At 59.7% G+C, this 226,001-nt stretch carries 208 protein-coding genes, 1 tRNA gene, 7 pseudogenes and 2 riboswitches (2 of these 218 only partly in view); of the genes and pseudogenes, 72 read left to right on the plus strand and 144 right to left on the minus strand.

The features are described 5' to 3' along the window. Positions 1–884, plus strand: the 3' portion of a protein-coding gene (gene rocD / locus QA644_RS17775) for an ornithine--oxo-acid transaminase (protein ID WP_074069883.1). Its footprint begins 316 nt before the window's first position; the window shows 884 of its 1,200 coding nt (coding positions 317–1,200); its start codon lies off the left edge, out of view; it ends in the stop codon at positions 882–884. Positions 885–1,112: 228 nt separating this feature from the next. Next, positions 1,113–1,589: a chemotaxis protein CheW gene (locus QA644_RS17780; RefSeq protein WP_027511677.1), complete on the plus strand. Its 477-nt coding sequence runs from the start codon at positions 1,113–1,115 to the stop codon at positions 1,587–1,589. A 113-nt stretch (positions 1,590–1,702) separates the two neighbouring features. Here QA644_RS17780 and QA644_RS17785 read toward each other — a convergent pair whose 3' ends face one another. The 9 genes from QA644_RS17785 to QA644_RS17825 all read right to left on the minus strand — a co-directional run bounded on the left by QA644_RS17785 (position 1,703) and on the right by QA644_RS17825 (position 11,750). Further along, the gene (locus tag QA644_RS17785) at positions 1,703–3,361 is read right to left on the minus strand and encodes an OFA family MFS transporter (RefSeq protein ID WP_239596649.1); all 1,659 of its coding nucleotides are present in this window, start codon (positions 3,359–3,361) and stop codon (positions 1,703–1,705) included. 91 nt (positions 3,362–3,452) lie between these two features. Continuing rightward, on the minus strand, positions 3,453–3,698 hold the full coding sequence (locus QA644_RS17790) for a formate dehydrogenase subunit delta (protein ID WP_074069886.1): 246 nt from the start codon (positions 3,696–3,698) through the stop codon (positions 3,453–3,455). Then, positions 3,688–4,515 carry a formate dehydrogenase accessory sulfurtransferase FdhD gene (gene fdhD, locus QA644_RS17795; RefSeq protein WP_283069792.1) on the minus strand — a complete coding sequence of 276 codons (828 nt, stop codon included), beginning with the start codon at positions 4,513–4,515 and terminating at the stop codon, positions 3,688–3,690. Before fdhD ends, QA644_RS17790 begins: the two co-directional genes overlap by 11 nt. Continuing rightward, positions 4,515–7,394 carry a formate dehydrogenase subunit alpha gene (fdhF, locus tag QA644_RS17800; RefSeq protein ID WP_239596646.1) on the minus strand — a complete coding sequence of 960 codons (2,880 nt, stop codon included), beginning with the start codon at positions 7,392–7,394 and terminating at the stop codon, positions 4,515–4,517. Before fdhF ends, fdhD begins: the two co-directional genes overlap by 1 nt. Before the next feature lie 6 nt (positions 7,395–7,400). Beyond that, complete coding sequence (locus tag QA644_RS17805; protein ID WP_074069889.1) at positions 7,401–8,957, minus strand: NADH-quinone oxidoreductase subunit NuoF; 1,557 nt, start codon at positions 8,955–8,957, stop codon at positions 7,401–7,403. Then, complete coding sequence (locus QA644_RS17810; RefSeq protein ID WP_239596644.1) at positions 8,954–9,433, minus strand: formate dehydrogenase subunit gamma; 480 nt, start codon at positions 9,431–9,433, stop codon at positions 8,954–8,956. The genes QA644_RS17805 and QA644_RS17810 overlap by 4 nt, the downstream gene beginning before the upstream one ends. A gap of 139 nt (positions 9,434–9,572) precedes the next feature. Beyond that, complete coding sequence (locus QA644_RS17815) at positions 9,573–10,466, minus strand: LysR family transcriptional regulator (protein WP_039846333.1); 894 nt, start codon at positions 10,464–10,466, stop codon at positions 9,573–9,575. A gap of 69 nt (positions 10,467–10,535) precedes the next feature. Beyond that, a complete protein-coding gene (locus QA644_RS17820; protein ID WP_074069891.1) occupies positions 10,536–10,877 on the minus strand; it encodes a metalloregulator ArsR/SmtB family transcription factor in 342 nt (113 codons plus the stop codon). 102 nt (positions 10,878–10,979) lie between these two features. Next, a complete protein-coding gene (locus QA644_RS17825) occupies positions 10,980–11,750 on the minus strand; it encodes an SDR family oxidoreductase (RefSeq protein ID WP_239596636.1) in 771 nt (256 codons plus the stop codon). Between the two features lie 94 nt (positions 11,751–11,844). Between QA644_RS17825 and QA644_RS17830 the strand changes: the two genes are divergently transcribed. Both QA644_RS17830 and QA644_RS17835 read left to right on the plus strand, forming a co-directional pair. Continuing rightward, positions 11,845–12,621, plus strand: a complete 777-nt coding sequence (locus QA644_RS17830) for a DeoR/GlpR family DNA-binding transcription regulator (protein WP_074069892.1) — start codon at positions 11,845–11,847, stop codon at positions 12,619–12,621. Positions 12,622–12,758: 137 nt separating this feature from the next. Further along, a complete protein-coding gene (locus QA644_RS17835) occupies positions 12,759–12,920 on the plus strand; it encodes a hypothetical protein (RefSeq protein WP_283069799.1) in 162 nt (53 codons plus the stop codon). Between the two features lie 296 nt (positions 12,921–13,216). Here the strand turns inward: QA644_RS17835 and QA644_RS17840 are convergent, their stop codons facing one another. Next, positions 13,217–13,813 (minus strand): TetR/AcrR family transcriptional regulator, encoded by a 597-nt coding sequence (locus QA644_RS17840; protein ID WP_183930085.1) that lies wholly within the window; start codon positions 13,811–13,813, stop codon positions 13,217–13,219. A gap of 103 nt (positions 13,814–13,916) precedes the next feature. Here QA644_RS17840 and QA644_RS17845 point away from each other — a divergent pair, with 103 nt between their 5' ends. Continuing rightward, positions 13,917–14,960, plus strand: coding sequence for a saccharopine dehydrogenase NADP-binding domain-containing protein (locus QA644_RS17845; RefSeq protein WP_283069802.1), 1,044 nt, complete (start codon positions 13,917–13,919; stop codon positions 14,958–14,960). Positions 14,961–15,204: 244 nt separating this feature from the next. Here the strand turns inward: QA644_RS17845 and soxR are convergent, their stop codons facing one another. After that, positions 15,205–15,666: a redox-sensitive transcriptional activator SoxR gene (soxR, locus tag QA644_RS17850; RefSeq protein ID WP_283069803.1), complete on the minus strand. Its 462-nt coding sequence runs from the start codon at positions 15,664–15,666 to the stop codon at positions 15,205–15,207. Positions 15,667–15,732: 66 nt separating this feature from the next. On the opposite strand from soxR, the pseudogene QA644_RS17855 reads away from it, so the two are divergent. Beyond that, positions 15,733–16,306: pseudogene (locus QA644_RS17855) on the plus strand (NAD(P)H-dependent oxidoreductase). Between the two features lie 222 nt (positions 16,307–16,528). Further along, positions 16,529–17,713: an acyltransferase gene (locus tag QA644_RS17860; protein ID WP_283069805.1), complete on the plus strand. Its 1,185-nt coding sequence runs from the start codon at positions 16,529–16,531 to the stop codon at positions 17,711–17,713. A gap of 104 nt (positions 17,714–17,817) precedes the next feature. Here the strand turns inward: QA644_RS17860 and QA644_RS17865 are convergent, their stop codons facing one another. From QA644_RS17865 to QA644_RS17920, 12 genes and pseudogenes are all read right to left on the minus strand, one after another. After that, a complete protein-coding gene (locus tag QA644_RS17865) occupies positions 17,818–18,810 on the minus strand; it encodes a reverse transcriptase domain-containing protein (protein WP_283069807.1) in 993 nt (330 codons plus the stop codon). Continuing rightward, positions 18,795–19,178 carry a hypothetical protein gene (locus QA644_RS17870; RefSeq protein ID WP_283069810.1) on the minus strand — a complete coding sequence of 128 codons (384 nt, stop codon included), beginning with the start codon at positions 19,176–19,178 and terminating at the stop codon, positions 18,795–18,797. Before QA644_RS17870 ends, QA644_RS17865 begins: the two co-directional genes overlap by 16 nt. Before the next feature lie 440 nt (positions 19,179–19,618). Beyond that, entirely contained in the window at positions 19,619–20,026 is a 408-nt protein-coding gene (locus QA644_RS17875; protein ID WP_074069898.1) for a F0F1 ATP synthase subunit epsilon, read from the minus strand. Next, on the minus strand, positions 20,026–20,265 hold the full coding sequence (locus QA644_RS17880; RefSeq protein WP_039846341.1) for a hypothetical protein: 240 nt from the start codon (positions 20,263–20,265) through the stop codon (positions 20,026–20,028). The genes QA644_RS17875 and QA644_RS17880 overlap by 1 nt, the downstream gene beginning before the upstream one ends. Next, the gene (atpD, locus tag QA644_RS17885) at positions 20,265–21,737 is read right to left on the minus strand and encodes a F0F1 ATP synthase subunit beta (protein WP_194728367.1); all 1,473 of its coding nucleotides are present in this window, start codon (positions 21,735–21,737) and stop codon (positions 20,265–20,267) included. Before atpD ends, QA644_RS17880 begins: the two co-directional genes overlap by 1 nt. Before the next feature lie 23 nt (positions 21,738–21,760). Continuing rightward, positions 21,761–22,645 carry a F0F1 ATP synthase subunit gamma gene (locus tag QA644_RS17890; protein WP_194728368.1) on the minus strand — a complete coding sequence of 295 codons (885 nt, stop codon included), beginning with the start codon at positions 22,643–22,645 and terminating at the stop codon, positions 21,761–21,763. 26 nt (positions 22,646–22,671) lie between these two features. Beyond that, entirely contained in the window at positions 22,672–24,201 is a 1,530-nt protein-coding gene (atpA, locus tag QA644_RS17895; RefSeq protein WP_194728369.1) for a F0F1 ATP synthase subunit alpha, read from the minus strand. Continuing rightward, positions 24,201–24,767, minus strand: a complete 567-nt coding sequence (locus QA644_RS17900) for a F0F1 ATP synthase subunit delta (RefSeq protein ID WP_074069901.1) — start codon at positions 24,765–24,767, stop codon at positions 24,201–24,203. Before QA644_RS17900 ends, atpA begins: the two co-directional genes overlap by 1 nt. Before the next feature lie 254 nt (positions 24,768–25,021). After that, positions 25,022–25,411: a DUF4345 domain-containing protein gene (locus tag QA644_RS17905; protein WP_283069815.1), complete on the minus strand. Its 390-nt coding sequence runs from the start codon at positions 25,409–25,411 to the stop codon at positions 25,022–25,024. 82 nt (positions 25,412–25,493) lie between these two features. Then, the gene (locus tag QA644_RS17910; protein ID WP_283069816.1) at positions 25,494–27,710 is read right to left on the minus strand and encodes a primosomal protein N'; all 2,217 of its coding nucleotides are present in this window, start codon (positions 27,708–27,710) and stop codon (positions 25,494–25,496) included. A 157-nt stretch (positions 27,711–27,867) separates the two neighbouring features. Further along, positions 27,868–28,201, minus strand: a pseudogene (locus tag QA644_RS17915) (hypothetical protein); the annotation flags it as partial. Positions 28,202–28,222: 21 nt separating this feature from the next. Further along, positions 28,223–29,170, minus strand: a complete 948-nt coding sequence (locus tag QA644_RS17920; RefSeq protein ID WP_239596611.1) for a 1-acyl-sn-glycerol-3-phosphate acyltransferase — start codon at positions 29,168–29,170, stop codon at positions 28,223–28,225. 141 nt (positions 29,171–29,311) lie between these two features. Here QA644_RS17920 and QA644_RS17925 point away from each other — a divergent pair, with 141 nt between their 5' ends. Both QA644_RS17925 and QA644_RS17930 read left to right on the plus strand, forming a co-directional pair. Beyond that, positions 29,312–30,247, plus strand: coding sequence for a tyrosine recombinase XerC (locus tag QA644_RS17925; RefSeq protein WP_283069817.1), 936 nt, complete (start codon positions 29,312–29,314; stop codon positions 30,245–30,247). An 86-nt stretch (positions 30,248–30,333) separates the two neighbouring features. Beyond that, a complete protein-coding gene (locus QA644_RS17930; RefSeq protein WP_194728374.1) occupies positions 30,334–31,410 on the plus strand; it encodes a TraB/GumN family protein in 1,077 nt (358 codons plus the stop codon). A gap of 180 nt (positions 31,411–31,590) precedes the next feature. Here QA644_RS17930 and lpdA read toward each other — a convergent pair whose 3' ends face one another. From lpdA to sdhC, 17 genes and pseudogenes are all read right to left on the minus strand, one after another. Then, positions 31,591–32,997, minus strand: a complete 1,407-nt coding sequence (lpdA, locus tag QA644_RS17935; RefSeq protein WP_283069820.1) for a dihydrolipoyl dehydrogenase — start codon at positions 32,995–32,997, stop codon at positions 31,591–31,593. A gap of 26 nt (positions 32,998–33,023) precedes the next feature. After that, positions 33,024–33,166: pseudogene (locus QA644_RS17940) on the minus strand (LysE family translocator); the annotation flags it as partial. A 24-nt stretch (positions 33,167–33,190) separates the two neighbouring features. Next, on the minus strand, positions 33,191–33,943 hold the full coding sequence (locus QA644_RS17945) for an SDR family oxidoreductase (protein ID WP_194728376.1): 753 nt from the start codon (positions 33,941–33,943) through the stop codon (positions 33,191–33,193). Next, a complete protein-coding gene (locus QA644_RS17950) occupies positions 33,940–34,398 on the minus strand; it encodes a hypothetical protein (RefSeq protein WP_283072411.1) in 459 nt (152 codons plus the stop codon). The genes QA644_RS17945 and QA644_RS17950 overlap by 4 nt, the downstream gene beginning before the upstream one ends. Before the next feature lie 149 nt (positions 34,399–34,547). Continuing rightward, positions 34,548–35,810, minus strand: a complete 1,263-nt coding sequence (gene odhB / locus QA644_RS17955; RefSeq protein ID WP_283069823.1) for a 2-oxoglutarate dehydrogenase complex dihydrolipoyllysine-residue succinyltransferase — start codon at positions 35,808–35,810, stop codon at positions 34,548–34,550. Between the two features lie 29 nt (positions 35,811–35,839). Further along, the gene (locus QA644_RS17960) at positions 35,840–36,157 is read right to left on the minus strand and encodes a YciI family protein (protein ID WP_022717415.1); all 318 of its coding nucleotides are present in this window, start codon (positions 36,155–36,157) and stop codon (positions 35,840–35,842) included. 12 nt (positions 36,158–36,169) lie between these two features. Further along, positions 36,170–39,154, minus strand: a complete 2,985-nt coding sequence (locus tag QA644_RS17965) for a 2-oxoglutarate dehydrogenase E1 component (protein ID WP_074070457.1) — start codon at positions 39,152–39,154, stop codon at positions 36,170–36,172. Positions 39,155–39,322: 168 nt separating this feature from the next. After that, entirely contained in the window at positions 39,323–40,228 is a 906-nt protein-coding gene (sucD, locus tag QA644_RS17970; RefSeq protein WP_039846354.1) for a succinate--CoA ligase subunit alpha, read from the minus strand. Positions 40,229–40,231: 3 nt separating this feature from the next. Next, complete coding sequence (gene sucC, locus QA644_RS17975; protein WP_074069913.1) at positions 40,232–41,428, minus strand: ADP-forming succinate--CoA ligase subunit beta; 1,197 nt, start codon at positions 41,426–41,428, stop codon at positions 40,232–40,234. Between the two features lie 19 nt (positions 41,429–41,447). Beyond that, positions 41,448–42,410, minus strand: coding sequence for a malate dehydrogenase (mdh, locus tag QA644_RS17980; RefSeq protein ID WP_022717411.1), 963 nt, complete (start codon positions 42,408–42,410; stop codon positions 41,448–41,450). 177 nt (positions 42,411–42,587) lie between these two features. Next, positions 42,588–43,751: a cell division protein ZapE gene (zapE, locus tag QA644_RS17985; RefSeq protein ID WP_283069827.1), complete on the minus strand. Its 1,164-nt coding sequence runs from the start codon at positions 43,749–43,751 to the stop codon at positions 42,588–42,590. 48 nt (positions 43,752–43,799) lie between these two features. Next, the gene (locus QA644_RS17990) at positions 43,800–44,306 is read right to left on the minus strand and encodes a protease inhibitor Inh/omp19 family protein (RefSeq protein ID WP_074070458.1); all 507 of its coding nucleotides are present in this window, start codon (positions 44,304–44,306) and stop codon (positions 43,800–43,802) included. A gap of 297 nt (positions 44,307–44,603) precedes the next feature. Further along, positions 44,604–45,383 (minus strand): succinate dehydrogenase iron-sulfur subunit, encoded by a 780-nt coding sequence (locus QA644_RS17995; protein ID WP_074069915.1) that lies wholly within the window; start codon positions 45,381–45,383, stop codon positions 44,604–44,606. 9 nt (positions 45,384–45,392) lie between these two features. Then, positions 45,393–45,638 (minus strand): hypothetical protein, encoded by a 246-nt coding sequence (locus QA644_RS18000; RefSeq protein ID WP_283069829.1) that lies wholly within the window; start codon positions 45,636–45,638, stop codon positions 45,393–45,395. Next, a complete protein-coding gene (gene sdhA, locus QA644_RS18005) occupies positions 45,638–47,479 on the minus strand; it encodes a succinate dehydrogenase flavoprotein subunit (protein WP_283069831.1) in 1,842 nt (613 codons plus the stop codon). The genes QA644_RS18000 and sdhA overlap by 1 nt, the downstream gene beginning before the upstream one ends. Positions 47,480–47,486: 7 nt before the next feature. After that, positions 47,487–47,867: a succinate dehydrogenase, hydrophobic membrane anchor protein gene (gene sdhD / locus QA644_RS18010; RefSeq protein ID WP_074069918.1), complete on the minus strand. Its 381-nt coding sequence runs from the start codon at positions 47,865–47,867 to the stop codon at positions 47,487–47,489. A 10-nt stretch (positions 47,868–47,877) separates the two neighbouring features. Then, complete coding sequence (sdhC, locus tag QA644_RS18015; RefSeq protein WP_074069919.1) at positions 47,878–48,273, minus strand: succinate dehydrogenase, cytochrome b556 subunit; 396 nt, start codon at positions 48,271–48,273, stop codon at positions 47,878–47,880. 312 nt (positions 48,274–48,585) lie between these two features. Between sdhC and QA644_RS18020 the strand changes: the two genes are divergently transcribed. Beyond that, the gene (locus tag QA644_RS18020; protein WP_239596594.1) at positions 48,586–49,062 is read left to right on the plus strand and encodes a hypothetical protein; all 477 of its coding nucleotides are present in this window, start codon (positions 48,586–48,588) and stop codon (positions 49,060–49,062) included. Here the strand turns inward: QA644_RS18020 and QA644_RS18025 are convergent. The 5 genes from QA644_RS18025 to tsaD are packed head-to-tail and all read right to left on the minus strand — an operon-like array spanning position 49,052 to position 52,521. Continuing rightward, positions 49,052–49,699 carry a methyltransferase gene (locus tag QA644_RS18025; protein WP_283069833.1) on the minus strand — a complete coding sequence of 216 codons (648 nt, stop codon included), beginning with the start codon at positions 49,697–49,699 and terminating at the stop codon, positions 49,052–49,054. The genes QA644_RS18020 and QA644_RS18025 overlap by 11 nt on opposite strands. Before the next feature lie 5 nt (positions 49,700–49,704). Next, complete coding sequence (locus QA644_RS18030; RefSeq protein WP_039846363.1) at positions 49,705–50,136, minus strand: EVE domain-containing protein; 432 nt, start codon at positions 50,134–50,136, stop codon at positions 49,705–49,707. Positions 50,137–50,139: 3 nt separating this feature from the next. After that, positions 50,140–50,433 carry a YciI-like protein gene (locus QA644_RS18035; protein ID WP_283069836.1) on the minus strand — a complete coding sequence of 98 codons (294 nt, stop codon included), beginning with the start codon at positions 50,431–50,433 and terminating at the stop codon, positions 50,140–50,142. Positions 50,434–50,443: 10 nt separating this feature from the next. Further along, entirely contained in the window at positions 50,444–51,427 is a 984-nt protein-coding gene (locus QA644_RS18040) for an NAD(P)H-dependent glycerol-3-phosphate dehydrogenase (protein ID WP_283069838.1), read from the minus strand. Then, positions 51,424–52,521, minus strand: coding sequence for a tRNA (adenosine(37)-N6)-threonylcarbamoyltransferase complex transferase subunit TsaD (gene tsaD / locus QA644_RS18045; protein WP_283069840.1), 1,098 nt, complete (start codon positions 52,519–52,521; stop codon positions 51,424–51,426). Before tsaD ends, QA644_RS18040 begins: the two co-directional genes overlap by 4 nt. Positions 52,522–52,593: 72 nt before the next feature. On the opposite strand from tsaD, the gene hemC reads away from it, so the two are divergent. From hemC to QA644_RS18085, 8 genes are all read left to right on the plus strand, one after another. Next, positions 52,594–53,523 (plus strand): hydroxymethylbilane synthase, encoded by a 930-nt coding sequence (gene hemC, locus QA644_RS18050; RefSeq protein WP_283069841.1) that lies wholly within the window; start codon positions 52,594–52,596, stop codon positions 53,521–53,523. A 6-nt stretch (positions 53,524–53,529) separates the two neighbouring features. Continuing rightward, positions 53,530–54,234, plus strand: coding sequence for a uroporphyrinogen-III synthase (locus QA644_RS18055; protein WP_283069843.1), 705 nt, complete (start codon positions 53,530–53,532; stop codon positions 54,232–54,234). An 89-nt stretch (positions 54,235–54,323) separates the two neighbouring features. Then, positions 54,324–55,577: a mitofilin family membrane protein gene (locus QA644_RS18060; protein ID WP_283069845.1), complete on the plus strand. Its 1,254-nt coding sequence runs from the start codon at positions 54,324–54,326 to the stop codon at positions 55,575–55,577. Between the two features lie 3 nt (positions 55,578–55,580). Further along, positions 55,581–57,191, plus strand: coding sequence for a heme biosynthesis protein HemY (locus QA644_RS18065; RefSeq protein WP_283069846.1), 1,611 nt, complete (start codon positions 55,581–55,583; stop codon positions 57,189–57,191). 17 nt (positions 57,192–57,208) lie between these two features. Further along, positions 57,209–57,694, plus strand: coding sequence for a TerB family tellurite resistance protein (locus QA644_RS18070; RefSeq protein WP_074069929.1), 486 nt, complete (start codon positions 57,209–57,211; stop codon positions 57,692–57,694). Next, positions 57,684–58,442, plus strand: a complete 759-nt coding sequence (locus QA644_RS18075) for a glutamine amidotransferase (RefSeq protein WP_074069930.1) — start codon at positions 57,684–57,686, stop codon at positions 58,440–58,442. The genes QA644_RS18070 and QA644_RS18075 overlap by 11 nt, the downstream gene beginning before the upstream one ends. A 189-nt stretch (positions 58,443–58,631) precedes the next feature. Next, positions 58,632–58,922 (plus strand): YggT family protein, encoded by a 291-nt coding sequence (locus QA644_RS18080; RefSeq protein ID WP_028739981.1) that lies wholly within the window; start codon positions 58,632–58,634, stop codon positions 58,920–58,922. After that, a complete protein-coding gene (locus QA644_RS18085; protein ID WP_283069848.1) occupies positions 58,919–59,233 on the plus strand; it encodes a DUF167 domain-containing protein in 315 nt (104 codons plus the stop codon). Before QA644_RS18080 ends, QA644_RS18085 begins: the two co-directional genes overlap by 4 nt. 4 nt (positions 59,234–59,237) lie before the next feature. On the opposite strand, the gene ppa is transcribed toward QA644_RS18085, so the two are convergent. The 5 genes from ppa to QA644_RS18110 form a co-directional block, all read right to left on the minus strand. Beyond that, a complete protein-coding gene (gene ppa, locus QA644_RS18090) occupies positions 59,238–59,771 on the minus strand; it encodes an inorganic diphosphatase (protein WP_194728388.1) in 534 nt (177 codons plus the stop codon). A 177-nt stretch (positions 59,772–59,948) separates the two neighbouring features. Further along, positions 59,949–60,455 (minus strand): GNAT family N-acetyltransferase, encoded by a 507-nt coding sequence (locus QA644_RS18095; protein ID WP_283069850.1) that lies wholly within the window; start codon positions 60,453–60,455, stop codon positions 59,949–59,951. 199 nt (positions 60,456–60,654) lie between these two features. Next, the gene (gene typA / locus QA644_RS18100; RefSeq protein ID WP_022717387.1) at positions 60,655–62,475 is read right to left on the minus strand and encodes a translational GTPase TypA; all 1,821 of its coding nucleotides are present in this window, start codon (positions 62,473–62,475) and stop codon (positions 60,655–60,657) included. A gap of 123 nt (positions 62,476–62,598) precedes the next feature. Then, the gene (locus QA644_RS18105) at positions 62,599–64,176 is read right to left on the minus strand and encodes an alkaline phosphatase D family protein (protein ID WP_283069852.1); all 1,578 of its coding nucleotides are present in this window, start codon (positions 64,174–64,176) and stop codon (positions 62,599–62,601) included. 136 nt (positions 64,177–64,312) lie between these two features. Continuing rightward, on the minus strand, positions 64,313–66,400 hold the full coding sequence (locus tag QA644_RS18110; RefSeq protein ID WP_283069854.1) for a M3 family metallopeptidase: 2,088 nt from the start codon (positions 66,398–66,400) through the stop codon (positions 64,313–64,315). Between the two features lie 210 nt (positions 66,401–66,610). Here QA644_RS18110 and QA644_RS18115 point away from each other — a divergent pair, with 210 nt between their 5' ends. Then, entirely contained in the window at positions 66,611–67,042 is a 432-nt protein-coding gene (locus QA644_RS18115; RefSeq protein ID WP_074069937.1) for a hypothetical protein, read from the plus strand. A 6-nt stretch (positions 67,043–67,048) separates the two neighbouring features. Here QA644_RS18115 and QA644_RS18120 read toward each other — a convergent pair whose 3' ends face one another. Next, entirely contained in the window at positions 67,049–67,690 is a 642-nt protein-coding gene (locus QA644_RS18120) for a LysE family translocator (RefSeq protein WP_194728391.1), read from the minus strand. 131 nt (positions 67,691–67,821) lie between these two features. Continuing rightward, positions 67,822–69,045, minus strand: coding sequence for an argininosuccinate synthase (locus QA644_RS18125; protein WP_283069856.1), 1,224 nt, complete (start codon positions 69,043–69,045; stop codon positions 67,822–67,824). Positions 69,046–69,223: 178 nt separating this feature from the next. Between QA644_RS18125 and QA644_RS18130 the strand changes: the two genes are divergently transcribed. Together QA644_RS18130 and QA644_RS18135 are read left to right on the plus strand one after the other, a co-directional pair. Next, positions 69,224–70,078: an SDR family NAD(P)-dependent oxidoreductase gene (locus QA644_RS18130; protein ID WP_283069857.1), complete on the plus strand. Its 855-nt coding sequence runs from the start codon at positions 69,224–69,226 to the stop codon at positions 70,076–70,078. A 79-nt stretch (positions 70,079–70,157) separates the two neighbouring features. Further along, the gene (locus QA644_RS18135) at positions 70,158–70,799 is read left to right on the plus strand and encodes a LysE family translocator (RefSeq protein WP_074069939.1); all 642 of its coding nucleotides are present in this window, start codon (positions 70,158–70,160) and stop codon (positions 70,797–70,799) included. 10 nt (positions 70,800–70,809) lie between these two features. On the opposite strand, the gene QA644_RS18140 is transcribed toward QA644_RS18135, so the two are convergent. From QA644_RS18140 to QA644_RS18170, 7 genes are all read right to left on the minus strand, one after another. Then, a complete protein-coding gene (locus QA644_RS18140; protein WP_194728392.1) occupies positions 70,810–71,604 on the minus strand; it encodes an ABC transporter ATP-binding protein in 795 nt (264 codons plus the stop codon). Next, complete coding sequence (locus tag QA644_RS18145; RefSeq protein ID WP_074070462.1) at positions 71,601–72,482, minus strand: ABC transporter permease; 882 nt, start codon at positions 72,480–72,482, stop codon at positions 71,601–71,603. The genes QA644_RS18140 and QA644_RS18145 overlap by 4 nt, the downstream gene beginning before the upstream one ends. A 121-nt stretch (positions 72,483–72,603) precedes the next feature. Then, complete coding sequence (locus QA644_RS18150) at positions 72,604–73,557, minus strand: ABC transporter substrate-binding protein (RefSeq protein ID WP_194728393.1); 954 nt, start codon at positions 73,555–73,557, stop codon at positions 72,604–72,606. A 90-nt stretch (positions 73,558–73,647) separates the two neighbouring features. Next, on the minus strand, positions 73,648–74,877 hold the full coding sequence (gene rlmN, locus QA644_RS18155; protein WP_074069942.1) for a 23S rRNA (adenine(2503)-C(2))-methyltransferase RlmN: 1,230 nt from the start codon (positions 74,875–74,877) through the stop codon (positions 73,648–73,650). Between the two features lie 227 nt (positions 74,878–75,104). Then, complete coding sequence (locus tag QA644_RS18160; protein ID WP_074069943.1) at positions 75,105–75,620, minus strand: invasion associated locus B family protein; 516 nt, start codon at positions 75,618–75,620, stop codon at positions 75,105–75,107. A gap of 345 nt (positions 75,621–75,965) precedes the next feature. Then, the gene (locus QA644_RS18165) at positions 75,966–76,355 is read right to left on the minus strand and encodes a YkvA family protein (protein WP_074069944.1); all 390 of its coding nucleotides are present in this window, start codon (positions 76,353–76,355) and stop codon (positions 75,966–75,968) included. Positions 76,356–76,406: 51 nt separating this feature from the next. Then, positions 76,407–76,709, minus strand: coding sequence for a 4a-hydroxytetrahydrobiopterin dehydratase (locus QA644_RS18170; protein WP_283069859.1), 303 nt, complete (start codon positions 76,707–76,709; stop codon positions 76,407–76,409). Between the two features lie 35 nt (positions 76,710–76,744). On the opposite strand from QA644_RS18170, the gene QA644_RS18175 reads away from it, so the two are divergent. Beyond that, positions 76,745–77,245: a low molecular weight protein-tyrosine-phosphatase gene (locus tag QA644_RS18175; protein WP_283069860.1), complete on the plus strand. Its 501-nt coding sequence runs from the start codon at positions 76,745–76,747 to the stop codon at positions 77,243–77,245. On the opposite strand, the gene thpR is transcribed toward QA644_RS18175, so the two are convergent. Both thpR and QA644_RS18185 read right to left on the minus strand, forming a co-directional pair. Further along, the gene (thpR, locus tag QA644_RS18180; protein ID WP_074070463.1) at positions 77,152–77,745 is read right to left on the minus strand and encodes an RNA 2',3'-cyclic phosphodiesterase; all 594 of its coding nucleotides are present in this window, start codon (positions 77,743–77,745) and stop codon (positions 77,152–77,154) included. The two genes, QA644_RS18175 and thpR, sit on opposite strands and share 94 nt — an antisense overlap. Positions 77,746–77,813: 68 nt before the next feature. Continuing rightward, a complete protein-coding gene (locus QA644_RS18185) occupies positions 77,814–78,458 on the minus strand; it encodes an arylesterase (protein ID WP_194728397.1) in 645 nt (214 codons plus the stop codon). Positions 78,459–78,512: 54 nt separating this feature from the next. Between QA644_RS18185 and QA644_RS18190 the strand changes: the two genes are divergently transcribed. The 4 genes from QA644_RS18190 to QA644_RS18205 all read left to right on the plus strand — a co-directional run bounded on the left by QA644_RS18190 (position 78,513) and on the right by QA644_RS18205 (position 83,327). Beyond that, positions 78,513–79,220 (plus strand): ABC transporter ATP-binding protein, encoded by a 708-nt coding sequence (locus tag QA644_RS18190; RefSeq protein WP_074069947.1) that lies wholly within the window; start codon positions 78,513–78,515, stop codon positions 79,218–79,220. After that, positions 79,217–81,760, plus strand: a complete 2,544-nt coding sequence (locus QA644_RS18195) for an ABC transporter permease (protein ID WP_074069948.1) — start codon at positions 79,217–79,219, stop codon at positions 81,758–81,760. Before QA644_RS18190 ends, QA644_RS18195 begins: the two co-directional genes overlap by 4 nt. Positions 81,761–81,939: 179 nt before the next feature. After that, positions 81,940–82,668: a Bax inhibitor-1/YccA family protein gene (locus QA644_RS18200; protein WP_022717367.1), complete on the plus strand. Its 729-nt coding sequence runs from the start codon at positions 81,940–81,942 to the stop codon at positions 82,666–82,668. Between the two features lie 101 nt (positions 82,669–82,769). Continuing rightward, positions 82,770–83,327, plus strand: a complete 558-nt coding sequence (locus tag QA644_RS18205) for a GNAT family N-acetyltransferase (RefSeq protein WP_283069863.1) — start codon at positions 82,770–82,772, stop codon at positions 83,325–83,327. A gap of 5 nt (positions 83,328–83,332) precedes the next feature. On the opposite strand, the gene QA644_RS18210 is transcribed toward QA644_RS18205, so the two are convergent. The 3 genes from QA644_RS18210 to acnA form a co-directional block, all read right to left on the minus strand. Further along, the gene (locus QA644_RS18210) at positions 83,333–83,734 is read right to left on the minus strand and encodes a DUF2794 domain-containing protein (RefSeq protein ID WP_074069950.1); all 402 of its coding nucleotides are present in this window, start codon (positions 83,732–83,734) and stop codon (positions 83,333–83,335) included. A 274-nt stretch (positions 83,735–84,008) separates the two neighbouring features. Continuing rightward, positions 84,009–84,749, minus strand: a complete 741-nt coding sequence (locus QA644_RS18215; RefSeq protein ID WP_074069951.1) for a thioredoxin family protein — start codon at positions 84,747–84,749, stop codon at positions 84,009–84,011. A 221-nt stretch (positions 84,750–84,970) separates the two neighbouring features. Further along, entirely contained in the window at positions 84,971–87,661 is a 2,691-nt protein-coding gene (gene acnA / locus QA644_RS18220; RefSeq protein WP_074069952.1) for an aconitate hydratase AcnA, read from the minus strand. A 260-nt stretch (positions 87,662–87,921) separates the two neighbouring features. On the opposite strand from acnA, the gene ccmA reads away from it, so the two are divergent. From ccmA to QA644_RS18245, 5 genes are all read left to right on the plus strand, one after another. Further along, the gene (ccmA, locus tag QA644_RS18225; protein ID WP_074069953.1) at positions 87,922–88,569 is read left to right on the plus strand and encodes a heme ABC exporter ATP-binding protein CcmA; all 648 of its coding nucleotides are present in this window, start codon (positions 87,922–87,924) and stop codon (positions 88,567–88,569) included. Between the two features lie 145 nt (positions 88,570–88,714). Beyond that, positions 88,715–89,374, plus strand: coding sequence for a heme exporter protein CcmB (gene ccmB, locus QA644_RS18230; RefSeq protein WP_074069954.1), 660 nt, complete (start codon positions 88,715–88,717; stop codon positions 89,372–89,374). Positions 89,375–89,432: 58 nt separating this feature from the next. After that, on the plus strand, positions 89,433–90,194 hold the full coding sequence (locus QA644_RS18235) for a heme ABC transporter permease (protein WP_283069866.1): 762 nt from the start codon (positions 89,433–89,435) through the stop codon (positions 90,192–90,194). 3 nt (positions 90,195–90,197) lie between these two features. Next, positions 90,198–90,365, plus strand: a complete 168-nt coding sequence (gene ccmD, locus QA644_RS18240) for a heme exporter protein CcmD (protein ID WP_283069867.1) — start codon at positions 90,198–90,200, stop codon at positions 90,363–90,365. Further along, entirely contained in the window at positions 90,362–90,967 is a 606-nt protein-coding gene (locus QA644_RS18245; protein WP_239596555.1) for a DsbE family thiol:disulfide interchange protein, read from the plus strand. Before ccmD ends, QA644_RS18245 begins: the two co-directional genes overlap by 4 nt. Here QA644_RS18245 and QA644_RS18250 read toward each other — a convergent pair. The 5 genes from QA644_RS18250 to dapF form a co-directional block, all read right to left on the minus strand. Next, on the minus strand, positions 90,964–91,551 hold the full coding sequence (locus tag QA644_RS18250; RefSeq protein ID WP_194728404.1) for a DUF2585 domain-containing protein: 588 nt from the start codon (positions 91,549–91,551) through the stop codon (positions 90,964–90,966). The genes QA644_RS18245 and QA644_RS18250 overlap by 4 nt on opposite strands. After that, entirely contained in the window at positions 91,548–92,192 is a 645-nt protein-coding gene (locus QA644_RS18255) for a septation protein A (protein ID WP_283069870.1), read from the minus strand. The genes QA644_RS18250 and QA644_RS18255 overlap by 4 nt, the downstream gene beginning before the upstream one ends. Before the next feature lie 62 nt (positions 92,193–92,254). Further along, a complete protein-coding gene (gene ftsY, locus QA644_RS18260) occupies positions 92,255–93,820 on the minus strand; it encodes a signal recognition particle-docking protein FtsY (RefSeq protein WP_283069872.1) in 1,566 nt (521 codons plus the stop codon). A gap of 15 nt (positions 93,821–93,835) precedes the next feature. After that, complete coding sequence (mtaB, locus tag QA644_RS18265; RefSeq protein WP_074069960.1) at positions 93,836–95,110, minus strand: tRNA (N(6)-L-threonylcarbamoyladenosine(37)-C(2))-methylthiotransferase MtaB; 1,275 nt, start codon at positions 95,108–95,110, stop codon at positions 93,836–93,838. Continuing rightward, positions 95,107–96,012, minus strand: coding sequence for a diaminopimelate epimerase (gene dapF, locus QA644_RS18270; RefSeq protein ID WP_283069875.1), 906 nt, complete (start codon positions 96,010–96,012; stop codon positions 95,107–95,109). The genes mtaB and dapF overlap by 4 nt, the downstream gene beginning before the upstream one ends. A gap of 285 nt (positions 96,013–96,297) precedes the next feature. Here dapF and QA644_RS18275 point away from each other — a divergent pair, with 285 nt between their 5' ends. From QA644_RS18275 to QA644_RS18325, 11 genes are all read left to right on the plus strand, one after another. Then, on the plus strand, positions 96,298–98,256 hold the full coding sequence (locus tag QA644_RS18275) for an elongation factor G (RefSeq protein WP_283069877.1): 1,959 nt from the start codon (positions 96,298–96,300) through the stop codon (positions 98,254–98,256). A gap of 516 nt (positions 98,257–98,772) precedes the next feature. After that, a complete protein-coding gene (ffh, locus tag QA644_RS18280) occupies positions 98,773–100,356 on the plus strand; it encodes a signal recognition particle protein (RefSeq protein ID WP_283069879.1) in 1,584 nt (527 codons plus the stop codon). 16 nt (positions 100,357–100,372) lie between these two features. After that, positions 100,373–100,693 (plus strand): chorismate mutase, encoded by a 321-nt coding sequence (locus QA644_RS18285; protein WP_022717348.1) that lies wholly within the window; start codon positions 100,373–100,375, stop codon positions 100,691–100,693. 49 nt (positions 100,694–100,742) lie between these two features. Further along, a complete protein-coding gene (gene rpsP / locus QA644_RS18290; protein ID WP_022717347.1) occupies positions 100,743–101,111 on the plus strand; it encodes a 30S ribosomal protein S16 in 369 nt (122 codons plus the stop codon). 118 nt (positions 101,112–101,229) lie between these two features. Continuing rightward, on the plus strand, positions 101,230–101,799 hold the full coding sequence (gene rimM, locus QA644_RS18295) for a ribosome maturation factor RimM (RefSeq protein WP_028739973.1): 570 nt from the start codon (positions 101,230–101,232) through the stop codon (positions 101,797–101,799). Positions 101,800–101,806: 7 nt separating this feature from the next. Beyond that, positions 101,807–102,487 carry a tRNA (guanosine(37)-N1)-methyltransferase TrmD gene (gene trmD, locus QA644_RS18300; protein ID WP_074069965.1) on the plus strand — a complete coding sequence of 227 codons (681 nt, stop codon included), beginning with the start codon at positions 101,807–101,809 and terminating at the stop codon, positions 102,485–102,487. A 224-nt stretch (positions 102,488–102,711) separates the two neighbouring features. Beyond that, positions 102,712–103,251 carry a 50S ribosomal protein L19 gene (gene rplS, locus QA644_RS18305; RefSeq protein WP_074069966.1) on the plus strand — a complete coding sequence of 180 codons (540 nt, stop codon included), beginning with the start codon at positions 102,712–102,714 and terminating at the stop codon, positions 103,249–103,251. 148 nt (positions 103,252–103,399) lie between these two features. Further along, positions 103,400–104,197, plus strand: coding sequence for a transporter substrate-binding domain-containing protein (locus QA644_RS18310; RefSeq protein ID WP_283069881.1), 798 nt, complete (start codon positions 103,400–103,402; stop codon positions 104,195–104,197). A 16-nt stretch (positions 104,198–104,213) separates the two neighbouring features. Beyond that, the gene (locus QA644_RS18315) at positions 104,214–105,035 is read left to right on the plus strand and encodes an amino acid ABC transporter permease (RefSeq protein WP_074069968.1); all 822 of its coding nucleotides are present in this window, start codon (positions 104,214–104,216) and stop codon (positions 105,033–105,035) included. 239 nt (positions 105,036–105,274) lie between these two features. Further along, the gene (gene leuC, locus QA644_RS18320) at positions 105,275–106,684 is read left to right on the plus strand and encodes a 3-isopropylmalate dehydratase large subunit (RefSeq protein ID WP_283069883.1); all 1,410 of its coding nucleotides are present in this window, start codon (positions 105,275–105,277) and stop codon (positions 106,682–106,684) included. A gap of 106 nt (positions 106,685–106,790) precedes the next feature. Next, positions 106,791–107,333, plus strand: coding sequence for a histidine phosphatase family protein (locus tag QA644_RS18325; protein ID WP_194728413.1), 543 nt, complete (start codon positions 106,791–106,793; stop codon positions 107,331–107,333). Positions 107,334–107,387: 54 nt separating this feature from the next. Here QA644_RS18325 and QA644_RS18330 read toward each other — a convergent pair whose 3' ends face one another. Both QA644_RS18330 and QA644_RS18335 read right to left on the minus strand, forming a co-directional pair. After that, complete coding sequence (locus QA644_RS18330; protein WP_194728414.1) at positions 107,388–108,218, minus strand: aldo/keto reductase; 831 nt, start codon at positions 108,216–108,218, stop codon at positions 107,388–107,390. Positions 108,219–108,355: 137 nt separating this feature from the next. Continuing rightward, a complete protein-coding gene (locus QA644_RS18335; RefSeq protein WP_283069884.1) occupies positions 108,356–108,904 on the minus strand; it encodes a L,D-transpeptidase in 549 nt (182 codons plus the stop codon). 144 nt (positions 108,905–109,048) lie between these two features. Here QA644_RS18335 and QA644_RS18340 point away from each other — a divergent pair, with 144 nt between their 5' ends. After that, positions 109,049–109,732 (plus strand): response regulator transcription factor, encoded by a 684-nt coding sequence (locus QA644_RS18340; protein ID WP_039846414.1) that lies wholly within the window; start codon positions 109,049–109,051, stop codon positions 109,730–109,732. 13 nt (positions 109,733–109,745) lie between these two features. Then, on the plus strand, positions 109,746–110,201 hold the full coding sequence (locus tag QA644_RS18345) for a cyclic nucleotide-binding domain-containing protein (RefSeq protein ID WP_283069885.1): 456 nt from the start codon (positions 109,746–109,748) through the stop codon (positions 110,199–110,201). A 3-nt stretch (positions 110,202–110,204) separates the two neighbouring features. On the opposite strand, the gene QA644_RS18350 is transcribed toward QA644_RS18345, so the two are convergent. The 6 genes from QA644_RS18350 to tesB form a co-directional block, all read right to left on the minus strand. Next, positions 110,205–111,008, minus strand: a complete 804-nt coding sequence (locus QA644_RS18350; protein ID WP_283069886.1) for an exodeoxyribonuclease III — start codon at positions 111,006–111,008, stop codon at positions 110,205–110,207. A 117-nt stretch (positions 111,009–111,125) separates the two neighbouring features. Continuing rightward, positions 111,126–111,794: an outer membrane lipoprotein carrier protein LolA gene (locus QA644_RS18355; protein WP_022717334.1), complete on the minus strand. Its 669-nt coding sequence runs from the start codon at positions 111,792–111,794 to the stop codon at positions 111,126–111,128. A gap of 137 nt (positions 111,795–111,931) precedes the next feature. Next, on the minus strand, positions 111,932–114,598 hold the full coding sequence (locus tag QA644_RS18360; protein WP_194728418.1) for a DNA translocase FtsK: 2,667 nt from the start codon (positions 114,596–114,598) through the stop codon (positions 111,932–111,934). A gap of 235 nt (positions 114,599–114,833) precedes the next feature. After that, positions 114,834–116,270, minus strand: coding sequence for an ammonium transporter (locus QA644_RS18365; protein ID WP_283069888.1), 1,437 nt, complete (start codon positions 116,268–116,270; stop codon positions 114,834–114,836). A gap of 28 nt (positions 116,271–116,298) precedes the next feature. Continuing rightward, positions 116,299–116,637, minus strand: a complete 339-nt coding sequence (locus tag QA644_RS18370; protein ID WP_027511789.1) for a P-II family nitrogen regulator — start codon at positions 116,635–116,637, stop codon at positions 116,299–116,301. Between the two features lie 223 nt (positions 116,638–116,860). Then, positions 116,861–117,745, minus strand: a complete 885-nt coding sequence (gene tesB / locus QA644_RS18375; RefSeq protein ID WP_283069891.1) for an acyl-CoA thioesterase II — start codon at positions 117,743–117,745, stop codon at positions 116,861–116,863. Between the two features lie 84 nt (positions 117,746–117,829). On the opposite strand from tesB, the gene QA644_RS18380 reads away from it, so the two are divergent. Next, positions 117,830–119,044, plus strand: a complete 1,215-nt coding sequence (locus tag QA644_RS18380) for a ubiquinone biosynthesis hydroxylase (RefSeq protein WP_194728420.1) — start codon at positions 117,830–117,832, stop codon at positions 119,042–119,044. Here QA644_RS18380 and QA644_RS18385 read toward each other — a convergent pair. The 4 genes from QA644_RS18385 to QA644_RS18400 form a co-directional block, all read right to left on the minus strand. Next, entirely contained in the window at positions 119,041–119,229 is a 189-nt protein-coding gene (locus QA644_RS18385; protein ID WP_283069893.1) for a Trm112 family protein, read from the minus strand. The genes QA644_RS18380 and QA644_RS18385 overlap by 4 nt on opposite strands. Positions 119,230–119,239: 10 nt before the next feature. Then, entirely contained in the window at positions 119,240–119,923 is a 684-nt protein-coding gene (locus QA644_RS18390) for an LON peptidase substrate-binding domain-containing protein (protein WP_074069980.1), read from the minus strand. 105 nt (positions 119,924–120,028) lie between these two features. Further along, positions 120,029–121,000 carry a thioredoxin gene (gene trxA, locus QA644_RS18395; protein WP_283069895.1) on the minus strand — a complete coding sequence of 324 codons (972 nt, stop codon included), beginning with the start codon at positions 120,998–121,000 and terminating at the stop codon, positions 120,029–120,031. A 54-nt stretch (positions 121,001–121,054) separates the two neighbouring features. After that, positions 121,055–121,564 (minus strand): prolyl-tRNA synthetase associated domain-containing protein, encoded by a 510-nt coding sequence (locus QA644_RS18400; protein WP_283069897.1) that lies wholly within the window; start codon positions 121,562–121,564, stop codon positions 121,055–121,057. Between the two features lie 253 nt (positions 121,565–121,817). Here QA644_RS18400 and QA644_RS18405 point away from each other — a divergent pair. Both QA644_RS18405 and QA644_RS18410 read left to right on the plus strand, forming a co-directional pair. Then, positions 121,818–121,892: transfer RNA gene (locus QA644_RS18405), tRNA-Gly, on the plus strand. A gap of 309 nt (positions 121,893–122,201) precedes the next feature. Next, a pseudogene (locus tag QA644_RS18410) lies at positions 122,202–122,435 on the plus strand (transposase domain-containing protein); the annotation flags it as partial. Here the strand turns inward: QA644_RS18410 and QA644_RS18415 are convergent. Beyond that, positions 122,432–123,013 carry an intradiol ring-cleavage dioxygenase gene (locus QA644_RS18415; protein ID WP_283069899.1) on the minus strand — a complete coding sequence of 194 codons (582 nt, stop codon included), beginning with the start codon at positions 123,011–123,013 and terminating at the stop codon, positions 122,432–122,434. The pseudogene QA644_RS18410 and the gene QA644_RS18415 overlap by 4 nt on opposite strands. Positions 123,014–123,532: 519 nt before the next feature. Here QA644_RS18415 and QA644_RS18420 point away from each other — a divergent pair. After that, on the plus strand, positions 123,533–124,864 hold the full coding sequence (locus QA644_RS18420) for a glucoamylase family protein (RefSeq protein WP_283069901.1): 1,332 nt from the start codon (positions 123,533–123,535) through the stop codon (positions 124,862–124,864). On the opposite strand, the gene QA644_RS18425 is transcribed toward QA644_RS18420, so the two are convergent. From QA644_RS18425 to QA644_RS18450, 6 genes are all read right to left on the minus strand, one after another. Continuing rightward, positions 124,861–125,901, minus strand: coding sequence for an ABC transporter ATP-binding protein (locus tag QA644_RS18425; RefSeq protein WP_074069985.1), 1,041 nt, complete (start codon positions 125,899–125,901; stop codon positions 124,861–124,863). The two genes, QA644_RS18420 and QA644_RS18425, sit on opposite strands and share 4 nt — an antisense overlap. Further along, positions 125,898–127,571 carry an iron ABC transporter permease gene (locus QA644_RS18430; protein WP_283069903.1) on the minus strand — a complete coding sequence of 558 codons (1,674 nt, stop codon included), beginning with the start codon at positions 127,569–127,571 and terminating at the stop codon, positions 125,898–125,900. The genes QA644_RS18425 and QA644_RS18430 overlap by 4 nt, the downstream gene beginning before the upstream one ends. Before the next feature lie 64 nt (positions 127,572–127,635). Continuing rightward, on the minus strand, positions 127,636–128,652 hold the full coding sequence (locus QA644_RS18435) for an iron ABC transporter substrate-binding protein (RefSeq protein ID WP_283069904.1): 1,017 nt from the start codon (positions 128,650–128,652) through the stop codon (positions 127,636–127,638). Between the two features lie 140 nt (positions 128,653–128,792). Next, complete coding sequence (locus QA644_RS18440) at positions 128,793–129,782, minus strand: Ldh family oxidoreductase (RefSeq protein ID WP_283069905.1); 990 nt, start codon at positions 129,780–129,782, stop codon at positions 128,793–128,795. An 81-nt stretch (positions 129,783–129,863) separates the two neighbouring features. Next, positions 129,864–131,402, minus strand: coding sequence for an aldehyde dehydrogenase family protein (locus QA644_RS18445; protein ID WP_283069906.1), 1,539 nt, complete (start codon positions 131,400–131,402; stop codon positions 129,864–129,866). 40 nt (positions 131,403–131,442) lie between these two features. Continuing rightward, a complete protein-coding gene (locus QA644_RS18450) occupies positions 131,443–132,726 on the minus strand; it encodes an FAD-binding oxidoreductase (protein ID WP_283069907.1) in 1,284 nt (427 codons plus the stop codon). A 292-nt stretch (positions 132,727–133,018) separates the two neighbouring features. Here QA644_RS18450 and QA644_RS18455 point away from each other — a divergent pair, with 292 nt between their 5' ends. The 3 genes from QA644_RS18455 to QA644_RS18465 all read left to right on the plus strand — a co-directional run bounded on the left by QA644_RS18455 (position 133,019) and on the right by QA644_RS18465 (position 135,507). Continuing rightward, complete coding sequence (locus tag QA644_RS18455; RefSeq protein WP_283069908.1) at positions 133,019–133,912, plus strand: LysR family transcriptional regulator; 894 nt, start codon at positions 133,019–133,021, stop codon at positions 133,910–133,912. A gap of 71 nt (positions 133,913–133,983) precedes the next feature. Continuing rightward, on the plus strand, positions 133,984–134,220 hold the full coding sequence (locus QA644_RS18460; RefSeq protein WP_016556708.1) for an Lrp/AsnC ligand binding domain-containing protein: 237 nt from the start codon (positions 133,984–133,986) through the stop codon (positions 134,218–134,220). Positions 134,221–134,340: 120 nt separating this feature from the next. After that, a complete protein-coding gene (locus tag QA644_RS18465) occupies positions 134,341–135,507 on the plus strand; it encodes a glycosyltransferase family 4 protein (RefSeq protein ID WP_283069911.1) in 1,167 nt (388 codons plus the stop codon). On the opposite strand, the gene QA644_RS18470 is transcribed toward QA644_RS18465, so the two are convergent. Then, the gene (locus tag QA644_RS18470) at positions 135,483–136,361 is read right to left on the minus strand and encodes a glycosyltransferase family A protein (RefSeq protein WP_239596497.1); all 879 of its coding nucleotides are present in this window, start codon (positions 136,359–136,361) and stop codon (positions 135,483–135,485) included. The genes QA644_RS18465 and QA644_RS18470 overlap by 25 nt on opposite strands. Positions 136,362–136,521: 160 nt before the next feature. Here QA644_RS18470 and QA644_RS18475 point away from each other — a divergent pair, with 160 nt between their 5' ends. Together QA644_RS18475 and QA644_RS18480 are read left to right on the plus strand one after the other, a co-directional pair. Then, positions 136,522–138,036, plus strand: a complete 1,515-nt coding sequence (locus QA644_RS18475; RefSeq protein ID WP_283069912.1) for a polysaccharide biosynthesis C-terminal domain-containing protein — start codon at positions 136,522–136,524, stop codon at positions 138,034–138,036. Between the two features lie 12 nt (positions 138,037–138,048). After that, positions 138,049–139,905 carry an alpha/beta hydrolase gene (locus QA644_RS18480; RefSeq protein WP_283069913.1) on the plus strand — a complete coding sequence of 619 codons (1,857 nt, stop codon included), beginning with the start codon at positions 138,049–138,051 and terminating at the stop codon, positions 139,903–139,905. Here QA644_RS18480 and QA644_RS18485 read toward each other — a convergent pair. The 7 genes from QA644_RS18485 to epmA all read right to left on the minus strand — a co-directional run bounded on the left by QA644_RS18485 (position 139,868) and on the right by epmA (position 148,049). Next, positions 139,868–142,336, minus strand: coding sequence for a glycoside hydrolase family 2 protein (locus QA644_RS18485; RefSeq protein ID WP_283069915.1), 2,469 nt, complete (start codon positions 142,334–142,336; stop codon positions 139,868–139,870). The two genes, QA644_RS18480 and QA644_RS18485, sit on opposite strands and share 38 nt — an antisense overlap. A gap of 16 nt (positions 142,337–142,352) precedes the next feature. Beyond that, entirely contained in the window at positions 142,353–143,315 is a 963-nt protein-coding gene (locus QA644_RS18490; RefSeq protein ID WP_283069917.1) for a DUF1839 family protein, read from the minus strand. Positions 143,316–143,323: 8 nt separating this feature from the next. After that, positions 143,324–144,232, minus strand: a complete 909-nt coding sequence (locus QA644_RS18495) for an amino acid--[acyl-carrier-protein] ligase (RefSeq protein WP_239596490.1) — start codon at positions 144,230–144,232, stop codon at positions 143,324–143,326. Between the two features lie 5 nt (positions 144,233–144,237). After that, on the minus strand, positions 144,238–145,419 hold the full coding sequence (locus tag QA644_RS18500) for an acyl-CoA dehydrogenase family protein (RefSeq protein ID WP_283072412.1): 1,182 nt from the start codon (positions 145,417–145,419) through the stop codon (positions 144,238–144,240). Next, a complete protein-coding gene (locus QA644_RS18505; RefSeq protein ID WP_022717455.1) occupies positions 145,419–145,670 on the minus strand; it encodes an acyl carrier protein in 252 nt (83 codons plus the stop codon). The genes QA644_RS18500 and QA644_RS18505 overlap by 1 nt, the downstream gene beginning before the upstream one ends. 265 nt (positions 145,671–145,935) lie before the next feature. Then, positions 145,936–146,988, minus strand: a complete 1,053-nt coding sequence (locus QA644_RS18510) for a lysine-2,3-aminomutase-like protein (RefSeq protein ID WP_283069921.1) — start codon at positions 146,986–146,988, stop codon at positions 145,936–145,938. Beyond that, positions 146,988–148,049 carry an EF-P lysine aminoacylase EpmA gene (gene epmA, locus QA644_RS18515; protein WP_239596488.1) on the minus strand — a complete coding sequence of 354 codons (1,062 nt, stop codon included), beginning with the start codon at positions 148,047–148,049 and terminating at the stop codon, positions 146,988–146,990. Before epmA ends, QA644_RS18510 begins: the two co-directional genes overlap by 1 nt. 151 nt (positions 148,050–148,200) lie before the next feature. Between epmA and efp the strand changes: the two genes are divergently transcribed. Beyond that, positions 148,201–148,770, plus strand: coding sequence for an elongation factor P (gene efp / locus QA644_RS18520; protein WP_239596486.1), 570 nt, complete (start codon positions 148,201–148,203; stop codon positions 148,768–148,770). A 54-nt stretch (positions 148,771–148,824) separates the two neighbouring features. Here the strand turns inward: efp and QA644_RS18525 are convergent, their stop codons facing one another. From QA644_RS18525 to metA, 6 genes are all read right to left on the minus strand, one after another. Next, positions 148,825–149,553 carry an SIS domain-containing protein gene (locus tag QA644_RS18525; protein ID WP_283069924.1) on the minus strand — a complete coding sequence of 243 codons (729 nt, stop codon included), beginning with the start codon at positions 149,551–149,553 and terminating at the stop codon, positions 148,825–148,827. 15 nt (positions 149,554–149,568) lie between these two features. After that, positions 149,569–150,720, minus strand: a complete 1,152-nt coding sequence (nagA, locus tag QA644_RS18530; protein ID WP_283072413.1) for an N-acetylglucosamine-6-phosphate deacetylase — start codon at positions 150,718–150,720, stop codon at positions 149,569–149,571. Next, positions 150,720–151,751 (minus strand): SIS domain-containing protein, encoded by a 1,032-nt coding sequence (locus QA644_RS18535; protein WP_283069925.1) that lies wholly within the window; start codon positions 151,749–151,751, stop codon positions 150,720–150,722. The genes nagA and QA644_RS18535 overlap by 1 nt, the downstream gene beginning before the upstream one ends. Further along, the gene (locus QA644_RS18540; protein WP_074070003.1) at positions 151,748–152,521 is read right to left on the minus strand and encodes a GntR family transcriptional regulator; all 774 of its coding nucleotides are present in this window, start codon (positions 152,519–152,521) and stop codon (positions 151,748–151,750) included. The genes QA644_RS18535 and QA644_RS18540 overlap by 4 nt, the downstream gene beginning before the upstream one ends. A gap of 112 nt (positions 152,522–152,633) precedes the next feature. Further along, complete coding sequence (locus QA644_RS18545; protein WP_283069926.1) at positions 152,634–153,656, minus strand: aldose epimerase family protein; 1,023 nt, start codon at positions 153,654–153,656, stop codon at positions 152,634–152,636. 123 nt (positions 153,657–153,779) lie between these two features. Next, entirely contained in the window at positions 153,780–154,703 is a 924-nt protein-coding gene (gene metA, locus QA644_RS18550; protein ID WP_039846449.1) for a homoserine O-succinyltransferase, read from the minus strand. A 62-nt stretch (positions 154,704–154,765) separates the two neighbouring features. Then, positions 154,766–154,843, minus strand: a riboswitch (SAM riboswitch). 154 nt (positions 154,844–154,997) lie between these two features. Between metA and QA644_RS18555 the strand changes: the two genes are divergently transcribed. Continuing rightward, a complete protein-coding gene (locus tag QA644_RS18555; protein WP_283069928.1) occupies positions 154,998–156,833 on the plus strand; it encodes an ABC transporter ATP-binding protein/permease in 1,836 nt (611 codons plus the stop codon). Positions 156,834–156,923: 90 nt separating this feature from the next. On the opposite strand, the gene QA644_RS18560 is transcribed toward QA644_RS18555, so the two are convergent. Then, positions 156,924–158,750 carry an ABC-F family ATP-binding cassette domain-containing protein gene (locus QA644_RS18560; RefSeq protein WP_283069930.1) on the minus strand — a complete coding sequence of 609 codons (1,827 nt, stop codon included), beginning with the start codon at positions 158,748–158,750 and terminating at the stop codon, positions 156,924–156,926. A gap of 3 nt (positions 158,751–158,753) precedes the next feature. Next, a complete protein-coding gene (locus tag QA644_RS18565) occupies positions 158,754–159,404 on the minus strand; it encodes a thiamine diphosphokinase (protein ID WP_283069932.1) in 651 nt (216 codons plus the stop codon). Positions 159,405–159,500: 96 nt separating this feature from the next. Continuing rightward, a riboswitch (TPP riboswitch) is annotated at positions 159,501–159,614 on the plus strand. Between the two features lie 48 nt (positions 159,615–159,662). On the opposite strand from QA644_RS18565, the gene thiB reads away from it, so the two are divergent. The 4 genes from thiB to QA644_RS18585 all read left to right on the plus strand — a co-directional run bounded on the left by thiB (position 159,663) and on the right by QA644_RS18585 (position 164,825). Continuing rightward, complete coding sequence (thiB, locus tag QA644_RS18570; protein ID WP_283069934.1) at positions 159,663–160,685, plus strand: thiamine ABC transporter substrate binding subunit; 1,023 nt, start codon at positions 159,663–159,665, stop codon at positions 160,683–160,685. After that, complete coding sequence (gene thiP / locus QA644_RS18575; protein WP_283069936.1) at positions 160,685–162,322, plus strand: thiamine/thiamine pyrophosphate ABC transporter permease ThiP; 1,638 nt, start codon at positions 160,685–160,687, stop codon at positions 162,320–162,322. The genes thiB and thiP overlap by 1 nt, the downstream gene beginning before the upstream one ends. Next, positions 162,309–163,028, plus strand: a complete 720-nt coding sequence (locus QA644_RS18580) for an ATP-binding cassette domain-containing protein (protein WP_194728445.1) — start codon at positions 162,309–162,311, stop codon at positions 163,026–163,028. Before thiP ends, QA644_RS18580 begins: the two co-directional genes overlap by 14 nt. 252 nt (positions 163,029–163,280) lie before the next feature. Beyond that, the gene (locus QA644_RS18585) at positions 163,281–164,825 is read left to right on the plus strand and encodes a M48 family metalloprotease (protein WP_092586641.1); all 1,545 of its coding nucleotides are present in this window, start codon (positions 163,281–163,283) and stop codon (positions 164,823–164,825) included. A 51-nt stretch (positions 164,826–164,876) separates the two neighbouring features. On the opposite strand, the gene QA644_RS18590 is transcribed toward QA644_RS18585, so the two are convergent. The 5 genes from QA644_RS18590 to QA644_RS18610 form a co-directional block, all read right to left on the minus strand. Then, the gene (locus QA644_RS18590; RefSeq protein ID WP_022717472.1) at positions 164,877–165,740 is read right to left on the minus strand and encodes an RNA polymerase factor sigma-32; all 864 of its coding nucleotides are present in this window, start codon (positions 165,738–165,740) and stop codon (positions 164,877–164,879) included. A 374-nt stretch (positions 165,741–166,114) separates the two neighbouring features. Then, positions 166,115–166,687 (minus strand): CarD family transcriptional regulator, encoded by a 573-nt coding sequence (locus tag QA644_RS18595; RefSeq protein WP_022717473.1) that lies wholly within the window; start codon positions 166,685–166,687, stop codon positions 166,115–166,117. 399 nt (positions 166,688–167,086) lie between these two features. Next, entirely contained in the window at positions 167,087–167,425 is a 339-nt protein-coding gene (gene fdxA, locus QA644_RS18600; RefSeq protein ID WP_283069937.1) for a ferredoxin FdxA, read from the minus strand. A 194-nt stretch (positions 167,426–167,619) separates the two neighbouring features. After that, entirely contained in the window at positions 167,620–168,024 is a 405-nt protein-coding gene (locus tag QA644_RS18605; protein WP_239596465.1) for an RNA-binding S4 domain-containing protein, read from the minus strand. 3 nt (positions 168,025–168,027) lie between these two features. Then, the gene (locus QA644_RS18610) at positions 168,028–171,090 is read right to left on the minus strand and encodes a helicase-related protein (RefSeq protein ID WP_283069940.1); all 3,063 of its coding nucleotides are present in this window, start codon (positions 171,088–171,090) and stop codon (positions 168,028–168,030) included. Between the two features lie 786 nt (positions 171,091–171,876). On the opposite strand from QA644_RS18610, the gene QA644_RS18615 reads away from it, so the two are divergent. From QA644_RS18615 to QA644_RS18625, 3 genes are all read left to right on the plus strand, one after another. Further along, positions 171,877–172,032, plus strand: a complete 156-nt coding sequence (locus QA644_RS18615; RefSeq protein WP_022717477.1) for a DUF3309 family protein — start codon at positions 171,877–171,879, stop codon at positions 172,030–172,032. Positions 172,033–172,058: 26 nt separating this feature from the next. Then, positions 172,059–172,325, plus strand: a complete 267-nt coding sequence (locus QA644_RS18620; RefSeq protein WP_194728450.1) for a YMGG-like glycine zipper-containing protein — start codon at positions 172,059–172,061, stop codon at positions 172,323–172,325. A gap of 174 nt (positions 172,326–172,499) precedes the next feature. Beyond that, positions 172,500–172,646 carry a hypothetical protein gene (locus tag QA644_RS18625; protein WP_239596462.1) on the plus strand — a complete coding sequence of 49 codons (147 nt, stop codon included), beginning with the start codon at positions 172,500–172,502 and terminating at the stop codon, positions 172,644–172,646. Here QA644_RS18625 and phbB read toward each other — a convergent pair. Together phbB and QA644_RS18635 are read right to left on the minus strand one after the other, a co-directional pair. Further along, positions 172,643–173,368: an acetoacetyl-CoA reductase gene (phbB, locus tag QA644_RS18630; RefSeq protein ID WP_283069943.1), complete on the minus strand. Its 726-nt coding sequence runs from the start codon at positions 173,366–173,368 to the stop codon at positions 172,643–172,645. The genes QA644_RS18625 and phbB overlap by 4 nt on opposite strands. Positions 173,369–173,433: 65 nt before the next feature. Next, the gene (locus QA644_RS18635) at positions 173,434–174,615 is read right to left on the minus strand and encodes an acetyl-CoA C-acetyltransferase (RefSeq protein ID WP_283069944.1); all 1,182 of its coding nucleotides are present in this window, start codon (positions 174,613–174,615) and stop codon (positions 173,434–173,436) included. A 237-nt stretch (positions 174,616–174,852) separates the two neighbouring features. On the opposite strand from QA644_RS18635, the gene phaR reads away from it, so the two are divergent. Then, positions 174,853–175,425 carry a polyhydroxyalkanoate synthesis repressor PhaR gene (gene phaR / locus QA644_RS18640; RefSeq protein ID WP_074070018.1) on the plus strand — a complete coding sequence of 191 codons (573 nt, stop codon included), beginning with the start codon at positions 174,853–174,855 and terminating at the stop codon, positions 175,423–175,425. Between the two features lie 3 nt (positions 175,426–175,428). Here phaR and QA644_RS18645 read toward each other — a convergent pair whose 3' ends face one another. The 4 genes from QA644_RS18645 to mtgA all read right to left on the minus strand — a co-directional run bounded on the left by QA644_RS18645 (position 175,429) and on the right by mtgA (position 177,793). Further along, a complete protein-coding gene (locus QA644_RS18645) occupies positions 175,429–175,836 on the minus strand; it encodes a hypothetical protein (RefSeq protein ID WP_039846462.1) in 408 nt (135 codons plus the stop codon). 147 nt (positions 175,837–175,983) lie between these two features. Further along, positions 175,984–176,169, minus strand: a complete 186-nt coding sequence (rpmF, locus tag QA644_RS18650; RefSeq protein ID WP_003543812.1) for a 50S ribosomal protein L32 — start codon at positions 176,167–176,169, stop codon at positions 175,984–175,986. Between the two features lie 155 nt (positions 176,170–176,324). Then, positions 176,325–176,972: a glutathione S-transferase family protein gene (locus tag QA644_RS18655; protein WP_283069945.1), complete on the minus strand. Its 648-nt coding sequence runs from the start codon at positions 176,970–176,972 to the stop codon at positions 176,325–176,327. A 74-nt stretch (positions 176,973–177,046) separates the two neighbouring features. Further along, positions 177,047–177,793, minus strand: coding sequence for a monofunctional biosynthetic peptidoglycan transglycosylase (gene mtgA, locus QA644_RS18660; RefSeq protein ID WP_283072414.1), 747 nt, complete (start codon positions 177,791–177,793; stop codon positions 177,047–177,049). 136 nt (positions 177,794–177,929) lie between these two features. Between mtgA and QA644_RS18665 the strand changes: the two genes are divergently transcribed. Next, entirely contained in the window at positions 177,930–178,844 is a 915-nt protein-coding gene (locus tag QA644_RS18665) for a polyprenyl synthetase family protein (protein WP_283069947.1), read from the plus strand. 49 nt (positions 178,845–178,893) lie between these two features. Here the strand turns inward: QA644_RS18665 and ispG are convergent, their stop codons facing one another. The 3 genes from ispG to QA644_RS18680 all read right to left on the minus strand — a co-directional run bounded on the left by ispG (position 178,894) and on the right by QA644_RS18680 (position 182,270). After that, on the minus strand, positions 178,894–180,144 hold the full coding sequence (gene ispG, locus QA644_RS18670; RefSeq protein WP_074070021.1) for a flavodoxin-dependent (E)-4-hydroxy-3-methylbut-2-enyl-diphosphate synthase: 1,251 nt from the start codon (positions 180,142–180,144) through the stop codon (positions 178,894–178,896). Positions 180,145–180,238: 94 nt separating this feature from the next. Further along, positions 180,239–181,432: an MFS transporter gene (locus QA644_RS18675; RefSeq protein ID WP_092586631.1), complete on the minus strand. Its 1,194-nt coding sequence runs from the start codon at positions 181,430–181,432 to the stop codon at positions 180,239–180,241. Between the two features lie 55 nt (positions 181,433–181,487). Further along, positions 181,488–182,270 (minus strand): DeoR/GlpR family DNA-binding transcription regulator, encoded by a 783-nt coding sequence (locus QA644_RS18680; protein WP_283069950.1) that lies wholly within the window; start codon positions 182,268–182,270, stop codon positions 181,488–181,490. Positions 182,271–182,510: 240 nt separating this feature from the next. Between QA644_RS18680 and QA644_RS18685 the strand changes: the two genes are divergently transcribed. The 4 genes from QA644_RS18685 to QA644_RS18700 all read left to right on the plus strand — a co-directional run bounded on the left by QA644_RS18685 (position 182,511) and on the right by QA644_RS18700 (position 186,097). Then, positions 182,511–183,284, plus strand: a complete 774-nt coding sequence (locus tag QA644_RS18685) for an amino acid ABC transporter substrate-binding protein (RefSeq protein WP_283069952.1) — start codon at positions 182,511–182,513, stop codon at positions 183,282–183,284. Between the two features lie 102 nt (positions 183,285–183,386). Continuing rightward, the gene (locus tag QA644_RS18690) at positions 183,387–184,067 is read left to right on the plus strand and encodes an amino acid ABC transporter permease (protein ID WP_074070024.1); all 681 of its coding nucleotides are present in this window, start codon (positions 183,387–183,389) and stop codon (positions 184,065–184,067) included. After that, entirely contained in the window at positions 184,064–184,825 is a 762-nt protein-coding gene (locus QA644_RS18695; RefSeq protein ID WP_239596450.1) for an amino acid ABC transporter ATP-binding protein, read from the plus strand. Before QA644_RS18690 ends, QA644_RS18695 begins: the two co-directional genes overlap by 4 nt. 465 nt (positions 184,826–185,290) lie before the next feature. Continuing rightward, positions 185,291–186,097, plus strand: coding sequence for a class I SAM-dependent methyltransferase (locus tag QA644_RS18700; protein ID WP_194728458.1), 807 nt, complete (start codon positions 185,291–185,293; stop codon positions 186,095–186,097). A 181-nt stretch (positions 186,098–186,278) separates the two neighbouring features. Here QA644_RS18700 and QA644_RS18705 read toward each other — a convergent pair whose 3' ends face one another. The 3 genes from QA644_RS18705 to QA644_RS18715 form a co-directional block, all read right to left on the minus strand. Beyond that, a complete protein-coding gene (locus QA644_RS18705) occupies positions 186,279–186,839 on the minus strand; it encodes an NAD(P)H-dependent oxidoreductase (protein ID WP_194728459.1) in 561 nt (186 codons plus the stop codon). Positions 186,840–186,908: 69 nt separating this feature from the next. Beyond that, positions 186,909–190,373: a pyruvate carboxylase gene (gene pyc / locus QA644_RS18710; protein ID WP_283069956.1), complete on the minus strand. Its 3,465-nt coding sequence runs from the start codon at positions 190,371–190,373 to the stop codon at positions 186,909–186,911. 128 nt (positions 190,374–190,501) lie between these two features. Next, a complete protein-coding gene (locus QA644_RS18715) occupies positions 190,502–191,242 on the minus strand; it encodes a LuxR family transcriptional regulator (protein WP_283069958.1) in 741 nt (246 codons plus the stop codon). Positions 191,243–191,546: 304 nt separating this feature from the next. Here QA644_RS18715 and QA644_RS18720 point away from each other — a divergent pair, with 304 nt between their 5' ends. Further along, positions 191,547–193,310 carry a glucan ABC transporter ATP-binding protein/ permease gene (locus tag QA644_RS18720; RefSeq protein ID WP_039846474.1) on the plus strand — a complete coding sequence of 588 codons (1,764 nt, stop codon included), beginning with the start codon at positions 191,547–191,549 and terminating at the stop codon, positions 193,308–193,310. Positions 193,311–193,645: 335 nt separating this feature from the next. Here QA644_RS18720 and QA644_RS18725 read toward each other — a convergent pair. The 14 genes and pseudogenes from QA644_RS18725 to QA644_RS18790 all read right to left on the minus strand — a co-directional run bounded on the left by QA644_RS18725 (position 193,646) and on the right by QA644_RS18790 (position 213,760). Next, positions 193,646–193,917, minus strand: a pseudogene (locus QA644_RS18725) (helix-turn-helix domain-containing protein). 278 nt (positions 193,918–194,195) lie between these two features. Further along, on the minus strand, positions 194,196–194,621 hold the full coding sequence (locus tag QA644_RS18730; RefSeq protein ID WP_335727759.1) for a DUF6074 family protein: 426 nt from the start codon (positions 194,619–194,621) through the stop codon (positions 194,196–194,198). 50 nt (positions 194,622–194,671) lie between these two features. Further along, positions 194,672–195,985 carry an MFS transporter gene (locus tag QA644_RS18735; RefSeq protein WP_194728464.1) on the minus strand — a complete coding sequence of 438 codons (1,314 nt, stop codon included), beginning with the start codon at positions 195,983–195,985 and terminating at the stop codon, positions 194,672–194,674. 156 nt (positions 195,986–196,141) lie between these two features. Next, a complete protein-coding gene (gene opgC, locus QA644_RS18740) occupies positions 196,142–197,371 on the minus strand; it encodes an OpgC domain-containing protein (RefSeq protein ID WP_074070031.1) in 1,230 nt (409 codons plus the stop codon). Between the two features lie 98 nt (positions 197,372–197,469). After that, the gene (locus QA644_RS18745) at positions 197,470–205,986 is read right to left on the minus strand and encodes a glucoamylase family protein (protein WP_283069960.1); all 8,517 of its coding nucleotides are present in this window, start codon (positions 205,984–205,986) and stop codon (positions 197,470–197,472) included. 461 nt (positions 205,987–206,447) lie between these two features. Further along, entirely contained in the window at positions 206,448–206,612 is a 165-nt protein-coding gene (locus QA644_RS18750; protein WP_183928945.1) for a hypothetical protein, read from the minus strand. A gap of 125 nt (positions 206,613–206,737) precedes the next feature. Beyond that, positions 206,738–206,926 (minus strand): hypothetical protein, encoded by a 189-nt coding sequence (locus QA644_RS18755; RefSeq protein WP_074070033.1) that lies wholly within the window; start codon positions 206,924–206,926, stop codon positions 206,738–206,740. 136 nt (positions 206,927–207,062) lie between these two features. After that, positions 207,063–207,836: an ABC transporter ATP-binding protein gene (locus QA644_RS18760; protein WP_194728466.1), complete on the minus strand. Its 774-nt coding sequence runs from the start codon at positions 207,834–207,836 to the stop codon at positions 207,063–207,065. Beyond that, a complete protein-coding gene (locus QA644_RS18765; protein WP_194728467.1) occupies positions 207,833–208,666 on the minus strand; it encodes an ABC transporter ATP-binding protein in 834 nt (277 codons plus the stop codon). The genes QA644_RS18760 and QA644_RS18765 overlap by 4 nt, the downstream gene beginning before the upstream one ends. Next, entirely contained in the window at positions 208,663–209,598 is a 936-nt protein-coding gene (gene nikC, locus QA644_RS18770) for a nickel transporter permease (protein WP_074070036.1), read from the minus strand. The genes QA644_RS18765 and nikC overlap by 4 nt, the downstream gene beginning before the upstream one ends. Then, entirely contained in the window at positions 209,595–210,662 is a 1,068-nt protein-coding gene (locus tag QA644_RS18775; RefSeq protein ID WP_194728468.1) for an ABC transporter permease, read from the minus strand. The genes nikC and QA644_RS18775 overlap by 4 nt, the downstream gene beginning before the upstream one ends. Before the next feature lie 18 nt (positions 210,663–210,680). Continuing rightward, positions 210,681–212,324, minus strand: coding sequence for an ABC transporter substrate-binding protein (locus QA644_RS18780; protein WP_283069983.1), 1,644 nt, complete (start codon positions 212,322–212,324; stop codon positions 210,681–210,683). Between the two features lie 46 nt (positions 212,325–212,370). Beyond that, positions 212,371–213,429 (minus strand): dipeptidase, encoded by a 1,059-nt coding sequence (locus QA644_RS18785; protein WP_283069985.1) that lies wholly within the window; start codon positions 213,427–213,429, stop codon positions 212,371–212,373. Positions 213,430–213,508: 79 nt separating this feature from the next. Beyond that, complete coding sequence (locus QA644_RS18790; RefSeq protein ID WP_283069986.1) at positions 213,509–213,760, minus strand: hypothetical protein; 252 nt, start codon at positions 213,758–213,760, stop codon at positions 213,509–213,511. Between QA644_RS18790 and QA644_RS18795 the strand changes: the two genes are divergently transcribed. Beyond that, positions 213,759–214,268, plus strand: a complete 510-nt coding sequence (locus tag QA644_RS18795; protein WP_283069988.1) for a DUF1993 domain-containing protein — start codon at positions 213,759–213,761, stop codon at positions 214,266–214,268. The two genes, QA644_RS18790 and QA644_RS18795, sit on opposite strands and share 2 nt — an antisense overlap. Here QA644_RS18795 and QA644_RS18800 read toward each other — a convergent pair. The 3 genes from QA644_RS18800 to QA644_RS18810 form a co-directional block, all read right to left on the minus strand. Further along, positions 214,247–215,794, minus strand: coding sequence for an alkaline phosphatase family protein (locus QA644_RS18800; RefSeq protein ID WP_283069990.1), 1,548 nt, complete (start codon positions 215,792–215,794; stop codon positions 214,247–214,249). The two genes, QA644_RS18795 and QA644_RS18800, sit on opposite strands and share 22 nt — an antisense overlap. A 10-nt stretch (positions 215,795–215,804) precedes the next feature. Next, positions 215,805–216,785 carry a UDP-glucose 4-epimerase GalE gene (gene galE, locus QA644_RS18805; RefSeq protein WP_283069992.1) on the minus strand — a complete coding sequence of 327 codons (981 nt, stop codon included), beginning with the start codon at positions 216,783–216,785 and terminating at the stop codon, positions 215,805–215,807. 203 nt (positions 216,786–216,988) lie between these two features. After that, entirely contained in the window at positions 216,989–217,900 is a 912-nt protein-coding gene (locus QA644_RS18810; protein WP_283069994.1) for a HEPN domain-containing protein, read from the minus strand. Between the two features lie 143 nt (positions 217,901–218,043). Here QA644_RS18810 and QA644_RS18815 point away from each other — a divergent pair, with 143 nt between their 5' ends. Then, positions 218,044–218,868, plus strand: a complete 825-nt coding sequence (locus QA644_RS18815; RefSeq protein ID WP_283069995.1) for an alpha/beta hydrolase — start codon at positions 218,044–218,046, stop codon at positions 218,866–218,868. A gap of 48 nt (positions 218,869–218,916) precedes the next feature. On the opposite strand, the pseudogene QA644_RS18820 reads toward QA644_RS18815, so the two are convergent. The 5 genes and pseudogenes from QA644_RS18820 to QA644_RS18840 all read right to left on the minus strand — a co-directional run. Next, a pseudogene (locus QA644_RS18820) lies at positions 218,917–219,297 on the minus strand (NAD(P)-dependent oxidoreductase); the annotation flags it as partial. 85 nt (positions 219,298–219,382) lie between these two features. Beyond that, positions 219,383–220,327 carry a complex I NDUFA9 subunit family protein gene (locus QA644_RS18825; protein WP_283069997.1) on the minus strand — a complete coding sequence of 315 codons (945 nt, stop codon included), beginning with the start codon at positions 220,325–220,327 and terminating at the stop codon, positions 219,383–219,385. A 618-nt stretch (positions 220,328–220,945) separates the two neighbouring features. Then, a pseudogene (locus QA644_RS18830) lies at positions 220,946–221,374 on the minus strand (dihydrofolate reductase family protein); the annotation flags it as partial. Positions 221,375–221,647: 273 nt separating this feature from the next. Beyond that, entirely contained in the window at positions 221,648–222,865 is a 1,218-nt protein-coding gene (locus tag QA644_RS18835) for a GGDEF domain-containing protein (protein ID WP_283069999.1), read from the minus strand. A gap of 94 nt (positions 222,866–222,959) precedes the next feature. Then, a complete protein-coding gene (locus QA644_RS18840) occupies positions 222,960–223,238 on the minus strand; it encodes a hypothetical protein (protein ID WP_283070001.1) in 279 nt (92 codons plus the stop codon). Positions 223,239–223,417: 179 nt separating this feature from the next. Here QA644_RS18840 and QA644_RS18845 point away from each other — a divergent pair, with 179 nt between their 5' ends. Further along, positions 223,418–224,842 carry a DUF6880 family protein gene (locus QA644_RS18845; RefSeq protein WP_283070003.1) on the plus strand — a complete coding sequence of 475 codons (1,425 nt, stop codon included), beginning with the start codon at positions 223,418–223,420 and terminating at the stop codon, positions 224,840–224,842. 243 nt (positions 224,843–225,085) lie between these two features. On the opposite strand, the gene QA644_RS18850 is transcribed toward QA644_RS18845, so the two are convergent. Continuing rightward, on the minus strand, positions 225,086–226,001 hold the 3' portion of the coding sequence (locus QA644_RS18850; RefSeq protein ID WP_283070005.1) for an HD-GYP domain-containing protein. The gene runs 11 nt beyond the window's last position; 916 of the gene's 927 nt are visible here — the last part of the coding sequence; its start codon lies beyond the right edge, outside the window; it ends in the stop codon at positions 225,086–225,088.

The following is a 226,001-nucleotide window of genomic DNA, read 5'->3' on the forward strand; positions in this document are numbered from 1 at the left end:
GCGCCGAAGCCGTTGAGACGGCCATCAAGGCGGTTCGCAAATGGGGCTATGAAGTAAAGGGCGTTCCGGAAGGAAAGGCGGAGATCATCGTCTGCGCCGATAACTTCCATGGCCGGACGCTCACTATCGTCAGCTTTTCCACCGATCCGGACGCACGTGCCGGCTTCGGCCCCTATACGCCAGGCTTTCGCATGGTTCCCTTCGGCGATGCGGAAGCCTTCGCCGCCACCATCAACGAGAACACCGTTGCCGCCCTCATCGAGCCGATCCAGGGCGAAGCCGGTGTCATCATCCCGCCTGAGGGATATTTCAAGCGTGTCCGTGAGTTGTGCACCGCCAACAACGTCACGCTGATCCTCGACGAGATCCAGACAGGTCTCGGCCGGACGGGCAAATTCCTGGCGGAGGAGCATGAGGGCATTGAAGCCGACGTGACGCTGATCGGCAAGGCGCTTTCCGGTGGTTTCTATCCGGTATCGGCCGTCCTTTCCAACTCGGAAGTTCTCGGCGTGCTGAAACCCGGCCAGCATGGCTCGACGTTTGGAGGCAACCCTCTTGCTTGCGCCGTCGCCCGCGCGGCGCTGAAGGTGCTCACTGAGGAAGGCATGATCGAAAATGCCGAGAAGATGGGTGCATACTTCCTCGACGGCCTGAGGTCGATCCGCTCCAACATCGTCAAGGACGTGCGCGGCCGCGGCCTGATGATGGCGATCGAGCTGGAGCCGGAAGCAGGCGGCGCGCGGCAGTACTGCTATAATCTCAAGGAACGGGGCCTGCTGGCAAAGGATACGCATGAAAATACGATCCGCCTGGCGCCGCCGCTCGTCATCACCAAGGAACAGGTGGAATGGGCGATCTCTGAGATCGAGAAGACGATCGCATAAGGCAAGCACCTTCTCGTTTCTATTGTTGATGCAAGACGGCGAATGAACCCAAAAACCTTGTGGTCTCCTGTGACAATTTAGATTTGTGCAACACTCTTCCGGTAATGTCCCGGATAACCGTAACGAGGCCTCGAAGATCATTGCGAGGGCGTCGCGTGGTGTGAAGGCACGGGGTGTTCGCGCCAATGGTGGCGCAGCCGCTTCTGCCGGGCTTGGGAAGACTTTCTAATGACGACGATCAACTCAAATAACTTCAGCGGCGACACTCTCGAAATCATCGCATTCCGCCTGCATGATCAGGAGTTCTGCGTAAAGACGACCACCATCCGCGAAATCCGCGGCTGGGCGCCCTCGACGCCGATCCCGCATGCGCCCGCCGATGTCATCGGCGTCATGAACCTTCGCGGCTCAGTTATCCCGATCATCGATCTCGCCTATAAGCTCGGCATGAAGAGCACCGTCGCCAATGAGCGAAGCGCCATCGTTGTCGCCGAAGTGCACAGCATGGTCATCGGCATGCTTGTCGACCGCGTCTCCGACATTCTGACGATTGCCTCCAGCCAGGTTCAGCCCGTACCGGAAGTGACGGCATCCTTCGATCGCGCTTACTGCGAAGGGGTCATCGCCTCGGAGAACGGCATGATCTGCTTCCTGAACCTTGCCAAGATGTTCAAGGAAAACGAAACCGACGAACTGGCAGCGTAGCCACCGAAGCATGATTTCCGGAGAAGCCGCCGCAAGGCGGCTTTTTTCATGGTGGCGCATCATTAAAAAACACGCGCCGACGCGCGTGCCTTGATTTTCGAGAATGGTCAAAATCAACCGAACAGCGCAAAGGTTGCCTTCAGCGTGACCCATACGCCCCAAAGCAGCGGGATGCCGACGACGGCCCAGGCAAGCAGAGCCTTCGCGTCGAAGCCGCCTTTGCCGATACCGAACGAGCCGGTCGGGCCTATGCTTGCGGCTGCGGATTTCGCCTGAAGTGCTGCGACCTCCTCATCGGACATGAACCACTTGCTAGCAAGCGGCCGGACGAGGGCGTTGGCAATCAGACCCAGCGCCAGCATGCCAGCCAGGATATACATGGTCCCTGTGTAGAGAGCCGGTCCCGGCGCAACACCGGCTGCTATCTGCGCTTCGCGAATATAGTTCACGACCACAGGACCAACGATGCCGGCGGTTGCCCACGCTGTCAGTAGGCGGCCGTGGATAGCGCCGACGAATTGCGTGCCGAAAATATCGGCAAGATAGGCTGGAATTGTCGAGAAACCGCCGCCGTACATCGAGAGTATGATGGCGAAGGCGAGGACGAAGAGCGCCTTGTTGCCCATGCCCGCAAAGGTTGGCGCAAGTGCATAAAGCGCGATACCGAGGATGAAAAAGCAATAATAGGTGTTCTTGCGGCCGATTCTGTCGGAGAGCGAGGCCCAGAAGAAGCGGCCGCCAATGTTGAAGAGGGACAGAAGTCCGGCGAACCCGGCAGCGATCGTGGCGATGGATGCTTTCTGCGCCGCGTCAAGCTGCGCAAAGCCAACATCCGGCAAACCGATCAGCGAACCAGCAAAGATTTCCTGCAACATCGGCGAGGCCATGCCGATAACGCCGATACCTGCCGACACGTTGAGGCAGAGCACCGCCCAGATCAGCCAGAACTGCTTCGTCCTGTGCGCATCGCGCAGGTGAACGTGCTTGGTGGTGATCATCGCGCTCTTGGCTGCAGGGGCGGTCCAGCCTTCCGGACGCCAGCCGGCGGGTGGAATGCGATAACCGAACGCACCGCCCATCATGAAGCCGAAATAGATGATCGCCATAACGATGAAGGTTTGCCAGACGCCAACCGAGGTGTCGGTCTTGAAATAGTTCATCAGAAGGTTGGCGAGCGGTGCGCCGATCATCGCCCCGCCGCCAAACCCCATGATGGCCATGCCCGTCGCCATGCCGCGGCGGTCCGGAAACCACTTAATGAGCGTCGACACCGGCGAAATGTACCCGAGGCCGAGACCGATGCCGCCGATGACGCCGGCGCCGAGCCACATCAGCCACAGCTGATGCGTCATCACGCCCAAGGCAGCAACGAGAATGCCGCCGCACCAGCAGCAAGCGGATACAAAGCCCGCTTTGCGCGGTCCGGAACGCTCCAGCCAGCCGCCCCAGATGGCGGCGGAGCAACCGAGCAGAACGAAGAAGAGGGTATAGATCCAGCCGAGGTCGGCGACACGCCAATCACATATCGTCGTGAACAGCGCGGACGCGAGCGTCAGATCGGGGCATGCCGTCGATGCCGTGATCCCGAGCGATTTCGAAAGCGGCAGCCAGAAGACGCTGAAGCCGTAAGCCATGCCGATGCAAAGATGTATGGCGAGCGCTGCCGGCGGCACAAGCCAGCGATTGAAACCCGGCTTAGCAATGATCCTCTCCCGATCAAGCAGGCCAAGTTCGGCTAAATCACCTGTGGTATCTGTGTCCGCTGCAGTCATGAATAATTCCTCCTGATTAAAGACTTTTCTTGCAATAATTCATGCTTGAGCAGGCGAAATGCCTGTGCCCCCTCCAGCGTGAAATCGATATTTATTTCCGGATTGATTCGGCCGGTTCGGGCCTGCGGATCAGAGGTGCGGCTTGAATGACGAGCGCGTTCAAGCGGTTGTCGTCCCTTTCGAGAATTTCAAACAATTGCCGCCGCATGCGCGGCTCCCAGAATTTGTTGATATGCGTCGCAACACCTTGAGCTGCCTCGCTCTCAGGCTGGCTCTTGAAAAAGGTCGCAATTTGGTTGGCCATGTAGACGAGCTTTGAATGCGGATCATGCGACATCGGCAATGCTTTCAGGCAAAATACGGTGCGGGTGGGTGAAAATCTCGAAGTCATCGCCGCGCACAAGCGCAACGAGCGTCATGCCGGCTTGCTCGGCAGTTCGGATGGCAAGAGCCGTCGGCGCAGAAATCGCGATGAGGACAGAGCTTCCCAGGATCGCGGCTTTCTGCACCATCTCGACCGACAGCCGACTCGTGACGGCTACAGCCCCCTTTGAGCCGGTCGTTCCGGTGCCAATGACAGCTCCACAGAGCTTGTCGAGTGCATTGTGCCTGCCGACATCCTCGCGAACGGCGAGCAAGCCTTTACCAGGAATGTAGAAGCCCGCTCCGTGGACCGCACGTGTTTCCCTGTGAAGCGGCTGCGCGGCATTAAGGAGCGAGACGGCTCGAACGATGTCGCCATGCGCCAGCTTGAGATCCGCAGAGGAAACATCGGGCACCGGACGGACAGCCTGATCGATCGATTCGATGCCGCAAAGCCCGCAACCAACCGGTCCAGCCATGCTGCGTCGGCGCGCACGCAACGCGTCGGCGACATCGTCTGTCAGCGTTACCTGGACATCGATACCCTGCGGCTCATCGACGATTTCGATTGCGGAGATCTGGCCCGCGTCCTGGATTATGCCTTCCGTCAGGCTGAATCCGATCGCAAAGTCTTCTATGTCCTCCGGCGTCGCCATCATTACCGCATGCGCCGTGCCGCCGTAGGAAAAGGCAACCGGTATCTCCTCCGGCACGACGCGCTCACCCGGCATCACGACCCCGCCCTTTCGGGCGATGCGTTTGACGGAAATGCGCGCCGCCCGCCTTTCCATTATTCGGCCGCTTCCAGCTTGCCGGCAATGCGACGGCTTTGGCGTGCCTGCTCGTCATATTCGGTCTGCCACTGTGAAGGGCCGTTCGATGGCGAGACCTGTACCGCCGTCACCTTGTATTCCGGGCAGTTCGTCGCCCAGTCGGAAAAATCGGTGGTGATGACGTTTGCCTGCGTGTTCGGATGATGGAAGGTCGTGTAGACGACACCGGGTGCGACGCGATCGGTAATCAGCGCCCGCAGCGACGTATCGCCGGAGCGGCTGGCAAGCTTCACCCAGTCGCCATCGCGAATACCGCGCATTTCGGCATCATGCGCATGGATTTCCAGCCGGTCCTCGGTATGCCAGACGACGTTGTCGGTGCGCCGCGTCTGGGCGCCGACATTATACTGGCTGAGGATACGGCCGGTCGTCAGCAGAAGCGGGAAGCGCGGTCCGGTCCGTTCGTCAGTCGCGACATATTCCGTCCGGATGAACTTGCCCTTGCCGCGAACAAAGCCGTTCACATGCATGATCGGCGAACCTTGCGGGGACTTTTCGTTGCAGGGCCACTGAACCGATCCCATCTTTTCCAGGTAGTCGTATGAAACCAGCGCGAAGCTCGGTGTCGTTGCCGCGATCTCATCCATGATCTCGGACGGATGCTGGTAATTCCAGCTGAGCCCCATGGCTTGTGCCAGCTTCTGCGTCACCTCCCAATCGCCATAACCGTTGCGGGGCGTCATGACCTTGCGCACGCGGTTGATACGACGCTCGGCATTGGTAAAAGTGCCGTCCTTTTCCAGGAAGGTCGAGCCCGGCAGGAAGACATGCGCGTAGTTTGCCGTCTCGTTCAGGAAGAGATCCTGAACCACGACACATTCCATTGCAGCAAGACCGGCCGCCACATGCTTCGTATCCGGATCGGATTGGAGAATGTCCTCGCCTTGGACATACAAACCCTTGAACGTGCCATCCACGGCGGCGTCCAGCATGTTCGGGATGCGAAGTCCGGGTTCGTTGTTGAGTTTGACGCCCCACAGCTTTTCGAAGATATCGCGCGTCGCATCGTCCGAGATATGGCGGTAACCCGGCAGCTCGTGCGGGAAGGAACCCATGTCGCAGGAGCCCTGCACATTGTTCTGGCCGCGCAGCGGGTTAACGCCGACGCCCGGACGGCCGATATTGCCGGTCGCCATCGCCAGGTTTGCGATCGCCATAACGGTCGTGGAACCCTGGCTGTGCTCGGTGACGCCGAGGCCGTAGTAGATCGCCCCGTTTCCGCCGCGCGCATAAAGGCGCGCTGCGCCACGTACGGATTGCGCCGGAACGCCGGTGAACTTCTCGGTCTCTTCCGGGCTGTGATAGGGCTCCGAGACGAAAGCCGCCCAATCTTCGAATTCAGACCAATCGCAGCGCTCGCGAATGAAGGCTTCGTCATAGAGCCCTTCGGTCACGATCACATGCGCCAGCGACGTCATGACGGCGACATTTGTGCCAGGCTTCAGGGGCAGGTGATAGGCGGCCTCGACATGCGGTGTTTTGACGAGATCGATGCGCCGCGGGTCGATGACGATCAGCTTGGCGCCCTGACGCAGCCGTTTTTTCAGTCGCGAGGCAAAGACCGGATGGCCGTCCGTCGGATTGGCACCAATGACGATGACGACATCCGAATCCTCGACACTGTCGAAATTCTGGGTACCGGCAGAGGTGCCGAAGGCCTGGCCAAGGCCATAGCCCGTCGGCGAATGGCAGACGCGAGCGCAGGTATCGACATTGTTGTTGCCGAAGCCCGCGCGCACGAGTTTCTGAACGAGGAACGTCTCCTCGTTCGTGCAACGCGACGACGTTATGCCGCCGATCGAATCGCGGCCATACTGATACTGGATGCGGCGGAATTCCGACGCCACGTGCGCAAAAGCCTCGTCCCAGGTCACTTCACGCCAAGGGTCGGTGACCTTCTCGCGGATCATCGGATTGAGGATCCGGTCCTTATGCGCCGAGTAGCCATAGGCAAAACGCCCCTTGACGCAGGAATGTCCGCGGTTGGCCTGGCCGTCCTTCCACGGCACCATGCGCACCAGCTCCTCACCGCGCATCTCCGCCTTGAACGAGCAGCCGACGCCGCAATAAGCACAGGTGGTCACCACCGAATGTTCCGGCTGGCCGATTTGGATGACCGATTTTTCGGTCAGCGTCGCCGTCGGGCAGGCCTGCACGCAGGCACCGCATGAAACGCATTCGGAATCGATGAAGTGCTCGTGCATGCCCGGCGAAACGCGCGAGCCGAAACCGCGGCCCTCGATCGTCAGCGCAAAGGTTCCCTGCACTTCCTCGCAGGCACGCACGCAGCGGGAGCAGACAATGCACTTTGACGGATCATACGTGAAATACGGGTTCGACTCGTCCTTCGGCATCCATTTGAGATTGTTGTCGCCGTTGTTGCGTGCCTTGACGTGATTGTCGCCTTCATAACCGTAGCGAACGTCGCGCAAGCCGACGGCGCCTGCCATATCCTGCAACTCGCAATCGCCGTTGGCAGCACACGTCAGACAGTCGAGCGGGTGATCGGAAATGTAGAGCTCCATCACCCCGCGGCGAATATCCTTGAGGCGTCCGGTCTGCGTATGGACCACCATGCCCGCTGCAACCGGCGTCGTGCAGGATGCGGGCGTCCCATTACGGCCTTCGATCTCCACGAGACAGAGGCGGCAGGAACCAAAGGCGTCGACCATATCGGTCGAACAAAGCTTCGGCACTTGAATTCCGGCCTCCATCGAGGCGCGCATGACGGACGTACCCTCCGGCACGCTGATCTGACGGCCATCGATGGTCAGCGTCACGCTTGTTTCGGATTTCGAAGCTGGGGTGCCGTAGTCGATTTCGTGAACGAGAGACATGGATCCTTACTCCGCCGCTTCGATGAGGGGTGTTGGCACGAAATCGTCCGGGAAGTGCGTCATCGCGCTCGTCACCGGATAGGGCGTGAAACCACCGAGTGCGCAAAGCGAACCGAATTTCATGGTGTTGCAGAGATCGGCGAGTAATGCCCGGTTCTTCTCCGGCTCGATTCCTTGCGCGATCTTGTCTGCGGTTTCGACGCCGCGCGTGGAGCCGATGCGACAGGGCGTGCACTTGCCGCAGCTTTCGACCGCACAGAATTCCATGGCGAACCGCGCCTGTTTCAGCATGTCCACGGTGTCGTCGAATATGACGATGCCCGCATGGCCGATGAGGCCGTCCTTGGCAGCAAAGGCTTCGTAGTCAAAAGGCGTATCGAAGAGTGTCCTTGGGAAATAGGCACCAAGCGGACCGCCGACCTGCACCGCCTTCACCGGCCGGCCCGTTGCTGTCCCGCCGCCGATCCTGTCGACGATATCGCCGAGTGATAGCCCGAAGGCCGTCTCATAAAGACCGCCATGCTTGACGTTCCCGGCGATCTGCAGCGGGATCGTGCCGCGCGACCGGCCCATCCCGAAATCGCGGTAAAAAACAGCCCCTTTGTCCAGGATGACCGGCACGGAGGCCAGCGAGATCACGTTATTGATGACCGTGGGACAGGCAAAGAGTCCCTTGTGCGCCGGCAGCGGCGGCTTGGCGCGCACGACGCCGCGCTTGCCTTCCAGGCTGTTCAGCAGCGACGTTTCCTCGCCGCAGACATAAGCGCCCGCGCCGGTCCTGACTTCAATATCGAACGCGCGGCCAGAACTGAGTACCGAAGCGCCGAGAATGCCGGCGCCGCCGGCGACCTCGACCGCTTCCGTCATTGTCGCGATCGCATGGGGATATTCCGAGCGGATATAGATGAAGCCCTTCGTCGCACCCGTCGCGAGCCCGGCAATTGCCATGCCTTCGATCAGCACGAAGGGATCACCCTCCATGATCATGCGGTCTGCGAAGGTGCCGCTGTCGCCTTCGTCTGCATTGCAGACGATGTATTTCCGCTCGCCCGCGGCATCGAGTACCGTCTTCCATTTGATGCCGGTTGGAAAACCAGCACCGCCGCGGCCGCGAAGACCGGAATCGGTCACCTCCTTGACCACGTCTGCGGGAGCCATGGCCGCCGCGCGGCGAAGGCCGGCAAGGCCGCCATGTGCCTCATAATCTTTCAGAGAAAGCGGATCGACGACGCCGCAGCGGGCGAAGGTCAGGCGGGTCTGTTCCTTGAGGAATGGGAGGCCTTCGACCTCCCCCAGACAGAGCGCGTGATCGCCGCCGCTGACCAACCCCGCATCGAAAAGTGCAGCGACATCCTTCACTTTTACCGGCCCGTAGCCGATACGCTTGCCGGATACCTCGACCTCCACCAGAGGTTCTAGCCAGAACATTCCGCGCGAGCCGTTGCGCACGATCTTCGCATCGATGCCGCGGGCTGCGATCTCCTGGGTAACCGCTTCAGCCACCTTCTCGGCACCGAGCGCTAGCGCTGCGGCGTCGCGCGGAACAAAAATTGTCACGCTCATCGCCGCACCTGCGCAACGAGGTCGGCAATTGTCTCATCATCGACCCGCCCATAGAGCTCGCCGTCGAGCATGGCTGCGGGCGCGCAAGCGCAGAGCCCGAGACAGTAAACTGGCTCCAAGGTCACGCTGCCGTCGAGCGCGGTCTGATGGAAATCGACACCGAGCAGTGTCTTCATACGATCGGCGACAGCATCGCCGCCCATCGACTGACAGGCCTCGGCACGACAGAGCTTCAGGACATGGCGGCCGGCAGGATGATCGCGATAATCGTGATAGAACGTCATCACACCATGCACTTCGGCGCGCGAGAGATTGAGCTCGCTCGCAATAACCGGCAGCGCTTCGTGCGGCACATAGCCGAATTCATCCTGCACTTCGTGAAGGATTGGAAGGAGCGGGCCTTCAAGAGAGCGCAAGGCACCAACAATCGCGCGCGTGCGTTCGGCAATATCGCCATTGGCGACATGAGCATTCATTTCGGCAGGCCTCCCGAGGCTTTGCTGTGTCGCTCACCGCAACGGCCTCCCCATGCCGATCCGGTATCTCGAAGGGAGTCTTTCAGGGAAACATCGAGCGATCAATAAAGCTGTTCCGTCGACTGATAGGAAATCTCTATCAGAGGCTTTCGCTCTCTGCGAGTATTCTCGCCTCGTGCAGCAACGCAGACACGAGAGGCGTAAAAGGCTCGCGATGTGTGGCGACCAAGCCCACCGAATGATGGGCCGCCGGCTCGACAATCGGAATCATGCGTATTTCGGCCGGAAATCCAAAGGATTCAGCGACATTACGCGGCATGATGCTCGCCCAGCGCCCGGTTCTGACGTGAGAAAACAGCACGATCATCGAACCGGATTCCAAAGTGGGATGCGCGCTCGCGCCCGCTTCCGCGAGGTGCCGGTTGATAATGCGGCGGTTCTGCATGTCAGCCGTCAATAGGCAAAGCCGAAGGTCGCCCACTTCGCGCCAGGTCACGGTCTCGCGATCGGAAAGCGGACTTCCAGCGGCAGTGATCAGGTGATAGCGCTCGGCATAAAGCGGCACGGTCGTTACACGCCCAAGCGGCTCGTTTTCAAGATAAGTCACCCCGGCGTCGATCTCGAGATTTTCGAGCATGCTCAACACCTGCAGCGAATTGCGCGAAACGATGGAGAAGGTGACGTCCGGGTGTCGTTCCTGAAAAGGCGTCGTAATACGCGGTAGCATCGCCAAAGCTGTCGGAATGGAAGCAAGGCGCAGATGGCCGGAAAGACCTTTGCGCGCCGCGCGCATCTCTTCGCGCATGGTGCGCGTGTCACCGACGATGCGCCTTGCCCATTCGAGGACACGTTGGCCTTCCGGCGTCAGACCCTGGAATCGTGAGCCCCGCTGCACCAGCATGACGCCCAGTTGATCTTCAAGTTGCCGAATTGCAGCCGACAGCGTGGGCTGCGAGATGCCGCACTCCTCGGCAGCACGGCCGAAGTGCTTTTCGTTGGCAAGGGCAATGAAGAATTCAAGTTTGTCGATCATCCGGCCTTCCGCCCGCTTCGGGGACAAGCCATCTTTGGCGCTAGCCGCCAATAATCGCAAGGGCAGGAATCAGTCGGGGTCGGTCGCTTCGAACAAGCCGAAGAGAGAATCCAGGAAAATCGTCAGATTGGCATTGCCGATGCTGTAATAGACCAGCCGGCCTGCCCGGCGCGTGTTGACGAGGCCCTCCATGCGCAGCCGCGCAAGCTGCTGTGAAACCATCGCTTGCTGCATACCGAGCAATTCTTCGATTTGGCTGACCGTCTTTTCCTCGTTGGCGAGGATGCAGAGAATGAGAAGCCGGGTTTGATGCGCCATTGCTTTCAGCAGATCGCTTGCTTCGTGGGCTTTTACAGCAAGCTTCTGCAGTTCCTGGCCGGTTATTCCCGGTTCGGTCGTTGGCAAGGGCATTCTGAATCTCTGCTGGATGCACTTCAGGTAGCCGCAACGATAACATATCCACACGCCGGCATTGTACCCAATTGGCGAAATACCAAAAAAAGTCCAAACAAATCAGCAGATAAGCTGGCCACCGTTGATTTCGAGCACTTGGCCCGTGATGTAGCCGGAGAGCGATGGCGCAGCCAGAAAGAGATAGGCGGGCGCGCAATCCTCGGCAGTCCCGAGACGTTGCAGCGGTATGCCCTTGCGGGTCTGCTCCAGCTTCTCCGGCGAGGAATAACGCCCGTGGAAGTCGGTTTCGATCGTGCCGGGCGACACGCAATTGACCCGGATCGCATCCGGCGCCAGCTCGCGTGCGAGCGCTTTAGAATAAGTGGCGACGAAAGCCTTGGAGGCGGAATAGATTGCCGAACCGGGACTGCCGCCGGTCAGCGCCGAGATGGAAACCGTATTGACGATCGCCGCGCCGTGGGCTGCCCGCAACGCCGGCAGCAGCGCACGCGTGAGTTCGACGACAGATGTCTGGTTGAGTCTGACGATCGTGTCGTATTCCCTATCGGTCAACGTGTCTGCCAAAAACCGGCCGACCATGGTGCCGGCATTGTTGACGAGTGCGTGTACGATGCCGAAAGTATCCAGAGCTTTCGCTGCGAAAGCGGCAGTGCCGTTCGGGGCGAGAAAATCGGCTGCAACGAGAACCGCACGCCGCTCCTGCTCTGCCGTCAGCAGGAAATCCGGCAAATCCCTTTCGCCGTCGCGGCCAGTGTGAACCAGGACGTGCGCGCCGCAATCCAGGAACTGCCGCGCGACTTCGAGGCCGATTCCACGTCCTGCTCCGGTCACCACAACATTGCGATTCTCAAAAAGCTTGGGATGAAACACGCTTGAACCCTCCCGGCCCCGGCCGCCAGTCGCCGATTGCGCAATTTTCGCTTTAACATATGATCCGGCCCAACGAAAGAAAGGGAGCGAAACCATGTTTCTGTCCGGACGGCAGACGGAGATCCTCGATATCGCCAAAGCGGAAGGCCGCGTGCTGGTCGAAGATCTGGCATCGCGCTTCTCCGTCACGCCGCAGACCATCCGCAAGGATCTGAACGATCTTTGCGATGGGCATGTGCTGACGCGCATTCACGGCGGAGCGATTTTTCCTGGCGGGACGGAGAACGTGAAATACGAGGCGCGCCGCTCGATCGCCGCCAGCGAAAAACTCGCGATCGGCCGCGCGACCGCTGATCTCATTCCCGACAAAGCCTCGCTCTTTATCAATATCGGAACGACGACCGAGGCCGTCGGGGAAGCGCTCGTCGACCATCAGGAATTGATGGTGATCACCAATAACATCAACGTTGCCAGCCGCTTGCGCCTTTTTCCCTCGATCGAGGTCGTCATCGCGGGCGGCGTGGTGCGCCATTCGGATGGCGGCATCGTCGGCGAAGCAGCCGTCGATTTCATCCGGCAGTTCAAAGTCGATTACGCCGTCATCGGCGCTTCGGCGATCGATCCGGACGGTGCGCTTCTCGACTTCGATTTTCGCGAGGTGAAGGTCGCGCAGGCAATCATGGCGAATGCCCGCCACGTCGTCCTCGTTGCCGACTCCACCAAGTTCGAGCGCACAGCTCCGGTGCGCATCGGCCATCTGTCACAGGTCCACACCTTCGTCACCGACGACTGCAATGTCGAATCCCTCAGGAAGGTCTGCGCGGAAAGCGGCATCAATCTGATCGAAACCTCGGAAAAAGAATTGTCGTAGAGCGTTCGTTTGACATTCGATTTTCTTCGTTTTAGCGCTATATTGTTTCGTTTGATAGCCTGAGACTTGGAGAGCAATCGTGTGCAGCCAGATCTTCGACCTCTTCGTGATTGGCGGCGGGATCAACGAGCGGGTCTATGGCAAGGAACGGGTTGCTGGTCGAGATCGCCAACGCCTCGATCGAGGATCCGTCCGGGCGCATCTGCGATGTTATTTTCCCGATCGTCGGCAAGGACAAGCTGGCGGCGATCGTCAAGGAGAGCCACGCGGGGCGCTTGATCGGCGCATATATAAGGTGATGCGGTCATCCTGGGCCAATCATACCGGCGCATCTGCCCAGCCTGCTGCTTTCGGTTCTGGAATTCCGGTCGAACAACACTGTGTGGCGTCCGATGCTAGTGGCGCTGGATTGGATCAGGAGCAAGGTGGATGATGGCTGCCGGTTCGTGCCGATGGAGGATGTGCCGATTGACGAGGTTATTGCGGCCAGATGGCGCAATTCCGTCATAGATGACGATGGCCGTGTGAACCGGATCAGCTATGAGCTTTGCGTCCTCACCCGGTAATCTGTGCTTCCAGTGGACGTCCAGTGTAATCAGCTACGGCTGGCGGCGACTAGGGCATGCGCTGCATCACGGAGCAATCCAGTTGCCTCGCCGGGTTCAAACAGCTGCATGCTGACAAAGGCGCCGTTGATCAGAACCGCCAGTTGGCCGGCGAGCCGATCGGGTGCGGCAACCGCCAGCCCCTCGGCGATGGTCTTCAGACGCCGCCGCATCTCGCGCATGTGGGCTTCGGCGACCTTGCGGGCGGGGTGATCCGCTTCGGGGAACTCGGCCGCGGTATTGATCTGCGGGCAGCCCCGGTAATTTTCCCGCCCGACCCGTTCGCCGATCCACTCGAAATGGGCGACAAGCTCGGCCCAGGCATCGTCCGGATGCCGTTCCCTCACTCGATCCCAGGTGCTCCAAAAGTCCAGGTCCTCACGCTTGAGGAAGGCCGCGATGAGGTCGTCCTTCGTGCCGAAATGGCGATAGAGGCTGGTTTTGGCCACACCGGACTTTTCGACCACAAGATCGACGCCGACGGCGCGCACGCCGCGCCGGTAAAAGAGTTCCGACGCTGTCTCGAGAATCCTGTCGCGCACCTCGTTGCCGCCTGAGGCAGGGGAGTTCGTTGTGCTTTTCGTCATTCGTGCACCTCCAATTCCGCGACCATAACAGCAAACGGATTGACACGCTACAGACCTGTATGTTTTATTAGATACAGACAGGTCTGTAGCGAAGGAGAGAGCAATGACCATCGATAAAACTGACATCACGAAGACAACCCAATCCGTCGCGGTCTTGGGAGCGAACGGCCATACCGGTCGTTTTGTTGTGACCGAGCTGTTGCGGCGCGGTCTGAAACCGATCGCCATCGGACGGAATGCCGAGAGGCTGGCGGCTGCGGGCTTTCCGGAGCGCGGCATCCAATGCCGCGAAGCAGTTGTCGAGGATGATGGGGCTTTGGACAGGGCGCTCGCCGGCGCGGCGGCGGTTATCAACTGCGCAGGCCCGTTCATGGATACGGCCGACGCGGTGGCGCGTGCCGCGTTGCGGGCGGGGATTCATTATCTCGACGTGACGGCAGAGCAGCCGAGCGTACAAGCCACGTTCGAGCGCCACGAAGTCGCAGCCCGGAAAGCAGGCGTGGCCATCATCCCGGCAATGGGTTTCTATGGCGGCCTGGCCGACCTGCTCGTGGCGGCCGTCATGGACGAGTGGGAGCACGCCGACACCATCGAAATTCGAGTTGCGCTCGACAGCTGGCTCCCGACGAGAGGCACACGTGTGACCGGAGAAAAAAACACCGCGCGGCGCCTGGCCGTCAGCGGCGGGCAGCTGGAGCCGGTGCATCAACCGCCTGCCGAAAGGGTGTCGATCCTACCGGCCCCGTTCGGCCGGCAGACGTTTGTCGAACTTCCCTTTTCGGAGGTGCCGCTGATAGCCCGTCACGTCCGGACGAAGGAGCTGCACACCTTTCTCAGCACAATCGCCCTGCGGGATGTTCGTGATCCATCGACGCCTCCGCCGCAGGCGGTCGACGAAACCGGGCGTTCGGCGCAGCGCTTCGCGGTAGAGGTGATCGTCGCGCAGGGTGACATGCACCGCCGGATCGTCGCGCAGGGGCAGGACATCTACGCCGTCTCGGCGCCGATTATCTGCGAAGCGGTCCAGCGTATCCTGTCGAGGGATATCCGCGATGTCGGCGCAAAGCCGCCGGCAGCCATTTTCAATGCCGCCAGCTTCCTGCAGGCGCTCGGCCCGGATCTGTCGGTCGAGATATCGGAAACTTAGTTCGGAAACCTCAGGTTTTCAGAAAGTCCCTCACAATGGCGTGGGGGACTTTAATTCTCCCGCGTATCCGCAGCTTCGGGCCGACGGGGCCTTAAGGTAGTAAATCGCCCCCTCCCGCAAACGACCCCGAATGGGCTGTCACCGCTCAAGACATCCTGTGGCGAAGGACCAAGAACGGGCTATATCTGCAAATGGATGAGGCGGCTGCCCTGGACAGCTACATGCGGGCGATTGCAGCGGCCGCCTAAGCATCCTCCAGCAGGCGCGCACCGGTTCCCTCTTTCCCAAGCTTGTCGCAGGGATTGCGCAACGGGCAGCTTTCGATCGACAGGCAACCACAGCCGATGCAACCGGTCAAACGATCGCGAAGCAACGTCAGCCGCTTGATCCGCGAATCCAGATCGTCCTTCCACATCTGCGAGAGCTTCTGCCAGTCACCCGCAGTTGGGGTGCGCCCCTGCGGCAGCGTATCGAAGGCCGCCTGAATTTCGGCCAGCGGTATGCCGACCCTCTGCGCCACCTTGATGATGCCGAGACGGCGCAGGACATCGCGCCCGTAACGCCGCTGGTTGCCGCGCGACCGCATGCTCGAAATCAGGCCTTTGGCCTCGTAGAAATGCAGCGCCGAGACGGCCAGTCCGCTACGCTCTGCCACTTCGCCTACAGTGAGAAGCCTGCTGAAATTGGTCGACGAACTTGTTTGCATATTGACCTCAATATTGGTTGAGGTTTTATAAGCCAAGCTCCTTGCAGCGTAAAGAAGGGGCAATATATGCAAACAGCCATCAAAATCGGCGTCATCTACGGAAGCATACGCGGGCCGGATCTGCGACCGGGTGGTGAAATGGCTGACCCGGCAGCTCACGCTCTACCCGCTGATCGACCTCGATATCATCGATCCGCTCGACTTCGATCTGCCTGCCCGGCATGATAGCGATCATCCGGAAATAGAGCGTCTCGCCTCTCGTCTGAATGCGGCAGATGCCTTCATCGTCGTCACGCCGGAATATAACCACAGCTTCACAGCGGCACTCAAATTCGTGCTCGATTCGTTCAACGAACCCTGGCACGGCAAACCTGTAGCCTTCGTATCCTATGGAGGCATCTCGGGCGGTCTGCGTGCTGTCGAACAGCTGCGGCTTGTCTTCGCCGAACTCCATGCCGTCACCATACGTGACACCGTGAGCATTGCGGCACCTTGGAACCGTTTCGATGAAGACGGCAACCTCGAGCGGCCCGAAGACGCGCTCAAGCTTCTCGCCAGGATGATGGCAAGGCTGCAATGGTGGGCGCATGCGTTGTCCGCCGCGCGCGCCGAGCGACCTTATCGAAACATCGCCGCCTGAACCACGCCTGTTTCCGTTCCCGGCAGGTACGGAAAACGCCGGCGAGCACCCGGGCTGGCCTATGTCCGAGTGTTCGCCCGGTGCATATGTTAGCATTCGCGCCCGATGGCCGGCGAAGATGGATCGCGCGCTCGTCCACATGCCGGCGGTCCCAAAGCAGCGCCCTTGTCCTACGCGCCATCATGTCCTAGGCCTGAGGAAAAGCAGACAGGCGAGGCACGAATGGAGAGAGATCGGAGGCTGGCAGGTGCCGATGCCATGCGTGCGGCCGCGTGCCTGCTCGTGCTCATTCATCATCTTGTCCTGCGCATCGACATCAATCAGGTGGATCCCGCCGCGCAATCGGCCTTGGTCATTGCCCGCTTCGGCAATTTCGGCGTGGCGATCTTCTTTGTTCTAAGCGGCTATCTGCTTGCGCGGCCTTTCTGGCGAGCTCTCGATGAGCACCGCCCATTGCCGGGTATGAAAACTTACGCCATACATCGTGCGGCACGCATCCTGCCTGGCTACTGGGTGGCGCTGACCGCAGGCTTCGTTTTGAGCATCACGCTGCTCGGAGATCCACCAACGGCCGAGCTCGGCATGCGTTATGCCGCAGGCTTCCTTTTGATGAGCCAGTGGCATTGGCGCACTTTGTTTCCGGTCGAAGGGAACGGGCCGCTTTGGTCGATTCCATTCGAAGCGACCTGTTATGTTTTGCTGCCGGCGTTCATGCTCGCTCTTCATCACTTCAGCCGCCCGCTGCCGCGCTTGTCCACGCGTCTCCTTTGGCTTGGCGCCATAGCGACCGCTCTTGTCTTGCACTGGTTAATCGTCAACGCCTTGCAGCCGGACCACGTGCAGCGCGGCTGGCAGTTCGGCATGGCGGGCGGTGCGAAGGAATGGATGCCGCGTTACAATCCGATCGGCTTCTTTGCGATTTTCGCGCTCGGTATCCTTGCTTCCGGCGTCGAGACAATCCTGCCGAAGCGAAGGGTAGCCCTCTTCGATGTCCTCGCCTGTCTCGCCATAGCCGGTAGCGTCGCTGCCCTCGTCTCGTCCGCAGGCGGGCCTTGGGAGGCCTATGGCTGGCTCGGAATTCCTTATAGGTTTCCGCTCTTTCCGATCGCTATTGCAGTGGCGCTTGTCGCGCTGGCGCGCTCGCTATGGCTTGGGAACTGTCTCGATAGTCGAGCGGTCCGCTTCACCGCGAAAATTTCGTTCGGCATCTATATCTGGCAGGATCCGGTCATTTCAGCCGTGAAGGCGCTTTTTCCTTCCGCCTTCGGCCCGATCAGCGACGATCTTCTCTACGGCTGGCTGCTCTGGTCGCTCCTCGCAGCAGCCCTTGTGTTCGTCATCGGAAGCCTCAGCTATATTTTCGTCGAACGGCCGGTCTTAGTGAAAGTCCATGCCGTTCCACGTTAAGCCGGCCCCTGCCGCAATCGGCATAGGGGGCGATCGTATGTGATCGCACCCCTGCCACACCACCCGGCATGCGGGTCCGCACCGGGCGGTTCGAGGGATTGAGGTCAAGCGAGTCTGGGCATTCCGAGCTGGTCGGCCCATTTGATCGTGAGGATGGAGTTGAGGAGCTTGGCGCTGTTGCGCCACCAGCGACGGGAGTTTCCCGCCACCTGCAGCGCCACATCGGCTTTTGCTCCCCTCGCCATCAGTTCCCGGAAGATCGTCCTGCTTATCTTCCATTGCTTGAGCTGGATGGCTCTCAGGCGGTGACGCATCCACTTGTCCAGCTTTCGCCAGACCCCAGGTGTTTGCGCCAGCCTGAAGTAGGCTTTCCATCCGCGCACGAAGACGCCCAGCTGTTCGACCACGGCCTGCAAGGACCGTCCCGTCACGCGGGACGTCAGCTCGCGGATGCGATCCTTGAACGCCTTGATTGCCCTGTCGGCGACACCTCGTTTGACCACACCCCCCGGCGCCACCCAGAAGGTGTAGCCGAGGAACTTGCGGCCGAAGACGCTGGCAACGGCGCTTTTGGTCTCGTTCACCGTCAGGTGAAGTCGGCCATAGAGGCGCCGCAGCAGAGCCATCACCCGTTCACCCGCCCGCTGCGACCGCACATAGACATTGCAGTCGTCGGCATAGCGGCAGAACGCATGGCCCCGCCGTTCAAGTTCCTTGTCCACCTCATCCAGCAGCAGGTTGGCCAGAAGCGGCGACAGCGGCCCGCCTTGCGGCGTGCCCCTGATCCGCTTGACGGTCGCATCCCCATCGACAATGTCGGCGTTCAGGTACGCCCGGACCAGGCGGATAATGCCGGGATCGGGGATTTTCCTGCGCAGACGGTCGATCAGGATGTCGTGGTCAACCCGGTCGAAGAACTTCTCCAGGTCCACGTCCACCACGACCCGCCGCCCGGACTGCACGAACGATTGCGCCGCCAGGACGGCATCGTGCGCACTCTTTCCCGGGCGGAAGCCGTAGCTGTGCTGGCTGAAGGTCGGATCAAGGATTGGCTGGAGGACTTGCAGGAGCGCCTGTTGGATCAGGCGGTCCAGCACCGTGGGGATGCCAAGCTCGCGCTCGCCGCCCCCGGCTTCGGGATCATCACGCGACGCACCGGCTGCGGCCGATACGTCCCTTCCTGTAGGCTGTCGCGGATGGCCGGCCAGCACTTGCGCAGCATCGCGGCCGTCTGGTCGATGTCCAGTCCGTCCGCGCCCGCCGCGCCTTTGTTGGCCCGCACCTGCTTCCAGGCCTGCAGAAGGTTCTCTCGCCTCAGGGCCGCGTCCAGCAGCCCCGCGCCTGTGTCGTTCCTGTGCCGCGGCGGGGGCTCGGCTTCGTCGAGATCGGAGCTCCGGCAGGCTTCACCCGCCTCCTTCTCCAATCGCCCGGACACTCCCGGCATCTGACGCAGGGCCTTGCTCATCCTCGGAGGAACTTCACTCTCTCTCGTTCGGCCCTTCGTTTGCACCAAGGCGCTCCCTACTACGGCCTCTGCTGACTTCTCGCTCCGGCTCGACACCGTCGCCCTTTCAGGCGCAAAGCGAGATCTCCCCAGGTAAGAACGCACTCCTTCACTGCACGACCGCCGGATTTACGCTGCCTCCCCTCGGTCACAAGGGCTTCGCGGTTTGTTGCCCGCTCGCCCTGGTCGGCACCGCCTCATATCCGGTTCTTGTCCATCGGCCCGCAGTTTCGATCCACGCTTCCTCCCCACGGTCGGTCACCCCTCCGCAGTTGCGCTTCTCTTCGCTCGCTATGACCAGCTTACGGTGGGACTTGCACCCACAAGAATGTGCCCATGCTGGGCGCACAACAAAAAGCGGCCCGCTAAGGCCGCTTTAGGTCATTTCGTTGCAATCCCGATCAGTCCTGCTGGACGATGCCGTGCAGATGCGTCAGTTCCATGATGAAATGCTCGAGCTTGGACTTGTGCTCGTGATGCAGGGCATCCTCAAGCTCCTTCTTCGCAGCCTCGATACGACGGGTCAACTCGTCCTTGCTCAGGTCCTCGACCGCGACAGCGGATTCTGCAAGCAGCGTGCAACCGGTCGGCAGGATGTCGGCGAAGCCGCCGAAAACAACGTAGTCCTGCTTGGAGCCGCCGCTGGAGCGGACGCTGACGATGCCCGGCTTGATGGTCGTCATCGTCGGGGCGTGGTGCGCCATGACGGTCATCTCGCCCTCGGTTGCCGGAATGACAACTTCCGTCACCATCTCCGACAGGAGCAGGCGCTCCGGAGATACGAGTTCAAAATTGAAATTGTCAGCCATCAGTGACTTACCTTCTCGGCTATGGCCTTTGCATCTTGCAGTTTGGTCCCGCAGAACGGGCAGTGCATTATCGCCTGATCGAGATATCCCAGACCTTCCTCGGTCTGGACCAAACCCACTACCATCATCAGCACGCCGTTATCTGCTCTGTAAACGGTCGGCGCCGCCGGGGCGGGAAGTCCTGCCACGACTTCCTTCAGGGAGTCGCAGCAGAAAATCTCGTCACGAGCTTCGTTCATCAAGCAGCTGCGGAGAGCTTCTTGGCCTTCTCGATGGCTTCGTCCATCGAGCCGACCATGTAGAAGGCAGCTTCCGGCAGGTGGTCGTATTCGCCGTTGACGAGACCCTTGAAGCCCTTGATCGTGTCTTCGAGAGCAACCAGCTTGCCCGGCGAACCGGTGAAGACTTCGGCAACGAAGAACGGCTGCGACAGAAAACGCTCGATCTTGCGGGCACGGGCGACGGCGACCTTGTCCTCTTCGGACAGTTCGTCCATGCCAAGGATGGCGATGATGTCCTGCAGGGCCTTGTAGCGCTGCAGCGTCGACTGAACCTTGCGAGCAACTTCATAGTGCTCTTCGCCGACGACGATCGGGTCGAGCATGCGCGAGGTGGAGTCGAGCGGGTCGACGGCCGGGTAGATACCCTTTTCGGCAATCGAGCGCGATAGAACGGTCGTCGCGTCAAGGTGCGCGAACGAAGTTGCCGGAGCAGGGTCGGTCAAGTCGTCGGCCGGAACATAGATAGCCTGAACCGAGGTGATCGAGCCGGTCGTCGTCGTCGTGATACGTTCCTGCATCTGGCCCATGTCGGTTGCGAGCGTCGGCTGATAACCAACGGCCGAAGGAATACGGCCAAGCAGAGCCGACACTTCCGAACCTGCCTGCGTGAAGCGGAAGATGTTGTCGATGAAAAACAGAACGTCCTGGCCCTGGTCGCGGAAGTTTTCGGCAACCGTCAGACCGGTCAGAGCGACGCGAGCGCGCGCGCCCGGCGGTTCGTTCATCTGGCCGTAAACGAGGGCTGCCTTCGAGCCTTCACCGCCGCCATGCTTGTTGACACCCGATTCGATCATTTCGTGATAGAGGTCGTTACCTTCGCGGGTGCGCTCACCAACGCCTGCAAACACCGAGTAACCACCGTGCGCCTTGGCAACGTTGTTGATCAGTTCCATGATGAGAACCGTCTTGCCGACGCCCGCACCGCCGAAGAGGCCGATCTTGCCGCCCTTGGCGTAAGGAGCCAGAAGATCGACCACCTTGATGCCGGTGACGAGGATCTGTGCTTCCGTCGACTGCTCGACGTAAGACGGTGCGTCCTGGTGGATCGCACGCTTGGAAGCGGTAACCAGCGGACCGGCTTCATCAACCGGCTCGCCGATGACGTTCATGATGCGGCCGAGCGTTTCCGGGCCGACCGGAACCGAAATCGGAGCGCCGGTGTCCATAACTTCCTGGCCGCGGACCAGGCCTTCGGACGAGTCCATGGCGATCGTGCGGACTTCGTTTTCACCGAGATGCTGCGCGACTTCCAGAACCAGGCGGTTGCCCATGTTGGTGGTTTCGAGCGCGTTCAAAATCGCCGGCAGTTCGCCTTCGAAAGCAACGTCGACGACGGCGCCGATAACCTGTGTGACCCTGCCGACAGAGCCTGTGGCGGTCTTCTTAGCAGCGGTCTTCGCTGCCGCCCTCGGGGTAGCTGCCCTAGCCATTTTCATACCCTCTTTCTCTAACCTCAGAGCGCTTCCGCGCCCGAAATGATTTCAATGAGTTCCTTGGTGATCTGAGCCTGACGCTGCCGGTTGTAGCTGAGCGACAGCTTGTTGATCATCTCACCAGCGTTGCGCGTCGCACTGTCCATCGCGCTCATCTTCGCGCCCATTTCGCCGGCGACGTTCTCGAGGAGCGCGCGGAAAATCTGGACCGAAATGTTGCGCGGGATCAGATCGTTCAGGATCGATGCCGGATCCGGCTCGTATTCATAGACGGCACCTGCATGCACAACGTCTTCAGCAACAGCTTCCGGAGCCGAAGCCGGGATGAGTTGCTGAGCCGTCGGCACCTGCGAGATGACCGACTTGAACTCCGAGTAGAACAGCGTGCAAACGTCGAATTCGCCGGCTTCGAACATCTCGATAACGCGCCTGCCGATTTGGTCGGCATTCTCGAAGCCGATGCGCTTCACGTCGCGAAGCTCCTTGCGCTCGACGATGAGCGAAGCAAATTCGCGACGAAGAACGTCATAGCCCTTCTTGCCGACGGTGAAGATCTTGACGGTCTTGCCTTCGGCGATGAGCCTGCGGGTATGGTCGCGGGCAAAGCGCGCGATCTGTGAATTGAAGCCGCCGCAGAGGCCGCGCTCGGCGGTGCAGACAACGAGCAGGTGAACCTGAGCCTTGCCCGTACCCGTCATGAGCACTGGTGCGCTATCGGCATCCGTCATCGCTTTGGAGATGTTCGAAAGAACAGCCGCCATGCGCTCCGAGTAGGGCCGGGCGGCCTCGGCCGCCTCCTGCGCACGCCGAAGCTTCGCCGCGGCGACCATTTTCATCGCCTTGGTGATCTTCTGCGTCGCCTTGACGGAGGCGATCCGGTTTTTCAGATCCTTAAGTGAAGGCATCCGTTTTCCGTCCTAATTAGGTGCGATCAGGCGAAAGATTTCGCGAAGGTATCGAGAGCAGCCACAAGCTTGCCCTTGGTATCGTCGCTGATTGCCTTTTCCGTGCGGATCGTGTCGAGGATGGCCGAGCCTTCCGAGCGCAGGTACGAGAGCAATGCCTGCTCGAACTTGCCGATCTGAGCGACAGCGATCTTGTCCAGGTAGCCGTTGACACCCGCAAAGATGACCGCGACTTGCTCTTCCACCTTCAGCGGCGAGAACTGCGGCTGCTTCAGGAGTTCGGTCAGGCGGGCACCGCGGTTCAGCAGGCGCTGCGTCGCAGCGTCAAGATCCGAACCGAACTGGGCGAAGGCGGCCATTTCGCGATACTGGGCGAGCTCACCCTTGATCGAGCCCGCAACCTGCTTCATCGCCTTGATCTGTGCGGACGAGCCGACGCGCGAAACCGACAGACCGACGTTAACAGCCGGACGGATGCCCTGATAGAACAGGTCGGTTTCGAGGAAGATCTGGCCGTCGGTGATCGAGATCACGTTGGTCGGAATGAAAGCCGAAACGTCGTTGCCCTGCGTTTCGATGACCGGCAAAGCCGTCAGCGAACCGCCGCCCATTTCGTCGCTCATCTTTGCAGCGCGCTCGAGGAGACGCGAATGCAGGTAGAAGACGTCGCCCGGATAGGCTTCGCGGCCCGGCGGGCGGCGCAGCAGCAGCGACATCTGACGGTAGGAAACAGCCTGCTTGGACAGGTCGTCGTAACCGATCAGCGCATGCTGGCCGTTGTCGCGGAAATATTCGCCCATGGCGCAGCCGGCAAACGGAGCCAGGTACTGCATCGGAGCGGGATCGGAAGCCGTCGCGGCGACGATGATCGAATACTTCAGGGCGCCACGTTCTTCGAGAACCTTGACGAACTGCGCAACCGTGGAGCGCTTCTGGCCGATGGCGACGTAGACGCAGAAAAGCTTTTCAGCTTCCGGACCGGAGTCGTGAATGGCCTTCTGGTTCAGGATCGTGTCGAGAAGGATCGCGGTCTTGCCGGTCTGGCGGTCGCCGATGACAAGCTCGCGCTGGCCGCGGCCGACGGGGATGAGAGCGTCGATTGCCTTGAGGCCGGTCGACATCGGCTCATGAACCGACTTGCGCGGGATGATGCCGGGAGCCTTGACGTCGACACGCGCACGGCGCGTCGCGTTGATCGGGCCCTTGCCGTCGATCGGATTGCCGAGAGCGTCAACGACGCGGCCAAGCAGTTCCGGGCCAACCGGAACGTCAACGATGGCGCCGGTCCGCTTGACGGTGTCGCCTTCCTTGATGTCGCGGTCGTTGCCGAAGATAACGACACCGACGTTATCGGACTCAAGGTTCAGCGCCATGCCGCGGATGCCGCCGGGGAACTCGACCATTTCACCCGCCTGAACGTTATCCAGACCGTAAACGCGAGCAATACCGTCACCGACAGAAAGCACCTGACCGACTTCCGAGACTTCCGCCTCTTTGCCGAAATTTTTAATTTGATCTTTGAGAATTGCGGAAATTTCCGCGGCGCGGATATCCATCAGCCAACCTCTTTCAATGCAAGCTTGAGGGTAGAAAGTTTGGTACGAAGCGACGTATCAATCTGACGGGACCCGACCTTCACGATCAGACCACCAAGAATTGACGGATCAACCGTGACGGCAATCGTCACGTCTTTGCCGGTGACGCCCTTCAGCGCCGCCTTCAATTCGGTTTCCTGCGCTGCCGTCAGCGCATGGGCCGAGGCGACCTCGGCAGAAATTTCGCCACGCTGGCGAGCAGCAATGATGCGGAAGGCCTTGATCATGCCCGGAAGGGCAAAGAGGCGGCGGTTACGCGCCACAACCTTCAGGAAATTCGCAAAGAATCCGCTGATGCCGGCCTTCTCGCTGATTGCAGCCACCGCCTTGAGCTGATCGTCTGCGGAGAATACCGGGCTTGCAACGAAGCGCTTCAGGTCGTCGCTCTCGTCCAGCATCGCCTGGAAACGATTGAGATCTGCAGTGACGCTCTCGACGGCGCCTTCTTCAAGGGCCAGTTCGAACAGCGAGGACGCATATCGTTCTGCAACACCAGAAGCAAGCTGGGACGTGTCTGCCACGGGCACAAATTTCCCTGATTTCAACCCAAGAATCCGGCCTTTGGCGGGCGCCTGACCTATGCTCTTGAATTCGTTTTGATTTCCCCCAGAAATCGCAAGAGAAGCCTCTTGCTTCTTCCGAAATTCGGGGTCCGTCTAACATAGGATGTCGGGACTCGCAACACGCGTAATGCCCGAATATGCCTTTCGAATGCTTTTCTATCGGCAAAATCGTGAAATGGCGCAAAGCCCGGCGAGCGAGCGGCTCGCGGCGCTGTAATCTAGGTTGCGAAGAAGCCCAAGGAATAGGCGAGCGGGAGTGCCGCTAGAACGGCCTGCACAACCAGAAGTAAATAGTTGAGAATCGTGCTCCCCTTATCGGAAAGGCGCGAAACGATCCGGGCGAAAGCCGCCATCGCAAATGCCGCCCCAAGCGCCATGTAGATGAAATCCTGCGCCAGCATGATCGCCGCCAGCCCAAATCCGAGATAGAAACCGCCGACGGAGCGTTGCTCGGCGAAACCATCCCGGCGCTCTCCACGCGGCTGAAGGCCGAAAAGCTGCATCGCATATCCGGGCGCGAACATGATGACGAGGCCCGCAAGAGCGGTGAACGCCGCCGAGCAGAATGCGAGCTGCTCGCCAAAGGTCTCGGGAAAATAAAATTCCATGGATCAACCCCAAATCACGCTGCGAATGCTTGCCCCTTATGGCATGATTGCGCCGGGTGGAAAACGGCGGTCAATCGCCGATCTACAGGAAGCTTTGCGGGTCGATATCGAGCTGCACGTGCACCGAGCCACGCTCTTTCGGCGCCTGCGCAAGCATACTGCGCAGAAATGCCTGCATGTCGGAACTCCGCCGCCCGTGTACGAGGAGCCGGAAACGGTAGCGGCCGCGCACCAGCGCCAGCGGTGCTTCGGCGGGGCCGAGCACGGAAATGCCGGAAACCTGCGGCGCCGCGCTCCGCATGCCGCGGGCATGGTTTTCCGCGTCATGGCGCGTTTCGGCCGAGACGATAATCGACGCAAGGCGTCCGAAAGGCGGCAAACTTGCCCGCTCGCGCTCGGCGATTTCCCGCTCGTAAAACGCGCTCGCGTCGCCTGAAACGATCGCCTGCATGACGGGATGCTGCGGCTGGTACGTCTGCAGCAGGCCATGGCTCTTCAGACCCGTTCGCCCCGCCCGGCCCGTCACCTGTGAAAGAAGCTGGAATGTTCTTTCCGCCGCGCGCGGATCGCCGTTGGCGAGACCGAGATCCGCATCGACGATGCCGACCAGTGTCATCAACGGAAAGTTATGCCCCTTGGCGACGAGCTGCGTGCCGATGACGATATCCGCTTCGCCCTTGGCGATCGCCTCGAGTTCCAGCCGCAGGCGTTTGACGCCGCCCATGATGTCCGAGGATAACACGATGGTCCGCGCGTCGGGGAAATGACGCTCAACTTCTTCCGCGATGCGCTCGACCCCCGGCCCACAGGCGACGAGGTGATCGAGCGTTCCGCATTCCGGACAAGCCTCCGGCGTCCGCTCCGTATGGCCGCATTGATGGCACTGCAGCTGGCTACGGAAACGGTGCTCGACGAGCCAGCTCGAACATTGCGGGCACTGGAAGCGGTGGCCGCAGACACGGCAGAGCGTCAGCGGTGCGTAGCCGCGGCGATTGAGGAAGAGCAGCGCCTGCTCGCCCTTTTCGACCGTCTTGCCGATCGCCCGGATCAAGACCGGCGAGAGAAAACCTTCCCTTTTCGGCGCGTGCCGCCGCATATCGACGAGATGCAGATCGGGCAGCGCCGCGTCGCCGTAGCGTGTCGGCAGATGGATGGTGCTGTAGCGTCCGTTCTGACCGTTCACCTGGCTTTCGACGGAAGGCGTCGCCGACACGAGAACAACCGGGAAATTGCCGATGCGACCGCGCACGACTGCCATGTCGCGGGCATTGTAATAGACGCGGTCTTCCTGCTTGTAGGCAGGATCATGCTCCTCATCGATGACGATGAGCCCCAGGTCTTCGAACGGCAGAAACAATGCTGACCGGGCACCGGCAACCACGCGAACCTCGCCGGTCACCGCCTGCCGCCAGACTTTCTCGCGCATGCGCGGCGCGAGATCGGAATGCCATTCGGCCGGCTTTGCGCCGAACCGGTCCTGGAAGCGCTCTAGGAAACTTGCGGTGAGCGCGATTTCCGGCAGGAGGATCAGCACCTGCTTGCCGCGGCGAAGCGTGTCGGCGATCGCCTCGAAATAGACCTCGGTCTTGCCAGATCCCGTCACGCCATCGATCAGCGAAACGGCAAATTCACCTTTTGTGACTTCGCTCAAAATCTCTTCGGCGGCATCCTTCTGCGGCCCCTGCAGCCGCGACAAGGCAAAGTCCGGATCGGGTTTTGCCACGACCGGAGGCGGAGGCAGGAAAACTGTCTCGAAAACCCCTTGGCTGATGAGGCCATCGACAACGCTCGTGGAAACACCGGCGGCATGTGCAAGTCCGGTCCGTGTCCACGAGATACCGTCCGATGCCGTATCGAGCACTCGGGCACGCGCAGGCGTCATCCGCTCCGGCTCGCCGCCGACGAAGCGCAATCCTTCCACCATCGGCTCCGGTTCGAAGGCATTCGGTGCACGAAGCGCCATGCGGGCAACAAGACCGGGCGGCGACAGCGTGTACGCAGCCACCCAGTCGATGAACTCCCGCATTTCCTTGGAAAGCGGCGGGCAATCGAAGACATGCGTGATCGGTCTAAGCTTCTTCGGATCGACGCCATCTTCACCGCCGTCCCAGACAACGCCGATCACCTGTCTGGGGCCGAGCGGCACCTGCACGACCGAACCAGGCTCGACCGCCATGCCATCCGGCACGGAATAGGAATAGGGTTTCGGTGCAGGCATGGGCACGAGAACCGGAACCGTGCGGGTTCCGGCTGGTGCCTCGAGTAACGCGCCAAAGAGATCGGACGAATCTGTGCTCATCGGGCGTGACCATGCCCGCTATAAAGTAAAAAGAAAACCTGCCAGAACATCGCCTGCTCGTCCTCATCGATGACGCCGCTCAACCGCATCCCCTCGATTCCATGTGAGCCGTCCTGCCGCACGCCGCATCACTCCTCGGCCGCGGCGGCAAGAAGCTCTCCGGCACAATCGGCCTGGCAGCGCCAAGTGCGGAAGCAATCGCGCGGTCGAGATCGACGGTATCCTCCCCTATGCACCAATGATGCCAAAACAGCCGCCAGATTGCTTCCGTCCTCGTCGAGCATCGGTGCCGTGACCGCCAGACATGGCGTGCGCAGGGGCGACGATCGGTCGGCCCTCAATCCATGAAAGAAGCGCCAGCCATCGATAGCGCGCCGGAGCGTGCCTTTTCCCGCGCCGTTTTCGCCGACGAAAAGATTGATGCCCGAAAGATCCATGCGGATCGATCGCAGCGACCTTTCGTTCTGGGCAAACATCGAGCGGAGCAGCATGCCTCGCTTTAACCTATCCGCTCAACGAAATGAATGGACCGCCACTATCTCCGGCGCGGGCGGCTGCATAAGCGGCAGGAACCGTGCATCGCTGTCCGCACGCAGATCATGTAGCGTGTGTTTTTCAAGCGCCTTGGTCACTTGGTTTATGTCGCCGTCCAGATGCCCCACCGGAACGAGATTGCCGATGATGAAATCAAAACGATCGCCGCGCTTGTTGAGAAGTTCGTGAAACACCGTCATGTCGCGCAGTTCGGTCGACCACTTTGCAAACCAGTAGAAAAGACCGGAGTTGCGCGCGGTCATGTGCACTGGCAAGATCGGCAGATTGTATTTGCGGGCAAGGCCGACCGCAGAGTTTTTCCACGGCCTTTCATTCAGCCGGCCGTTCGCCCAATAGGCGATGCGGCCCGAGGGAAACAATACAGTTGCCTTTCCTTGCTTCACGGCGTGGTTCGTAAGCTGCAGCGTCTCACGGGTCTTGAGTTTGGTCTTGTATTCGTCCCGCCATTCCACAGGGATCACCATTTCCGCAAAGCGCGGATTGACGCGCACCGCGTCCCGGTTGGCAAAGAACATCATGTCCGGGCGGCGGTTCTTCAGGAGGTCGAAAACTGCAACACCATCGGCAATGCCGGTCGGATGATTGCTGACGAGTATGAAGCCGCCGGAAGCAGGGATACGCTCGGCATTTCTAACCGCGATGTCCAGCGTCAGCAGGTTGCTCATATATTCGAAGCACTGAAAGCCCGGCATGTTCGCTACGTCGTTGGCGAACTGAAGCGCCTTGTTATAGCGCAAAAGCGCATAGAGAAAGGGCCGCATCACCGGCCAAAGCGGGTTTCGGACGATGCGCTGGCCGCGCTCGGCGATCAGAGTATCAACGATGTGTCCGGGGTTGCCGTGGGAAACCAGAGCGATCGCTTCCGCGAGCTGTCCGAAAGCCGTCGTGGATTGGCGCCGTGCCATGCAAAGTCCTGTTTCGTTCGGAACAGCTATCGCAACCTATTATGATGGAAGCATGACAAGAGCTTGGCCGATATTAGCAATTCCCTAACGGTCCCTCCTTCAAACTTGGCAAAGGCAAGAACAAAATCAAGGCCCGCGCCAGTGAACGAACTTTTGATTATCGCCGACCCGCGCCTGATGGCGGAACGCAGCGCCTGGCTTGAAAATCTCGAGCGCGAGCGGCGCTTTTCCGAACACACGCTCGACGCCTACGAGCGTGATAGCCGCCAGTTCCTCACCTTCCTGACCGGCCATATCGGCGGCCCGGCGACGTTGAAGGACATTGAATCTCTTCGCCCGGCCGATTTCCGCGGCTTCCTGGCTGCCCGCCGGAAAGAAGGTTCCGGGGCGCGATCGCTTGGCCGCAATCTCGCCGGTCTTCGGTCGCTGCTGCGATATCTGGAAAAAAAAGGTTTGGTGAACGCCGCCGGAGCAGGAGCCGTTCGCTCACCGAAACAGCCGAAATCGCTGCCGAAACCACTCTCCGACAAGCAGGCGATCAATGTCGCCAGCGACGAGGCACAGCTTAACGAGGAACCATGGATCGCTGCGCGCGACGCCGCCGTTTTCACGCTCCTCTATGGCTGCGGTCTGCGCATTGCCGAGGCACTTGACCTGACTGCGGACAGCTTGCATGCAGGCGCCACGACACTGCGCATCACCGGCAAGGGCAACAAGACGCGCCTGGTTCCGCTGCTGCCCGTTGTTTTTGAAGCCGTTGAGAAATACCGCTCTCTCTGCCCGTACCATCTGGAGAAAGGAGAACCGCTCTTCCGCGGCGCTCGCGGCGGCAAGCTCCAGGCTGGGATCATCCAGCGCACGATGCAGCGGATGCGCAGCGCCTTCGGATTGCCGGAAACGGCAACACCGCATGCGCTGCGGCATTCTTTTGCAACCCATCTGCTGGCTGGCGGCGGCGATCTGAGGACGATCCAGGAACTGCTCGGTCACGCAAGCCTGTCCACGACCCAGGTCTATACCGGCGTCGATTCATCGCGTTTGCTGGAAGTTTACGATCGTGCCCATCCGAGGGCGTAATCTTTTGTTAACGCATTCTCTTAAGGCAATATGCGCATGCGAGGCGTAGAGCATGAGTTCTCATACATTGTGACCGGAACATCATCATGACGATCACCGTCGGCCACCGTAGTCTGCGCGTTGCGACACCGGGCAATATGTTGCTCGGGCTGATTGCAGCCTTCCATATGCTGCTTGCCGCCGCGCTTCTCGCCGTGCTCCTTGCGGTGTCTTCGGCGCAGGCTGCCGACGATACCTGCACCGGCAAGAACCTGATGACCGAGCTTCAGCAGAACGATCCTGCCCGCTATGCAGAGGTCGTCAAGGAAGCGGATGCGACGCCGAACGGCAAAGGCATTTTCTGGAAGATCGAAAAGCCCGGCCTGAAGACCTCGTGGCTGCTTGGCAGCATGCATGTTACTGATCCGCGCGTGCTGAACCTGCCGCTCTACGCCCAGGCCGCTCGTGATGGCGCCGATACGATCGTCATCGAATCCGATGAGATCCTGAGCGAAAAAAAGGCGGCCGCCGCTCTCCTCACCCGGCCGGATCTCACCATGTTCACCGATGGGACGACGATCGAAAAACTCCTGTCGCGCGAGGATTACGCCCGACTCGGTGCGGGCCTCCAGCGACGCGGCATTCCGCTCTCCGCCGTTTCGCGCATGCGCCCCTGGATGATTGCGAGCGCCGTCGCGCTCCCCGCCTGCGAGATTTCCCGCAAGGCCAAGGGTATCCCCTTCCTCGATCAGAAGATCGCAGCCGACGCAGCCGCCGAAGGCAAGCAGGTGCGCGGGCTCGAAACGCTTGCCGAACAACTGCAGGCAATGGCCGAACTTCCGGTCGAATTCCATCTGAAGTCACTGATCGAGACCCTGGAGCTCGGCTCCAAGATGAACGACGTCGTGGAAACGATGACCGATCTCTATCTCTCCGGCGACATCGGCATGACAATACCGATGCTGAAAACAGTTTCGCCGGACGGCAAGGACGAGGAGAGCGATTACGCCAGCTTCGAGCAGCGCATCATCCTCGACCGCAACAAAATAATGGCCGAGCGCGCAGCTCCGATTCTCGCCAGTGGTAATGTCTTCATGGCTGTCGGCGCCCTACATCTGCCGGGCGATGGCGGAGTCATCGAACTTCTGCGCAAACAGGGTTTCACCGTCACGCAAGTGAATTGAAGCTACGCGCAAAGCGCGGGTATATCCTTCATTTCAGTTTTATCCGGTTGCCCGTGCCGCGGGACCGAAGCCATGACTTAATCGCTCTTCAGACCAGTAAGGTGAAGGCATTTGGCTAAAGCCCATTAAAAAAGCCGCGGTCCTTGCGAACCGCGGCGTCTGAGCTTCGGTCTTCGGAATTTACATATGGATCGGCTTGAAGAAGGCAGCGAGTGCCGCTTCCTTCACTGCTTCCGACATTGTCGGATGCGCATGGCAGGTGCGGCCGAGATCCTCGGCAGAACCGCCGAATTCCATGAGAACGGCAATCTCGTGGATCATCTCGCCGGCACCGAAGCCGACGATATGACCGCCGAGAACGCGGTCCGTTGCCTTGTCCGACAGGATCTTTACGAAGCCGTCTGTCGCGAGCATCGCGCGAGCGCGGCCATTTGCCGTAAACGGGAACTTGCCAGCCTTATAGGCGATGCCTGCAGCCTTCAGTTCTTCCTCGGTCTTGCCGACGGAAGCGACTTCCGGGTGTGTGTAGACGACGCTCGGAATGACGTCGTAATTCACATGACCGGCCTGGCCGGCAAGGATTTCGGCAAGCGCCACGCCTTCGTCTTCCGCCTTGTGCGCCAACATAGGACCCTTCACGACGTCGCCGATCGCATAAATGCCGGCGACATTGGTCTTGAAATGGCCGTCGATCTCGACGCGGCCGCGATTGTCGAGCTTGACACCCGCCTCTTCAAGGCCGAGGCCTGCCGTATAGGGCAAGCGGCCAGTGGCGATGAGAACGACTTCCGCTTCGAGCGTCACCTTGTCGCCGCCCTTGACCGGTTCGAACGTCACCTTGGCACCCGTGCCGCCCTTCTCGACGCCGACGACCTTGGCGCCGAGGTTGAATTCGATGCCCTGCTTGGCGAGCATGCGCTGGGACTGCTTGGCTACATCGCCATCCATGCCGCCGAGGATCGTGTCGAGATATTCGACGACGGTCACCTTCGCACCGAGGCGCGACCAGACAGAGCCCAGTTCGAGACCGATGACGCCGCCACCGACGACGATCATCGTTTCCGGCACTTTCTCCAGCGCAATACCGCCGGTCGAGGAGATGATCACCTTTTCATCGAACTCGACTTGAACGCCTGGGATGCCGGCAACATCGGAGCCTGTGGCTATCACGATGTTCTTGCCTTCGATCTCCTGGATCTTGCCGTCGTCGGCGGTCACGGAAACTTTCCCGGCGGAAACGATCTTGCCGGTGCCTTGGAAGGCATCGATTTTGTTCTTCTTGAAGAGGAAGGCGACGCCGTCGACATTCGACTTCACCGTCGCATCCTTGTGCGCCAGCATCTTTTCGAGATTAAGCTTCGGAGCCGGTATTTCGATGCCGAGCGCATCCATGCCATGACCGGCATGATGGAACATTTCGGAAGCATGCAGCAACGCCTTGGAGGGAATGCATCCGACATTAAGGCAGGTGCCGCCGAAGGTCGCGCTTTTTTCGACGACCGCAACCTTGAGGCCGAGCTGGGCCGCCTTGATCGCGGCGACATAGCCGCCGGGGCCGGTTCCGATAATGATCACATCATAGGACATTGTTTCTTTTCCTTTGCTTTAATCGTTTAGTCGGCCGCGCGGGTGAGTGCGAGGCGGAAGCCGAAGCCGACCAATGCGGCGCCGGTGATGCGGTTGAACCATTTGCCGCTGGCAATGAAGCGGTCGTGACGGGCTTGACGGTGAAGAAGATCGAGACGCCGGCGAAGAATTTGCATCGTTTACCCTTTGCGACCTACCGCCCACCGCTGACGTTGAGGATTGCACCGGTGACATAGGAGGCCGCAGGAGAAAGAAGATAGAGGACGGCATCGGCCACCTCTTCTGCCGTTCCCGGCCGCTGCATCGGAATGCTCGGCGCCATGTCGCGCGCACGGTCTGGCAGTCCGCCGGAGGCGTGAATATCGGTGTCGATAATTCCCGGGCGGATCGCATTCACCCGGATGCCATCCGCAGCGACTTCGCGGGCGAGCCCGATCGTGAAGGTATCGATCGCCGCCTTCGAAGCGGCGTAATCCACATATTGCGACGGTGATCCGATGATCGCCGCCATCGACGAGACGTTGACGATCGCTCCGCCCTTGCCACCATGCTTGCTCGACATGCGGCGAACGGCCTCCGCCGCGCAGAGAATGGAGCCGGTGACATTGACGCGCATCATCCGCTCGATGCGCTCGACGCTCATTTCGTCGACGCGCTGAGCCGTATCGATGATACCGGCATTGTTCACCAGCCCGTCAAGCCGCCCGAAATGGCGATCAACGGTTTCGAACATCAAGGTGATTTCAGCGGCGTTGCCGACATCGCCTTTGACGGCAATCGCCTCGCCGCCGTCCGCCGCGATCGCTTCAATGACGGCATCCGCGGCTGCCCTGTTCGAGACATAATTCACGGCAACCCGCCAGCCTTGCTTGGCAGCAAGCCTTGAGACGGCAGCACCGATGCCGCGGCTTGCGCCGGTCACGAGCAGAACAGGCACATCACTCATTTCGCGCATTCCTTGAATGTCAGGACATCCCAGGGCGCGACCGTCGCCTTGCCTTCGCCCCAAATCGAGGACTCGCGGATCGCCGGACCGAGACCAGGTAGCACGATCCTGTCAGCAGCGCCCTGCGCCTCAGCCTGAAGATTATCCAGTTCGCCTGCGGCACGGACGCTGTAGACCGGCCCTTGCCAGATCGTGCAGGCATCGAGATCCGCACCCGTCACATCACCATCCGGGCACTTGAACATGACGATGCCGATAGCACGATCGGGATCCTCCGACGGCATCACATATCCGTCCAGAACGATCGAGGTCTTCAAGACATTGATCTTGAACTGATTGCTTGCCGCAGCGGCTTCGGAACCGAGCGGCGAAAAGCGGAGTTCATAAGCGCCGTCGCGATCGGCATAGACGGCATCAGATTGCTTGCACTCGGCCGAAAGCGCAGCTCCCGTCATTGCGCACAGGAAAAGTGGCGCCGCCAAGGCAGCCGCCAATTTCAGCCTAACGATTAGGAGCGAACTGCCGTCCGCTGCCGGAACTCCACGCGCCATAAGGCACTCCTTGCCGCGAAAGACAGGGCCGCTCGCGCGGTCCCATCATTCTCTTAGAGATCGAGAACCAGACGCTCCGGATCTTCCAGGCTTTCCTTGACGCGGACGAGGAAGGTCACGGCCTCCTTACCGTCGACGATGCGGTGATCGTAGGAGAGTGCCAGATACATCATCGGACGGATGACGATCTGGCCGCCGACAACGACCGGACGCTCCTGGATCTTGTGCATGCCGAGAATGCCCGACTGCGGCGCATTGAGGATCGGCGAGGACATCAGCGAGCCATAGACGCCGCCATTGGTGATCGTGAAGGTGCCGCCCTGCATGTCGGCCATCGAGAGCGTGCCGTCGCGCGCGGCCTTGGCAAGACGGCCAAGGTCTTTCTCGATCTCGGCGATCGACATCTGGTCGGCATCGCGGATGATCGGAACGACCAGGCCCTTGTCTGTGCCGACAGCCATGCCGATGTGGCAGTAGTTCTTGTAGATGATGTCGGTGCCATCGATCTCGGCGTTGACGGCCGGCAGTTCCTTCAGGGCGTGCGTCACAGCCTTGGTGAAGAAGCCCATGAAGCCGAGCTTCACGCCATGCTTCTTTTCGAAGACGTCTTTGTACTTGGCGCGCAGATCCATGACTGCCTTCATGTCCACCTCGTTGTACGTGGTGAGCATGGCTGCGGTGTTCTGCGCATCCTTGAGGCGCTTGGCAATCGTCTGGCGCAGGCGCGTCATCTTCACGCGCTCCTCGCGGCCGGCGTCCTCGACCGTCGATGGGCCACGAACTGCAGCGGGAGCGGCAGGCGCAGCAGCCGGGGCGGAAAGGCCCTTGGCGACGGCAGCGATCACATCGCCCTTCAGCACCTGGCCGCGCTTGCCACTGCCTTCGACTTGATCGGCCGAGAGATTGTTCTCAGCGAGCATCTTGGCGGCAGCCGGCGCCGCCGGCATGGTGGAAGCCGGGGCCAGGGCGGAAGCAACCGGTGCCGCAGCGGCAGCCGCCGGAGCAGCAGGCGTTGCCTGGGCGGGAGCAGCGACGGCCGGCTCGGCGGCCTTGGCGGGAGCGGCAGCCGGGGCTGCAGCGCCTGCGGCGATCTGGCCGAGCAGAGCGCCGAGGCCCACGGTTTCGCCGGCCTGGGCAACGATTTCGGACAGCGTGCCGGAGGTCGGTGCCGGGACTTCGATGGTCACCTTGTCGGTTTCAAGCTCGAGAATCGGCTCATCGGCCTTGATGGCGTCGCCAACCTTCTTGAACCAGGTGCCGACGGTTGCCTCGCTGACGGATTCACCGAGAGTTGGAACGCGGATTTCTGTGGCCATTGTTCAAATCCTGATTTGCTTGTTTTCGTTTATTCGTTTCCGGCAGCAGACGGCCGGAGAATGATCGAGGGCATTGGTAAAATTTCGAAGTGGAAACCGAAACTGGAGCGGACGATCGGATCGGCATCGGCGAGCGCCTTTGCGGCCTCCCGATCCTCGACTGAAACGACCGCCATACCCCAGGCGCCTTCGCCCTCGAAGACGGGGCCGACAGCAATTGCCGATCCCGCTTCTGCGTTGTGGCGCCAATATTCGGCATGCCGTTCCATCGCAGCCATTTCCTCCCCGGTCGCGTCGTTCGGAAAGCGGGAACGAGGCGGCACAAGTCTCAAGAAGAAATATGCCATCGCCCCAACTCCTCAGCCGCCCAGCGCATCCTCAAGGAATGCAGCGAGCTGCGACAGATGCTTGGACATCAGGCCCGTTGCCGGCGAAGCGGCAGCCGGACGTCCGGTGTAGCGGACGCGCTGATACTTCGCATCGATATGGGCAAGAACCCACTCGAGATACGGATCGATGAACGACCATGCGCCCATGTTCTTCGGCTCTTCCTGGCACCAGACCATTTCGGCATTGCGGAAGCGGGAGAGCTCGTTGATGAGCGCCTTGGCCGGGAACGGGTAGAGCTGTTCGACGCGCAGCAGATAGACATCGTCGATACCGCGCTTTTCGCGCTCCTCCAGAAGATCATAATAAACCTTGCCGGAGCACATGACGACGCGGCGGATCTTGTTGTCTTTCTGCAGCTTGATCGGTCCGTCCTTGATGACCTCTGCATCATCCCACAGAAGGCGGTGGAAAGAGGATTCGCCGGCCATCTCTGCGAGGCTCGAAACCGCCCGCTTGTGGCGCAGCAACGACTTCGGCGTCATCAGGATCAGCGGCTTGCGGAAGTCGCGCTTCAACTGACGGCGCAGGATATGGAAGTTGTTCGCCGGGGTCGTGACGTTGGCAACCTGCATGTTGTCTTCCGCACAAAGCTGCAGGAAGCGTTCCAGGCGCGCCGAAGAGTGTTCCGGACCCTGACCTTCGTAACCATGCGGCAGCAGGCAGACGAGACCCGACATGCGCAGCCACTTGCGTTCGCCCGACGAAATGAACTGGTCGAAGACGACCTGCGCACCGTTTGCGAAATCGCCGAACTGCGCTTCCCAGAGCGTGAGCGCGTTCGGGCGCGCCAGCGAATAGCCGTATTCGAAGCCGAGAACGGCCTCTTCGGAGAGCATCGAGTTGATGACCTCGTAGCGGGCCTGCGTCGGCGACAGGTTGGCGAGCGGGATATAACGCGCTTCGGTCTCCTGATCGTAAAGGACCGAATGGCGCTGCGAGAAAGTGCCGCGTTCGCAATCCTGACCCGAAAGGCGGATCTTATGGCCTTCGAGGCAGAGTGCGCCAAAAGCGAGCGCCTCGCCCATTGCCCAGTCGATGCCTTCGCCCGTCTGGATCATGTTGGCCCGGTTTTCCATGAAGCGCTGGATCGTGCGGTGCGCGTTGAAGCCTGCCGGCACTTCCGAGAGCTTGCGGCCGATCTCCTTCAATTGTTTCATCGGCACGGCCGTCTTGCCACGGCGCTGCTCATCGGCGTTGTCGGCCGTGCGCAGACCAGACCATTCGCCGTCCAGCCAGTCGGCCTTGTTCGGCTTGTAGGACTGCCCGGCCTCGAACTCCTGCTCGAGATGAGCGCGCCAGTCGGCCTTCATCTTCTCGACTTCGCCTTCGGTCAGCAGGCCTTGCGCAACAAGACGCTCGGCGTAAAGCTGGAACACCGTCTTGTGGCCACGGATGACCTTGTACATCTTCGGCTGGGTGAAGGACGGTTCGTCGCCTTCGTTGTGGCCGTAGCGGCGGTAGCAGAACATGTCTATCACGACCGGCTTGTGGAACTTCATGCGGAACTCGGTCGCGATTTTCGCGGCGTAGACCACAGCTTCCGGATCGTCGCCATTGACGTGGAAGATCGGGGCCTCGATCATCTTCGCAACGTCGGACGGATAGGGCGACGAACGGGAGAAGGCCGGGTTCGTCGTAAAGCCGATCTGGTTGTTGATGATGACATGCATCGTGCCGGCGACACGGTGGCCGCGAAGACCCGAAAGGCCGAGAATTTCAGCGATGACGCCCTGGCCCGCGAAAGCCGCATCGCCGTGGATCAGCAACGGCAGAATCTTGGCGCGCTCGGAGAGCGGAATGACATCGCCTTCCCAGACGGTAGCACTCATGTCCTGCTTGGCGCGCGCCTTGCCCATGACGACGGGGTCGACGATTTCAAGGTGCGAAGGGTTTGCCGTCAGCGAAACGTGAACCTTGTTGCCGTCGAATTCGCGGTCGGAAGATGCACCGAGATGGTACTTCACGTCGCCTGAACCTTCGACCTCGTCGGGCGCATAGGAACCACCCTTGAACTCATGGAAGATGGCGCGATGCGGCTTTCCCATGACTTGGCTGAGCACGTTCAAGCGGCCGCGATGCGCCATGCCGAACACGGCTTCCTTCAGGCCGAGGTGGCCGCCACGCTTCAGGATCTGCTCAAGAGCCGGGATCAGTGATTCACCGCCATCGAGGCCGAAGCGCTTGGTGCCCTTGAACTTGACGTCGAGGAACTGCTCATAGCCTTCCGCTTCGACGAGCTTGGCAAGGATCGCCTTCTTGCCTTCCGGCGTGAACGCAACGCCCTTGTCCGGCCCTTCGATGCGTTCCTGAACCCAGGCCTTCTCTTCCGGATTGGACATGTGCATGAACTCGACGCCGAGAGTCGAGCAATAGGTTCGCTCGAGGATCTCGATCATCTGCGGAATGGTCGCGTATTCGAGACCGAGCACGTTGTCGATGAAGATCTTGCGATCGTAGTCGGCCGCGCTGAAGCCGTACGCTTCCGGCGACAGTTCCTTGTAGTCTTCGACCGGTGCTGCGATGCCTAGCGGATCGAGCTTGGCATGCAGATGGCCGCGCATGCGATAGGCACGGATCATCATGATGGCACGCACGGAATCGCGCGTCGCCTGGAGGATGTCAGCGCCGTCGGTCGGCTTGCCGGCAGCTTCGGCCTTTGCCTTCACCTTGGTTTCGATGACCTTCTCGACCGCGCCCCAATCACCGTCGAGCGCAGATACAAGATCGCCGCCGGCCTGAATCGGCCAATTCTTCTTGCGCCAGGAAGCGCCCTTGGCCGCCTTCTTCACATCGTTCGGATCGTCTTCCAGCGCCTTGAAGAAAGTCCGCCACTGATCGTCGACCGATGATGGATCCTCTTCGTAGCGCGCATAGAGCTGCTCGATATAGGCAGCATTGGCGCCATCCAGAAACGAGGTGATCTGAAACTGCTCGTTGGCTTCTTGCCGTGCCATGGTTTTACGCGGACGCTTTCCGCCCGCCTCCTGACTTTTGATGAATTTGCCGGCTCTACCCGGCTGCCGCATTCGAATTTGCCGCCTGTCCGCGGCACACCTGCTGTCGAAAACCTGGGGCCGGGCGGAAGCGCAGGTGCTTTCTTCCGCCCGGATATATAAGTTGGCTTAGCCCTTGAGGACTTCAACCAACGTCTTGCCGAGACGAGCCGGAGACGGCGACACCGTGATGCCGGCCGCTTCCATAGCCGCGATCTTGTCTTCCGCGCCGCCCTTGCCGCCGGAAATCACGGCGCCGGCATGGCCCATGGTGCGGCCGGGAGGTGCCGTGCGCCCGGCGATGAAGCCGACCATCGGCTTCTTGCGTCCACGCTTGGCTTCGTCCTTGAGGAACTGAGCCGCGTCTTCTTCAGCAGATCCGCCGATTTCGCCGATCATGATGATCGACTTGGTTTCGTCGTCGGCAAGGAACATCTCGAGTACGTCGATGAACTCGGTGCCCTTGACCGGGTCGCCGCCGATGCCGACTGCCGTCGTTTGGCCGAGACCTTCATTCGAGGTCTGGAAGACGGCTTCATAGGTCAGCGTGCCGGAGCGCGAGAGAACGCCGACCGAACCCTTTTTGAAGATGGAGCCTGGCATGATGCCGATCTTGCATTCCTCAGGCGTCAAAACACCCGGGCAGTTCGGACCGATTAGGCGCGACTTCGACTTGTCGAGCTTGGACTTGACCTTGATCATGTCCTCGACGGGAATGCCTTCCGTGATGCAGATGATGAGCGAAATTTCCGCCTCGATCGCCTCGATGATCGCCTCGGCGGCGCCGGCCGGCGGCACATAGATCACCGATGCGTCGGCACCGGTCCTTTCCTTGCCCTCGGCGACGGAGGCGAAGATCGGCAGATGTGCTTCGCCTTCGAGCGACCCCCAGGTCTCGCCACCCTTCTTCGGATGGATGCCGCCGACCATCTTGGTGCCGTAGTAGGCAAGCGCCTGCTCGGTGTGGAAAGTGCCGGTCTTGCCGGTCAGCCCCTGGACCAGGACCTTGGTGTCTTTATTGACGAGAATTGACATGCCTTAGTTCCCTTTCACAGCAGCGACGATCTTCTTCGCCGCGTCGTCAAGATCGTCGGCAGGGATCACGTTCAGCCCGCTCTCTCGTATGATTTTCTTGCCGAGTTCTACATTGGTGCCTTCGAGACGGACGACGAGCGGCACCTGGAGGCCTACTTCCTTCACCGCCGCGATCACGCCTTCGGCGATGACGTCGCAGCGCATGATGCCGCCGAAGATATTGACCAGGATGCCCTTCACGGCCGGATCGGCGGTGATGATCTTGAAAGCCGCGGTGACCTTTTCCTTCGATGCACCGCCGCCGACATCGAGGAAGTTCGCAGGCTCGGCGCCGTAGAGCTTGATGATGTCCATGGTCGCCATGGCAAGGCCCGCACCATTGACCATGCAGCCGATATTGCCGTCGAGGGCAACGTAGGCAAGGTCATATTTGGAGGCTTCGATTTCCTTCTCGTCTTCTTCCGTTTTGTCGCGCAGAGCGACGATGTCTTCGTGACGGAAGAGCGCATTGCCGTCGAAGGATACCTTGGCGTCGAGGACGCGCAGGCGACCGTTTTTCATGACGATCAGCGGATTGACTTCGAGCAGGCTCATGTCCTTTTCGACGAAAGCCTTGTAGAGGATCGGGAACAGCGTGTCGCCATCCTTGCGAGCTTCGCCTTGGAGATTCAGCGCATCCGCAAGCTTCTTGCTGTCTTCAGCCGTTACGCCCTTTGCGGGGTCGATAGCGACGGTGATAATCTTCTCGGGCGTGTCGTGTGCAACGGTCTCGATGTCCATGCCGCCTTCCGTCGAAACGACGAAGGCAACCTGGCCGACGGAACGGTCGACGAGAATTGAGAGATAGAGTTCGCGCTCGATATCGGCACCGTCTTCGATGTAGAGGCGGTTGACCTGCTTGCCGGCCGGGCCGGTCTGCTTGGTGACCAGCGTATTGCCGAGCATTTCCTTGGCATTGGCGACGACTTCGTCGATCGACTTCGCAAGGCGAACGCCACCTTTGGCTTCCGGCGAGAGTTCCTTGAATTTACCCTTGCCGCGGCCGCCGGCGTGTATCTGGCTTTTCACGACGTAGAGCGGACCCGGCAATTCTTTTGCCGCAGCCTCGGCTTCGTCGGCCTTGAAGATGGCCACACCTTCAGCGACCGGTGCGCCATAGCTCTTCAGCAGAGCCTTGGCCTGATATTCATGAATGTTCATGGGTTTATTCCTGTTTTGATTACTTCAGCGCGGGCGCGATGTTGATGCAGGCTTCGCACAGGCCGGCGACAGCGCCGACCGACTTGTCGAAGGCTTCCTTCTCGGCCTTGTTGAGGTCGATCTCGATGACGCGCTCGACGCCGCCGGCACCGATCACTGTCGGAACGCCGACATACATGTCCTTGACGCCGTACTGGCCGGAGAGATGCGCCGCGCAGGGCAGAACGCGCTTCTTGTCCTTGAGGTAGGCCTCGGCCATCTCGATTGCCGAGGCTGCCGGAGCGTAGTAGGCCGAACCGGTCTTCAGGAGGCCGACGATTTCGGCGCCGCCGTCACGGGTGCGCTGGATGATTTCCTCGAGCCGTTCCTTGGTGACCCAACCCATGGTGATGAGGTCGGTGAGCGGAATGCCGGCAACGGTGGAGTAGCGAGCAAGCGGCACCATCGTGTCGCCGTGGCCGCCGAGAACGAAAGCAGTGACGTCCTGAACGGAAACGTTGAATTCCTTGGCAAGGAAGAGGCGAAAGCGCGAGCTATCGAGAACGCCCGCCATGCCGACGACCTTGTTGGCCGGAAGGCCGGAAAACTTCTGCAGCGCCCAAACCATGGCGTCGAGGGGATTGGTGATGCAGATGACGAAAGCGTTCGGGGCATATTTCTTGATGCCGGCGCCGACCTGCTCCATGACCTTGAGGTTGATGCCGAGAAGGTCGTCGCGGCTCATGCCCGGCTTGCGCGGAACGCCGGCGGTGACGATGCAGACGTCTGCGCCTTCGATCGCAGAATAGTCGCTGGCACCCGTCAGATTGGCATCGAAGCCTTCGACCGGGGACGACTGGGCGATATCGAGGCCCTTGCCCTGTGGAATGCCGTCGGCGATGTCGAAGAGGACGATGTCGCCGAGCTCTTTCAGGCCGGCGAGATGCGCCAGCGTGCCACCAATCATGCCAGAACCGATAAGTGCGATCTTGTTACGCGCCATTTCGCTGTTTCCTTTGCGATCAAAATCAGTCGGGCGGCGCGTCTAGGGCGTCGTCCAATGACGCAATCGCATAGCCCTAAAGCCCAAAAATGGCAACGTGTTATTTTTGAATCAGCAATTTCAATCGTTTAGATACAAAATATCTTACGTAAACGTAAGATATTTTGTGCGAAACTGTTACTCCGCGGCGTGCTTTTTATGGTGCATCGCAAGATATTCCGCGCTGCGCATCTCAAAAAGGCGCGATGCGGTACGATCGAATTCGAAGCCTTCCGTCCCGCGCCGTTCGATCAGCAAATCTTCCGGCATTGCCGCAGCCGACGCATGAAGGCGAACGCCGTGGTCGTAGAGCGTGTCGACAAGAATGATGAAACGCTTCGCCTGGTTCCGCTTGTCCGGACCGAGCATCGGGATGCGATCGACAAAGATCGTATCGAAACGCTTGGCGATTGCGAGAAAATCAGCAGCACCGAGCGGCTTCTCGCAAAGATCGGCAAAGGAAAAGCGCGCCATGCGATCGACTGCGAGTGGCACATGGATCGACCGACCTTTCATCGGGATATCGAAAGGCTGCGCCTTGCGCCCATCCAGCGCCTGCGCCCAGGACGCGTCCATGGCCATATCCGTCCGCTCATCGATCGGCGTCAGATAGACCGGCTGGCTGTTCAGCTTCTCCATCCGGTAATCCGTCGGGGAGTCGAGCGTCACGACCTCGACATTCTTCCTGAGGAGACCGATGAAAGGCAGGAAGAGACCGCGATTGAGGCCGTCCTTGTAGAGATTGTCGGGCTCGACATTCGAGGTCGCGATGAGCACGCAGCCACGCGCAAAAAGCTCGGAGAACAGCCGCGACAGGATCATCGCATCAGCGATGTCCGTCACCGTAAACTCATCGAAACACAGGAGTTCGGCCTCCTGGTAAAGTGCGGCCGCCACGGGCGGCACGGGATCGGCCTGCTTTATCTCACCGTTCTTCAGCTTGAGCCGGTGCGCGGCGATGCGGTTGTGTACATCGGCCATGAATTCGTGGAAGTGCGCACGGCGTTTCTTCGAACAGGGCGCCATGCGGTAGAAGATATCCATCAGCATCGTCTTGCCGCGCCCGACGCTGCCGTGAATATAGAGTCCCTTGATGCCTTCGCTCGCCTTTTTCTTCGAAGCGAAGAGCCAGCCGAGCGAGCTGGATTTAGCAGCCGGGCGGCGGCGCTTCAGTTCAAAAAGCACCCGATCGAGGCTTTTTGCCACATCCATCTGCGCTGAATCGATCTGGAGAGCGCCGGAGGCCGTCAGCGATTTCAAGTGTTCGCTGACGCTCGAAGTGTAGTCGGGGATAGGCTGCATGAGGAGGAGTCCGCCTACGCGTCGTCGGCGGGGTGGCCGCCGGTTGTCTTACCGGCTGAGGGTGATCGGTTGACCGGTGCTCGTCTGGCCGCTGAAGCTGTTGTCGGCGGTCTTGTAGACGCTGCCGATCTGGTTGCCGCTGCGATCCTTGAGAAGAACCTGCTTGCCGGAGACTTCCCAGGAGCCCATCGCCGTCAGCTCGCCGGCGCAGCCGCGCGTGCCGCCGCGTGAGCCGCTGCCGAGATTGGTCAGCGTCAGGAACATGTCGCACCTGCCGTTGACGCGCCAGCTGCCGACCATGGATTCCTTGGAGACGTCAAGCGCATTGGCCGCCATGGCACCCGGCTGGCCCGGAACCGCAGGCGCGGCCGTCGGAGCGGCGGGAAACTGCGAGGCGCCTGCCGGTGGTGGAAGCTGCCCGCCCTGGACGGAAGGAACAGGCTGCGCGGTTAGCGGTGCCGGCGAGCTGTAACTCGCATTGTCATATGCCGTGCGCTGGCAGCCCGCCAATGACAGAACAACCGCCACACCCGTCATCGCATATCGCAATTGCATCATCATGCTCCCGATTGTCCGCTCTTGCCGCACAGAATTGGTCATCAGACTGATTTTCGAATTAGCGTATTTCACTTTGGTTAATCAAGTCGGCACAGCCATAAATTGCTCGCGACAATGCTTATGCCAGAAATGGAGCAGTTCAACTTGCCTGTCGGAGTACTTCCTGCAGATAGAATTTGTCAGCAAGGTGATGATCTGCACAATCCTTCGCCGGATTCAGACCGATCCCAGCAAAAATTCGGAAGAACCCGGCGCAGCCTCTGTCAGCGCCGGGCATTTGGCGAGCATCGGCTATCAGACCCGGCGCTCAACCATCATCTTCTTGATCTCGGCAATGGCCTTTGCCGGATTGAGACCCTTAGGGCAGGTCTGCGCGCAGTTCATGATCGTGTGGCAGCGGTAAAGCCGGAAAGGATCTTCGAGGTCGTCAAGACGCTCGCCGGTCGCCTCGTCTCTGGAGTCGATCAGCCAGCGATAGGCCTGCAGCAGGACGGCCGGACCGAGATAGCGGTCGCCGTTCCACCAGTAGCTCGGACAGGAGGTCGAGCAGCAGGCGCAGAGAATGCACTCGTAGAGGCCGTCGAGCTTCTGGCGATCCTCGTGGCTCTGCTTCCATTCCTTGGCAGGTGCTGGAGATACGGTCTTCAGCCAGGGTTCGATCGAGCGGTGCTGCGCATAGAAATTCGTCAGGTCCGGAACGAGATCCTTCACCACCGGCAAATGCGGCAGTGGATAGATTTTAACCGTGCCCTTGATGTCATCCATGCCCTTGGTGCAGGCAAGCGTGTTCGTGCCGTCGATATTCATCGCGCAGGAACCGCAGATGCCTTCGCGACAGGAACGGCGCAGCGTCAACGTCGGATCGATCTTGTTCTTGATGTAGAGCAGGCCGTCGAGAACCATCGGGCCACAGTCGTCGACATCGATATAGAAGGTGTCGATCGACGGGTTCTGGTCGTCATCCGGGCTCCAGCGGTAGACGCGAAATTCACGGGTGTTCTTCGCACCCGCCGGCTTCGGCCAGACCTTGCCTTCGCGCATCTGAGAGTTCTTGGGGAGAGCGAGTTCAACCATGATAAAATCCTAGTTTGCCGACAGGAGTTCCGTTTTCACGCAACCCCTACAACCACCGAAAGCAGCGTTGCCGGCTGCGAGCGACGAGCGAGCACCCTGCGCGCCATTCGCTGTCTTCCACACACCGACCTCGTTGCTGACCGCGGCAGCCAAGCCGCCGGGAGCACGCAATTTGTAGCGCTCCGCCGCCATGACGGGCGAGACGGCCCGCACCGCGGCAATGAACGAAGCTAATCCGAGGTACTTTCCCATCATCAATACACACGAGCCTTCGGCGCGATCTTGTTGGGATCGATGCCTTCAGAGATGAGCTCGGTGTGAACCGGACGGTAGTCAAGCTTGACCTCACCGGCATTGCTGACCCAGGCCAGCGTGTGCTTGCGCCAGTTGACGTCGTCGCGGCCGGCGTATGCGCCTTCGGTGTAATCCTCGCGGGCATGCGAACCACGGCTTTCCTTGCGCGCCTCAGCGCCGTAGATCGTTGTGATCGCATTCGCCATCAGGTTTTGCAGCTCGAGCGTCTCAACGAGATCGGAATTCCAGATCATCGAACGGTCGGTGACCTTGATGTCCGACATTTCCTGCCAGATCGCGGAAATGCGCCTGCAGCCGGATTCCAGCGACTCCTGGGTGCGGAACACGGCGGCGTCTTCCTGCATGGCGCGCTGCATCTTCTCGCGCAGATGCGCCGTCGGCGTTGCGCCACTGGCGTGGCGAAGATCATCGAAGCGATCCATGATCTTGTCACAGGCAGCTATGTTCAGATGCGGGGTCGGCGCAGCGCGGTCAATGACCTCGCTGGCACGGATTGCCGCAGCACGGCCGAAAACGACGAGGTCGATCAGTGAGTTCGAGCCGAGGCGGTTCGCGCCATGCACCGAAGCACAGCCCGCTTCGCCGACGGCCATCAACCCGGGGATCACGCGTTCCGGATTGGCGCTGTCGGCGTTGAGCACCTCACCCCAATAGTTCGTCGGAATGCCGCCCATGTTGTAATGGACGGTCGGTAGAACCGGGATCGGCTCGCGCGTCACATCGACGCCGGCAAAAATCTTCGCGCTCTCGGAAATGCCCGGCAGGCGTTCATGCAAAACAGCCGGGTCGAGATGGTCTAGATGGAGGAAGATATGATCCTTGTTCCTGCCGACGCCGCGGCCTTCGCGGATTTCCAACGTCATGCAGCGCGAAACCACGTCGCGCGAGGCAAGATCCTTGGCCGAGGGCGCGTAGCGTTCCATGAAGCGCTCACCCTCGGAATTGACGAGATAGCCGCCCTCCCCGCGCGCGCCTTCGGTAATCAGACAGCCGGAGCCGTAGATCCCGGTGGGATGGAACTGCACAAACTCCATGTCCTGCAGCGGAAGCCCCGCGCGCGCCACCATGCCGCCGCCGTCGCCGGTGCAGGTATGGGCGGAGGTCGCGGAGAAATAGGCACGGCCGTAGCCGCCGGTCGCCAGCACCACCATTTTCGCCGCGAAGCGATGGATCGAGCCGTCATCGAGGCACCAGGCAACAACGCCGGTACAACGGCTGCCGTCTTCCGACATGATGAGGTCGAGCGCGAAATATTCGACGAAGAACTCGGCGTTGTAGCGCAGCGACTGGCCGTAAAGCGTGTGCAGGATGGCGTGGCCGGTGCGGTCGGCAACCGCGCAGGTGCGCTGCACCGGCGGGCCTTCGCCGTAGTTCTGCATATGGCCGCCGAATGGGCGCTGATAGATCTTGCCTTCCTCATTACGCGAGAAGGGCACGCCGTAGTGCTCGAGCTCATAGACCGCCTTCGGCGCTTCCATGGCGAGATACTGCATGGCATCGACGTCGCCGAGCCAGTCAGACCCCTTGACCGTGTCGTAGAGATGCCATTGCCAGCTGTCCGGCGTCATGTTCTGCAGCGAGGCGGCGATGCCGCCCTGGGCCGCGACCGTGTGCGAGCGGGTCGGGAATACTTTGGTGATGCAGGCCGTACGGAAACCCTGTTCTGCCATGCCAAGCGTTGCGCGAAGACCGGCGCCGCCGGCGCCGACAACGATCACGTCATAGGAGTGATCGACATATTTGTAGGCTTTCCCATTCTGAGCAGGTGAAGTCGGTGCCATGATACGGTTATCCTACGAAAGCAATTTTCAGAATGGCAAAGAGACAGAGCCCTGCGACCGCGATCGCGAAAAACGTGTTCAGCATCAGCAACACGAGCTTGCCGATTTCGCTGTGCACGTAGTCCTCGATGATGGCCTGCATGCCAAGACGCATGTGAATGATGCCTGAAATCACCATCAGTCCCATGATGACTGCCACGAAGGGGTTCGACAGCGCATGCACGACATCGACATAAGGCGCGCCGGCATAAACGATCATGAAGATGACGAAGAAGACGATGAGCGGGAGGTTGGCGACAGCCGTCAGGCGCTGACGCCAGAAGTGTTCAGTGCCTTCCTTGGCCGAGCCAAGGCCGCGAACTCTACCCAGAGGGGTACGCATATCCATATGAGCGACCTCAGAAGCGAATGATAAAGCCGATCACCCAGACCAGCACGGTAAGACAGAGCGATCCGATGATGTTGGCGATGGCGAGCTTGGTGGAGAATTCCTTCTCGAAACCATGGCCGAGATCCCACAGGAGGTGGCGCAGGCCGCCGAGCATGTGGTGAAGCAGTGCCCAGGTGTAACCAAGCAGGACGGCCTTGCCGATGATGCTGCCGAGCACCCAATTTACCCAGTCGTAATAAGCCTGACCGGTCGCAGCCGCGATCAGCCACCAGGCGATCAGTAGCGTGCCGAAATAAAGAGCAGCCCCTGTGATACGATGGACGATCGACATGACCATGGTCGGAATGAGTTTATAAATTTGCAAATGCGGCGACAGAGGCCGGTTATTTGTCACATTCGCCATCAGAACCTCGCGGCGTCTTGCGCTCCCCGATTTCGGAGCATTTCGAGGCAACCACAGGAATGACAAAATTTGTCTGTGTGCATTGCATCAACGGCGACGTTTAATCACCGAAGCCCCCGACGACAAGCACAATTGCTGTCTGTTTTTAATTTAATCGATTCGCGTTACCGGGAAGTTGCCGGAAATCGAAACTGGCCCTTTCGAATCAAATTTTATGCTGATTTTTCATCGCTCAAGTGGACACATAGGTAGTTTTGACGCAAGCTGGCGTTAACGATTTGTTAACGATCGGATTTCCGGAGGTTGCGTCTGATGTTCCAGCGTCTGTCGAAAGTCTTTGCGCTGGTGTTGTGTGCCCTGATTGCGCTTCCTGCCACGGCGGGCGAGCGTGCTGGGCATCATCGTGGCGTGACCCATTGGGCAAACAACGCCAAGTGGGCAAACAGCGCCAAACCCTGGTTCGGCGGTCATCATCGCCATCATCGCCACCATGGCCACGGCCATAACCGTTATGTTCGCCTCAAGCATTTCTCGCCGTCATCGAACGGCTACCGCATCCGCAGCGCTATCGCCAGATCGCCACAGCGTCTGCGCTATGATTACAATGGCACTTACGCCGGCTCCTATGCTTACGAAACGGAAGGCGGCACCTATTTCGGTGCGGACGGCTATGCACTTTACGCTGCGCCGCAGGCCGAGTCGCTCGCACCCGGGCCCAAAGTGATCGACGTTGCCGTGCAGGCCGATCCTTGCAGCTACGAGGCCAGCGTCTGCGTCATCAGGCCTTGAACCGCCAGACCGTCGTCTTCTTGTTCTCGCTATCTTCGAGCGCCCGCGTTACCGGCACTTCGTAGATGGCGCAAAACTCCAGCCGCTCCTTTGGCAAATAGGCCCGTCCCGGATCGCCGACCAGAACCTCCTTGCCTTCGCTGGCCAGCCGGTCGAACCACGGAACGAGGGCGTCCGCAAAGACGCGGTCATAGAACACGTCGCCCGCCAGGACGATATCGGCATGGACAGGCTTGCCGACGAAATCGGCGCCGCTAAAATCAACCGAGATCCCATTGGCAGCAGCATTGAGCCGCACGGCCGTTTCAGCCCATGGATCGATATCCGCCGCCTTTACCGCCACCGCACCCGCCATCTTCGCCGCGATCGCGACGATCCCCGAACCTGTTGCGAAATCGAAAACGTGCTTAGTTCGCACCGTTTCCGGATGATCGAGAATATAACGCGCAAGTCCCTGGCCACCCGCCCAGGCAAAGGCCCAGAACGGCGGTGGCAGGCCGATCTCCGCCAGCTCCTCCTCCGTCTTAAGCCAAAGCTCATGAGCTTCGTTCGCCAGATGCAACCGGATCTCCGGCACATGCGGCGGCGTGATCAGTTTCGTATTGGCGCGGATGAAGATTTCCGGGTCGGTCTTCAATGCGGTCAGCGTGGCGGATTGTCGAGGCCGCCCATGCGGCAGACTTCGAGCCACTCGTCATCTGTCACCGGCTGGACCGAAAGGCGCATCGAGGTCACCAGCGCCATCTTCGAAAGTTTCTCATTCGCCTTGACATCTTTCAGCGTCACGGGCTTGGGCAAATCGCGCACAGCGCGGATGTCGACGCAATCCCAGCGATCGTCGCCCTTCGCCGTCGAATCCGGATGCGACAATGCGCAGACCTCGACGATGCCGACGATCTCCAGGCCGTCATTCGAGTGGTAGAAGAAGCCTCTATCGCCGATCTGCATGGCGCGCATGTTATTGCGGGCGAGATAATTGCGAACCCCCGTCCACTCCGTACCTTTCTCGCCTGCGGCCTTCTGCTGCTCCCAGGACCAGGAGGAAGGCTCGGATTTATAGAGCCAATGGGCCATCCCTTATGCCTCCGGATTGTTGAAGACCCAGTTGAAGGACTTGATCTCGACACTCTCGAAAAGACCAGCCTTCGCATAGGGATCGGCATCGGCTAGTGCCTTGGCGGCTTCCGCCGTATCGGCCTTTACCATGACCAAGCTGCCGCAGGGCTTGCCTTCACCGTCGAGGAACGGTCCGGCCATGGTGAGCGTGCCTTCGGCATTCAGCTTGTTCAGATATTCCAAATGCGCCGCGCGTGTTTCCATGCGTGTGTTGAGGTGCCCCGGCTTGTCCTTGCAGAGAAGGGCAAATAGCATGTCAGTCTCCTTATTCGGTCGTGATCGGACGTGTCATCAATTGTTCGATGGCCTCGGGGATGCTGAGTTTACCTTCGATGATCGCCGAGACGGCGTCCGTGATCGGCATCGCGATGCCGAGCTCTTCCGCCAGCCGCGAGGCGACGGCCGCGGCAAAGGCACCTTCCACCAATTCGCCTTGCAAAGGATCGGCCTTTTCGCCGCGGCCAAGCGCAATGCCGAAGCGCAGGTTGCGCGACTGATGGCTCGTTGCCGTCAGGACAAGATCGCCCAGCCCGGAAAGCCCGCGCACCGTATCCGCCTGCCCGCCCTTGGCAACGACGAGGCGCGACATTTCCGCCAGCCCGCGCGCGATCAGCGCCGCGCGCGCAGAATCGCCGATGCCGCAGCCTTCGACGATACCACAGGCGATCGCCAATACATTCTTCAGCGCACCACCAAGCTGCACGCCGATACGGTCGGACGACGGATAGAGCCGGAACGTCCTGCCCGAAATCGCCTGCGCCAGCCGCTCGGCAACGGCCACGTCCGATGCCGCAATTACCATAGCGGTCGGCAGTCCTTTGGCGATGTCGGATGCAAAACCCGGCCCCGAAAGCACCGCGACGCGATGCTGCGGCAATTCGCGCTCCAGCATGTCTGTCAACAAGTTGCCGGTCGCCCGCTCGATGCCCTTGGCACAGGTTACGACGATCGCATCCTTGGCGAGATAAGGGCCATACTGCCGGGCCGCATCCGCCTGCGCCTGCGACGGCATGGCGAAAAGCACGATATCGGCATCGTCGATCGAATCGGGTTCTGCCGAGAATTCCAGTGCTTCCGGCAGCTCAATGCCGGGAAGAACCGCATCATGCAGCCGTTCGGCTTTCAGGTCGGCCATCAGCGCAGGGTCGCGGCCGACGAGAGTGACCTGGCTGCGGCCGGTGAGCGCAATGACTGCGGCAAGCGCCGTTCCGAAAGCGCCTGCGCCAACGACGGCAATCCGTTCGCTCATGCCTTTGCTCCCCGCTTTCCGTAGCTGATCAGCGCTTGCGCATTCGAATCCAACGGCCAGCGCGAGCGCGGCTGCACATCGAGATCATCCGGCGCAACACCTGTCGCCATGCGCTCGAGCCCCGCCCAGGCAATCATCACCGCATTGTCGGTGCACAATCTCAGCGGCGGCGCGATGAAGCGGAAGGCGTATTTATCACAGAGCGCCTGTAGCGTGGCGCGTACTTCGAGGTTGGCGGCGACGCCGCCCGCGACCACCAGGGCCGGCTGCTCGTCCAGATGCGCAAACTCCGCCCTGAACCGCTGTAATCCACGGCCGATGCGATCCTTCAGAGTCCTCGAAATCGCCCTCTGAAATGAAGCGCAGACATCGGCGACATCCTGCTCCGTCAGCGGCGCGATATCCGTCGCGGCCTGCCGGACCGCCGTCTTCAAGCCCGAAAAGGAAAAATCGAGCCGCGTTTCACCGACGAGCGGCCGCGGGAAATCGAAGCGGTCCGGGTTACCCGTCTTCGCTGCCTCCTCCACCTGGGGTCCGCCGGGATAAGGCAGCCCGAGCAGCTTCGCCGTCTTGTCGAACGCCTCGCCCAGCGCATCGTCGATCGTCGTTCCCCAGCGTTCGTATTGGCCAATGCCGCGCACGAGGATAAGCTGCGTATGACCGCCCGACACAAGCAGCATCAGATAGGGAAAGGAAAGCCCGTCCGTCAGCCGCGCCGTCAGCGCATGGCCCTCGAGATGGTTCACGGCATAAAGCGGCTTGCCGGCGGCCTTGGCGATCGCCTTGCCGGTCATCAGTCCGACGAGCAGCCCGCCGATCAATCCAGGTCCGGAGGTCACAGCGATCGCATCGACTTCGCAGAGCGACACATCGGCGCGCTGCAACGCCTCGTTAATCAGCGTATCGAGTGCCTCGACATGGGCACGCGCGGCTATCTCTGGCACCACGCCACCATAGGCGCTATGCTCGTCCAATTGGCTCAAGACGACGTCGGAAAGCACATTCGAACGCCCGTCCGCATCGCGCTCGACCACCGCCGCGGCGGTCTCGTCGCAGCTTGTTTCGATGCCGAGGATGCGTAGAAAGGGAGCCATGAAGCCTGTCGTTGATTGCGATGGGTATAAAACCCGGTTACGAGAACTTCCGGTAACAACGGATCGAAGCGGATGCAAACAAAACCTTTCCGGATCGGAACGCGGGGCAGCCCGCTGGCCCTTGCTCAGGCTCACGAAGCGCGCGATCGGCTGATGGCGGCGCACGGAATGCCGGAGGAAATGTTCGAGATCGTTGTGCTGACCACGAAAGGTGACCGCATTACCGACCGTGCGCTTGCCGAGATCGGCGGCAAGGGTCTTTTCACCCAGGAACTGGAAGAAAAGCTTGCAAGCGGCGACCTCGATTTGGCCGTCCATTCCGCAAAGGACATGCCGACGGTGTTGCCGGAAGGGCTTCATCTCTCGGCCTATCTGCCGCGCGAAGACATCCGCGATGCGGTAATCGGCCGCACGGCGCCAAAACTGATCGAGCTGCCGCATGGCGCAACGGTCGGGTCGGCATCGCTGCGCCGACAGGCTCTGATCCGCCGCATGCGCCCGGATGTCAAAGTGATAACCTTCCGGGGCGCTGTGGAAACCCGCCTGCGCAAGCTGGATGAAGGCCAGGTCGATGCGACGCTGTTGGCGGTCGCAGGCCTGAAGCGTCTTGGCAAGGTCGACGTGATTACCGACATCCTCGATCCCGACACCTTCCCGCCGGCTCCCGCGCAAGGCGCGATCTGCATCGAAAGCCGTATTGGCGATCAGCGCACCGATGATCTGCTGGCCGCCATCAACGACCCCGCGACCCACGACGCCGTCTCGTGTGAGCGCGCTTTCCTTGCGGCGCTCGACGGCTCCTGCCGCACGCCGATCGGCGGATATGCGATTTGCGAAGGCGATCGGATCAAGTTCTTTGGCCTGATCATCACGCCGGATGGTCGCAACCAGCACTCGGTCACCATCGATGGCAATCGGCGCGATGCCGCAGCGCTCGGCACGCGCGCCGGACAAGACATCCGCGCCCGTGCTGGCAGCAGCTTCTTCGACGACTGGAGCTGACGCCCGATGCGTGTGCTCGTCACCCGGCCGCTGCGTTCGGGGGAGCGAACCGCCAAAAGGTTGCGCGACAAGGGGCATGAGCCCGTATTGCTGCCGCTTTCGCAGCCCCTGCATGATGGCAAGACCGCTATGGATGCGCTGGCAAGGACCCACGGTCCTATCGCCATCACAAGCGCGGAAGCTGTCCGTGCGCTCTCGTCGTCAGGAACAGACGTCAAGCCTTATCGCCGCCGGCCGGTATTCGCTGTTGGCGAAGCGAGCGCAAACGAAGCCAAGGCGGTGGGATTTGCTTCGGTCTTAGCCTCGGCGGGCGATGGCGCGCGACTGGCGGAGTTGATCGCGGAGCAGACGCGGGAATCTGTCACCTATCTCGCCGGTTCGCCGCGCGCCAAGACGTTCGAGCGCACCGCGCACGCACTGGGACTAAAGGTCGATGTCGTCGAGTGTTATCGGATGCATCCGGCAGAACCTGATCCGGTGGCCCTGCGAGAAGCATTGACCCCGCCGCCGGAGGCCATACTCCTTTATTCCCGCCAGACCGCAGAGCGTTTTTTCCGTCTCGCCGAGGTCCAATCGGAACCCGCCTGGCTCAATCAGGCCATCATCCTTTGCCTCAGCACATCCGTTGCCGCGGCAGTCCCGGCTTCACTCGGCAGAAATCTTCGCATCGCAGCATTGCCGGATGAGGGAAGCCTTCTGTCGCTTCTTTGAAGGCCTTACGCGCCCAAATTTGATCTAACCTCTTTCCATAACTGGCATCACTGACTAGTTTCGTTGCAATGCAGGAAAATGAGGTACGCATGGTATCGGGAAATCCGCCACGTCATTCGAAAAACGCCGACGAGCCGGTCACGATCGATCTGGAAGCGCAGGAAATTGCGGCAGCAGCCGATACCGAGAAGAAATCCGAAGAAAACGCCCCTGACGCCGGCACTCCCGACGCAGACAATGCGACAACCGGCCTAGAGGCATCCGTCGATCCGGAAAAAGAACCATCGGCTGAGGAGACGGCCGAGCACGACGCTACCTCGGAGGAGCCCCGTCAGCCGGAAATGGCAACGGACCCCGAGCCGCTCCGGCAAAAGCCACGCGGCGCAACGACGTCGGGTCTGATCGCCGCCGGTATTTTCGGCGGCCTCGTTGCCCTTTTGGGTGCTGGCGTGATCCAATATGCCGGCTACCTTCCGACGTCTTCCGCACCTCAGACCGCGCTGGATGAAACGGCCAGCCTTTCGGCTGAAATCGACGGCCTCAAGCAATCGATCGCGAACCTCGCCGCAGCGCCGAGCACCAGCGACGACGCGCTCGACAAGCGTGTCGCTGCTCTAGAAACGGCGGCAAAGACGCCTGCCGCGACGGGGCCAGTAGACACCCCGGAGGTCGAGGCGCTGAACCAAAAGGTCGCGGATTTGGCCACTCAGTTGGAACAGTTGCGCACATCTCTCTCTCAAACCTCCGAAGAGCGGGCGTCGAGCGGCGCCGACATTATCAAGCGGCTGGAGGAAGCAGAGAAGAAGCTCAACGAACCACGCCAGGATGTAGCCGTTGCGCAGGCGATCGCCGCTGCGGCCCTCAAGGCAGCGATCGACCGCGGCGGACCTTTCATGGCCGAGCTCGATACTTTCGCCGGCGTTTCGCCGGACGACCCCGCCGTCGCCGACCTCCGTAATTTCGCCGAAACCGGCGTGCCCTCGCGCGCCGAACTGATCCGCCAGGTTCCCGACGTCGCGACCGCCATCATCCAATCCGTCAACCAAGCGGATCCGAACCAGAGCTGGTCGGACCGGCTGATGGCGAGTGCCAAGTCGCTCGTCACCGTGCGCCCTGTCGGCAACATCGAGGGCGAAAGTGTCGAGGCCATTGCGGCGCGTATGGAAGACAAGGTGAAGAACGGCGACCTGCCGGGCGCTGCCAACGAATGGAACGGCTTGCCCTCGAACGCAAAGCAGGCTTCCGCCGCCTTCAAACAATCATTGGAAGCCCGCATCCGCGTCGAGGAACTGGTGGGTGGTGCGCTCTCCAAGGCCATTTCTGGCGCCGGCAAGGAGGGTTGATCGATGATCCGCCTCGTCGTCTTCGTCATCCTCGTCGTCGTTCTCGGCTACGGCTTCTCCTGGCTTGCCGATCGCCCCGGCGATCTCTCGCTGGTGTGGGAAGGCCGGCTTTATCAGGCAAAGCTGATCGTCGCGGCAAGCGGCCTTATCGCACTGATTGCTGTTGTCATGCTCGCCTGGTGGCTGGTCCGCACGGTCTGGACGTCGCCCCATTCCGTGACCCGCTATTTTCGCGCCCGCAAGCGTGATCGCGGCTATCAGTCCCTCTCGACCGGCCTTATCGCCGCCGGCGCCGGCAATGCCCTGCTTGCCCGCAAGATGGCAGCCCGGTCCCGCGGCCTCATCCGCGCTGATCAGGAGCCGCTGATCAACCTGCTCGAAGCACAGGCGGCCTTGATCGAGGGCCGGCATGACGAAGCCCGTGCCAAGTTCGAAGCGATGGCCAACGATCCGGAAACGCGTGAACTCGGCCTTCGCGGGCTCTATCTCGAGGCCAAGCGCCTCGGCGCCAACGAGGCCGCACGCCAATATGCCGAAAAGGCAGCCGACAACGCGCCCTATCTGCCCTGGGCAGCACAGGCGACGCTCGAATACCGCAGCCAGGCCGGCCGCTGGGACGACGCCATCCTGCTTCTTGAGCAACAGAAGGCCGCGCGTGTCGTCGAAAAGCAGGATGCGGAACGCTTGCGCGGTGTTCTGCTGACGGCTCGCGCCGGTGACAAGCTCGAAGGCGATCCGGCCGGTGCGCGCGACGACGCGATGCATGCGCTGAAGCTCATTGCCGATTTCGAACCGGCCGCGATCATTGCCGCCAAGGCGCTTTTCCGTGAGGACAAGCTGCGCAAGGCCGCCTCGATCCTCGAGCAGGCCTGGAAGGCAGGGCCACACCCCGAGATCGGCCGCACCTATGTGCTTGCCCGAAGCGGCGATTCCACCGTCGATCGCCTGAAGCGAGCCGAACGGCTGGAAGCCCTGCGCCCCAACAACGTCGAATCCCTGCTCGTGGTCGCACAGGCGGCTCTCGATGCGCAGGATTTCGCCAAGGCCCGGGCCAAGGCCGAAGCGGCAGCGCGCATGCAGCCGCGTGAAGCGGCCTTCCTGCTGCTTGCTGATATCGAGGAAGCCGAGAGTGGCGACCAAGGCCGTGTACGTCACTGGCTGGCGCAGGCGCTGAAGGCGCCGCGCGATCCGGCCTGGGTGGCCGACGGCTTCGTTTCCGACAAATGGCTTCCCGTCTCACCCGTCACCGGCCGTCTCGACGCCTTCGAATGGAAGGCGCCCTTCGGTCAGCTTGAAGGACCGATCGAGGACGGCTCCGCCGTCTCGATCGATACCGCGCTGAAGACCTTGCCGCCCGTTCGCGAGACACGGCCAGAAAGCCCGGCCAACGATCACCGCATCATTGAACTGGAGCGCGCCGCGACGATTGCAGAGGCCGCTCGGCCGGCTCCTGCTGCCGCACCGAAGCCTGGCTTGCCCGCGACGGCCTCCAAACAGCCAGAGCCGGTTACCGCACAGCCAGAGCCGAAACCCTTTTATGGAATGCCGGACGACCCTGGCGTTCGCAACATGAAGGCGGAACCGGAACCCAAGACACGACTCCGCCTTTTCTGAAATGGAATGAAATCCGCATGTTCGAACGTTTTCAGGCATTCTTCCAAAATCTCACTGCAAACAACCCCAAGAAGGGTTTTAGTCCTGACGATCCCCGCATTGCCGTTGCCGCTCTCTGCATGCAAGTGATGGAAGCGGATGGTAAGATCAAGGACAGCGAAAAGAAGCGGCTCCGCAAGCTGCTCAAGGAGCAATACGGCCTTGACGGAAAGCCGCTGGAGGCAGTGATTGCGGCTGGCCAGGAAGCGGAGAGCAGTGCCGTCGACTATTACCGCTTCACCTCCGACCTGAAACGCCATCTCGATACCGAGCAGCGTCTGGAACTCATCGGCATTCTCTGGGACATCGTCTATGCCGACGGCGAACGCAGCGAGATGGAGGACCACGTCATTTGGCGGATCGCCGATCTCTTGGGTGTTTCCTCCCGCGAGCGCATCCAGAAACGTCAGGAGGCAGCCGCACGCGTGACCGATACGGTGGTGGTGCAAGACGATGCCGATTGACCGTCCAATCAAACGTGACAAGCGCCCCATACTGATCATCCTGCACCAGGAACGCTCCAGCCCCGGCCGCGTCGGCCAGCTCCTGGCCGACAAGGGCTATAACCTCGACATCCGCCGCCCGGTTCTGGGCGATAAGCTGCCCACTACGCTGGAGAACCATGCCGGTTCGGTCGTCTTCGGCGGACCGATGAGTGCAAACGATCCAGACGAATTCATAAAGAGCGAGATCAACTGGCTGGACATTCCACTCAAGGAAAACCGCCCGTTCCTCGGCATCTGCCTTGGAGCGCAGATGCTGGTGCGCCATCTTGGCGGCAAGGTGCAGTCGAATGCCGACGGCTCGACCGAAATCGGCTGGTATCCCCTCCGCCCGACCGAAAAGGGCCGGCTGCTGATGCACTGGCCGAAGATGGTCTACCATTTCCATCGCGAGGGCTTCGATCTGCCGCACGGCGCCCATTTGCTTGCGGAAGGCGATACCTATCCCAACCAGGCCTTTCGCTACAACGGCAACGCCTGGGCACTGCAATTCCACGCAGAGCTCACCCGCGTGATGATGCATCGCTGGGTCGTCCACGGCGCCCACCGCTTCATTCTGCCGAACGCGCAGCAGGGACGGGAACATCTGGAGGGCCGCATGCTCTTCGATGCACCGCTCAAGGCGTGGCTGACCGAATTTCTCGATATCGTCTTTGAAGGCAAGACGGCAAAGGCCGTACCGGGCTCTATAGCTGCGCTGTCTGCATAGGCGCGCAGCAATCCACTTGAGACCAAGCGCTTCTGCTTCCCCATTGCGCTGCTCGTTATCTGCTGCGAAAAAGCCGGACGCATGAACGGGCGGGTTCGCCAAGCATGATTCGCCGCGGGTTTTCACGCGGCACTTGCCCGTTTAGCCGCCAATGGATACATGTCTGTCAGCAACGAACTGGAGACCAAGATGATTGCCCTCTTTCAAACCATTGATTTGGCTTTGAATCTTTATACTTGGGTGCTGATTGCGAGTGCCATTTTCTCCTGGCTTTACGCCTTCAACGTCATCAATTCCTCGAACCAGTTCGTCAATTCGGTCGGCATGTTCCTCTATAATGTCACCGAGCCGCTGCTGCGGCCGATTCGCCGGCTGCTGCCGAATCTCGGCGGCATCGACATTTCGCCGATCATTCTGCTGCTGATTATCTTCTTCCTGCGCTCCCTGATGTGGAACACCATCTTCCCGCTGGTGGCGTGAACTCCGCCTGGAAGATATTCGATAATCATATACGCCTCGCCGTTCGGTTGACCCCGAATGGCGGGCGCGACGCGATCGATGGCATCGAGGCCGATGCCGAAGGCGAGTGCCACATTAAGATCCGTGTCGCAGCGATTCCTGAGAAGGGAAAAGCCAACCAGGCGCTGATTGCGCTTCTGTCCAAAGCGCTCGGCATTCCGAAATCCTCGATACGATTGATGTCAGGCGATACATCGCGCAAAAAAGTCCTCCGGATCGATGGCGGTCCGGAGGACTTGATGGAAAGGCTCGAAAAGCTTCTGAAGCTATAGCGGCTTACGTCGCCTTCTTGGCGCGCTCAACGGCTTCGAGGATCAGCTGACCGGCTTCCTTCGAATCGCCCCAGCCGAAAATCTTCACCCACTTGCCGGGCTCCAGGTCCTTGTAGTGCTCGAAGAAGTGTTCGATCTGCTTCAAGGTAATCTCAGGAAGGTCGGTGTAGTCCCTCACCTTCTCGTAGCGCAGCGTAAGCGCCGGCGACGGGACGGCGATGATCTTCTCGTCCTTGCCCGAATTGTCTTCCATCTTCAAAACACCGATCGGGCGGACATTAATGACGCAGCCCGGAACCAGCGGACGCGTGCTGGCGATTAGGACATCGATCGGATCGCCGTCTTCCGAAAGCGTATGCGGCACGAAGCCGTAGTTGCCCGGATAGGTCATCGGCGTGTAGAGGAAGCGGTCGACGACCAGCGTGCCGGCTTCCTTGTCCATTTCATACTTGATGGGGTGACCGCCGACCGGAACTTCAACGATGACGTTGACATCTTCCGGAGGATTCTTGCCGATGGAAATGGCGTCGATGCGCATACGAAAACTCCCACGAGGTGAATTGTTCGCAGCCAAATAGTCCGTTTCATCCCGCAACGCAACATTGCGTGTTCGGGATGTTCGAGATTCATCTGCAATATCGAGGAGCAGGGCGCCCATTTTCAGCAGGCGCTTCAAAGCGGTGCAGCGCTGTTTCAAAAGAGGAGGCTGGGCTTTTCAGTTCCAGATGAAGCCGATTTTCTTCAGCTGCCTGTGGTCGAAGCTTTCCATGCCTTCGCAGAAGTCAACGCCGCCATGGCCACGATAGAACTGGCTGGCATTTTCGTTTTCCTCCAGGCACCAGACCACCAGTCCCTTGCAGCCGAGTGATTTCAGGAGTCGCCGAGCCTCGCCGAACAGCATGCGCCCAAGACCGATGCCCTGGTACTCCGGACGAAGATAGAGCTCGTAGATCTCGCCTTCCTGCGGCAGCGCTCGGGCCCGATTGAGGCCAAGTGTGGCATAACCTGCGACCGTGCCGGCGACATCGAGAACGAGGAGGGTTGCCGGGCCGCGCGTCGCCTTGCGCCACCAGTTCTCGCCCCGGCGTTCGATCATCTGCGTCAGAGCGCGATGCGGAATGATCCCGGCATAAGTGTGCTGCCAGGCGAGGCGATGCACCTCGGAAATGGCTCGGGCATCATGCGGTTCTGCCCGCCGGACATCGATCGACAACGTCTTCATAACGCTTACTCTGGTCTTCCAGCAGGCAATTAACCATACGCGATGATGCGTTTCGGCCGTTTGCCCACAGACTTAACATGTGGACGATGAGCAAAATTTAACGCTTTTTTAACGATTGTCACAAGACGGAATCAGCGCGCCGCACAATAAAAAACCCCGGCACCAGGCCGGGGTTTGAAATGTCAGCAATTAGAATCGCTTAGGCGTAGCGTGCCTTTTCGAAACGCTTACGCTCGTTCGGGTCGAGATACATCTTGCGCAGACGGATCGACTTCGGCGTCACTTCGACCAGCTCGTCATCCTGGATCCAGGACAGCGCGCGGTCGAGCGTCATGCGGATCGGCGGCGTGAGCTTGACGGCTTCGTCCTTGCCGGCGGCGCGGATGTTCGTCAGCTTCTTGCCCTTCAGCACGTTCACTTCGAGGTCGTTGTCTCTGCTGTGAATGCCGATGATCATGCCGGCATAGACCTTTTCGCCGGCGTCGATGATCATCGGACCGCGGTCTTCCAGATTGAAGAGAGCATAGGCCACAGCTTCGCCGGAGTCGTTGGCAAGCAACACGCCGTTGACGCGGCCGCCGATCTCACCCTTGTACGGCTGATAGTCGTGGAAGAGGCGGTTCATCACGGCCGTGCCGCGCGTATCGGTGAGCAGTTCTGACTGGTAGCCGATCAGGCCGCGGGTCGGTGCGAAGAAGACAAGACGGACGCGGTTGCCGCCCGACGGGCGCAGCTCGACCATTTCGGCCTTGCGCTCCGACATCTTCTGCACCACGACGCCCGAATGCTCTTCATCGACGTCGATGACGACTTCTTCGATCGGCTCGAGCATCTCGCCCGTTGCTTCGTCCTTGTGCATGACGACGCGCGGACGCGAAACGGCCAGCTCGAAGCCTTCGCGGCGCATTGTCTCGATCAGAACCGCAAGCTGCAATTCGCCGCGGCCGGATACGAAGAACGAATCCTTTTCGGAGGATTCTTCGATCTTCAGCGCAACGTTGCCTTCAGCTTCCTTGAACAGACGGTCACGGATGACGCGCGAGGTGACCTTGTCGCCTTCTGTGCCGGCATAGGGGCTATCGTTGACGATGAAGGACATGGTGACCGTCGGCGGATCGATCGGCTGGGCCTGCAGCGGCTCGGTGATCGACGGGTCGCAGAAAGTATCGGCAACCGTGCCCTTAGAGAGGCCGGCGATCGCGATGATATCGCCTGCATGCGCCTCTTCGATCGGCTGACGCTCGATACCGCGGAAAGCGAGGATCTTGGAGATGCGGCCGGTCTCGATCGTCTTGCCGTCGGCATGCAGAACCTTGACCGGCTGGTTCGGCTTGATCGAACCGGAATTGATGCGGCCGGTGATGATACGGCCGAGGAAGGGGTTGGCTTCGAGGATCGTGCCGATCATCGTGAACGGACCTTCGTGAACGGTCGGCTCCGGAACATGCTCGAGCACGAGGTCGAGAAGCGGTGCGAGGCCCTGATCCTTCGGACCTTCCGGGTTGACGTTCATCCAGCCGTCACGGCCAGAACCGTAAAGGATCGGGAAGTCGAGCTGTTCGTCGGTCGCGTCGAGGTTTGCAAACAGGTCGAAGACTTCGTTGATCACTTCCTCGTGGCGGCCGTCCGGACGGTCGATCTTGTTGATCGCGACGATGGGACGAAGACCGACCTTCAGCGCCTTGCCGACAACGAACTTCGTCTGCGGCATCGGACCTTCCGAAGCATCGACCAGCACGATCGCGCCGTCCACCATCGAGAGAATGCGCTCAACTTCGCCGCCGAAATCGGCGTGGCCCGGGGTGTCGACGATGTTGATGCGGACACCCTTCCACTCGACCGAGGTCGCCTTGGCGAGAATGGTGATGCCGCGCTCCTTTTCAAGGTCGTTCGAATCCATCACGCGTTCTGCAACGCGCTGGTTCTCACGAAACGAGCCGGACTGTTTCAGGAGCTCGTCCACCAGGGTCGTTTTGCCATGGTCAACGTGAGCGATAATCGCGATGTTGCGAAGTGCCATATGTTTCAAATCTCTGAGGCTGAGGCGCTACGTTCAAGGGAAAGCGCCAATTACGTTTGGCGGGCTCATACAGTGTTTTTCGCGTTTGCGAAAGGGGGGAGGGGCGATAGCGGCCATGTGGGCCTAGACCGTATGTTGGGGGTCGATGACCGTCCGCCAGAGTTCGGTATCGTTTCTGTCCATCAGCCGCACGGTCATCTGCTCGGTCTGCCCGTCGATTTCGACCAGTCCGAAGAACTGAAGGCCAGCAGACGGTGGCAGGTTGGAGTCCGCACCGCCAGGCGCGGCCTTGATGAACCGCACGTCTGGGCCGAAGGTCATGTCGAGCTCCTGCGCTCCGTAGGTCCCGGAATGCAACGGCCCGGAGACGAATTCCCAGAACGGCAAGAACTCCCGGAATTTCGCCCTGGCCGGATTGTAATAATGCGCCGCAGTGTAGTGGACGTCAGCCGTCAGCCAGACGATGTTCGAAATCGCCGCGTCGCGGATGAAGCGCAGCAGATCAGCAAATTCCAACTCTCGCCCGAGCGGCGCTCCATTGTCGCCGTTAGAGAAGGACTCGCTGCCTTCCCGCTTTCCATAATCATCCCAGATGACGACTCCGACCGGCATATCGCAGGCAATCACCTTCCATGTTGCCGTCGAGCGCACCAGTTCGCGCTTCAGCCATGCGACCTGCCCTTCGCCAAGGATGCTGGACTTCGCCGTCAGGACCTGATCCAGGCCATGGTCGTTCGGCCCCCGATAGGATCGCAGATCGACGAAGAAGATATCGAGCAGCGGACCATATGAGACTTTCCGGTAGATGCGCCCTGGGGCGGCGGCAATGTAGCGGATTGGCGTCATCTCATGGAAGGCGCGGCTTGCCCGAGTTGCCAGCGTCAAAACGGACTTTTCCTTGTAGCGATCATTGCCGCGAAGGTCGGTCGAAGGCGACCAGTTGTTTAAAACCTCGTGGTCGTCCCATTGATAGAAGACCGGACAGACTGCATTCAGTTCCTTCACATGTTCGTCGAGCAGATTGTATTTCCACTGTCCGCGAAACTGATCGAGCGTTTGCGCGATGTCGCGCTTCTCCGCGGTGACAATCCTGTTCTTCCAGAGTCCGCCGTCACGCAACCGGATCTCGTCCGGCATTGGATTGTCGGCATAGATCGTATCGCCGGAATGGATCATGAAATCGGGGCGGTGATAGGCGATGGTCTGATAGGTACGCATACCCTCGTCGTCGATCCCCCATCCCTGCCCCGCCGTATCGCCTGACCATGCGAAGCGGATCGTCCGCCTGTTGGAAGGCGCGGTGCGGAACTGGCCGTGAATTCGTTCGGAGACGCTGTTGACGTCCTGCAGGTCGGCGGCCACAAACCTGTAGAAGATGTCATGGTCCGGCGGCAGATCCCGCAGCAGCAGCTTACCCGCAAGATCGGTCTCCGGTGTGACGTCGATCGGGGCCAACCTGACGGCATTCGCGAATTTGTCGCTCGTCGAATATTCGACGAAGAGCCGCGATGGCCGGTCGACACGCGTCCATATCATGCCCGACGTTGCGTCTACATCACCGGATTGAACGCCTGACGTGAAGATGGGGCGGCTCGAAGATCCTCGCGCGTAATATGGCATCACGAGGCTGGCTGCCGCAAAGCCGCCGACTGCGCCGATCGAGGAAAGGAAGCGGCGGCGCGTCGTGTCCGTCAGTTTCATGCCATGGCTCATTCGGCTTGCTTCGAGAGCGGGATCGAATCTCTCGCAACAAGCCTAGAGCGGCCGTCATGTCAGTCTCTTGAAGATGACATGACGGTTTTCCGAAACTTCGGCGACAATTTTGTTAAGGACCGCCTTACGCGTCGCTGCCCGAAAGCTCTTCGAATGTTGCAAGACCCTTCTTGACGAGCATTGCCTCGGGGCTCGGCAACTTGCCGCGGAATCCCTTATAGGCGTCTTCCGGATCGATCGAGCCGCCGCTGGAATAGATGTTGTCCTTGAGCTTTTGCGCCATCTCACTGTTGAAGGCGTCGCCGGTTTCCTCGAAAGCGGCGAAAGCATCTGCATCGAGCACTTCCGACCACATATAGGAATAGTAGCCTGCCGAATAACCGCCGGAGAAGATGTGCTGGAAGTGCGGCGAGGCATGGCGCATCACGAGCGACTTCGGCATCCCGAGTTCGGCGAGCACCTGATTTTGCACCGCCATCGGGTCTTCCACAGCGTCGCGCGTGTGAAACTCCATATCGACAATCGCCGAGGAGGTGAACTCGACCGTGTTGAACCCGGCATTGAAGGTGCGGGCCGCAAGCACCTTGTCGAGCAGCTCCTGCGGCATAGGTCCGCCGGTTTCGAAATGCACGGCATATTGCTTGAGAATTGCGGGAACTGTCAGCCAGTGCTCGTAAAGCTGAGATGGCAGTTCCACGAAGTCGCGCGAAACGGCCGTGCCCGACACAGTGGGATAGGTCACGTTCGAAAGCATGCCATGCAGCGCATGGCCGAATTCGTGGAAGAGTGTGCGCGCATCGTCCAGCGAAAGCAGTGCCGGCCTGCCCTCGGCCGGTTTTGCGAAGTTGCACACGTTGTAGATGATCGGCAGTTCGCCCTGATGCCCATTCTTCATTGGGAGTTTATGCTGGGATTGGAACGCGCTCATCCAGGCGCCGGAGCGCTTGGAACTGCGGGCAAAATAATCCCCCAGGAAAAGCGCAACCAGCTTGTCTTCGCTATCGCGAATTTCAAAGACGCGCACATCCGGGTGATAGGCGGCAATCCCCTTCTTCTCGACGGCACGAATGCCGAAGAGTCGGCCGGCGACATCAAAGCAGGCATCGATGATTTTTTCGAGCTGCAGATAGGGCTTCAGTTCGGCTTCGGAAAAATTGAACCTCTGCGCCCTGATCTTTTCGGCATAGTAGCGCCAATCCCAGGGCATGACCTCATGGTTCTTGCCGTCCTCGGCGATCAGCCTTGCGATATCCGCCTCTTCATCAAGCGCCCGTTTGACGGCTCTTGCCCAGACGGCGCGCAGCAGATGGTTTACCGCGGCTGGCGTCTTTGCCATCGTGTTGTCGAGCTTCAGTTCCGCAAAATTGCCATATCCGAGAAGCTTCGCGACTTCTCCGCGAAGGGTCAGCGTCTCGCGGATGATGCCGCGATTATCCGTCTCGCCCCCGTTCTCGCCGCGTGCGACCCATGCCTTGAAGGCCTGCTCGCGCAGATCGCGCCGTTCGGAAAAGGTCAGGAACGGTTCGATGATCGAGCGCGACAGAGTGACCGCAAACTTTCCCTCTTCGCCGCGCTCGCGCGCTGCCGACGCCATGGCGTCCTTCAGGAAATCCGGAAGGCCTGCGAGCTCGGGTCCTTCGCAGAGGATCAGCGACCAGTTCTTTTCGTCGGCCAGCACGTTCTGTCCGAACTGCGTGCTCAAGCCTGCAAGCTTTTCGTTGATTGCCGCAAGCTTCTCCTGCTCGGCCTTCGCCAGCTTGGCGCCGGATTTTACAAAGCTCTTCCAGTGACGCTCCAGCACACGTGTCTGCTCAAGTGTCAGTCCGAGACTTTCCCTATCCTCCCAGAGCGTATCGATACGTGCAAAAAGCGCAGCGTTCATTCCGATCTTGGAATAGTGGCGCGACATTTTTGGCGATATATCGCGCTCCAGTGCCTGGATTGTATCGTTCGTGTAGGCCCCCGCCCGGTTCCAGAACAGCGCCGAAACACGCGAAAGCTCGTCGCCTGCAATCTCCAGGGCGACGATCGTATTCTCGAATGTGGGCTCTTCCACGTTTCCGGCGATCGCGTCGATCTCCACTTCATGAGATGCGAGAGCGGCATCGAAGGCAGCGGCGAAATCACCGTCGTTCAGCGCCTCGAAGCGAGGCAGGCCATGAAGCCCGTTCCAGGTGACAAGCGCCGGATTGAACTCTTGTGTGGAAGGCATGCTGACGTCCTTTATGCAGAGGCTGGAAACGGCAATATAGGCAAGGCATCACCGCATTGGTATGCCGCTTGCGAGATTCGCTTTTGCTTGCCCTCGCAAGTTTTGACGGGCAAGAATTGATACATAAAAATTAACCAATCGTTAACGATTGACGCGACTCGCGCGCTGACGCTAGTTTCGAGCCACTCTTTCCGTAAGGGGACATGCGCCATGGAAATTTTTTCTGTGCGGTCTTCTCAGAGTTTGCTTTTTAAAAACAGCCAGAACAACGCAAAAAGTTCGAAGACCGAAGATATTGGAATCGACGCCGGAGCGGCAGCTTCAGCGATATTCAAGGTCGAAGACAATCGTGTCGAAGGGCCGGATTTCGCTGCCATGAGCCCGAGCGAGCTGCGTAGCCATGCGCGCCAAAGCTACGACAACGGCGGGATCGACCAGGACACGTTTGCGGCGATTTCCGAGCCGTTGCCGATGCATGCCATCGATGTGCAGGGCAATGTCATCGATCTGACCGGGATCACCGACGGCACGCTATTCAATTTCCGCGACTATTATGAAAACCAGCTGCAGATCGCCATGTCGATCGGCGATTCCGATAGCGTAAAGACGCTGAAATCGATCGTGAATTTCCTGAACGCGTAGGCGCCGTCAGGCCTTGCGCCATCCAAGCAGGCCGGGCGTTGCGTGCCAGAGAGCTTGGGCTGCAAATCCCATGAAGAGCACGCCGGAGCAGCGGACGATCAGCCGCTCATGCGCGCGGTAGAAACGCCGCACGGCGCCTGCGCCTATAATGGCGACAAGAATGAGATCGGCAGTCACGAAGCCTAGGAAGGATACGCTGAGAAGCAGCGGCAAAGCCTCGAAATCGAGCGCACCGGCCGAACCGGCAACCAGTGCCGTGAAGGTCGCCAGCGCCACCGGGTAGCCTTTCGGATTGGTCACGCCGAAAATCAGCCCGCGGCGAAAGGGCCGCTTCACCGTCACCAGGGCCTGCCCGTCGCCTTTCGGCTTGGCCGTTACCGCGCTCCAGCCGATCCAAGCGAGATAGAAACCGCAGAGCAATCCGAGCAGATCGAAGACGAAGGTGCCTATCGTTCTCGCGCCGACAATCGCAACCAGCGCCAGCGCCGACCAGAGAATATCACCGACAAGATGCCCCATCATGAAGAAGGCGCCAGCCTTTCGCCCCTGGCCGGCGCCGATGCCGAGAAGCTGAAGGAACGCAGGGCCTGGAATGAGCACATAAAAGAGAGCCGCCAGAAAGGCGCCGACGAGCAGGGATTGCGTCATGGCAAAAGCTCCGAAGGATCAAAGCCGCAGACTATGCTAACCCGGCAATCCGTCAAGCGTCGCAACACCCCAAAGAAGAGGCCCGCACGGCTTGGCCGTGCGGGCCTCTTTTCAAGCGTATTGTGACACGCTTAACGCTTGAGGTTGCGCTTGGCGAGTGTGCGCAGGCGCAGTGCGTTCAGCTTGATGAAGCCCGCCGCATCCTTCTGGTCGTAGGCACCCTGGTCGTCCTCGAAGGTGACCAGCTTGTCGGAATAAAGCGACTTCGGGCTCTCGCGACCAATGACCATGACATTGCCTTTGTAGAGCTTCAGCGTCACTTCGCCTTCGACATGCTCCTGGCTCTTGTCGATCAGCGCCTGCAGCATTTCCCGCTCCGGCGAGAACCAGAAGCCATAATAGATCAGCTCTGCGTAACGCGGCATCATCTCATCCTTGAGATGTGCTGCACCGCGGTCGAGCGTGATCGATTCGATCGCGCGATGCGCCGAAAGCAGGATCGTGCCGCCGGGCGTCTCATAGACGCCGCGCGACTTCATGCCGACGAAACGGTTTTCGACGAGGTCCAGACGGCCGATGCCGTTGTCACGGCCATAGCTGTTGAGCGTGGCGAGCAGTGTCGCCGGGCTCATGCGAACGCCGTTGATCGAAACTGCGTCGCCCTTCTCGAAACCGACCTTGATGACGGTTGCCTTGTCGGGCGCGGTTTCCGGAGAGATCGTGCGCATATGCACGTATTCCGGGGCTTCCTGCGCCGGATCCTCAAGAACCTTGCCCTCGGAGGACGAGTGCAGCAGGTTGGCGTCGACGGAGAACGGCGCTTCACCCTTCTTGTCCTTGGCAACCGGGATCTGGTGCTGTTCGGCAAATGCCAGCAGCTCGGTGCGGCTCTTGAACGCCCAGTCGCGCCACGGCGCGATGATCTTGATATCCGGGTTCAGCGCGTAGGCGGAAAGCTCGAAGCGGACCTGGTCGTTGCCCTTGCCGGTCGCGCCATGGGCGATCGCGTCGGCGCCGGTCTTGCGGGCGATATCGATCAGGTGCTTGGAAATCAGCGGTCGGGCGATCGACGTGCCAAGCAGATAGACGCCCTCATAGACAGCATTGGCGCGGAACATCGGGAAGACGAAGTCCTTTACGAACTCTTCGCGCACGTCCTCGACGTAGATTTCCTTGATGCCGAGCATCTCGGCCTTCTTGCGCGCCGGTTCGAGCTCTTCACCCTGCCCAAGGTCGGCCGTGAAAGTCACGACTTCGGCGCCGAGCTCGGTCTGCAGCCACTTCAGGATGATTGAGGTATCGAGACCGCCGGAATAGGCGAGCACGACTTTTTTCACGTCTTTCTTAGATGCCATGATGATGAGGTCCGTTGCATAATGGGCGGCAAAGCCCGGTGTCGCGGGCACTTTTAGCGAGATTGTCGCGTGACGCAAGGGCAAGGATTTTTGGGGCAGAGCAGGCTTGATGTTTGACAGCGCGAAACGCGCACCCATATCTGGCTGCGTCCGAATAATGATTGAGGAGGCCGGTCCCGTGACGAATATTCAGGAGATTCTCAAGAAGCCCAATGTTGCGGTGATCACCGGCGGCGCATCCGGCATCGGCCTTGCGGCGGCAAAGCGCTTTGCCAAGGCAGGTATGAGCGTCGTCATCGCCGACCTCGATGGCGACCGGCTGGCGACGGCTCGTGGCGAACTCGAAGCCATTGCCGGCCAGGAGCGTGTGATGGCAGTCGAGACGGACGTTTCCGACAAGTCTTCGCTGGAGGCGTTCGAACAAGCTGTCGTTCAGCGCTTCGGCCGCGTCCATGTGCTGATGAACAACGCCGGCATCGGTCCGGAAACCTCGATCTTCAGCGCTCAGGCAAACTGGGACAGCATCCTCGGGGTCAATCTCCTCGGCGTCATCAATGGCACGCGGGTCTTCGGAGCAAAGATGCTGGCACATGGCGAGCCCGGGCTCATCATCAACACCGGCTCCAAGCAGGGCATCACGACTCCTCCGGGCAATCCTGCCTACAATGTGTCGAAAGCAGGCGTGAAGGTTTTCACCGAAGCCCTCGAGCACGAACTGCGCAATACCGAAGGCTCGAAGATATCTGCCCACCTTCTGATCCCGGGCTTTGTCTTCACCGGCCTTACAAAGGGTGACCGCACCGAAAAGCCCGCGGCCGCCTGGACACCGGAACAGACCGTCGATTTCATGATCGAAAGCCTGGAGCGCGGCGATTTCTATATCCTCTGCCCGGACAACGACGTCGCCCGCCCCCTTGACGAGCGCCGCATGGCCTGGGCGATCGGCGACATCATCGAAAACCGCCCGCCGCTTTCGCGCTGGCACAAGGATTATGCCGGCAGGTTCAAGGCCTTCCTTGAAGAAAAGCGATAGGCGGATCATCAGGATTGATTGGTAATTTTCTGAAACTTGGATAAGAAAGACGAACTCTTATCAGCTTTCAGAGAGTGCCATGGATTTCCTGCCGAGCATTGCGACCCTTCTCGCCTTTTCCGCGGCCAGCCTGCTTCTTGCGGCCACGCCCGGACCGGACATGACGCTCTCGATCAGCCGCGCTCTGTCTCAGGGCAAGAAGCCGGCACTCTACGTCGTCTTGGGCACCAGCCTCGGCATCGTCGTTCATACGATGCTGGTTGCTTTCGGCATCTCGGCGCTGATCACCGCCTCGCCGACCGCCTTCCTGGTCCTCAAAACCGGAGGTGCTGCCTATCTTCTTTGGCTGGCTCTTCAAGCGATCCGTTTCGGTTCGAAGCTTTCCGTCGAGCAGGTCAGCGAAGCCAAGGGCACGCCGCTTTCCAATATTTCCGTCGGCTTTTGGGTCAATCTTCTGAACCCGAAAGTCATCATCTTCTTCATGACCTTCCTGCCGCAATTCGTAAGCGCGGGCGATCCGGCGGTCACGCACAAGCTGCTCTTCCTCGGCTTTTTCTTCATCCTCATCGGCATGCCGGTGAACGCCCTTGTGGTTCTCGCTTCCGACTGGCTTGCGGGCTGGCTGCAGAAGAACAGGAAGATCCTGCGCGGAATGGACTACACTTTCGCGGGGGTCTTCTCGATCTTCGCCGTAAAGATATTTCTCACGCAGGCACGCTGATCGCGCCCGCTCAGCCGATCAGCAGTGCATCATCGTCGAGCGTCTGTCCGCGCATCTTGCGGAACATCGCGATCAGGTCTTCGACTTGCAGATCCTTGCGACTGTCGCCGCTGACGTCCAGCACGATTTCGCCGCCATGCAGCATGACCGTGCGGTGTCCGTAGTCCAGCGCCTGGCGCATGGAATGGGTCACCATCAGCGTGGTCAGCTTGCGATCTGAGACGATCTTGTCCGTGAGGCTCATGACAAATTCCGCCATGCCTGGATCAAGTGCGGCCGTATGTTCGTCGAGCAGCAAGACCTCCGAGCCTGCCAGCGTCGCCATGACCAGGGAAACCGCCTGCCGCTGGCCGCCGGAAAGCAGATCCATGCGATCAGCCATACGATTTTCGAGACCGAGGTTCAGTTCGCTGATCCGGTCGCGGAAAAGATCGCGGCGCTTGGAGCCGAGGGCCGCCACCAATCCGCGCCGCTCGCCGCGCCGAGCGGCAAGAGCAAGATTCTCCTCTATCGACAAGGAGCCGCAGCTTCCCGTCAGCGGATCCTGGAAGACGCGTGCGACAAGCCCCGCCCGCGCAGCCGTCTGCTTGCGCGTCACGTCGATATCGCCGATCAGCACCTTCCCCTCGCTTGCCAGAACGTCGCCGGCGAGAACGCCGAGCAGCGTCGATTTGCCCGCACCGTTGGAGCCGATGACGGTCACGAAGGAGCCCTGCTCGATGGCCAGGCTGACGCCGTTTAGCGCCCGCTTCTCCAGCGGCGTGCCCTTCCCGAAAACGACCTTGATATCCTTAATGCTGATCATGATGGGGCTCCTCCGCGGCGAAGTCGGGGAAGAATGAGCGCGATGGTCACGAGAACCGCCGTCACGAAATTGAGGTCCGAGGCCTGGAGACCGATCATGTCGGTGGAAAGCGCCAGTTGAATGGCTATGCGGTAGATGATCGAGCCGAAGACACAGCCGATGAGCGCAATCAACAACCCGCGGCGGCCCAGCAGCGTTTCACCGATGATCACGGCGGCAAGGCCGACCACGATGGTACCGACGCCGGACGTCACATCGGCAAAACCGTTCGTCTGCGCAAAGAGCGCGCCGCCGAGCGCGACGAGAGCATTCGACATCGCCATGCCAAGGTAGATCTGTCTGCTGGTGTCGACGCCCTGCGCCCGCGCCATCCGCGCATTTGCACCCGTTGCCCGCATCGCAAGCCCGGCATCGCTTTCGAGGAACCGCCAGACCACGATCAACGCGATGACGACGAGAACGCCGACAAAGAGCGGCCGGACGTAGAAGTCGCGAAGGCCATGACCGAAGAACGGACTGATCATCGTATCGGCATTGATCAACGCGACATTGGGTTTGCCCATGACGCGCAGATTGACCGAGAAGAGCGCAATCATGGTGAGGATCGAGGCAAGCAGGTTGAGAATCCGAAAGCGCACATTGAGGAGCGCCGTCACGACGCCGGCTGCAGCACCGGCGATCATCGCAACCAGCGCTGCCAGCCAAGGATTGACGCCGGCAATGATCAGAACCGCTGTCACCGCCGCGCCGAGGGGAAAGGAGCCATCCACCGTCAAATCGGGGAAATCGAGGACGCGGAAGGCGAGATAAACGCCAAGAGCAACGAAGGCGTAGACAAGCCCAAGCTCCACGGCACCCCAAAATGCGATCTCACTCAAGGCGGTCGACCCTCTTTTCTTCGTTTTGCCCGTCCATCGTAAGGGCATGAATATCATCAGCCGCTCCCGTTTAGAAACAGGAGCGGCCGAGCGCAATATCGATAATGGCGAAAGCTGGTGGTTATTCGATGACGCGATTGGCGCGTTTGAGAACGCTTTCCGGTAGCTTAACGCCCATCTTCTGAGCCGCGGCGCTGTTGATGATGAGATCGCTGCCGGCGGCAACCTTAACCGGAATATCACCCGGATTTTCGCCCTTCAGGACACGAACCACGACATCGCCGGTCTGCTTGCCAACGTCGTAATAGTTGAAACCGAGCGCTGCGATCGAGCCGCGTGAGACGGAATCCGTATCCGCCGTAAAGAGCGGCAGCTTGCTTTCTTCGGCAACGGCTACGGCACCCTCCAACGCCGAGATGATCGTGTTGTCGGTCGGGACGTAGATCGCATCGGCACGGCCGACCAGCGCGCGCGCAGCACCCTGGACTTCCGCAGACTTCGTCGCTGCGGACTCAACAACGCCCATACCGGCCTTCTCCGCCTCAGCCTTCAGGGCCGCAAGCAACGAGACGGAATTGGCTTCCCCGGAATTGTAAAGGTAACCGATCGTCTTGGCGGCAGGCAGGATCTCCTTGATCAGCGCAACATGTTCGGCAACCGGCGACATATCGGAAAGGCCGGTGACGTTGCCGCCGGGCTTGTCCATATCCTTGACGAGCTGGGCGCCGAGCGGATCGGAAACGGCAGTGAAGACCACTGGAATGTCGCGGGTCGCGGAAACCACAGCCTGCGCCGACGGCGTGGAGATCGGCACGATGACGTTCGGATCCTCGCCTGCGAACTGGCGGGCGATCTGCGCTGCGGTGGCAGGATTTCCCTGTGCGGATTCAAAGAGGAACGTGAGATTCTCACCTTCCTTATAGCCTGCCGCGGCAAGCGTATCCTGGACGCCCTTGCGCACGGCATCGAGCGCCGGGTGCTCGACGATGGCCGTCACAGCGACCGTGACGCCGTCAGCCTTGGCAGGCAAGGTAAGGGCAAGAACCGCCGCGACGGCGAGCGAGATCAAACGCATGAGAGTCCTCCATCGATAATGAGGGGGTTCTAGGAAAACCCCGCGCCGCAATCAATCGCAAAGAACTGCTGCAAGGATCAAACTTGCTGATCAGTCGTCCACGCCGTGATTGGCGATCATCATCGCCTCGAATGCCAGGCGTTCGGTCTTGCGCATGCGCTCGGATTCCGATTTCAGCTGGCCGCAAGCGGCGAGAATGTCGCGGCCGCGCGGCGTACGGATTGGCGAGGCGTAACCTGCCGAATTGATGAAATCGGCAAACTTCTCGATCTGCGCCCAGTCAGAGCACTGGTAGTTCGTGCCCGGCCAGGGATTGAACGGGATCAGGTTGATCTTGGCAGGCACGCCTTTCAGGAGCTGGATCAGCCCCTTGGCATCTTCCAAACTGTCGTTGACGTCCTTCAGCATTACATATTCGAAGGTGATGCGGCGTGCATTCGAAAGCCCTGGATAGGCCCGGCAGGCCTCGATCAGCTCCTTCAGCGGATACTTCTTGTTGATCGGTACGAGAATGTCGCGCAGGTCGTCGCGCACGGCATGCAGCGAGATCGCCAGCATGACGCCGATCTCGTCTCCAGTGCGGAAAATCTCGGGCACGACGCCGGAGGTGGAAAGCGTGACGCGGCGCTTCGACAGCGAAAGCCCGTCGCCATCCGTGGCGATCAGCAGTGCCTGCTTGACCGCATCGAAATTGTAGAGCGGCTCGCCCATTCCCATCATGACGATGTTGCTGACCTTGCGGCCTTCCGACGGTACCATGGCGCCGACGGGAATATCGCGGTCCGGGAAATCGCCAAGCCGGTCGCGGGCAAGCAGGAGCTGCGAGAGGATTTCTTCCGCTGTCAGGTTACGCACCAGCCGCTGCGTACCGGTATGGCAGAAGGAACAGGTCAGGGAACAGCCGACCTGGCTGGAGATGCAGAGCGTGCCACGACCTTCTTCCGGGATATAGACGGTTTCAACTTCGACGGGACGGCCGGCGCCGCGCGGCGGAAAGCGCAGCAGCCACTTGCGGGTGCCGTCATTGGAAACCTGCTCTTCGACAATCTCCGGGCGCGCAATGGTGAAATGCTGCTTCAGCATCTCTCGCATGTCCTTGGCGATATTCACCATCTGGTCGAAATCGGAGATGCCGCGCACATAAATCCAGTTCCAGAGCTGGCTGACGCGCATCTTCACCTGTTTGTCGGCAACGCCCCTCTCGCGAAGAGCATTACCCATTTCCTCGCGGCTCAAGCCTATCAGCGAGGGCTTCGGCGAAAGCTCTGTGCGCGGCTGCCCGGCAGGCTTGGTGATGGTCACGGCATCCATGACGGACATGGTCTCTTATCCCGAAATCAAACTGCGCTCATCCCGGTAAGCCGGAAGACTTGGCGGGCGGCATCGGCAGTTGGCAGAAAATTGAATGACGGAGCAGCAGCATATGCCGCGATCTTTCCGCAGTTGCGCGCGGCTTTATCATCATTTTCGCCGCGCGTCACTATAGATGGAAACGCCAAAGGCCGGCGCAAGGCCGGCCCTTGAACTTCAAGACAGAGCAAGGTGGCTTACTTGCAGGCTTCGATCTGCTTCAGCGAAGCGGAGATACCGGAGAGCGAGTAGCTGTAGGATGTGGCAGTGCCTCGGCGAGACGTCGCATTGACCGTCATCGACTTGCCGCCCTTCATGGCTGCCACAAGCGCAGGTTCCTGCGCCGCGTTCTCGACCCAGCCGGCTTTATCCTTGGTGAACATGACGAAGGTCTTGTTGTCGATGACGACTTCGATCTTCGAACCGTCCTTGACCGTGTAGCCCATCATCGCTTGCGGCTCATAGGAGATGTTCTGGCCAGGACGCTGCGAGACGATGAAGAAGTTGTCGCCGTGGTCAATGCCAGCCGGCTTCTTTTCGGTCGGCACGGACAGCACATAGCAAACATTGCCGGTGCCCTGCTTATAGGAATAGGCGCCCCAGGCCTGGAATTGCTGGATGCGTGTCGGCGCAGCAGCAGTCTGCTGTGCTCCTGCAGCTCCGGCCGTGATGAGAACGAGTGCGAGAGCGGATACGATACTTTTTACAAACATGGATTTCCTGCCGGTTCTTGCGATTCAGCGCCCTGTCGGAGCGAGCGGCGTCTTCGTCACGATCTGCTTTATTTTGACTTAATTCAGGTTACCAAAGCGTCAACGGAGCCTGCGAATTGTCTCCACGTGTGTCATTCCGGCCTGAGCCTGAGTGTTAACCTATGACGCGATTGCGCTCCGCGACGATATTCTGCCCTGATGGCGTGATGCCATCCCTTCGAGGAGATTTAAGACATAAAGATTCAGGCAAGAGTTTGACCTTCCAAAATTCCGTTGCAGGGTCATTAAGACACTGGAAATCCGTCAAAGAATTGCCTGCGCAAACGTGCTGGAAGCCGAAATGGCCTAGATCGTTTTCATGCCTTCCGGCTGATCGGCAAGCGCGCGATCCGCCGCCTCGTAGTGCTTCGCTTTCATATGGCTGCTGACCATTGCGAAAGCCGCGGAGAGCACCGCAATATCGTCCGAGAAGCCGATCAGCATAAAGAGGTCCGGGACCAGGTCGAAAGGCAGGATGAAATAGGCGAGAGCCGCAAGCAGGATGCCGCGCACGCGCGTCGGCGTTTCCGGATCGAGCGCGCAATAGAAGCCTGCGACAAGATCCCGTGAAAACGGAATCTGCCGCACTGCCCGCTTGAAGGTCGGCCAGAACTTTTTCCGCACAGCCTTCTCCCGCCGGCTCTGGGTATCTTCGTCCCCGGGCAGCAGGATTTCACCGAATTTGACCTCGTCCATTCCCGTTTTCCCTTTGGTGCATGCGAAGATATGGTGATGGCTTTAACAGATTCAATCAATCTGCCCGGCGGCCTTGTCCATCGCCTTGGCAAGCTTGAAGTCGAGTTCGGTCAATCCACCTGCATCATGCGTGTTCAGCTTCACCTCGACCCTGCAATAGACATTGAACCATTCCGGATGGTGGTTGAGCTTTTCTGCCGCAAGCGCCGCCTTCGTCATGAAGCCGAAGGCTTCGACGAAGCTTGCGAATTTGAAGGTTTTCGAGATCGATGCCCAACCATCATCCAACGACCAACCCGCCAATCCGGCAAGCTGGCTGTCGATCGCGCTCCGTTCCAGTTTCTCCTGTTTCATGTCATCGTGCTCCATCTCTTCAGTCAGGTCTCTTCATGAAACGCGTCAGCATTCTCTTTGTTTGCATGGGCAATATCTGCCGCTCTCCGCTCGCCGAAGGCGTTTTCGCTCATATTGCAAGGGAGAGCGGTCTTGCCGATCGGTTCAAGATTGACTCAGCAGGTACCGGCGGCTGGCATCAAGGCAAACAGCCCGATAGGCGCTCGATCGCAATCGCACGCGCCCACGGCATTGACATTACAGGGCAACGTGCACGCCGTGTCCGCCTTGAGGATTTCGAAGAGTTCGATCTTGTCCTCGCAATGGACCGCGCCAATATTGCCGAACTTCGCGCGATGGCGCCGGGCGCAGGCAACATAATGCTTTTCGGCGATACCGCGCTTCAGACTGGCGAAGATATTCCGGACCCCTACTTTGGTGGCCCAGAAGGCTTCGAATTGATCTATACGAGGCTTTTGACCGGCTGCATCGCATTGGTGGACAAGTTCGGCGCCGACCAAGCCTCGCTCAGCGGGAACACTTCTTCCGTCAGATAGGGCCCGCCGCCGACCGATTCGCGCGAAGAAAGCAGCACGAAGCGTGGAACGGTGAAGGATGACGTCTGGAAGTTGCCTCGGCTGGAAAGGTAGTGGACGACGTCATCGACGCGCGAGGACTTCATCCGCGCCAGCGTCACATGCGGGGTAAATTTTCGGGGATCCGGCGGCAGGCCGATCCGCTGGCAGATGCGCTCGATTTCAGCCTGTAGCGCATACATTTCCGGCGAGGGCGAAACGCCTGCCCAGACGGAATGCGGTTTCTTCGAGCCGAAAGAGCCGATGCCGTCAAGGCGGATCTGAAATTCGGGCCGATCGATCCGGTCCAGGCGCTCAACGATCTCGTCAGCAGTGCGTCCATCGACATCGCCGATGAAGCGCAGCGTGATGTGGTAGTTCTCCACATCGATCCATCTTGCACCGGGAAGACCACCGCGCAGCAATGAAAGGCTCATCGCCGCATTGCGCGGAATTTCGAGGGCGGTAAACAGTCTCGGCATGACGAGCACTCCCCGAATCTTTTGCAGGTGCTCACACGGAATCACGCATTCGACACCCGCGCAAGCCCCTATTTCTTCACAGTAGAAATCGTCCCGATGAATTCCGTGACAGCCGGTTCCATCTTCTGAACCATGACATCAATGCCCTTTGCGTTCGGATGCATTCCATCGTCCAGCTTCAGACTGGTGTCCATCACGACCCCGTCAAGGAAAAAAGGGTAAAGCGGAACCTGATGTTTTTCCGCGAGTTTTTGGTAGATTGGATTGAAACGCGCAGCATAGTCCCCACCCATGTTCGGCGGCGCCATCATGCCCACGAGCAGCACGGCGATGCCGCGATCCTTTAGCCGGGCAATCATCGCGTCCAAGTTCTTTTCGCTCTCTTCCGGGGCAATACCGCGCAACGCGTCGTTGGCGCCAAGCTCCAAGATGACGCCGTTGGTGCCATCGGGGACCGACCAATCGATTCGCGCCAGCCCACCGGTCGTCGTGTCCCCGGAAACGCCGGCATTGGCGATCGAAACATCGACGCCTTGGGCCTTCAAGGCCGCTTGCAGCTTCTCCGGAAAGCCGTCGCCGGGCGGCAATTGGTAGCCTGCCATCAGGCTGTCGCCGAAGCCGACAAGGTTGATCGTCGCAGCATTGGCACTCGTCCCGAAAATCAACGAAGCGGCAATGACAGCGATGTGAAGCGCGGCAACTTTAAATCTCATGCTGCTTTCCCTAGATTGGCAAGGTCTTTGCAATTCATATAGGGCGATTTTCTGTTGGCAAAAACCATCATCGAGCTCAAGCAGGCAGATTTGACACTGGGCAACGCGGCAGCCTCCGTTCATGTCTTGAAGGGCATCGACCTTTCGGTCGCCGCCGGCGAGTCGGTCGGCATCGTCGGTCCGTCCGGCTCGGGAAAGTCCACGCTGCTGATGGTCCTCGCCGGCCTTGAGAGGCTCGATAGCGGCGAGATCAATATAAACGACACGCCGTTGCACGCCCTCAGCGAAGATCAGGTCGCCGATTTCCGTGGCCGCAATATCGGCATCGTTTTCCAGTCGTTCCATCTGATCGCCAATATGACGGCACTTGAAAACGTCGCAGTCCCGCTTGAACTCGCAAACGTGCCGAACCCCTTCGACATCGCCCGTCGTGAGTTGAAATCGGTCGGGCTCGGCGAGCGGCTGAGCCACTACCCGGGCCAGCTTTCGGGCGGCGAACAGCAGCGCGTCGCCATCGCGCGCGCTCTTGCGCCTTCGCCAGCCCTCCTCATCGCCGACGAACCGACCGGTAATCTCGACACCGATACCGGCCGCCAGATCGCCGATCTGCTCTTTTCCAAGCAGGCCGAACGCGGCATGACACTGCTGCTCGTCACGCATGACGTCTCGCTTGCCAATCGCTGCTCGCGGCAGATCAAAGTCCGTTCCGGCAAGATCGAAGGCGATAGCGCGGCGCGCCATTCCGAAGCGGCCATCGCATGAAGCTTGTCGCCCCGCGCACCGCGCTTGCCTTCCGCCTTGCCCTTCGCGAACTCCGCGGCGGTTTCCGGGGCTTTTACATCTTCCTTGCCTGTATCGCACTCGGCACCGGTGCGATCGCCGCCGTCAATTCCATCTCGCAGTCGATCACCGACTCGATCGCCTCCCAGGGCCAGGAACTGCTCGCCGGTGACGTCCGCTTCGAGCTGAACAACCGTGAAGCAACCCAGCCGGAGATGAATTTCCTGCGGGGCCTCGGCCAGGTTTCCATCTCAACCGGTCTTCGTTCCATGGCACGAAAGCCAGACGGGTCGGATCAAGCGCTCGTCGAGGTCAAGTCGGTGGATGATACCTATCCGCTCTATGGCAAATTCACGGCCGAACCGGATTACCCCCTTTCGGCTCTGCTTTCCGATCAGAACGGAACCTATGGCGCCGTTGCGGCACCTCTCCTGCTGGAGCGGCTCGGTCTTGCAGTCGGCGACGAGATACTGCTCGGCAATGCCACCCTCAGCATCACAGGTCAGGTGAAGACCGAGCCGGACGCGCTTTCAGAAGGTTTCGGATTTGCGCCACGGCTGGTGGTCAGCCGCCAGGCCCTGGTTGCTTCCGGACTCATCCAGACCGGCAGCCTTGTCGAGCATGTCTACAAGATTAAGCTCGATGCCCCCTCCGAGCGCGGGAGCGTGCGCGACCGCGCCACCAGGGAGTTCCCATCGGCGGGCTGGTCGATCCGAACCAGCGACCGCGCGGCCCCGTCTCTCACCGAAAATATTACCCGCTTCTCGCAATTCCTGACGCTCGTCGGCCTGACCGCACTCATCGTCGGCGGTGTCGGCGTCGCCAACGCCGTGCGCGCCTTTCTGGATGCGAAGCGCACGACGATCGCGACATTCAAATGCCTGGGGGCACCTGCTGGCGTCGTCGTCCTCGTTTATCTCTTCCAGATTGCGATCATCGCATTCGCCGGCATCCTGTTCGGCCTCGTCATCGGCGCCTTGTCGCCGATGCTTGCCGCGCAATTCCTGGCACAATTCCTGCCGGTTTCCACCGAACCGACGCTCTATCCGGACGCGCTGCTGCTCGCCGCACTCTTCGGCATCCTGACGACGCTCGCCTTCGCTATCATGCCGCTCGGCCATGCCCGGGAAGTGCCTGCAACTGCGCTCTTCCGCGAACAGGGTTTCGAGGCACGCCGCCTGCCCTCGTTGCCTTACATTTTGCTGGCCGCGCTCTTCATGGCTGGGCTTGCCGGTCTTGCGATCGTTACCGCCTACGACCGATACATCGCCGTCATCTTCGTCGGCGCGATTGTCTTTGCCTTCGTCATCTTGCGCGCCGTTGCAGCACTGATCGCCTGGCTCGCCAAGCGCAGCCCGCGTGTCAATTCACCAGCGCTCAGGCTTGCCATCGGCAACATCCATCGCCCCGGCGCACTGACGCCGTCCGTCGTCCTCTCGCTCGGCCTCGGCCTCGCGCTATTGGTCACCTTGACGCTCATCGACGGCAACCTGCGCCGGCAATTGACCGGCCGCATGGCAAACGGCGCACCGAATTTCTTCTTCGTCGACATTCAGAGCGCCGAGGTCGAAAACTTCCGAAGCCTGATCAGCCGGCAGGCGCCGGAAGGCAAGCTCGTGGAAGTGCCGATGCTGCGGGGCCGCATTCTGGCGCTGAACGGCAAGGACGTAACCAAGATCCAGGTGCCGCCCGGCGGCCAATGGGTGCTGCGCGGCGACCGCGGCATCACCTATTCCCAGACGATACCGGAAAACGCCTCGCTGACAGAGGGAAGCTGGTGGCCGCAGGACTACAGCGGCGAACCGCTTGTCTCCTTCTCCTCGGAAGAAGCCAGGGAACTCGGCCTCAAAATCGGCGATACCGTCACCGTAAATGTGCTCGGCCGTAACCTGACGGCCAGGATCGCAAACCTGCGGAAAGTCGAGTGGGAATCGCTATCGATCAATTTCGTCATGGTCTTCTCGCCGAATACCTTCCGCGGCGCTCCGCATGCTTGGCTGGCAACGCTTACCGATCCCTCGGCGACACCGGCGATAGAAGCGGCTATCCTGAAATCCGTGACCAATACGTACCCGACGATCACCAGCGTGCGCGTCAAGGACGCAATCGATATTGTCAACACGCTGGTCGCGCAGCTCGCAACCGCGATCCGCGCCGCGGCCTCCGTTGCGCTCATCTCCTCCGTTCTGGTGCTTGCCGGCGCGCTTGCCGCCGGCAACCGGGCCCGAACACACGACGCCGTCGTCCTGAAGACGCTTGGCGCGACGCGGGCAATGCTCATCCGCGCCTTCAGCTACGAATATCTGATCCTGGGGGTTGCAACAGCGGTCTTTGCATTGATCGCCGGTGGCGCTGCGGCCTGGTTCATCGTCAGCCGCATCATGCGGATGCCTTCGACCTTCCTGCCGGATGTCGCCGGCCTCACGCTGGTCACCGCGCTGGTCCTGACAGTCGGCATCGGGCTCATCGGCACCTGGCGCATTCTTGGCCAGAAGGCAGCACCCGTTTTGCGCGAACTATGAATCTGCGGCTGATAAAATCACTTCACCTTACGGCGATTTAACCCGATCGCGGGTTGCAAGGGCCTTGTTTGCAAAAGGCGAAAGGCTCATATTACCGGTAGGCATGCTGGAGCTCCGCAGCGGCGCCCGGGTCGTATAGCCCGACACCGTATACCCATCGGAGCTTTTAAGAGGAAACTATGGCTGACCTTCGTAACTACCAAAGCCGCGCACAAACTGGCGAGATGATCGATCAGGGCCTGCGCTCCTATATGCTCAAGGTCTACAACCTGATGGCGCTGGGTCTGGCGATCACGGGTGTAGCGGCATTTCTGTCATTCCAGCTCGCTTTTGCCGATGGTCAATTGACCGCCTTCGGCCAGGCGATCTATGTGAGCCCGCTGAAGTGGGTCGTGATCTTCGCTCCGCTGGCTCTGGTGTTTTTCTTAAGCTTCCGGATCGGCCGCATGAGCGTTTCCGCAGCGCAGACGACCTTCTGGGTCTATGCCGCGCTGGTCGGATTGTCGCTCTCGTCGCTGCTGCTGATCTACACGGGCGAGAGCGTCGTTCAGACGTTCTTCATCACGGCAGCCTCCTTCGGCGCACTGTCGCTCTACGGCTACTCGACAAAGCGTGACCTGTCGGCGATGGGCTCGTTCTTGATCATGGGCCTCTTCGGCCTGATCATCGCTTCGCTCGTCAACATTTTCCTGGCCTCCTCTGCGATGCAGTTCGCGATCTCAGTGATCGGCGTCCTGATCTTCGCAGGCCTTACTGCCTACGATACGCAGCGAATCAAGGAAATGTACTTCGAAGCCGATGACGTTGCCGTCGCCGGCCGGAAGGCGATCATAGGGGCGCTGACGCTCTATCTCGACTTCATCAACCTCTTCATGTTCCTGTTGCAGTTCCTTGGCAACCGCAGGTAAGTGGACAGCATCACTGAAAAGGCGGCTCCGGCCGCCTTTTTTATTGCACGTCGAGCGATGGAGTGTTTTCTAAAGGCATTCATCAATGACCGGCCGATCCAATGCCTTTCTTTCTTCGTGACGCCACTCCTTCCGACCTTCCCGCAATCTCGGAAATCTATCGCGAATCAGTCCTCAACGGCGTCGCGAGCTACGAGATCATCCCGCCTTCGGAATCCGAAATGGCCTCTCGCTTCTCTGCAAATACCAGTCTTGGGTATCCCTATATCGCGGCGGTTGATGAGAATGGAGCCTTGCTCGGCTATGCTTATACTTCCGCCTTCCGCACCCGGCCTGCCTATCGCTGGACTGTGGAGGATTCAATCTATCTCGCGCCTACAGCGCGCGGCCTTGGCATTGGCCGGGCACTGCTAACAGCGCTGATTTCACGCTGCACGGAACTCGGCTTCCGCCAGATGGTAGCCATCATCGGCGGCGCCCATCCGGCTTCGATCGCGCTTCACGGCGCATTGGGTTTCGAAGAGACCGGCCTGCTGAAGGGTACCGGCTACAAACACGGCCGCTGGCTCGACACGATGATCATGCAGCGGCCGCTCGGCGATGGCAAAGACAGCGATCCTAACCCGTCGGTCTATCCCGGCACGCTGTTTGACGGCTGACGCCGTTACGTCTCGACGAGTTTGAGAACCTTGTTGAAGACCTTCAACACCTGCTGCAGGTCATGGCCGCGCTTGAGGATCATGCCGTTTGCATTGATCACGCAATAAGCGCCCTGCTTGGCGGCGAGCCTCGGATCTTTCTCGATGCGGAAAAGCGGCATCTCGCCTGAACGTTTGAACACGGCGAAGACCGCCTTCTCCTTCAGATGGTCGATCGCGTAATCTTTCCACTCGCCTTCGCCAACCATCCTTCCGTAGATCCACAAAATCGCATCCAACTCGCGACGATGAAAGGTCACCGGCGGCGGGTCCTTGCTTTGCTTGTACTCTTTTAAATCGACGACGACCGAGGAACTACTACTGGCGGAACGGGCGTCGCCATGCCGCAAATCCGGCTGATCTGTCATCAGTCTCCCAAGCCTCCACTTATGACAGGAGAACGACAGTTTGCCCGAGCCACATCAAATTGCAAGTGCAGCTACCATCACATTAAACATATGCTATGCAATCTCCCAAGCGCCGCATTTCAGTCAAAACAGCGCCTCATTTCCGGAGGAAATTCGCTCACTGATTTGGCGCCAGCGCGCCAAAGGGCCCGGCTGAGCGTATCGACCTTAACCCCAGCCCCGAATACGATCAGCCGGGCCGCCTCGTTCCATCCGCCTCGAAGCGGTAAACCGATCAGATATTCTTGCCTGCCATGACGATAGTTGCGCCGACGATCGCAGCCGGATCGCCGTCCGTTGTCGTCGCCTGAAGCAGGATGGCGCAACCCTCCAGTCCTGGCTTCTGCAGAACGCTTGCGGGCAGCGTCAGGCTTGCCGCCTTGCCATCCCACATGCCGACTGTTTCGACATCGCTGACGCTGTTGAGATAGGAAATCTTCTTGCCGCTGTTTTCGCCCTTTTCGACGTCGATCGTCTTTTCCTTGTCGAAATAGACGAGCACGACATTGGCCTTACCTTCGCCGGCGCCGATCTTGATCTCGAGCTCGTCGCCGCGCAGCTGCGCGTCCACGGGCACGGTCAAGCCTTTGCCTTCCGTCGAAAATGTATCGATCTTGCCATAGATGGCGGAAAGGTCCGAGCCAGTCAGGTGATCGCGGCCGTTCACCACGACCTGCGGTGTGTAGACGTTGCTGCGGCCCATCATCCGAGCATAACCATATTGGCGCTCGGTGTTTTCCTTCGAACTGAGCGTGTCCGTCCACCCAAGATAATTCCAGTAGTCCACATGATAGGCGAGTGCGATGACATCGCCCTGGCCAACCAGCTTCCGGAAGGCTGCATCGGCGGGAGGACAGGACGAGCATCCCTGCGAGGTGAAAAGTTCAACGACGCCTTTCAGTTTGCCATCTTCGGCATGAAGCGGCGCTGTAAGCACCATACCGGCGACCAGCGAAATCAAAAAACGCGGCGACATTCCAACCTCTTTTCCAGAGACGCGCAGCAGACCGAATACCGCAGGCCCTGACTTACGCCCGTAGAGATAATCCTTCCGACTGCAAACGGGAAGTCACGAAGGGGTGAGACGCCGCCCGTCGGCATCGCTGCTAGAACACATCGGCGTGAGATGGAAACCCGCAAAGAAAAACCGCCGGAGATTGCTCTCCGGCGGCCATTATGTGCCCTGTTTCTTAACAATCAGGCAGCGAGATCGCGCAGAACCGTCTGCAGGATGCCGCCGTTGTTGAGGTAGATCACTTCGTCGAGCGTATCGACGCGCGACAGGAGGGGAACCTCCTTCACCGTGCCGTCGCTGTAGGTGATCTTGGCGATCTTCTTCTCGCGCGGCTTGATGTTTTCCAGGTCCTCGATGGTAACGGTCTCATCACCCTTGAGGCCAAGGCTCTGCCAGGTCGTGCCGTCTTCGAAGACGAAGGGGATGACACCCATTCCGACCAGGTTCGAGCGGTGGATACGCTCGAAGGACTGCGCGATAACGGCCTTGACGCCGAGCAGGTTGGTGCCTTTCGCCGCCCAGTCGCGCGACGAACCGTTGCCGTATTCGACACCGGCGAAAATGACGAGCGGAACGCCCTCTGCCTTGTACTTCATGGCGGCGTCGTAGATCGATTCCTCTTCCTTCGACGGATAGTGGATCGTGTAGCCGCCTTCCTTGCCGTTCGGGCCGAGCATGTGGTTGCGGATGCGGATGTTGGCGAAGGTGCCGCGCATCATCACTTCATGGTTACCGCGGCGCGTGCCGTACTGGTTGAAGTCCGCGACCCCGACATTGTGCTCGAGCAGATAAGAACCGGCCGGCGACGCAGCCTTGATCGAACCGGCCGGAGAAATGTGGTCGGTGGTGATCTTGTCGCCGAACAGGCCTAGGACGCGGGCACCCTTGATGTCCGAGGTGCCGCTGCCCTTCTTGCCCATGCCAACGAAGTAAGGCGGGTTCTGGACGTAGGTCGAGTCGTCGTCCCAGGCGTAGGTCTGCCCCGGAGGAACCTGGACAGCCTGCCAGTTTTCATCACCCTTGAAGACATCCGCATACTTCGTTTCGTAAAGTTCGCGGGTGACGTACTTGAGGATGAACTCCTGAACTTCCTTCGAGGTCGGCCAGATGTCCTTGAGATAGACCGGCTTGCCGTTCTGGTCTTCGCCGATCGGCTCCTTGGTCAGGTCCTTCTGGACCGTGCCGGCGAGCGCGTAGGCAACGACGAGCGGCGGGGATGCCAGATAGTTCGCCTGGACATCCGGCGAGATACGGCCTTCGAAGTTGCGGTTGCCCGAAAGCACGCCCGAAACGATGAGGCCCTTGTCGTTGATCGTCTTCGAGACCGGCGCCGGCAGCGGGCCGGAATTGCCGATGCAGGTCGTGCAGCCGAAGCCGACGAGGTTGAAGCCGAGCTTGTCCAGGTCGGCCTGCAGGCCGGACTTGGCAAGATATTCGCCGACGACCTGCGATCCAGGCGCCAGCGAAGTCTTGACCCAGGGCTTGGTCTTCAGGCCCTTGGCAACGGCGTTGCGGGCGAGCAGGCCGGCAGCAATCAGAACCGACGGGTTGGAGGTATTGGTGCAGGATGTGATGGCGGCAATGGCAACGTCGCCATGGCCGAGATCGAAGTCCGTACCTTCGACCGCATAACGGTTCGAAAGCTGGCCGGGCTTCTTGTAGTCGGCGTCCATCGACGTGGCGAAACCGGACGCGATGTCTTCGAGCGCGATGCGGCCCTCAGGACGCTTCGGACCTGCCATCGACGGCACGACGTCGCCGAGGTCGAGCTCCAGCGTGTCGGTGAAGACGAGGTCGGAACCATCGCCTTCGCGCCACATGCCTTGCGCCTTCGAATAGGCTTCAACGAGCGCGATCCGGTCATGCGTGCGGCCGGACATGGTGAGGTAGTTGACGGTTTCGCCGTCGACGGGGAAGAAGCCACAGGTCGCGCCGTATTCCGGACCCATGTTGCCGATCGTCGCGCGATCGGCGAGCGGCATGTTGTCCATGCCGGGGCCGAAGAACTCGACGAACTTCGAAACGACGCCCTTCTTGCGCAGCATCTGCACGACGGTCAGAACGAGGTCCGTCGCCGTGACGCCTTCCTTGAGCTTGCCGGTGAGCTTGAAGCCGATGACTTCCGGCAGGAGCATCGACACCGGCTGGCCGAGCATGGCGGCTTCTGCTTCGATACCGCCGACGCCCCAGCCCAGAACGCCGAGGCCGTTGATCATCGTCGTGTGCGAGTCGGTACCGACGCAGGTGTCCGGATAGGCGATCGTCTCACCGTCCTCATCCTTCGTCCACACGGTCTGGCCGAGATATTCGAGATTGACCTGGTGACAGATGCCGGTGCCGGGAGGAACGACGCGGAAATTCTTGAATGCCTGCTGGCCCCACTTCAGGAAGCGGTAGCGCTCGCCGTTGCGCTGGTATTCAAGTTCGACGTTCTTGGCGAAGGCCTGCGGCGTACCGAATTCATCGACGATGACGGAATGGTCGATGACGAGGTCGACGGGCACGAGCGGGTTGATCTTTTCAGGATCGCCGCCGAGCGAGACCATTGCGTCGCGCATCGCAGCAAGGTCGACCACCGCCGGAACGCCAGTAAAGTCCTGCATCAGCACGCGCGCCGGGCGATAGGCGATTTCGTTTTCGACGGAGCCCTTGTTGTTCAGCCATTCGGCGACCGCGAGGATGTGCTCCTTGGTGACCGACTGGCCGTCTTCGAAGCGCAGCAGGTTCTCGAGCAGAACCTTCATCGAATAGGGAAGCTTCGACACGCCCTTAAGACCGTTCGCTTCAGCCTTCGGTAGGCTGTAATAGACGTAGTCCTTTCCGTTCACGGAAAGCGTGGAGCGACAATTGAAGCTGTCAAGAGATTTAGACACGAGAGACCCCGTTTCTGATAGCCAACACAGTCGTGCGGACGCCTATGCACTAATGCACATCAGGATGCGGGTACGGCCATTTCCGCTGTCCGCACGTGGAGAGGTTTCTCCAAGTTCGGCGCAAGGATGAAATTCACGCCGGCCGCTGGCGTGGTTGCGGGTCTTATAGATAATTTCTAAGAAAGGTGCCAGAGAGGGCTCGGCCCATTTGGGACATTTTTTGCGTCGCGGTGACTAAAAACTTATTGAACGGAAAACCTATGCATCTCGACGCCTCCAATCTCGCTGCCAGGCGGGGCGAAGACCTGATTTTCGCAGACGTATCCTTTCGCCTCGACGCAGGCGAAGCGCTGGTTTTGACTGGGAAAAACGGATCGGGAAAGTCGACTTTGCTGCGCGTCGTGGCCGGTCTTTTAAGGCCTGAAAGGGGCACAGTTCAATTCACTGATTCGCGTGGTGAAACGGACCGGATTCCGCGCGAGGTCAGCCACTATCTCGGCCACCGCAACGCGATGAAAAGCGAGCTAACCGTTTCCGAAAATCTCGCCTTCTGGCAAAACTTTCTCGGCGACGTCCTCGGCGCCTCGGAACTGTCGATCGAAGACGCCGCCGAGGCCGTCGGCCTTTCGGACATTACGCATCTTCCCTTCGGTTATCTCTCCGCCGGCCAGCAACGCCGCTTTGCCTTCGCCAAGCTGCTCGTTGCCTACCGCCCGGTCTGGATTCTCGACGAACCGACCGCAGCACTCGATGCCAGCGCCGACCGCTTGTTTGCCGGTCTCATCGACGCCCACCGGAGAAAGGGCGGCATCGTTGTCGCCGCGACCCATCAGCCGCTCGGGCTTGAGAGTGCCCGGGCATTGAAGATGACGGGGTTTGCGGGCGTGGATCGAGGAGTTTGGGGTTGATGACGCTTGTGGCACACCAGGACAACGCTACAGCTTGCGGAACGGATATTTGTAGGCAGCAAACGGCGCTGCACGTTAGCCCCTTCCTCTTGTGGGGAGGGGTTGGGGAGGGGTCCTTGGTCATCCGCGAAGAGGGACACCTCAAATGACCGCCCTCTTCTTCCGCGATCTGAAGCTCTCCATCCGCGCCGGCGGCGGCGCTCTCATCGGCGTGTTGTTTTTCCTCACCGTCGTCGCTGTCATCCCGTTCGGCGTCGGGCCGGACCTGAACCTGCTTTCCAGAATCGGCCCCGCCATCGTCTGGATTGGCGCGCTGCTTGCGGCTTTGCTGGGTCTTGACCGGCTTTTCCAAGCCGAACGCGACGACGGTTCGCTGGACTTGATGCTGATGCAGGAAACGCCTCTCGTGCTGACGGTTCTTGTCAAATGCTTCGCGCATTGGACGGCGACGAGCCTGCCATTGGTGATTGCCTCCCCGTTCCTTGGTCTCTTCATGAACATGGACGAGGTCGCGATCGGTGCGACGATGCTGACGCTCTTGGCCGGCTCGCCCGCCATCACCTTCATCGGCGCCGTCGGCGCGGCTGTCGCCGTCGCCCTTCCGCGCGGCGGGCTGCTGGTCTCGATCCTTGTTCTGCCATTGACCATTCCGGTGCTGATCTTCGGCGTCAGCGCCACCTATGCGGCAGTTGAAGATCCGGCACCTTTCATGCCGCCCTTCCTCATTCTGATCGCATTGACGATGTTCTTTGCCGTCATCGGTCCGGCAGCCGCAGCACTTGCGCTGCGAAACACATCGGATTGATCGGCTCTTTGAGAGCGATCAATTGCGGGAGCACCGCGTTCAAGGTAAAGATCCGTACATGAGCGAAACAAGCCTTGCCATCAGCAAAATCAGCGATCTCGCCAATCCGACGCGGTTTCTGGCGCTGGCGCGGCGCACCATCCCGTGGATGGCGGCGGCAACGGCGCTCTGTCTCATCATCGGATTGTACCTCAGCTTCTCGACGAAAGGCGACTACCAGCAGGGCGAAACCGTCCGCATCATGTATCTCCATGTGCCTTCGGCCTGGCTTTCGATGATGTGCTACACCGTGATGAGCATTTCGGCGATCGGCACGCTCGTCTGGCGCCATCCGCTGGCCGATGTCTCCGCCAAGGCCGCCGCACCGCTCGGCGCCGCCTTCACGCTGCTTGCATTGGTCACCGGTTCTCTCTGGGGCAAGCCCATGTGGGGCACCTGGTGGGTCTGGGACGCGCGGCTGACGTCCGTCTTCATCCTCTTCCTGATGTATCTCGGCCTGATTGCGCTGAACCGCGCCATCGATGATCCGTCAAGGGCCGCGCGTGTCACCGCGGTTCTGATCCTCGTCGGATTCGTCAATATCCCGATCATCAAGTTCTCGGTCGACTGGTGGAATACGCTGCATCAGCCTGCGAGCGTCGTGCGCCTCGCCGGCCCGGCGATCGACCCGGAGTTCCTGCGCCCGCTTTTCGTGATGGCAATCGGCTTCACGCTGCTCTTCTTCACGCTGCACATCATGGCGATGCGCAACGAAATCTGGCGGCGCCGCGTTGCCGCCCAGCGCCGTCTTGCCGCGCGCATGGCAAGCCGTGAGGATTGACCGATGACGCACGCCTTTTATGTTTACAGTTCCTATGGGTTCGCCGCTTTCGTCACCATTGCCGTAACGCTGTGGATCTGGGTGGACGGGCGCGCGCGGCAGAAGGAACTGGCGGCCCTCGAAGCTTCCGGTATCCGCCGCCGTTCGGCGCGTCCGAAGGATAACGAATGAGCACGCCGCAAGCAGATCGGCCAAAACCACGCGGCTTTGCCCGTTATGCGCTGGCATTGATCCCGCTTGTCGTTTTCGGCGGCATTGCCGCGACGGCAGCAAAGATGCTTTACGATCAGGATTTCCACGGCAAGAACATTTCCGAGATCCCTTCAGCGCTGATCGGCACCAAAGCTCCGGAATTAAACCTGGCACCCCTCGAAGGGTCCAATCTGCCGCCGCTGACGGATAGCGCGATCAAGGGCAAGCTGACGCTGGTCAATGTCTTTGCCTCCTGGTGCCTTCCTTGCCGGGAAGAGCATCCAATCCTGACGGAACTGGCAAAGGACAACCGGCTCAACATCGTCGCAATCAACTACAAGGACAAGAACGACAGCGCGCTGCGTTTCCTTGGCGAGCTCGGAAACCCCTATGCCGCAATCGGCGTCGATCCGAATGGCAAGGCGGCGATCGACTGGGGCGTCTATGGCATTCCGGAGAGTTACCTGGTCGCCACCGACGGCACGATCCTCTATAAACGCGTCGGCCCCTTCGACGATGTCAGCCTCAAGGAAGGCCTCTATCCGGCAATGGAAAAGGCGCTCGGGAAACCGGTTTCCTAAACCGCACTCTGCCAGGCCTTGACCGCCTCGACCGGCCAGATCAGCATCAGCACGTTGAGCGTCAGGTTGTCACGGATCATGTAACCCGTGAAAATCTCGAAGAAGATCGCGATGGCGACTGTGAGCGCGATCGGAGCGCGGGCTGCGAAGAAGAAGCCGGCGACCATGAAGACGGTGTCCATGGCCGAGTTCAGGATACTATCGCCGTAATAATCGAGGGAGATCGTCGCCGCACGGTAGCGGTCGATGATGATCGGCGAGTTTTCGAGCAGTTCCCAGCCGGATTCGACGACGAGCGCCAGAAGCAGGCGGACGGCGATCGGTCTGTTACGCATTACGAGATGCGCCAGCCCATAGAACAGGAAGCCGTGAATGATGTGGGACGGCGTGTACCAGTCCGAAAGATGCTGGGAATTGCCGCTCGAGTTGACGACGCCTTCCCACAGCTTGACATAGCCGCAGGCGCAGATCGGCGTGCGGCCCATTAGGTACTCGGCAGCGATCTGGACGATCAAAACCGCCAGGCAGGCCGCGAACCAGAAATTCTGATGTCTCGCTCTTTCCGCTGCACTGAATGCCGTCACTTCTCGGTCTCTCCTGCAGGATTTATCGAATGCTTCAAGATGAGCGGCATCTGCGCCATGGTGAAGATGATGGTGATCGGCATCGTCCCCCAGACCTTGAAGGTCACCCAGAAGTCATCGGAAAAATTGCGCCAGACGACTTCGTTCAAAACGGCAAGGAACAGGAAGAAAACGCCCCAACGGACCGTCAGCTTGCGCCAGCCTTCAGCGTCGAGCTGAAAGGCCGCGTTGAAGACGTAGCCGAGCAGCGACCTGCCAAAGGCAAGCCCGCCCAGCAGCGCGACACCGAACAGCGTATTGACAATCGTCGGCTTCATTTTGATGAAGGTTTCGTTCTGCAGGTAGATCGACAGCGAACCGAAGATCAAAACGACGATGCCCGACACGAAGGGCATGATCGGCAGATGGCCAAGGACGAGCTTGGAAACGACGAGCGAGACGATCGTCGCCGCCATGAAAAGCCCCGTCGCCACGAAGAGCGGCCCGCCGAGTTCGGACAATGCAGGGAATCTTTCGACCAGCCAGGCGCCGCGCAGATTGGCAAAGAAGAAGATCAGCAGCGGCCCGAGTTCCAGCGCCAGCTTCAGCATCGGATGGTGCCGGTCGGCGGCGCTGGGAGTAATATCGCTTTCAGTGGTCATGTATTCGTCAAACCTGTTCGTCGTTCGCGCGCCTTGCGCGCTGTTCCGGCTTATCTGTGGCATCATTGCCCAAGGCCGGCAATGGCTTGAGCGAAATCCTCGGCCTCGAACGGCTCCAGATCGTCTACGCCTTCGCCGACGCCGATGAAATAGACCGGTAGCTTGTGCTTGGCGGAGATCGCAACGAGGATGCCGCCCCTTGCCGTACCATCGAGCTTGGTCATGATCAGGCCGTTGACGCCCGCAACATTGCGGAAAATTTCGACCTGATTGAGAGCGTTCTGGCCGGTGGTCGCATCCAGCGTCTGCAGCACCGTATGCGGGGCGTCGGGATCGAGCTTGCCGAGCACGCGGACGATCTTTTCAAGCTCCGCCATCAGCTCCGCCTTGTTTTGCAAACGGCCGGCGGTATCGATGATCAGCACGTCGCATTTTTTCGCCTTCGCCTGCTCGAAGGCGTCGTAGGCGAGACCTGCGGCATCCGCACCAAGCTTGGTGCCGATGAATTCCGACTTCGTGCGATCGGCCCAGATCTTCAACTGCTCGATCGCCGCGGCGCGGAAAGTATCGCCCGCCGCCACCATGACCTTCAACCCGGCACCCGAAAGCTTCGACGCCAGCTTGCCGATCGTCGTCGTCTTGCCGGTGCCGTTGACGCCGACGACGAGAATGACATGCGGCTTGTGGGTGAGATCGAGCTGCAAAGGCTTTGCGACCGGCTTCAACACTTTGGCAATTTCCGACGCCATGATGCGGCTGACATCCTCGCCGGTCACATCCTTGCCGTAGCGCTCGGAAGCAAGCGTATCGGTGACACGCATGGCGGTCTCGACGCCGAGATCGGCTTGTATCAGCAGGTCTTCGAGATCCTGAAGGGTGTCGTCGTCCAGCTTGCGCTTGGTGAAGAGCGCGGAAATCTGGCCCGTGAGTTGCGACGAAGTACGCGCGAGACCGGCGCGCAGACGCTGGAACCAGCTGAGTTTCGGCGCAGGAGCAATCGGCTCCGGTTCGGTGATTTTCGGAGTGGTTGCAAAGCCCTTGGGAAGGACAGGTTCCGTCTTTGAAGCATGCTCGCCCTCCGTTTCAGGACGAGGAGCATCCCCCTCCACCCTGCCGGGCATCTCCCCTTCAAGGAGGGAGGTTGGCTGAGCAGGAGCTCCCTCAGCCGTCCCGGAAATCTCCGGACGAATATCCGTGACTTCATCATGAGAAGCATCGGAAAGTGGCGCCTCGTCGGCCAACTGATCTTTCCCCTCGTGGGGGAGATGTCCCGAAGGGACTGAGGGGGGTGTCTCCGCCAAGGCCGCGTCTTGGGCTGACGTCTCTAGCTCGGCTTCAGCCTCGGCCTCCAGCAACGAGAGTGGTATCACTCCAAGATCGCCAATCTGGTAGGCGCCCGGAAGGATCGCCGACTCCTCGGCCTCTTCGGAAGGCTCGAGAGCGTCCGCAGCCGGGCCGCCCGCGGCATCCATCTCCTCCGATAAAACGGGATCACTTGCGAGCGGCAAGTGTTCCTCGCGCGAATGTTCGGCTTCGAGAACTTTTGTCTCTGAAGCCTCTGGCGCCTGCTCTTCCGCCGGCTTTTCCTTGCCGAAGGTGAAGACCTTTTTGATGAAACTGAGCGCCATGGGAATTCCGTGAAATCAGGCCGCGTCGGCGGCTGTCAATTGCATGTCAAGATGTTTGCCATTATGGCCGGTGATGGTTGCCTCGACGAACGAACGCGGGCGAAGACCGGGGGCTGCGACAAGCGTGAAGTTCTCGGTATGTGCGAGCCCGTTGTTTTCCACCAGCAGCCATTGCCGCGTTCCGACCATCTGAGCCAGATGGGACTGATGAAGCCGATGTCCAGTAGCACGAAGCCGTACCGCACGATCCTTGACGATCGACCGGTCGAGCTGCGGCATGCGGGCTGCCGGCGTGCCTGGACGAGGGCTGTAAGGGAAGACGTGCAGGTGAGCGATCTTCGCTTCTTGCGCCAGGCTGGCGGCATTTTCGAACATCTCTTCGGTCTCGGTCGGGAAACCGGCGATCATGTCCGCGCCGAAGCACATCTCTGGACGCAGACGGCGAACCTGATCGACGAAGGCCAGCGCATCGTCGCGTGAATGCCGCCGTTTCATGCGCTTCAGGATCATGTCGTCGCCATGTTGCAGCGAAAGATGCAGGTGCGGCATGAAACGCGGCTCATCGGCGACCAGATCGAACAAATGCTTGTCCGCCTCGATGCTGTCGATCGATGACAGCCGCAGTCGGCGGATGTCAGGTATCTGCTTCAGAAGCGTCTTGGCAAGCAGCCCGAGCGTCGGTTCGCCGGGCAGGTCGGCGCCGTAACTGGTGGCATCGACGCCTGTCAACACGATCTCTCGGTAGCCGTTTTCAATGAGGTTGCGCGCCTGATCGACCACGGCGCCCATGGGCACGGAGCGGGAATTGCCGCGGCCATAGGGGATGATGCAGAAGGTACAGCGATGGTCGCAGCCGTTCTGCACCTGGATAAAGGCCCGCACATGCCCGTCGATGTGCTTCACCATCTGCGGCGCCGTCTGGCGCACACTCATGATGTCGTTGACGCGCAGCTTCTCTTCCGCGGCCACTCCGAAATCGGGCAGGGCGCGATATGAAGCGGTGATCAGCTTCTCCTCGTTGCCGAGAACGGCGTCGACCTCGGCCATTTCTGCGAAGGTCTGCTTTTCGGTCTGGGCTGCGCAGCCCGTCACGATGATACGCGCATGCGGATTCTCGCGTCGTGCGCGGCGGATGGCTTGCCGTGCCTGACGCACGGCCTCGCTTGTGACCGCGCAAGTATTCACCAAAATGGCGTTGTTGAGCCCGGCCTTTTCCGCCTCCGCCCGCATCACTTCGGATTCGTAGGTGTTGAGACGGCAGCCGAAGGTAATGACCTCAACGCCGCTCACCGCGCCTCGGCCCCCTGCGCCTGATCGCGCGCCCACGAACCGGTGGAGGGATCTAACGTACCGGACCATTCCCATTCGGCAGGGCCGGTCATGATCACGTGGTCGTCGCGGTCGCGCCATTCGATCGACAATATGCCGGGCGGCTTGGCGCTGGCGACATGAATTGCGACCTTGCGGCCCGTGCGGCCCGTGCGGGCAGCGCAAACCGCTGTTGCGCAGGCAGCCGAACCGCAGGCAAGCGTCAAACCCGCACTGCGCTCCCATGTCCGTGTCGTGATCGATGCCGGCGAGGTAATTTGCGCCAGCGTGATATTGGCGCGCTCGGGAAACATCGGATGGTTCTCAAGCAATGGTCCAAAGCGCGCCAGATCAAAGGACATCACGTCCCTGTCGACCCAGAAGACGGCATGCGGGTTGCCCATCGACACGGTGGAGGGCGAATGCAGGACCGGGCTGTCGATCGGACCGATTTGGAGTTCAATGCGGCTGGTATCGTGAAACTCTTCCGCAAGCGGGATCTTGTCCCAGTCGAAAACAGGCTTGCCCATGTCGACCGAGATCGTACCGTCGTCATGCTCGACGGCATTGAGGATGCCTGCCACCGTCTGGAAAGTGAAAACCTTGTTGCCGGTTTCCGCGGCAAAAGCCTGCACCACGCAACGCGTGCCATTGCCGCAGGCTTGCGCCTTTGATCCATCGGAATTCAGGATATCGATCCAGGCATCGGTGCCTTGAGCCCTCGGGTCGTGGATCGCCATGATCTGGTCGAAGGCCGTATCTGGGTGGGCATTGAGTGCGATTGCCGCAGCAGGCGTCACCTTGTCGGCGCGGCCGCGCATGTCGACGACCAGGATCTTGTTGCCAAGCCCGTTCATCTTCGCGAATTCGACCGTTGCGCTCATAGGATCATCCCGTGTCCATTTCGGCTGTATATGGCGGAAACGCGCGGGAATTACCAGTGGGTGCGGGCAATGACTAGCAGCGACGCTTCGCTGCTCCGCCCTTTTCGCCGATAGTCTCGTGGGGAGCCCGGCAAGGCAGACGCTATGCTGCCCAGGCAAAAATGTCTCATGAGGGGACAGCCGCCGCCTCATGCTTGAGAAAAGTCGCAATGGCCTAGCACTTTTCAACGGTTGAAGGCATTCTTGACAATCGGATGCGTGTTCTTGGCAAAGGGAGGATAGCCGATGCGCTGCTTCACGGTACTTGGACCCTCGCAGACGGGAAAGTCGACGCTCGTCGCAAAACTGGCTTCGCTCGAAGGGACACCGAGAAAGTCCGTCTCTCCATACGGATCGGGCCTGACGGAATTCGAATTCGGAAGCGAGGCCTGGTGTGCGCTGGATACACCCGGCGCGAACGAGGCGCTGGCGCTTGCCCAGGATTCACTTTTGGCAAGCGATGCTTGCATCCTCTGCGTATCGCCGGCGCCGGACGAGGCGGTGCTGGCAGCACCCTATCTTCGCGCCATCGAAGCTTCGGGGACACCCTGCATTCTTTTTGTGAACCGCATGGACGAGCCGCAGGGGCGCCTGCGCGATGTCATCGCCGCCCTGCAGGCCTATTCCAGCCATCCTCTCGTCCTGCGGCAGATACCGATCCGCGACGGAGATGTTGTGGTCGGCAGCTGCGACCTGATTTCGGAGCGCGCCTGGCGCTATCGGGAAGGTCAGCCTTCGGCCCTCGTCGAACTTCCCGACAGTGCTGCTGCGCGCGAGCACGAGGCACGTTCCGAATTGCTGGAACAGCTTTCCGAGTACGATGACTGGCTTCTCGAGGAACTGATAGAAGACCGCGAACTACCAAGCGACGCACTCTTTGCCATCGCCTCGCGGATCCTGAAGGAAAACAAGGTCATTCCCGTGCTCTTCGGCGCAGCATCCCATAGCAATGGCATCAAGCGGCTGATGAAGGCGCTGCGCCACGAAGCGCCGCCTGTTGAAGCCCTGAAGAGCCGGCTGGCTGCCACCGGCAGCCTGGATGAAACGGCATTGGCTGCCGTGAGCTTCCACGCCTACCACCGGCCGAGCGTTGGAAAGACCATTCTCGTCCGTGCGCTTGCCGACGGACTGAAACAGGGCGCTGCGCTGGGGGGCGCTAGTCTCGGGTCGGTTCAGGAGGGAGGAAACGGCCGCCCCCTTGCCGGCAACTCGGCACGCGGCAGGATTTTCGCCGCAGTCAAGTCAGATCACTTGCCCGCAACCGCCTTGCTGACAGCGGCCGACGCGTTGGCACCGCCCGCTTGGGCGGCCCCGCCGACGCCCATGCTCGAACGCATCCTTGTTCCGGGCACCGAGCGCGACGAAACGAAGCTCTCGGCGACGCTTGCAAAGCTGGCCGAGACCGATCGCGGCCTGAAGGTGATGCAGGAGGAGGGAACAGGCGCACAGCTGATCTGCGCGCAAGGACCGATGCACCTGCGCGATCTGCGCAAGACCCTGTCGGAGGTATTCCGCGTCGAAGTCACGGACCGATCGCCGAACCCGATCTATCGGGAAACGATCTCAAAGCCCTCGAACGTCCACTATCGTCACCGCAAGCAGACGGGTGGCGCAGGGCAGTTCGCAGACGTGCAGCTGAGTGTGCGTCCCAATGAACGGGGGCAGGGCTTCACCTTCGGCGAGACGGTCAAAGGCGGCACCGTTCCCCGGAACTACATTCCGGCGGTGGAGGCCGGCGCCCGTGAAGCCATGGAAAAAGGCCCGCTCGGCTTTCAGGTGATCGATGTCGACGTGACGCTCACGGACGGCCAGTACCACTCCGTCGACAGCTCCGACTTCGCCTTCCGGGCAGCGGCACGGATGGGGGTGCGGCAGGCATTATCAGAGGCAGCGGCTGTGCTGATGCAGCCAGTGGTCCGCGTCGAAATCCACATACCATCCATCTTCTCTGGCAGCATGGTGGCGATCGTCTCGGCACTCAAGGGCCAGGTGCTTGGCTTCGATCGCGATGAGAGTGCCAAAGGATGGGATGTCTTTCGGGCACTCGTTCCCGGTGCGGCGCTCGACGAACTTGCCCGGACGTTGCGCTCCGCTACGCAAGGAATCGGATACTTCTCCAAAGCGTTCGATCACTTCGAGGAGATCTACGGCAAAGAGGCCGACGCAATCATCCACGCACACGGTTCGGGATCGCACCCGAATTAAAACTCGGCTGGGCGTCAGCCGGACTTCAAACCGCGCCGTATCCGCCTCCCGTCGGCGTTGTGACCCAAGAGCAGCCTGTGGGCGGTCAAGGAGCCGTCCGGGCCACCCCGTGAAGGTGCTGCCGCAATCGATCCAGAAATCCCAACAGCCGCTCATGGCCGCCAGCTTTTTCACACAATGACGGCGGAATTCATGGAGGCGGCACTTTTGATAGTGTCACTTGGGATTACACAAGCGGCACGCTGAAGGCTTCGCAAGCCGGCAATGCGGTCATTTGTCCGCATTCTCTTGACTTTGTCAGCACTTTCCTGTTTACCGCGGCTCATTCTGTGACGAGCTTCAAGACTCGAGCCGCCGACCGGGACCCGATAAGGTATAAAGAGATCCCGGAGGTCCACACCCGACAGCGCGATGCGCCCTCGGGTGCTTTTTGGCTTTGCGTCTTGTTTTCGTCAAGGAAAAGCACGACGTTTCCGGGCATACCAATCCTGCCCGAAACGTATCAAGGAAGAGCCGATGTTTGAAAACCTCCAGGACCGTCTTGGATCCATTCTGAATGGACTGACAGGCCGTGGCGCGCTTTCGGAAGCCGATGTTTCCGCAGCGCTGCGCGAGGTTCGCCGTGCATTGCTGGAAGCCGACGTTGCACTCGATGTCGTACGCTCCTTCACCGACCGTGTGCGCGAAAAGGCCGTCGGCGCAGAGATATTGAAGGCGATCAAGCCCGGCCAGATGGTCGTAAAGATCGTTCATGACGAGCTGATCGAGATGCTGGGCGGCGAAGGCGCCGGCGTCGATCTTCACGCTGCCGCCCCCGTCGTGATCATGATGGTCGGCCTGCAGGGCTCCGGCAAGACGACGACGACGGCGAAGATCGCCCTCCGCCTGACGACACGCGAGAAGAAGAGGGTGCTGATGGCATCGCTCGACACACGCCGTCCGGCAGCGCAGGAGCAGCTTCGCCAGCTCGGCGCCCAGACCAATATCGACACGCTTCCGGTCATCGCCGGCCAGTCACCGACGGATATCGCCGCGCGCGCCGTGCAGGCAGCCAAGCTCGGCGGCCATGACGTCGTCATCCTCGATACGGCCGGCCGTACGCATATCGATGAGCCCTTGATGGTCGAAATGGCCGACATCAAGAAGAAGTCGAACCCGCATGAAATCCTGCTGGTCGCGGACTCATTGACCGGTCAGGACGCCGTCAATCTGGCCCGCAATTTCGACGAGCGCGTCGGCATCACCGGCCTCGTGCTCACCCGTATGGACGGCGACGGCCGCGGCGGTGCGGCTCTCTCTATGCGCGCCGTCACCGGCAAGCCGATCAAGCTGATCGGCGTCGGCGAAAAGATGAGCGAGCTGGAAGAATTCCATCCTCGCCGCATCGCAGACCGTATTCTTGGCATGGGCGACATCATCTCGCTCGTCGAGCGCGCGGCGGAAAATATCGACGCCGAAAAGGCGGCCGCCATGGCCGCCAAGATGGCCAAGGGAAAATTCGACCTCAACGACCTTGCCGACCAGCTGCGCCAGATGCAGAAGATGGGCGGCATGGGCGGCATCATGAGCATGATGCCCGGCATGGCCGGTATGAAGGACAAGATGGCATCCGCCGGCCTGAATGACAGCCTCTTCGGCCGCCAGCTTGCGATCATCTCTTCGATGACGAAGACTGAGCGCGCCAACCCGGACATCCTCAAGCATTCCCGCAAGAAGCGGATAGCCGCCGGCTCCGGCACCGACGCTGCCGACATCAACAAGTTGCTCAAGATGCACCGCCAGATGGCGGACATGATGAAGATGATGGGCGGCAAGGGCAAAGGCGGCATGATGAAGCAGCTGATGGGAGGTCTTGCCGGCAAGATGGGCCTTGGCGGCATGGGTGGGATGGGCTCCATGCCTGATCTTTCGAATATCGACCCCAAGCAGCTGGAAGCACTTCAAAAGCAGGCCGAAGCGGCGGGTCTTGGGAAGCCGGGTGGGGGCATGCCCGGTTTAGGTGGCGGTTTGCCGGGCGGCTTGCCAGGTCTTGGCGGGACAAAGCTGCCGGGTCTCGGCGGTGGTTTCCCGGGTCTGCCCGGATTGCCGAAGAAGAAGTGAAAGGATCGCCTGCCCCATGATTGATCCAGACGTCAAAGCCCAGCTTTCGAGCTACCGGCAGTCGATCGACAATATCGACGCTGCGCTCGTCCACATCCTGGCCGAACGCTTTCGCTGCACCAAAGAGGTCGGCGTTTTGAAGGCCAAGTACAAGTTGCCGCCGGCCGATCCGGCGCGCGAGGAATACCAGATCGCCCGACTTCGGCAGCTTGCCGAAGATGCGCATCTGGATCCGGATTTCGCCGAGAAGTTCTTGAACTTCGTCATCACGGAAGTCATCCGGCATCACGAGCAGATCGCTGCGGATCACGCTGAACAAGGCGCCGCAGCAAAATGAACCAATACCGCCTCACGAAGCGGTCAAGAAAGCCTAAGGAGTAAATGACATGGCACTGAAAATTCGTCTCGCCCGCGGTGGTTCCAAGAAGCGCCCGTATTATCACGTTGTTGTTGCCGACGCCCGTTCGCCGCGCGATGGCCGCTTCCTCGAAAAGCTCGGTTCCTGGAATCCGATGCTGGCCAAGGACGACGCAAAGCGCGTTGAACTGAACGCCGAGCGCGTCAAGCACTGGCTCGACAACGGCGCGCAGCCGACCGACCGCGTTCTGCGCTTCCTCGACGAAGCCGGCGTTGCAAAGCGCGAGGCCAAGAACAACCCGGAAAAGGCAAAGCCGGGCAAGAAGGCCCAGGAACGCACTGCCGAGAGGGCTCAGAAAGCTGCCGACGCAGCTGAAGCCGCCGCTTCCGCAGAATAATCCCGGGATCATATCCCGATCGGACGGGCGGCATGGCGACATGCCGCCCGTTTTCATTTTCATTCCGGCAGACTTCGTTTATGAGAAGCCAGATTTCCGGCTTCACATGAAGGGCCCCATGACAAAGCTTGAAAACCCCGTACTGATGGCAACGATCGGCGGTGCGCAGGGCATCCGCGGCGAAGTGCGCGCCAAGGCTTATACGGCCGATCCGACCGCACTCGGCGACTATGGTCATTTGCACAGCATGGACGGGCGGACATTCGAGATCCTCGAAATCCGCGAGATGAAGAATGTCGTCGTCGTTCGCTTCCGTGGCATCAATGACCGCAATGCGGCCGAGGCGCTCAACGGCCTGGAGCTCTACATCGAACGCGGCAACCTGCCGGACGACGAACTGGAGGAAGACGAATTCTTCTATGCCGATCTGGAGGGACTGGAGGCAGTGGACGACAAGGGCGTCAGCTACGGCACCATTACCGGCGTTTTCGACTTCGGCGCGGGCGACCTGCTGGAGCTTAAGGGGCCGGGCAAGCGCCCCGTGCTCATCCCCTTCTCCGAAGCGTCGGTTCTCGAAATTGATCTCGAAGACGGCACAATCCTGATCGATCCGCTGGCGGCGGGACTTGTCGATGATCCGCAAGAAATCTCCAAGCTCGCCTCCGGCAAGCCGAAGAAAAAGAAGTGAGATTGCCATGGGTTTCCGGGCGACCGTCCTGACACTCTACCCGGAAATGTTTCCGGGGCATCTGAGCTATTCGCTCGCCGGCAAGGCGATGGAGCGAGGGCAATGGTCGCTGGATAGCGTGCAGATCCGGGATTTTGCGACCGATAAACACCGCACCGTCGACGACACGCCGGCAGGCGGTGGCGCCGGCATGGTGCTGAAGCCTGACGTGTTGGCGCGTGCGATCGACAGCACTTGCGAAAATGATGCTCGTCCGCGGCTTTTGATGAGCCCGCGCGGCAAGCCGCTGACGCAGGAACGGGTGCGCGAGCTTGCGGCGGGCCAGGGCGTGATCATCGTCTGCGGCCGTTTCGAAGGTGTCGATCAGCGGGTGATCGATGCGCGGGAGCTTGAAGAAATTTCGATCGGCGATTACGTGCTTTCGGGCGGCGAGCCCGCCGCCTTGGTCGTTCTCGACACGATCGTGCGCATCCTGCCAGGCGTCATGGGCAATGATCTTTCCGGCCTGCATGAGAGTTTCGAAGGCGGGTTGCTGGAGCATCCGCACTACACCCGGCCGCAGGAATGGGAAGGCCGCGAAATTCCAGCGATCCTGACCTCCGGCAATCACGGCGCCATCGAAAAATGGCGACATGAGCAGGCGGTTGCCTTGACAAAGGAAAGGCGACCGGACCTTCTGAAGGACTGAAAGCCGGAAAATCCGTGCCTCCGCCTTACAAAAATGTCGTCCAAGGGATGACAAGGCCCCGGCTTTCGTGTAGTAGCGCACGCGGAAATGGGGCTAGCCCCGTCTGCCAGCAAACAAAGAATGGCGAATCCGCTCCCGCCCGCGAAGGGCAAAATCCCGAGGCAATCCCAAAGGATCACGTGTCGAGCGCTCTGGCTGTTTCAGAAGAACCAAAGGTTAAGACGATGAACATCATTCAGCAGCTCGAGGCCGAACAGGCCGCCAAGATCGAAGCCAAGCGCACGCTTCCGGAATTCTCCCCGGGCGACACGCTCCGCGTCAACGTCAAGGTTACGGAAGGCAACCGTACCCGCGTTCAGGCCTATGAAGGCGTCTGCATCGCCCGCTCCGGCGGCGGCCTGCAGGAAAACTTTACGGTCCGCAAGATTTCCTACGGCGAAGGCGTCGAGCGCGTATTCCCGATCTATTCTCCGATGATCGAAAGTGTCGAAGTCGTTCGCCGCGGTAAGGTCCGCCGTGCGAAGCTCTACTACCTGCGCGACCGTCGCGGCAAGTCCGCCCGTATCGTTGAGAACACCGGCACCCGCGCCCGCAAGCTCAACGACGCCGAGCGCGCTGCTGTTGCCGAGGAAAAGGCACGGATCGAAGCCGAAAAGGTTGCAGCAGCTCAGGCTCTCGCAGCCGAAAAGGCAGCAGCCGAAGCCGCAGAAGCAAAGGCAGCAGCTGAAGCTGCAGCAGCCGCTGCAGAGCCCACAGCAGAATAAGCTCTGGGAACGCAAAATTCTTTACACGAAAAGGCGGTCTTTGGGCCGCCTTTTCTGTTTTGGGCCTGCCGCATCGGGGCCGATGCTCTTGCCATCGGCTTCGCAACTATGACAATTTCCCCAAGCCACATTTCATTGGAGATTTCTGATGCCGTTCCGCCGCACCATTCTTGCAGGCCTCGCCGCTCTCGTTCTTTCGCCATTGGCGGCCCTTGGTGCCGATCTGCCGGATCTTGGCGGCAAGACGGTGGTCGTCGTTACCGAGAATGCTTATCCGCCGCTGCAGTTCGTCGACCCCAAGTCCGGCAAGCAGATCGGCTGGGAATATGACGCGATGAACGAGATCGCCAAGCGGCTGAACTTCAAGGTCGAATATCAGAACACGAGCTGGGACGCGATGATCCAGGCCGTCTCCGACGATCAGTACAACATCGGCATGACCGGCATCACCATTAAGGACGACCGCAAGCAGAAAGTGGATTTCTCCGATCCTTATATGCGCTCGCAGCAATTCATGCTGGCCCGGGGCGATGAGAGCCGCTTCACGGACGCGAAGACCTTCGGTGAGTTCAAGGACGGCCTGGTAGGCGCGCAGCCGGGCACCTCGCCTTTCTACACGGCCGTCTATGAAATCCTTGACGGCAACGAGCAGAATCCGCGTATCAAGCTCTTCGAAACCTTCGGCGCGACGGTCCAGGCGCTCAAAGCCGGAGATGTCGATGTGGTGCTGACGGACAGCGTTGCCGCGAAGGGGTATGTCGATGCCTCGAACGGCACGCTCAAGGTGATCGGCGGCCCGCTCGGCACCGAGGATTTCGGCTTCATCTTCCCGAAGGGCTCCGATCTCGTTGCCCCCGTCAACGCCGCGATCGCCGCATTGAAAGCCGACGGCACGCTCGACGCACTGAACAAGAAGTGGTTCCTCGACTACAAGATGGGCGAATGATGCAGGTCAGCCGCTGATGGCCCTGCAGCCTTCTCCTGCCGGAAATCTCAAGGGCGACTATCCGTGGTGGCTGGTCGCCCTTGCTGCGATCGGCGTCATCCTTGCGATCGTCATCGTCGCCAACGGCATCTATGCGCAGGTTTTCCGCACCGTCGTCAACGGCGTATGGGTCACCGTCTTCGTGACGTTGGTCGCCTTTGCGCTGGCGACATTGCTTGGCCTCGGCATCGCTCTTCTTGGGCTTTCCGACAGCGTCGCGCTGCGCCAAGCATCCCGCTTCTATATCGAGATCATCCGCGGCATCCCGATGCTCGTGCTGCTCTTTTACGTGGCCTTTGTCGGCGCTCCGGGCATTGTCGCCGCCTATAATTTCCTGATCACGCCATTTGTGAAAGCCGGATTGGCCGAACCGATTCTCGTGCGTGACCTATCACTGATGTGGCGTGCGATCATCGCCCTGATGATCGGGTATTCCTCTTTTATTGCCGAGATTTTCCGCGCCGGCATCCAATCGGTCGACCATGGACAGATCGAAGCGGCAAAGGCGCTGGGCCTGTCGCGCTACCACCGCTTCCGGCTGGTTGTCTTTCCGCAGGCGATCCGCGTCATCTTTCCGCCGCTGTCGAACGACTTCGTCTCGATGGTGAAGGACAGCTCCCTCGTTTCCGTGCTCGGCGTTTCCGACATCACGCAGATGGGCAAGGTCTATGCCTCCGGCTCCTTCCGCTTCTTCGAGACCTATTCGATCGTCACCTATATCTATCTGATCCTGACGATCGGTTTGTCGCTCGCGCTGCGGCAGATCGAGCAGCGGATGCGCAAAGCTCACAGCCGGTAGCGCTGACATGATTCGAATTGCCGTTTGCGAGAAAAATCGCTATATGCACGCCCATGGAAAGCAAGTTCAGGTGCATTGGCGCGCATATTTTTGTGCTGCAGGATCATTATCGCCTGCCGGCACGCTTCTTTGCGACCGTTTCCGGTGCGCTCAACAGCCGACTTCGTTGATCGAATGATGGCCGGCGGGCCTTCCGCCTATTCCTTTTCCCATTGCATCCAAAAACGGACTGAAATGCCATGAGCGCACCGCGTACCCTTTACGACAAGATCTGGGACGACCACCTGGTCGACGAACAGGCAGACGGCACCTGTCTTCTCTACATCGACCGCCATCTGGTCCACGAAGTGACCTCTCCGCAGGCGTTCGAAGGCCTGCGCATGACCGGCCGCGAGGTTCGTGCTCCCGAAAAGACGCTTGCCGTCGTCGATCATAACGTTCCGACCTCGCCTGATCGCCATCTCGGCATCAAGAACGAGGAGAGCCGCATCCAGGTCGAGCAGCTTGCCAAGAACGCTGCCGAGTTCAAAGTCGAATATTACTCCGAGAACGACAAGCGTCAGGGCATCGTGCACATCATCGGGCCGGAACAGGGCTTCACGCTTCCGGGCATGACGATCGTCTGCGGCGACAGCCATACGTCGACGCACGGCGCCTTCGGCTCGCTCGCCCACGGCATCGGCACGTCCGAGGTCGAGCACGTCCTGGCGACACAGACGTTGATCCAGAAGAAGGCGAAGAACATGCTGGTGCAGGTCGACGGAAAGCTTCCGGCCGGCGTCACCGCCAAGGACATCGTTCTCGCCATCATCGGCGAAATCGGCACGGCCGGCGGTACCGGCTACGTCATCGAATATGCCGGCGAAGCGATCCGTGCGCTGTCGATGGAAGGCCGCATGACGATCTGCAACATGTCGATCGAAGGCGGCGCCCGCGCCGGCCTGATTGCGCCCGACGATACGACCTTCGAATACATAAAGGGCAAGCCGCGCGCGCCGAAGGGCGAGGCCCTGGAACAGGCGATTGCCTACTGGAGGACGCTGAAGTCCGACGAAGGCGCACATTTCGACCGCATCGTGAAGCTCAACGCCGCCGAACTGCCGCCCATCGTCTCCTGGGGCTCTTCGCCGGAGGACGTCGTCTCGGTTCAAGGCGTCGTTCCGAACCCGGACGAGATCCAGGACGAAACCAAGCGAGCCTCCAAGTGGCGCGCACTTGACTACATGGGCTTGAGGCCAGGCACGCCGATCACCGAGATCAACATCGATCGCGTCTTCATCGGCTCCTGCACCAACGGCCGTATCGAAGACCTTCGAGCAGTTGCCAAGGTCGTCGAAGGCAGGACAGTTGCTTCGACCGTCAACGCGATGATCGTTCCCGGCTCCGGCCTCGTGAAGGAACAGGCCGAAGCCGAAGGCCTCGACAAGATCTTCAAGGCAGCCGGTTTCGACTGGCGTGAGCCGGGCTGCTCCATGTGTCTCGCCATGAACGACGACCGCCTGAAGCCGGGCGAGCGCTGCGCCTCGACGTCCAACCGCAACTTCGAAGGCCGTCAGGGCTTCAAGGGCCGCACGCACCTCGTTTCGCCGGCCATGGCTGCCGCTGCTGCAATCGCTGGCCATTTCGTCGATATCCGCGAGTGGAACTGACGGATTTTGCCTCCCTCTCGGACCGAGAGGGAGGCATGCCATCTTAAGAAGACAAGATGGGCATTCGGTGAGACAATAGTCTCCTGGCCTTTTTCAGGTGAGCGGCATGAATGCGTCAAAAAAGTCTTCGCCGAAGTCCCTTCGCCTTTTTCTTCTGCGCCACGCAAAATCCGCTTGGCCGGACGATGTCGCAGACCACGACCGCCCGCTTGCGAAGCGCGGGCGAAAGGCCGCGCCCTTGATCGGCGCCTATATGACGCGCGAAAAGCTCTTCCCGGATCTCGCCTTGGTGTCGACGGCGCGGCGCGCACAGGAAACATGGAAGCGTGTAGCGAAAAAACTTTCCGCCTCGACTGTGGAACGCGATGTGCCGGATTTATACGAAGCCTCGGCAACGCGCATTGTCGGCCTCCTCCACAAGATTGAGCCGTCGGTCCGAACGGTCATGCTTGTCGGACACAATCCCGGTTTTCAGGACCTCGCGAACAATCTCATCGGCAAGGGCGATCCGGAGGCTTGCGCCCGCTTGAAGGAGAAATTCGCCACTGCCGGCATGGCGATCATCGCGTTCGAGGAAAATAGCTGGGCGGATATATCGCCCGGAAGCGGACGTCTCGAGCGCTTCGTGACACCGCGTGAACTCACGTGAGCAAACGTCTCCTCCTCCCCGCAATGGAGGAGGAGGAGATGGAAGGTCTCTTGATCAGAACGTTGCCGTATAGGGCTCCGGTCCCATGCGGGCATTCCTGTCGTCAAGCTTGGCAATCGCTGCCATGTCCCCGGCATCGAGCTTGAAATCGAACACCTTGAAGTTTTCCTCGATGCGCGACGGTGTCACCGACTTGGGGATCACGACAAGACCGCTATCGATATGCCAGCGGATGATGACCTGCGCCGGTGTCTTGCTGTGCTTCTTGGCGATTTCACCGATAACCGGGTTGGCGATGAATTTTCCCTGACCGAGCGGACTCCAGGATTCGGTAACGATATTCAGTTTCCGGTGCGCGTCCTGCGCCGCCTTCTGCTGAAAATCCGGGTGGAGTTCGATCTGGTTGATGACCGGAACCACGCCGGTATCGCCAATGATGTGATCCAGATGATCCGGATAGAAGTTGGACACGCCGATCGAACGAGCACGGCCTTCTTCCCTGATCTTGACGAAGGCCTTCCAGGTTTCGCGATAGAGTCCGCGGTGCGGCGACGGCCAATGGATCAGGTAGAGATCGACATATTCGGTGCCAAGCTTCTTCAGGCTGCCCTCGAGGGCGCGCAGAGCGCTGTCGTAACCCTGGTCGGTGTTACGAAGCTTTGTCGTGATGAAAACATCCTTGCGGTCGAGACCGGAGGAACGCACGCCCTCGCCGACACCCTCTTCGTTGTCGTAGCCCGAAGCCGTGTCGATATGGCGGTAGCCGGCTTCGAGGGCCTTGCGGACTGTCGGAGCCGCGACCTCCTGTGGCGTCTGCCATACGCCGAGGCCGACCTGGGGAATGGAATGTCCGTCATGGAAAGTGATGATGGGTTGATTGGCCACAATATATCTCCGGAAGTTTGAAGGATTGGAGGGGCATGAAATTGAATCCGCGAACGGATTTCCCGGCATGCCATTCAGCCTGAGCGCCGGTCAAAACGGATATAGGAGACGGTGCGCAGATTATCACCCCTGATGCCTCAGAGAACGCGTATGACGGTCCCCTTGCGCATGTGCGGCAATAGCCGGCGCATGTCGCGCGGATGGACGGCGAGGCAACCTGCTGTCGGCTCATAGCCCGGCCTGATGAGATGGAAAAAGATAGCCGATCCCCGATTGCGGGCGCGGGATGTGATATTCCAATCCATGACGAGACATATGTCGTAGAGTCCGTCCTTGCGCTTCAACTCTTCATGGCTTGGACGGAAGGGCGCTCTGACGAGGCGATTGTAGTTCGGATCGCCGGGCTGGTCGCACCAGAGCATGTCCTGACGGATGCGGCGGAGCAAGAGCGGCGTTTCGAGGCGGCTCGGACGTTCGCCGCGGCAAAATCCGTAAAGCAGCTTCATTGAAGCAATCGGCGTTGCACCGTCGCCCTCGCGCTTCAAGATGGTGCGGCCGGAACGGCCGATTGCGGCGGGAAGGACGAAAGAACCGCATTGAACCAGTGCGCGGCTTTGCCTGCCGGGCGCGGGACGCACAATAATGGTGGATGGTACCGTTCTTGCGCTTCGCCTTGTTTTCTCCATTTTTCTCACATGTTTTTGTTTTGCTTGGGACTTCGATTGAAATCACATCGGCCCTGGCCCGGCAACAGCACGTCTCCCGGTCTTTGCCAGCGATCGAAATATGGCGTAGGACTTGATGAGACGGAATCTGAGGAACAGAACCGCATGACCGCACGCACCATTCTACTGGTGGACGACGACAACGACCTTCGCGAAACCCTGACGGAGCAGCTTGCGCTCTATGATGAGTTCACGGTGCTGCAGGAGGCGACGGCCGGCAAGGGCATACAAGCTGCGCGCAACACGCCCGTCGATCTGCTGATCATGGATGTCGGGCTGCCGGATACGGACGGACGCGAAGCCGTGAAGCTGCTGCGCAAGGGCGGCTTCAAGGCGCCGATCATCATGCTGACCGGACACGATACGGATTCAGATACGATCCTCGGCTTGGAGGCCGGCGCCAACGACTATGTCACCAAGCCGTTCCGCTTCTCGGTGCTTCTGGCGCGCATCCGCGTCCAGCTTCGGCAGCACGAACAGAGCGAGGACGCGACCTTCACAGTCGGACCCTATCTCTTCAAGCCGAGCCAGAAGCTGTTGACCACCGAAAACGGCCAGAAGATTCGCCTCACGGAGAAGGAAGCGGCGATCATCCGCTATCTCTATCGCGCGGAACAGAAGGTAGTCACCCGGGACGTCCTTCTCGAAGAGGTGTGGGGCTACAATTCCGGCGTGACCACCCATACGCTTGAAACGCACGTCTACCGCCTGCGCCAGAAGATCGAGCGCGATCCCTCGAACGCCGAAATCCTGGTAACGGAAAACGGCGGCTACAAGATCGTACCGTAGGGCAAAGAGCCGCATGGCGCTGACAGACGATATCAACATGCTTTCGCAGCAGCCGCTCTTCAAAGGCATGTCCGCCGACCAGTTGCGGCTGGTCGCCTTCGGCGCCGACCGGCGTTTGATTTCCACCGGGCAGATGCTTTTCCGCGAAGGATCACCGGCGGAAAGCGCTTATGTCGTCGTCAGCGGCGCGCTGGAGCTCAGCACGACAGGCCCAGATGGCCATCCCAAGGTCGAGCGCATCGCGGGCCAGGGCACGTTACTGTCCGAACTCGCTCTGGTAACGCTGGTGGAGCGCAAATTCACCGCCGTGGCGCGGGAGGAATCCAGCGTCATCCGCATCACGCGAGCGCTCTTTTACAGGCTGATCGAGGAGTATCCAGATGCGGCCCGCCTCATAGAAAGCCGCATTCGCGACAACATCGCGGAATTGGCGGCACGGGCGAGCGCACAGCTTCACCGCTTTTCGTAGATCTCAGAGTTTGAAATGCGCGGTCACGGGCACGTGATCGGACGGACGGTCCCATCCGCGAGCCTCCTTCAGGATGTCGATGCGCTGGAGCAGCGGGCCGAGGTCCGATGACGACCAGATATGATCGAGGCGGCGGCCGCGATCGGCAGCCTCCCAGTCCTTGGCGCGGTAACTCCACCAGGTATAGAGCTTCTCGTGCGACGGCACGTGCTGGCGCATGAGATCAAGCCAGGCTCCGCGCTTCATCGCCTCCAGCAGACCCTCGGTTTCGACCGGCGTATGGCTGACGATCTTCAGCATCTGCTTGTGCGACCAGACGTCGTGCTCGAGCGGCGCAATGTTGAGATCGCCGACGAGGATCGCCGAGGTATTCGCTTCGCCGTTGGCCTTCAGCAGTTTCATTTCCTCGACGAAATCCAGCTTATGGGCGAACTTCGGATTGATGGCCGGGTCCGGCTCGTCGCCGCCGGCGGGCACATAGAAATTATGCAGCCGGACGCGGCGCCCTTCACGCTCGAAGACCGCCGAGATATGGCGCGCGTGGCCGACATTTCCGTAGTCCAGGCGATGGTCCTCCTGGAGCGGGATGCGCGAGGCGATAGCGACGCCATGATAGCCCTTCTGGCCATGCACGATGATGTGCTCATAACCCATGGCGCGCAGTGGGGCCGCCGGAAAGAGCTCGTTTGGGACCTTGGTTTCCTGCAGGCAGAGGATATCCGGCCTATGCTTGAGGACGAACTTTTCGACGATCGGCATGCGCAGCCGCACCGAATTGATGTTCCAGGTGGTAATCGAGAAGCTCATGCCATTGCCTTTCAACGAGACTGGAAAGGCCTTAGAGCAAAGGGACTGTGGATGGAACGTCCACAAGCAAAAACGCCCGGCTTTCACCGGGCGTTTTTCACAGAAAGTCATATGGCATCAGTCACGGGAAGCGGCAGTACCTGGAATGCTTTCGTACGGCACTCTGAAGACCTTCTGATCAAACTGAACGCCGGTCCTGACATTGAACACCATCACGGACGTGTCCTTGCCCTGATTATCGGTGATCGTCCACTGACGCAGATCGTAGGTCTTCGGATCGAACATCATCGTAATCGTCGAATTGCCGAAGATCGTCTTATTGCCAAGCGCGATCGTCGTCAGGTCCGATTCTTCCTTTACGCTCTTTACCGAACCGTCCGACAGGTTGATCCTCCGTGCAAGCAGCAGGCTGAGCGGCGTCTTGGAAAGCGGATAAAGGCTCCAGGTCTTCAGCTTCAGGTTACCGACCGCAACATTCCTACCGTCCGAGATCACCCGGATCGGCGACGGATCGTCATAGTTGAAGCGCAGCTTGCCGGGACGCTCGATGAAGAATTTGCCGCCCGTCTGCTCGCCGCGCGGTCCGAACTGCACGAATTCGCCCTGCATGGTGGCTACGTTGGAGAAATGGTTGGCAATCGCCTGTGCCGTCGAAGAACCGCCGGCCGCTGCCTGCGCGAAGGCGTCGAAAGGCGCTGCAGCCGAAACAGCCGCTAGAGCCATGGCGCCGAGAAGGTGACGGCGGTTCAGCAGCAAGCCACTGGAATGGAAATCGGAGTTGGTCATCTAGGTCTCCTATGATGCGACCTGCATGCTGCCGAAAGGCGGCGTCTTCATGGCGCAGAAGCATCGCTGCAGAAGGTAACGTTTCCGAGGCGATCAGGTTTCCGTGAAGTCCTTGCCCCGGCAGATTTTTTCAGCCTCTAGCGATCGAGGATATCGCCTTCGGTCGGAACCAGGATTTCGCGCTTGCCTGCGTGGTTTGCAGGTCCGATGACGCCTTCCTGCTCCATGCGCTCGATCAATGATGCGGCGCGGTTGTAACCGATGCCGAGACGACGCTGGATATAGGACGTCGAGGCCTTGCCGTCGCGAAGCACGATGGCGACCGCCTGGTCGTAGGGATCGTCGGAATCCGCCAGATTGGACGTCCCTGCCGGACCGCCGTAATCATCGTCCTCGTCGTCATCAGCGGTGATCGCATCGAGATATTGCGGTGCGCCCTGGGTCTTCAGATAGGAAACGATCTCCTCGACTTCCATATCAGCCACGAAGGGACCATGGACGCGCTGAATGCGCCCGCCGCCAGCCATATAGAGCATATCGCCCATGCCGAGCAGTTGCTCGGCGCCCTGTTCGCCAAGGATCGTGCGGCTGTCGATCTTCGACGTGACCTGGAAGGAGATGCGGGTCGGGAAATTTGCCTTGATCGTGCCGGTAATGACGTCGACGGACGGACGCTGGGTCGCCATGATGACGTGAATACCGGCGGCGCGCGCCATCTGCGCCAGACGCTGGACGGCGCCTTCAATATCCTTGCCGGCGACCATCATGAGGTCAGCCATTTCGTCGATGATGACGACGATGTAGGGCATCGGCTGCAGGTCGAATTCCTCGGTTTCGTACATCGCTTCGCCGGTGTGGCGGTCAAAGCCTGTCTGCACGGTTCGGGAGATGGCTTCACCCTTGGCCAGCGCCTGCTCAACGCGCGCATTGAAGCCATCGATGTTGCGGACGCCGATCTTCGACATCTTCTTGTAGCGCTCTTCCATCTCGCGGACGGTCCATTTGAGCGCGACGACAGCCTTCTTCGGATCGGTGACCACCGGCGACAGCAGATGCGGAATGCCATCATAGACCGAGAGTTCGAGCATCTTCGGGTCGATCATGATCAAGCGGCACTGTTCCGGCGTCAGACGGTAGAGCAGCGAGAGGATCATGGTGTTGATGGCAACCGACTTACCGGAGCCTGTCGTACCGGCAACCAGCAGGTGAGGCATCTTCGCGAGATCGGCGATGACGGCCTCGCCGCCGATCGTCTTGCCGAGTGCCATGGCGAGCTTCGCCTTCGAACCTTCGAAATCACGCGATGCGATCAGTTCGCGCAGGTAAACAGTCTCACGCGTTGAGTTTGGCAATTCGATGCCGATCGCGTTGCGGCCAGGGACCACAGCGACACGGGCGGCGATCGCGCTCATGGAGCGGGCAATGTCGTCGGCAAGGCCGATAACGCGTGAGGACTTGATGCCCGGGGCGGGCTCGAGCTCGTAAAGTGTGACGACTGGGCCAGGGCGGACATGGATGATTTCACCCTTGACGCCGAAGTCTTCCAGGACGCCTTCGAGCATGCGGGCATTCTGCTCCAGCGCATCGGCGGAAAGCGATGAGTCACGGATGACATTCTTTGGTTCGGCGAGCAGATGAATCGAGGGAAGCTGGAAACCTTCCGGACGAATGAAGGAACCCTGCGATTCGCGTTCGATGCGGGCACCGGGCTTCGGACGCGAGATCTGCGGCACGACACGCGGCTCGGGCTTGCCGCCGGCGGCCTTTGCCGGCGCACGTATCATCCAGTCATCTTCATCGTCATCCGGCAGAATATCGGCCGGACGCGGAGGCATGTCGCTATCGAATGGCACTTCGCCATCGTCGTCGTCGAGCGAAATCGAGGGCGCAGAGACGACCCGGCGCGGCGAACTGACGCGCGGTTCCATCGACGGCTCCAGGCGCTCGCTGCGGCCTGCCGGCGCCTTGGCACGGACGGGCTCGTTCAGGGTACCGAATTCATCATCGTTGAAGTCGTAGGGCGATTCGAAATCGCTCTGGCGGCGCTTGCGTGGCGCCATGCCGAGAATGCGGCGCATCCGCGCTTGGCTCATATACCAGGCATGCGTTAGCGCTCCGAATGCAAGCCAGCCGCCGCCTTCGTCGTCCTCGTCCTCGTCGGCATCACCAACCGAGCGGGCCTTGGAAGGTATAGCCATGAGTGCATCGCCCTCATCCTCTTCAGCTTCCGTGCGGCCGACGATGCCGGCAGCAAAGAGCATCATCCAGGCGGTGGGCAGCGCGAACACGCAGCCGACAGCCGTCGCGAACGCGCCACTCGGGTAGGCGCCGACGAAGAGAGCCGGAAAACGAAGGATCATATCGCCGATGACGCCGCCGATGCCGTTCGGGATCGGCCATGTCAGCGGCGGCGGGAAGCAGCCGATCACGGCAGACGAAAGGATCGAGCCGAGAGCCCAGGCGCCGGCCCGTTGAGGAATGCGGCTAAGGCGGCGGCCTGAAATCAATGCCAAGGCCCAGGCAACGACCGGCAATAGCGCCACGACGCTTGCAAGGCCGAAGAACTGCATCGCGATGTCAGCAAAGGCGGCACCGCCATATCCCAGGACATTTGCCGGCGGATTGCCGGTCGCGTAGGAATAGCTCGGATCTGTGACGTTCCATGTCGCGAGTGCCGCGACCGCGAGCGCCAATAGCAGGAAGATTGCAAAGCCCAGGAGAGCCTGCGCCTGCCGGAACACGAACCCTGATAGGGAGAACCGGTCCGGCCGGCTATCCATCACCGGCGACGTGCTTCTTGCCATATACCCAACCCGTCCAATGCTGAGCGCGCGAATCGCTTAGGGCGTCGCCACGCAATATGCGTCCGCCCCACCTAATCAAAGGAGGGTTAAAGCGATGTTAACCATGAGAGACTGGACAAGCCGGACCGGCAAATAAAAAGGCCCGAACCTAAGGTCCGGGCCAAGATGCAGCCTATAGATAGGCCGCGACGGGCTGTTCAGCGGCGCCCTTTGCCGGGCGCCGCTGACCCTGCGATCAAGAAGAGTGGTAGGCGGCTTCGCCATGGGTCGACAGGTCGAGACCTTCGCGTTCTGCCTCCGGGGTTACGCGCAGGCCGACGATGAGGTCGACGATCTTGTAGAGGATCGCAGAGCCGACGCCCGACCAGACGAGGGTCGTCAGGACGCCCTTTAGCTGAGCCCAGACCTGAGTTGCCGTACCGGCGTAGGATGCAGCAAAGTCCGGCGTCGAGTAGTCGACGATACCTGCGCCGCCGAGAGCCGGGTTGACTAGAATGCCGGTGCCGATGGCGCCGATGATGCCGCCAATGCAATGTACGCCGAAGACGTCAAGGCTGTCGTCGTAGTTGAACTTGTTCTTCACGACGTCGACGAAGAAGTAGCAGGCCGGCGAAACGATCAGGCCGAGAACGATCGAGCCCATCGGACCTGCAAAGCCTGCTGCCGGCGTAACGGCAACGAGACCGGCAACAGCACCCGAAGCGGCACCCAGCATGGAAGCCTTACCGCGGGCGAAGGTTTCGACGATGCACCAGGAAACAGCGGCAGCAGCCGTTGCGACGAAGGTGTTGATCATCGCGAGCGAAGCATAGGAGTTGGCCTCGAGGTTGGAACCGGCGTTGAAGCCGAACCAGCCGACCCACAGAAGCGATGCGCCGACCATGGTGAGCGTCATCGAGTGCGGAGCCATGATTTCCTTCTTATAACCCGTGCGCTTGCCAAGCATGATGGCGCCGACAAGGCCGGCAATACCGGCATTGATGTGAACGACCGTGCCGCCGGCGAAGTCGATTGCACCATAGGAGAAGATCAGGCCGGACGGCGAGCTGTAGGAGCTCGGACCACCCCAGAACCAGACCATGTGCGCCATCGGGAAGTAGATGAAGGTGACCCACAGGACAACGAACAGCATGACGGCGGAGAACTTGATGCGCTCGGCAAACGCACCGACGATGAGGCCGGGCGTAATGCAGGCAAACGTCATCTGGAACACGATGAAGGTGTATTCCGGAATTGCGACGCCCTTCGAGAAGGTCTCGGCGAGCGACGACGTGTTGACGCCGGCAAGGAAGGCCTTGGAGAAACCGCCGATGAAGCTGTTCAGCGAACCGCCGTCGGTGAAGGCCAGCGAGTAGCCGTAGGTGACCCAGATCAGCGACACAACGGCGGTGATCATGAAGACCTGCATCAGCACGGAGAGCATGTTCTTGGCGCGTACGAGGCCGCCATAGAAGAGAGCCAGGCCGGGAATGGTCATCAACAGCACGAGCGCCGAGGAGACGAGCATCCAGGTATTGTCACCCTTGTCCATGGTGAAGGCCGGAGCCGCTGCAGCCGCGGCATCGGCAGCAGCCGGCGCGGTCTCCTGCGCAAAGGCGACGACCGGCGCTAAGAGCGCGGCAGACGCAGCCCCGAGCCGCGCAAATGTGGAAGAAAACTTCGAAATTGACATTGGAATAAAGCTCCTTGCTCAGCCGTTCTTACAGCGCTTCGGTATCGGTTTCGCCCGTGCGGATACGGACGGCATGGTCGATCGAGTAGACGAAAATCTTGCCGTCGCCGATCTGGCCGGTCTTGGCCGACGACGCGATGGCTTCGACGGCCTTGTCGACGATTTCTGATGCGACTGCGATTTCGATCTTGAGCTTCGGCAGGAAGCTGACCGCATATTCCGTACCGCGATAGATTTCGGTATGTCCCTTCTGGCGTCCGTAGCCCTTCACTTCGGTCACGGTCAGGCCCTGGATGCCGATCGCCGTGAGGGCTTCGCGGACCTCATCGAGCTTGAACGGCTTGATAATGGCCATCACAATTTTCATCTGGTTTTCCCATCCTTCGTTATCCTCGGCGCGGAGCCGACTCTCCTTGCCGCTGACGTTCACGAACAGCGACTGGGGATCTACATTCAAAGGGCGTGCCAGTTTCGAGGCAGATTATAAGTTATTGAAAAGTAAAGAGTATAATGAACGATGCTATTTAAGAGGCAAATGTCAGGGCAACAACCGCCCAAATAATGCCCAAATTTGTAAATTTGCACATTTTTTATTCATTTGCCTTTTTCCGAATCAAACCTTCCTGCGCGACTGACGCAATCAGAACACCCGACCGGGTAAAGAGGCTACCGCGCGTGAGACCGCGGGCACCAAAAGCCGATGGGCTATCTTGTGTGTAAAGCAGCCAATCCTCAAGTTTATCAGGCCGATGAAACCACATGGAATGGTCAAGGCTCGCAACCTGCAGGCCCTGGTCGAAGATCGACGTCCCATGAGCGTAGAGCGAGGTATCGAGCAGCGTCATGTCGGAGAGATAGGCAAGCACAGCAGCTTGATAGAGCCGGTTATCCGGGACCGGCCCTGTCGCGCGCACCCAGACATCCTGTCGGGGATCGAGCTTCTTGTCGGAAAAATAGTGTGTCAGCGAAACCGGCCGGATTTCGATCGGCCGTTCGCGCTCCCAGTATTTGCGCACAGCCGCCGGCGCATGCGCGAGATACTGCTCCTTGATCTGCTGTTCGCCAAGCAATCTTTCCGGCATGGGGACATCGGGCATCACGATCTGATGATCGAAGCCCGGTTCCTCGACCTGGAAGGAGCACGAGAGTGCAAAAATCGCCTTGCCGTGCTGGATTGCCACGACCCGGCGCGTGTTGAAGCTCGATCCGTCACGGATGCGCTCCACCTGATAGACGATCGGTACGGAAGGATCGCCCGGCCGCATGAAATAAGCATGCAGCGAGTGAACGAAGCGCTCTGTCTCAATCGTCCGCTGGGCAGCCATCAATGCCTGACCGATCACCTGTCCGCCAAAGACGCGCTGCCAGCCGACCTGCGGACTGCGGCCGCGAAAGATATCGACTTCGATCGGCTCGAGATCAAGCGTCGCGAGCAGCGTTTCCATGGCTGTGGGTTTGGCCGCGTCTTCCATCATTTGTTCAGCTCCCAACGGTAGGAAGTGGGGATGCGATGATCTATATAGATCATCATTGTAATCACAAGGCGCGGAGAGCGGGCGATGCAGGACATGCTGGTTGTTGGCGGAGGTTACGTCGGCCTTTCCGCGGCGGTCGCCGTCAAGCAGGCTGCCCCCCACCTCGATATTGCGGTCGTTGAAGCAGCGCCTGAGAATGCCTGGCAGAAGGATATGCGCGCCTCGGCAATCATCGCTGCGGCAACGAAGATGCTGGAAGTCTTCGGCATCTGGGAGGAAATCAAGCCTGAAGCCCAGCCGATCACCAAGATGATCGTGACCGATTCGAGGACAGCCGACCCGGTCCGCCCGGTTTTCCTGACCTTCGATGGTGAAGTGGAAGATGGGCGCCCTTTTGCGCACATGATCCCGAACGCCGTCCTGGTCGGCGCGTTGCGCGGCGTCTGTGACCGGCTCGGCATCGAAATCCGGCATGGACTGAGCGCCACCGGCCTGAAGACGGAAGAAAACCGGATCTCCGTGACGTTGTCCGATGGCAGCGCACTGGAATCACGCTTGCTCGTCGCCTGCGATGGGGTGCGCTCGAAGCTCCGCGATCTGGCAGGCATAAAGACGGTCAGCTGGGATTACGGCCAGTCAGGCATCGTGGTAACCGTCGAGCACGAGCGGCCGCACAATGGCTGCGCCGAGGAGCATTTCCTGCCCTCCGGTCCCTTTGCGATCCTGCCGCTCACCAACAACCGGTCTTCCCTTGTCTGGACCGAGCAGGCCCACGATGCCGACCGGCTTGTTGCCGGCGACGACCTGATTTTCGAAGAGGAACTGGAGCGCCGTTTCGGCCACAAGCTCGGCGCGCTCAAGGTGATTGGCGAAAGGCGCGCCTTCCCGCTCGGCCTGACGCTCGCCCGGGCCTTCGTGGCGCCGCGCTTTGCACTTGCAGGCGATGCAGCCCACGGCATTCACCCGATTTCGGGCCAGGGCCTCAATCTCGGCTTCAAGGACGTGGCAGCATTGGCAGAAACCATCGTCGAGGCCGACCGGCTCGGGCTCGATATCGGCTCGATCAATATTCTCGAGCGCTACCAGACTTGGCGCCGCTTCGATACTTTCCGCATGGGGGTGACGACCGACGTGCTGAACCGGCTGTTCTCCAATGACGTGATGCCGGTGCGCATTGCCCGCGACGTCGGCCTGGGCATCGTCGACAGGATCCCGAGCCTCAAGTCCTTCTTCATCGGGCAGGCGGCCGGGACCGCGGCCAGGAACAATCCGCGGCTTTTGGCAGGCGAGACGATCTAATCGTCCAGCCCCCGCGCCTCTGACACCAGCATGATCGGGACGCCGTCACGGATCGGATAGGCAAGGCGCGCCTTTTCCGAGACGAGTTCGTTGTGCTCGCGGTCATAGCGGAGCGTGCCCTTGGTGAGCGGACAAACAAGGAGCTCAAGCAGTTTCGGATCAACACGGCTGAGTTTTTCGTCCATACCCGATGATTTACTGCAAAACCGTATCGGAGTCACCGAAGACCCGCGCGAGCACGATTTCAGTGATTGCGATCAGGGTTTCCGCCCTGGTTTTGAGATCGGGAGCCTCCAGCAGCGCCTGTTTCTCTGCAGGGCCAAAGGGCGACATCATCGCAAGCGAATTCACGAGCGTCAGATTGCTGGCGCGCTCGACGCTTTCCCAGTCGGCCTCCAGCTTGTTCGCATCGAGGTAGGCCCTGAAAGCGGAAAGCAAAGCGCCACGATCGACGGCATCTTCTTCATCGCGTGCGGAGAGATCGGAAATGAAGGGAGCGATGCGGAAGCTTCTGAACGGCTCATGCGTCATTTTCTCGCCAAGCAGGCGGAAACGGCAAACGCCCGTTAGCGAAACGATATAGCGCCCGTCGCCGGTCTCGGCGAAAGAGGTGATCCGCCCGATGCAGCCGACGGGAGCAAGATGAGGTTCGCCGCTTTTGTCGCCCGCCGTCGAATCATTGTCGCCAAGGGCCGGCTGGACCATGCCGATCAGCCGGTTGCCAGCCAGCGCGGCGTCAAACATCGCGAGATAACGCGGCTCGAAAATATTCAGCGGAAGCTGTCCCGTAGGCAGGAGAAGAGCGCCGGTCAGAGGAAAGACGGCGATCGAATCTGGCAGATCGCCGGGCTTTAAATATCTTGCGTTCCCGACTTGCATCAAAACTTGTCCCACAACCAAGCGGCAGGAGCGAAACGATGCTCCCTGTCCTGCCTGTGAAATGTGGTGCCCTTGCCCAAAAACGCAAGGGCAAGGCTTTGAAAGTTACGAGAAGAGCATCGCCGAAAGCTTGCGCCGCGCGGACACCGTTGCCGGATCCTTGAAGCCCCAGACTTCGAAGAACTGCAGGAGTTGGCGGCGTGCGCCGTCGTCATCGAAGGTCCGGTCCTTGCGCATGATATGGAGCAGATGCTCGGCCGCCTCGTCGCGCTTTCCCTCGACGTTCAGGATCTTGGCAAGCTTCATGCGCGCATCGTGGTTATCCGGATCGACCGCAAGGTCCTGTTCCAGGGCGATTGGATCACCGAGCTTGCGGGCTTCTTCGATCTGATCGAGCTTCGTGATGACGGCCTGAATCCCGGCGTCCTTGGCAAGCTCTTCCGGCAGATCGGTCAGCGCTTCGCGAGCGCGCTGATGCTGGTTGGCGGCAATCATGCATTCGGCCATCCCGGCAAGCGCCTTGGCATTTTCCGGATCGGCTTGCATGATCGCGCCATAGAGTTGCGCGGCACCATTAACGTCGCCCGCGGCCAGGAGCTCCGCAGCCTCCTCGAGCACCGCTTCGATCTCCGCAGCCTGATCTGCACCAGCAGGACCGGCGATGCGGTCGATGAACTGGCGAACCTGGCTTTCCGGCACGGCACCCATGAAGCCATCGGCCGGGCGGCCGCCGACGAAAGCGATCACGGCCGGGATCGACTGGATGCCAAGCTGGCCTGCGATCGACGGATGGTCGTCGATATTCATCTTCACGAGCTTCACGCGGCCTTGCGCTTCATTGACCACTTTCTCGAGCACTGGCGTCAATTGTTTGCACGGGCCGCACCAAGGCGCCCAGAAATCAACGAGCACGGGCTGGTTGCGCGATTCCTCGATGACGTCCTTCGTGAAAGTGGCGGTTGTCGTATCCTTGATATGTCCGCCGCCTGCCGCCGGCTGCGGCGCCGAACCGAAATTCGCCGTTGCCGACATCTGACTGCCGAAGGAATTGCTGTAGGAATTGTCGCTGCCGCTCATTGGTATCTCCCGCCATGCCGGTTGCCCGGCTTTTTCTAGCGCTAAAATCGTATGTCAGGCCGTCACTTTCAAGACAAGCGGCTTATGGCCGGTCGCTTCCATGAAGCGAATGAGATCTGCGCTTGCAATCGACGTCGTCGCATCGTTGGACAACGGATGGCAATTGACGACCTCCTCCTTCATCAAGTCCGCATCGAGCACGAAGGTCACATTGTTGCCCATGTCGTTGATGGCGCCAAAGGCGGTGACCGCGCCGGGGATCACGCCAAGATATTCCATCAGCTTTTCCGCCTTGCCGAACGAAACCTTGCTGGCGGCGCCGATCAGCCCATGCACGGTCTTGAGATCGACAACGGAATGTTCCTCGACCGTCAGCAGGAAGAACTGATCCTTCTTATCTTTCACGAAAAGGTTTTTTGTATGCCCGCCGGGAATAGCATCGCGCAGCGACACCGATTCGGCCACGGTGAAGACTGGAGCATGCTCATGCGTGCTGTGCGCGATGCCGAGCCCGTCGAGGAAGGCGAAAAGTTCGTTCTTGTTTTTCGGCTTGGCTTCGGTCATCGCGGCATCCGTGCGGAAAGAAGGAGATAAGGTGCCCTGATTAAGTCGGAGGGACGTGTTTTGCAATGTTCGGGATCGACGCTTATCCCTGAATTTGCGGCAGTTTGCGAAAGCACCTCTGAAATCGTGGAATTTTTCTTGGCCTTTGCGTGATTTCCCTGTTGCATTTAAAAATCGATTGGGCCATATAGCGCCCGTCGCCGCAAGGTGGCAGCCCACGGTCCACCAACTACCCCGGACCGATGCGGATTGAGCGGGTGTAGCTCAGGGGTAGAGCACAACCTTGCCAAGGTTGGGGTCGAGGGTTCAAATCCCTTCGCCCGCTCCAGTTTCCAAATTGTCCGACCCGGAGACATTGGTAACAGATCGTACCTAACACATAGGTGACAACCTCGTGCCGAACGGGTTGTCGATGGTTTGCAAGGTCCTCTGCTCCAGGTCGATATATCCAAGATCATAGTGCATGAAGCTGGTGAGCCAGATGCCTTCATGACTTCCTTGATTGCGAGTTTCTGTCCTGCCAGCACGGTCGGGATGTTGATCTACTTGCAATGATGCAGATGCGGCTCGCAATTGGTCACCAGCGCATCTCTGTCGTGGACAGGGGTAGTCGCCCAACCAGGCCACAAGCCATCGTCGGAAGAATTCTCTTTTTGCCGGCAGTGCCGGGGGCGGTCGCACCTGGGCCACCATCGCAACGCTCATTCAGATCCGCCAAGATGAACGATGTCGATCCGCTGGCATGGCTGACGCAGGCCCTCGAGCGCATCGCAGCGGGTGGCCAGCCAGCGAAATCGAAACTTTCATGCCGTGGAATTTTGCAACGTATCGGCCTTGGTTCATCGCTTGCTATGCAAGGCGACCGGTTTAGGCCACTATGAAATCGTAGCGGCCGAATTTTCCGTCGCTCGTCGCCCCGACATCGAGCAACAAGGCTGCGTTGAATATCCGGTCACGTTCATTGTCCGGCTCACCGGGAAAATAGAGCTGCGTCGTCAGCACTTTTCCGCCGGGCCGTTGGACTTTCAGGTGGTAATGCCGGGTGCGGCCAGGATAGACCCCTGGCACGATCGTCTCAAACCACCATTTGCCTTCAGCATCGGTGAATTGATGTCCGCGGAGTTTGTATCCGCTGTTGTCATAGGTGCCAATCTCATTGGCATGCCATAACTCGATCAACGCTTTTGCCACGGGCTGGCAGTTCTCGGTCAGCACGTAACCGGCAAGCGTCACCCTTTCACCGCCCGGTGCATCGCTCGCGAAGTCCTGTTTTTCAGGGCTCTCCGGGGTGAAATACGGGCCTTCGGTCTGCGCTGGCGTCAGATCGTCGTCATCATCGCAAGTTGGTGTAAGCGACAGCTGCGCAGGAGCGCCGGCTGCATGGCCGAGTCTCGGGAGCACAATCGGCGTGGCAACGAAGCCCATAAGGAAATGTCGCCGGGTCGGCATGGCGTTGTATCTCCCCTAACATGGAAACCAAGATCCTTGCGGCTCCATTGGGCAGAAGTGGGGCGGGTCGCCAGGAATTTGGGTACTCAATAGTTGTAGCGGCGCGCATGGCCCGAATGCCTTGCTGTTGCCTCCGGTAACAGTCACCGGATTTCGGCCAAGTGCAATCTATTTCCACGTATGCACTTCGCGTCACACTCATCGAGCGCTCCGCGCAAAAACCGCTCCTTCTAGAACTGGAGTGAATTTTGCAGTACGGGCACGATCCTACCACGTCGTAATTTTATGCTTGCCGGTTGGGGTCGAGGGTTCAAATTCCTTCGAGCTCTCCAGTTTTCATAGAAATATCAAATATTTATATTAATCATCGGTAAGACGATTTAGTGTTCTAAAGCCATGTCGCCACGTCAGCGCCAAAACGGCCGATCGCAGCCATTTGCCGCACTATCTGAAAAGAATTTGATTTGCGCGCAACGCATCGCCATGTTGAGCGAGGGCGGGCAACGGTTGGTTTGATGTATGCTGCAACGAATTGACGACACGGATGCCGCCCTGATCGACAGGCTGCAGGAATCCGCATTCGACTATTTTCTGAAATATTCCAATCCCGAAAACGGCCTGGTCGCGGATACGTCAGTGCCCGGGGTTCCTTGCAGCATCGCTGCCGTCGGCTTTGCGCTCTCCAGCTATGCGGTCGCCGCCGAACGCGGATGGATGACGCGCAAAGAAGCGGCAGGCAGGTCAGTCACGACGCTGCGTTTCTTTGCCAGGAGCTATCAGGGACGCGAACGCCACGCGACCGGCTATCGCGGCTTCTATTACCACTTCCTGCATATGGATAGCGGCCATCGGGCCTGGAACAGCGAGCTCTCGACAATCGACACGACCTTGCTCGTCGCCGGCATGCTGACGGCTGCGGCCTATTTCGATCGGACCGATGCGGTGGAGACGGAAATCCGCGAGCTTGCGAAATTCATCTATGAGCGCATCGACTGGCATTGGGCGTTGAACAAGGGGCAGACCGTCAGCATGGGCTGGAAGCCGGGCAGTGGCTTTCTGCGCTGGCGCTGGCAGGGATATGACGAAGCGATCCTGCTCTATATGCTGGCACTTGCTTCGCCGACCCATCCGATCGTGCCATCGAGCTACGATGCCTTCGTCTCAAGCTATTCCTGGATGCTCTTCGGCAAGCAGCCCTATCTCTATGCTGGACCGTTCTTCATTCACCTTTTCCCGCATGCCTGGATCGACTTCCGCGGGATTAAGGACAAAGAGATGGCCGCCCGCGACTGGGACTATTTCCGCAACACACAGGTTTCGATCGCCGTGCAGCGCGATTATGCCGAGCGCAACCCCGGACACTTCGTTGGCTACAATAGGGATGTCTGGGGACTTTCCGCCTCCGACGGCCCGCCGCCAACGCGCAACATGCGTGGCGGCCGGCGCACGAAGGTGCTTGGTTACGCCGCCCGCGGTGCACCGCTTGGCCCGGATGACGGGACAATTGCACCCTGGGCGGCGGTTGCGGCATTGCCCTTTGACCGGCAGGCGTCGCTTGATGGCCTAAAGGCGCTGCTCGCCGCCTATCCTGATCTGCTCTGCGAAGGCCGCTTTCCAGGCGGCTTCAACCCGACGGTGAAGACTGCCCGGCCTGAAGGTTGGGTGGACGATCGATGCGTCGCGATCGACCAAGGGCTGCTGGTGATGACGATCGAAAACGACCGGTCGGAGTTCATATGGAACCTGATGCGGCAGTCGCCGGTCATCCGTCTCGGCCTTGAACGCGCCGGCTTTACGGGCGGCTGGCTGGAGCAGGCGGAAACGGAAAGGGTTTCGCGAAAGTCGGCTTAACGGCGGCCGAAGACATGCGCCTTGCCGGCGATGTCAAGGCGAACACGATCGCCGCGTGCGGGCAAGGCCACGCTGGATGTCTTGATGAAGATCGGCGGTAGCGCCACGCCTTCCAGCGACACTGCCACGGTGCAGGTTGCGCCGCCGAACTCGACCTCGACGACACGACCACCATAGGCGGGCTCGCCTTCATCGGCAACGACGCGAATCTGCTCCGGCCGCAGCATGATCTCGGCCTTGCCTTGATGGCTGCCTTCCACTGCAACGCGGCCGAGCGCGCAATCGGCAAAGCCATTGCGGATAATCGCCGGAAGCATCACCGCATCACCCAGGAAGAGTGCGGTCTCGCGGTCCTTCGGCTGCAGGTAGAGCGATTGCGGTGAACCCGCTTGGATCAGCTTGCCTTCCCTGAGCACCGCGACCTGGTCGGCAAAGGAGAGAGCCTCTGCCTGATCATGGGTTACGAGAATAGTCGTGATATCCGCCATCTGCAGCACGCGTGCGACAGCCTTGCGCATGTGTTCGCGAAGGCCGGTATCGAGCGCCGAGAAGGGCTCGTCGAGCAGCATGAGGCGCGGCTTGCGGCCGAGGGCTCTCGCCAGTGCCACGCGCTGCTGCTGGCCGCCGGAAAGCTGGTGGGGACGGCGCGTCAGCATGTTGCGGTCGAGCTCGACCATATCCAGTAGTTCGACGATCCGCTTTTCGCGATCGGGACCGCCCCGCTCGAAACCGAAGCCGATATTGTCGGCAACGCTCAGATGCGGGAAGAGCGCACCGTCCTGCGAGACGATGCCGATGCCGCGCTTGTGCGCGGGAACGGCTGCCGAGCCATCCGCGAGCACTTCGCCGTTCAGGACGACCTGCCCTTCATCGGGCCGCTCGAAGCCGGCGACGATGCGCAGCAAAGTCGTTTTGCCGGAACCTGAGGGGCCGACGACGGCGGTGCGGCTGCCGGCGGCAACGTCCAGCGTCACCTTGTCCAGCGCTGTCACTGGGCCATAGCGCTTGCTGACAGACTGGATCGTAAGCAAGGTCATTGGCCGGCGGTCCGTTTCGATTGGGCATAGAGAAGAAGGGTCAGCGGCAGCGACAGCACTATCATCATCACCGCATAGGGAGCGGCCGACGCATAGTCGATTTCGCTGGTCAGCGACCAGAATTCCGTTGCCAGCGTTTCAACACCGTTCGGCGACAACATCAGCGTTGCCGTCAGCTCGTTGGTGATGCCAAGCGCCGACAGCGCGATGCTTGCAGCAAAGCCCGGGGCAGCAAGGCGCATGGTAATCTGGCGCACGGCCTGCGATGGCGTGCGTCCCAGGCACATGGCAGCCCGTTCCAGCTCCACAGGTGCTTGTGCGATGCTGGCACGAAGGCCGACCATCGCACGCGGCAGGAAGAGCAGGACATAGGCAACGATGAGGGTCGCAAAAGTCTGGTAGAGCGGCAGCGCCAGCCGCACGGTGATCGTCACCAATGCCAGCGCCACGACGACGCCCGGAAGCGAGCCGACATAATAATGGCAGGCTTCGAGCAAGCGCTGGAATCGCCCAGGGGCGCGGACCGACAGCCAGGCCATGGGCGCGGCCGCGATCGTCGTCAGCACGCCGCCTGCAACCGCAAGGACGATCGTTTGAACGAACGCATTTCCGACCGCATCCAGCCGCCAGATCTCGCCGCCGCCGAGATAGAGCCAGCGGCCGAGCGTCATGAGCGGTACGCCGAGCGTCAGCACCGCAAGCGTGCCCGGCAGCAGAATGGCAGGTACGACAAACCAGCCGAGACGGCGGCGATCGGCGGGACGTGCGGAACCGGATCCGACGCGGGCGTAGCGCTCGTTGCCGCGCAAAAGGATTTCGAGGCCAAGCAGGAAAAGGCAGCAGGCGACGAGCACACCGCCGAGCATATTGGCTGCGGGGCTGTTATAGGCCGACTGGAACTGATCGACGATCGCGGTCGAAAAGGTGTCGAAGCGGATCATCACGTAAAGCCCGTATTCCGACAGGAGATGCAGCCCGATCAAGAGCGAGCCTCCACAGATCGCAAGCCGCAACTGCGGCAGGACCGTACGGAAGAAGACACGCCAGGGATCGAGGCCAAGCGACGCCGCCGCATCCTCGATCGCCGGATCGAGGCGGCGAAGAGCAGCAGCGACCGGCAGGTAGAGAAAAGGATAATAGGCGAGCACGGAAACGAAGACACCGCTCTGCAGGCCGCGCATGCCGGGAACGAGGCTCACCCAGGCATAGCTGTGGACGAAGGCCGGAACGGCAAGCGGCGCAACGGCAAGCCAGGACCACAACCGCGGAAACGGAACATTGGTCCGCTCCGTCAGCCAGGCGAGCGTCACGGCAAGAACAATCGACAGGGGAATGGTGAGCGCCTCGAGGAGGATCGTGTTGACGAGCAGCTCGCCGACACGTGGCCGGAAGACCAGCTCCTTGACCGTCTGCCAGCCGACATTGATGGTAATCCAACCGATAAAGCCGAGCGGCACGAGGCTTATAAGTGCGACGAGCGTTGCAAAGACGACGACGGAGGCGTGCGGCATGCGCCCGCGCAGCAAACCTGTTCCGCTGACTGGCGCTCCATTGCCGGGCGCGAGCTCGGAAACAAGCGATCTGTTGTCTTGCAGCAAGGCCGACGCCTTTGATACGCTGAAAAAGGAAGGCAACCGCCTCTTTCTGAAGCGGTTGCCGGATTGGGTCATGCCCTAAGGTTTTCTTGAGCCAAAAGCAATAGTTTTGACTCGATCCGGCCTGCGGCAGAGAGGCTTAGATCAGGCCCGCGGCCGTCATCAGCTCGACGACTTTCTTGCTGTCAAGCTCGGAAGCCTCAACCTTCGGCGCATTGAGATCGGCAAGCGGGACGAGCTTTTCGTTCGCATCGCCGCTGACCGCGTATTCATAGGACGTGCCGTTTTTCAGGATGTCCTGGCCGGCTTTGCCGGCGATGAACTTCAAGAACGCCTGGGCTTCCTTCATATGCTGCGTCGACTTCAGGATGCCGCCGCCCGATACGCTGACGAACGCGCCCGGATCCTGGTTCTTGAAGTAATGCAGGCCGACATTCTTGCTGTTTTCGCCAGTCTTCGCCTGATCGCCGAACCAATAGTAATGATAGATGACCGCGCCTTCAACTTCGCCGGCATTGACGGCCTTCATGGCAACACTGTTGCCCTTGTAAGGCGTTGCGTTTTCCTTCATCGCCTTCAACCATTGAGCCGTTGCTTCTTCGCCCTTCAGCTGCAGCAGTGCACCGACGATCGCTTGGAAATCGGCACCGGCAGGCGACGCGCCCCAACGGCCCTTCCAGGCCGGATCGGCGAGATCGAGCATCGACTTCGGCAGCTTGTCTTCGGTGAGCTTCGTCTTATCATACACAAACACCGTCGAGCGGGCGGCGATGCCGGTCCACATGCCATCGGCCGGACGGTACTGCGCCGGGACCAGATCAAGCGTTTCTTTGTCGACCGGGGCAAACAGGCCCGCGCCATCGACGAGCGCCATCGCCGGAGAGTTCTCGGTCAAGAACACGTCGGCCGGGGAAGCGTCGCCTTCCTGGATGATCTGGTTGGCGAACTGCATGTCGCTGCCTTGGCGCATAGTGACCTTGATGCCGGTCTCCTTGGTGAAGGCATCGATCCATTCGCGGCCGAGGCTTTCGTGCTGAGCGTTATAGACGACGATACCTTCGGGTTCCTGCGCATTTGCGCTGGATGCCAGCGACGTCGCAACAAGAAGCGAGGTGGCCAAAGCAAGCGCGGAAAAGCGCGTAAGAGAAATTTTCATGATGCCCTCCATGGCGGGTGTCACCCAAACTCCCCGGGTGATGCGCGCCCCGTATATTTTTCTTGATTTAGTTTTTCAAGTTTCGCCTTGCCGCCGGTCTTCACAAATACTTGAACCCACCCATCAACTTTAGAATAATTCTATATAGCCAGGATGGCGTCGATCACGTCATCCTCGATTTCGATGCCATGCTCCAGCGCGTATTTTCGCGCATTCTGACCGCGGCGACCGGGCAGGCGGACACCGGGATCGGAAGAAATTTCAGCGGCAAGTTCGCCCAGACGCGATGCCGCGAAGCTTCCACCGCTCGCTTCGGGATTGATAACGATCAGCATCTGCCCAAGGCCGGGCGCTGCTCCTTGGTCATCGAACAAGGAAGTGGATTCGAAGGAAAAATTGGCACCCGCGAGCGGTGCTGCGAGAATCTCGACCATCATGGCAAGCGCAGCACCCTTGGCCTCGCCGGATGGCACCATAGTGCCCTCCAGGGCGGCAACCGCATCGGTTGTCGGCTGGCCGTCACGATCAAAGGCCCAATCGGCCGGGATCGACGCGCCCTTTTGCCGGGCGGCCATGATCTTGCCACGCGCAACGCGCGACAACGCAAGGTCGATGACGATCGGATCATCTGCGGGAACGGGCGCTGCAAAAGCAATGGGATTGGTGCCGAAGACGGGCTTGCGTCCGCCCCAGGCAGCCATGGAAGCTGTGGCATTCGCAACCATCAGCGCCACGAGACCAGCTTCGGCAAAACGTTCGACGGTCAGCGCGAGCACACCCGCATGATGCGAACGGCGGATAGCGGCAAGCGCAATGCCCTGTTTGCGCGCCATCTCCGACAGCAACGGCACGGCGAGATCGAAAGCCGGATAAGCATAGCCGTGGCAGGCGTCGATCTGGATGATGGATGGAAAAGGCTGGAAGACGATCGGCTTGGCTATTCCGTCGACCTTCCCGGACTTTGCCTGGGCCGCATAGGCAACGACGCGGCGCAGCCCGTGGCCACCCTGTCCTGCGGCTTCTGCGGCGACCAGCGCACGCGCGACGGAGCGCGCATTTCCCTCCTCCACTCCGCTGCGCTTCAACGCGTCGATAACCAGCGCTTCGGCTGCGGCAAGTGTCAGATGCATGGAGAAAAACCTTGGGCAAAAACGAAGGGACGATGACGGTGTTACGTCATCGTCCCTTCGGATTCAATGCGGCTCTCTCGATCACTCGACGTCGAACTTGACACCCTGAGCGAGCGGCAGCGTCTTGCCGTAATTGATCGTGTTCGTCGTGCGGCGCATGTAGGCCTTCCAGGCATCCGAGCCGGATTCGCGGCCGCCCCCGGTTTCCTTTTCGCCACCGAAAGCACCGCCGATTTCGGCACCCGACGGGCCGAGATTGACGTTGGCGATGCCGCAATCGGAGCCACGGGCGGAAACAAAGGTTTCGGCTTCACGCATGTCATTGGTGAAGATCGAGGAAGATAGGCCCTGCGGCACGGCATTGTGCAGTTTCAGCACCTCGTCGAAATCCGTGTACTTCATGACATAGAGGATCGGTGCGAAGGTCTCGTGTTCGACAGGACCAGTCTGAGACGGCATCTCGACAAGCGCCGGGCGCACATAGAAGGCTTCGGCAGCGCCGTTTTCGACGCGCTCGCCACCCGTGACCTTGCCGCCAGCCGACTTTGCCTCGGATAGAGCCGACTGCATCTTCTCGAAGGCCGATTTGTCGATCAGCGGACCGACAAGCGTCCCGTTTTCCAACGGATTGCCGATCGTGACCGATCCATAGGCTTTCTGCAGGCGAGGCACGAGTTTGTCGTAGATGCTCTCGTGCACGAAGAGACGGCGAAGCGTCGTGCAGCGCTGGCCGGCAGTTCCCATCGACGAAAAGGCAACGCCGCGCAGAGTGAGATCGAGATCGGCTGTCGGGCAGATGATGGCGGCATTGTTGCCGCCGAGTTCAAGGATCGCACGGGCAAAGCGCTGCGACAGCCGCGGGCCGACGGCGCGGCCCATGGCCGTGGAGCCGGTGGCGGAAACCAGCGGCACCTTCGGGTGATCGACGAGGACTTCACCGACATCGCGGCCGCCAATCAGCAGCGTCGAAAGGTTCGCCGGAGCCTGCCCGCCTTCGGCGACGAAGCGCTTCAGCGCCTTTTCGAACAGCGCCTGTACGGCAAGTGCCGTCAGCGGCGTCTTTTCCGACGGCTTCCAGACTGTGGAATTGCCGCAGACGAGCGCCAGCGCCGCATTCCACGACCAGACCGCGACCGGGAAGTTGAAGGCCGAAATGATGCCGACCACGCCGAGCGGATGCCAGCTTTCCATCATGCGGTGCTCGGAGCGCTCGGTTGCAATCGTTAGGCCGTAGAGCTGGCGCGAAAGGCCGACTGCGAAATCGCAGATGTCGATCATTTCCTGGACTTCGCCGAGACCTTCAGACGTGATCTTGCCGACTTCGATCGAAACGAGGCGGCCGAGCGCCGGCTTCGCCGCGCGAAGCTCTTCGCCAAGCAAACGGACGAGTTCGCCGCGCTTCGGCGCAGGGACTGCGCGCCATTCGGCAAATGCCTTGTGCGCTTCGTCGATCGCCTTTTTGGCATCCGCGACGGAATGTTCCTTGAGTAGGCCGATTTCCTTGCCGGTGATCGGCGAGGCGACACGCAGCGAGCCGCCGGTATAGCGGGCCGCATCGACGCCGAGTTCGGAAAGCAGTTTCTTCGTCTCGGCTGCGAGATCGAGCGTAGCGATGGTCATCGTGTTTCCAACCTTCTTGTTCTTGATTGCGAGCTTTTAGTCAAAAGCGCGCGTCGGCGAAGTGAGCGACCTGGGCGCCGGCTTCGTACCACATTTCCTTGAGCGCGCGGAAACCGGGCTCCCGCAGGTCCGTAACCGGCAAGGGCAGGTCCGCTTCCGCGATCCGGCCCAATATATGGTGTGCCAGCGTACGGCCGAATACCGTGCCAGGCGCAATGCCCCGGCCATTATAGCCGGAGAAGCCAACGGCATTCGGCGCGAACTTGTGAAAGCGTGGTAGCGCATTGTCGGTCATGCCGATCTTGCCGTACCATTCGTATTCGAATTCTACGTCGCCGATCTGCGGAAAGAGCCTCTTCAGCGAGCGTTTCGCCCAGCTTTTGTGAACTGCAGCGCCGGTGTTGCGCAACGCTCCGACACTGCCGAAAACGAGGCGCCCGGCACGATCCATCCGGAATGAGGAGAGGATCTCCTTCGTATCCCAACAGCCTTCGCGACCGGGCAGAATCGATTTGCGCAGATTATCGCTGAGCGGCGCCGTCGCGAAATTGAAATAGGGAAGGTGCACCTGCTCGCAGCGGACCTGTTCCCATGGCCCGGTGCTATAGGCATCCGTCGCGACGATAATCCAGTCAGCGGTCACCCGGCCGCTCTCAGTCTTCACCGTCCATCGGCTGCCGTCTCGTTCGGTTGCGATAACAGGGCTCGATGTATGGATCGAAACGCCCGCCTTGATAGCCGCATGCGCCAAACCTCGAGCATAGGCGAGCGGCTGCAGTGTTCCCGCACGCATATCGAGCAGCGATCCGGCATAGGCGCTGGTGCCAACGCGACGTGCGGTCTCGGCGGCATCAAGCAGCGTCACTGGCGCCGCGCGCGCAGACCACTGCGCAGCACGCGTCTCGATTTCCTTCAACCCATCCGCGCCGACGGCGCAATGCAGCGTACCGTTCTTTTCAAGCTCGCAGGCGATGTCGTGCTTTTCGATCAACTCCATGACAAGGCGAGGCGCCTCGCCGAGCATACCGAGCAGGCGATCGCCGTAGATCTGCCCGAGAGCGCCAGGCAGATCGTCGGGCATCACCCACATGCCGGCATTGATCAGTCCGACATTGCGGCCAGCCCCACCGAAACCGATCTCCTTGGCCTCCAACAGCACGACCTTCGAACCGGCTTCGGCAAGATGAAGACCGGACGACAGTCCGGTGTAGCCGCCGCCGACAATCACCACATCGGCCGACAGGGCGCCCTGAAGCGCCGATGTCTCCGGCGGCAGCGGCGCGGTCTTTTCCCAGAGTCCGTGGGAGCGGGGATCATTCAGCATCAGTCAGTCCATTCCAAGCAAACGCGGCAGCACTCTAGCGCCGTCCACGGCGTTGCGGAAGCAGCCTCAGTCAACGGTTTTCAACTCCAGGCCGACGATCCCCAGCGTCTTCATCACGGCGTCGGGAGAAGCCGACTGGCGCTCGGCATAGAGCTTCAGCTCGTCCTCGACGGTGCTCGGCATCAAAGAACTCCGGGTCATTCCGATTTTGGAGGATAGACGTCTTTACAAAGGCTCCAGCGCCATGAATATCGACATTTTGGAAACACATCATTCTCAGTTGGAATGAACCATGCTGCCTTCGCGACGTTTTCTGCCGTCGATTTCATTGCTCGCCGCCTTCGAGGCCGTCGCCCGAACCGGCAGCGTGACAGCGGCAGCACGCGAACTCGACCTCACCCAGAGCGCCGTCAGCCGCCAGATCAAGGCGCTGGAAGTACAGCTTGGCGCTGAACTTTTTCTTCGCGAACGCCAGACGGTGCGCCTCACGCTTGCGGGCGACAGCTACGCCCGCGAGATCCGCGAAGCACTTCGCCGAATTTCCAGCGCATCGCTGAACCTGCGCGCTAATCCGCATGGCGGAACGCTGAACCTCGCCATCCTGCCGACCTTCGGCACCCGCTGGCTGGCACCACGCCTCGGCCGGTTCCTGGACCAGAATCCGGGCGTTACGATCAATCTCGTCACCCGGCTCTCCTCCTTCGATTTCCGGCTCGATTCCATCGACGCCGCTATTCACTTCGGCCATCCGCATTGGCCGGGAGCGGAATTGACCTTCCTGATGTCCGAAAAGACGGTTGCTGCCTGCAGCCCCGCCTTCCTGAGGCAGCACGGCATCACCAAAGCTGAAGACCTGCTGGATGTTCCCCTATTGCATCTGACGACCCGCCCTGACGCATGGGAGCGGTGGTTTGCCGATAACGGCGTCGCCTTCCAAAACGTACACGGCATGTTGTTCGACCAGTTTGCGACGGCGGCACAGGCAGCGATCACCGGCCTCGGCGTCGCGCTGCTGCCGACATTTCTCATTCAGGACGAGCTGAAGCGCGATGATCTTGTCGCGGCGATCGGCCGGGAAGTGGAAAGCAGCGAAAGCTATTATCTCGCCTGTCCTCCCGAGCGGGCCGACTATGCGCCGCTTTCAGCCTTTCGCGGCTGGATCACCGCAGAAGCCAAAGCGGGATGATGGAACGGCTTGCATCGCAAGAGCGCTTTCGAGCATTATGCGCCAATCAGAATATTTCGCAGGAAACTCCCATGAAACCCATTTTCGTCCAGCTCCAATGCGCGCCCGGCAAGACCTACGAGGTTGCCGACGCGATCTACCAGACCGAACGCGTTTCGGAGCTTTATTCGACGAGCGGCGATTACGACCTGCTTCTCAAGGTCTATATCGAGGAGGGTCAGGACATCGGCAAGTTCATCAACGACAACATCGCCAATATCCCCGGCATTGTTCGCTCGCTGACGACGCTGACCTTCAAGGCCTTCTGACAGATACGATTAACCTTCTTCCGCAACAATCGATCCGCCGGTCTCCCCGTAAACCCCGCTTTAACGCCATCCATTATCTGGTCAAAGCCGAGTTGCGGCCATGTGGCCGGTAGGTGAACGATGTCAGCAGTGGAAACAGAGACAGTCACATCGGTGCCGCAGTCAGCTGCTGCACCACTGATCGTGCATGTCGTACGCCAGTTTCTGCCCAATCGCGGCGGACTCGAAGATGTTGTCGCCAACCTTGCCTACCAGACGATCAAACACGGCTACCGCGTCCGCGTCATAACGCTCGATTCGCTCTTCACGTCGCGGGACAACAAACTGGCCGCCCATGAGACGATCGACGGTATCGAGGTCGTCCGCATCCCCTGGTCGGGCAGCCAGCGCTATCCGATTGCACCGCAAGTCTTTCGCCACCTGGGGGACGCCGCCGTCATTCACGTGCACGCGATCGACTTCTTCTTCGATGCATTGGCCCTGGGACGCTTCCTGCACGGCAAGCCGATGATCGTGACCACCCATGGCGGCTTCTTCCACACTCGAAAATACGCCACGATCAAGAAGCTTTGGTTCCAGACCCTGACACGCATGTCGGCAAGGGCGTACAAACGCATCGTCGGCTGCAGCGTCTCCGATCTGGAACAGTTTCGCAAAATCTCGCCAAGAACGAGCATCCTGATCGAGAACGGCGTGGACATCGGCAAATTCGCCGACAGCGCATCTCAAAAGCCACGACGCCGCATCATCACCATCGGCCGCTTTTCCATCAACAAGCGGCTGGACCATCTGCTGGATGTCATGATCATCCTGAAAGCACGCAATCTTGAATGGCACCTCGACATCGTCGGCTCTGAATCCGACCTCAAGGAAGCAGACTTGCGGCGAGAAATCCAGGCACGCGCGCTCGACACGACCGTGACGCTGACTGTTTCACCGGACAACGATTCGATCGCCCGCCTCATTCGCAGCGCGTCGCTTTTCGCTTCCGCCTCTGAATATGAAGGCTTCGGCCTCGTCGCCCTCGAAGCCATGAGTGCTGGCCTTGTGCCGGTACTCAACGGAAATGCGGCCTATTGTGGTCTGGCCGCAAAACACCCGTTGCTACGCCTTGCCGACTTTTCCGATCCGCAAGCCGCGGCTGATACCTTGGAGTCGGCTCACCTTGCTCTTCCAATTGATCCGGCAGGCATTCGCCTGACACTGATGCAGGAAGCCGGCCGGTATTCGTGGCAAACGGTGGCGGGGCGCTATTTCAGCGTCTACGACTCGGTCCTAAGCGACTGATCAACGCCGTTCCATTTCGGCCAAGCCTTGTACCCTTCGACGATCCCTTTGAGCCATGCTCGCTTGAATGCCGCTTCATCCGCATTAAAGCGGAAGCGCGCAACAAGCCAGCCGATCGCCGGGCGTGCAATTCTGTAGGTCACGTACGGCAAGGAAAAATCGTGCTTGCGCAGCAGCGCACCGAAACCGCGGCCATATTTTCGAGCGCGTTCGATCTGCTGGGTACCGATCACGCTCACAACCTGATCGTGATGGACGATGAGATCCGGGAAGTACATGAGTTTTTGGCCGGCACCGACGAAGCGCAGCAGGAGATCGGCCTCCTCTCCGCTTTGAAACGGCGACGCCGACCCAACGCCCAGATTCTCGTCGAAGCCGCCGATTGCACAAAGCGTTTCACGACGAACGAAGATGCCGTTCGAATTGCCGCAGCGAAGATAAGTCCGGCGGGATATCTCTACGCTGCGATCACCCGTCGGGCTAACGGAAGGCTTGCCATCCGCATCAAGCGTTCGTCCCGTTACGATCGAAAGCGCGGGATTTTCTCGAAAGAGCCGCGCGGCGATTTCCAAGGTAGCGGGCTCGTACCAGCAGTCGTCGTCCGGAAAGCACACATAGGTTCCGGATGCTTTCGCAATTCCGTTATTGCGCGCATGCGAAAGCCCGCGCCCCGAGCGTAGATGGTGAATGGGAAAGGAGGAAGCGAAGCGTTCCACCAGATCGAATAGCCGGTCATCTTCATTCTGATCAACCAGAATGATTTCAAAGGTCTTCAGCGTCTGCCTTGCCAAGGATCCAAAGAGACGCTCGAGTTGATCGAAACGATCAACGGTACAGACGATGAGGCTGAACAATCGATACCCCTGAAGGCAGAAGCCGGCAAATTGCGGTGATTTTCATACCGACCACCGGTGCGACGTTTAACTGGACTTTAAGCGGCAAATATTAAGGTATCTGAAATAGACACTTCACAATGCGCTGTGGTCTCCGGGAAAAGGAAAAGCGGTAGTATTCATGGCGAAGAGCATAATGGCAAACTCGGCGCTCAATGCGGCAGCAGGCCTGACCCTGCTTGCGACGGGTTTTGCATGTTCGATCATTGCCGCGCGGCTGCTCGGCCCGGAAGCAAACGGGATTATCGCATTTTCCCTGTGGCTGGTAACGACCGGAGCGCTTGTCGCCGAACTCGGCACTGGCGTCATGCTTCTGCGCATCCTGCCGCAACTGCGGGCTAAGGGCAGATCCTACGAAGAACGCCGTAGCTTTGCCGCCTATCTCGTACGGCCAACGATCGTTGCGTCGCTGATAGTGCTCGCCGTTTATTCCCTGGTCTATTTCGAAGCCGAGCAGCTTCATTGGGCCGTCGGCGCCCCGGCCGTGATTGTCATCACCGGCGTCCTCTTCCTTTTCCAGTCGATCGGCGCTTACACGAAGAACTATCTCATCGGGGAACAGAATCTCGCGCCTTATTTTCTGCTGACGATCGCAAGCTCCGTCGTACAGGTCGTCATCGTGCTTGCAGGCGCGCTGCTGTACGGCGTTAGCGGCGCCTTGGCCGGTTATGCAGCCGGTCAGTTCCTGATGTTCCTCTTTACGCTCAGGATTGCCTCGGTGCGCGCAAGCTCGTGTGGTATCGGCGTGGGTTATCTTGCGAGTTCTTCGTTCATTCTGTCCTTGGAATACGCGAATACATCGATCTTCCTAAATCGCATCGAGTTTTTTTTCCTGCAGAAGGATTGGGGCGTGGAGGCTGTCGGCTATTATGCCGTCGGCTTGTCGCTGGCCAATCTCGCGCTGCAGCTTCCCGTCCAACTGAGCGGTAGCCTTATTCCCTATTATTCGGAAAAAATTCATTCCAGTCCCAACGGCAAACTCCCTGCAAGCATTTTTGAAGGCGTCGTTCGAAGCATTGCATACATCACGCTGCCAATGAGCTTCGGCCTTGCCGCTATCGCCAAGCCGCTCGTCGTTGCAATCTTCGGCCAGCCTTTCGCGCCGGCGGGCGGTACAGTCGCCATCTTGGCGCTGACGGCCATACCTTACGTCTTCACGCAGATTTGCACGCAATATCTGTATTCCGTCGATCGAATTCGTGAACGCCTGATGATCGGAGGCATAGCCAGCCTCGTACTCGCTGTGGGCTGTTTTGCCGCCGTGCCCTGGTACGGCGGAGAAGGTGCCGCGGCAATCCGTTTTCTGGCATTTACGGTCATGTGCATGTTGATGGTCGCGCGGATCGACCTCGACGGCTCGATCTACCAAATGTCGATCCCGATTCTCCGCATCGCCGCTGCCGCGGCCCTTTGCGGGGCGACAGCATATGGAGCGATCCATTTTGTTCCAGGAATTGGCGGGCTTGTTGTTGCGGTTATCGCAGCAGCAGGCGCCTATGGGATCGCCCTACGCCTGCTGAACGCCGTTCCGGCTGCTGATATTGCGGTGATGGAACAGATCGTCAATCGCCTGCCGAAGCTGGCGCATCCATTAGCATTTCATGCGCTGGCGCTGCTCACGCCGCGCAGAATATGACGAGGAATGAAAATGAGCACGGGGCTGGATACCAACAAAAGCAAGACAACGCAAAAAGCTGCCGCAGCAGCCGAGCCGGTGACATTTGCCGGCACAATCGGCCTTTACGCACCTGCCAGTCAAGCCGCGCGCAAATCCACGGCCGTTCTCTTTGTCAGCCCCTGGGGATTTGAGGAAATGTGCACCCGCAAGTTCTTCCGTATCCTGGCGGAAGAACTTGCCGAAGCGGGTGTGGCAAGCCTGCGCTTCGACTACGCAGGAACCGGCGACGCGCTGGAGGTAACGGACCATAGCCGCGGCCTAGCCGTCTGGCTCGAAACGGCGGAGCAGGCTGCAGCGCAGCTGAAATCGCTTTCCGGCTGTGACAGCATCATACTTGTGAGCCAGAGTCTCGGCAGCACGATCGCTGTCTATCTGGCGCAAAGGCTCGGTGGTGTCGAGGGCATTGCATTGATGGCACCCGCAATCTCCGGCCGGCTCTATCTGCGTGAACTCTCCGTATGGTCGAAGATGATCGACGACGGAATGGGCGTTGCCGAAAGCCAGCGCGAAACACAGGGCGTATGGATCGCCGGCCTTCGTATGTCGGACGAAATCGCCGCGGAAGTTCGCAAAATCAACCTCATGGAGCTTTCGAAGCTCGACGCAAAAAACTGCTTGGTGCTGACGCGCCCGAACCGTTCGGCCGACGAAGATTTTGCCGCCCATGTCAAGGACCTGCATCCGGCCACGCGGGAAGCTGTCTATCGCGGCTATGACGAACTCGTCTTCAACCCGACGATCGCAACGATGCCGGTAGAGACCGGCAATCACATCGTCGAATGGGTGAAATCGATTTCCGGTTCTCAGAGGGGGACATCAACGCGAAGGCAACGCCCGACGGCACCGCTTACAACCGCCGAGTTCACCGAGACGCCGCTGCGGTTTGGAAAAGCTGGCGAACTCTACGGCATTCTTTGCGAGCCCACGGCTCCGCGTCGTGGTGCAACCGCGATCATCTTGACAACGGCTTACGACCGGAATGCGGGCTGGGGCCGCACATCCGTAAAAATGGCGCGCGCGCTTGCCCGCGACGGCATTCCCTCGCTGCGCTTCGACAATGCGAATGTCGCAGATAGCCCGCCCACCCCGGGCGCGCCAGAGCAGGTGCTCTATTTCAAAGGACAGAACGATGAGATCACAGCGGCCCTCGATCTTCTGGAATCATCCAAGCTGTTGCCTGCCGTGCTTGTCGGCCGCTGCAGCGGCGGTTACCTCGCTTTCCAGGGCAGCCTCTGGGATGAACGCTCCAGCGGCTTGATTGCCGCCAATCCCTATGTCTTCCACTGGTCCGGTAGGCTCACGGTCGACGCATCGCTTCGCCATGTGCCGCGCTCGCTCGAAACGTACCGCCTGAAGCTGCTGCAGTTCGAAACCCTAAAGCGGTTGTTGCGCGGTGAAATCGATGTCCCGCGGGCAATCAGAAATTTCATGACCTCTCTGGTGCGACGAGCGATCAGGCTAAGCCGTCCGATGCTGGATTTTCTGCCGGTCCGATCCGAGGAGCGGACCGCAATTCTCGATCTTTTCCAGTCCCTGAAAGCCCGCAAGGTTGACGTGTCGCTGATCTATACCGCCCATGATACCGGTCTTGAGCAGTTCAATGATCATTTTGGCAAGAATGGCTCATATCTGAAACGCTACGGCAACGTTAGGCTCAACATCATACCGGAAGCCGATCATAACCTTACACAGGCACATGCTCAGTCCTTCTACCTCCAGGAGGTCCGCTCCATATCGCTGAAGATCGGGACGCGCCAGGCAACACCGCATGAGGACCGCAGCCACGCCGTCAGATCGCCAAAATACGCGAACCTCCCAACGTCCTGATTTCACCAGAGGGCGCCTCGCCCTTCGTCGCGCCCGCAAGGCCATGCAGTGGGACGCGTTTGACCGAACCTGGCGCCAGATGAAACCAATCGTCGGCTGCACGGTAATTCGGGACATCAACGTGTACGGACTGCGCAAAGCGATCGGCCTGCAGCTCAAGGGTCCAGTTCCCGCCATCTTCTACCGCCTTCACATCGATCGCGGCATCGTGAAACGCCTTCGACCGTCCGAGCGGGAAATGGAATGCTTCGGCAAGCAGCCCGCCATCGGCGGAGCGCAGCCGCGCGACGGTTACGTCATGGGAAGGTGGACCGAAACGGAAAGCATAGGTCGTGTCGAAAAATGCACCGAAGAGCTCGGTCGCGGCGAGCTTTTCGGTGGATCTTGGCGCAAGTATCAGTGCCTGGCTGCCGCTGACGGCTCTCTGCTTGCCGTCTCGCAGGCAGACGACTTCAAGCTCAACCGGCAAGCTTTCCCCGGTTTCGTTGATGACATGCACGTCAAGGCCGTTCGTGCCCTCGTCCGTCAGCAGCACTTGAATCGGGCGGAAGGCGCGGCGCATGGCAAACCAAACCGGTTTCGGCTCACCGGTGGAATCGACAACGCCCCAACCGGGACCAGGCAGAATATCCTGAAGCGTCCAGACAAGAGCACCGTTGCAGTTTGAACCCTTGCGCCGCCATTCGGCGAAGGTTTCCGTCAGAACCTCGCCCGTCACGGCGCGAGACAAATCGAGATAGCGCTCCGGATTTTCCCGGCGCAGCGCCGCTGGGTCGACGTTATAAAGTTCCTTCAGGTAGAAGTCGCGAACATCCTCGAAATCCCAGGAGGCGCCGCGATCCCGCGGAACGCGAGCTTTCCACAGCGGACTATGGACTGCCGGGACATCCAGATGCCGCTGCAATGTCTTTTGTTGCGGTGCATGGGCGAAGGCGAGGGTTTCTGCAGCAAACCGGACGTCGGCGCGGCGAGCATCCTCCAGCGGGCGCATATAGGCACCAATGCCGTAATAGTGCGTGACGCCGGTATTTGGCGAGAAAGGCATGGCCCCACCGTGAGGGGAGTTCGGCACGTAGGGCACGTCGGGGCGCATACGCTCTGCAATCGCCGGGATGACGTCCTCCGTCAGCGGTCCGCGCCAGAATTCCTGCGGCAACCCAAGCATCGCCGCCTGTTGATAAATCTCGCTTCCGCCGCAAAGAACCGCGAGCGAAGGAGAAGCCTGCACTCCATGGATAAAACCCTCGACTTCGGCATGAACGTGGCCCGTGAAGGCCTTGTCGCTTCGCGGATAGTCGAAATTGGCGAACATGAAGTCCTGCCAGACAAGAATGCCGAGCTCGTTGCAAAGCTCGAAGAACTCTGGCGTTTCATAAGCCATCGTGCCGCCGATGCGGATCATGTTCATACCGGCGCCGGCAGCAAGGCGCAGAAAGGGCTCGTAGTCCGCGCGAAAACCCGGCAGGCGAACGATATCGGCCGTCGTCCAGACAGCACCGCGGCAGAAGACGGGCTCGCCATTTACCCGAAGGCCGAACCCGTCGCCGTCGACGCCACGATCGATTTCAATCCGCCGGAAGCCGGTCTTTCCGAGCGAGTATTCGGTGCCGTCCGAAACGAGCGTCAGTTCGTAAAGATGCGGGGTCCCGTGCGTATGCGGCCACCACGGCGTGACCTCCGGCAGCTTGAGGATCGCCGAATAATGATTTCCGCCGATCTTCTCAAAGCCTTGCTCCACCTCTCCGCAGCGAAGCAGCATCTCGGGATTTGCGGCATCCGCGTGCAACGAAACGCTGAGGCGGCCGACGCCATTTTCCAGCACAGCCCGGATCGAGACATTATCGATCGACATCACGCTGCGGCGAACAAGCGTAATCGACCGCCACGGCCCGACAGCATGAATTTCCGGGCACCAGCCAGGCATGTGCCCAAGCAGCGTCGTACGAAAGTTCTTGAGCCCCTGCGGCGCGATCATCTGAGGACGCCAGCGGGCGCGGGCTCCGGGCTCGCTCAGACGGGGACCGAGCGCACGGAAACAAAGGACCAGGTCATCGCCGCCCATAAGCGTGACCGGGATTTCATGCGCCGTGAACATGCTCTCGGAAGAGAGGATTTCCTGCCCGTTCAGAAAGACATGGCAGAGCGTCGCAAGCCCGCCGAAACGAAGGATAACATCGCCAGGCTGGGCGTCGAAGAGCCGGCAGACGTACCAGGCGTCTTTCGTATTCAGCGGCTCCGGATTTTCGCGATCGAAGAGACCGGCGCGCTCCAGAGCGTCAGCCACAGTGCCGGGAACAGGTGCTGCAATGAACCTCGAAGACGGCGGGATGTCATGCGGCGTCAAGCAAGCTCCCGGTTCCGTCAGAACCAGGTTCCAGCCTTCGGAAAGCAGGGTCTCTTCCGCACCGACGCTCGCCAACCGCCCCCCCATGCACAAGCTCCCGGTATCAAAGCCGATCGGAAATCGAAGTCATCATGGCATCCCATGCATCTGCCGCCGGATCAAGCGCCGCCTGCAATGGCTCGAACTTCCTGCGCGTGACGGCGCGGGCAAGCTGAAACTGCACCGACTTCGCCACTTCGGAGATACGCCGGGCATACTCTTCAGCCTGCGCGAACCTGCCCGGAGAAAGCCACGCGAGGTGATCTGCGGCCAACTCGAAATTGGCGCCGAACTGGCGCAAGGTGTTGAAGGCATATTTGTGGAAGAAGCCGAAAGGGCGCTCGGCGACAACTTCCACCTGCTGCGGAAATTGCTTGGAAAAGGCGCGGATCGGGTTTTCGGCAGGCCGGCGCGAGAAATGGACCTTGAAAAGACGGTGCGCCACATCGCCGATATAGTTTTCGCCTGCAAACGCCTCCGGAAGTTTTGCAAATTCCGTATAGGGCAGGAAGGGCGAATCCTCGTCCGTCAGATGCATCTGGAAGAGACCGTCGAAGTCCTCGCCCTCAAGCTGGAAATAGCCGGCATTGTGAAAATACTCTACGTGCTTGGCAGCAACATCCAGCCGGTTGATGGCGACGGTCGTCTTGCCGTGTTCGGAACGATAGGCCGTACCGAGGGTATCCGGCATATAGAAGGAGTCCATTTCGATCAGGCAAAGTCGGCCGCGCCTGATCTGCGTTTCGACGTGATGCTCGACGCGGTCGAAGATCGCGAGTTCGGTGACACGGATGCCGTAAAGCGCCTCGAGGTCTTCGAGCGGCACCTTGAAGAAGGTGAATTGATCGCCCTCGAAATCCTGCGCCAGCGTAAAGCCGAGCATCGCTTCAGGCGGCAGCCTCAGCGTGTTCAGCACTTCGATCCAGAGGTCGATATAGCAGTTGGTTTCCGGCCACATGCGCTCGTTGGAATGCAGCGCATGCTGGCGGTAGCCATCTGGACGGATGGCCGGGAAAACGCAGGACATCGAACCGCTCAGCCCCACAGGGTCTTGCGCACATTCGCAGGCCATTCCGTCACGTCGAGCCCGTGATGATGGAACAGCGCAAGCGCGATGCGCTCGAGACCGAAGCCGACGCATGCAGTGTGCGCGACGCTGCCGTCCTCAAGGTTCAGGTCCCACTTCTGGCCGAAGGAGTCCTGATGATAGTTAAAGCTCATGCAGGCTGTCGGCTTGGCAGCCGACGTGATCGGGATCAGCAGCTCGAACTTCAGGTTCTGATCACGCTGGTTGTTGACCATCATCTTGCCGCCTCGGCCGAAAAATGGATCGTTGGCGACGTCGATGACGACTTCGAGGCCGAGCTCCTTCATCATCTCGACGCCGCGATCCATCCAGCGCTGACGGAAGTCGGTCACATGGCTTTCGGTGCCCATGCAGACATATTCGCGCATGCGGAAAAGCTGCTGGCGGGCGGGATCCTTCGACGGTTCATGACGAAAGCAATAGGACTGCAGGTCGAAGAGGCCGCCCTTCGCAGGCAGATTGCCCCGCTTGGCGATTGTCGGATAAAGCGGATAGCAGGCGGCCGGCGTCAGCACGATATCCGTTGCTTCCTGGCCCTTCGTCCAGTCGTCGCCGACTTCCATGCACTGCAGCAGGTTCATGTGATCGAGTTCACTGCCGCAGAAACTGTGGACGGTGCCCGCAAGCTGCGGGAAGCTTTTCATGTAGCCGCTCTTTTCGAAAAGCGCGCGGTTCATGCCCGGCGGGAAGCGCATGGCTTCTGCGCCATCCGCACCGCCGAACTTGTCGATCAGGCGCTCGAAGGCGGTGATCACGTCTTCGAACTGTCCGCTACGGCCATAAAGACCGTCGACGCCGGTATCGATCAGTAGACCGGATTCGAAGAGCCGGTCTAGAAACGAGGTCTGCATATCCATGACTGTCACCCCAGTAGGCTAGTGTCCTGCTTGTGGACGAGAAGCATGCTCGACGTGTTGCCGAGGATGCGGTCATTCGAGATCATGAGCTGTGCGGAATGAGCGTCGCGCAAATGCCGGCCAAGGCTGAAGGGCGTACCGTTCTTGTAGCCCACGATGCCGCAGATCAGCATGGCGTGGTTGACGATCTCCAGGATCGTTTCCGACGAAGCGATCTTCACGTTGTTCATGGCCACCGCAAAGCCCATCGAGGAAAGCTTGTCCGGGTCGGACTTGGCATCTTCGTAAGCCTTGAGACCCGCCACGACGTTCGACTTCACCATCTGCAGCAGAGTGGAGACTTCGGCGAGCCGCAGCGCACCGGGGGGCGGAACACCAGGAGATTTACGGGCGGCGGCACGCACGAAGGCCTGAGCGCGGGAGACGGCGTCGACCGCAATGCCATACCAGACGCCGCTCCACAGCAGATGCGACGAAGCGAGCATCGACTGTGCGGCGATTTCGGCGAAAGGCTTCGGCAGGATCTGAACGGCAGGCGCTTGCCCCTTGAAGAGGAAGCCGTCGGAGCAGGTGCCGCGCATGCCCAGCGTGTTCCAGACATGCGTGCGCTCAAGTGTGTACTGGTCCTTGAGAAACGCCGTCAGGACCTGATCCGAGGGTGCTGCGTCCGGATGGCTGCGAGAGGTTATGAGGATCGCATCGGCATGCGAGCCGTAGGAGATCACGGTCGCGTCCTTTTCGAGACGGCAGCTGTCGCCGCTGACCTCGATGGCGCAGATGCTGTTGCGCAGATTGCCGCCGATCCCGCCTTCGGTCGTCGCCGATGCGATCAAAAGCTGCTCGGCGGCGATGCGCCGCATGAAGCCCGCATGCCATTCACTTTCGGTGCCGTGCTCGACCAAGCTTGAAAGCTTGATGTGGTGCATGGCGAAGACCATCGCACTTGCGGCGCAAGCCTGGCCAAGAACGGAGCAGAGTTCGGCGACTTCGGTCGTCGAAGCCCCCTCGCCACCCAGGTGGAGCGGCACTTGAATGCTGAGCAGGCGCTCGGCTTTCATCGCATCGACGGCCTCGCATGGAAAGCGGCCTTCGGCGTCGACGGCGTCGGCATATTTCGCGGCGATCTCGGCAACGCGCGCCGTTCTGACGGTAAAACTCTGTTCCGTGATCTTGACCGGAAAGTTCATCACGCGACCTTCCGGTTGTCCTTGATGATATCGACGGTCTTTTCGATCGCGGAGATGCTGGCAAAGGACTTGCGATTGAGGAGATTGTCCGGGAATTCGATATCGAAGGCTTCTTCGATGCCAAGCATGAGCTGCACGGAAGCAAAGGATGTCAGGCCGGCCGCATAGAGATCGGCATCGTCGGCTAGCTGATCGATCGAAACAGGAAGCTTGCCGAATTTGGCGAGCAGTTCGCGGATAGTCTTGTTCATCCTTAGCAACCTCCAAGATTGTCATGATCCCGAGTGGCGATTTATCGCCTTCATCATGAGCGTTCTTTTAGGCCGGAAAACAAAACATTCCGCTAACTTGTCTGGTTAAATATGAGGAAGACTCGCAGTTAAAATTTTAGGGAGTACCTTGCCTCGATGGCCTTTATCTTTTTCTTGACAGACACTTAGGCGTTACTCCTGTCTCAGGCGCCAAGATTGGTGTCCAGGCTGAAAGTGCAGAAATGATACGCCACGTGTCTTCACGTCACTCGGAAGGCGGGTAGCAATGCTCTACGCCATGGTAATCCAACACGGAAAAACAGCCATCCGCCGTCTTCCGGACAGAATTTTCGCCAATCACTGCCTTTCCGTGGCCACCTGGGATATCAAGGATATAGGTGGGCTGACAAAGGCCTGAGATGCGGCCGCGCAGCGAAGAAACGATCTTCTGGCCTTCTTCGATCGTCAGCCGGAAATGGCTGGTGCCGGGCGCCAGATCGGGATGATGCAAGTAGTAAGGCTTGATGCGCGTCTCGACGAAGGTCTTCATCAGGTCCGCCAGAACGCCGGCATCGTCGTTGACGCCCTTCAAAAGCACGGACTGACTGATCATGACGATCCCGGCATCGATGAGCCGGCCACAGGCTGCACGGGCTTCGATCGTCATTTCGCGCGGATGGTTGGCATGCAGCGCTATATAAGTCGTCTTGCCGCTCGCTTTCAACGCGGCGATCAACGTCGCATCGATCCTCTGCGGATCGACAACAGGCACGCGTGTATGGAACCGGACGATCTTCACGTGATCGATGGCCGCAAGCTCCCGCATGATCTCTTCCAGCCGTCGCGGCGAAAGGACGAGCGGATCGCCGCCTGTAAGGATCACCTCCCAAATCTCCGGATGGCTGCGGATATAGTCGAAAGCAGCCATCATCGCCGTCGGATCGAGCGTACCGAGACCTTGAGGACCGACCATCTCCCGCCTGAAGCAGAAGCGGCAATAGACCGGACAGACATGCACGGCCTTCAGCAGCACGCGATCCGGATAGCGATGCACAATGCCTTCAACCGGGCTGTGCGAATGATCACCGATCGGGTCGGCGCGCTCTTCAGGTGTTACGACAAGCTCGGCCGCATCTGGCACGAACTGACGCGCGATCGGATCGTCGACGTCGGCTCGATCGATCAGCTTAGCGACGGTCGGCGTCAGGGCGATCGCATATCGTGCAGCGACCTCTTCCAGTGCCAGCCGGTCGCGATCGGCCAACAACCTGGCTTTCGACAGGTCAACGACACTTTTGATCGGCCGGACAATATTCATCAGCGATACTCCGCAACCGGCGCCCACAGCACCTGATCGATGCGCGAGGCTCCTGTCGCCAGCATGACCAGCCGGTCGAAGCCGAGCGCGATGCCGCTTGCCTCGGGCATGATCGAAAGCGCATCGAGGAAATCCTCGTCGATCGGGTAGCGTTCGCCATAGACGCGCGCTTTTTCTGCCATCTCGAGCTCAAAGCGGCGGCGTTGTTCTGTCGCATTGGTGAGTTCGCCGAAGCCGTTCGCCAGTTCAACGCCGCAGGCATAGAGCTCGAAACGCTCCGCAACCCGCGGATCGCGTGCCGAGGGACGGGCGAGTGCCGCTTCGCAAACCGGGTACTCATCCAGAATGGTCACGCGGCCGAAACCGAGGTGGGGTTCTATCTTTTCAACCAGGACGCGGCTGAAGAGGTCCGCCCAGCCGTCGTCGGCCGAGACGCGCATGCCGTTCCGGCGTAGTTCGGAAGCCAGATATTCTCGATCCGTCGAACCATCGGCGGCGACCGACGCCAACAGGTCGATGCCCGCATAGCGCTCGAACGCCTCTGCGACGCTGATGCGTTCAGGTCCGGCGAAGGGGTCGGTTTCAGCGCCCCGATAGGTCAGCTTTGGCGTCTTCACGGTTTCGGCGGCTAGCGCCAGAATCCGCACGCAGTCCATCATCAGCGTTTCATAGCTTTCGCCGGCGCGATACCATTCCAGCATCGTGAATTCGGGATGATGGAATGGGCCGCGTTCGCGGTTGCGATAGACATGCGCGAAGCAGGCGATGCGCTGCTCACCGGCGGCGAGCAGCTTCTTGCAGGCAAATTCCGGTGAGGTGTGCAGGTAGAAGGATGTCGCCTGCCCGTCCGTCGTCAGCGCCTCGGTTGCAAAAGCGTGCAGATGTGCCTCGTTGCCGGGCGAAACCTGCAGCGTCGCAGTATCTACCTCGATGAAATCCTCGCGCGCGAAGTAGCCGCGCAGCGCCGCCTGGATCGCGTTCCGCCCAATCAGGAAGGGGCGGCGGTCCGCGTGGACGCTGGGGGTCCACCAAGGAGACGCTTTGGCGCTGGTAAGGTTCATTCTCAGCTTTCATCACCAGGCTCGCCAACGCGAGGGCTGGCGTTTTGCCGGATTTTAGGTTAGTTGCGCCCCAACGAAAAACAATTGGCGTCATCGGGACCATCCAGACAATCCCTCTACGACGCCAAAAGCCGAGTTACAAGGAAGTCTTATGGTCAAGGTCATCGCCTCTTCGGTCCGCAAGGGCAACGTTCTCGACGTAGACGGCAAACTTTACGTCGTTCTCACCGCGCAGAACTTTCACCCCGGCAAGGGTACGCCGGTCACCCAGGTCGACATGCGCCGCATCGTGGACGGCGTAAAGGTTGCCGAGCGCTGGCGCACGACCGAGCAGGTCGAGCGCGCCTTCGTTGAGGATGTGAACTTCCAGTATCTCTATGAAGACGGCGAAGGTTTCCACTTCATGAACCCGGCGACCTACGATCAGGTTGTCGTCGACAACGAAACAATGGGCGACCAGAAGGCCTACCTCCAGGAAGGCATGACCTGCATTCTGTCGATGCATGAAGGCATCCCGCTGGCACTCGAGCTGCCGCGTCACGTCACGCTCGAGATCACCGAGACGGAACCGGTCGTCAAGGGCCAGACGGCGTCGTCCTCCTATAAGCCAGCGATGCTTTCGAACGGCGTGCGCACCCTGGTGCCGCCGCATATCAACGCGGGCACGCGCGTCGTTATCGCAACGGAAGACAACTCCTACGTCGAACGCGCCAAGGATTGATCCTTTGGCATATCAAACAGAAAGGCCGGCCTAACGCCGGCCTTTCTGTTTTGATTACAGATGCGGGTTGCGCGGCCGGTATTTTTTCACCAGCCGCTGATTGACCTCCGCAGCTCCCGGCATGTTGGCGCTGAGATAGACTGGTGCGTCGCCGGACTTCGAAAGCACTGACGCAACTTCAGCGAAGATTGCGTTCAGCACTGTTGCGCCGACAGCCGTCGACACCGGGCCCACCTTGAGACCGCTTCCAGCCAGATCGAGCACGGCATCGCCGGGCGGCAGGCCGTTATCCAGCACGACATCGGCGATATCCACGAGCCGGCGGCGGCCATTGGCAATCGCGCTCGAATAGGCAACCGAGGTAACAGCGATCACCTTGGCGCCGATCTCGCGGCCATAGTCCGCGGCCTCGATTGGTGCGGCATTCACACCCGAGTTCGAAGCAATAATGATGACGTCGCCTGGCTGCATGCCGTAGCGCTCCAGCACCGGCCGAACGAGGCCTTGCGTGCGTTCATAGACCGAGCTGATGACCGCCCCCTCATGCAGCATCGCGGAGCCGATGAGAACCGGCACGGTGAACGCAAGACCGCCGGCGCGATAATGCACCTCCTCGGCCAGCATATGCGAATGGCCCGTGCCGAAGACGTAAACGCGCTTGTCATGACGCGCCGCATCGAGAATGACTGCTGCGGCCTTCGCCATGGGTTCGGCAAGGCTTTTCTTCAAAGCCTCGAGACGGCCGATCAGATTGGAGAAATAGGCATCCGTAACCGCCGTCATGGCATTTCCTTTGCTTCAGGCCGCTTCGCCGTCGATCCACGTGGCGGTGACTTCGATCGCATCCGTCAGATGCACGAGGTCGGCGCGCGCTCCCGGCGAAAGATGGCCATAACCATCGAGCCGGAGAAACCGGGCCGGATAGAGCGTTGCCATGCGCAGCGCCTCGGCAAGCGTCAGATCAAGATAGGTGACGCCATAGCGGATGGTCGACGCCATATCGACATCCGACCCGGCAAGTGTGCCGTCCGAAAGCACCAGCTTCGAGCAGAAGCCCCCCTTCTCACGCCGCACGGTGCGACCGTTCAGCATGAAGCTATCCTTTTCGGAGCCAACCAGCGACATGGCATCCGTCACGAAGAAGAGCTTGCCCTCCCCGCGCTTGGCGCGAAGTGCAGTGCGCAGCGCTTTTGGATCGACATGATGGCCGTCGGCGATGATGCCGCACCACGTCGACGGATGGTCGATTGCCGCGCCAACCAGACCGGGTGCGCGGTGACCCATCTGGCTCATGGCGTTGAAAAGATGGGTGACGCCGCGTACACCAGCATCGAAACGCTCTTCTGCAGCTTCGCTCGAACAATCCGAATGGCCGATGCTGACGATGATGCCAGCCTCGCTCAGTTCGCGAACTTGAGCGACCGTCACCTGTTCGACCGCCATCGTCACGAGCAGCGTACCGATCGCCTCACGGGCGCGGATGAAAGCCTTGACATCCTTGTCTTCGACCGGGCGCATCAGTTCGGCCAGGTGCGCGCCTTTGCGGGCGGGCGCCAGATGCGGACCTTCCAGATGAAGACCGGCCACGCCGCGATGGGTGTTAACCGCATCCTTTGCGGCCTCGATCGCAGCCGCCGTCGCATCTGCCGTATCGGTGATCAGCGTTGGAAGCAGCGCCGTCGTACCGTAGCGCCGGTGACCGTCAGCAATGATACACATCGAAGCTGCCGACGGCTCATCGTTCAGCATGCGCCCGCCACCGCCATTCACCTGCGCATCGACGAAACCTGCCGAAAGCACACCGCCGTCAAGCAAGATCGTCTCGCCTTCGGGCAAGTCGTTGCACGAGACAATGGCCTCGACCCGGCCATTGGCAACGATCAGCGCCTTTTCGTCATGGAACCTCTCGCCGTCGAAGATCCGGGCACCGGTGAAGATCTTGGGGGGTATCATATCGTCTCCGTGACTTTGAGCAGGTTCGCCGGCTTGTCTGGATCGAAACCCTTGCGGCGCGTAACTGACTCGATCAGGCGATAGTAGACGAGAAGCGACACGAGCGGATCGAGTAAGCCGTTGCCCGTCGTCGGCACGAGCAGATTGACGCCGGAAAGCGGCTGCGCCGAGAACGGTACCGTCGTTGCGCCGAGCTTCTGTAATCGCTCGAGTGCCTGAACGTTGTTGGCATAGGCCGCATCGTCGGGCATGAAGGCGACGATCGGGAAACCCGGCTGAACGAGGCGCATCGGGCCATGCATCAGCTCTGCCAGCGAGAAGGCTTCCGCGTGAAGGCCGGACGTTTCCTTGGCTTTCAGCGCGGCCTCGAGCGCGATCGCCAAAGCTGGCCCGCGGCCTGCCGTATAAAGCGAGGTTGCATTGAAGAGCACGTCTTCTGCGGCAGCCGTATCGATACCAGCAGTCGCCGACAGAGCCTCTGGCAACCTCTCCAATGAGGCTTGCAGATCGGCCGTACCGCCAATCGCAGCCGTCACACCGGCGAGCGCGGCAACCGAGGCGATAAAGGACTTCGTCGCAGCAACACTCTTTTCCGCACCTGCATTGAGGTCCAGAACGATATCTGCCTGCTTTGCAAGCGGGCTGTCGGTGACGTTCACAACGGCGATCGTCGTCGCGCCGCCACGCTTGGCAGCATCCTGAAGGGCAACGATATCCGGGCTGGCGCCGGATTGCGAAACCGTGAAGTGAACACCATCCTTCAACTGTAGAGCCGCACCATAGACGGAAGCGATCGATGGGCCGACGGAAGCGACGGGAATACCGGCAGTGATCTCGAAGAGATATTTGAAGAAGGTTGCGGCATGGTCCGAAGAGCCACGCGCTGCCGTCGTCACCACGCTCGGGCGAACCGAGGAAAACAGCTTGGCGATTTCGGCAAAAACCGGCTTCTCCTTTTGAAGGAGCGTCGCGACCACGTCCGGCGACTGGCCCGCCTCCTGCAGCATCAGCGACTGGTTCTCACTCATAGGTCATCTCCAATTTTCAGTTCGGCCACGAAATCATAGGCATCGCCGCGGTAGTGCGAACGGGTGTATTCAACGACGCGCTGGTCTTCCAGGCGCGAAATCCGTTCGATCAAGAGTGCTGGCGCACCGGTCTTTACATTCAGCATCGAGGCTGATGAAGGATCGAGCGTCACGGCGGTCAGCCGCTGCAGAGCACGCACCGGCTTGTGGCCGTTTGCGGCCAGCGCATCATAAAGCGATCCCTCGCCACCGGCATTGCCGCCGAGGAACTTGACCGGCACAACCGCCCGCTCGATCGCCAGCGGCAAACCATCCGCAAGGCGCAGACGATCCAGGCGCAGAACGGCCTCATCCTGCCCAAGTCCGAGAAGGAAGGATTCTTCCGGCGATGGCGAATTGATCGTGCGGGACAATATCCTTGCCGCCGGCGAACGGCCGCGTGAGCGCATATCGGCCGAGAAAGACGAAAGACGCCAGAGCGGCTGCTCCATGCGCTCCACCTTACTGGAAACGAAGGTACCGCTGCCGTGACGCGATTCCAATGCGCCGGATGCCATCAGATCACGATAGGCGGTTCGCACCGTCACGCGGCCGAGCTTCAGAGCTTCGGCGAGATCGCGCTCTCCGGGAAGGGCTGCACCCGGCTTGAGAAGGCCTTCCTGAATGAGGCCGGTCAACGCCAGTGCCAGCCGCTTGTAGAGCGGTCCCGTCATCGTTTCGTCGCGCAGACCGCGGGCATTGAGCTCCGCTACCAGACTGGTTCTATCCATGGATTAACCATAGAACCTATTTAGAACCACTTTTCAAGCTGAATCTCTGCCGCAAAGATAAAAACCCTCGTGGCGGCACGAAGGTTTATGAGTGATCGAATGTCCGCGAAGATCAGCTTCTCGTGAAGATGTAATCCGTTTCCTGCCGCAGCACCTCGCCTGGGCGCAGCACCGCATTCGGAAAGCCCTCGTGATTGATCGCATCCGGCCAAACCTGCGTTTCGAGGCAGAAGCCGGCGAAGGGCCCGTATTTCCGCCCCCCGATGCCCGCGACCGCAACGTCGAGCTTGAAACCGGCATAGAACTGTATGCCCGGTTCGGTGGTTCTAACCTCCAGCGAGACACCGGAGTTGACGCTGCGTGCCAGTACGACGGAGCGCTTGGCCGTGCGTTCCGTCGAAAGGCAGAAATTGTGGTCGTAAAACGCCTGCTCGCCGTCATCGAACCGCTTCATCGGGGCCATTTCGCGGAAGTCGAAGACCGTGCCTTCGACCTGGCGGATCTCGCCGGTCGGGATTTGTTTCTCGTCAGTCGGTAGATAATGATCGGCAGCGATCATGATATCGTGGCCGAGCGCATCTTCGCGGCCGTCGAGATTGAAATAGGCGTGCTGGCAAAGATTGGCGAGCGTCGGCTGGTCGGTGGTCGTCTCGTAGACGACCGAGAATTCGCCATGGCCATGCACACGGTAAGTCGCTTGGACCGTGCAGTTGCCTGGATAGCCTGCGCGACCGTCCGGGTCGACGATCTTCAAGACGACACGGTCGGCATCGTGCTCGACAATCGTCCAGTTGCGCTTGGCGATATTGTCGCTGCCGCCGTGCAGATGCGAAACGCCCTTTTCATTGAGCTCGAGCTGATAGGCCTTGCCGTCGAGGGTAAACTTGCCACCGCCGATGCGGTTGGCACAGCGGCCGGGCGTTGCACCAAAATAGGAGGAATGGGAGGGATAGCTGGCAAAGTCGTCGAAGCCAAGCAGGAGAGGCGCATCATGGCCGTCGAGCCGCAGATCCTGGATGACTGCCCCCCAAGTCATGATCTTGGCTGTAAGGCCGCCGCCCTTGATCTCGACGCGATAGACGGTTTCGCCGTCTTTCGTCGTCCCGAAAACTTCCCGTTCGAGCTTTTCCGACATAGTTCGCCATCCCAAATCTGTGTTCGTTTCAGGCCCGCGAACCTGCCTCCATTTGTTGAGGACCGCAACCGTCAAACACCAAAAAAGAAACGCCGCCGCAACGAGGTCAGCGGCGGCTGCAGTTCAGATTTTTGTACCGATTTCGTCGAGATTATAGGGCGTCGTCTGGTAGATTTCGTTGATCCAATTGCCAAAGAGCAGATGCGCATGGCTGCGCCAGCGGTTCTGCGGTGCGAGCGACGGATCGTTATGCGGGAAATAGTTATGCGGCATCTTGATCGGCACGCCGGCATTCACGTCGCGGAAATATTCGTCGGAAAGCGATGTGGAATCGTATTCCACATGATTGAACATGTAGAGCCGCTTGCCTTTTTTCTCGTGCACGAGACACACGCCCATCTCGTCGGATTCCATGAGGATTTCGAGGCTTGAGGACTTGTCGATATCGGCGCGCCGGACCTCGGTCCAGCGCGAAACCGGCACTTCGAAGTTATCGGAAAAGCCATTGAGGTAGACGGATGAAGGCTTGAGGTTCTTATGGCGATAGACGCCGAACGCCTTTTCCTTCAGCTCGTATTTCGGAACCTTGTGGAAATGGTAGATCGCCGCCATTGCGCCCCAGCAGACATTCATGCTCGAATGAACGTTCGTCTCGGTCCAATCCAAGATCTTCTTCATCTCCGTCCAATAGGTCACGTCCTCGTAAGGCAGAGTTTCGATCGGTGCGCCAGTAATGATGAAGCCGTCGAATTTGCGATGCCTTACCTCCTCCCAGGTCTGGTAGAAAGCAAGCAGGTGGTCTTCGGACGTGTTCTTGGCCCTATGGTTGCCAATGCGGATCAGCGAGAGCTCCACCTGAAGCGGCGAGGCGCCCACAAGGCGCGCCATCTGCAACTCCGTCTTGACCTTGTTCGGCATGAGATTGAGAAGCCCGATCTGCAAAGGGCGGATATCCTGACGGATCGCCGCCGTTTCGGTCATCACCCGCACGCCCTCATGAACGAGGGTCTCGAAAGCGGGCAGAGTATCGGGGATCTTGATGGGCATTGCGGTCACTCAACAAAACAAAAGGCACCGGCAAATAAAAAACCGGCGGCGAAAGAATCGCTACCGGTCCGCACGCGGCCCTTTAGCGACTTATTTAACGTGGCTGCAAGCCGGCCGGCCAAATCACCACGGAGAACACTAAATAGCGCCGGAGCCCACGCGAATCAATCGCAATTCTGAAGGGGCGCGTTGAACCAAGGTAACTCACGCGTTAATGACTGGTAGAATCTGTTGATGGACAGGGCGCGTCACCATGTTAATCAAGCATCATCATGGTCCGCATGGAAGGACATAATGGCAGACGACGTCGAAGGCAGGCCGAGCATTCAAGGGCAGGATAGAGTAGGTTACGATCTGAGCCTCGGATACCGCCTGAAACTGATGTTTGCGGCATTCTGGGATTCCAAGGTCCGCGGAAAGATTCTGCTTCTCGCCTCGATCTTGCTCGCGGTGATCCTGGCGACGGCCTATGGCCAGGTCATTCTGAACCGCTGGAACGCGCCGTTCTACGATTCCCTGCAGCGCCGCGACGTCGGCGAATTCTTCCATCAGCTCCAGGTCTTCGCGTTGATTGCCGGTTCGCTATTGCTCATGAACGTCGGCCAGGCGTGGCTCAACCTGATGACCGCGCTTTATATGCGCGAAGGGCTGACCCGCGACCTCGTGGATCACTGGCTGAAGCGCAAGCGTGCGCTGCGTCTCGCCTCAACCGGCCTGATCGGGGTCAACCCGGATCAGCGGCTGCATGAAGACGCCCGCAACCTTGCAGAAAGCACGACCGGCCTCACGCTCGGCCTCATCCAGTCGACAATCCTGCTCGTCAGTTTCATCGGCGTTCTCTGGGAGCTTTCGAGCGGCTTCGTCTTCCATTTTCGCACCTACGCCTTTGCCATTCCGGGCTATATGGTCTGGGCCGCGATCTTCTATGCGGCATCCGCGTCGATTCTCAGCCAGATCGTCGGCCGCAAGCTGGTGATCTTGAATGCCGACCGCTTCTCCAAGGAAGCGGAGCTTCGCTTTTCGCTGATGCATGCCAACGAGAACATGCCGGCGATTACCGTGGCCCGCGGCGAGGAAAACGAACGCCGGCGGATCAATGAGGATATCACTTCGGTACTTGCCATCCTGAAGCGGCTGACCATGGCTAGCACCAACCTCACCTGGGTTTCGGCCGGTTACGGCTGGCTGGTCATCGTCGTCCCGATCATCGTCGCGGCTCCCGCCTATTTTTCAGGCAGCCTGACCTTCGGCGAACTGATGATGTCCGTCGGCGCCTTCAACCAGGTGAATACCGCCCTGCGCTGGTATGTTGCCAATTTCGCCGCGATCGCCGAGTGGCGCGCCACGCTGATGCGCGTGACCGATTTCCGCCATGCCTTGCACGGCATGGACGAACCCATCAATCCGAAGAATGCGATCACCTACGAGGATAACGCAGATACGCTGACCCTCAAGAACCTCATGATCGCCGCCAAGCTCGGCGAAGAGATCGATCTGTGCGGCGGCTTTGCCGTCCGCGAGACGGATGTCACGATCAGAGCCGGCGAGAAGGTCATGATCAACGGCGATCATAATGTGAACCGCAAGCTGCTGTTCCAGGCGCTTGCAGGGCTCTGGCCCTGCGGCAGCGGCAAGATAGGGCTGCCGCCCGCCGACGGCATGGTTTTCGTTCCAGAAGTAGCCTATGTGCCCGGTGGCACGTTGCGCGAAGCGCTGTCCTTCCCGGAACCGGTGGACACCTACAACAGCGAGGACGTCGAAGCAGCGCTCCAGAAAGCCGGCCTTAGCCACCTTATTGCGCGTCTCGATACGCGGGCCCGCTGGGATAAGATGCTCGACTCCGATGAGCAGAAGGGGATCGGCTTTGCCCGCTTGCTGCTGGCCCGGCCGCGCTGGATCATCTTCGACGAAGTGCTGGAAGGCCTTGAGCCGGAATGGCAATCAACCCTGATGGCGCTGCTGGCGACGCTATCCGATTCCACCATGGTTTATATCGGACGGTCCGAGGCCTACCTCGAAACCTTCAATCCGCGCGAGTTGCATTTGCATCCACTGGCAGCGAAGATCGAGCAGTCGGCCTTTCCGGCAGCAGGAACTGGCACGGCACACGCACCTGCACCGGTCATTTGAATAGTCGCAGTACTATGCGTCCGAACCAAGGGCAGAAAAGACCTGCGCGATCTGACAGAACGCGGAAGCCTTTCCTCGTCAGGACGGAACCTAGCCCTCCAGCTCTTCGCGCAGCATTTCAAGCTCCAACCATTCTTCCTCCATCTTCGTCAGGCTGTCGCGCAGCTTTTCCATCTCCGCCGCAAGCCGGTTGAAGGTGGCAGTATCTTTGCTGAAGAGATCGGGATCGGCCATCTTTTCTTCGCGCCTGGCGATTTCAGCTTCTGCCTTGGCCATTTCCTTGGGCAGGGTTTCGAGCGCGAATTTCTGCTTGTAAGAGAGCTTGCCTTTGCCCTTCGAGGCATCTGCCACAGATGCAGCCGACTCAGCTTTCGGCTTCTCCGCGGCCTTTTCGATCTTCTTCCGCTCCTCCATTGCGCCCTTGCGCTGGGCAAGCATATCGGAATAGCCGCCGGCATATTCGATCCAGCGCCCATCAGGCGCGTCGGGGACTGCGGGCGCGATTGTCGAGGTCACCGTGCGGTCGAGGAAGTCGCGGTCGTGGCTCACGAGGATAACCGTGCCCGGGAAGCCGACGACGATTTCCTGCAGCAGGTCCAGCGTCTCGAGATCGAGGTCGTTGGTTGGTTCATCGAGGATCAGAAGGTTGGTCGGGCGCGCGAGGATGCGCGCCAGCATCAGCCGCGCGCGCTCACCGCCTGACAGGTTCCTGATCGGCGTGCGCGCCTGCTCCGGCTGGAAGAGGAACTCCTTCATGTAGCCGGTGACGTGCCGTTGCTCCCCGTTCACCAGCAGATTCTCGCCGCGCCCGTCGGTCAGGTAGTGCGCGAGCGTATCCTCCAGATTGAGATCTTCGCGCTTCTGGTCGAGCGTTGCAATCTCGAGATTGGTCCCGAGCTTCACCGTGCCACTGTCCGGCGAAAGCTGTCCCGTCAGCATCTTCAGAATCGTCGTCTTGCCCGCGCCGTTTGGTCCGACCAGACCGATGCAATCGCCGCGATGGACGCGGATTGAGAACGGCGCAACAATTTGACGGTCATCGAAAGTCTTGGTGATCTTTTCCGCTTCGATCACCAGCTTGCCGGATTCCTGCGCATCGGACACCGCAGCCTGCACGGTCCCCTGCGGCCCCTTGTGGCCACGATGCTGCGAGCGCATGGTCTGCAACTCGCCGAGGCGTCGCATGTTGCGCTTGCGCCGAGCGGTTACGCCATAGCGCAGCCAGTGCTCCTCGCGTTCGATCGCCTTGCCGAGCTTGTGCTGCTCCAGTTCTTCCGCCTCGAGCACCTGATCGCGCCAGGCTTCGAAATGGGCAAAGCCACGGTCGAGCCGCCGCGACATACCCCGGTCGAGCCAGACGGTCGCCGTAGAGACCTTTTCGAGGAAACGGCGGTCGTGGGAAATCAGGACCAGCGCGCTGCGGCTTTTCTGAAGTTCGCCTTCCAGCCATTCAATGGTCGGAAGGTCGAGATGGTTCGTCGGCTCATCAAGCAGGAGAATATCCGGTTCAGGCGCCAGCACGCGGGCAAGCGCTGCGCGTCGCGCTTCGCCGCCGGAGAGGTTCTTCGGGTCCTCTTCGCCAGTAAGGCCGAGATGCGAGAGGAGGTAGGTCACGCGATAAGGATCATCGCCCGGCCCAAGACCGGCTTCCGCATAAGCCTGCACCGTCTTGAAACCGGCGAAATCCGGAGCCTGCTCCAAATAGCGCACCGTCGAGGATGGATGGCGGAAAACCTCGCCCGATTGCGCTTCAACGATGCCGGCCGCAATCTTCAGAAGGGTCGATTTGCCCGACCCGTTACGGCCGACCAGACAGATCTTGTCGCCCGGCTCGACCTGCAGGGCCGCGCCGGCCAAGAGAGGCGTTCCGCCGAAGCTTAGGAAGATATCGGCGAGTTTCAGGATGGGAGGGGCCAAAAATCAGACTCCGGAAAAATCATAAGGGCGGGCAAGGACAATCGCCCGGCCGCTGCCGAGCCTAAAACGAACCTTGCCTTCCGCGACGTTGGAAATGGTACGCGAGGAGCCGAAGGGCAAATGAAAATCGATGAGCGGATACCGGGCATTCTCGATGTAAAGACCATGAAGTTCGCTGAAGCCGGACACCGAAAACAGGCTGTTCTTCGGCAAATCGAGCTCAATTTTACCAGCGAGAAGCGGCACGGCCTCCTCCGTTCCGGAGGTCAACAGAATGTCGAAACCCTGTTCGGCAAGGCTGACGGCGTAAAGCAGGAGCTGCAGCGCGTGGTCCGAGCGCTCGCCACTGAGCGCACCGGCAAGGACAAGTCGCCGTGCGCCGCGCGCAATCGCCTCCGACACGGCGATTTCACCATCCGTTGCGGCCTTGGCGGCCGGGTAGGGCTGTTTCGGGACATGCGGAAATGCGCCCTCCAGATCCGGCGGCGTCGAGTCGAAATCCCCGACCCAAAGCTCCGGCACCACGCCAAGCGCTGCTGCATGCCGCATACCGCCGTCGGCGGCGATGAAGCGGCTGCCTGAAACGGCAGAACGCAGGCGCTCGGTCAGGGCGAGTTCGCCGCCGAGCAGGATCGTGAAAGTGGATTGGCTCATGGCATTGCCCATAGCGCAAAGCAGGGGCCAAGGGAAAGGGGCTACGGTCAGCGCGCTTCGCCCTTGTCATAAAGCCTTCATGGCGATACATCTGCCGACGCTCTAACGGGGTGCCTGGATGTCCGCAAGGATACCGGCTGAGAGGCATCGAGCCAACCCGCGGAACCTGATCCGGTTAACACCGGCGGAGGGATTAGACGCGTGACATTCGGCAACGCCCTTTTCCCCTTCAAAAGAAACTCAAGGAGGAGGCGCACCATGTCCGGCCGCACATCGATCATCTCTTCGCTGACCGCAGCATTTTTCGCCGCGACGCTCGGCTTGTCTGCCGCGCACGGCGCGGAAAAGACGCTCACCATATACACTTACGAAAGTTTCACGTCCGAATGGGGACCCGGGCCGAAGGTCAAGGACGCTTTCGAGAAGACATGCGGCTGCACGGTCAATTTCGTCAGCGTCGCCGATGGCGTCGCCCTGCTTTCGCGCTTGAAGCTCGAGGGAGCTTCCACCAAGGCTGACGTCGTCCTCGGTATCGACACGAACCTCGTCACCGAAGCCAAGGAGACCGGCCTGTTCGACGCAAGTGGCGTCGATGTCGGCGCGCTGAAGGTGCCGGGCGGCTTCGTGGACGATGTCTTCGTTCCCTACGACTACGGTCACTTCGCGATCATCTACGATACGCAAACGATCAAGGACCCGCCTCAGAGCATGAAGGATCTGGTCGAAGGTGATCCTTCGCAGAAGATCGTGATCGAAGATCCGCGAACCTCGACGCCGGGCCTCGGCCTGCTGCTCTGGGTCAAATCCATTTACGGCGACAAGGCGCCGGAAGCCTGGGGCAAACTCAAGAACCGCATCCTGACGGTCACGCCCGGCTGGTCCGAGGCCTATGGCCTGTTCACCAAGGGCGAGGCGCCGATGGTGCTGTCTTATACCACATCCCCTGCCTATCACATGGTGACTGAGAATACCGATCGCTACCAGGCCGCAGCCTTCTCGGAAGGCCACTATATCCAGATCGAAGTCGCGGGCCTTTTGAAGAATGCGCAGGACAAGGATCTTGCCCGCGACTTCCTGAAATTCATGATGACGCCCGGCTTCCAGGATACCATCCCGACGAACAACTGGATGATGCCCGTTTCCGCAACCTCCAAGCCGCTGCCGGATGCCTTTAGCAAGCTCGTCAATCCGGCCAAGACCTTCCTGATGAGCTCCGACGAGGTCGCCAGAAGCCGCAAGGCCTGGATCGACGAGTGGCTTGCGGCGATGAGCATGAACTGATGCTGCAGACCGCAGCCGAACGGCAGCGTGCATTGACCGGCGGGGCGATCAGCCTCGCCGCCGTCACGTTGTTTGTCGGACTTGCAGCGTTCTCGTTGCTTTTTGCCGGAGGCGGCGCTGCCATCGTCGGCATTCTTTTCGATCCTTATATTCTGCGTGTGCTGCGCTTCACGCTGCTGCAGGCGCTGCTTTCGACCGCACTTTCCATCGTCTTCGCGATTCCGGTCGCACGCGCGCTCGCTCGCCAGCCGCATTTTCTAGGGCGCATCTGGATCATCCGCCTGATGGCGGTTCCTATGGGGCTGCCGGTTCTGATCGGCGCACTCGGCTTGATCGGGATATGGGGCAGGCAGGGGTTGTTGAACTCGCTTATGATGAAGATCGGGCTTGACGAACCGGTGAGCATCTATGGGCTAACCGGCATTCTTCTCGCCCATGTCTTCTTCAACCTGCCGCTTGCCTGCCGCCTGATGCTTGCAGGTCTCGAACGCGTGCCCGCCGAATACTGGCTGATGGCAAGCGGCCTCGGCATGCGGCCCCGCTCGGTCTTCCGCTTCATTGAATGGCCGGCGATCCGCCCGCTCATTCCTGGGATAGCCGGATTGATCTTCATGCTCTGCGCCACCAGCTTCACGTTGGTGCTAACCCTCGGTGGCGGCCCGGCAGCAACCACGATCGAGGTCGCGATCTACCAGTCGCTCCGTTTCGATTTCGACCCCGGCCGCGCAATCGCGTTGTCGCTCCTGCAGATCGCGCTGACGGCGATGATCCTCGGCGCGATGGCACTTTTTCCGCCTGCCGGAGACGAGGGCCTGACCGAAGGCAGAGACATCAAGCGGCTTGATGGCAAAGGGCAATGTGCCAGATTGGCCGACAGTCTGCTCTTGCTGATCGCCGTGCTCTTCCTCGGCCTCCCGCTTGTGTCGATCATCGCCGCCGGGTTGCACGCCGATCTCATAAAGCTGCTGCAGGAGCCGATCTTCTGGCAGTCAGCCGGGATGAGCTTGGCGATCTCGCTTTCGGCCGCTCTGCTCTCGATCGTCCTTTCGATGGCCATGATTCGTGCCCGGCATGCAATCTTATCGAAGCGGCGGCGCGGGGTTACCGACAGGTCCTTTTTCACAGCCATGGGCGGTGCTTCATCGATGGTCCTGCTCGTGCCTCCAATCGTACTCGCAACCGGGTGGTTCATGGCACTGCGGCCTTTCGGCGATGCGACGCGCTTTGCAGCCGTACTCGTCGTTCTCATCAATATGCTCATGGCACTTCCCTTTGTCATGCGCGTACTGGAGCCGGCCTATATTGTGCATCAGCGCCGGACGCAGAAACTGGCCGCAAGCCTGGGTATTGCGCGCGCGGCTCGATTGAGATTGATCGATTGGCCGGGCTTGAAGAAGCCGCTGCTCACCGCCTTGTCGTTCGCCATGGCGCTCTCGCTCGGCGATCTCGGGGCCGTTGCTCTCTTCGGCTCTGAAGGTTTTGTCACATTGCCCTGGCTCGTCTACAGCCGCATGGGCAGCTACCGGACGAATGATGCCGACGGCCTTGCGCTGATCCTCGGCATCATTTGCCTGCTGCTGACAATCGCCGGAACAGCGGGCCAGCCGACACGGGAGAATGGCGATGGCGATCGCTGATCAAGACGAGATCGAAATGCAGGACGTGCGCCTGATGCTCGGCACGCACGCTTTCCATTTCGATTGCCGCCTGCCGGCCGGCCGGGTCGTCGCGGTGAGCGGCCCTTCCGGCGCCGGGAAGTCAACCTTTCTCAATCTGCTTGCCGGTTTTGAAAGACCCGACAGCGGCCGCATTCTGATGCACGGCGCCGATGTGACGGCCGCCTATCCGGCGGAACGTCCGATCTCTGTCGTCTTCCAGGACAACAATCTCTTTGCCCATCTTGATATCTTCACCAATGTCGGCCTGGGGATCGATCCGGCGTTGAAGCTTGCCGCCGAAGACCGGAGAAAAATTTCCCAAGCGCTTGAGAAGGTCGGCCTCGCCAATTTCGAAAGGCGTATGCCCGCAACGCTTTCCGGTGGAGAGCGGCAGCGAGCCGCATTTGCGCGGGCGCTGGTGCGAAAGCGGGCCGTTCTGCTGCTGGATGAACCTTTTGCAGCACTTGACCCGGGCTTGCGCGCAGGCATGGCCGAGCTGCTGCTTGGTTTGCACATGGAAACCGAAAACACGGTGATCATGGTTTCGCACGATCCCGACGAGGTGCGCCGGATCGCCGATTACGGTGTCTTTATCGATAAAGGCGCGATCGTTCTTGCCGCGCCACTCACCGAGTATCTCGCACGGGAGGATATGCCCGCGCTAAGGCGATTTCTGCACGGTTGACGAATCTCATACTTGCGATGGCACTTTCGCCACAATTTCATCCGAGCGAAAGATCGCCCTAACGACGCCACGCTTGCTAAAATACAACGGCGCTACAATTAAACAGAGTCTCGCTATGCAACCGATGCGGAAATCAGTTACAGCAATGGCTTGTGTCTTCCCGCTGTGCAGTGCGAGAACCGGGATGGACGACTGTTGAACCCCGTTGGAAGCGGCCGGATCGGACATGCGGTAAACCGGCCGAAAAGCAAGATGACTCGGAGAGCCAGACTGGACAGCATGACGACGTGGAAACGCCCCGCGCCCTCCAGTAACGTGCTTTCTGCGCCATACCGGTGGAGCCGCCATGCGCTGCTGGTGTCTGCGGCCGCGGTCGCGCTCAATGGCTGCCAGTCGATTCTCGAGCAATCCTATCAGCCGACGGTCTCGCCCTCTGCCAGCCCGCAGATCGTCGATGAAGTCCAGAAGAACGATCCGCGTGCCGCCATGGGCGCGCGCGAACATCCGCGTATCGTTGCAAGCTACGGCGGCGAATACAAGGACGCCAAGACTGAACGCCTCGTTGCGCGCATTGCCGGTGCGCTAACGGCGGTTTCGGAGAATCCGAGCCAGTCCTACCGAATCACGATTTTGAATTCGCCGGCAATCAACGCTTTCGCGCTGCCGGGCGGCTATCTCTATGTGACCCGTGGTCTGCTGGCGCTTGCCAACGACGCTTCCGAAGTCGCGGCTGTTCTTTCGCATGAAATGGGTCACGTTACGGCCAATCACGGCATCGAACGCCAGAAGCGCGAAGAGGCGGAGGTCATCGCAAGCCGCGTCGTCGCCGAAGTTTTGTCGAGCGACATCGCCGGCAAGCAGGCGCTTGCCCGCGGCAAGCTGCGTCTCGCCGCCTTCTCGCGCCAGCAGGAACTGCAGGCCGATGTGATCGGCGTGCGCATGCTCGGTGAAGCGGGCTACGATCCTTACGCCGCCACTCGCTTCCTCGATTCCATGGCGGCCTATAGCCGCTTCATGTCCGCCGATCCTGAGGCCGACCAAAGCCTGGACTTCCTTTCGAGCCACCCGAACTCGGTGCAGCGTATCGAGCTTGCGCGCGATCACGCCCGCGCCTTCGGCCAGGAGGGGACGGTCGGAGACAAGGGCCGGGGCTATTATCTCGATGGCATCGACGGTCTTCTCTATGGCGACAGTCCGGAGGAAGGCTATGTTCGTGGCCAGACCTTCCTGCACGGTGGTCTCGGCATTCGCTTCGACGTGCCGCCGGATTTCAGCATCGACAATAAAGTCGAAGCCGTCATGGCAACCGGTCCGGGAGACGTGGCGATCCGCTTCGACGGGGTTGCCGACAACGACAACCAAAGCTTGACGAACTACATATCGAGCGGCTGGGTCACCGGCCTCGATCCTTCGACGATCCGGCCGATCACCGTCAACGGCATGGAAGCGGCAACGGCCCGTGCAACCGCGGATCGCTGGGATTTCGACGTGACCGTGGTGCGCAACAATTCGCAGATATTCCGCTTCCTGACCGCCGTTCCAAAGGGCAGTGCCGTCCTGCAGCAGACAGCAGACGTGCTGCGCGCCAGCTTCCGCCGCATGACACCGCAGGAGGCGGCAACCCTGAAGCCTCTGAGAATCCGCGTCATCAGCGTCCGTCCCGGCGAAAACGTCGCAACCCTGGCGGCCCGAATGCTGGGCACGGATCGTAAGCTCGACCTCTTCAAACTCATCAATGCCCTGCCAACCGGCGGCACGGTCTCGCCCGGCGACCGCGTGAAAATCATTTCCGAATAAAAAGAACCCGGCTTTCGCCGGGCCAGTTTGTGCTGCTGGAAGTAAGAGCTTTTAGGCGTGAGCCGCCATATGGGGATCTGCGCTCACAAGCGCGCTGCGCAACTTTTCCATGGCGCGGCTTTCGATCTGGCGAACGCGTTCCTTCGAAATTCCGAGATCGGCGCCGAGTTCCTCGAGCGTCGCACCTTCTTCGGCAAGGCGGCGTGCCGCAATGATCTTCATTTCGCGCTCATTGAGATGTTTCAGCGCCGATGTCAGCCAGATACGGCGACGTTCGCCATCAATCATGTTGGAAACCTGCTCGTCCGGCAACGGATCGTCGCTGACAAGGAAATCCATCTTCTCGGCGCTGTCGGCATCGCCGGAAACCGAAGGCGCCTGCAGCGAGGCGTCATTGCCGGAAAGGCGTGCATCCATCGTCTGGACGTCGGCGAGGCTGACACCGAGGGCAGCCGCGATCTCCTGATGGATGGATTGAAGGGTGAGATGCGAGTCGCCTCTGGCAAGTTTGGCGCGCAGGCGACGCAGATTGAAGAAGAGAGCTTTCTGGGCCGAGCTCGTACCGCCGCGGACAATCGACCAGTTGCGCAGGATGTAATCCTGGATCGACGCGCGAATCCACCAGCTTGCGTAGGTAGAGAAGCGCACCTCGCGCTCCGGCTCAAAGCGGGCGGCCGCTTCCAGCAGGCCAACATAACCTTCCTGGACAAGATCGCTCATCGGCAGGCCGAAATTGCGAAACTTGCCCGCCATCGAAATGACGAGACGCATGTGAGCCATCGCGATCTGGTTGCGGGCACCGCGATCCTCATTGTCCTTCCAGCGAATAGCGAGATCATGTTCTTCTTCGCGAGCAAGATAGGGAGCCGCCATGGCGATTTTGATCATGCGCCGGTCTGCAGACATGTTCTTCATAATCGGTCTCCTAAAAATCAGGCCTCGTGCCCTTGAAAGAAAACAATCAGGTTACTCCCGGACCAAAGCTGCCCGGATCAATCCAGCGTGTGAATGCATAAAGGCCCCGCTCCTGGATTTTTCAGGAGGAGGCCCTATCTCTTTGTCATATGCAGGTAAGGTTGGACCCGTTTCTTCAAGTTGCCGGCCTGGCAAATTGTGGAAGGCATGATCCGCTCCTCATCGAACGTTGACAGGAATGCGAACGTTCGATCAGGCAGATATTTCCCGATGCAATCCGCACGTACAGTGTCTAAACGCGGCTGGCCGGAAAAAGTTCCACAAAAAAACCCGGCTCGCAGGCCGGGCTTTTTGTTAAGGAAAACAATGCAGTATTAAGCGGCTTCGTCCTGCGAATCGTCTTCTTCGATTGCCTTGCCGCGCTTCGGACCCTTGTTGAGATTCATCTCGACGAGACGGACGGCTTCGGTTTCCGACATCTTGTTCACTGCGGCGATTTCGCGCGCCATGCGATCGAGCGCCGCTTCATAGAGCTGACGCTCGGAATAGGATTGCTCGGGCTGATTTTCAGCGCGATAGAGGTCGCGAACGACCTCTGCGATGGAAATCAGGTCACCGGAGTTGATCTTGGCATCATACTCCTGCGCACGGCGGGACCACATGGTACGCTTGACACGTGCCTTACCCTGCACGACCTTCAGGGCGCGCTCGACGAAATCGGTTTCCGAGAGCTTGCGCATGCCGATGCTCATTGCCTTGGCAACCGGAACTTTCAAGCGCATCTTGTCCTTCTCGAAATCGATAACGAAAAGCTCGAGCTTCATGCCGGCGACTTCTTGCTCTTCGATAGCAGTGATGTTACCGACGCCGTGAGCGGGGTATACGATCGATTCACCGGTCTTGAAGCCATGGCGTGCTGCTGAAGGTTTTTTCTGCTGGGTCGTCATACTAATCAAAAACTCCCTGTTACGCGTCCGGCAGCGGCCGGAGCCGGGTCAGTCAGGCCCGGATGAGACGGATCAGCTCCGTCGGGTGACTTCACTCTGGTCCCACCAGACAGAAGCAAAAGATCTCCTTGCGCGCGATCAATGATCGAACAGCTCAAGGCGTTGATATCTCACGGGGAACCGCGTACGGATTTCTTTTGCTTTCGTGATGGTTTTGGGCACGCTTCGTGCCTCAAATGGATCAGTGTGGCAAACCTATCATAAAAATATGAGGAAATCAATAATTTGCTTAACGTGAGTCATGTGGGCAACACATGGCACCCATATGAGCAGAGCATCTTATAAACGTTTACGCCCGCCTTCGGCTCCGATTTCGAGGCTACGCCGGCAAAATAATCATCAATCGCCGGAACCGGGTTTTTCGCTGAAGTACTTCTCGAACTTGCCGGCCTCTCCGTCCCTTTCCTTGGCTTCCGCCATCGGTTCTTTCTTGACGGTGATGTTGGGCCAGCTGCTGGCATATTCAGCATTGATCTTGAGCCACTTGTCGAGCCCAGGCTCGGTATCCGGCTTGATGGCCTCGGCGGGACATTCTGGTTCGCAGACACCGCAGTCGATGCACTCATCCGGGTGGATGACGAGGAAATTTTCGCCCTCATAGAAGCAGTCGACAGGGCAGACTTCCACGCAGTCGGTATATTTGCAGCGAATGCAATTGTCGGTCACGACATAGGTCATGAGGAACTCCAGGATTTTCACGCAAGCGGGGCCGGGCAACCTGGAACGTCGCGCCTTTCCCCTGGCCGGAGGACAGCGTGGACAGGCTTGGGAGGCAAGCACACTGTCCGGCAAGTTGACTTTCACGTATCGGCTTTGTGGTCGAATTTCAAGAATAAACGATCTGTCGATCAGGGCCTGATGGACAGAGTTTTCTAATCCTCGTCCGACATCAGCCTGTCGACTGCGCGCCGCTCCTTTTTCGTCGGCCGGCCGGCGCCCGTCGAACGGATGGCCTGCTCGTAGGGCGTGAGACGTTTTGTCTCACCCTGGGGCGGCGTCAGATCATCGTAAAGCAGTTTTGCCTCTTCGAAGGGCCCACGCCTCTCGCCTGATGCCTTCACGATCAGAACCACATCCCGGCGATCCAGCTTAAGCTCGACACGGTCACCCGCCTTCACGGTCTGGCTGGGTTGTTGGACGCGCTCGCCATTGATGCGAACGTGGCCTGACTGGATGTGGCCTTGCGCCAGAGAGCGAGATTTCACCATGCGCGTGAAAAACAGCCACTTGTCGATGCGCTGACGCGAACCGCTTCCTGGCTGTGTCTCCCCGCTCATCGGCTACTTCTTCATCTGCTCCTTCAAGGCAGCGAGCTTTGCGAAAGGAGAATCCGGATCGATCGGCTTTTCCTTGCGCGGCGCCTTTGCCTCGAAGCGCAACGGCTGCGAGCCGTTGCGATTGTTGTTGCGGTCGTTGCGATCCTTGCGGTCGCCGCGATCCTGACGATCGCCCCGCTGCTCGTTGCGATCGCCCCGAGCCTGGTGCGGCTTGCCGCCGTCGCGGCGTTTGCCGTCCCGGCCTTCGCCACGATTGCCTTCTGCGCCTTCACCCCCGCCGTGGCGGCGGTTGCCCTGCTGCTGACGGTCACCACCGCGGCGTTCCCCGGGACCGCGTGCTTGGCGATGATTGTCGTTGCGTCCGCCAAGACGCCACAAAAGGACAGGTTTCGGTTCGACAGGTTCAGCGGCTTCCGCAGATTCAGTCGCGGATGCTTCGCTCGCCGCAGGCTCGACAGCAGGTTTTTCTTCTGCAGCCGGCGCCACGGAAGCAGCTTCTTCCGATGTGCTGTCGGCATCGTCATGATCGGCTTTCTCGGCGGCCTCTTCCCCAGAGGTTTCGGCTGCCGGGGCAGCGGAAGCATCGTGGGCAGCAAGATGACCTGCCGCATCCTCGGCCGTCACGGCATCGGCGCGATAGCCGAGGCCCTTGAGGATCTCTTCCATGTCCTCCAGCGTCGCGCCGAGGATCGAAAGCATCGCAGTGGTGGTCGTGAAGCGGCGGCCATCATAAGCGCCTTCCGGCCGGTTCGCCTGACCCGGCTTCCACTGCAGCAACGGACGGATGATATCCGCAAGCCGCTCGAGAATATCGATGCGAACGGCACGCTTGCCGAGAAAACGGAAGCCGGCGAGCTTATAGAACGTGCGCTCGAAGCCCGGATCGGTCACGACGGACGTGCGGCCGGCAGCCAGCACCGGAATGAGGTCGCCATAGCCCGGTTTTTCGAGGCCGTCATTTTTCAAGGCCCAGAGCAGCGTGATGAGTTCAGCCGGAGCCGGCTTCAAAAGCGCAGGGACGAAAATGTGGTAGGCGCCGAAGCGAACACCATAACGGCGCATGGAGGCGCGCGCGTCCTGATCCAGCGACTTCACCTCTTCCGTCACATCGCGGCGGAAGAGCACACCGAGATTTTCGACGAGCTGGAAGGCGAGGCCCTTGGCAAGGCCCTGTAGGTCTTCAGCACGCGAAAGATCATCGAGCGGCTTCAAAACCGTGCTGATATGGTGATTGACGAAGCGTTCGACGCGGGCTGCAACGTGCTCGCGCGCGTTGCCCGTCAGCTGTTCGTCGGCAAGCAGGATGACGCGAGGACGCATGACGTGCTCGCTGCCCGCAAGGCGCGCAACCGGATCGCCGATCCACCGGATGAGGCCGTCGGCGCTGATCGCCAGATCGCTGTTGCCCGCAGCATGGAGGCGCGCGGCGCGTGCCTCGAATTCCAGGGCAAGCGCCTTTTGCGATGCCGTTTGGATCGCCTTGGCGTCCGATCCGTCCGCACCCGAAATTGGGGTAAACCGGAACCCGGACAACTGCCCCACATGATGTCCTTCAACAAAGACATCGCCATTCACACTGATTTCAGCTTCCAGCATCGCATTCTCTCTCAGGCGCTTCATGAGCACAGATGTCCTGCGATCAACAAAGCGTTTCGTCAACCTTTCATGTAACGCATCGGACAATCGATCCTCGATTTCCCGCGTCTTTTCCTGCCAGTGTGTCGGATCGGCAAGCCATCCGGGCCGATTCGACACATAAGTCCATGTTCTTATCTGCGCGATTCGCGCCGAAAGCGTGTCAATTTCGCCATCCGTGCGATCGGCTCTCTGCACTTGCTCCGCGAGAAACTGCTCGTTCACCGTGCCATAGCGCACAAGATCGGAAAAGAGCGTCGAGATCAGGTCAGCATGCTGTGCAGGGGTGATACGCCGATAATCAGGCAGTGCGCAAGTTTCCCAAAGCTTCTCCACGCGCTGCGGATTTGTAGCCAGATCTATGATTTCCGGATAGCGCGTCAGATGTTCAAGCGCTTGCTGGTCGACGGCGGGCAAAGCCCGCGTCAAACCTTCAGCGCTCGGCGGACGTTCAAGACTCGCCCGCAATGATTGTATCGACGAGAAATCAAGCTCTTTCGTGCGCCACTGCAAGACCCTGACATTGTCGAACTCGTGCGCTTCTATCCGCTGCGCCAATTCCTCATCGAACGGCTGCACTTGGCCTGTTACCCCGAATGTACCGTCACGCACGTGGCGGCCGGCACGTCCGGCAACCTGGCCGAGTTCGGCAGGATTGAGATTGCGGAACTGATAGCCGTCGAACTTGCGGTCCTGCGCGAACGCCACGTGATCGACATCGAGATTGAGGCCCATGCCGATCGCATCGGTTGCGACGAGATATTCAACATCGCCGGCCTGATAAAGCGCAACTTGAGAATTTCGGGTGCGGGGACTGAGGGCACCGAGAACAACCGCAGCACCCCCTCGCTGGCGGCGGATCAATTCGGCAATGGCGTAGACCTCATCTGCCGAAAAGGCGACGATCACCGAGCGCTGAGGAAGACGGGTGATCTTCTTTTGACCCGCGTAGAAGAGGTGCGAAAGCCGCGGCCTCTCAACGACCGTGATGCCCGGCAGGAGCTGCTGCAGGATCGGCCGCATCGTGTCGGCGCCTAGAAGCAGCGTTTCGTCGCGGCCCCGCAAATGGAAAATACGGTCGGTGAAGATGTGGCCGCGCTCAAGGTCGCCTGCAAGCTGGACCTCATCGATCGCGACAAAGGCGGCCTTGGTTTCACGCGGCATGGCTTCGACCGTGCAAACCGAAAAGCGCGCAGTCGGCGGCGAGATCTTCTCCTCGCCGGTCACGAGGGCGACATTCTGCACTCCCACCTTTTCGACGACACGCGTATAGACTTCACGTGCCAGCAAACGCAGCGGCAGGCCGATCACGCCGGTGCCGTGGGCTACCATGCGCTCGATGGCGTAATGGGTCTTGCCCGTATTGGTAGGGCCGAGCACCGCGGTCACGCCGCGCCCGCTCAGTATCATGGGCTGCGATGTCAGTGTCATTGTCCATGCAAGTGAGGCGGGGGAGCCTCGGGGTCAAGTGCGCTCCGTTCCCGAAGCAGACAACACATGGACAGCCGGCCGACTAAACGCAAGAGCCGTCCTCTAAAATCAGCTGCAAACTTGATTCAGGAAATGCCGCTAAGTGACTGTTTTAAGATTCGGAACAGCGCGAGAACGAATCAGCGACGAATCGGTGACTCGCGGTGATTCAGCTTTTGTTCACGGCTAAGTATTGGTTTTGAATCGGTTTTTCCTACTAGATGCTGAATCGGCATCAGGCGCTGGATAGCTCGAAATGCTGCTCGCGTTAACGTTCTTGCCGAGAGCGAACATGGACGAGAAACAGCTGGGAAAACTGCCCGGAATTGATGCTGCGGCCCGAAGCCGGAACGATCGGCGGCGAACCGCAAAGGCAACGTTGCCTCCGATTTCGGAAGCCGGATTCATATTCGACTAACGCTTCACGCGATCGCATTAACATTTCGATCAAATCCGGAACGAATCGCTGACGAATCAGCGACATCGCGATTTTCCCGGTTCGTTCACCGCAACATATTGTATTGAAATCGAATTCTAACCATAAAACCACTCCGAAGCGTTGGTCGCTCGGCACGGCCATCGGCGGTCCTTTTAACGATCGTCGCTTCTCTTGATCACCGTTCTTGATCCTCGTCCTAAGCAGAAAACCGCCGCCGCTTGCATATTGCGGAGCTTAGCCGGGAACAAAAATCGCGGATGCGTGTTTATTGTCCATTCGGACTCACGATGAGTTGAAGGAATCGCAACATGCTCGGAACGATACTTCTCATTATCCTTATTCTGCTTTTGATTGGTGCTCTCCCGAATTGGGGATACAGCCGTGGTTGGGGCTATGGACCTTCCGGGGGTTTGGGGCTAGTTCTCATCATCATAATTATCCTTGTCTTAATGGGCCGGATTTAACGGCTAGGTAAATGGGAGTGAAAGTCATGATGAAAAAAATTGCGATTGTAGCCGCCCTTGTAGGCGCCCTTGCATCCTGCACGCCGACGGAAAGAGGGACGGCCATTGGCGCTGGTACAGGCGCAATCATTGGCGGTGCTGTCACCGACAGCTGGGGTGGCGCTGCAGTCGGTGCAGTTGCTGGCGGCCTTACTGGTGCTCTTATCGGCCAGTCCGTGGAACGCCGCGGCTACTGCGTCTATCGCGACCGCTACGGCCGCCGCTACGAAGCACGCTGCCCGCGCCGTTATTAAGTATTGCCGTTGAAATGAATGCAAACGGGCGCCTCGGCGCCCGTTTTTTGTTGCGTGTCGTCAACAGCATGTTGACGATCGGTCGTGAAAGTCAAATCTACTCTACCACAGGGATGAGGCGCATATTCCTTCCATAACACCGCAACGATTGCCGCTTAGGCAAGGAATGCTTCCATGGTTCAGATCATTTTGAATGCCGCTGTCGCCGTTCTTGTTGCGGCAGCGTTTCTCACGACAGCCTCTGCTGCGCTTTGCGGCGGTGACAGCCGTACGCAAAGAGTACCAGTCAGGGCAAATATCAGGCGTCCGCGCGGCAACTAAACGAAGAACTGCCCGCCGTTCGCCGAAAGCGTCGAGCCGGTGATAAAGCCGGCATCGTCGGAGATGAGAAAGGCAACGCAGCGCGCGACTTCCTCCGGCTCGCCAAGGCGCCCGACCGGAATCTGGGGAATGATCCGCTCGTTGAGCACTTTCTCCGGAACGGCGAGGACCATTTCTGTGCCGATATAGCCAGGGCAGACGGCGTTCACCGTAATGTTCTTCGCTGCCCCCTCCTGGGCAAGTGCTTTCGTAAAGCCGAGATCACCCGCCTTGGCAGCCGAATAGTTCACCTGCCCAATCTGGCCCTTTTGGCCATTGATGGAAGAGATGTTGACGATGCGTCCGAAGCTGCGGTCGCGCATCCCGCCCCAGACGTGGTGCGTCATGTTGAAGAGGCCGGTAAGGTTTGTATTGATGACCTCATGCCATTGCTGCGGCGTCATCTTGTGAAACATTGCGTCGCGCGTAATGCCGGCATTGTTGACCAGCACCTCGATGCCGCCGAGTTCTGCCTCCACCTTTGCGACCCCTTCGCCGCAAGCGACGTAATCGGAAACATCCCACTTGAAGACCGGGATGCCGGTCACGTCATGGAAGGCCCTCGCCTTCTCGTCGTTGCCGGCATAACTGGCGGCGACCTTATAGCCCGCATTCCTAAGTGCCATCGAAATGGCGGCACCGATGCCGCGCGTGCCACCGGTGACCAAAACCACTCTGCTCATGCTTCGCTCCCCTCTCGGTCATTCGCCTTTGATCAGGCGTTCTCGAATCATCAATCGCATACTATTCAAAGTGCCTCGAAGCACATGGCGACACCCATGCCGCCACCGATGCAAAGTGTCGCAAGACCCTTCTTGGCACTGCGCCGCTTCATTTCGAACAGCAGCGTGTTGAGAACCCGCGCTCCGGACGCACCGATCGGATGACCGATCGCGATTGCGCCGCCATTGACGTTGACGATCGCCGGATCCCAGCCAAGATCCTTGTTCACAGCGCAAGCTTGAGCGGCAAAGGCCTCGTTCGCCTCGACCAGGTCGAGATCGCCGACGGACCAGCCAGCCTTCTCGAGCGCCCTGCGCGACGCAGGGATCGGGCCAGTACCCATGATCTGAGGATCCACACCAGCCGTCGCCCAGGAAACGATGCGCGCCAGCGGCTGGATGCCGCGCCTGGCGGCCTCCGCTTCCGTCATCAGGATCGCGGCTGCCGCGCCGTCATTGAGGCCCGATGCATTGCCAGCCGTCACCGTGCCCTCTTTGTCGAAAGCCGGACGAAGCTTGCCCATCGCATCGAGTGTTGCACCGTGACGGATGTACTCGTCCGCATCCACCGTCACATCGCCCTTGCGTGTCTGGATGACGAAGGGAACGATCTCATCCTTGAAGCGGCCTTCCTTCTGGGCCGCTTCCGCCTTGTTCTGAGATGAAACCGCAAACTGATCCTGGTCGTCGCGGGAAAGTTGCCACTGGCGGGCGACGTTCTCGGCGGTGGTGCCCATGTGGTAGCCGTAAAAAGCGTCTGTCAGGCCGTCCTTGATCATGGTGTCGACCATCTTCATGTCGCCCATCTTCGTACCGCCACGCAGATGCGCGGCATGCGGAGCCATCGACATGGATTCCTGGCCGCCGGCGACGATGATCTTCGCATCCCCAAGCGCGATCTGCTGCATTCCGAGGGCGACTGCCCGAAGGCCCGAACCGCAAAGCTGGTTGACGCTCCAGGCGGTAGCCTCGTTCGGAACGCCCGCTTTTATGGCCGCCTGGCGCGCTGGATTTTGGCCCTCGCCTGCTTGAAGCACCTGGCCAAGGATAACCTCGTCGACCTCGGCTGCGTCGACGCCTGCGCGTTCGAGCACAGCTTTGAGGGCGGCAGCCCCAAGCTCATGCGCCGGAACCGTGGCGAATGCACCATTGAAAGAGCCGACCGCTGTACGGGCCGCGCTGGCGATGACGATGGATGAACTGCTCATAAAGGCCTCCTCGTTTTCCTTCAGTATACATAGGTCGAAACTGGCAAAGCTTCAGCCCTAAGTCAAACGAGAAGGCGATTGCGGCAATTTTCGCTGCGGCTTGCGAACATGCCAATTATCCCTTTTCTCAAAGGGGTTGCCGCATCGCACAAAGAGATTGTCACCAGGCTTCTTTTGCGTCTACAGTCTGTTACGGAGGAATATCCATGACAATCAGACGGGGTTCAGGAGACTGATATGGCGAAGAACGAGGGTCAAATAGTCATCAAGAAATACGCCAACCGCCGCCTCTACAATACAGGCACCAGCACCTATGTGACGCTGGAAGATCTGGCGGAGATGGTGAAGAAGGGAGAGGATTTTACGGTACAGGACGCAAAGAGCGGTGATGACATCACACATTCCGTTTTGACCCAGATCATTTTCGAGCAGGAATCAAAAACCGGAAATACGCTGCTGCCGATTTCCTTCCTGCGCCAGCTCATCAGCTATTACGGCGATCAGATGCAGATGGTCGTTCCGAGCTTCCTCGAACATTCCATGCGCGCCTTCACCGAACAGCAGGCGCAGATGCGCGAACAGGTGAACCGCGCCTTCGGCGAGTCACCGCTCGGCAAGAACCTGCAGCTGCCGATGCAGATGGTCGAGGACCAGGTCCGCCGCAACACCGAGATGTTTCAGAAGGCCATGCAGATGTTCTCTCCCTTCATGACCCCTCCCGCCAAGGAATCGAAGAAGGCGGAGGCGAAGGATATCGACGAGTTGAAGGAACAGCTGCGCGCCCTGCAGAACAAGCTCGACAATCTCTAAGGTTCAAAGCCCGATCGAAACATCGCGGCCGGCACTGCGGATCGAGACTGCAAACCCGCCGATCACGTCGATCAGCGCAATCGTCATCAAGATGAAGAAGACCTGTGTTGCCGCATCCTGGACGAGAAGGAACTCGACCAGGAAAGCGATGAAGACCAGCATCGACAGCATGTGATTGACAAGGCTGCCGGATCCGTTGCGGGTGGCCTTCAATATCTCGAAGAACAGGATGACCAGCGCCACGACGATGAAGAGATCGCCGAGCGCCATGCTCCAGATCGCACCGGAGATCATCGAAAGCACCATGATGTCATGCTGGAGCGCGGGAATGCCTCCGCCACCCATCAAACCGGCCATCGTCATGTTGTAAAGAATAAACGGGATTACCATCAGCGGCATTACAGCGATCATTGAGCCATGTCCCCTATTTCGACGGGAATACTGCAGCAGATCACAGCACCACTTCAAGGCATCGGAAATGCAATAATGCTCAAAAGCAAAAAGGCCGGCGTTTGAAGCCGGCCTTTTCGAATCCTGGCTGTGCCAGAATTTGGAAGCTTATGCGCTTTCCTTCGGCGTCAGAACCTGGCGGCCACGATACATACCGGTCTTCAGATCGATATGGTGCGGGCGGCGCAGTTCGCCGGAATTCTTGTCTTCCACGTAGGTCGGAGCCTTCAGGGCGTCTGCAGAACGGCGCATACCGCGCTTGGACGGGCTCGTTTTTCTCTTCGGTACAGCCATTTTACGTACTCCAATTCACAGGCAACACATTCCCGGCCAAGCTGGCGGCCGAAACGGACGTATCGCGATTTCGGAAATTTTGCGCGCTTATACATGCCCTGAAGGTGGTTGACCAGTCCCCAAACAGATTTTTTGCGATTCTCGTGAATTCAACCTCAGACCTCGTCTTTCGGCACGCTCCAGGGTTCGGCCCGGGCCGCAGCTTCCCACTTCAGCCAGGCAGGATGCGCCTTTAGCGCCGACATATAACTCAACGTATCGCTGGCAGTTACAAGGTCATAGGTATCGAAGCGGCTGACGACCGGCGCAAACATCGCGTCGGCTGCCGAAAATCCGCCAAACAGAAACGGTCCGCCCGAGCGGCCGCGCAACTCGCGAAAAATGGTTTCGATCCGCACGACATCGGCCATCACGCCATCCGCAAGTGCGATCTTGCCTCGCTCGCGCCGGATATTCATCGGACAGGCGCCTCTCAGCGCTCCGAAACCCGAAAGCATCTCCATCGAGACCGAACGCGCCACCGCGCGCTGTGCGCGATCCTTGGGCCAAAGCCCCGCCTCGGGATAAAGGTCGGAGACGTAGTCGATGATCGAGAGCGATTCCCATACTCGCAGGCTGCCATGGAGTAGAACCGGCACCCTGCCCGTGGGAGAGATTTCCCTGATGCGCGGATTGCCTGCGGGAAAATCAAAGGGGATCAGAATTTCTTCGAACGGAATGCCCGTTGCTTCCATCGCAATCCATGGCCGGAACGACCACGAGGAGTAATTCTTGTTTCCGATATAGAGGGTAAGGCTATCCATGAAGCATCCGCAAATTGATTTCGCAGCCGAATTTAGCGGCGCCCGGCTAAAGCGACCAATGAATAATTCATGCCTCAATCATAAAGACATCTGATGTAATCGCCGGAACCTTGAGCCCGGCGCTCGATGACCGAGGCAAGCGTGCGAAGGCCGCGGCGGGGCTTTGCGGCGTTCCGGTCGATCGGGTTCGGAAGAGAAACGGCCAAAAGCGCTGCTTGGCGTCGCGAGAGCTTGGAAGCCGGTACCTTGAAATGATAGCGCGCCGCCGCCTCGATGCCGTAGATACCCGGTCCCCACTCGGCGATGTTGAGATAGATCTCCATCAGCCGGCGTTTGGTCCAGACGAGGTCAGAGGCGACCGCCAGCGGCAGTTCAAGCGCCTTGCGCACAAAGGAGCGGCCATTCCACAGAAATAGGTTCTTGGCCGTCTGCATGGGGATTGTGCTGCCGCCGCGGGTCGCTTCGCCGTCGAGGGTCTCTGCGACCAGCTCCTGCATTTCACCCCAGTCGACCCCGCCGTGGAAACAGTATTGACCATCCTCGGACATCATCACGGACTGAACGAGAACCGGCGAGATGTCGTCCAAAGAGACCCATTGCCGGTCGTAGCCGCGCAGGAGCACGATGTCGCGCAGCATCAGCGTCGAGACGGGATGAATAAAAGGGATCAGATAAACAAAGATCAGAACATAGGGCAGGACTAGAAATCCGGCGGTCGCAAGGACGATGCGCGTCATGATCGACCGGCTGCGCAGCCAAGCGAACAAACGGCGATGAGCCGGCATCGCAATGCTGTCCTCTCTTTCCGGCGATATGTCCAATACGTGTAAGCCCAACACCTGTTCCCTTCGCTCTCATAGCGTTTGCTGGTCGTGAAGGCCAGATGCAAAGGAAATCTTGCTGTGATCATTGACAATTCCGTTGCAACGGCGCCACTGCTCATGCCAAAGAGCGCGCATGGTCGCGAGCTCCGAAGCCTTCGATATCCGTTTGAAGACCAACGCCCAAGAGATCGAGGCGTTGCTGGACGCGCTGCTTTCCGATGACATGCGAGAAGATGAGATAGCCCGTCCTGATAGCCTGAGGGCGGCGATGCACTATGCGGTGCTGAACGGTGGCAAGCGGCTTCGCCCGTTTCTCGTCGTGGAGAGCGCGCTGCTCCTCGGCGGAGACAAAGAGGCGGCCTTGAGAGTGGGTGCAGCACTTGAATGCATTCACTGCTATTCGCTCGTTCATGACGATCTTCCAGCGATGGACGATGACAAGCTGCGCCGCGGCAAACCGACGGTGCACATAGCTTTCGACGAGGCGACCGCGATCCTTGCAGGCGACAGCCTTCTGACCTACGCCTTCGACATTATCGCCGCCGACGAGACGAGACTTCCGGAGCAAAGCAAGGTGGGGCTGATCCTTGCGCTTGCGCGCAGCGCTGGCCTGGGCGGAATGGCTGGCGGACAGGCACTCGATCTCGCTGCGGAAAAAAACACACCGGATGAACGCGGCATCGTTACATTGCAGGCTATGAAGACGGGAGCGTTAATCCGCTTTGCTTGCGAAGCAGGCGCAATGATCGCCGGCGCTTCGAGCGGTGATCGCAAGCGCCTGCGCGCTTTCGGCGAAAAGATCGGCCTTGCCTTCCAGCTCGCCGACGATCTTCTTGATGTCACATCAGACGCCGCCACCATGGGCAAGGCAACCGGCAAGGACATGGGCCGCGGCAAAGGTACCCTCGTCTCTCTGCGTGGTATCGGATGGGCCGAAACCGAGCTCCGGCGGCACGTCGAGGATGCGACACGGCTGTTGGCGCCTTACGGCGATGCCGCTGCGACGCTCGCCGCCACCGCGCATTTTGTTGCCGCTCGAAAAAGCTGACGCAGCAGCGGCAGGCGAGATACCTCTTGGCATCTAGCGGCTGATGAGCTTATTCAGCAGCGGTCTTCTGACCGAAGCGCCTTTCGATATAGTCGATGACAAGCGCCTCGAAATCCGCAGCAATGTTCGGCCCGCGCAACGTCAGCGCCTTCTTGCCATCAATGAAAACGGGAGCGGCCGGCGTCTCGCCGGTGCCAGGCAGCGAAATGCCGATATCGGCATGCTTGCTTTCGCCCGGCCCGTTGACGATGCAGCCCATCACGGCGACGTTCAGGGCTTCCACGCCCGGATATTTCTCCCGCCAGACCGGCATGTTCTTGCGGATATCGTTCTGGATATTCTGCGCCAGTTCCTGGAAAACCGTCGATGTCGTGCGGCCGCAGCCGGGACAGGCGGCGACCACCGGCACGAACTGTCGGAAACCCATAACCTGCAGCAGTTCCTGTGCCACCTGCACTTCGCGTGTACGATCGCCATTCGGCTCCGGCGTCAGCGAAACGCGGATCGTATCGCCGATGCCGTGCTGCAGAACGTAGCCCATGGCAGCCGACGAGGCGACGATGCCCTTGGTGCCCATTCCTGCTTCGGTGAGTCCGAGATGCAGCGCATGGTCCGAGCGCTCGGAAAGCATGGAATAGACAGCGATCAGATCCTGGACCTGGCTGACCTTGGCCGACAGGATGATGCGGTTTCGCGGCAGGCCGATTTCTTCGGCAAGGGTGGCCGAGATCAACGCCGATTGCACGATCGCCTCGCGCGTCACCTGACGTGCCGAAAGCGGCGAACCCGCCTCGGCATTCTTGTCCATCAGCGCCGTCAGCAGGTCCTGGTCGAGCGAACCCCAGTTGACGCCGATACGCACCGGCTTGTCATAGCGGACCGCTGTCTCGATGATTTCGGCGAACTGCTTGTCCTTCTTGTCCTTGAAACCGACATTGCCAGGATTGATGCGGTATTTCGCCAATGCTTCGGCGCAGGCCGGATGATCGGCAAGCAGCTTGTGGCCGATATAGTGGAAATCGCCGACTAGCGGCACATCCATGCCGAGGCGCAGGAGCCGCTCGCGAATCTTCGGAACGGCAGCAGCGCTTTCGTCACGATCGACGGTGATGCGCACGAGCTCCGACCCCGCCTTGAAGAGGGCGGCAACCTGCGCAACAGTGGAATCGATATCCGCCGTATCCGTATTTGTCATCGACTGCACGACAACCGGCGCACCGCCGCCGACGACGACGCCGCCCACGTCGACCGCGACGGAAGCGCGGCGCGGTTTCGGATCAAAATCGGTAGGTGAAGACATAGACAGAGCTCTTGAACCCTTGAATTCGTGCCTTTCAGGTGGATCATACCCGCTTTCTTGTCAACGCCCAAAGCATCACTTTTGCTTGGCTGACCTAGTGGCCGCCGCCGGAGATGCCGTCCGCGTAGCGGGCAAGCTTCGAAAAGATCAGCACCACGACCAGCAGGACGGGCAGCGCCATGAAGACGGCGCTAAAGCCGACATGCTCGGCTGCAAAGCCGATTGCAGAGGGTGCAACCAGCATGCCGGAATAGCCCATGGTCGTCACGACCGAAAGGCCGATCCCGGCCTTCAGACCAGGGACATTGCCTGCCGCGGAAAAGGCGATCGGCACCATGTTCGAAATGCCGATGCCGCAGAACGCAAAGCCGACAATGGCAAGCTCGGCATTCGGCGCAAGGGCTGCGATCAGCATGCCGGCGATGGCAAAGAGGGTGCAGACGCGCAGCGTCTTGACGCCGCCGAGCTTGTCGCGCACCAGATCGCCGGCGAAACGCATGATTGCCATCGTCAGCGAGAAGGCCGCAAACCCGAAACCGGAAAGAGCCACGGATGCATTCATTTCCTGGCGGAGATAGAGCGCACCCCAGTCGAGCACAGCACCTTCCGGAACCATCGAAAAGAGCGCCATGAGCCCAAGCAACCATGGCAGAGGCGTCATCGGCAGGCGTGTTTTTTCTTTCTTCTCATCGGGATGCGGCGGATCGGCAAGGATCATCGGCCAGGCGATCACGAGGAAAATCAACGTGAGCACGGTGGCGAGCTGCGCATGGCCAAGAACGCCGAGCTTGGCGATGACGAAGCCGCCAAGGCCCGAACCGATCAGGCCGCCAAGGCTCCAGAAGGCATGGCAGGACGACATGATCGCCCGGCGCATCGACTTCTCGACGGCAACCGCGTTGGCGTTCATTGCGACGTCCATTGCGCCGATGAACCCACCAAACAGGAAGAGCGCGATTGCGCCGGTAACAATATTCGGCGCCAGCGTCAGCGCCAGAAGAATTGGCAGTACGCAGGCCGCAGTTGCCCGCGACACCACGTGCGAGCCATGCTTGGCGATCTGTGCGCCGGCAATCGGCATCAATGTCAACGACCCAAGGCCGAACACCAGGATCATCAGCCCGAGCTGGAATTTCGTCAGTTCCAGACGCTCCGCGAAATCCGGAATCTTCGGAGCCCAGCAACCGACGACAAAGCCGTTCATCAAGAAGAGCAGCGACACCGCAACCCTGCTCTTCGGCAGGAAGCCACGCCGGACCCCCTGGGCCACATTCATCGGATTATCCATTGTATTCCCGTCTCCTCCTGCAGTCGGCCCCTTTAGGATCCGACTCAAAGATTATTCATCGCGCCTTGCGCGCCTTGACAGTGCGGCAGCCCCGCTCGCGATAGGCCGCAAGCAGCGCCTCGTCGGCGTCGTGCTCCACGACGAGGCATTCGCAATGCGCGACCGGCAGGACGCCGTGCGGCGCCGCTGTACCGAATTTATCCGAGGTCACCGCAACCAGCACCTTCCGGCTTCGCGACGTCGCGAACCGCTTGAACTCCGCGTCCTCGAAACCGAATGTCGTGACGCCCGCTTCCAGATCGATGCCGCAGGCGCCGAGAATGCAAAGATCCGGCGAGATCTGCTCCATGTCCCGCATCGCCTTGGCGCCGAGCGCGCCGCCCACCTGCCGGTCGACCATTCCGCCGATCAGGATGACATCGATGCCGCCGTTGTCTATCAGCGCTGCGGCAATTGCCGGAGCATTCGTCGCAGCCGTCAGCGTCATGTCTGATGGAAGGGCTTTGGCAATCGCCAGATTGGTGCTTCCGGCATCAAAAAATACCGTCGACCCGGGCGCAATCTGCGACACGGCGGCTTGGGCCAGCAGTTGTTTGCGATCGAGGGCAATGCCCATCCGCCGCTTAAGGCTCCCGCCGGCAGGCGAAACCGGCAGCGCACCGCCATAGACCCGCTCACAGAGGCCGGCAGCTGCCATCTCGCGCAGATCGCGACGGATCGTATCTTCGGAAACCCCGAATTCCAGCGCGAGTTCAGCTGCAAGCACACGGCCGTTCGCCTGAAGCTTGCCGGATATGATGTTCTGCCGCTCCCTCAACAGCATCTCGGTCGTATTCATGCCTGTTTAGCTCACAATTGGCGCTAGTTCCTGAAAACGTGCATAAACGTATATGAACGTGCACACAATAGGCATTGGCCGCACATTTCCTGACACCTTGAAACAAGCCGCGTCAAAAGCCAGATAAATGAGAAAAATATTCGCAGTTGCCCAATTTCTTTGCAGTTTTCTACGCTTCGCCACGCTCTATTTTCTGCGATCTATCTGTCATCGAATTCCTCCCACATGGACCCGCAAAACATGAAACTCCTCAAGACCATCGCTGCCGCAGCCTTTATCTCGGCCGCTGCCTTCGTCTCCGCCCAGGCCGGCGAAGATCTCAACGCCATCAAGTCCGCAGGCGTTTTCAAGATCGGTACGGAAGGCACCTATGCGCCATTCACCTACCATGACGAAAGCGGCAAGCTCGTGGGCTTCGACGTCGAGATCGGCGAGGCGGTTGCCGCCAAGCTCGGCGTCAAGGCCGAGTTCGTTGAAGGCAAGTGGGACGGCCTGATTGCCGGCCTCGACGCCAAGCGCTACGACACCGTCATCAACCAGGTCGGCATCACCGAAGCCCGCAAGCAGAAGTACGACTTCTCCGAGCCCTATATCGCCTCCAAGGCGGTGCTCATCGCCCGTGCAGACGACGACAGCATCAAGAGCTTCGCCGACCTGAAGGGAAAGAAATCTGCCCAGTCGTTGACGAGCAACTTCGGCAAGCTCGCCGAGCAGTCCGGCGCAGAGCTCGTCGGTACCGAAGGCTTCGACCAATCGATCCAGCTCGTGCTGACCGGCCGCGCCGATGCAACGATCAATGACAGCCTCTCGTTCCTGGACTTCAAGAAGCACAAGCCGGACGCAAATGTGAAGATTGCGGCAGAGCAGGAAAACGCCGACTACTCCGGCATCATCATCCGCAAGAAAGAGCCGGAACTGCTCGAGGCGATCAACAAGGCACTGGCAGACATCAATGCAGACGGCACCTACAAGAAGATCGCCGATAAATATTTCGGCCAGGACGTATCGAAGTAAGCGTCGAAAGGGCGGTTTCCTGCCGCTGGCACATCCTCTATATCTGCCGAAGAGCGTCCAGCGAAAACCCGCTGGACGCCCTTTCATTAAGGAAACACACCCGTGCCGCACTGGCTTCAACTGATGGCGGAATCGCTCCCCACGCTTTTGTGGGCCGGACTGATCTTCACCATACCGCTGACCCTGCTCTCCTTCGTCTTCGGGCTGGCGCTCGGGCTGGTGACTGCCGTGGCACGCCTCTTCGGCCCGGCTCCCATCGCCTCAATCGCGCGGTTCTACGTCTGGGTCATCCGCGGCACGCCGCTGCTCGTGCAGCTCTTCGTCATCTTCTATGGCCTGCCGAGCCTCGGCATTCTGCTCGATGCTTTTCCGGCGGCTCTGATCGGCTTCACGCTGAACATCGGCGCTTACAGCTCCGAAATCATCCGGGCGGTCATCTCCTCCGTTTCGAAGGGACAATGGGAAGCTGCCTATTCGATCGGCATGAACTGGCGGCAGGCGATGAGCCGCACGATCTTGCCGCAGGCCGGTCGTGTCGCCGTGCCGCCGCTTTCAAATACCTTCATTTCATTGGTCAAGGATACGTCGCTGGCGGCAGCAATCACCGTGCCGGAGCTCTTCCAGGCTGCACAGCGCATCGTTGCGACAACTTATGAGCCGCTGATCCTTTATATCGAGGCAGCGCTGATCTACCTCGTTTTGAGCTCCGTTCTCTCAGCGCTGCAGGTACGGCTCGAGCGCCGCTTCGCGCGCTACGGTGGTATGCTGGAGGCAAATGCATGATCGAGCTTTCCAACATCGAAAAGCGCTTCGGCGATGCCATCATCCTAAAGGATATCAGCATCCGCATCCCGGAAGGCACCGTCACTGCTCTCGTGGGTCCCTCCGGCGGCGGCAAGAGCACGCTGCTTCGCTGCATCAACCTGCTTGAGATTCCAACAGCTGGCTCGATCAGGATTGGCGAACAGACGCTGGATTTTGTGCCGGGAAGGCGGGTTGGTTGGCAAGCGATCCAGAAGATCCGCCGCCAGACAGGCATGGTCTTCCAGAATTTCCAGCTCTTCCCGCATCAAACCGCGATCGAAAACGTCATGGAAGGCCTGGTGACGGTCCTGAAATGGCCGAAAGAAAGGGCGCACGCCCGCGCTATGGAACTGCTGACCAAGGTCGATATGGCGCATAAGGCGGATGCCTGGCCCTCGACACTTTCCGGCGGCCAGCAGCAGCGCGTCGCGATCGCCCGTGCATTGGCTCCGTCGCCGCGCGTCCTTCTCTGTGACGAGCCGACTTCGGCACTCGATCCAGAACTTTCGGCGGAAGTCGTCGATGTTCTCGGCCGGCTGGCCAGCGAAGGCACGACCATGGTCATGGCGACACATGATCTGCGGCTCGCCTCGAAGATCGCCCACAACGTCGTGTTCCTGGAAGCAGGAAACGTCGTCGAAACCGGCACGGCGAAGTCCATCTTCACGGCGCCGGAACGCGAGCGCACCAAACGCTTCATCTCGACGATCAACGCCGCACATACCTACGATATCTAGACTACGCCCTAAGGCCGGGTGACCCGTTTCACAATATGCAGGTATCGAGGATTGCGTGATCTATCCTCGCACAGAGCCCCTTGAATTCATCGATCTCCGCAATGGAGTATAGGATTTCTTGGGTGATCCGTATCGTGGAGGTATCGAGCGTGTTCATCCATTCATCCATCCATTTCCACCCAATAAGTCAGGTGGTCCGCGAGCCACTCATCACGTCCATGAATCGATGGCACCTGACCGATCATACGTCGTTGGACGCGTACTATGGCGACCGGCGCTATTGAGGAACGAAAATCTAGGTAGCGAGGCATGGATGGCGCATCTTTTCCTGTCCCGCTCGGTTCAAACCCTCGAAACCGTGATTATTTTCGGCTCTGTCCACCAATAGCGGCCCTCATGCTACTTGAATAATATGCACATCACGGGCGAAAAAGGTCTGAGTGGTCTGTGCCCTTGGAGGACGCGATGACAGTTCCAACACTGGATCGTGTGTTTGGCCGTGTGGCTTTCGGGGCCGATCCGTCCAATTATCATGCTGCCCGACCGCGCTATCCTGAAGAAACATGGCAGCTGTTGCGCGAGCGTTCTGACCTTGGACCCGGCATTGATATTCTGGAGATCGGCGCTGGTACTGGGCTTGCAACGGCAGAATTGCTGGCGCACAAGCCGCGGCTGCTTGCAGCGGTTGAACCTGACATGAGGCTGGCAGACTTCCTGCGAACCTTGATCGCGGTTGACTGCTTGCGGGTGCTCGCGCTGCCATTTGAAGACGCAAATCTGGAGCCTGCCTCGTTCGACCTGGTTGCAAGTGCGACGGCTTTTCACTGGCTGGACGCTGCGCCTGCTCTGAAACGAATTCATGGATTGCTGCGACCGGGCGGCGCCGTCGCCCTTTGGTGGAACGTCTTTGGCGATGAAAGTCGGCCCGATCCCTTTCATGATGCCACCACGCATTTGTTCGTTGGCCATTGTGCCAGCCTGTCAGCGGGTGGGCCCGACAGTTCTCCTTATGCGCTTGATGCGGATGCACGAATTCGGGAGATGACGGATGCTGGGTTCATACCCGATCCTCCTGAATTTATCCGCTGGACATTGAGGCTTGATGCGTCCGGCGTGCGCAGCCTTTATGCCACCTACTCTAATGTTTCCGCCCTTGCGCCTTCGGAGCAGGCCCATCTGCTCGATGCTTTGGCCGAGATTGTTACAGGGCAGTTTGCGGGCCGCGTAGATCGCAACATGACAACTGCAATCTATACCGCCCGGCGCGCGTAGCTCCAGACAAGCGCTGCCGGTTTGGGGCGCATTTCCGGGATGAAAAGATAGGATTTCGTGCGCGATCCAGCTCCGACAGCTCAAACGCTTGTCCGCTGGAGGGCCGCTCCGAAAAATGATTTTTCGGCTACGGTTTCAAGCGTCAGATTTTCACCACTCGGTCCCGCGCCGCAGCGCTCGTTTACTTCGAGCGCGCCGCTTTCAGCGCATTGCCCCACCAGGCCAGCTGATCGAGCTGCTTGCCGGCGGCATCGATAAGGTGCTGGTAGTCGTTGAGGCTTTTACCTTCCCTGGCAACGCCGATATATTCGGGCAGAGAAATATGGACGCCCGTCTTCACCGAAGCCGCGCCCATTTCTACGAAGATCACGCGAAGCTGTTCGACGGCACGCGCAGCACCGACACCGCCATACCCAACGAAGGCAACCGGTTTGTGGATGAATTCGCCGAGGTCGATGGCATTCTTGAGCACGGCCGTCGGGCCGTGATTGTATTCGGCAACGGTGAAGATAAAGGCGTCAAACTCGCGCAGCTTCTTCTTCCAGCGCTCCGCCGTCTTGCTCTCAGCTTCCAGCGCACGTGCTTCACCGAAGAAAGCCATGGGGTAGTCGAGGAGATCGACCACCTCGACCTCAAACTCCGGCCGCTGCGCGGCAATCTCGGCAATCCACTTCGCCGGATGATCGGCAAAGCGGCCGATGCGCGTGCTTCCAACGACAACTGCAATCTTGAGGTTGTTCATTTTCGGCCTTTCCTGTCCATTACACGCAAGGGCGGCCCGGGTAGGCCACCCTAGCCCTTCGGCTTCCGGTTAGCCGGCATAGCTTACCAGCAGGTCCTTGGCGTCGATCTGGTCACCGGCCTTGACGAGCACTTCGGCAATCGTGCCGTCTTTCTCCGCGTGGATCGCCGTCTCCATCTTCATGGCCTCGATCGAGACAAGCACGTCGCCGGCGCTAACTGCCTGGCCCGGCGAAACAAAGACGCGAGAAATAACGCCCGGCATCGGCGCGCCGACATGGGCGGCGTTTCCAGGCTCGGCCTTCCGGCGGGCAGCGGCGCCGGAAGCGCCATGCGCACGATCCGGCACCTTGATGCGGCGCGGCTGGCCGTTGAGCTCGAAGAACACCGTCACCATACCCTGGCTGTCCGTGCCGCTCATCGCCTGATTGACGATGACCAGCGTCTTGCCCTTTTCGATATCGGCAAAGAGTTCCTCGCCGTCCGCCAGACCGTAGAAATAGGCGGGCGTCGGCAGGACCGAGACCGGGCCATAGGTGTCGGAAGCCAGTGCAAAGTCGGTGAAGACCTTGGGATACATGAGATAGGAGGTAAATTCGAAATCATTCACCGTGCGTTCGAGTTTGGTCTCGATCTCCCGGCGCTCGGCATCGAGATCCGCTTCCTCGAGCAGAGAGCCCGGACGCACGGTATAGGGCTTCTCGCCTTTCAGCGCCTTCTTCTGCAGCGCTTCCGGCCAGCCGGACGGGGGCTGGCCGAGATCGCCCTTCAGCATCGAGACGACCGAATCCGGGAACGACACCTCCTTCTCCGGACTGACGACATCGGCAACCGTGAGGTCCTGGGAAACCATCATCAGCGCCATATCGCCGACGACCTTGGAAGACGGCGTCACCTTGACGATGTCACCGAACATCTGGTTGGCGTCGGCATAGGCCTGCGCCACCTTGTGCCACTTCGTCTCCAGCCCAAGCGAGCGGGCCTGCTCCTTGAGATTGGTGAACTGGCCACCCGGCATTTCATGCAGATAGACTTCCGATGCCGGCCCCTTGAGGTCGCTTTCGAAGGCTGCGTACTGGTTGCGCACCGCTTCCCAGTAGAAGGAGATGCGTCGGATCCATTCCGGATCGAGCCCCGGATCGCGCTCGGAACCGCGCAGCGCTTCGACGATCGAACCGAGACAGGGCTGCGAGGTGTTGCCGGAAAGCGCATCCATGGCAGCATCGACCGCGTCGACGCCTGCATCGACGGCTGCAAGCACGGTCGCAGCGGCAATGCCGGACGTATCGTGCGTATGGAAATGGATCGGCAGGCTTGTCGCGTCACGCAGGGCCTTGAAGAGCACCTTTGCAGCAGCAGGCTTCAGCAGACCAGCCATATCCTTCAGTGCAATGATGTGAGCTCCGGCCTTTTCGAGCTGAACGGCAAGGTCGGTGTAGTATTTCAGATCATATTTCGGGCGCGCCGAGTTCAGGATATCGCCGGTATAGCAGATCGCCGCTTCGCAGAGCTTGTTCTCTTCAGCGACCGCATCCATCGACACGCGCATGTTTTCGACCCAGTTCAGGCAGTCGAAGACGCGGAAGAGGTCGATGCCGCCCTTTGCGGCCTGCCGGACGAAGTATTTGACGACATTGTCCGGATAGTTCTTGTATCCGACGCCGTTGGCGCCGCGCAGCAGCATCTGCAAGAGCAGGTTCGGTGCGCCTTCACGGATCAGCGCCAGACGCTCCCATGGATCTTCCGTCAGGAAGCGCATGGAAACGTCGAAAGTCGCACCCCCCCAGCATTCGAGCGACAGCAGATTCGGTAGCGCATGGGCATAGGTCCCGGCGACGCGGGCGATGTCGTAGGTGCGCATGCGCGTCGCGAGCAGCGACTGATGGCCATCGCGCATCGTCGTATCGGTGATCAGCACGCGCTTTTCGCCTCGCATCCACTCGCCGAACTTCTTCGGGCCGAGCTTGTCGAGACGTTGTTTGGTGCCGTCCTGGACCTTGCTGCCGTTGGCATAGGGAACGACCGGCTCTGCAGCGTTTTCCAGCGGCCGCGGCCTGTCCTTGGCTTCGGGATGGCCGTTGACGGTCACGTCGGCAAGATAGGTCAAAAGCTTCGTCGCGCGGTCCTGACGCTTAACCTGCTGGAAAAGCTCCGGCGTCGAGTCGATAAACCGGGTTGTATAGCTGTTGTCCTTGAACTTCGGGTGTCCGATGATCGCTTCAAGGAAGGTGAGGTTGGTTGCCACGCCGCGAATGCGGAATTCACGCAACGCCCGGTCCATGCGAGAGATCGCCTCGAGCGGATTCGGGGCCCAGGCCGTCACCTTGACGAGCAGCGGATCGTAATAGCGGGTAATGATCGCTCCCGAATAGGACGTGCCGCCATCAAGACGAATGCCGAAACCCGAGGCCGAGCGATAGGCAGTGATGCGGCCGTAATCCGGGATGAAGTTATGTTCCGGATCTTCCGTCGTGATGCGGCACTGCAGCGCGTGGCCGTTGAGCTTGATATCCTGCTGCTTGGGAACGCCCGATTCCGGTGTACCGATCGCGTAGCCATCGAGGATATGGATCTGTGCCTTGACGATATCGATGCCGGTCACGACTTCGGTGACCGTGTGCTCGACCTGGATGCGCGGATTGACTTCGATGAAGTAGAATTTTCCGGTATCGGAATCCATCAGATATTCGACGGTGCCGGCGCCGATATAGTTCGTCGCCTTGGCGATCTTCAGCGAATAGGCGGCGAGCTCCTGGCGCTGCGCTTCCGAAAGATAGGGTGCCGGCGCACGCTCGACGACCTTCTGGTTGCGGCGCTGGATCGAGCAGTCGCGCTCGAAGAGGTGCACGACATTGCCGTGCGTATCGCCAAGCACCTGGCTTTCGACGTGGCGGGCGCGCTCGACGAGCTTTTCGAGATAGACTTCATCCTTGCCGAAGGCGGCCATCGCCTCGCGCTTGGCTTCAGTCACCTCACGGGCAAGATCCTTCGGGTCGCGAATGGCGCGCATGCCGCGCCCGCCGCCGCCCCAGGAAGCTTTCAGCATGACCGGATAGCCAATCTCCTCGGCCATGCGGGCGACTTCCTTCTTGTCGTCCGGAAGCGGATCGGTTGCCGGAACCACTGGCACGCCGACCGAGATCGCCAGATTGCGCGCGGCCACCTTGTTGCCGAGCTGGCGCATCGTATCGGCCTTCGGGCCGATAAAGGTGATGCCTGCCTTATTGCAGGCATCCACGAATTCGGGGCTCTCCGACAGCAGGCCATAACCTGGATGGATGGCATCGGCGCCGGATAGCTTGGCAACGCGGATCACTTCATCGATCGAAAGGTAGCTTTCGATCGGCCCGAGATCGCGGTCGAGATGCGGCCCGCGGCCCACCTGATAGCTTTCGTCCGCCTTGAAGCGGTGCAGCGCCAGTTTGTCCTCTTCCGCCCATATCGCGACCGTTTTTATTCCCAGCTCATTGGCCGCGCGGAACACGCGGATGGCAATTTCGGAACGATTGGCAACGAGTATCTTGGATATGGGCAATGCGCTCTCCTCACGGCATCGAAGCGGGCAATGCTGCACCCGCGAAGGAAATTCTTAACGCGCCGTTACAGAAAGTTCAATTTCCCTTGCGAAATAGAATTTCCCAAATGCGAGGGTCGCGCGCCAAATTAGGTAACGAGCCCGTGCCGGAAAGCCAGCGCCACCGCCTGCTGGCGGTTCTTGGCCTTCAGCTTGTCCTGCAACCCATTCATATACCAATCGACCGTGTGGTTCGATATGCTGAGCACCTTGCTGATCTCCATCGAGGTCAGGCCGTCGGCCAAATAGTGCAGGATTTCGAGCTCGCGGCGCGTCAGCGGCATATTGAGCAATGAAGCGCTTTCGAGTGCCTTCGCTTCGCCCTTGAGATCAAGCAGCCGCCAGAACGCTTTGCGGGCAACCGTTTCGAACAACGACATCTCGACCGGCGACAATTCGACGGGCTCACCGCCGACGCTCAAGTTTCCGAGCACGCCGCTCTTGCCGTGAATGGGGAAGATGTAACCGTCGCGGAGGCCGTGGGCATGGGCATCCGCCATCATCTGTTCCATTCGCCGCTGGTGCGGATCGCGGCGGTAGGCGGCAAGGCTTTCCTTCCATCGAAATGGCCTTTGCGCCTGCGCCAGATACCGGACTGTTGGATCTATGAGGACATATTTTTTTGCAACATATGTTTGCGGCCACTTCTCGGGCCAATGCCCGGCAAGTACGAGACCCCAGGGATCTTGGCTCTGCTTCAGGTGACGCAGCAATCCATAATACTCGAAGCCATAGGAATGAACGGCCCGCCGGAGTTCCTCAACGACGGTTTCGGGCTTCGTGCATTCCTCTATGACGACGAGCAATTGAACCAAAGAATGAATATTCACAAAAAGCCCCTTGCCCGGCAATGGGCGATCGGTGAAGTCCGTCGGTCGGACCACCTGAACGCGGCAACGACGGTCTTCGATTAACAAGCTGGCTTCATATAAGGTTTATGGATTGCTAAAGCTTGGTTTAAATACAAGTGGAAATTGTTGCACTCCCAATCGGTTGAGCAGCTTTGCGCTGCGGTTATCCTGTCGCATCCTGCAGAAACACCTCACCTGAATGCGCCGTTAATCGTCGGTTCAGGTGTTTTTTCATAGCATCGCGCCATTCCGTTTTTTGCAGATGCACACAAGAGGTACCGCCGTGTCGTTATTCAAGGTCTATGCAAGAGCTTTGCGCTACCTTGGCGCTTACAAGCTCCGCGTATCCCTGGTGGTCGTTGCGAACATTGTTCTGGCTGCGATCACGATCGCGGAGCCTGTTCTGTTTGGTCGCATCATCGACGCCATTTCAGGCAATGGCGAGGTCAAGCCCATTCTGTTCATGTGGGCCGGATTTGCCGTCTTCAATACGATCGCCTTCGTTCTTGTCGCCCGCGAGGCGGACAGGCTGGCCCATGGCCGGCGCGCGACTTTGCTGACGGAAGCATTTGGCCGCATCATCTCGATGCCGCTCTCCTGGCATCACCAGCGCGGCACGTCGAACGCGTTGCATACCCTGCTGCGCGCTTGCGAAACGCTCTTCGGCCTCTGGCTCGAATTCATGCGTAATCACCTCTCGACCGCCGTCGCCATTGCGCTTCTGGTCCCGACCGCCATGGCCATGGACCTGAGATTGTCCGGCGTGCTGGTCGTGCTTGGTCTTGCCTACTGGCTGATCGGCCGTCTGGTCATGAGCCGCACGAAGGACGGACAGGCTTCGGTCGAGAACCACTATCACACCGTTTTCTCGCATGTGAGCGACTCGATCAGCAACGTTTCGGTGCTGCACAGCTACAACCGCATTGAAGCTGAAACCAAGGCGCTCAAGGGCTTTGCCGACCGTCTGCTGCAGGCTCAGTACCCGGTCCTCGACTGGTGGGCCCTTGCCGGTGCTCTGAACCGAATGGCATCGACCATCGCCATGATGATCATCCTTGTGATCGGCACGCTTCTGGTGCAGGCCGGCGAACTGCGGATCGGTGACGTCATCGCCTTCATCGGCTTTGCAAACCTTTTGATCTCGCGCCTCGACCAGATGCGCCAGTTCGCCACGCAGATTTTCGAAGCCCGCGCGAAGCTTGAAGACTTCTATACGCTCGAAGACTCCGTTCGCGAGCGCGAAGAACCGGCGGGCAATGCCGACATCAAGGACGTCAAGGGCGAAGTCGAATTCCGCGACGTATCCTTCGGCTTCGGCAACTCGTCGCAGGGCCTGCACAATGTCTCCTTCTCGGTGAAGGCTGGCCAGACAGTCGCGATCGTAGGCCCGACAGGTGCGGGCAAGACGACGCTCGTCAATCTACTGCAGCGCGTCTACGATCCGGACAGCGGCCAGATCCTGGTGGATAGCCACGACATCACCAAGGTCACCCGCAGGTCGCTGCGCCGTTATATCGCCACCGTGTTCCAGGATGCGGGTCTGCTGAACCGTTCGATCAGCGACAATATCCGCCTTGGCCGCGAAGGTGCCAGCGAAGAAGAGATGCGCCGTGCTGCCGAAGCGGCAGCCGCGGCGGACTTCATCGAGACGCGCGAGGAACAGTATGACACGCATGTCGGCGAGCGTGGCAACAGGCTCTCGGGCGGGGAGCGCCAGCGTGTGGCCATCGCCCGCGCCATCCTCAAGGATGCGCCGATCCTGGTTCTCGACGAGGCGACCAGCGCGCTGGACGTGGAGACCGAGAACCGCGTGAAGGCTGCAATCGACAACCTTCGCCAGAACCGCACCACCTTTATCATCGCGCACCGCCTCTCGACGGTTCGTGAAGCAGACAAGGTGCTCTTCCTCGACAATGGCCGGATCGTCGAACAGGGTAGTTTCGATGAACTCAGCCACAGCAACGGCCGATTTGCAGCGCTGCTTCGCGCCAGCGGTATCCTGACGGACGAGGAAGTCCGCAAGGCTCATACGACCGAAGCTGCTTAACCAGGTTCGAAAGCCAAATTGCAAGGCCGGAGGGAAAACCTTCCGGCCTTTTTTATCGGGGTTAGAAACTCGGGACGCGCTGCAAGTGAGGTCGTTGCCGACTCCCGCCGCCGCGAAGTGGAATTCGATGCTAAAATAACGCTATGGCTTTCGGGGTACTGAGCTCCTGTCCGCTACTGCCCCAGGCCTTTTGGTAACAATCGCGGACCGCCTTGAGCCAATGAACGAAATGGGGAAAGCCGAGCGGCGCGCTTCCCAGGATGGATCGTAATCGAGCCGCCATTCGCCTTCGAAAGTCATCTGTGCGACGGGGAAGGTTTCGTAGAAGATCTTTGTCATCGACCATCACCGAAGTTCGGCAGGAAGCCGAGATCATCTTCGGATGCTGCTGGGGACGCTTGGGCTGTGGTCAGGTCGCCGAGCTCAATGCCCACCGTGCGCGCGACGATCAGCGCCTTTTCGAGTTGGCAGCTCGGCTTGCCGGATTCGAGTTCGACAATGAAACGCTCGCCCGTTCCGGAACGGGTGGCAAGCTCGGTCTGGGTCCAGCCGAGGCCCTTGCGTTTTTCTCTGAGGGCAGGCCGAAATCACGTGCAGACTTGAACATCCAGCATCTCCTGTGGCGGCTTACCGTTCAGGAAGGTTCTTTAATTTTCAATGCGCTTCTTACCGATCGGGAAGTCATTCGGCAGGGAGGCGATAAAAACGTACCGATCGGAAGTTTTTACCGTGCAAAGCTGTGAGGCTGAGGCCTTCGGCCTTTGATTTGTTTGGACTTTGTTCAGTGACGGCTGACGAATTATAAATCGATATGGGCTGAGTAACCTCAGACGGGTCTCAAGGCCTTGATGCCGTGACAGCTGCGGCAGCGGACAGTTTATCGCGTCAGAGGCGACGGCGCCTTCTGCCTTGCCGCGCGCGGCTTTCGGATAAAGCGCGCAGCTGATGTCTCTCTACCAGAGCGGCTTGAACCGCAGCCTGGAAGGACAAGACGCGCTCCCGGATCTTCTCCTCGCGCAAGCCACATCGCGCAAGCTCGTCCGCCAGCAAACGGCACTCGGCTTTCCAAAACGCGACCGCCGGTTCTCCGTGCAGATCATCAAGCGTCGCGGCGCAGCGCTCGATATCGCCGGGCTGGGGGATGCTTGGAAATATCACGATTTCGCTTGCGGTCAGCGCGGCGAGAGGGGTGTCGAAAGAAGATGCCATCGAATCAATCCATGTTTCCATCAGACTGTTAGGCTTGTGTTGGTTAACGATTACCTTCTCTCGCGGAATAATGCCGTTGCTGACCGACTGAATGGACCTCAAGCCAAGGTCCCAGCAGCCGATTGTTCTGCTGGGACTTTGGCTTGGCATTGTTAGGATTGCGCGCGCTGTTGCACAGTTCCGCTCTCTTCGGCAGGAATCTGTGTACGCGACATCACGCGTCCGACCACGAGCACCAGCAGCGCGGCGGCAGCCAGGCACGCGGCAAGAAAGAACATTGGCGCAATCGTGCTTCCCGTACTGTCCTTGATCCAGGGCACGACGTTCTGGGCGACAAAGCCGCCGAGATTGCCGACGGAGTTGATTGCGGCGAGCCCGGCCGCCGCACCAGCGCCTCTCAGAAAACGTGACGGCAGGCTCCAGAAAACCGGCTGGCCGGCGAAGATGCCCGCTGCAGCGATGCACAGAAATGCGAACTGGACGCCATGGTCCGGAATAACAGCAGAAAGGACAAGGCATATGGCGCCCAGCAGTGCCGGAATGACGATGTAAGGCGTCTTCGAAGCTGCCCTGTCTGCCATCGACGGGACGATGTAAAGCGCCACCGCCACGAGGACCCAGGGTATGATGTTCAGAAAGCCGTTGGCCGTGTTGCTGACGCCGAATTCCTTGACGATGGTCGGGAGCCAATAGCTGAGGCCGTAGGCTGCAAGAGGAAAGCCGACGTAGCACAATGCCATAAGAAGTACCTTCGGATTGATGAGCGCCTTGAAGCCATTCTCCGCGTTCTTGTCCATGTCTGCATTTTCCGCCTCAATCCTGCGTTTTAGCCAGCTCTTCTCCGCATCGCTCAGGAAGTTCGCACTCTCTGGGCGATCCGAGAGGTAAAGCAGCGTGACCACGCCTGCTATGACGGCGGGAATACCCGTCGCGATGAACACCCATTGCCAGCCGGCGATACCATAAAGCCCGTCGAGATCGAGCAGCATGCCGCCCAGCGGCGCGCCGACGGCATTGGCAAGAGCGCTGAAGATCATGAACAGTCCGACCATCGTGCCGCGATAGGCGGACGGATACCAAAGTGTCAGCAGATAAAGGACGCCTGGAAAGAACCCGGCTTCGCAGGCGCCAAGAAGAAATCGGAGAATGTAGAACATCGTCGCATTCTGCGTGTAGGCCAGGGCGATCGTAACTGCGCCCCACGAGAGCAAAATACGCGCAAACCATTTGCTGGCGCCATACCGCTCGAGCAGCAGATTGCTCGGGACTTCAAACAGGAAATAACCGATGAAGAAGAGCGAGGCGCCGAGGCCGTAGGCATATTCGCTCATGCCAAGCGCGCCGACCATTTCCAGCTTGGCGAAGCTGACATTTTGGCGATCGATATAGGCGATGAGATAAAGAATGCCTAGGAACGGCATGAGCCGCCACGTGATTTTGGCAATCAGTTGCTTTTCGTCGACCATGAATTTCTCCTCGGGGCAATTGCATCTGGGCGGGGAATAAATACGGCAAGCTTGCCATCATCAATTGTCGGCCGGTGGCCGAACTGCAGGCCAAGGCCGATTGACAAAACCGGCTGGCGGTTTCGCCAGCCGGTTTTGATATCGCAAAAGAGAGAGCTATTTGTCGCTATAGAGCTTTCGGCCATCCGCGACGCGGACGGCGACGGGAACGGAAGCACCACGCCCCATCGACCTGGCCTTCACGGTACCGTCGATGCGTTTGCGCTCGAGGTGGTAGGCATAAGCGAACTGACCGGAGATGCCTGCGACGACAAAGAGCGCACCGATCATCTGGTCATGATTGGTAATGTAGAGCAGCACCTGGCCCGCCATCGCAAGGATTGTCCCTGCCACGAAGATATTCAGCGAGTGACGGCCAATGATGGTCAGCGCATGATCCGACGGACGGCGCAGGATACGAGACAGCACGGGAATATTGATAACGAGGTAGCTGAGCGCCAACACATGCAGCAGCCGCGGCAGTGACAGGAAAGTCTTGTCGAAACCGGTAAGCACAGGCGGCAAGCCAAGCGCTGCCAGTACATTGCCGAGGTCCCAGAGGTGACCGACAACCCAAGCAAAGGACAGCGCTACGTAGCCGGAAGCCAGCACGAACAAAATCGGGTGTTCCGGCAGCTTGCCACCACGCTTGACATGCATGATGCCGACGGCGCCGATCGTGAACAAGAACTGCCACGAGAGTGGATTGAGGAACCAGTAGTCGGCGATGAGCATGTTGTGCGGCGCGATCTGATAGATGCCCGCAAGCAGCCACACGGCACCCGAAACGCCAAGCGCCAGAAGCGGATGGGCCGAGTAAAGAAGCAAGATGACCGGTACCATGAGCATCAGCGCGCCGTACATCGGCAATATGTTGTTGTAGCCGATCTGGTGGCCAAGCAGAAGCAGGGCGGGTATTCCCTCCGTCAAGTTCATCAAGACGGCGAGGATATTGATTTCGACCAGCAATCCCGGCCGGTGGAACAGCCAGGCGCCGCAAATGAACAGCGCGAGCGTTATGAAGGTCGTGATCATATGGGCGAGATAGAGCGTGAAGGCGCGCTTGATCGCCTTCTTCGCCATGTCTAGTCGCCTGCCGACCTTGAAGCCGGAGCCATAGGCCAGTCCGACCGCAATGCCCGAGATCAGCACGAAGGCTTCCGCGGCGTCGGAGAAGCCAAAATTCTTCGTCGTCACATACTCGAATATCTGGCCGGGAACGTGATTGATGAAAATCGTGATGAGGGCAAGGCCACGCAGAACATCAAGCCTCGTATCGCGCGCCGGTCGCACTGCTGATTGAGGCAAGCGCTCAGCGCCGATGGCGTTTTCCGGCGTAGCCGCCATGATGGTTCTCCTGTTTCGATCTGCAAACGCGGTTGCAGCCAAAAAGTTTCACCTTTTGGCTGCAACGAATCGCCGGAGTGTGAGCGTCGAAAATGCTGCTATCCGACCGAATATCCCTCATGGGGATTGGCGACTTCGCTGCCGTTGATGACCAGAGTGTAGCCGTCCGGATGGGACGATTTTGAGACCGAAATGCGATATTTCACACCTGAATGTTCGATCTCCGCCGAAAAGCCGTCCCAACCGCTCGGCAGTGCTGGACGAACAAAAATCCGTCCGTTTTTCAAACGGATACCCAGAATCCCTTCGACTGCGGCACGATAGAGCCAGCCCGCGGACCCCGTATACCACGTCCAGCCGCCGCGGCCCTTGAGCGCACCTTCGCCGTAGACGTCGGCAGCCACCGTATAGGGCTCGACTCGATAGTGCTCGGCAGAAGCTTTGTCGCGCGCATGGGTGATCGGGTTCAGGAGTTCGAAGCAGGCCAATGCATCATCGCCCCGGTTGAGCTCAGCAAGCGCCATAACCACCCAGGTAGCCGCATGCGTGTACTGGCCGCCATTCTCGCGAACACCGGGTGGATAGGCCTTGATATAACCCGGATCCCTGACCGACGTGGCAAAAGGCGGGGTAAATAGGCGGATGATTCGCGCTTCTTTGTCCACAAGGCGGTTCAAAACAGCGTCCATGGCCTTGACCGCGTGATCCGGATTGCCTTCGCCGGAAAGCACGCTCCAGGATTGCGCGATCGAATCGATCTGGCATTCCAGGCTTTCCTTCGAACCGAGCAGGCTGCCGTCGTCGAATGTGCCTCGGCGATAATAGCCGCCATCCCAACCTTCACTTTCGAGCGCGGCCTTCAGTTCACCGAGATGTTTCGTCCAGCGCTCGACGCGAGCAGCGTCGCCCCGCTCTTGCGCATAGGGAATGAAGGACCGCAGCGCGCCTGCCAGGAACCAGCCAAGCCACACGCTTGTGCCCTGGCCTTGGATGCCGACACGGTTCATGCCGTCGTTCCAGTCGCCGCCCATGATCAGCGGCAGGCCGTTTGAGCCCTTGCGCTTGATCGCGAGATCAAGTGCCAAGGCGGCATGCTCGTAGATGCTGGCCTTGTCGTCCGAGACTTCCGGACGATAAAAGGAGTCGTGCTGGCCTTCGAGCAACGCCGGGCCCTCGAGGAACGGCAATTCCTCGTCAAGCACGCTCTTGTCGCCCGTTGCGCTGCAATAGTGATGGATCGCATAGGCGAGCCAGACCACGTCGTCCGAAATCAACGTACGGACACCCGCGCCGGTTCCCGGCAGCCACCAATGCTGGACATCGCCCTCGCGGAACTGCCTCGAGGCAGCGTTGACGATCTGGTTGCGCGCGAGCGATGGCTCCTGAAGCACGAAAGCCAGCGTATCCTGCAACTGATCGCGGAAGCCAAAGGCGCCGCTTGCCTGATAGAAGGCCGACCGTGCCATGATGCGGCAGCCAAGGCTCTGATAGGGCAGCCAGGCATTGACGAGATTGTTCATGGCCTGGTTCGGCGTCGAAATCTGAACTTTGCCCGTAAAGCTCTGCCAGAAATCGCGGTTTGCCTGAACAGTGTCCTCGACAGCGGTCTTGCGGATCTCGGCGATCAAGGTTTGGGCCTCTTGCCTCGACGCCGTGTCGCCCAGGAAGAACGTGACGTCACGCTCTTCTCCAGCACCGATTTCGATATCGATTGCGAGAGCCGCTGCCGGGTCGCCGTCAAGTTCCGTGGCGTTGGAAAGCGCAAAGGGTGGCTTGAGTGCCTGCGGAGCCCGGATCGTGCCGGCCTTGCCGATGAACTCGCGCCTGCTTGTAGTGAAGCTCGACGGCTTCACGCTGGCGGCAAAGAAGGATACCCGGTTCGAGAAGTCGATGCTGTACTGGTTGGCGGCAAGGAGTGCGCCGGTTTCCTCGTCAAGGGATGAGAGGATGAAGGGCACCGAGCGCTGGGCGTTGTTGCCGAGAACCCACTCGACATAACCATAGAGCCGCAGTTTGCGCGCCGTGGTACCCATGTTGCGCAACCGGACGCGCTGCAGCTTGACCGGCCTCAGGCGATCGACCGTCTGTATCACTTCGAGCGCGATATCGTTCTGCTCGCTGGAGAAGACTGAGTAGCCGAGACCATGGCGTGCCTCAAAACGGACATCGCTCCGCTGCGAAAGCCCAGCAAAGGGCGTCATCAGCGCGCCACTTTCCAGGTCGGTGACGTAAATCGCCTCGCCTGAGCGATTGACGACGGCATCGTTCGACCAGGAGGTCAGCTGATAGTCGCGCGAGTTGACGCTCCAGGTGAAACCCGCGCCTTCCGCAGACACATGGAAGCCGAACTTCTCGTTCGAGATCACGTTGATCCAGGGCTGCGGTGTTGCCGTGCCGCCAGCAAGACGAACGACATATTCGCGGCCGTCGCGGGCAAAACCACCGAAGCCGTTCCAGAAGTCGAGATCGCCTTCCTCCTCGATCACGAGCGCCGGCGGCCTGGGCTGCACGACACGCGCCACGCGCTTGACCGGGGTCTTACGCTGCTCGCGTTCCATTTCCGGCAGGTCGTCCTTGGACGGCGCAGAAAGGGCGATGGCGCGGTTGATCTGATCGACAACCTTGCCGTTCTTCGCATGGAAGGTGACGCGCGAAGCGGCGATCAGGGCATGATAGGTCGCCTCCTCCATCAAATCCCTCCGGACGGCAAAGATATGTTGCCGAAGGCCATCGACCTGGCCAATGCGGCGCACGTTTTCGCACATCTGGTCCACGGCATGCTGCATGTCCTGCGCATAGGAGGATGCACGCTCGTTCATGATGACAAGATCGGCCGTCACGCCACGCGAGCGCAGATATTCCTCCGCCAGCAATGCCTCGCGAACGATATCGAGATCCATGTCGTCATCGATGCGCAGCATGAAGATCGGGAAGTCGCCGGAGATCGCAAGCGGCCACAGCGACGATTGTGACTTCATGCCGGCTCGTACTGCCGCAGCATCGGCGCGCAAGTCCATGTCCGGATAGACCAAATGCCGGCCGAGATACTGGAAGGCGGCAGCCTGCTGCGACGTCACGCCGACATGGCGCATCTGCACCTGCGTGCGTGTCCAGGCCTGAACAAGCTCATGGTTGAAGGCATCGGCGTGCCGATAGCGCTCGACAGCCTTGTCCACCTCATCGCGGCTAGGGGCGGCGATCGTCCAGAAGATCACGCTGACTTTCTTGCCAGCCGGCACACGAACCGTGCGGCGCAGCGAAAGGATCGGATCGAGCGTGAAGCCGTCGGTGCCCGAAAGCGTCGCACCAGGATCAAAGGCTGCGGCATCTGCAAGACTACGGCCGCGGCCGAGGAATTTGCGGCGATCGGTCTCAAATTCCGTTTGCCGGGAAGGACCGGCACTGTCGACGATCAGATGGGCGATGCTCATGTTCGGCTCGCCCGGATCGCGTCTGTTGCGTTCGGCACGGATGACGTCGCCGCGCCTGCCAAATTCCGTCTTCACGAACATGCGGGCGAAAGCCGGATGCGCATTGTCCGTGTCATCCAATGTGATCACCGGCTCCAAATAGGAGGTGACTTCGATGAAGCGGTCTTCCGATCCCATGTTGAGAAGCGTCAGCCTGCGGCCTTCCGCATCATGCTCAGTCGCAACGATGCATTCCAATTCACTGCTGAGGTCGCCAACAACCTTGGTGAATTCCGCCTTTTCGTCGGCGAAGAGCACATTGACCTTTTCGCCCTCGACACTTTTTGGTTCGGCGGTGGCCGACCACCATTCGTTGGTCGCCGTGTCGCGCAGGAAGATGAAGCTTCCCCAGCGGTCTTCCGTCGGGTCGGCTTTCCAGCGGGTAACGGCCTGGCCGTTCCAGTGTGCGTAGCCGGCACCGGTCGCCGTCAACATCATCGAATAGTGACCGTTGGACAGGAACATGAGTTCGCGATCGCGCGAAAGCGGATCGGCGATCTTGCGAAGCTCCGGCCGCAGCAGATCTTCCTGAATGCTGGCGGGCGTATCCGATTCGTGCTTGCCGCTCATGACGGGGATGTCGCGCGGCGCCTTTTCCTGCAGCAGCAGTTCGGCTGCTTCGATCACCGGATCGGAGTGGAAGAGCTCACGCAGATGCCCATTGAAAGCAACATTGGCAACCGCCGCAATCGACATGCCGTGATGGTGCGCATAGTAGTTATAGACAACAGCGCATTTCTTGCCTTCCGGCACGCGGGTCGGCGTGAAGTCGACGGCATCGTGGAATCCGAATTTGCCGAGCGCACCGAGCTTGCGCAGGCGTTGCAGATTTTCGAGTGCCCCTTGCGGGTCGTATTGGCTGGCGAGGATAGAGGCATAAGGCGCGATGACGGCATTGTGGCCGAGGCCGCGCTTCAGGCCAAGCGTAGGCACGCCGAAGTTCGTGTACTGATAGTTGAGGTTATGGTCGCGAGCATTGAAGGCAGCTTCCGAAATGCCCCACGGAATACCGAGCTTGCGTCCGTAGTTCATCTGCTCGACCACGACCAGGTTGTTGGTCTGATTGAGAATACCCCCGCCGCGCTCCTGCATGACGAGCGGCGGCATCAGATATTCGAACATCGAGCCGGACCAAGAGACCAGAGCGCCGCGCGAACCGACCGGCACGACTTGCCGGCCGAGGCGATACCAATGCTCCGTCGGCAAGTCGCCCTTTGCGATGCCGAAGAGACTGGTCAGCCGGCATTCCGACGCCAAAAGGTCGTAGCAGGCCTGGTCGAGCTCGCCGCTTTCGACGCGATAGCCGATCGAAAGAAGGCGGCGTTCCGGACGGAACAGGAAGCTGAAATCCATCGAGAAGGCGAGATCGCGGGCCTTGTCGCGAAGGGCAATCAGCCGCGGCCGCAAAGCATCGATATTCGAAAGGTCGAATGTGCTGTCGGAAATATGCGCTTCGCAAATCTTGACGAGTGCTTCGGCCCAACGGGTAAGTTCGCCGCTGAGTGCCGACTTCACTTCGTGATCCAGATTTGCCGCAAGCTTCTGGATGTCACGCGCAAGAACCGCAAGGTTGATGACGCGGATCGAGGCAAACTCGTGCTCGCGCTTAACGGCGGCGAGCGCGTTCTGGAAGCCGACGATTCGTTCTTCCAGGCGACGGCGGAGCGGACGGACCGTCTTGCGATCGTCCGGAAGGTCGGCCAGTACTTCGCCGAGGATGCCGGCAGTGTCGCCGACGCCGTCGAGATTGCCCTGCATATGCGCCGACGGGGCCTCGGCCCAATTGCGGCAAGCCGATGAAACGGCAATCAGGTGACCGGCGAGATTGCCGCTGTCGACAGCCGAAACGTATCGCGGCCCAAGGGTCTGAAGCGTATCGGTGTGGTACCAGTTAAAGAGGTGGCCGCGATACTTCTCCATCTTGTCGATGGTGCCGATCGTCTGCTCCAGCCGCTCGATCGTTTCCTCGAAGGAAAACCAGCCGAACTGGCGGCCGGAAACGACCGAGAGCAGATACACGCCGATATTGGTCGGCGAGGTGCGGCTCGCGACGATGACGTGCGGCGTCTCCTGAATGTTATCCGGCGGCAGGTAATTCTGTTCCGCCGTGGTGAACGTATCGAAATAACGCCAGGTGCGGCGTGCGATCTTCCTGAGCTCGCTTGAGACCGAATCGGCGACTTCCAGGCGGTCTTCGGTCTCTGCCGACTGGCTGACATACCAGGCAACGAGCGGCGACAGGGTCCACAGCAGGGCAAACGGGATGCCGACGAGGAATGCGTTGTCGCCGGGAAGTGCTGCAAAGCCGAGTGCGAGCAGCGCGAGCACCGGGGCGTGCCACATCGCGCCGTAGTAGGAGAGGATCGTTCCCTGCCCGCCCGCTTGGACGCTGGCAGCAGTGCGCCATTGCAGCATCAATTTGTGGCTGACGAGAAGACGGTAGAGCGAGCGGCCGATCGCATCGACCATCATGCAAGCCGTATCGGCAATGAAAACGATACGAAGCGCCACCTGGGCGTTCGCAGCGCGGATATCCGACCACACGGTATAAAGATGTGCCCGTGCAACGATATCGCTGGTGCGTGGAATGATGCCGTGGATGAGCGACAGCGTCGGCGCAACGAAAAGGCAGAAGATCAGGAGGATCTGCCATACGAGTGCGCCAAGCGGGCCCATAAAATACCAGCCTAGCACGGAAGCGAAGAACCAGGCGATCGGCGTCAGCGAGCGGCGCAGGTTATCGAACATCTTCCAGCGCCCGAGAGCGGTGACGCCGTATTTTGGATTGAACATATATGGCAGGAGTTGCCAATCGCCACGCGCCCAGCGATGCTGGCGCGAGGCCTCGACTTCGTAGCGGATCGGGAAGTCTTCGACGAGCTCGAGATCGGTGACGAGTGCGCAGCGCGCCATCGAACCTTCGAGAAGATCGTGGCTCAGCACCGAATTCTCATCGATGCGATCCCTCAGCGAAGCTTCGAAGGCATCGACATGATAAAGGCCCTTGCCGGTAAACGTGCCTTCGCCGGCGAGGTCCTGGTAGACATCGGAAACCGTGAAGACGTAAGGGTCGAGGCCGCGGTTGATCGAGAAGACGCGCTGGAAGACCGAAGCGTCCTTGCCGGTTGTCAGCGACGGGGTCACGCGCGGCTGCAGCACGCCATAGCCGCTTTCGACGCGGCCGGTCTTCGGGTTTATCACCGGACGGTTGATCGGATGATAGAGTTTGCCGACAAGCTTGGTCACGGCATCGCGCATCAGGCGCGTGTCGGAATCGAGCGTCATGATATACTGAACGCCAGCCGGCACAATATTGGCGCCCGGCAGATAGGTCGTGTCGCTGTCGCCGCGCAAAAGCATGTTCAGCTCGTGCAGCTTGCCGCGCTTGCGCTCCCAGCCCATCCAGACGCCCTCTGACGGGTTGTAGAGGCGGCGGCGATGCAGGAGATAGAAGCGCGTTTTGCCGTCATAGGCGTAACGTGCCGAAAGATTGGCGATTTCACGCCGGGCGTAGTCCAGCACTTCCAGGTCGTTCGGCGTCTCCTCGACGTCGCTGTCGGGCCAGTCGCTCAGCAGCGCGAAATAGATTTCGCCGCGCGGATTCGCGAGATAGTGAACCTCGAGATTGCGAACCAGGTCGTCGACGCTGTCGCGGTTCGAAATCAGGCATGGCACGACAAGCAGCGTGCGTGCATCTTCCGGAATGCCTTCCTTGAACTCATAGCCGACAAGCCGCGACGGCGTCACGAAGAAGGACAGCAAGGTGTTGAAAAGACCGGTCGCGCCCTCCGATGCCGGAAGAGAGAACATGATCAGCAATACGGCGATTTCCAACGTGCCCATGCCGGCATTGGCCATGAAGCGTCCGACGATCGCCATCGCAATGACGGTAAGCAGCATGACGGGGAGGGCAATCGACAGCCAGTTGAACTTGCGGACTGTTCGAACAAAATGCTGGACGAAGGTCGGACGATAATTGGCACGTTCTTCAAGCTTCGGCCGGTGCATGCCGGCAAGAAAGCCGCCGACATTCGGCTCATGCGGTTGCGGCTCCTCGGAGGCTCTGGCTTCGCTGGTCATGTCGAGCGCCAACTGGGCGACTTCCATTTCCGTCAGCGGCGAGCGCTTGGCGAGCTTTTCGATCTGCTTGCGGTATTTGTTGCGTGATCCCGAATCGAGGATGCCGTAATCGGAATTCTCCCAGAGCAGCTTGTCGACATGGCTGACCTGCTCGACCCAGACCGACCATTCCGCATCATCGATCTCGCGAAGGCTCCGGATGATGTTGCCCATCGTGACATTACCGGAGGAGAGGCGGCTATGCTCCGCCATCGTCGCTTCTTCGGTATCACGGCCGAGCATTTCCAGACGCTCGTCGAGCCAGGCGATCGCAAGGCTAGACGCCTGCGAACCGTCGCGCATGCGATAGAGGAACTGCGTCGAGAAGGTATTGTCCTCGGCAAGCGGTTCGAGCGTCCTCAGATACTCCGCAGCCTTCGCCGGATCGTCCAAACGCACGAGTTCATCGGCCGCCTCGTTCGCACGGCGGCGTATGCGCCGGCTGCGTTCAACGCGGCTGGAAATGCGACGGAGGTTTTCGACGAGAACATAACGCACGAGTGAGGGGACCGCCCAAAGCTCACCGATGCGCAACGTCTCACCCAGCTGGAAGCCATCGACAAGCGCCGTTAGACTTTCCTGTGAAACGGTGCTGTGGGTGTGAGCGACATAGAGCCAGGCGAGCACCAGCGTGCGCGGTACCTGCACACCATCGACATCGATGGTCGGCAGCTCGCGATAGAAGCGCCGCGGGAAGTCGCGGCGGACCTCCTGAATTGCCTCTTCGACGATATAGTGGTTATCGAGAAGCCATTCGGCGGCAGGCGTGATCGTCTCGCCCGCTTCCACGTCGGCCGCGGTCGTGCGGTAAACGCGCAGGATTTCCTTCTCGTTCTCCTTATGCCGTGCAAAAAAATCGAAGGCAGTAAAAGCCGGCAGCGAATCGACGCCTTTGCGGGCGATCGACTCACCCATCGCCTTGATGTCTTCAATCGACAGGTAGGTCGAGCGCACCGAGTCGTTGTGATCGATGTGCTTGACTTCGGATTCGCGTGACGGGTTTGGAGACGGAATGGAAATGGTCATGGGTTCGGTTCTGGGTCCAAACTAAGGTTATGGTAATTTTGCCTAGCCTTTTGCACCGGCAATTATGACTGCGACATGAACGGCCAAGGGGCTTTCCAGGAAGATGCGAAAGCCACAGATTTCCGATACGAAACGGTTTAGGCCTGATTTATGGCACGAATCTGCCGGTCAGAGCTGCATTTTGCCTTCACCCCCGAAGAACCATCCGGGAAAGTTGGACACCCTCCCGATAATTCAAGTCAAGAGGCACGGAATTGCCCAGCTTTGCTTACCTCAATTTTGGCAGTTCGTCGCTATTCAAAAGAAAAATCCGGCACCCATCGGGCACCGGATTTTCAAACGTGATTGGACCGCTGTTGTTGTTGGCCGAAAATTCCCGGTTCACGCAGAAGAATGTCCCAGCCAGCGATTTGAGAAGTAAATTCGTAATGTGCCGGCAACATGCCGGCACGACAGCTCGATCAGCCGATAACGCCGCAGACTAGGGCTGCAACGAAAGCGAACGCCGCGGTAAACAGCGTGGCATTGAGCGCAAAATGAAGCTTCTGGCGCATTGAAGCCGGCTTCTTGGCCGGTACGGAACCATAATAGTTCGCTTGAGTATGCGAAATACCCAGGTCTGCCATGTGTTGCCTCCGTCTCTTTTTTATTGGCGCGGCGGTCTGCCGGCACTGATATTCCTATATTCTCTATAAGCTAGGTAGAGATAAATTTCCTTCCAAGGCGCGAGGGATAGAAAATCTGACCCGGCTCAGCAAAGAGTGCGCCATGCCCAGATCAACGAACGCTCGATTGCGTTTTCTTCTCTTTGGGCACCCGAGGAAGCCTCGATCAATCGGCGATCTTTTTCAGCGGGAATGGCAACGCGTGTCTGCTCGCTCCGTTCGACCTTGGCCGGAGGATCGAGATATCCCATGGTCATTCCGCCGAGAAAGAACATGCCTCACCTCCACGATCACGAAAGCTAACACTCGTTAACAGGATCATGACAGATGAAAATCGGCTGTCAATAGTCTAGTCGAATAGTCGTCTTTTAACGGCTGCTTAACCTTGAATGGCCAGCGCCCGAAAGGATTTCAAATATCTGAAAAATCTGCAGTTCTGGTTTTGACGAAGCCTTTGCTCGCAATCATCAAATTTCTCGTGTAATCCTCATGAACGTCCCCGCTGGCCAGTTGGCCGGAGGTCAGCCGTTCGACGACGGCGCCGTTGCGCATCACGGCAAGCCTTTCACACATATGGGTAACGACACCAAGGTCGTGGCTCACCATGACAAAGGTCAGTTTGCGGTCACGCCTGATCTGTTCCAGCAGATTGAGCACCTCCGCCTGCACGGAAGCGTCGAGCGCCGACGTCGGTTCATCGAGCAGCAGGATCGACGGCTCGACGATCAGGGCGCGCGCAATCGCCACACGCTGCCGCTGGCCGCCGGAAAGCTGGTGCGGATAGCGGAAGCGGAAGCCGTTTCCAAGGCCGACCTCGCCCAGTGCCCGCGCGATGCGCTTCTCGCTGTCGGCAATCCCGTGAATTGCCAATGGCTCGAGCAGCAGCCGGTCGATCGTCTGCCGTGGGTGCAGCGAGCCATAAGGGTCCTGGAACACCATCTGGACATTTCGATAGAAAGCCTTGCTGCGTTTTGCACCCTGAAGCAGCTGATCATGAACGCGAATTGTGCCACCCTTGACCGGCGCCAGGCCCGCTACCGCACGAAGCAGCGTCGACTTGCCGGAACCGGATTCCCCAACCAGCCCGAAGGAGCCGCCGGATGCGACCGCGATGCTGACATCTTGAAGCGCATGAAAGTCGTCATAGACGACGCTGAGATTTTCGACCGAAAGCGCCGCACTCATGCAGCCCACTCCGGCTTGCGGTCGAGCACCGGCAGCGGATGGCGATCTTCTCCGATTTGCGGCATGCAGTTCAAAAGTCCCTGCGTATAGGGATGCTGTGCATTTTTGAGGTCAGAAGCCCTAAGCTCTTCAACGATCTTACCGGCATACATCACGATGACGCGGTCGCAGAACGAGGAAACAAGACGCAGATCATGCGACACGAAGATAAGCCCCATGCCGCGCTCGGAAACCAGCTTGTCCAGGATCTTCAACACGTCGAGCTGCACGGTGACGTCGAGCGCCGAGGTGGGCTCGTCAGCGATCAGCAGTTCCGGCCCGGCAATCAGCATCATGGCGATCATTGCACGTTGGCCCATGCCGCCTGAGACCTCATGCGGGTAGAGATCGAAGACACGCTTCGGATCGCGAATCTGCACCGCCTCCAGCATGGCAAGCGCCCGTTCGGTCGCCTCGGCCTTGCTGACCTTCTCATGCGTTCTCAGCGTCTCGCAGATCTGCCGGCCGATCGACATCACCGGATCAAGCGAATATTTCGGATCCTGCAACACCATGGCGATGCGCTTGCCGCGCAGGAGCCGCCGTTCTTTCGCTGGAGCCTGGAGCAGATCGATGCCGTTGAAGTCGAGCTTGTCGGCCGTGACAATGCCGTGCTTCGGCGTGAGCCCCATGATCGCTCGGCCGGTCTGCGACTTGCCGGATCCGGACTCCCCGACAATTCCGAGGCGTTCCCTGTCCAGTGTGAAGGAAACGCCGCGAACAGCTTCGATCACGCCGGTGCGCGTCGGGTAGCTGACCTTGAGATTGTCGACCGTCAGCAAAGCCGTCATTGGCCGCTCTCCTTGGGATCGAGCGCGTCGCGCAGGCCGTCGCCAAGCAGGTTGAAACCGAGGCTGACGATAAGGATCGCAATACCCGGCATGGCTGCGACCCACCATTGATCGAGAATGAAACGGCGACCCGAGGCGATCATCGCACCCCATTCCGGCAGTGGCGGCTGCGCGCCGAGACCGAGAAAGCCGAGACCGGCAGCCGTCAGGATGATACCCGCCATGTCGAGCGTTACGCGAACGATCAGCGACGAGAGGCAGAGCGGCATGACATGGCGGATGATGATGCGGACCGGCGATGCACCCATCAGCTTGACCGCCGAGATGTAATCCGAGCGCCGCACCGTCAGCGTTTCCGCCCGCGCAATGCGGGCGTAAGGAGGCCAGGACGTGATTGCAATCGCGATGATCGCGTTTTCGATGCCCGGCCCGAGCGCCGCGACAAAGGCAAGCGCCAGCACCAGCTTCGGGAACGCCAGGAAGATATCGGTGATACGCATCAGCACTGCATCCACCCATCCGCCGGCATAGCCGGAGACCGTGCCGACAATCAGTCCAATCGGCGCCGAGATGATCGCCACCAGCACGACGACGAAGAGCGTCAGCCGCGACCCGTAGATCAGGCGCGAAAGGATATCGCGACCCTGGTCGTCCGTGCCGAGCAGATACTCGCCGGTACCTGGCGGCAGAAGTCGCGCATTCTTTAGATCGCCGACCACCGGCGAATGCGTGGCCAAGAGATTAGCGAAGGCGGCAACGAAAAGCAGCGCGACAATGATAATGAGACCAAGGACGGCAAGCTTGTTCGCACTGAACTGCCGCCAGGTCACATAGGCGCGCCCGAGACGTGCCTGTACACGCGATTGCGGGCGATCGGAAAGCAACCACTCGCGGCGGCTCATCGGCGCTGGCTGGCTGGCTGGAACCGTCATCGGCTTCGCGTCCTTGGATCGAGCGTCCGATAGAGAAGATCGGACAGGAGGTTGATGCCGATGAACACCGTGCCGATGACGATCGTGCCGCCGAGGACAGCGTTCATATCGGCATTCTGCAAGGAGTTGGTGATGTAGAGGCCAATGCCCGGCCAGGAGAACACCGTCTCCGTCAGCACCGAGCCTTCGAGAAGCCCGGCGTAGGAGAGCGCAATCACCGTGACAAGCGGCACCGCGGCATTGCGCAATGCGTGGCCCCAAATTACCCGGGTTTCCGAAAGCCCCTTGGCGCGCGCAGCCACGATATATTCCTGACTGAGCTCGTTCAGCATGAAGCTGCGCGTCATCCGGCTGATATAGGCGAGCGAGAAATAGCCGAGCAGCGATGCCGGCAAGATAATGTGCCGGAAGACGTCGTAGAAGACGTCCCACTGCCCCTGCCAGAGGCTGTCGATCAGATAAAAGCCCGTAATCGGCGTGAACGTATATTCAAAGACGATATCGATGCGCCCCGGGAAGGCCACCCAGCGCAGTTGCGCATAGAATACGACAAGCGAGATCAAGGCCAGCCAGAAGATCGGCACGGAATAGCCGACAAGCCCGACGACACGCACAATCTGGTCGGCAAGGCTGCCGCGCCGCACAGCCGCAAGCACGCCGAGCGGGATCCCAATCAGGGCGCCAAAAATGGTGCCGAGGGTCGCAAGCTCGATTGTTGCTGGAAAGACGCGACGGATATCGGTCATCACCGGATTGGTGGTCAGCACCGAATTGCCGAAATCACCGGAAAGGATACCTTTGATATAGATGAAGAATTGCTGATAGAGCGGCAGATTGAAGCCGAGCTCTTCACGCACGCGCTCCACGACATGCGTCGGAGCGCGGTCGCCAAGGATCGCAAGAACCGGATCGATCGGCACGACACGGCCGATGAAGAAGGTGACGGCCAGAAGTCCAAGATAGGTCGTCACGGCAGCGATCAGGAAACGCCCGATTGCTTTGGCGAGAGGAACGGCACGACCCTTGGCGGGCCGCGCCTCCATTTTTGTTTCGATAATGCTCAACGAACGAATCCTGCCGGATTATTCCTTGGCGATTGGGCCAACGAAGTTCGTATCGAAGCTCGGTCCGAGTTTGAAGTCCTTCAGGTTCTTGCGATAGCCGGCGACTTCGATCTGCTGGAAGATGAAGATGAAGGGGCTGTTCTCCAGGTACTTCTTCTGGATATCCTGGTACATCGCGGCGCGCTTGGCACCGTCGCGCTCAAGCAGTGCTGCCTTGGTCTGCTTGTCGAGTTCCGGCGTTTCGAAGGTATTGCGCCATGCGAGCGTCTTGTTCGTGCCCGCATCCGAATTGTCCGGGTTCGCCGTGAAGGTATCGGCATTCGAGTTCGGGTCGAAATAGTCGGATCCCCAATTGCCGATATACATGTCGTGCGTGCGGGCGCGGTATTTCGTCAGCGTCTGCTTGCCGTCGCCCGGAATGATTTCGAGTTTCACTCCGGCCTGTGCCAGCGTCTGCTGCATGGATTCGGCAATGCCGGTGACCGGCTGAGTGTTCCGCACGTCCATCGTCACCGAGAAGCCATCCGCAAGACCGGCCTTTGCCAGCAATTCCTTCGCCTTGGCGACGTCGAGCTTGAAGGGAATTTCGTCAAGCGCGCCGAGCTGGCCCTTTGGCAGGAATGTCTGGTGGATTTCGCCGATGCCCTTGATGAGCGTCGAGCTGATCGCATCGTAATCGACGAGATACTTGAAGGCCTGCTGCACCTCCGGCTTCTTCAGGTTCTCGTTCTTGAGGTTGAGGCTCACATAATAGATCGTGCTTTTCGGTGCGCTTGCCACCGCGAGGTCGGCGTTCTTCGAAACAGCGTCGAGATCGCCCGGCTCGAGATTGCGCGCGATATCGATGTCGCCTGCCTCCAGCGCCAGGCGTTGTGCGGCACTTTCCTTCATGTAGCGGTAGATGACGCGGTTCAGCTTCGGTTTGTCGCCGTAGTAATTGTCGTTGCGCTCCAGCACGACGACTTCGTTGGCGCGCCATTCGCGAAGCTTGTAGGCGCCGGAGCCGGCATAGCCCGTCTTCAGCCATTCATTGCCGAAGTCGTTGTCATGCTTGTATTCCGCGCTTGGCGTCATCGGCTTGATGTGATCCATCACCAGCTTCTTGTCGACCACGGAGGCAACCGTCGCCGTCAGGCAGTTCAGTACGAAGCTCGGCGCATAGGCCTTGTCGACCGTGAAGACGAATGTGTTTTCGTCCGCAGCCTTGGCCTTTTCAGTCACGTTGTCTCCGGTCAGGCCAAACTGTGTCAGGATGAATGCCGGGCTCTTGTCGAGTTTGACGGCGCGCTCGAAGGACCAGGCGACATCCTCAGCGGTGACCGGGTTGCCTGAGGCGAACTTCAGACCGGGCTTCAGCTTGAACGTATAGGTGAGGCCGTCATCGGAGACGCTCCAGCTCTCGGCAAGATCACCCTTGACCTTCGTCGTGTCGTTGAGGTCGAGGCGGACCAGCAGGCTATAGGTGTTGGTTGTCATTTCTGCCGTTGAAAACTCGAAGGCCTCGCCTGGATCCATCGAAATGATGTCATCGATGGCCAAACCTTCGACGAGCGTATCCTTCGGCGTCTCGGCAAAAGCGGCAGGCGCCGTCAGCATGAGCAGCGAAAGCGCGGCCCCCGCAGAAAGGGCGCGAAAGTTGCGGCTGAGTTTAGTAATCATCATCGATCTGTTCCCCTGTTCTTGATTGATTACAAAGCGGTATTTTGGCTCAGGCGTTCTTCTCCCCCCACGCCGAAGCCAGGATCCGAAGCCAGTTCTCGCTGGCGAGTTTCCGTCGATCCTCCTCACCATATCCAACGTCCCGGAGAGCGGCAATCAGCTTCTGGTTGCCAGCCGCGTCGCCTATTTCGTCCGGAATGGTCGCGCCATCGAAATCGGATCCGAGTGCAACGCAATCGATCCCGACGCGGTCGACGAGATAGTTGATATGGCGGATCATGTCCCTGATCGGTGTGTCGCCCTCGGAGCGGCCATCCGGCCTCAACATCGCAGTCGCGTAATTGAGACCGATAAGCCCCTTGCTCTCCCTGATCGCATCAAGCTGCTTATCCGTCAGATTGCGCGCCACCGGCGTCAGCGCATGCACGTTCGAATGCGTAGCGACCAGCGGTTGATCTGTTGTCTTCGCGACGTCCCAGAAGCCCTTTTCCGTTATGTGGGACAGATCGATCATGATGCCCAGGCGATTGCATTCGTGCACCAGCTCAAAGCCGGCACCGGTCAGCCCCGGCGCAGTATCTGGCGACATCGGGAAGGCGAAGGGCACGCCGTGTCCGAAGACGTTATGCCTGCTCCAGACAGGTCCCAGAGAGCGCAAGCCCGCCGCATGAAAGACCTCGAGTGCGGAAAGGTCAGGCCCGATCGCCTCGCAGCCTTCCATATGCATGACCGCGGCAAAAACACCGCTTGCCATGGCGTTGCGGATGTCCTTCACCGTCCGGCAGAGGCGCCAGGCGCCCGCCTTGTCGAGACGCAGTGCAATCGCCGCCATCTCGGTCGCGACGCCAAGTGACGGCAGCCGGTCGAGAGGTGCGGCCATCGGCGTTTCGTAATGTCCGTTTTGATCGGGATCGGCGAAGACGAGATCGCCCGAGGGCACGTAGATGGCGCAAAGGCCGCCGGCGAGACCACCCTGCCGGGCGCGTGGTCCATCGATGTGGCCTGATGTCGTCCCGTTCAGAAATTCGGCAACCGGGTCGTTGCCATCCCTTTCATGTGTCCAAAGCCTGAGGAGAACGTCATTATGGCCATCAAATACAAGCTGCATCTGTTTTCCTGCTCTGCCCTGCCGAGCAAATGACAAGCGTGCAGAATAGAAAAGCTGGCAGAATTGGCCAGCCCCCTTCTCAGAATTTTATAGCGGATGAGTAAACACGCCTTGGCTTGAAATAAAGCGCCATGGAAACGCCAATGGTTTTCGCGTGAGCCGCCGTCGCAGCGGCGTCAACTCTTTTCAAGGAAATGAAGACCGAAAGCCGCACTGAAAATATGAAGCTATGGGCGGGCAGGCCGATGAAATCGTCACAGCGCGCGCCTAAATGTGCGGACGTAACGATCAAAACCGCTGCGCCCACGAAAAATCCCCAAGGAGAAGCCATGTCCATTTCCATGTACCGCCTGACCGTTCCGATGTTTCAGCGCGGACTTACGACGCTAAAAAACTACCTCGAAAAGGCCGAGGCTTACGCAAAGGAGAAGGGGATCGATCCGGATGAACTGGTTGCTGCCAGGCTTGCGCCCGATATGCTGCCGCTATCGGGCCAATATCAACGTGCGAGCGACAGCGCCAAGCTGGCAGTCGCCCGCCTGACCTCCACCGAAGCACCGAAATTCGAGGACAGCGAAACGACGATCGCCGAGCTCCGCGAGCGCATCGCCAAGACCGAAGCCTATCTCGCGACGATTGCGCCGGAAGCGCTTGAAGGCACAGAAACGAATGAAGTTACGATCGCGCCCGGCGGCAACAAGATGACCTTCCGCGGCGACGAATATGTCGCGACCTTCGCACTGCCGAACTTCTACTTCCACGTCGCGACGGCACACGCGATCCTGCGCAATCAGGGCGTGCCGGTCGGCAAGATTGATTATCTTGGCCGCTTCTCGTGAGTAATCAGGGCCGGCGCGTGACCGGCCCGCCCTTCTTTCGTCAGCTCCGTATAGGCAAGCGTCTGGTCGAGATGCCGCGCCCGGTGCGATAACAGCCTCTCGGCGAACTCCAGGCGCGTCGCTGCATAGGCTGGATCGGGAGCGAGATTGTTGAGCTCCATCGGATCGGCCTTGAGATCGAAGAGTAGCGGCGGCAGGGCGGCAAAATGCACATATTTGAACCGTTCGTCCCGGATCACCGCCAGATTGCACTGGTTTGATTTCAGGCCGAAGTGGCGCTCCGCTTCGCCATTGGCGATGTCGCGGAAATCAAATTCCCAGAATGCCGCCTCCCGCCAGTCGATCGCATCTCCATGATCGATGAACGAGCGCAATGAGCGGCCGTCGACATGGTTGGCTGTCTCGACGCCCAGACTGTCGCAAAGCGTTGGAAAGATATCCGCCGCACTCGTGAAGCGCTCGACCACGTGACCTCTCACCGCCGCTTTTGGGTCGCGTATGACCAGGGGAATGTGATAGCTGCCATCAAAAAAACCGCCTTTGCCAAGCGTCCAGTGATCACCCATCATTTCGGCATGGTCGGAGGTAAAGAGGATGATCGTGTCGTCCCACACGCCGGCATCCTTCAGCGCCTGCCAGATCCGGCCAAGCTGCGCATCCACCTCGGCAATCATCCCGTAATAGATCGCCCGGATTGCCGCGAAATCCGCAGCTCTCCAGTCGCTGACCGAACCCTCGGCGCCATATATGAAGCTGCCCTTGTCGTTCTTCGGCATCGAATAGCTAAGATAAGGATGCAGCGCCTCTTCGATCTCACGGCTTTTCGCCCGTGAAAACTCCGGTCCGTCGTCCGGTTTGAACATCCTGCCGAAGGGCTCAGGCACCGAAAATGGCGGATGCGGCCGCAGGAAGGAAACGTGGGCAAACCACGGCGCATCCTGTTCGCCGAGCCAGCGAATGAATTCGCAGGCAAGAAACGCAGTTTGCGTTTCTTGCCTGGAGTAAGCGGTCGGTTCCGCCGAAATTTCGCCGCGGGCGGCACCTAGCGGAACATGGATGTCCCGGCTGACTGCATTGCGATGCCCGCGTGAGCGCAACCACGAAAGCCACTGCTTCTCATGCTCGGGCAGGAGCTGGCGCGCGGTAAACCCTGGCAGCAGACCTTCGTAGGTCTCAAGGTGCGGGTCGTTCCTATCAAGTTCGCGCGGGTCAGGCGCGGTATCCGTATAGCCGAACAAGGTCGGATCATAGCCGGCGCGCCTTGCCGCCAGCGCCAGGTTGTCGAAACGGCGGTCGAGCGGCGAGCCGTTCCGGCAAACCCGATGGTTCATCTGGTAAAGGCCGGTGTAAAGCGTCGCCCGCGCCGGCGAACAGGGTGCCGCGCCGGCGAAGTGATTGCGAAAAAGCACGCCTTCCCTCGCCAACGCATCGACATTCGGCGTCCTGACACAGGCGTGGCCGGTGGCCGAAAGGCAATCACCGCGCCATTGATCCGCGGTGATGAGAAGGACGTTCGGCCGCTTCATGAAAGCCGCCTCAGTGATTGGATCTGGAATGCCAGTTCCACGCCGACTGGATGATCTGCGAAAGATCATATTGCGGTGCCCAGCCAAGCACATCGCGGGCCTTGTCATTATTGGCAACCAGCGTGTGCGAATCGCCTTCCCGGCGCCCGATATATTCGACCGGGAAAGGCCGCTTCGACACCTCTTCGATCGCCCCGAGCAACTCCTTGACCGTCGTGCCCGTCCCCGTCCCGAGGTTTAGCGCAACGGAATCGCCGCCCTTCAACAGATATTCGACAGCGCGCACATGCGCATCCGCCAGATCGAGCACGTGGATATAGTCGCGCACGCAGGTGCCATCGCGTGTCTCGTAGTCGCTGCCGAAGACCTTGAAACCCTGCCGCCGGCCGAGTGCCGCATCGATTGCAAGCGGAATGGCATGGGTTTCCGGCTGATGCCACTCGCCGATCCGTCCTTCGAAATCCGCGCCCGCCGCATTGAAATACCGCAGGATCACGGATCGGAGACCCTTGTACTGATCGTAATCGGCGAGCGCCTGCTCGACGATGTATTTCGTTCGCCCGTAGGGATTGATCGGCACCTGCCGGTGCGCCTCGTCAAGCGGCACGCTCTGCGGCAGCCCGTATGTCGCGCAGGTGGATGAGAAGACGAAAGCCTTGATGCCTGCGGCTTGCGCGGCCGAAAGCAGGGTCAGCGTCCCGATAACATTGTTCTCGTAGAAGGAAACAGGATCCTTCACCGATTCGCCGACTTCGATCAGCGCTGCAAAATGCAAAATCGCCGATGGCTTGTGCTTGGCCAGAACCTCCTCGAGCCGGACGCGATCACGAATGTCGCCCTCCTCGGCGGGCCCCCACCTGACGAATTCGCGATGACCATTCGAGAAATTGTCGAAGACGACCGGTTTGTAACCCTTGTTCGCCAGATCGAGGCACGTATGAGAGCCGATATAGCCGGCTCCGCCGACCACGAGAACAGTTTCACCCGCCATATATCACCTTTATTGCCACATCGGATATGTGAAGTCTTAGAGGAGAGGGAAGGCAAGAAAAAGAAGGAATCCGCACAACGTGCTGCGGCGCGCTATGTGATGTCCGTAAAAGCTCTACGGCACCGGACAAACGGTGCCGGAAATTTCTTCTCCGGCAGCGCTACCCACGCCCAGTCGCGAACCATCGAAACTGCCGACGGCCGTCAACTGCCGCCGCTTGCCCGCTCCAGTTCCGCCAGACGCTCCCTGCAAATGGCTTCGACGAGACGGTGGAGGTGTTCTGTCCGCTCAAGCAGCCAATCGAGTGCTTCTTCGGTGATCTCGAAGTGCTTTGAATAACGTGCCTTCACATAGGCTTCGTTGAGGATGTTGTACCAGGCAGTATAGCGGTGCTGATCGCGCGGCCATGCCTCGATGAGCCGGCGGTCCTGGTCCTCCGCCAGCCCGCGCAGGAATTTCAGATTGTGCGATGGCGGGCTATAATTGGTGAGCGTGAGCAGCAGGCCGGAATAAGCGGTTTCGACTGCTTGGTGGAAATTGAAGGCCGCGTGATTGGGTTTGCCATCAGAGATCGCATACTGTGCTAACTGGCAAAGGTATTTTGCGCTAGCAAACTGCCTCTCGAAGTGCTCCTTCGCCACTCTCAGCGCATCGACGGCGGAGAGTTTTCTCGGTTCGGCCAGTGGCCGGTCATCGAGCTCGTAAAGCACGATGCCCTCGCGCAGGATGTCGACGAAGAAATATTGGCCGTCGGCCAGGAAGTTGTTCACCTCCCTGGCGCCGTGGACGATCAGCCCGACCGGCGTCTCCACATCCTTGTCCCATATCAGCCGATCGGTGGCTTTGTCCCAGTATTGCGGCTCGGCCAGTTGCTTGGAATTGACGAGCACCAGGATGTCGTAGTCGGAGCGGTAGCCCTTCATCGTATGCGGCTCGTCGACCCAGGTGCCGCGACAATAGGAACCGAACTGGATGATCTTCAGGATCCGGCCGCGCTTCTTGAAGGCTGCAGACGTGCCCGACAACGCATCGGCGAACTCCTCATGGATGATCGCAACGACGCGGGCAAGCTCGCGCTGCTTTTCTTCCGGCAGATGTTCCAAGGACGATCGCATGGGTCCATCGATAGGCCAAAGACGATTCGCCGTCCACTACTGGAAGCGATAGGATTCGCGCGGTTCCGCTTCATTCGGGAACGGGATGGCTTTGCCGGAAGAGGTTCTGGACATTCGACGGACCTACGTTTGGACATGTTGTCGTGAGCGTCACCAAACTCGTGCTGATCTTGCCGCTGATGGCGGCCTTCGCGTATGTGTCGCTTGTCGGCCTGATGTATCTTTCACAGCGCGCCCTCCTCTATCCGGGCGCCAGCCCTACACTTGCTCCAGAGCACGCGCGCTGGGGCGAGAGCATCTTTATCAGGACGTCCGACGGAGAGACGCTTCATGGACTCTACCGCCGGGGCGAGTCCGGCAAGCCGTCTGTGCTCTTCTTTCTCGGAAATGCTGATCGGGCCAGCAACTACGGCTTCCTCGCCCAGGCGTTGGCGGCGCGGGGCATTGGCCTGCTGGCGATTTCCTATCGCGGCTATCCGGGATCGACCGGCTCGCCGAGCGAGGACGGGCTTCTGACCGACGGCATCGCCGCGTTCGATTGGCTTTTTATACGCACTGAAGGCAAGATCGTTGTGCTGGGCCAGTCTTTGGGCAGCGGCGTCGCCGTCAACACGGCGGCACAAAGGCCGGCTGCGGCCGTCATCCTGGTGTCCGCCTACCTGTCGGTCCTGTCGCTCGCACAGACGTACTACCCGTTCGTTCCGGTTGCGCTTCTTGTCAAGGATCCCTTCCGCTCGGACCTCAGAATAGCGAAGCTGAGGCAACCGAAGCTGTTCATCCACGGCCGGCGTGACGACATCATCCCGCTGTCTTCGGGCGAAGCGCTATATCGCATCGCTCCCGAGCCAAAGCAGATGCGGATATATGACGGTTCTGGTCACAATGATATTTGGTACGACGACACGATTGGCCAGGTCATCCGCTTCGTGGAGGCGCTGAAAAGAGACATCACCAGGGCCGCCCCATGACGGCCTTAGCTGCCATTTCGCCGTTGTGTCTAGGTCAGCCCGCCGAGATCATTTGTTCTTGAAGCGGGCCGCTTCTTCGGACCGGCCCGTCATATCACCGGCACTATACGAATGTGCGCCGGCGGCGGCGAGCCGTCCTCCGTCGACGATCAGGTATTCCTCGAGAATGGGCCGTCCTTCGAACCAGCATTCGAGAATCTCCCGCGTTCCGGCCGCGCACCGCGCCTGCGCGGACAACGAGGTTCCGGAAATGTGCGGCGTCATCCCGTGATGGGGCATGGTCCGGCACGGATGTTCTTGCGGCGACGGTTGCGGAAACCAGACATCCCCCGCATAGCCGGCCAGCTGACCGCTTTCCAATGCTCTGGCAACAGCGTTGCGATCGCGGATCTTGCCGCGCGCGGTGTTCACCAGATAGGCGCCGCGTTTTCACTGGTCGCATCTGGCCATGGCTGTATTCCTCCTGTTGAGTCATACCTCGCGAGCAGCAACAGGTTGCTCGCGAGGTTCCGGCTCAAGCCTCGTGCTCAATCATATGGACGAGTTCCTCGATGCCGCGGGATTGGATGCCCAGTTCTTCCAGGCCCGGAAGATCGTTTGCCGCGACATTGTCACGCCGCATGAGATCGACTTGGTTGCGCGTTAGGGACACGGCGGGAAGAAACTCCGCAGCAGTCGCCACTATGCTCCATACCGCGAATGGCACGGGCACAAGCCTGCTTCGCGCGTTGAGTTGAGTGGCGATCTCTTGGACGAGTTCCCGATACGAATAAATGCGCGGACCGGCGCACTCGAAGATCGAAGCATCCGTGGAATACTGTCCTGAGGCCAAGCGGCTCACGGCTTCCGCCACGTCCTCGACATAAACCGGCTGCAACCGAGTGCCGCCTTCTCCAAACAGCGGATAGATCGGGAGGATGCGCACCAGCCTCGCGATCGTTGTGATGAACGTGTCGTCGGGTCCCGCCATTACAGAGGGACGGACGATCACCGCGCCTGGAAACGCCGCCTTCACCACCTCCTCGCCGCGGCCCCGGGCCCGGATGTAATTCGAACGGGATTTCGGATCCGATCCAATGCCCGAAATCTGGACGAACATCTCGACGCCTGCATCCCGCGACGCGGTCGCCAGATCGGCCGCGGCTTCTACATGGACACGCTCGAAGGTCTGCTCACCGCGCTCGACATAAAGGCTGACCGCATTCACAACCGCGCGAGATCCAGCCACGGCAGCGGCGATCGAGGATGAATCGAGTATGTCCGCCTCGATCTCCTGAGATGGCCTCTTACCGGACACGTTGTCCAACTTATATTTGTGCGGATGGCGCGAGATGGCACGTACATCAACAGCCTTGTCCAGAAGCCTGGTTACGATTCGCCGCCCGAGGAAGCCCGTTCCGCCGAACACTGTCACAATGTTTTCGCCGGCTAAATCATTTCGACCAGGTTGGTTAGTCATCTTGCTCTCTAAGACCATCACCTAGCGACGCATCGTCGCGTTCTCCACGTTTACTAGAATACCCGCCTCAGCTCTTGATCCCGCTCGGCGGGATGAGAGTTTCTGGTTCCGCGAGTCCTCGCTGGCTGCCGAACCATATGGCAGCATCCCATTCTAGGCCGATCGCAGGCAGGCATTCGAGGTAGAGGCGAGGAAACGTTTCCAATTGGCATCCGTTCCGCGAACGTCCCCAATCGCAATGAAAGCGATCGATGGAGGTCGGCTCAGGGTCATGGCGTCACGTGGATGACCGTGCGACAAACGGACCCTTCGGATCGAGAGGTGACTTTCGCGGCATCCCCAGCAAGGTCCGGATGTGGGGCGCGAAGCTGCCGCTCCGCTTCGAACCTGAAAGCTCCGGAACAGGTAGTTTTCTGACGGATTTCTAAAGAAAGTTGCTCCGATGGAGCCAGACGATGGGCTGCGGCACCACAGAGCAAAAAACTCTAGAAAAAACAGAACGTTGGACTGAATCGTGGCGGGCCACGCCCGATGAAGATGAGCACTACTCCTACGCTGTAGCGCTACGATAACCCAAACCAGACTTCGGCAGCGATTTCAATCCGACGAGTCACGAGATCAAGCAGGGACGTAGGTCAACCTGATCACGTCCTCGCCAATCCGATCATTAGTCATAAGGCGGAGCGGCGGCCGGGGTCCGGCGAAATATGGCTTGCCGTGGCCAAGCACGACGGGGTGCAGGTAGATCCGATACTCATCGATCAGGCCAAGTTTGGTGAGGCTTCGCGCCAAGGCTGGGCCAGCAACTTCGATCTCCCCGGCGCGCTCGGCCTTCAGCTCACGGATCGCGCCCTCGAGATCATCCTCAACAAGCGTGGCGTTGGGGCCGACCGATTTCAACGAGCGCGAGACGACCCATTTCGGCTGGCTCCGCCACGCCGCCGCGAAGGCGTGTTGCTCTGCATCCCACTCAGGATGATCGTCGTCCCAATAATGCATGACCTCATACATTTGGCGACCGTACACACTGCCTGCCTGCCCCTGGGCAAAGGCATGGTGAGCGGCGTCAAGAAGCTCCCGAGTTTTTCGCCGGCGAAGATCATCAGCTTAAATTGACATTTGGAGCAAGTTACAAGCCCAAGCACCGTGCACTTGCCACCGCCTCTTAGCTTACCGATGGTCGCCATGTGATCTCCAACGGGTTGTTGGGATTGCGCAGGACGCCCTAGGAAGTAGCTGTGGGCTATATCGACCACTGTGGGCCACGCTACATCCGTCGCGCTGGCAATCGAAGACGTGGAGATTTCGATCTTTTGTGCGTTAGACGCTTGCGGCTGTGTGTCTGCTAGACGGCCGCGCGGTCTTGCTTTTCATCGCACCGGCTGATCCCAAGTGTTTTTCCTGAATAGACGATGCCAAGGCCACCTGGTTGCGCCCGGCAAGTTTCGCGAGATAGAGGGCTCGATCAGCTCGATCGATTGCGGCATCCACTGAGAAGTCGGAAAGATCCAACTCTGCGACACCAAAGCTTGCTGTGACTTTGCGATCGAAACCTAAGTCGACCCAGCGTCGGGTCGCAATCTTTTCTCTCAACGTCTCTGCAATCTGAGCAACTTCTATTTCTGATGCGTCCAAAACAAAAATTACAAACTCTTCTCCGCCAAAGCGCGCGATATGCGTCTTTTGATTTTGGATTTTTAACAGCTCTTTCGAAACTTCAACAATGACGTGATCGCCGGTTGCATGGCCGAAGCTATCGTTGATTTTCTTGAAATGATCGATGTCGCAAACAATGATCGCGCCGGTGAGCAGCGTTCCCCCGCTCGATCTTTGAGTGGCCTGCTCAAAACCTCGACGGTTCAAGAGACTGGTCAGCGGATCCTGCTCCGCGGCATTACGGTGTCTGTTGACGGCAGCAGCGGTCATTGCTGCGATTGCCGAGAACGGAAAGAGCATGCAGACGGTTATCGTCGAAACGTGGACGGAAAGATTGTAGGCAGAGTGCAGGAAGTCAGCCATCTCGTCGCTGGTCTGGATGAGAAAGGTGAAAACCACGCCTCTCACGAGACAATCGATCACCACAAGTGAGCTCGCGATAATGAACGCAACGTCTGCTGCGAACTTTGCCCTACTTGCGCCAAGCCAGATGGTCGATCCGAGTAGGCAGGCAAACACGATCTCAATCAGGAACAGGTCCCAGCGCAGACTAGGGATGATCAAGACGAGATAGGTATGCGGTGCCAAAAAGCCTATTGCCAGTGCGCGCCGCGTCCATTGCCACAAAGGTTGTTCAAAATGAATAAGGATCGCGCTGCCATAAGAGTAAGCCGCGCCAATGTATAAAATGCCTGAGGTAAATTGGTCGAATGTCGGTTCAATCGGAAACGACGAGAGAGCAAAGCCGCTCGCGGTCTGCGCGAAGCCCGCTCCCCACTGCCATGACGAAGAAAGTCCAATACGCCATAGAAGAAGAAAGACGAAAGCCATGATAAGGAAAAGGCTCGACGGGAGGTAAAAGATAATGTTTTGCATTTCCATGGCGTATAATGTTCCGTCCGGCACACCTGCAACGCGGCCAGGAGCGCTCAAAATCAATAGACAAGGCGGATCATCCACTAGAAAGGCGGTGATATTAATCTGAACGCAACTCGTTAACAGAGGGTTGTTCGTTTTGGGCAAGGCGCTTACCCGACATATTACCCAACCGCCGGAAACCTAGTTGCGAGTCCGCGAGATCAACCTCGTTTACGAGGACTATCGGTTTGCGATGTTTGAGTTCAGAACGGCTCGCCAGCGATTGCGACCTGGATACGGCAAAGAAGGCCAGCGCAATGGCTAAGCGCGTCGAGTGCTTCAATTCATCATTATGCCTGAGCTTGCCAGCGTCCTCTGAACTTTCGATCGTCTTCATGCGATCTCCAATGAATATTGAAGGATCAAGCGCGGGATGCCCTTGGAGGGGAACCAAGGATTACCCGGCACTCATCGATCTCAACCAAGGGAGAGGCGCCGTCGAGAGGTGGAACCCTCTGTTGGCCCGGATGCCAGCGACCTGTATGGTTCCTCGCTCTTGATACCTTGGAAAAATGGATGGCACCGAAAACGACGCTGAACGCCAAAAACCTGGAGTTGCTGGGCGCCGAGAGGCTGGCCGAGTTGCTGATCGAGATCAGCACGGGCAGCGCCGCGACCAAACGCCGGCTGCGGATCGAGCTCGCCGGAACGCAGAGCAGCGCTGAAGCAAGGGAAGTAACAAAGCGGCTTTCATCGATCGAGCGCTCCCGCTCCATGATCAACTGGCGCCGGGTGAAGGCCTTGAAGAGCGATCTGGAGACGCAGCGGCACGTGATCGTTGATACGATCGCCAGCAGCGATCCGGACGAGGCGCTGGAGGTGATGTGGCGCTTCATGGGCCTGGCGCGTTCGATTTTCGAGCGATGTGACGATGGCAACGGCACGATCATGGATGTCTTTCATCAGGCCGGCGTTGATCTGGGCACGATAGCGAGCGCGGCAAGACCGCACCCGCGCCTGCTCGGCGAACAAACTTTCCGCGCGCTGCAGGACAATGACCACGGACAGTATGATCGCCTGATCGAGAATCTGTCGCCGGCGCTGGGTGCGGAAGGCCTCGACCGGCTGAAGTCGTTGTTCGACGATTGGGCAAAAGCGCCGGTCGATACGCCGACTGAGGCAGGCCTTGTCGTGATCGGTTGGCCAAGCAGTGGCCCGGTTTACGAAGACGAATTCAATCTCCGCCATCGCGACAGAACCATCAGGTCAGCATTGGAGCAGATAGCCGATGCCCAGGGCGACGTTGATGCCTTCATCGCGCAGCAGAGCGAGCAGGCGAGATCCGTGCCGATGATTGCGGCAGAAATCGCCCAGCGACTGCTGAAGGCGGGCCGGGCCGGAGAGGCATGGGATGCCATCAATCGCATTGAGATGAAGGGCCGACAATCCCCGTTCGAGTGGGAAAAAGCCCGCCTCGATGTGCTTGAAGCTCTGGGGCGGAGGGACGAAGCGCAGGCCTTTCGCTGGCAACAATCGCTGAACGAGCGGCACCTGCGAGCTTTTCTGAAGCGCCTACCGGATTTCGATGATCTCGAAGCAGAGGAAAACGCCTTCGATTGTGTGAGCCACTTCTCGGATGTCCACCAGGCGCTCGCCTTCCTGCTGTCATGGCCGGCGCTCGACAGGGCTGCGACGCTCATTCGCGCGCGTGCAGCCGAACTTGATGGCGATCACTACGAACTTTTGACACCGGCGTCCGAGCATCTGCAGGAGAAGTATCCGTTGGCAGCGACCATCGTCCTGCGGGCTATGATTGACTTTACGCTCGATCGAGCGAAATCCAGTCGCTATCGCTTTGCCGCGCGACATCTCGTTGAATGTGAGCGACTGTCGACGAAGATTAGCGACTTCGACACTTTTGCCTCACATCCCGGCTATGTTGCAGATCTGAGGGGCAAGCACGCGAAGAAGACCGGATTCTGGGCGGCCGCAGGACAGTGACGAAGGATCATCTGCATCGGCACCAGCCAGGCGCCCTCTTAGTTTTCTGATTGTCGCCATGTGATCTCCAGCGGATGTTGAAGATCGCGCGTAGGAAGCCCCCGGGAGGTGAGCCAAAGGATTATCCCGGCATCCTCACCTATTAAATCTCGCATGCCTTTTTTCACTGCTCGGCGAGCCGGATCGACTTTTGAACTCCTGGAACGGGTTTTCTCCTCGGCAAACCATCAGACCAAACTGCACTTAGTTAAGCAGACTTCCGAGCCGCAGGACCAGTCTCCTGTCGAAGAGATGTCCCCTATCGAACATCCACTTCAGCGCTTCTGTGCTGGTCCATGCGCGCTTGTAGGGGCGGACGCTCGTAAGGGCGTCAAACACGTCGCACACGGTGCATATGCGAACAGGTAAACTCAGTCGATCAGCTCGAAGGCCAAGCGGGTAGCCGCTTCCGTCAAGGGCTTCGTGGTGAAATCGGCAGATTTCGAGAATCAGGTCAGATACCTCCGGATGCTGCTTAAGGCGGAGGTAGCCACGCTCAGGATGGGTGCGCATTACATGCCGCTCGGCGTCTGTCAGCTGTCCGCTCTTGTTGAGGATAGCGTTGGGTATCAGCAACTTGCCAAGATCATGCAACAGCCCGGCTATGGTTAATTCCCTTGTCGTTTCCTCTCCCAGGTCCGACAGGTGGCCGAGCCCCGTCATGAGCCCGCTGACCGCGAGCGAGTGGATATAAGTTCCCTCATCCTTGGTCTTTAGCCGCGTGACCTCGACCAAGACATGGGGCGAGGCGATTAAGGAAGCGGTGATGTTCATGGCGGCGGGGGCGAATCGATCGATATCGAACTTGCCTGATTTGATCTCGTCAAAACCGTCCCGCAAAGTCGCGGTTACTTGAGATACCGCATGCTGGATCCGTGTGCGCTGGTCTGATTCACGCAGAGACTTGGGCTGGACGTGTTCGTCCGGCTGGCGGGAAACAGGCAAGCCGCAATCGACATTGCTTTTTGCACGGTTGATCAGAACGTATTCCGCCGAAGAGGCGAGTATGGAATGCAGGGCGGAATCCGTTTCAAGCAGGAAGCGTCGTCCGGAGAACTCCAAGTCAGCGCATTCTACCGCTTCAATATACATTCCTTTGCGAAGCAAGGATTTTCGAATA

This window comes from Rhizobium sp. CC1099 (genome assembly GCF_029714385.1).
Taxonomy (GTDB): domain Bacteria; phylum Pseudomonadota; class Alphaproteobacteria; order Rhizobiales; family Rhizobiaceae; genus Rhizobium.

What these genes read in the sequence shown, in the direction of transcription:
- QA644_RS17995 (WP_074069915.1), bottom strand. Translation starts at nt 45,383, where the DNA reads ATGGTTGAACTCGCTCTCCCCAAGAACTCTCAGATGCGCGAAGGCAAG.
- QA644_RS17785 (WP_239596649.1), bottom strand. Translation starts at nt 3,361, where the DNA reads ATGACTGCAGCGGACACAGATACCACAGGTGATTTAGCCGAACTTGGC.
- QA644_RS17965 (WP_074070457.1), bottom strand. Translation starts at nt 39,154, where the DNA reads ATGGCACGGCAAGAAGCCAACGAGCAGTTTCAGATCACCTCGTTTCTG.
- QA644_RS18705 (WP_194728459.1), bottom strand. Translation starts at nt 186,839, where the DNA reads ATGAACAACCTCAAGATTGCAGTTGTCGTTGGAAGCACGCGCATCGGC.
- QA644_RS18490 (WP_283069917.1), bottom strand. Translation starts at nt 143,315, where the DNA reads ATGTCCTGCGTTTTCCCGGCCATCCGTCCAGATGGCTACCGCCAGCAT.
- QA644_RS17880 (WP_039846341.1), bottom strand. Translation starts at nt 20,265, where the DNA reads ATGAACGAAGCTCGTGACGAGATTTTCTGCTGCGACTCCCTGAAGGAA.
- QA644_RS17930 (WP_194728374.1), top strand. Translation starts at nt 30,334, where the DNA reads ATGACGATCACCGTCGGCCACCGTAGTCTGCGCGTTGCGACACCGGGC.
- QA644_RS18215 (WP_074069951.1), bottom strand. Translation starts at nt 84,749, where the DNA reads ATGTCGCCGCGTTTTTTGATTTCGCTGGTCGCCGGTATGGTGCTTACA.
- sucC (WP_074069913.1), bottom strand. Translation starts at nt 41,428, where the DNA reads ATGAACATTCATGAATATCAGGCCAAGGCTCTGCTGAAGAGCTATGGC.
- QA644_RS18435 (WP_283069904.1), bottom strand. Translation starts at nt 128,652, where the DNA reads ATGAAAATTTCTCTTACGCGCTTTTCCGCGCTTGCTTTGGCCACCTCG.
- QA644_RS18495 (WP_239596490.1), bottom strand. Translation starts at nt 144,232, where the DNA reads ATGGATATGCAGACCTCGTTTCTAGACCGGCTCTTCGAATCCGGTCTA.
- phbB (WP_283069943.1), bottom strand. Translation starts at nt 173,368, where the DNA reads ATGAGCAGAGTGGTTTTGGTCACCGGTGGCACGCGCGGCATCGGTGCC.
- metA (WP_039846449.1), bottom strand. Translation starts at nt 154,703, where the DNA reads ATGCCCATCAAGATCCCCGATACTCTGCCCGCTTTCGAGACCCTCGTT.
- QA644_RS18615 (WP_022717477.1), top strand. Translation starts at nt 171,877, where the DNA reads ATGCTCGGAACGATACTTCTCATTATCCTTATTCTGCTTTTGATTGGT.
- QA644_RS18480 (WP_283069913.1), top strand. Translation starts at nt 138,049, where the DNA reads ATGAGCACGGGGCTGGATACCAACAAAAGCAAGACAACGCAAAAAGCT.
- ccmB (WP_074069954.1), top strand. Translation starts at nt 88,715, where the DNA reads ATGACCGCCCTCTTCTTCCGCGATCTGAAGCTCTCCATCCGCGCCGGC.
- QA644_RS18115 (WP_074069937.1), top strand. Translation starts at nt 66,611, where the DNA reads ATGGAAATTTTTTCTGTGCGGTCTTCTCAGAGTTTGCTTTTTAAAAAC.
- QA644_RS18235 (WP_283069866.1), top strand. Translation starts at nt 89,433, where the DNA reads ATGAGCGAAACAAGCCTTGCCATCAGCAAAATCAGCGATCTCGCCAAT.
- QA644_RS18060 (WP_283069845.1), top strand. Translation starts at nt 54,324, where the DNA reads ATGGTATCGGGAAATCCGCCACGTCATTCGAAAAACGCCGACGAGCCG.
- QA644_RS18170 (WP_283069859.1), bottom strand. Translation starts at nt 76,709, where the DNA reads ATGAAACAGGAGAAACTGGAACGGAGCGCGATCGACAGCCAGCTTGCC.
- QA644_RS18420 (WP_283069901.1), top strand. Translation starts at nt 123,533, where the DNA reads ATGCTGCAACGAATTGACGACACGGATGCCGCCCTGATCGACAGGCTG.
- QA644_RS18525 (WP_283069924.1), bottom strand. Translation starts at nt 149,553, where the DNA reads ATGACGGCGGTTACGGATGCCTATTTCTCCAATCTGATCGGCCGTCTC.
- ftsY (WP_283069872.1), bottom strand. Translation starts at nt 93,820, where the DNA reads ATGGCGCTCAGTTTCATCAAAAAGGTCTTCACCTTCGGCAAGGAAAAG.
- QA644_RS18205 (WP_283069863.1), top strand. Translation starts at nt 82,770, where the DNA reads ATGCCTTTCTTTCTTCGTGACGCCACTCCTTCCGACCTTCCCGCAATC.
- QA644_RS18400 (WP_283069897.1), bottom strand. Translation starts at nt 121,564, where the DNA reads ATGACCGAAGCCAAGCCGAAAAACAAGAACGAACTTTTCGCCTTCCTC.
- typA (WP_022717387.1), bottom strand. Translation starts at nt 62,475, where the DNA reads ATGGCACTTCGCAACATCGCGATTATCGCTCACGTTGACCATGGCAAA.
- QA644_RS17945 (WP_194728376.1), bottom strand. Translation starts at nt 33,943, where the DNA reads ATGAGTGATGTGCCTGTTCTGCTCGTGACCGGCGCAAGCCGCGGCATC.
- QA644_RS18390 (WP_074069980.1), bottom strand. Translation starts at nt 119,923, where the DNA reads ATGCAAGTCGGGAACGCAAGATATTTAAAGCCCGGCGATCTGCCAGAT.
- QA644_RS18160 (WP_074069943.1), bottom strand. Translation starts at nt 75,620, where the DNA reads ATGTTTGTAAAAAGTATCGTATCCGCTCTCGCACTCGTTCTCATCACG.
- QA644_RS18755 (WP_074070033.1), bottom strand. Translation starts at nt 206,926, where the DNA reads ATGTTCTTTCTCGGCGGAATGACCATGGGATATCTCGATCCTCCGGCC.
- QA644_RS18620 (WP_194728450.1), top strand. Translation starts at nt 172,059, where the DNA reads ATGATGAAAAAAATTGCGATTGTAGCCGCCCTTGTAGGCGCCCTTGCA.
- trxA (WP_283069895.1), bottom strand. Translation starts at nt 121,000, where the DNA reads ATGAGCGGCAGCGACAATTCCTACAGCAATTCCTTCGGCAGTCAGATG.
- rimM (WP_028739973.1), top strand. Translation starts at nt 101,230, where the DNA reads ATGACAAAGCTTGAAAACCCCGTACTGATGGCAACGATCGGCGGTGCG.
- QA644_RS18430 (WP_283069903.1), bottom strand. Translation starts at nt 127,571, where the DNA reads ATGACCCAATCCGGCAACCGCTTCAGAAAGAGGCGGTTGCCTTCCTTT.
- QA644_RS18110 (WP_283069854.1), bottom strand. Translation starts at nt 66,400, where the DNA reads ATGCCTTCCACACAAGAGTTCAATCCGGCGCTTGTCACCTGGAACGGG.
- QA644_RS18355 (WP_022717334.1), bottom strand. Translation starts at nt 111,794, where the DNA reads ATGACCAACTCCGATTTCCATTCCAGTGGCTTGCTGCTGAACCGCCGT.
- QA644_RS18195 (WP_074069948.1), top strand. Translation starts at nt 79,217, where the DNA reads ATGAAGCTTGTCGCCCCGCGCACCGCGCTTGCCTTCCGCCTTGCCCTT.
- QA644_RS18030 (WP_039846363.1), bottom strand. Translation starts at nt 50,136, where the DNA reads ATGGCCCATTGGCTCTATAAATCCGAGCCTTCCTCCTGGTCCTGGGAG.
- QA644_RS18340 (WP_039846414.1), top strand. Translation starts at nt 109,049, where the DNA reads ATGACCGCACGCACCATTCTACTGGTGGACGACGACAACGACCTTCGC.
- QA644_RS18210 (WP_074069950.1), bottom strand. Translation starts at nt 83,734, where the DNA reads ATGACAGATCAGCCGGATTTGCGGCATGGCGACGCCCGTTCCGCCAGT.
- QA644_RS18635 (WP_283069944.1), bottom strand. Translation starts at nt 174,615, where the DNA reads ATGAGCAGTTCATCCATCGTCATCGCCAGCGCGGCCCGTACAGCGGTC.
- QA644_RS18315 (WP_074069968.1), top strand. Translation starts at nt 104,214, where the DNA reads ATGGCCCTGCAGCCTTCTCCTGCCGGAAATCTCAAGGGCGACTATCCG.
- QA644_RS17830 (WP_074069892.1), top strand. Translation starts at nt 11,845, where the DNA reads ATGTTTCTGTCCGGACGGCAGACGGAGATCCTCGATATCGCCAAAGCG.
- QA644_RS18350 (WP_283069886.1), bottom strand. Translation starts at nt 111,008, where the DNA reads ATGAGCTTCTCGATTACCACCTGGAACATCAATTCGGTGCGGCTGCGC.
- QA644_RS18485 (WP_283069915.1), bottom strand. Translation starts at nt 142,336, where the DNA reads ATGGGGGGGCGGTTGGCGAGCGTCGGTGCGGAAGAGACCCTGCTTTCC.
- QA644_RS18185 (WP_194728397.1), bottom strand. Translation starts at nt 78,458, where the DNA reads ATGAGATTTAAAGTTGCCGCGCTTCACATCGCTGTCATTGCCGCTTCG.
- QA644_RS18200 (WP_022717367.1), top strand. Translation starts at nt 81,940, where the DNA reads ATGGCTGACCTTCGTAACTACCAAAGCCGCGCACAAACTGGCGAGATG.
- hemC (WP_283069841.1), top strand. Translation starts at nt 52,594, where the DNA reads ATGCAAACAAAACCTTTCCGGATCGGAACGCGGGGCAGCCCGCTGGCC.
- QA644_RS18610 (WP_283069940.1), bottom strand. Translation starts at nt 171,090, where the DNA reads ATGACACTGACATCGCAGCCCATGATACTGAGCGGGCGCGGCGTGACC.
- QA644_RS18415 (WP_283069899.1), bottom strand. Translation starts at nt 123,013, where the DNA reads ATGCCGACCCGGCGACATTTCCTTATGGGCTTCGTTGCCACGCCGATT.
- QA644_RS18065 (WP_283069846.1), top strand. Translation starts at nt 55,581, where the DNA reads ATGATCCGCCTCGTCGTCTTCGTCATCCTCGTCGTCGTTCTCGGCTAC.
- QA644_RS18070 (WP_074069929.1), top strand. Translation starts at nt 57,209, where the DNA reads ATGTTCGAACGTTTTCAGGCATTCTTCCAAAATCTCACTGCAAACAAC.
- QA644_RS18695 (WP_239596450.1), top strand. Translation starts at nt 184,064, where the DNA reads ATGATCGAGCTTTCCAACATCGAAAAGCGCTTCGGCGATGCCATCATC.
- QA644_RS18825 (WP_283069997.1), bottom strand. Translation starts at nt 220,327, where the DNA reads ATGACTAACCAACCTGGTCGAAATGATTTAGCCGGCGAAAACATTGTG.
- QA644_RS18360 (WP_194728418.1), bottom strand. Translation starts at nt 114,598, where the DNA reads ATGGCAAGAAGCACGTCGCCGGTGATGGATAGCCGGCCGGACCGGTTC.
- sucD (WP_039846354.1), bottom strand. Translation starts at nt 40,228, where the DNA reads ATGTCAATTCTCGTCAATAAAGACACCAAGGTCCTGGTCCAGGGGCTG.
- QA644_RS17920 (WP_239596611.1), bottom strand. Translation starts at nt 29,170, where the DNA reads ATGGCACGGCGCCAATCCACGACGGCTTTCGGACAGCTCGCGGAAGCG.
- QA644_RS18625 (WP_239596462.1), top strand. Translation starts at nt 172,500, where the DNA reads ATGGTTCAGATCATTTTGAATGCCGCTGTCGCCGTTCTTGTTGCGGCA.
- QA644_RS18310 (WP_283069881.1), top strand. Translation starts at nt 103,400, where the DNA reads ATGCCGTTCCGCCGCACCATTCTTGCAGGCCTCGCCGCTCTCGTTCTT.
- QA644_RS18105 (WP_283069852.1), bottom strand. Translation starts at nt 64,176, where the DNA reads ATGAAACTGACGGACACGACGCGCCGCCGCTTCCTTTCCTCGATCGGC.
- thiB (WP_283069934.1), top strand. Translation starts at nt 159,663, where the DNA reads ATGTCCGGCCGCACATCGATCATCTCTTCGCTGACCGCAGCATTTTTC.
- QA644_RS17815 (WP_039846333.1), bottom strand. Translation starts at nt 10,466, where the DNA reads ATGATCGACAAACTTGAATTCTTCATTGCCCTTGCCAACGAAAAGCAC.
- QA644_RS18000 (WP_283069829.1), bottom strand. Translation starts at nt 45,638, where the DNA reads ATGATGGGAAAGTACCTCGGATTAGCTTCGTTCATTGCCGCGGTGCGG.
- QA644_RS18680 (WP_283069950.1), bottom strand. Translation starts at nt 182,270, where the DNA reads ATGAATACGACCGAGATGCTGTTGAGGGAGCGGCAGAACATCATATCC.
- sdhA (WP_283069831.1), bottom strand. Translation starts at nt 47,479, where the DNA reads ATGGCACCGACTTCACCTGCTCAGAATGGGAAAGCCTACAAATATGTC.
- QA644_RS18140 (WP_194728392.1), bottom strand. Translation starts at nt 71,604, where the DNA reads ATGATCAGCATTAAGGATATCAAGGTCGTTTTCGGGAAGGGCACGCCG.
- dapF (WP_283069875.1), bottom strand. Translation starts at nt 96,012, where the DNA reads ATGAGCGCAACGGTCGAATTCGCGAAGATGAACGGGCTTGGCAACAAG.
- QA644_RS18385 (WP_283069893.1), bottom strand. Translation starts at nt 119,229, where the DNA reads ATGGACGAAAAACTCAGCCGTGTTGATCCGAAACTGCTTGAGCTCCTT.
- QA644_RS18540 (WP_074070003.1), bottom strand. Translation starts at nt 152,521, where the DNA reads ATGGATAGAACCAGTCTGGTAGCGGAGCTCAATGCCCGCGGTCTGCGC.
- ffh (WP_283069879.1), top strand. Translation starts at nt 98,773, where the DNA reads ATGTTTGAAAACCTCCAGGACCGTCTTGGATCCATTCTGAATGGACTG.
- tesB (WP_283069891.1), bottom strand. Translation starts at nt 117,745, where the DNA reads ATGATGGAAGACGCGGCCAAACCCACAGCCATGGAAACGCTGCTCGCG.
- ccmA (WP_074069953.1), top strand. Translation starts at nt 87,922, where the DNA reads ATGCATCTCGACGCCTCCAATCTCGCTGCCAGGCGGGGCGAAGACCTG.
- QA644_RS18795 (WP_283069988.1), top strand. Translation starts at nt 213,759, where the DNA reads ATGTCCATTTCCATGTACCGCCTGACCGTTCCGATGTTTCAGCGCGGA.
- QA644_RS18150 (WP_194728393.1), bottom strand. Translation starts at nt 73,557, where the DNA reads ATGCGTTTGATCTCGCTCGCCGTCGCGGCGGTTCTTGCCCTTACCTTG.
- QA644_RS18745 (WP_283069960.1), bottom strand. Translation starts at nt 205,986, where the DNA reads ATGACCATTTCCATTCCGTCTCCAAACCCGTCACGCGAATCCGAAGTC.
- atpA (WP_194728369.1), bottom strand. Translation starts at nt 24,201, where the DNA reads ATGGATATCCGCGCCGCGGAAATTTCCGCAATTCTCAAAGATCAAATT.
- QA644_RS18760 (WP_194728466.1), bottom strand. Translation starts at nt 207,836, where the DNA reads ATGAGTGCGGCGCTTTCGGTCGAAAATCTCAGCGTCGTCTATGACGAC.
- QA644_RS18425 (WP_074069985.1), bottom strand. Translation starts at nt 125,901, where the DNA reads ATGACCTTGCTTACGATCCAGTCTGTCAGCAAGCGCTATGGCCCAGTG.
- QA644_RS18595 (WP_022717473.1), bottom strand. Translation starts at nt 166,687, where the DNA reads ATGACGACCCAGCAGAAAAAACCTTCAGCAGCACGCCATGGCTTCAAG.
- ppa (WP_194728388.1), bottom strand. Translation starts at nt 59,771, where the DNA reads ATGCGCATCGACGCCATTTCCATCGGCAAGAATCCTCCGGAAGATGTC.
- QA644_RS17870 (WP_283069810.1), bottom strand. Translation starts at nt 19,178, where the DNA reads ATGAGCAAGGCCCTGCGTCAGATGCCGGGAGTGTCCGGGCGATTGGAG.
- QA644_RS17860 (WP_283069805.1), top strand. Translation starts at nt 16,529, where the DNA reads ATGGAGAGAGATCGGAGGCTGGCAGGTGCCGATGCCATGCGTGCGGCC.
- leuC (WP_283069883.1), top strand. Translation starts at nt 105,275, where the DNA reads ATGAGCGCACCGCGTACCCTTTACGACAAGATCTGGGACGACCACCTG.
- mdh (WP_022717411.1), bottom strand. Translation starts at nt 42,410, where the DNA reads ATGGCGCGTAACAAGATCGCACTTATCGGTTCTGGCATGATTGGTGGC.
- QA644_RS18505 (WP_022717455.1), bottom strand. Translation starts at nt 145,670, where the DNA reads ATGAACAAGACTATCCGCGAACTGCTCGCCAAATTCGGCAAGCTTCCT.
- QA644_RS18335 (WP_283069884.1), bottom strand. Translation starts at nt 108,904, where the DNA reads ATGGAGAAAACAAGGCGAAGCGCAAGAACGGTACCATCCACCATTATT.
- phaR (WP_074070018.1), top strand. Translation starts at nt 174,853, where the DNA reads ATGGCGAAGAACGAGGGTCAAATAGTCATCAAGAAATACGCCAACCGC.
- rlmN (WP_074069942.1), bottom strand. Translation starts at nt 74,877, where the DNA reads ATGTCCGTCATGGATGCCGTGACCATCACCAAGCCTGCCGGGCAGCCG.
- QA644_RS18075 (WP_074069930.1), top strand. Translation starts at nt 57,684, where the DNA reads ATGCCGATTGACCGTCCAATCAAACGTGACAAGCGCCCCATACTGATC.
- QA644_RS18750 (WP_183928945.1), bottom strand. Translation starts at nt 206,612, where the DNA reads ATGGCAGACCTGGGTATTTCGCATACTCAAGCGAACTATTATGGTTCC.
- QA644_RS18460 (WP_016556708.1), top strand. Translation starts at nt 133,984, where the DNA reads ATGAAACCCATTTTCGTCCAGCTCCAATGCGCGCCCGGCAAGACCTAC.
- QA644_RS18475 (WP_283069912.1), top strand. Translation starts at nt 136,522, where the DNA reads ATGGCGAAGAGCATAATGGCAAACTCGGCGCTCAATGCGGCAGCAGGC.
- nikC (WP_074070036.1), bottom strand. Translation starts at nt 209,598, where the DNA reads ATGACGGTTCCAGCCAGCCAGCCAGCGCCGATGAGCCGCCGCGAGTGG.
- tsaD (WP_283069840.1), bottom strand. Translation starts at nt 52,521, where the DNA reads ATGGCTCCCTTTCTACGCATCCTCGGCATCGAAACAAGCTGCGACGAG.
- zapE (WP_283069827.1), bottom strand. Translation starts at nt 43,751, where the DNA reads ATGCAGCCTATCCCCGACTACACTTCGAGCGTCAGCGAACACTTGAAA.
- QA644_RS18125 (WP_283069856.1), bottom strand. Translation starts at nt 69,045, where the DNA reads ATGGCATCTAAGAAAGACGTGAAAAAAGTCGTGCTCGCCTATTCCGGC.
- QA644_RS17910 (WP_283069816.1), bottom strand. Translation starts at nt 27,710, where the DNA reads ATGAGCACAGATTCGTCCGATCTCTTTGGCGCGTTACTCGAGGCACCA.
- galE (WP_283069992.1), bottom strand. Translation starts at nt 216,785, where the DNA reads ATGGCGGGTGAAACTGTTCTCGTGGTCGGCGGAGCCGGCTATATCGGC.
- rpmF (WP_003543812.1), bottom strand. Translation starts at nt 176,169, where the DNA reads ATGGCTGTACCGAAGAGAAAAACGAGCCCGTCCAAGCGCGGTATGCGC.
- QA644_RS18800 (WP_283069990.1), bottom strand. Translation starts at nt 215,794, where the DNA reads ATGAAGCGGCCGAACGTCCTTCTCATCACCGCGGATCAATGGCGCGGT.
- QA644_RS18665 (WP_283069947.1), top strand. Translation starts at nt 177,930, where the DNA reads ATGGTCGCGAGCTCCGAAGCCTTCGATATCCGTTTGAAGACCAACGCC.
- QA644_RS18285 (WP_022717348.1), top strand. Translation starts at nt 100,373, where the DNA reads ATGATTGATCCAGACGTCAAAGCCCAGCTTTCGAGCTACCGGCAGTCG.
- QA644_RS18370 (WP_027511789.1), bottom strand. Translation starts at nt 116,637, where the DNA reads ATGAAAATTGTGATGGCCATTATCAAGCCGTTCAAGCTCGATGAGGTC.
- QA644_RS17990 (WP_074070458.1), bottom strand. Translation starts at nt 44,306, where the DNA reads ATGCAATTGCGATATGCGATGACGGGTGTGGCGGTTGTTCTGTCATTG.
- atpD (WP_194728367.1), bottom strand. Translation starts at nt 21,737, where the DNA reads ATGGCTAGGGCAGCTACCCCGAGGGCGGCAGCGAAGACCGCTGCTAAG.
- QA644_RS18275 (WP_283069877.1), top strand. Translation starts at nt 96,298, where the DNA reads ATGCGCTGCTTCACGGTACTTGGACCCTCGCAGACGGGAAAGTCGACG.
- thiP (WP_283069936.1), top strand. Translation starts at nt 160,685, where the DNA reads ATGCTGCAGACCGCAGCCGAACGGCAGCGTGCATTGACCGGCGGGGCG.
- QA644_RS17890 (WP_194728368.1), bottom strand. Translation starts at nt 22,645, where the DNA reads ATGCCTTCACTTAAGGATCTGAAAAACCGGATCGCCTCCGTCAAGGCG.
- QA644_RS18450 (WP_283069907.1), bottom strand. Translation starts at nt 132,726, where the DNA reads ATGCTGAATGATCCCCGCTCCCACGGACTCTGGGAAAAGACCGCGCCG.
- QA644_RS17805 (WP_074069889.1), bottom strand. Translation starts at nt 8,957, where the DNA reads ATGAGCGTGACAATTTTTGTTCCGCGCGACGCCGCAGCGCTAGCGCTC.
- sdhC (WP_074069919.1), bottom strand. Translation starts at nt 48,273, where the DNA reads ATGGCGAATGTGACAAATAACCGGCCTCTGTCGCCGCATTTGCAAATT.
- QA644_RS18580 (WP_194728445.1), top strand. Translation starts at nt 162,309, where the DNA reads ATGGCGATCGCTGATCAAGACGAGATCGAAATGCAGGACGTGCGCCTG.
- QA644_RS18035 (WP_283069836.1), bottom strand. Translation starts at nt 50,433, where the DNA reads ATGCTATTTGCCCTTCTCTGCAAGGACAAGCCGGGGCACCTCAACACA.
- QA644_RS18445 (WP_283069906.1), bottom strand. Translation starts at nt 131,402, where the DNA reads ATGACCATCGCTACGCTCGATCTCGCAGCCGAGACGAAGAAACTGCTT.
- QA644_RS17950 (WP_283072411.1), bottom strand. Translation starts at nt 34,398, where the DNA reads ATGACGGGAGCTGCGCTTTCGGCCGAGTGCAAGCAATCTGATGCCGTC.
- QA644_RS18500 (WP_283072412.1), bottom strand. Translation starts at nt 145,419, where the DNA reads ATGAACTTTCCGGTCAAGATCACGGAACAGAGTTTTACCGTCAGAACG.
- QA644_RS17810 (WP_239596644.1), bottom strand. Translation starts at nt 9,433, where the DNA reads ATGAATGCTCATGTCGCCAATGGCGATATTGCCGAACGCACGCGCGCG.
- QA644_RS18735 (WP_194728464.1), bottom strand. Translation starts at nt 195,985, where the DNA reads ATGGTCGACGAAAAGCAACTGATTGCCAAAATCACGTGGCGGCTCATG.
- QA644_RS18655 (WP_283069945.1), bottom strand. Translation starts at nt 176,972, where the DNA reads ATGGATAGCCTTACCCTCTATATCGGAAACAAGAATTACTCCTCGTGG.
- ispG (WP_074070021.1), bottom strand. Translation starts at nt 180,144, where the DNA reads ATGTCTTCACCTACCGATTTTGATCCGAAACCGCGCCGCGCTTCCGTC.
- QA644_RS17960 (WP_022717415.1), bottom strand. Translation starts at nt 36,157, where the DNA reads ATGGCATATTTCTTCTTGAGACTTGTGCCGCCTCGTTCCCGCTTTCCG.
- QA644_RS18845 (WP_283070003.1), top strand. Translation starts at nt 223,418, where the DNA reads ATGGCACCGAAAACGACGCTGAACGCCAAAAACCTGGAGTTGCTGGGC.
- QA644_RS18835 (WP_283069999.1), bottom strand. Translation starts at nt 222,865, where the DNA reads ATGGAAATGCAAAACATTATCTTTTACCTCCCGTCGAGCCTTTTCCTT.
- QA644_RS18510 (WP_283069921.1), bottom strand. Translation starts at nt 146,988, where the DNA reads ATGAATATTGTCCGGCCGATCAAAAGTGTCGTTGACCTGTCGAAAGCC.
- QA644_RS18565 (WP_283069932.1), bottom strand. Translation starts at nt 159,404, where the DNA reads ATGAGCCAATCCACTTTCACGATCCTGCTCGGCGGCGAACTCGCCCTG.
- QA644_RS18605 (WP_239596465.1), bottom strand. Translation starts at nt 168,024, where the DNA reads ATGAGCGGGGAGACACAGCCAGGAAGCGGTTCGCGTCAGCGCATCGAC.
- rpsP (WP_022717347.1), top strand. Translation starts at nt 100,743, where the DNA reads ATGGCACTGAAAATTCGTCTCGCCCGCGGTGGTTCCAAGAAGCGCCCG.
- sdhD (WP_074069918.1), bottom strand. Translation starts at nt 47,867, where the DNA reads ATGGATATGCGTACCCCTCTGGGTAGAGTTCGCGGCCTTGGCTCGGCC.
- QA644_RS18785 (WP_283069985.1), bottom strand. Translation starts at nt 213,429, where the DNA reads ATGCAGCTTGTATTTGATGGCCATAATGACGTTCTCCTCAGGCTTTGG.
- ccmD (WP_283069867.1), top strand. Translation starts at nt 90,198, where the DNA reads ATGACGCACGCCTTTTATGTTTACAGTTCCTATGGGTTCGCCGCTTTC.
- QA644_RS17840 (WP_183930085.1), bottom strand. Translation starts at nt 13,813, where the DNA reads ATGACGAAAAGCACAACGAACTCCCCTGCCTCAGGCGGCAACGAGGTG.
- QA644_RS18165 (WP_074069944.1), bottom strand. Translation starts at nt 76,355, where the DNA reads ATGGACGAGGTCAAATTCGGTGAAATCCTGCTGCCCGGGGACGAAGAT.
- QA644_RS17875 (WP_074069898.1), bottom strand. Translation starts at nt 20,026, where the DNA reads ATGGCTGACAATTTCAATTTTGAACTCGTATCTCCGGAGCGCCTGCTC.
- soxR (WP_283069803.1), bottom strand. Translation starts at nt 15,666, where the DNA reads ATGCAAACAAGTTCGTCGACCAATTTCAGCAGGCTTCTCACTGTAGGC.
- QA644_RS18455 (WP_283069908.1), top strand. Translation starts at nt 133,019, where the DNA reads ATGCTGCCTTCGCGACGTTTTCTGCCGTCGATTTCATTGCTCGCCGCC.
- QA644_RS18840 (WP_283070001.1), bottom strand. Translation starts at nt 223,238, where the DNA reads ATGAAGACGATCGAAAGTTCAGAGGACGCTGGCAAGCTCAGGCATAAT.
- rplS (WP_074069966.1), top strand. Translation starts at nt 102,712, where the DNA reads ATGAACATCATTCAGCAGCTCGAGGCCGAACAGGCCGCCAAGATCGAA.
- QA644_RS18440 (WP_283069905.1), bottom strand. Translation starts at nt 129,782, where the DNA reads ATGCATCTGACACTTGCCGCAGCCGAAGCGCTGGTTATCGACGCGTTG.
- QA644_RS18790 (WP_283069986.1), bottom strand. Translation starts at nt 213,760, where the DNA reads ATGGCTTCTCCTTGGGGATTTTTCGTGGGCGCAGCGGTTTTGATCGTT.
- QA644_RS18675 (WP_092586631.1), bottom strand. Translation starts at nt 181,432, where the DNA reads ATGGATAATCCGATGAATGTGGCCCAGGGGGTCCGGCGTGGCTTCCTG.
- opgC (WP_074070031.1), bottom strand. Translation starts at nt 197,371, where the DNA reads ATGGCGGCTACGCCGGAAAACGCCATCGGCGCTGAGCGCTTGCCTCAA.
- fdhF (WP_239596646.1), bottom strand. Translation starts at nt 7,394, where the DNA reads ATGTCTCTCGTTCACGAAATCGACTACGGCACCCCAGCTTCGAAATCC.
- QA644_RS17820 (WP_074069891.1), bottom strand. Translation starts at nt 10,877, where the DNA reads ATGCCCTTGCCAACGACCGAACCGGGAATAACCGGCCAGGAACTGCAG.
- QA644_RS18345 (WP_283069885.1), top strand. Translation starts at nt 109,746, where the DNA reads ATGGCGCTGACAGACGATATCAACATGCTTTCGCAGCAGCCGCTCTTC.
- odhB (WP_283069823.1), bottom strand. Translation starts at nt 35,810, where the DNA reads ATGGCCACAGAAATCCGCGTTCCAACTCTCGGTGAATCCGTCAGCGAG.
- QA644_RS18365 (WP_283069888.1), bottom strand. Translation starts at nt 116,270, where the DNA reads ATGTCAATTTCGAAGTTTTCTTCCACATTTGCGCGGCTCGGGGCTGCG.
- fdhD (WP_283069792.1), bottom strand. Translation starts at nt 4,515, where the DNA reads ATGGAAAGGCGGGCGGCGCGCATTTCCGTCAAACGCATCGCCCGAAAG.
- QA644_RS17845 (WP_283069802.1), top strand. Translation starts at nt 13,917, where the DNA reads ATGACCATCGATAAAACTGACATCACGAAGACAACCCAATCCGTCGCG.
- QA644_RS18465 (WP_283069911.1), top strand. Translation starts at nt 134,341, where the DNA reads ATGTCAGCAGTGGAAACAGAGACAGTCACATCGGTGCCGCAGTCAGCT.
- QA644_RS18325 (WP_194728413.1), top strand. Translation starts at nt 106,791, where the DNA reads ATGAATGCGTCAAAAAAGTCTTCGCCGAAGTCCCTTCGCCTTTTTCTT.
- QA644_RS17780 (WP_027511677.1), top strand. Translation starts at nt 1,113, where the DNA reads ATGACGACGATCAACTCAAATAACTTCAGCGGCGACACTCTCGAAATC.
- QA644_RS18135 (WP_074069939.1), top strand. Translation starts at nt 70,158, where the DNA reads ATGGATTTCCTGCCGAGCATTGCGACCCTTCTCGCCTTTTCCGCGGCC.
- QA644_RS18080 (WP_028739981.1), top strand. Translation starts at nt 58,632, where the DNA reads ATGATTGCCCTCTTTCAAACCATTGATTTGGCTTTGAATCTTTATACT.
- efp (WP_239596486.1), top strand. Translation starts at nt 148,201, where the DNA reads ATGGTCAAGGTCATCGCCTCTTCGGTCCGCAAGGGCAACGTTCTCGAC.
- QA644_RS18585 (WP_092586641.1), top strand. Translation starts at nt 163,281, where the DNA reads ATGACTCGGAGAGCCAGACTGGACAGCATGACGACGTGGAAACGCCCC.
- QA644_RS17790 (WP_074069886.1), bottom strand. Translation starts at nt 3,698, where the DNA reads ATGTCGCATGATCCGCATTCAAAGCTCGTCTACATGGCCAACCAAATT.
- QA644_RS18095 (WP_283069850.1), bottom strand. Translation starts at nt 60,455, where the DNA reads ATGAAGACGTTGTCGATCGATGTCCGGCGGGCAGAACCGCATGATGCC.
- QA644_RS18175 (WP_283069860.1), top strand. Translation starts at nt 76,745, where the DNA reads ATGAAACGCGTCAGCATTCTCTTTGTTTGCATGGGCAATATCTGCCGC.
- QA644_RS18535 (WP_283069925.1), bottom strand. Translation starts at nt 151,751, where the DNA reads ATGAGTGAGAACCAGTCGCTGATGCTGCAGGAGGCGGGCCAGTCGCCG.
- QA644_RS18245 (WP_239596555.1), top strand. Translation starts at nt 90,362, where the DNA reads ATGAGCACGCCGCAAGCAGATCGGCCAAAACCACGCGGCTTTGCCCGT.
- QA644_RS18040 (WP_283069838.1), bottom strand. Translation starts at nt 51,427, where the DNA reads ATGAGCGAACGGATTGCCGTCGTTGGCGCAGGCGCTTTCGGAACGGCG.
- QA644_RS18590 (WP_022717472.1), bottom strand. Translation starts at nt 165,740, where the DNA reads ATGAAGAACATGTCTGCAGACCGGCGCATGATCAAAATCGCCATGGCG.
- fdxA (WP_283069937.1), bottom strand. Translation starts at nt 167,425, where the DNA reads ATGACCTATGTCGTGACCGACAATTGCATTCGCTGCAAATATACCGAC.
- QA644_RS18380 (WP_194728420.1), top strand. Translation starts at nt 117,830, where the DNA reads ATGCAGGACATGCTGGTTGTTGGCGGAGGTTACGTCGGCCTTTCCGCG.
- QA644_RS18780 (WP_283069983.1), bottom strand. Translation starts at nt 212,324, where the DNA reads ATGATGATTACTAAACTCAGCCGCAACTTTCGCGCCCTTTCTGCGGGG.
- QA644_RS18700 (WP_194728458.1), top strand. Translation starts at nt 185,291, where the DNA reads ATGACAGTTCCAACACTGGATCGTGTGTTTGGCCGTGTGGCTTTCGGG.
- QA644_RS17835 (WP_283069799.1), top strand. Translation starts at nt 12,759, where the DNA reads ATGGCAAGGAACGGGTTGCTGGTCGAGATCGCCAACGCCTCGATCGAG.
- QA644_RS18545 (WP_283069926.1), bottom strand. Translation starts at nt 153,656, where the DNA reads ATGTCGGAAAAGCTCGAACGGGAAGTTTTCGGGACGACGAAAGACGGC.
- QA644_RS17905 (WP_283069815.1), bottom strand. Translation starts at nt 25,411, where the DNA reads ATGGAATTTTATTTTCCCGAGACCTTTGGCGAGCAGCTCGCATTCTGC.
- thpR (WP_074070463.1), bottom strand. Translation starts at nt 77,745, where the DNA reads ATGCCGAGACTGTTTACCGCCCTCGAAATTCCGCGCAATGCGGCGATG.
- lpdA (WP_283069820.1), bottom strand. Translation starts at nt 32,997, where the DNA reads ATGTCCTATGATGTGATCATTATCGGAACCGGCCCCGGCGGCTATGTC.
- QA644_RS18255 (WP_283069870.1), bottom strand. Translation starts at nt 92,192, where the DNA reads ATGACCACTGAAAGCGATATTACTCCCAGCGCCGCCGACCGGCACCAT.
- epmA (WP_239596488.1), bottom strand. Translation starts at nt 148,049, where the DNA reads ATGAACCTTACCAGCGCCAAAGCGTCTCCTTGGTGGACCCCCAGCGTC.
- QA644_RS18120 (WP_194728391.1), bottom strand. Translation starts at nt 67,690, where the DNA reads ATGACGCAATCCCTGCTCGTCGGCGCCTTTCTGGCGGCTCTCTTTTAT.
- QA644_RS18685 (WP_283069952.1), top strand. Translation starts at nt 182,511, where the DNA reads ATGAAACTCCTCAAGACCATCGCTGCCGCAGCCTTTATCTCGGCCGCT.
- QA644_RS18555 (WP_283069928.1), top strand. Translation starts at nt 154,998, where the DNA reads ATGGCAGACGACGTCGAAGGCAGGCCGAGCATTCAAGGGCAGGATAGA.
- QA644_RS18645 (WP_039846462.1), bottom strand. Translation starts at nt 175,836, where the DNA reads ATGATCGCTGTAATGCCGCTGATGGTAATCCCGTTTATTCTTTACAAC.
- trmD (WP_074069965.1), top strand. Translation starts at nt 101,807, where the DNA reads ATGGGTTTCCGGGCGACCGTCCTGACACTCTACCCGGAAATGTTTCCG.
- QA644_RS18020 (WP_239596594.1), top strand. Translation starts at nt 48,586, where the DNA reads ATGTTCCAGCGTCTGTCGAAAGTCTTTGCGCTGGTGTTGTGTGCCCTG.
- QA644_RS18055 (WP_283069843.1), top strand. Translation starts at nt 53,530, where the DNA reads ATGCGTGTGCTCGTCACCCGGCCGCTGCGTTCGGGGGAGCGAACCGCC.
- QA644_RS18765 (WP_194728467.1), bottom strand. Translation starts at nt 208,666, where the DNA reads ATGACGGCTTTGCTGACGGTCGACAATCTCAAGGTCAGCTACCCGACG.
- QA644_RS18810 (WP_283069994.1), bottom strand. Translation starts at nt 217,900, where the DNA reads ATGCGATCGTCCTTGGAACATCTGCCGGAAGAAAAGCAGCGCGAGCTT.